General features: G+C 63.1%; 196 protein-coding genes, 12 tRNA genes and 2 pseudogenes. 135 read left to right on the forward strand and 75 right to left on the reverse strand.

What is annotated here, in order from left to right:
- The first annotated feature begins 368 nt into the window (after positions 1-368).
- From rluC to ACIPZC_RS11215, 3 genes are read left to right on the forward strand one after another with little or no spacing between them, the layout of a single operon-like run.
- The gene (rluC, locus tag ACIPZC_RS11205; RefSeq protein ID WP_042111265.1) at positions 369-1325 is read left to right on the forward strand and encodes a 23S rRNA pseudouridine(955/2504/2580) synthase RluC; all 957 of its coding nucleotides are present in this window, start codon (positions 369-371) and stop codon (positions 1323-1325) included.
- Between the two features lie 3 nt (positions 1326-1328).
- A complete protein-coding gene (locus ACIPZC_RS11210; RefSeq protein WP_400626932.1) occupies positions 1329-2009 on the forward strand; it encodes an HAD family hydrolase in 681 nt (226 codons plus the stop codon).
- A 2-nt stretch (positions 2010-2011) separates the two neighbouring features.
- Entirely contained in the window at positions 2012-3037 is a 1026-nt protein-coding gene (locus ACIPZC_RS11215; protein WP_400626934.1) for a S49 family peptidase, read from the forward strand.
- A 23-nt stretch (positions 3038-3060) separates the two neighbouring features.
- On the opposite strand, the gene ACIPZC_RS11220 is transcribed toward ACIPZC_RS11215, so the two are convergent.
- The gene (locus tag ACIPZC_RS11220; protein ID WP_267822064.1) at positions 3061-3639 is read right to left on the reverse strand and encodes a nucleoside triphosphate pyrophosphatase; all 579 of its coding nucleotides are present in this window, start codon (positions 3637-3639) and stop codon (positions 3061-3063) included.
- Between the two features lie 96 nt (positions 3640-3735).
- Between ACIPZC_RS11220 and ACIPZC_RS11225 the strand changes: the two genes are divergently transcribed.
- The 12 genes from ACIPZC_RS11225 to ACIPZC_RS11280 all read left to right on the forward strand — a co-directional run bounded on the left by ACIPZC_RS11225 (position 3736) and on the right by ACIPZC_RS11280 (position 13571).
- Positions 3736-4263, forward strand: a complete 528-nt coding sequence (locus tag ACIPZC_RS11225; protein ID WP_012313431.1) for a YceD family protein — start codon at positions 3736-3738, stop codon at positions 4261-4263.
- A 13-nt stretch (positions 4264-4276) separates the two neighbouring features.
- The gene (gene rpmF, locus ACIPZC_RS11230) at positions 4277-4459 is read left to right on the forward strand and encodes a 50S ribosomal protein L32 (RefSeq protein WP_010223221.1); all 183 of its coding nucleotides are present in this window, start codon (positions 4277-4279) and stop codon (positions 4457-4459) included.
- 3 nt (positions 4460-4462) lie between these two features.
- Positions 4463-5473 carry a phosphate acyltransferase PlsX gene (gene plsX, locus ACIPZC_RS11235; RefSeq protein ID WP_400626937.1) on the forward strand — a complete coding sequence of 337 codons (1011 nt, stop codon included), beginning with the start codon at positions 4463-4465 and terminating at the stop codon, positions 5471-5473.
- Positions 5474-5600: 127 nt separating this feature from the next.
- Positions 5601-6539, forward strand: coding sequence for an ACP S-malonyltransferase (fabD, locus tag ACIPZC_RS11240; protein ID WP_349976535.1), 939 nt, complete (start codon positions 5601-5603; stop codon positions 6537-6539).
- 16 nt (positions 6540-6555) lie between these two features.
- Positions 6556-7296 (forward strand): 3-oxoacyl-ACP reductase FabG, encoded by a 741-nt coding sequence (gene fabG, locus ACIPZC_RS11245; RefSeq protein ID WP_241803032.1) that lies wholly within the window; start codon positions 6556-6558, stop codon positions 7294-7296.
- 202 nt (positions 7297-7498) lie between these two features.
- A complete protein-coding gene (gene acpP, locus ACIPZC_RS11250) occupies positions 7499-7735 on the forward strand; it encodes an acyl carrier protein (RefSeq protein ID WP_241803033.1) in 237 nt (78 codons plus the stop codon).
- Between the two features lie 174 nt (positions 7736-7909).
- Entirely contained in the window at positions 7910-9154 is a 1245-nt protein-coding gene (gene fabF, locus ACIPZC_RS11255) for a beta-ketoacyl-ACP synthase II (protein WP_349976536.1), read from the forward strand.
- Positions 9154-9969 (forward strand): aminodeoxychorismate lyase, encoded by an 816-nt coding sequence (pabC, locus tag ACIPZC_RS11260; protein ID WP_267822083.1) that lies wholly within the window; start codon positions 9154-9156, stop codon positions 9967-9969. Before fabF ends, pabC begins: the two co-directional genes overlap by 1 nt.
- Positions 9970-9973: 4 nt before the next feature.
- Positions 9974-11137, forward strand: coding sequence for an endolytic transglycosylase MltG (gene mltG, locus ACIPZC_RS11265; RefSeq protein WP_400626941.1), 1164 nt, complete (start codon positions 9974-9976; stop codon positions 11135-11137).
- A 9-nt stretch (positions 11138-11146) separates the two neighbouring features.
- On the forward strand, positions 11147-11779 hold the full coding sequence (gene tmk, locus ACIPZC_RS11270; protein ID WP_241803037.1) for a dTMP kinase: 633 nt from the start codon (positions 11147-11149) through the stop codon (positions 11777-11779).
- A complete protein-coding gene (locus ACIPZC_RS11275) occupies positions 11772-12758 on the forward strand; it encodes a DNA polymerase III subunit delta' (RefSeq protein WP_400626943.1) in 987 nt (328 codons plus the stop codon). The genes tmk and ACIPZC_RS11275 overlap by 8 nt, the downstream gene beginning before the upstream one ends.
- A 30-nt stretch (positions 12759-12788) precedes the next feature.
- Positions 12789-13571: a TatD family hydrolase gene (locus tag ACIPZC_RS11280; protein WP_241803039.1), complete on the forward strand. Its 783-nt coding sequence runs from the start codon at positions 12789-12791 to the stop codon at positions 13569-13571.
- Positions 13572-13832: 261 nt separating this feature from the next.
- On the opposite strand, the gene ACIPZC_RS11285 is transcribed toward ACIPZC_RS11280, so the two are convergent.
- On the reverse strand, positions 13833-14966 hold the full coding sequence (locus tag ACIPZC_RS11285; protein ID WP_400626946.1) for an aminotransferase class V-fold PLP-dependent enzyme: 1134 nt from the start codon (positions 14964-14966) through the stop codon (positions 13833-13835).
- Positions 14967-15037: 71 nt separating this feature from the next.
- Between ACIPZC_RS11285 and ACIPZC_RS11290 the strand changes: the two genes are divergently transcribed.
- The 4 genes from ACIPZC_RS11290 to ACIPZC_RS11305 all read left to right on the forward strand — a co-directional run bounded on the left by ACIPZC_RS11290 (position 15038) and on the right by ACIPZC_RS11305 (position 17991).
- Positions 15038-15673, forward strand: a complete 636-nt coding sequence (locus tag ACIPZC_RS11290; protein ID WP_012313442.1) for a TetR/AcrR family transcriptional regulator — start codon at positions 15038-15040, stop codon at positions 15671-15673.
- A gap of 107 nt (positions 15674-15780) precedes the next feature.
- Complete coding sequence (locus ACIPZC_RS11295) at positions 15781-16749, forward strand: GTP 3',8-cyclase MoaA (RefSeq protein WP_400626948.1); 969 nt, start codon at positions 15781-15783, stop codon at positions 16747-16749.
- Positions 16750-16814: 65 nt separating this feature from the next.
- Positions 16815-17420, forward strand: coding sequence for a DUF4823 domain-containing protein (locus ACIPZC_RS11300; RefSeq protein ID WP_400626950.1), 606 nt, complete (start codon positions 16815-16817; stop codon positions 17418-17420).
- Between the two features lie 10 nt (positions 17421-17430).
- Positions 17431-17991: a DUF1285 domain-containing protein gene (locus tag ACIPZC_RS11305; RefSeq protein WP_400626952.1), complete on the forward strand. Its 561-nt coding sequence runs from the start codon at positions 17431-17433 to the stop codon at positions 17989-17991.
- 61 nt (positions 17992-18052) lie between these two features.
- Here the strand turns inward: ACIPZC_RS11305 and ACIPZC_RS11310 are convergent.
- A tRNA-Asn gene (locus tag ACIPZC_RS11310) sits at positions 18053-18128 on the reverse strand.
- Between the two features lie 74 nt (positions 18129-18202).
- Positions 18203-19399, reverse strand: coding sequence for an amino acid aminotransferase (locus ACIPZC_RS11315; protein ID WP_400626954.1), 1197 nt, complete (start codon positions 19397-19399; stop codon positions 18203-18205).
- A 287-nt stretch (positions 19400-19686) separates the two neighbouring features.
- Here ACIPZC_RS11315 and uvrB point away from each other — a divergent pair, with 287 nt between their 5' ends.
- The 13 genes from uvrB to ACIPZC_RS11380 all read left to right on the forward strand — a co-directional run bounded on the left by uvrB (position 19687) and on the right by ACIPZC_RS11380 (position 27962).
- Complete coding sequence (gene uvrB / locus ACIPZC_RS11320) at positions 19687-21702, forward strand: excinuclease ABC subunit UvrB (RefSeq protein ID WP_241803045.1); 2016 nt, start codon at positions 19687-19689, stop codon at positions 21700-21702.
- Positions 21703-21847: 145 nt separating this feature from the next.
- On the forward strand, positions 21848-23329 hold the full coding sequence (gltX, locus tag ACIPZC_RS11325) for a glutamate--tRNA ligase (RefSeq protein ID WP_241803046.1): 1482 nt from the start codon (positions 21848-21850) through the stop codon (positions 23327-23329).
- 246 nt (positions 23330-23575) lie between these two features.
- Positions 23576-23651 (forward strand) — tRNA-Ala (locus ACIPZC_RS11330).
- Positions 23652-23723: 72 nt separating this feature from the next.
- A tRNA-Glu gene (locus tag ACIPZC_RS11335) sits at positions 23724-23799 on the forward strand.
- Positions 23800-23850: 51 nt separating this feature from the next.
- Positions 23851-23926, forward strand: a tRNA-Ala gene (locus ACIPZC_RS11340).
- Between the two features lie 42 nt (positions 23927-23968).
- Positions 23969-24044 (forward strand) — tRNA-Glu (locus tag ACIPZC_RS11345).
- Between the two features lie 64 nt (positions 24045-24108).
- Positions 24109-24184 (forward strand) — tRNA-Ala (locus tag ACIPZC_RS11350).
- A 42-nt stretch (positions 24185-24226) separates the two neighbouring features.
- Positions 24227-24302, forward strand: a tRNA-Glu gene (locus ACIPZC_RS11355).
- A gap of 169 nt (positions 24303-24471) precedes the next feature.
- Complete coding sequence (locus ACIPZC_RS11360; RefSeq protein WP_267822104.1) at positions 24472-25011, forward strand: TetR/AcrR family transcriptional regulator; 540 nt, start codon at positions 24472-24474, stop codon at positions 25009-25011.
- Positions 25012-25034: 23 nt separating this feature from the next.
- On the forward strand, positions 25035-25868 hold the full coding sequence (locus tag ACIPZC_RS11365; RefSeq protein WP_400626959.1) for an alpha/beta fold hydrolase: 834 nt from the start codon (positions 25035-25037) through the stop codon (positions 25866-25868).
- Positions 25869-25911: 43 nt separating this feature from the next.
- A complete protein-coding gene (locus tag ACIPZC_RS11370) occupies positions 25912-26346 on the forward strand; it encodes an acyl-CoA thioesterase (RefSeq protein WP_400626961.1) in 435 nt (144 codons plus the stop codon).
- A gap of 50 nt (positions 26347-26396) precedes the next feature.
- Positions 26397-27368, forward strand: a complete 972-nt coding sequence (locus ACIPZC_RS11375; RefSeq protein ID WP_400626963.1) for a tRNA dihydrouridine synthase — start codon at positions 26397-26399, stop codon at positions 27366-27368.
- Positions 27369-27518: 150 nt separating this feature from the next.
- Positions 27519-27962, forward strand: coding sequence for an Hsp20 family protein (locus tag ACIPZC_RS11380; protein ID WP_241803051.1), 444 nt, complete (start codon positions 27519-27521; stop codon positions 27960-27962).
- 125 nt (positions 27963-28087) lie between these two features.
- Here ACIPZC_RS11380 and ACIPZC_RS11385 read toward each other — a convergent pair whose 3' ends face one another.
- Positions 28088-31384 carry a PAS domain S-box protein gene (locus ACIPZC_RS11385; protein WP_400626965.1) on the reverse strand — a complete coding sequence of 1099 codons (3297 nt, stop codon included), beginning with the start codon at positions 31382-31384 and terminating at the stop codon, positions 28088-28090.
- A 61-nt stretch (positions 31385-31445) separates the two neighbouring features.
- Positions 31446-32324, reverse strand: a complete 879-nt coding sequence (locus ACIPZC_RS11390) for a LysR family transcriptional regulator (protein ID WP_400626967.1) — start codon at positions 32322-32324, stop codon at positions 31446-31448.
- A gap of 130 nt (positions 32325-32454) precedes the next feature.
- Here ACIPZC_RS11390 and leuC point away from each other — a divergent pair, with 130 nt between their 5' ends.
- The 21 genes from leuC (at position 32455) to ACIPZC_RS11495 (ending at position 52690) form a co-directional block, all read left to right on the forward strand.
- Positions 32455-33888, forward strand: a complete 1434-nt coding sequence (leuC, locus tag ACIPZC_RS11395) for a 3-isopropylmalate dehydratase large subunit (protein ID WP_400626969.1) — start codon at positions 32455-32457, stop codon at positions 33886-33888.
- A complete protein-coding gene (gene leuD / locus ACIPZC_RS11400) occupies positions 33885-34529 on the forward strand; it encodes a 3-isopropylmalate dehydratase small subunit (RefSeq protein WP_241803055.1) in 645 nt (214 codons plus the stop codon). The genes leuC and leuD overlap by 4 nt, the downstream gene beginning before the upstream one ends.
- 148 nt (positions 34530-34677) lie before the next feature.
- Positions 34678-35442 (forward strand): class I SAM-dependent methyltransferase, encoded by a 765-nt coding sequence (locus ACIPZC_RS11405; protein WP_400626971.1) that lies wholly within the window; start codon positions 34678-34680, stop codon positions 35440-35442.
- Positions 35443-35496: 54 nt separating this feature from the next.
- A complete protein-coding gene (gene leuB / locus ACIPZC_RS11410; protein WP_241803057.1) occupies positions 35497-36579 on the forward strand; it encodes a 3-isopropylmalate dehydrogenase in 1083 nt (360 codons plus the stop codon).
- A gap of 63 nt (positions 36580-36642) precedes the next feature.
- Entirely contained in the window at positions 36643-37755 is a 1113-nt protein-coding gene (asd, locus tag ACIPZC_RS11415) for an aspartate-semialdehyde dehydrogenase (protein WP_241803058.1), read from the forward strand.
- Between the two features lie 146 nt (positions 37756-37901).
- Entirely contained in the window at positions 37902-38906 is a 1005-nt protein-coding gene (locus tag ACIPZC_RS11420; RefSeq protein ID WP_400626974.1) for an aspartate-semialdehyde dehydrogenase, read from the forward strand.
- 70 nt (positions 38907-38976) lie between these two features.
- Complete coding sequence (locus tag ACIPZC_RS11425; RefSeq protein ID WP_400626976.1) at positions 38977-41625, forward strand: FimV/HubP family polar landmark protein; 2649 nt, start codon at positions 38977-38979, stop codon at positions 41623-41625.
- A 98-nt stretch (positions 41626-41723) separates the two neighbouring features.
- Entirely contained in the window at positions 41724-42578 is an 855-nt protein-coding gene (truA, locus tag ACIPZC_RS11430) for a tRNA pseudouridine(38-40) synthase TruA (protein ID WP_400626978.1), read from the forward strand.
- 60 nt (positions 42579-42638) lie between these two features.
- A complete protein-coding gene (locus tag ACIPZC_RS11435) occupies positions 42639-43259 on the forward strand; it encodes a phosphoribosylanthranilate isomerase (protein WP_349976626.1) in 621 nt (206 codons plus the stop codon).
- 223 nt (positions 43260-43482) lie between these two features.
- On the forward strand, positions 43483-44376 hold the full coding sequence (gene accD, locus ACIPZC_RS11440) for an acetyl-CoA carboxylase, carboxyltransferase subunit beta (RefSeq protein WP_241803063.1): 894 nt from the start codon (positions 43483-43485) through the stop codon (positions 44374-44376).
- Complete coding sequence (folC, locus tag ACIPZC_RS11445) at positions 44376-45662, forward strand: bifunctional tetrahydrofolate synthase/dihydrofolate synthase (RefSeq protein WP_400626981.1); 1287 nt, start codon at positions 44376-44378, stop codon at positions 45660-45662. Before accD ends, folC begins: the two co-directional genes overlap by 1 nt.
- A 4-nt stretch (positions 45663-45666) precedes the next feature.
- On the forward strand, positions 45667-46326 hold the full coding sequence (locus tag ACIPZC_RS11450) for an SPOR domain-containing protein (RefSeq protein WP_400626983.1): 660 nt from the start codon (positions 45667-45669) through the stop codon (positions 46324-46326).
- A gap of 116 nt (positions 46327-46442) precedes the next feature.
- A complete protein-coding gene (locus ACIPZC_RS11455; RefSeq protein WP_012313468.1) occupies positions 46443-47000 on the forward strand; it encodes a CvpA family protein in 558 nt (185 codons plus the stop codon).
- 42 nt (positions 47001-47042) lie between these two features.
- A complete protein-coding gene (gene purF, locus ACIPZC_RS11460) occupies positions 47043-48548 on the forward strand; it encodes an amidophosphoribosyltransferase (RefSeq protein WP_012313469.1) in 1506 nt (501 codons plus the stop codon).
- Positions 48549-48564: 16 nt separating this feature from the next.
- Positions 48565-49776, forward strand: coding sequence for an O-succinylhomoserine sulfhydrylase (locus ACIPZC_RS11465; protein ID WP_241803066.1), 1212 nt, complete (start codon positions 48565-48567; stop codon positions 49774-49776).
- Positions 49773-50546, forward strand: a complete 774-nt coding sequence (locus ACIPZC_RS11470) for an SDR family oxidoreductase (protein ID WP_241803067.1) — start codon at positions 49773-49775, stop codon at positions 50544-50546. Before ACIPZC_RS11465 ends, ACIPZC_RS11470 begins: the two co-directional genes overlap by 4 nt.
- A gap of 459 nt (positions 50547-51005) precedes the next feature.
- Positions 51006-51081, forward strand: a tRNA-Val gene (locus ACIPZC_RS11475).
- 80 nt (positions 51082-51161) lie between these two features.
- Positions 51162-51238, forward strand: a tRNA-Asp gene (locus ACIPZC_RS11480).
- A 99-nt stretch (positions 51239-51337) separates the two neighbouring features.
- A tRNA-Asp gene (locus ACIPZC_RS11485) sits at positions 51338-51414 on the forward strand.
- Positions 51415-51552: 138 nt separating this feature from the next.
- Positions 51553-51629 (forward strand) — tRNA-Asp (locus tag ACIPZC_RS11490).
- Positions 51630-51820: 191 nt separating this feature from the next.
- Entirely contained in the window at positions 51821-52690 is an 870-nt protein-coding gene (locus tag ACIPZC_RS11495) for a DUF2242 domain-containing protein (protein WP_400626986.1), read from the forward strand.
- Between the two features lie 219 nt (positions 52691-52909).
- On the opposite strand, the gene ACIPZC_RS11500 is transcribed toward ACIPZC_RS11495, so the two are convergent.
- The 3 genes from ACIPZC_RS11500 to ACIPZC_RS11510 all read right to left on the reverse strand — a co-directional run bounded on the left by ACIPZC_RS11500 (position 52910) and on the right by ACIPZC_RS11510 (position 56541).
- Positions 52910-53995: an AraC family transcriptional regulator gene (locus ACIPZC_RS11500; RefSeq protein WP_400626988.1), complete on the reverse strand. Its 1086-nt coding sequence runs from the start codon at positions 53993-53995 to the stop codon at positions 52910-52912.
- 4 nt (positions 53996-53999) lie between these two features.
- Positions 54000-55118 (reverse strand): nitrilase-related carbon-nitrogen hydrolase, encoded by a 1119-nt coding sequence (locus tag ACIPZC_RS11505; protein ID WP_267822138.1) that lies wholly within the window; start codon positions 55116-55118, stop codon positions 54000-54002.
- Positions 55119-55224: 106 nt separating this feature from the next.
- A complete protein-coding gene (locus ACIPZC_RS11510; protein ID WP_400626991.1) occupies positions 55225-56541 on the reverse strand; it encodes a chloride channel protein in 1317 nt (438 codons plus the stop codon).
- 299 nt (positions 56542-56840) lie between these two features.
- On the opposite strand from ACIPZC_RS11510, the gene ACIPZC_RS11515 reads away from it, so the two are divergent.
- On the forward strand, positions 56841-58814 hold the full coding sequence (locus tag ACIPZC_RS11515; RefSeq protein WP_241803072.1) for a choline BCCT transporter BetT: 1974 nt from the start codon (positions 56841-56843) through the stop codon (positions 58812-58814).
- Between the two features lie 29 nt (positions 58815-58843).
- Here the strand turns inward: ACIPZC_RS11515 and ACIPZC_RS11520 are convergent, their stop codons facing one another.
- The 4 genes from ACIPZC_RS11520 to ACIPZC_RS11535 form a co-directional block, all read right to left on the reverse strand.
- Positions 58844-59260: a DUF1850 domain-containing protein gene (locus ACIPZC_RS11520; protein ID WP_241803073.1), complete on the reverse strand. Its 417-nt coding sequence runs from the start codon at positions 59258-59260 to the stop codon at positions 58844-58846.
- Positions 59257-61284 carry a TRAP transporter permease gene (locus ACIPZC_RS11525; protein ID WP_400626993.1) on the reverse strand — a complete coding sequence of 676 codons (2028 nt, stop codon included), beginning with the start codon at positions 61282-61284 and terminating at the stop codon, positions 59257-59259. Before ACIPZC_RS11525 ends, ACIPZC_RS11520 begins: the two co-directional genes overlap by 4 nt.
- Before the next feature lie 30 nt (positions 61285-61314).
- Positions 61315-62265 carry a TAXI family TRAP transporter solute-binding subunit gene (locus ACIPZC_RS11530; protein WP_400626995.1) on the reverse strand — a complete coding sequence of 317 codons (951 nt, stop codon included), beginning with the start codon at positions 62263-62265 and terminating at the stop codon, positions 61315-61317.
- 102 nt (positions 62266-62367) lie between these two features.
- Positions 62368-63822 (reverse strand): TrkH family potassium uptake protein, encoded by a 1455-nt coding sequence (locus ACIPZC_RS11535; protein WP_241803076.1) that lies wholly within the window; start codon positions 63820-63822, stop codon positions 62368-62370.
- A 261-nt stretch (positions 63823-64083) separates the two neighbouring features.
- On the opposite strand from ACIPZC_RS11535, the gene ACIPZC_RS11540 reads away from it, so the two are divergent.
- Positions 64084-66120, forward strand: a complete 2037-nt coding sequence (locus ACIPZC_RS11540; RefSeq protein WP_400626997.1) for an FAD-dependent oxidoreductase — start codon at positions 64084-64086, stop codon at positions 66118-66120.
- A 71-nt stretch (positions 66121-66191) separates the two neighbouring features.
- The gene (locus tag ACIPZC_RS11545) at positions 66192-67091 is read left to right on the forward strand and encodes a 1-aminocyclopropane-1-carboxylate deaminase/D-cysteine desulfhydrase (protein WP_400626999.1); all 900 of its coding nucleotides are present in this window, start codon (positions 66192-66194) and stop codon (positions 67089-67091) included.
- Here ACIPZC_RS11545 and ACIPZC_RS11550 read toward each other — a convergent pair.
- Together ACIPZC_RS11550 and ACIPZC_RS11555 are read right to left on the reverse strand one after the other, a co-directional pair.
- On the reverse strand, positions 67082-67627 hold the full coding sequence (locus ACIPZC_RS11550; protein ID WP_241803079.1) for a cytochrome b: 546 nt from the start codon (positions 67625-67627) through the stop codon (positions 67082-67084). The genes ACIPZC_RS11545 and ACIPZC_RS11550 overlap by 10 nt on opposite strands.
- A 126-nt stretch (positions 67628-67753) precedes the next feature.
- Positions 67754-68737 carry a DUF1853 family protein gene (locus tag ACIPZC_RS11555; protein WP_400627242.1) on the reverse strand — a complete coding sequence of 328 codons (984 nt, stop codon included), beginning with the start codon at positions 68735-68737 and terminating at the stop codon, positions 67754-67756.
- Between the two features lie 43 nt (positions 68738-68780).
- Here ACIPZC_RS11555 and ACIPZC_RS11560 point away from each other — a divergent pair, with 43 nt between their 5' ends.
- The 11 genes from ACIPZC_RS11560 (at position 68781) to ACIPZC_RS11610 (ending at position 81005) form a co-directional block, all read left to right on the forward strand.
- On the forward strand, positions 68781-69671 hold the full coding sequence (locus ACIPZC_RS11560; protein WP_241803080.1) for an NAD(+) kinase: 891 nt from the start codon (positions 68781-68783) through the stop codon (positions 69669-69671).
- Positions 69668-70642: a metallophosphoesterase gene (locus ACIPZC_RS11565; RefSeq protein WP_400627244.1), complete on the forward strand. Its 975-nt coding sequence runs from the start codon at positions 69668-69670 to the stop codon at positions 70640-70642. Before ACIPZC_RS11560 ends, ACIPZC_RS11565 begins: the two co-directional genes overlap by 4 nt.
- The gene (locus ACIPZC_RS11570) at positions 70639-71517 is read left to right on the forward strand and encodes a rhomboid family intramembrane serine protease (RefSeq protein WP_400627002.1); all 879 of its coding nucleotides are present in this window, start codon (positions 70639-70641) and stop codon (positions 71515-71517) included. The genes ACIPZC_RS11565 and ACIPZC_RS11570 overlap by 4 nt, the downstream gene beginning before the upstream one ends.
- 13 nt (positions 71518-71530) lie before the next feature.
- Positions 71531-71791 (forward strand): YeaC family protein, encoded by a 261-nt coding sequence (locus ACIPZC_RS11575; RefSeq protein WP_241803082.1) that lies wholly within the window; start codon positions 71531-71533, stop codon positions 71789-71791.
- Positions 71788-72618 carry a DUF2797 domain-containing protein gene (locus tag ACIPZC_RS11580; RefSeq protein WP_400627004.1) on the forward strand — a complete coding sequence of 277 codons (831 nt, stop codon included), beginning with the start codon at positions 71788-71790 and terminating at the stop codon, positions 72616-72618. The genes ACIPZC_RS11575 and ACIPZC_RS11580 overlap by 4 nt, the downstream gene beginning before the upstream one ends.
- A gap of 13 nt (positions 72619-72631) precedes the next feature.
- Complete coding sequence (pepN, locus tag ACIPZC_RS11585) at positions 72632-75289, forward strand: aminopeptidase N (RefSeq protein ID WP_400627006.1); 2658 nt, start codon at positions 72632-72634, stop codon at positions 75287-75289.
- Between the two features lie 442 nt (positions 75290-75731).
- Positions 75732-76772 carry a WD40/YVTN/BNR-like repeat-containing protein gene (locus ACIPZC_RS11590; protein ID WP_400627008.1) on the forward strand — a complete coding sequence of 347 codons (1041 nt, stop codon included), beginning with the start codon at positions 75732-75734 and terminating at the stop codon, positions 76770-76772.
- A 17-nt stretch (positions 76773-76789) separates the two neighbouring features.
- Positions 76790-79165: an RND family transporter gene (locus ACIPZC_RS11595; RefSeq protein WP_400627246.1), complete on the forward strand. Its 2376-nt coding sequence runs from the start codon at positions 76790-76792 to the stop codon at positions 79163-79165.
- Between the two features lie 147 nt (positions 79166-79312).
- Positions 79313-79606, forward strand: a complete 294-nt coding sequence (locus ACIPZC_RS11600) for a DUF5629 family protein (RefSeq protein WP_267822171.1) — start codon at positions 79313-79315, stop codon at positions 79604-79606.
- Positions 79572-80702, forward strand: coding sequence for a lactonase family protein (locus ACIPZC_RS11605; protein ID WP_400627011.1), 1131 nt, complete (start codon positions 79572-79574; stop codon positions 80700-80702). The genes ACIPZC_RS11600 and ACIPZC_RS11605 overlap by 35 nt, the downstream gene beginning before the upstream one ends.
- Positions 80703-80825: 123 nt before the next feature.
- Positions 80826-81005 (forward strand): hypothetical protein, encoded by a 180-nt coding sequence (locus ACIPZC_RS11610; RefSeq protein ID WP_400627013.1) that lies wholly within the window; start codon positions 80826-80828, stop codon positions 81003-81005.
- Between the two features lie 33 nt (positions 81006-81038).
- Here the strand turns inward: ACIPZC_RS11610 and ACIPZC_RS11615 are convergent, their stop codons facing one another.
- The 3 genes from ACIPZC_RS11615 to ACIPZC_RS11625 are packed head-to-tail and all read right to left on the reverse strand — an operon-like array spanning position 81039 to position 86508.
- Complete coding sequence (locus ACIPZC_RS11615) at positions 81039-81632, reverse strand: glutathione S-transferase (RefSeq protein ID WP_267822177.1); 594 nt, start codon at positions 81630-81632, stop codon at positions 81039-81041.
- The gene (locus ACIPZC_RS11620; RefSeq protein WP_400627016.1) at positions 81629-85273 is read right to left on the reverse strand and encodes an AAA family ATPase; all 3645 of its coding nucleotides are present in this window, start codon (positions 85271-85273) and stop codon (positions 81629-81631) included. The genes ACIPZC_RS11615 and ACIPZC_RS11620 overlap by 4 nt, the downstream gene beginning before the upstream one ends.
- Positions 85270-86508, reverse strand: a complete 1239-nt coding sequence (locus ACIPZC_RS11625) for an exonuclease SbcCD subunit D C-terminal domain-containing protein (protein WP_241803091.1) — start codon at positions 86506-86508, stop codon at positions 85270-85272. Before ACIPZC_RS11625 ends, ACIPZC_RS11620 begins: the two co-directional genes overlap by 4 nt.
- A 310-nt stretch (positions 86509-86818) precedes the next feature.
- Between ACIPZC_RS11625 and ACIPZC_RS11630 the strand changes: the two genes are divergently transcribed.
- Complete coding sequence (locus ACIPZC_RS11630) at positions 86819-87250, forward strand: DUF2628 domain-containing protein (protein ID WP_241803095.1); 432 nt, start codon at positions 86819-86821, stop codon at positions 87248-87250.
- A gap of 108 nt (positions 87251-87358) precedes the next feature.
- Here ACIPZC_RS11630 and ACIPZC_RS11635 read toward each other — a convergent pair whose 3' ends face one another.
- Genes ACIPZC_RS11635 through ACIPZC_RS11660 form a run of 6 tightly spaced genes read right to left on the reverse strand, consistent with a single transcriptional unit; the run spans position 87359 to position 94181 of the window.
- Positions 87359-88984 (reverse strand): BatD family protein, encoded by a 1626-nt coding sequence (locus ACIPZC_RS11635; RefSeq protein WP_400627018.1) that lies wholly within the window; start codon positions 88982-88984, stop codon positions 87359-87361.
- Positions 88981-90699: a tetratricopeptide repeat protein gene (locus tag ACIPZC_RS11640; protein ID WP_400627020.1), complete on the reverse strand. Its 1719-nt coding sequence runs from the start codon at positions 90697-90699 to the stop codon at positions 88981-88983. The genes ACIPZC_RS11635 and ACIPZC_RS11640 overlap by 4 nt, the downstream gene beginning before the upstream one ends.
- Positions 90696-91772, reverse strand: coding sequence for a vWA domain-containing protein (locus ACIPZC_RS11645; RefSeq protein ID WP_400627022.1), 1077 nt, complete (start codon positions 91770-91772; stop codon positions 90696-90698). Before ACIPZC_RS11645 ends, ACIPZC_RS11640 begins: the two co-directional genes overlap by 4 nt.
- Positions 91765-92259 (reverse strand): DUF4381 domain-containing protein, encoded by a 495-nt coding sequence (locus tag ACIPZC_RS11650; RefSeq protein ID WP_241803099.1) that lies wholly within the window; start codon positions 92257-92259, stop codon positions 91765-91767. The genes ACIPZC_RS11645 and ACIPZC_RS11650 overlap by 8 nt, the downstream gene beginning before the upstream one ends.
- Before the next feature lie 13 nt (positions 92260-92272).
- A complete protein-coding gene (locus tag ACIPZC_RS11655) occupies positions 92273-93217 on the reverse strand; it encodes a DUF58 domain-containing protein (RefSeq protein ID WP_241803100.1) in 945 nt (314 codons plus the stop codon).
- Positions 93218-93221: 4 nt separating this feature from the next.
- A complete protein-coding gene (locus ACIPZC_RS11660) occupies positions 93222-94181 on the reverse strand; it encodes a MoxR family ATPase (RefSeq protein ID WP_039601915.1) in 960 nt (319 codons plus the stop codon).
- A gap of 219 nt (positions 94182-94400) precedes the next feature.
- Here ACIPZC_RS11660 and ACIPZC_RS11665 point away from each other — a divergent pair, with 219 nt between their 5' ends.
- A complete protein-coding gene (locus ACIPZC_RS11665) occupies positions 94401-95708 on the forward strand; it encodes a DUF2235 domain-containing protein (RefSeq protein WP_400627025.1) in 1308 nt (435 codons plus the stop codon).
- Positions 95709-95793: 85 nt separating this feature from the next.
- Here ACIPZC_RS11665 and ACIPZC_RS11670 read toward each other — a convergent pair whose 3' ends face one another.
- Positions 95794-96150 (reverse strand): hypothetical protein, encoded by a 357-nt coding sequence (locus ACIPZC_RS11670; RefSeq protein WP_241803101.1) that lies wholly within the window; start codon positions 96148-96150, stop codon positions 95794-95796.
- 249 nt (positions 96151-96399) lie between these two features.
- On the opposite strand from ACIPZC_RS11670, the gene ACIPZC_RS11675 reads away from it, so the two are divergent.
- Positions 96400-101265 carry an NAD-glutamate dehydrogenase gene (locus ACIPZC_RS11675; RefSeq protein WP_400627027.1) on the forward strand — a complete coding sequence of 1622 codons (4866 nt, stop codon included), beginning with the start codon at positions 96400-96402 and terminating at the stop codon, positions 101263-101265.
- Positions 101266-101373: 108 nt separating this feature from the next.
- Here ACIPZC_RS11675 and ACIPZC_RS11680 read toward each other — a convergent pair whose 3' ends face one another.
- Positions 101374-102192 (reverse strand): pyruvate, water dikinase regulatory protein, encoded by an 819-nt coding sequence (locus tag ACIPZC_RS11680; protein ID WP_241803103.1) that lies wholly within the window; start codon positions 102190-102192, stop codon positions 101374-101376.
- 175 nt (positions 102193-102367) lie between these two features.
- On the opposite strand from ACIPZC_RS11680, the gene ppsA reads away from it, so the two are divergent.
- The 8 genes from ppsA to ACIPZC_RS11720 all read left to right on the forward strand — a co-directional run bounded on the left by ppsA (position 102368) and on the right by ACIPZC_RS11720 (position 110523).
- Positions 102368-104743: a phosphoenolpyruvate synthase gene (gene ppsA, locus ACIPZC_RS11685; protein WP_267822195.1), complete on the forward strand. Its 2376-nt coding sequence runs from the start codon at positions 102368-102370 to the stop codon at positions 104741-104743.
- A 102-nt stretch (positions 104744-104845) separates the two neighbouring features.
- Positions 104846-105838, forward strand: a complete 993-nt coding sequence (locus ACIPZC_RS11690) for an alpha/beta fold hydrolase (RefSeq protein ID WP_400627030.1) — start codon at positions 104846-104848, stop codon at positions 105836-105838.
- Between the two features lie 139 nt (positions 105839-105977).
- On the forward strand, positions 105978-106469 hold the full coding sequence (gene rraA, locus ACIPZC_RS11695; protein ID WP_012313510.1) for a ribonuclease E activity regulator RraA: 492 nt from the start codon (positions 105978-105980) through the stop codon (positions 106467-106469).
- Between the two features lie 27 nt (positions 106470-106496).
- Complete coding sequence (locus tag ACIPZC_RS11700) at positions 106497-107492, forward strand: zinc transporter ZntB (protein ID WP_400627032.1); 996 nt, start codon at positions 106497-106499, stop codon at positions 107490-107492.
- 112 nt (positions 107493-107604) lie between these two features.
- Positions 107605-107868: a hypothetical protein gene (locus ACIPZC_RS11705; protein ID WP_012313512.1), complete on the forward strand. Its 264-nt coding sequence runs from the start codon at positions 107605-107607 to the stop codon at positions 107866-107868.
- Between the two features lie 2 nt (positions 107869-107870).
- Positions 107871-108695, forward strand: coding sequence for a mechanosensitive ion channel family protein (locus tag ACIPZC_RS11710; protein ID WP_241803107.1), 825 nt, complete (start codon positions 107871-107873; stop codon positions 108693-108695).
- Positions 108696-108808: 113 nt separating this feature from the next.
- A complete protein-coding gene (gene sigX, locus ACIPZC_RS11715) occupies positions 108809-109375 on the forward strand; it encodes an RNA polymerase sigma factor SigX (RefSeq protein WP_012313514.1) in 567 nt (188 codons plus the stop codon).
- A 110-nt stretch (positions 109376-109485) separates the two neighbouring features.
- Positions 109486-110523, forward strand: a complete 1038-nt coding sequence (locus ACIPZC_RS11720; protein WP_267822206.1) for an OmpA family protein — start codon at positions 109486-109488, stop codon at positions 110521-110523.
- 98 nt (positions 110524-110621) lie between these two features.
- Here ACIPZC_RS11720 and cobA read toward each other — a convergent pair whose 3' ends face one another.
- From cobA to ACIPZC_RS11745, 5 genes are all read right to left on the reverse strand, one after another.
- Positions 110622-111362 (reverse strand): uroporphyrinogen-III C-methyltransferase, encoded by a 741-nt coding sequence (cobA, locus tag ACIPZC_RS11725; protein ID WP_400627035.1) that lies wholly within the window; start codon positions 111360-111362, stop codon positions 110622-110624.
- A gap of 27 nt (positions 111363-111389) precedes the next feature.
- Entirely contained in the window at positions 111390-113057 is a 1668-nt protein-coding gene (locus ACIPZC_RS11730; RefSeq protein WP_400627037.1) for a protein kinase, read from the reverse strand.
- Positions 113058-113066: 9 nt separating this feature from the next.
- Positions 113067-114278: a NarK/NasA family nitrate transporter gene (locus tag ACIPZC_RS11735; RefSeq protein ID WP_241803111.1), complete on the reverse strand. Its 1212-nt coding sequence runs from the start codon at positions 114276-114278 to the stop codon at positions 113067-113069.
- A gap of 164 nt (positions 114279-114442) precedes the next feature.
- Positions 114443-115018 (reverse strand): ANTAR domain-containing response regulator, encoded by a 576-nt coding sequence (locus ACIPZC_RS11740; RefSeq protein ID WP_254467401.1) that lies wholly within the window; start codon positions 115016-115018, stop codon positions 114443-114445.
- A gap of 11 nt (positions 115019-115029) precedes the next feature.
- The gene (locus ACIPZC_RS11745; RefSeq protein WP_400627040.1) at positions 115030-116232 is read right to left on the reverse strand and encodes a CmpA/NrtA family ABC transporter substrate-binding protein; all 1203 of its coding nucleotides are present in this window, start codon (positions 116230-116232) and stop codon (positions 115030-115032) included.
- 127 nt (positions 116233-116359) lie between these two features.
- Between ACIPZC_RS11745 and ACIPZC_RS11750 the strand changes: the two genes are divergently transcribed.
- A complete protein-coding gene (locus tag ACIPZC_RS11750; protein WP_241803113.1) occupies positions 116360-117385 on the forward strand; it encodes a quinone-dependent dihydroorotate dehydrogenase in 1026 nt (341 codons plus the stop codon).
- A gap of 98 nt (positions 117386-117483) precedes the next feature.
- On the opposite strand, the gene rmf is transcribed toward ACIPZC_RS11750, so the two are convergent.
- On the reverse strand, positions 117484-117699 hold the full coding sequence (gene rmf / locus ACIPZC_RS11755) for a ribosome modulation factor (RefSeq protein WP_003248687.1): 216 nt from the start codon (positions 117697-117699) through the stop codon (positions 117484-117486).
- Between the two features lie 562 nt (positions 117700-118261).
- Here rmf and rlmKL point away from each other — a divergent pair.
- Both rlmKL and ACIPZC_RS11765 read left to right on the forward strand, forming a co-directional pair.
- Entirely contained in the window at positions 118262-120454 is a 2193-nt protein-coding gene (gene rlmKL, locus ACIPZC_RS11760; protein ID WP_400627042.1) for a bifunctional 23S rRNA (guanine(2069)-N(7))-methyltransferase RlmK/23S rRNA (guanine(2445)-N(2))-methyltransferase RlmL, read from the forward strand.
- Between the two features lie 94 nt (positions 120455-120548).
- Positions 120549-122939 carry a diguanylate cyclase gene (locus ACIPZC_RS11765; RefSeq protein WP_400627044.1) on the forward strand — a complete coding sequence of 797 codons (2391 nt, stop codon included), beginning with the start codon at positions 120549-120551 and terminating at the stop codon, positions 122937-122939.
- A gap of 172 nt (positions 122940-123111) precedes the next feature.
- Here ACIPZC_RS11765 and dacB read toward each other — a convergent pair whose 3' ends face one another.
- Positions 123112-124575 carry a D-alanyl-D-alanine carboxypeptidase/D-alanyl-D-alanine-endopeptidase gene (dacB, locus tag ACIPZC_RS11770; protein WP_241803116.1) on the reverse strand — a complete coding sequence of 488 codons (1464 nt, stop codon included), beginning with the start codon at positions 124573-124575 and terminating at the stop codon, positions 123112-123114.
- 187 nt (positions 124576-124762) lie between these two features.
- Between dacB and ACIPZC_RS11775 the strand changes: the two genes are divergently transcribed.
- A complete protein-coding gene (locus ACIPZC_RS11775; RefSeq protein WP_267822222.1) occupies positions 124763-125107 on the forward strand; it encodes a YggL family protein in 345 nt (114 codons plus the stop codon).
- Positions 125108-125146: 39 nt separating this feature from the next.
- On the opposite strand, the gene ACIPZC_RS11780 is transcribed toward ACIPZC_RS11775, so the two are convergent.
- The 6 genes from ACIPZC_RS11780 to ACIPZC_RS11805 form a co-directional block, all read right to left on the reverse strand.
- Positions 125147-128749 (reverse strand): transporter substrate-binding domain-containing protein, encoded by a 3603-nt coding sequence (locus tag ACIPZC_RS11780; protein WP_400627047.1) that lies wholly within the window; start codon positions 128747-128749, stop codon positions 125147-125149.
- 8 nt (positions 128750-128757) lie between these two features.
- Positions 128758-129378, reverse strand: coding sequence for a response regulator transcription factor (locus ACIPZC_RS11785; RefSeq protein ID WP_241803133.1), 621 nt, complete (start codon positions 129376-129378; stop codon positions 128758-128760).
- Positions 129379-129657: 279 nt separating this feature from the next.
- Positions 129658-130989 (reverse strand): deoxyguanosinetriphosphate triphosphohydrolase, encoded by a 1332-nt coding sequence (locus ACIPZC_RS11790; protein ID WP_400627049.1) that lies wholly within the window; start codon positions 130987-130989, stop codon positions 129658-129660.
- Positions 130990-131151: 162 nt separating this feature from the next.
- Positions 131152-131481, reverse strand: a complete 330-nt coding sequence (locus ACIPZC_RS11795) for a hypothetical protein (RefSeq protein WP_241803135.1) — start codon at positions 131479-131481, stop codon at positions 131152-131154.
- Complete coding sequence (locus ACIPZC_RS11800) at positions 131478-131852, reverse strand: phage holin family protein (RefSeq protein ID WP_241803136.1); 375 nt, start codon at positions 131850-131852, stop codon at positions 131478-131480. Before ACIPZC_RS11800 ends, ACIPZC_RS11795 begins: the two co-directional genes overlap by 4 nt.
- A gap of 9 nt (positions 131853-131861) precedes the next feature.
- Complete coding sequence (locus ACIPZC_RS11805; RefSeq protein WP_012313531.1) at positions 131862-132176, reverse strand: YqjD family protein; 315 nt, start codon at positions 132174-132176, stop codon at positions 131862-131864.
- A gap of 314 nt (positions 132177-132490) precedes the next feature.
- Between ACIPZC_RS11805 and ACIPZC_RS11810 the strand changes: the two genes are divergently transcribed.
- The 5 genes from ACIPZC_RS11810 to ACIPZC_RS11830 all read left to right on the forward strand — a co-directional run bounded on the left by ACIPZC_RS11810 (position 132491) and on the right by ACIPZC_RS11830 (position 135864).
- Positions 132491-133699: an ammonium transporter gene (locus tag ACIPZC_RS11810; protein WP_241803137.1), complete on the forward strand. Its 1209-nt coding sequence runs from the start codon at positions 132491-132493 to the stop codon at positions 133697-133699.
- Between the two features lie 73 nt (positions 133700-133772).
- Positions 133773-134012, forward strand: a complete 240-nt coding sequence (locus ACIPZC_RS11815; protein ID WP_241803138.1) for a glutaredoxin family protein — start codon at positions 133773-133775, stop codon at positions 134010-134012.
- A gap of 104 nt (positions 134013-134116) precedes the next feature.
- Positions 134117-134548: a D-Ala-D-Ala carboxypeptidase family metallohydrolase gene (locus ACIPZC_RS11820; RefSeq protein ID WP_241803139.1), complete on the forward strand. Its 432-nt coding sequence runs from the start codon at positions 134117-134119 to the stop codon at positions 134546-134548.
- Between the two features lie 71 nt (positions 134549-134619).
- Positions 134620-134928: a transcriptional regulator gene (locus tag ACIPZC_RS11825; protein WP_267822235.1), complete on the forward strand. Its 309-nt coding sequence runs from the start codon at positions 134620-134622 to the stop codon at positions 134926-134928.
- A gap of 51 nt (positions 134929-134979) precedes the next feature.
- A complete protein-coding gene (locus ACIPZC_RS11830; protein WP_400627053.1) occupies positions 134980-135864 on the forward strand; it encodes a pseudouridine synthase in 885 nt (294 codons plus the stop codon).
- Positions 135865-135904: 40 nt separating this feature from the next.
- Here ACIPZC_RS11830 and ACIPZC_RS11835 read toward each other — a convergent pair whose 3' ends face one another.
- A complete protein-coding gene (locus tag ACIPZC_RS11835) occupies positions 135905-137470 on the reverse strand; it encodes a PAS domain-containing methyl-accepting chemotaxis protein (RefSeq protein WP_267822239.1) in 1566 nt (521 codons plus the stop codon).
- A gap of 258 nt (positions 137471-137728) precedes the next feature.
- Positions 137729-140470, reverse strand: a complete 2742-nt coding sequence (acnA, locus tag ACIPZC_RS11840) for an aconitate hydratase AcnA (protein ID WP_400627055.1) — start codon at positions 140468-140470, stop codon at positions 137729-137731.
- Positions 140471-140693: 223 nt separating this feature from the next.
- On the opposite strand from acnA, the gene rlmM reads away from it, so the two are divergent.
- The 3 genes from rlmM (at position 140694) to pdxB (ending at position 144143) form a co-directional block, all read left to right on the forward strand.
- Positions 140694-141761 (forward strand): 23S rRNA (cytidine(2498)-2'-O)-methyltransferase RlmM, encoded by a 1068-nt coding sequence (gene rlmM, locus ACIPZC_RS11845; RefSeq protein WP_400627057.1) that lies wholly within the window; start codon positions 140694-140696, stop codon positions 141759-141761.
- Between the two features lie 936 nt (positions 141762-142697).
- Positions 142698-142940: a sulfurtransferase TusA gene (tusA, locus tag ACIPZC_RS11850; protein ID WP_012313540.1), complete on the forward strand. Its 243-nt coding sequence runs from the start codon at positions 142698-142700 to the stop codon at positions 142938-142940.
- 60 nt (positions 142941-143000) lie between these two features.
- Positions 143001-144143 carry a 4-phosphoerythronate dehydrogenase PdxB gene (gene pdxB / locus ACIPZC_RS11855; RefSeq protein ID WP_241803146.1) on the forward strand — a complete coding sequence of 381 codons (1143 nt, stop codon included), beginning with the start codon at positions 143001-143003 and terminating at the stop codon, positions 144141-144143.
- A gap of 68 nt (positions 144144-144211) precedes the next feature.
- Here the strand turns inward: pdxB and ACIPZC_RS11860 are convergent, their stop codons facing one another.
- Positions 144212-144385, reverse strand: coding sequence for a PA1571 family protein (locus ACIPZC_RS11860; RefSeq protein WP_241803147.1), 174 nt, complete (start codon positions 144383-144385; stop codon positions 144212-144214).
- A gap of 203 nt (positions 144386-144588) precedes the next feature.
- Here ACIPZC_RS11860 and ACIPZC_RS11865 point away from each other — a divergent pair, with 203 nt between their 5' ends.
- The 3 genes and pseudogenes from ACIPZC_RS11865 (at position 144589) to ACIPZC_RS11875 (ending at position 148159) form a co-directional block, all read left to right on the forward strand.
- Positions 144589-146352, forward strand: coding sequence for an ABC transporter transmembrane domain-containing protein (locus ACIPZC_RS11865; RefSeq protein ID WP_400627060.1), 1764 nt, complete (start codon positions 144589-144591; stop codon positions 146350-146352).
- A gap of 763 nt (positions 146353-147115) precedes the next feature.
- Positions 147116-147274: pseudogene (locus ACIPZC_RS11870) on the forward strand (HAMP domain-containing protein); the annotation flags it as partial.
- A 171-nt stretch (positions 147275-147445) separates the two neighbouring features.
- Entirely contained in the window at positions 147446-148159 is a 714-nt protein-coding gene (locus ACIPZC_RS11875; protein ID WP_400627248.1) for a methyl-accepting chemotaxis protein, read from the forward strand.
- Between the two features lie 53 nt (positions 148160-148212).
- Here ACIPZC_RS11875 and ACIPZC_RS11880 read toward each other — a convergent pair.
- Together ACIPZC_RS11880 and ACIPZC_RS11885 are read right to left on the reverse strand one after the other, a co-directional pair.
- Positions 148213-148289, reverse strand: a tRNA-Pro gene (locus ACIPZC_RS11880).
- A gap of 82 nt (positions 148290-148371) precedes the next feature.
- Positions 148372-148593 carry a YgdI/YgdR family lipoprotein gene (locus ACIPZC_RS11885; protein WP_012313545.1) on the reverse strand — a complete coding sequence of 74 codons (222 nt, stop codon included), beginning with the start codon at positions 148591-148593 and terminating at the stop codon, positions 148372-148374.
- Positions 148594-148768: 175 nt separating this feature from the next.
- Between ACIPZC_RS11885 and moaB the strand changes: the two genes are divergently transcribed.
- The gene (gene moaB / locus ACIPZC_RS11890; protein ID WP_400627062.1) at positions 148769-149308 is read left to right on the forward strand and encodes a molybdenum cofactor biosynthesis protein B; all 540 of its coding nucleotides are present in this window, start codon (positions 148769-148771) and stop codon (positions 149306-149308) included.
- Positions 149292-150518 (forward strand): gephyrin-like molybdotransferase Glp, encoded by a 1227-nt coding sequence (gene glp, locus ACIPZC_RS11895; protein ID WP_400627064.1) that lies wholly within the window; start codon positions 149292-149294, stop codon positions 150516-150518. Before moaB ends, glp begins: the two co-directional genes overlap by 17 nt.
- On the opposite strand, the gene ACIPZC_RS11900 is transcribed toward glp, so the two are convergent.
- A complete protein-coding gene (locus ACIPZC_RS11900) occupies positions 150507-151754 on the reverse strand; it encodes a glycosyltransferase family 4 protein (protein WP_400627066.1) in 1248 nt (415 codons plus the stop codon). The two genes, glp and ACIPZC_RS11900, sit on opposite strands and share 12 nt — an antisense overlap.
- A 448-nt stretch (positions 151755-152202) precedes the next feature.
- Between ACIPZC_RS11900 and yegS the strand changes: the two genes are divergently transcribed.
- A complete protein-coding gene (gene yegS / locus ACIPZC_RS11905) occupies positions 152203-153084 on the forward strand; it encodes a lipid kinase YegS (RefSeq protein ID WP_241803153.1) in 882 nt (293 codons plus the stop codon).
- On the opposite strand, the gene ACIPZC_RS11910 is transcribed toward yegS, so the two are convergent.
- The 3 genes from ACIPZC_RS11910 to ACIPZC_RS11920 form a co-directional block, all read right to left on the reverse strand.
- On the reverse strand, positions 153068-153727 hold the full coding sequence (locus ACIPZC_RS11910) for a response regulator (RefSeq protein WP_400627069.1): 660 nt from the start codon (positions 153725-153727) through the stop codon (positions 153068-153070). The genes yegS and ACIPZC_RS11910 overlap by 17 nt on opposite strands.
- On the reverse strand, positions 153724-154614 hold the full coding sequence (locus ACIPZC_RS11915) for a sensor histidine kinase (RefSeq protein WP_400627070.1): 891 nt from the start codon (positions 154612-154614) through the stop codon (positions 153724-153726). Before ACIPZC_RS11915 ends, ACIPZC_RS11910 begins: the two co-directional genes overlap by 4 nt.
- A 378-nt stretch (positions 154615-154992) precedes the next feature.
- Positions 154993-155514: a histidine kinase gene (locus ACIPZC_RS11920; RefSeq protein WP_400627072.1), complete on the reverse strand. Its 522-nt coding sequence runs from the start codon at positions 155512-155514 to the stop codon at positions 154993-154995.
- A 351-nt stretch (positions 155515-155865) separates the two neighbouring features.
- Here ACIPZC_RS11920 and ACIPZC_RS11925 point away from each other — a divergent pair, with 351 nt between their 5' ends.
- Positions 155866-156801, forward strand: coding sequence for a chemotaxis protein CheV (locus ACIPZC_RS11925; RefSeq protein WP_241803157.1), 936 nt, complete (start codon positions 155866-155868; stop codon positions 156799-156801).
- 55 nt (positions 156802-156856) lie between these two features.
- Positions 156857-157660 (forward strand): MOSC domain-containing protein, encoded by an 804-nt coding sequence (locus ACIPZC_RS11930; RefSeq protein ID WP_267822266.1) that lies wholly within the window; start codon positions 156857-156859, stop codon positions 157658-157660.
- Positions 157661-157714: 54 nt separating this feature from the next.
- Here ACIPZC_RS11930 and ACIPZC_RS11935 read toward each other — a convergent pair whose 3' ends face one another.
- Positions 157715-159643, reverse strand: coding sequence for a transglycosylase SLT domain-containing protein (locus ACIPZC_RS11935; RefSeq protein ID WP_241803159.1), 1929 nt, complete (start codon positions 159641-159643; stop codon positions 157715-157717).
- Positions 159644-159864: 221 nt separating this feature from the next.
- On the opposite strand from ACIPZC_RS11935, the gene ACIPZC_RS11940 reads away from it, so the two are divergent.
- On the forward strand, positions 159865-161793 hold the full coding sequence (locus ACIPZC_RS11940) for an ATP-binding cassette domain-containing protein (protein WP_349974581.1): 1929 nt from the start codon (positions 159865-159867) through the stop codon (positions 161791-161793).
- A gap of 115 nt (positions 161794-161908) precedes the next feature.
- Here the strand turns inward: ACIPZC_RS11940 and ACIPZC_RS11945 are convergent, their stop codons facing one another.
- The gene (locus tag ACIPZC_RS11945) at positions 161909-162349 is read right to left on the reverse strand and encodes a universal stress protein (protein WP_400627075.1); all 441 of its coding nucleotides are present in this window, start codon (positions 162347-162349) and stop codon (positions 161909-161911) included.
- A gap of 108 nt (positions 162350-162457) precedes the next feature.
- Between ACIPZC_RS11945 and ACIPZC_RS11950 the strand changes: the two genes are divergently transcribed.
- The 7 genes from ACIPZC_RS11950 to ACIPZC_RS11980 all read left to right on the forward strand — a co-directional run bounded on the left by ACIPZC_RS11950 (position 162458) and on the right by ACIPZC_RS11980 (position 170705).
- Positions 162458-162895, forward strand: a complete 438-nt coding sequence (locus ACIPZC_RS11950; RefSeq protein WP_400627077.1) for a hypothetical protein — start codon at positions 162458-162460, stop codon at positions 162893-162895.
- Positions 162896-163384: 489 nt separating this feature from the next.
- A complete protein-coding gene (gene fadB / locus ACIPZC_RS11955) occupies positions 163385-165532 on the forward strand; it encodes a fatty acid oxidation complex subunit alpha FadB (RefSeq protein WP_400627079.1) in 2148 nt (715 codons plus the stop codon).
- Between the two features lie 40 nt (positions 165533-165572).
- A complete protein-coding gene (fadA, locus tag ACIPZC_RS11960; RefSeq protein ID WP_003248768.1) occupies positions 165573-166748 on the forward strand; it encodes an acetyl-CoA C-acyltransferase FadA in 1176 nt (391 codons plus the stop codon).
- Between the two features lie 80 nt (positions 166749-166828).
- Positions 166829-167080, forward strand: coding sequence for a DUF1653 domain-containing protein (locus ACIPZC_RS11965; RefSeq protein ID WP_241803164.1), 252 nt, complete (start codon positions 166829-166831; stop codon positions 167078-167080).
- A gap of 100 nt (positions 167081-167180) precedes the next feature.
- Positions 167181-169790 (forward strand): type I DNA topoisomerase, encoded by a 2610-nt coding sequence (gene topA, locus ACIPZC_RS11970; RefSeq protein WP_400627082.1) that lies wholly within the window; start codon positions 167181-167183, stop codon positions 169788-169790.
- Between the two features lie 115 nt (positions 169791-169905).
- The gene (locus ACIPZC_RS11975) at positions 169906-170421 is read left to right on the forward strand and encodes a DUF6586 family protein (RefSeq protein ID WP_400627084.1); all 516 of its coding nucleotides are present in this window, start codon (positions 169906-169908) and stop codon (positions 170419-170421) included.
- 50 nt (positions 170422-170471) lie between these two features.
- Positions 170472-170705 (forward strand): hypothetical protein, encoded by a 234-nt coding sequence (locus tag ACIPZC_RS11980; RefSeq protein ID WP_241803167.1) that lies wholly within the window; start codon positions 170472-170474, stop codon positions 170703-170705.
- Positions 170706-170743: 38 nt separating this feature from the next.
- Here the strand turns inward: ACIPZC_RS11980 and sulA are convergent, their stop codons facing one another.
- Positions 170744-171220 carry an SOS-induced cell division inhibitor SulA gene (sulA, locus tag ACIPZC_RS11985; protein WP_400627086.1) on the reverse strand — a complete coding sequence of 159 codons (477 nt, stop codon included), beginning with the start codon at positions 171218-171220 and terminating at the stop codon, positions 170744-170746.
- A gap of 13 nt (positions 171221-171233) precedes the next feature.
- Complete coding sequence (lexA, locus tag ACIPZC_RS11990; RefSeq protein ID WP_012313564.1) at positions 171234-171842, reverse strand: transcriptional repressor LexA; 609 nt, start codon at positions 171840-171842, stop codon at positions 171234-171236.
- Between the two features lie 221 nt (positions 171843-172063).
- Between lexA and ACIPZC_RS11995 the strand changes: the two genes are divergently transcribed.
- The 3 genes from ACIPZC_RS11995 to nagZ are packed head-to-tail and all read left to right on the forward strand — an operon-like array spanning position 172064 to position 174357.
- Positions 172064-172771: a TetR/AcrR family transcriptional regulator gene (locus ACIPZC_RS11995; protein WP_039601793.1), complete on the forward strand. Its 708-nt coding sequence runs from the start codon at positions 172064-172066 to the stop codon at positions 172769-172771.
- A 40-nt stretch (positions 172772-172811) separates the two neighbouring features.
- Positions 172812-173333 (forward strand): L,D-transpeptidase family protein, encoded by a 522-nt coding sequence (locus ACIPZC_RS12000; RefSeq protein WP_400627089.1) that lies wholly within the window; start codon positions 172812-172814, stop codon positions 173331-173333.
- A 25-nt stretch (positions 173334-173358) separates the two neighbouring features.
- Complete coding sequence (gene nagZ / locus ACIPZC_RS12005) at positions 173359-174357, forward strand: beta-N-acetylhexosaminidase (RefSeq protein WP_400627250.1); 999 nt, start codon at positions 173359-173361, stop codon at positions 174355-174357.
- Between the two features lie 86 nt (positions 174358-174443).
- Here the strand turns inward: nagZ and ACIPZC_RS12010 are convergent, their stop codons facing one another.
- From ACIPZC_RS12010 to mfd, 3 genes are read right to left on the reverse strand one after another with little or no spacing between them, the layout of a single operon-like run.
- A complete protein-coding gene (locus tag ACIPZC_RS12010) occupies positions 174444-177770 on the reverse strand; it encodes an SNF2-related protein (protein WP_400627091.1) in 3327 nt (1108 codons plus the stop codon).
- 1 nt (position 177771) lies between these two features.
- On the reverse strand, positions 177772-178344 hold the full coding sequence (locus tag ACIPZC_RS12015; RefSeq protein ID WP_241803171.1) for a CsiV family protein: 573 nt from the start codon (positions 178342-178344) through the stop codon (positions 177772-177774).
- Positions 178345-178353: 9 nt separating this feature from the next.
- Positions 178354-181803, reverse strand: a complete 3450-nt coding sequence (mfd, locus tag ACIPZC_RS12020; RefSeq protein ID WP_400627094.1) for a transcription-repair coupling factor — start codon at positions 181801-181803, stop codon at positions 178354-178356.
- Between the two features lie 168 nt (positions 181804-181971).
- Here mfd and ACIPZC_RS12025 point away from each other — a divergent pair, with 168 nt between their 5' ends.
- The 3 genes from ACIPZC_RS12025 to sthA all read left to right on the forward strand — a co-directional run bounded on the left by ACIPZC_RS12025 (position 181972) and on the right by sthA (position 186228).
- Positions 181972-183435, forward strand: coding sequence for a glyceraldehyde-3-phosphate dehydrogenase (locus ACIPZC_RS12025; protein ID WP_241803173.1), 1464 nt, complete (start codon positions 181972-181974; stop codon positions 183433-183435).
- Positions 183436-183630: 195 nt separating this feature from the next.
- Positions 183631-184629 carry an FAD:protein FMN transferase gene (locus ACIPZC_RS12030; RefSeq protein ID WP_400627096.1) on the forward strand — a complete coding sequence of 333 codons (999 nt, stop codon included), beginning with the start codon at positions 183631-183633 and terminating at the stop codon, positions 184627-184629.
- Between the two features lie 204 nt (positions 184630-184833).
- On the forward strand, positions 184834-186228 hold the full coding sequence (sthA, locus tag ACIPZC_RS12035; RefSeq protein ID WP_241803175.1) for a Si-specific NAD(P)(+) transhydrogenase: 1395 nt from the start codon (positions 184834-184836) through the stop codon (positions 186226-186228).
- 48 nt (positions 186229-186276) lie between these two features.
- Here the strand turns inward: sthA and ACIPZC_RS12040 are convergent, their stop codons facing one another.
- On the reverse strand, positions 186277-186993 hold the full coding sequence (locus tag ACIPZC_RS12040; RefSeq protein WP_039602806.1) for a glycerophosphodiester phosphodiesterase: 717 nt from the start codon (positions 186991-186993) through the stop codon (positions 186277-186279).
- Positions 186994-187024: 31 nt separating this feature from the next.
- Positions 187025-187609: a PilZ domain-containing protein gene (locus ACIPZC_RS12045; RefSeq protein ID WP_400627099.1), complete on the reverse strand. Its 585-nt coding sequence runs from the start codon at positions 187607-187609 to the stop codon at positions 187025-187027.
- A gap of 93 nt (positions 187610-187702) precedes the next feature.
- On the opposite strand from ACIPZC_RS12045, the gene ACIPZC_RS12050 reads away from it, so the two are divergent.
- From ACIPZC_RS12050 to ACIPZC_RS12060, 3 genes are read left to right on the forward strand one after another with little or no spacing between them, the layout of a single operon-like run.
- Positions 187703-188953, forward strand: a complete 1251-nt coding sequence (locus ACIPZC_RS12050) for a lipoprotein-releasing ABC transporter permease subunit (protein WP_400627101.1) — start codon at positions 187703-187705, stop codon at positions 188951-188953.
- A 7-nt stretch (positions 188954-188960) separates the two neighbouring features.
- On the forward strand, positions 188961-189644 hold the full coding sequence (gene lolD, locus ACIPZC_RS12055; RefSeq protein ID WP_172655298.1) for a lipoprotein-releasing ABC transporter ATP-binding protein LolD: 684 nt from the start codon (positions 188961-188963) through the stop codon (positions 189642-189644).
- Positions 189645-189700: 56 nt separating this feature from the next.
- Positions 189701-190942: a lipoprotein-releasing ABC transporter permease subunit gene (locus ACIPZC_RS12060; protein ID WP_241803178.1), complete on the forward strand. Its 1242-nt coding sequence runs from the start codon at positions 189701-189703 to the stop codon at positions 190940-190942.
- A gap of 41 nt (positions 190943-190983) precedes the next feature.
- On the opposite strand, the gene ACIPZC_RS12065 is transcribed toward ACIPZC_RS12060, so the two are convergent.
- A complete protein-coding gene (locus tag ACIPZC_RS12065) occupies positions 190984-192321 on the reverse strand; it encodes a heavy metal sensor histidine kinase (RefSeq protein ID WP_400627104.1) in 1338 nt (445 codons plus the stop codon).
- Positions 192321-193001, reverse strand: a complete 681-nt coding sequence (gene cinR / locus ACIPZC_RS12070; protein ID WP_267822305.1) for a two-component system response regulator CinR — start codon at positions 192999-193001, stop codon at positions 192321-192323. Before cinR ends, ACIPZC_RS12065 begins: the two co-directional genes overlap by 1 nt.
- A 151-nt stretch (positions 193002-193152) precedes the next feature.
- On the opposite strand from cinR, the gene ACIPZC_RS12075 reads away from it, so the two are divergent.
- Positions 193153-193656 carry a plastocyanin/azurin family copper-binding protein gene (locus ACIPZC_RS12075; protein WP_400627106.1) on the forward strand — a complete coding sequence of 168 codons (504 nt, stop codon included), beginning with the start codon at positions 193153-193155 and terminating at the stop codon, positions 193654-193656.
- 68 nt (positions 193657-193724) lie between these two features.
- Positions 193725-194555: an NADPH-dependent 7-cyano-7-deazaguanine reductase QueF gene (queF, locus tag ACIPZC_RS12080; RefSeq protein ID WP_400627108.1), complete on the forward strand. Its 831-nt coding sequence runs from the start codon at positions 193725-193727 to the stop codon at positions 194553-194555.
- Between the two features lie 75 nt (positions 194556-194630).
- Here the strand turns inward: queF and ACIPZC_RS12085 are convergent, their stop codons facing one another.
- Both ACIPZC_RS12085 and ACIPZC_RS12090 read right to left on the reverse strand, forming a co-directional pair.
- Positions 194631-194894: a DUF4404 family protein gene (locus ACIPZC_RS12085; protein ID WP_241803182.1), complete on the reverse strand. Its 264-nt coding sequence runs from the start codon at positions 194892-194894 to the stop codon at positions 194631-194633.
- Positions 194895-195017: 123 nt separating this feature from the next.
- Positions 195018-195581 carry a phosphonoacetaldehyde phosphonohydrolase-related protein gene (locus ACIPZC_RS12090; protein WP_400627111.1) on the reverse strand — a complete coding sequence of 188 codons (564 nt, stop codon included), beginning with the start codon at positions 195579-195581 and terminating at the stop codon, positions 195018-195020.
- 188 nt (positions 195582-195769) lie between these two features.
- Here ACIPZC_RS12090 and ACIPZC_RS12095 point away from each other — a divergent pair, with 188 nt between their 5' ends.
- Complete coding sequence (locus ACIPZC_RS12095; RefSeq protein WP_400627113.1) at positions 195770-196477, forward strand: VacJ family lipoprotein; 708 nt, start codon at positions 195770-195772, stop codon at positions 196475-196477.
- A 291-nt stretch (positions 196478-196768) separates the two neighbouring features.
- Here the strand turns inward: ACIPZC_RS12095 and ACIPZC_RS12100 are convergent, their stop codons facing one another.
- A complete protein-coding gene (locus ACIPZC_RS12100; RefSeq protein ID WP_267822315.1) occupies positions 196769-197068 on the reverse strand; it encodes a PilZ domain-containing protein in 300 nt (99 codons plus the stop codon).
- Positions 197069-197337: 269 nt separating this feature from the next.
- Between ACIPZC_RS12100 and rssB the strand changes: the two genes are divergently transcribed.
- Together rssB and rssC are read left to right on the forward strand one after the other, a co-directional pair.
- Entirely contained in the window at positions 197338-198522 is a 1185-nt protein-coding gene (gene rssB, locus ACIPZC_RS12105; protein ID WP_241803404.1) for a two-component system response regulator RssB, read from the forward strand.
- On the forward strand, positions 198519-199001 hold the full coding sequence (gene rssC, locus ACIPZC_RS12110) for an anti-sigma factor antagonist RssC (RefSeq protein ID WP_039602918.1): 483 nt from the start codon (positions 198519-198521) through the stop codon (positions 198999-199001). Before rssB ends, rssC begins: the two co-directional genes overlap by 4 nt.
- Positions 199002-199053: 52 nt before the next feature.
- Here the strand turns inward: rssC and ACIPZC_RS12115 are convergent, their stop codons facing one another.
- The 3 genes from ACIPZC_RS12115 to dusA form a co-directional block, all read right to left on the reverse strand.
- Positions 199054-200916, reverse strand: a complete 1863-nt coding sequence (locus ACIPZC_RS12115; RefSeq protein ID WP_400627116.1) for an alkaline phosphatase D family protein — start codon at positions 200914-200916, stop codon at positions 199054-199056.
- A gap of 143 nt (positions 200917-201059) precedes the next feature.
- The gene (gene tal / locus ACIPZC_RS12120; protein ID WP_241803187.1) at positions 201060-201986 is read right to left on the reverse strand and encodes a transaldolase; all 927 of its coding nucleotides are present in this window, start codon (positions 201984-201986) and stop codon (positions 201060-201062) included.
- Between the two features lie 194 nt (positions 201987-202180).
- Positions 202181-203188 (reverse strand): tRNA dihydrouridine(20/20a) synthase DusA, encoded by a 1008-nt coding sequence (gene dusA, locus ACIPZC_RS12125; RefSeq protein ID WP_400627118.1) that lies wholly within the window; start codon positions 203186-203188, stop codon positions 202181-202183.
- A 572-nt stretch (positions 203189-203760) separates the two neighbouring features.
- On the opposite strand from dusA, the gene ACIPZC_RS12130 reads away from it, so the two are divergent.
- From ACIPZC_RS12130 to ACIPZC_RS12170, 9 genes are all read left to right on the forward strand, one after another.
- Positions 203761-204360, forward strand: coding sequence for a DUF2491 family protein (locus ACIPZC_RS12130; RefSeq protein ID WP_400627120.1), 600 nt, complete (start codon positions 203761-203763; stop codon positions 204358-204360).
- A 13-nt stretch (positions 204361-204373) separates the two neighbouring features.
- Positions 204374-204799: a DUF350 domain-containing protein gene (locus ACIPZC_RS12135; RefSeq protein ID WP_267822325.1), complete on the forward strand. Its 426-nt coding sequence runs from the start codon at positions 204374-204376 to the stop codon at positions 204797-204799.
- Between the two features lie 26 nt (positions 204800-204825).
- A complete protein-coding gene (locus tag ACIPZC_RS12140) occupies positions 204826-205512 on the forward strand; it encodes a DUF1190 domain-containing protein (RefSeq protein WP_400627123.1) in 687 nt (228 codons plus the stop codon).
- Between the two features lie 2 nt (positions 205513-205514).
- Positions 205515-206672 (forward strand): glutathionylspermidine synthase family protein, encoded by a 1158-nt coding sequence (locus ACIPZC_RS12145; protein ID WP_400627125.1) that lies wholly within the window; start codon positions 205515-205517, stop codon positions 206670-206672.
- Between the two features lie 236 nt (positions 206673-206908).
- Positions 206909-207391 carry a formate dehydrogenase subunit gamma gene (locus tag ACIPZC_RS12150; RefSeq protein ID WP_267822331.1) on the forward strand — a complete coding sequence of 161 codons (483 nt, stop codon included), beginning with the start codon at positions 206909-206911 and terminating at the stop codon, positions 207389-207391.
- Positions 207385-208944, forward strand: a complete 1560-nt coding sequence (locus tag ACIPZC_RS12155; RefSeq protein ID WP_400627127.1) for a formate dehydrogenase beta subunit — start codon at positions 207385-207387, stop codon at positions 208942-208944. Before ACIPZC_RS12150 ends, ACIPZC_RS12155 begins: the two co-directional genes overlap by 7 nt.
- Complete coding sequence (fdhF, locus tag ACIPZC_RS12160; protein ID WP_400627129.1) at positions 208941-211820, forward strand: formate dehydrogenase subunit alpha; 2880 nt, start codon at positions 208941-208943, stop codon at positions 211818-211820. Before ACIPZC_RS12155 ends, fdhF begins: the two co-directional genes overlap by 4 nt.
- On the forward strand, positions 211817-212020 hold the full coding sequence (locus tag ACIPZC_RS12165; protein WP_241803196.1) for a formate dehydrogenase subunit delta: 204 nt from the start codon (positions 211817-211819) through the stop codon (positions 212018-212020). The genes fdhF and ACIPZC_RS12165 overlap by 4 nt, the downstream gene beginning before the upstream one ends.
- A gap of 164 nt (positions 212021-212184) precedes the next feature.
- Positions 212185-214002, forward strand: coding sequence for an ABC transporter ATP-binding protein/permease (locus ACIPZC_RS12170; RefSeq protein WP_400627131.1), 1818 nt, complete (start codon positions 212185-212187; stop codon positions 214000-214002).
- A gap of 16 nt (positions 214003-214018) precedes the next feature.
- On the opposite strand, the gene ACIPZC_RS12175 is transcribed toward ACIPZC_RS12170, so the two are convergent.
- Positions 214019-214708: an SOS response-associated peptidase family protein gene (locus ACIPZC_RS12175; RefSeq protein WP_400627133.1), complete on the reverse strand. Its 690-nt coding sequence runs from the start codon at positions 214706-214708 to the stop codon at positions 214019-214021.
- Positions 214709-214846: 138 nt separating this feature from the next.
- The gene (locus ACIPZC_RS12180; protein WP_400627135.1) at positions 214847-216130 is read right to left on the reverse strand and encodes an arsenic transporter; all 1284 of its coding nucleotides are present in this window, start codon (positions 216128-216130) and stop codon (positions 214847-214849) included.
- Between the two features lie 240 nt (positions 216131-216370).
- Between ACIPZC_RS12180 and ACIPZC_RS12185 the strand changes: the two genes are divergently transcribed.
- The 4 genes from ACIPZC_RS12185 to ACIPZC_RS12200 all read left to right on the forward strand — a co-directional run bounded on the left by ACIPZC_RS12185 (position 216371) and on the right by ACIPZC_RS12200 (position 220870).
- Entirely contained in the window at positions 216371-218611 is a 2241-nt protein-coding gene (locus ACIPZC_RS12185; RefSeq protein WP_400627137.1) for a TonB-dependent siderophore receptor, read from the forward strand.
- Between the two features lie 125 nt (positions 218612-218736).
- Positions 218737-219024 carry an iron transporter gene (locus tag ACIPZC_RS12190; protein WP_400627139.1) on the forward strand — a complete coding sequence of 96 codons (288 nt, stop codon included), beginning with the start codon at positions 218737-218739 and terminating at the stop codon, positions 219022-219024.
- On the forward strand, positions 219021-220541 hold the full coding sequence (locus ACIPZC_RS12195) for a PepSY-associated TM helix domain-containing protein (RefSeq protein ID WP_400627141.1): 1521 nt from the start codon (positions 219021-219023) through the stop codon (positions 220539-220541). Before ACIPZC_RS12190 ends, ACIPZC_RS12195 begins: the two co-directional genes overlap by 4 nt.
- Positions 220538-220870 carry a DUF3325 domain-containing protein gene (locus ACIPZC_RS12200; protein WP_400627143.1) on the forward strand — a complete coding sequence of 111 codons (333 nt, stop codon included), beginning with the start codon at positions 220538-220540 and terminating at the stop codon, positions 220868-220870. The genes ACIPZC_RS12195 and ACIPZC_RS12200 overlap by 4 nt, the downstream gene beginning before the upstream one ends.
- A 213-nt stretch (positions 220871-221083) precedes the next feature.
- Here ACIPZC_RS12200 and ACIPZC_RS12205 read toward each other — a convergent pair whose 3' ends face one another.
- Entirely contained in the window at positions 221084-221683 is a 600-nt protein-coding gene (locus ACIPZC_RS12205; RefSeq protein ID WP_400627145.1) for a biliverdin-producing heme oxygenase, read from the reverse strand.
- 141 nt (positions 221684-221824) lie between these two features.
- Between ACIPZC_RS12205 and ACIPZC_RS12210 the strand changes: the two genes are divergently transcribed.
- Positions 221825-222364, forward strand: a complete 540-nt coding sequence (locus ACIPZC_RS12210) for a histidine phosphatase family protein (RefSeq protein WP_400627147.1) — start codon at positions 221825-221827, stop codon at positions 222362-222364.
- A gap of 56 nt (positions 222365-222420) precedes the next feature.
- On the opposite strand, the gene ACIPZC_RS12215 is transcribed toward ACIPZC_RS12210, so the two are convergent.
- From ACIPZC_RS12215 to ACIPZC_RS12230, 4 genes and pseudogenes are all read right to left on the reverse strand, one after another.
- Positions 222421-223206, reverse strand: coding sequence for a sulfite exporter TauE/SafE family protein (locus tag ACIPZC_RS12215; protein ID WP_241803206.1), 786 nt, complete (start codon positions 223204-223206; stop codon positions 222421-222423).
- 160 nt (positions 223207-223366) lie between these two features.
- Complete coding sequence (locus tag ACIPZC_RS12220) at positions 223367-224107, reverse strand: methyl-accepting chemotaxis protein (RefSeq protein WP_372490481.1); 741 nt, start codon at positions 224105-224107, stop codon at positions 223367-223369.
- A 114-nt stretch (positions 224108-224221) separates the two neighbouring features.
- Positions 224222-225247 (reverse strand): annotated as a pseudogene (gene mcpA / locus ACIPZC_RS12225) (methyl-accepting chemotaxis protein McpA); the annotation flags it as partial.
- 139 nt (positions 225248-225386) lie between these two features.
- The gene (locus ACIPZC_RS12230; protein ID WP_400627149.1) at positions 225387-226265 is read right to left on the reverse strand and encodes a LysR family transcriptional regulator; all 879 of its coding nucleotides are present in this window, start codon (positions 226263-226265) and stop codon (positions 225387-225389) included.
- Between the two features lie 102 nt (positions 226266-226367).
- On the opposite strand from ACIPZC_RS12230, the gene ACIPZC_RS12235 reads away from it, so the two are divergent.
- Positions 226368-226796, forward strand: coding sequence for a PACE efflux transporter (locus tag ACIPZC_RS12235; RefSeq protein ID WP_267822360.1), 429 nt, complete (start codon positions 226368-226370; stop codon positions 226794-226796).
- Positions 226797-226810: 14 nt separating this feature from the next.
- Here the strand turns inward: ACIPZC_RS12235 and ACIPZC_RS12240 are convergent, their stop codons facing one another.
- From ACIPZC_RS12240 to ACIPZC_RS12250, 3 genes are all read right to left on the reverse strand, one after another.
- Positions 226811-227872 carry a hypothetical protein gene (locus ACIPZC_RS12240; protein ID WP_400627151.1) on the reverse strand — a complete coding sequence of 354 codons (1062 nt, stop codon included), beginning with the start codon at positions 227870-227872 and terminating at the stop codon, positions 226811-226813.
- 75 nt (positions 227873-227947) lie between these two features.
- Complete coding sequence (locus ACIPZC_RS12245) at positions 227948-228628, reverse strand: GntR family transcriptional regulator (RefSeq protein WP_400627153.1); 681 nt, start codon at positions 228626-228628, stop codon at positions 227948-227950.
- 16 nt (positions 228629-228644) lie between these two features.
- Entirely contained in the window at positions 228645-229349 is a 705-nt protein-coding gene (locus ACIPZC_RS12250; protein WP_267822366.1) for a FadR/GntR family transcriptional regulator, read from the reverse strand.
- Between the last annotated feature and the right edge of the window lie 6 nt (positions 229350-229355).

Consider the following 229355-nt stretch of genomic DNA (forward strand, 5'->3'; position numbering starts at 1 on the left):
TTTTTCGCCAGCGCAATTTCCGCGCTGACGCCATTCATGTCCAAGGCAGGTATTTCCGAAGCATTCGCCGTGCGTTGCGTGCAAGCGTCGGGGCGGGCAGAGGTGCAGCGAAAAGAAGCGGGTAAGCAGGTGAAACACCGCACTTGTCGTTTTTTTTCGGTCTTCTCTACACAGCGCTGGTGGCGATTCCAGGCAATTCGGTAAACTGGCGAAAACCCCGTAGGACGGCCTCGCGTCCTGCAGAATTGCGTTGGTCAGGGACCGGCTAAGGGCCTGGTGCCGCTGGCCTACCGCTTTTGGCGGCGTTCGCGACTATAGCAGTAATGATTAAGTGCTTCAATTCCATAAAAAATTGTTATGATCCCTCGATGACGACCAATACCCCTCCGACTTCCGGCGTTCAGCTGATCGAAGTCGCGCCGGAGCTTGCCGGCCAACGTATCGACAATTTCCTCATCACCGCGCTCAAGGGCGTGCCCAGGACGCTGGTCTACCGCATCCTGCGCAAAGGCGAGGTCCGGGTCAACAAGGGCCGTGTCAAGCCTGAGTACAAGATCCAGGCCGGTGACATCGTCCGTGTACCGCCCGTGCGCCTGCCTGAGCGTGACGAGCCGGCCCCGGTTGCCCAGGGCCTGCTGCAGCGCCTGGAAGCCGCCATCGTCTACGAAGACAAGGCGCTGATCGTGATGAACAAGCCGGCCGGTATCGCCGTGCATGGTGGCAGTGGCCTGAGCTTTGGGGTGATCGAGGCGCTGCGCCAGCTGCGTCCGGATGCCAAGGAGCTGGAGCTTGTGCACCGCCTGGACCGCGACACCTCTGGCCTGCTGATGATCGCCAAGAAGCGCAGCATGCTGCGCCACCTGCATGCCGCATTGCGCGGTGATGGGGTCGACAAGCGCTACATGGCGCTGGTGCGTGGCCACTGGCCTACCTCGAAGAAGCAGGTCAATGCCCCGTTGCTCAAGAGCAACCTGCGTTCGGGCGAGCGTATGGTCGAGGTGAACGACGAGGGCAAAGAGGCGCTCACCCTGTTCCGTGTGCTTCGCCGTTTCGGCGAGTTCGCCACCATTGTCGAGGCTCGCCCTATCACCGGGCGTACCCATCAGATTCGCGTGCATACGCTGCACGCCGGCCACATGATCGCCGGTGACAGCAAGTATGGCGACGAGGACTTCAGTCGCGAGATTCGTGACCTGGGCGGCAAGCGCCTGTTCCTGCATGCCTATGCCCTCACCGTGCCGCTGCCTGATGGTGGCGAGCTCAAGCTCGAGGCGCCGGTGGACGAAGTCTGGGCGAAAACCGTGGAGCGTCTGGGGGCGTCCTGATTCATGAAGAAGTCTTACGAGTTGCTGATCTTCGACTGGGACGGCACCTTGGCCGACTCGATCGGGCGGATCGTCGAGTCGATGAATGCCGCTGCCGAGCGTGCCGGTGAGGCGCCAAGCCCGGAGGAGGCTGTCAAGGGCATCATCGGCCTGGCGCTTGGTGAGGCCATTTCCACCCTCTACCCGCACCTCGATTCTGTGCAGGTCGAAACCTTCCGTCAGCACTATGCCGACATTTATACGGCGCTTGATCAGCAGCCTTCGCCGTTGTTCGAGGGGGTGGTCGAGTCGCTGGAGGGCTTCCGGGCCGAGGGTTATCGCCTGGCGGTGGCCACTGGCAAGGCGCGCCGTGGTCTGGACCGGGTGCTCAGGGCCAATGGCTGGGAGCGGTTTTTCGACATCACGCGTGCTGCTGATGAAACCCGCGGCAAGCCCCATCCGCTGATGCTCGAGGAAATTCTAGGCCATTGCGGTGTCCAACCTGGGCAGGCGCTGATGGTCGGGGATTCGGCATTCGATCTGCTGATGGCGAAAAACGCGGGTATGCATTCGGCGGCCGTGGGCTATGGTGCCATGTCGCTGCAGGCTTTGGCCGAGTTCGGTCCGCAGGTGTGCATCGATCATTTTTCCCAGTTGCGCGAGTGGCTGGCAGGTTCTGCGCAAATCCAATTCCAAGGTAGGTGAGCATGGTTGACGAGTGGAAAGCACCGGGTTCCGAGACTGAAGAAGAGCGCCTTGCGCGCGAAGACCGTGAAGAGGATGAGCGCGTAGAGCGCAAGAGTTGGAAGCTGCTGGAAAAGACCGTGCTGGCCAGTGTCCAGGAGCAGCGCAGGGCGCGTCGCTGGGGGATCTTCTTCAAGCTGCTGACGTTCGTGTACCTCTTCGGTGTATTGGCCCTGTTCCTGCCTTGGACGGATATGGACAAGGCTGCCTCGCGCGGCACCAACCATACCGCGTTGGTGGAGGTGCGCGGCGTGATCGCGGATCAAGAGGCGGCCAGTGCCGACAACCTCGTCAAGAGCCTGCGCGAAGCCTTCAAGGAACCAAAGACCAAAGCCGTGATCATGCGGATCAACAGCCCGGGCGGCAGTCCAGTGCAGGCAGGTTATGTCTATGACGAGATCCGTCGCCTGCGCGGTGAGTATCCGGATATCAAGTTGTACGCTGTGATCGCCGACCTGGGGGCGTCCGGTGCCTATTACATCGCCAGTGCGGCGGACGAGATCTATGCCGACAAGGCCAGCCTGGTGGGTTCCATCGGTGTGACGGCGGCCGGTTACGGGTTTGTAGGTTCGATGGAGAAACTGGGCGTCGAGCGGCGTACCTACACGGCCGGTGAGCACAAGGCGTTCCTGGACCCATTTTCGCCGGAAAAGCCTGAAGAGCGGGCGTTCTGGCAGGGTGTGCTGAACACTACTCATCAGCAGTTCATCGCCATGGTCAAACAGGGGCGCGGCGATCGCTTGAAAGACAAGGAGCACCCGGAGTTGTTCAGTGGCCTGGTGTGGTCGGGTGAGCAGGCCAAGGCGCTGGGGCTCGTCGACGGTCTGGGCAGTGCGAGCTATGTGGCCCGTGAGATCGTGGGTGAGAAAGAGTTGGTCGATTTCACCGTCGAGGAGTCGCCGTTCGATCGCTTCTCCAAGCGCCTCGGTGCCAGCGTGGCCGAGAAGTTAGCCCTGTACATGGGCTTCCAGGGGCCTGCTCTGCGCTGAGGGCAGGCCGGCCCCTGGCGGTCTCATGGTACTGCCACGCCTTCTTTGCTCAGCATGTCCACCAGCCGAATCAACGGTAGGCCGATCAGGCTGGTGGCGTCGCTCCCGTGGGTGCTTTGGAACAGGCTCACGCCCAGCCCTTCTGCCTTGAAGCTGCCCGCGCAATCCAAGGGCTGCTCGGCCGTCACATAGCGCTCCACGCGCGCCCGATCCAGTTCCCGCAGGGTCACGGTAAACGGTACGCAATCGACCTGGCATTGCCCTGTGGCGGTGTTCAGCAGCGCCACCCCGGTCAGGAAGGTAACGTGCTGCCCGCTGGCCGCAAGCAGCTGTTCGCAGGCCCGCTCGAAACTGTGCGGCTTGCCCAGGATCTGCTCGCCGAGTACCGCAACCTGGTCAGAGCCGATGATCAGGTGTTGCTGGTGGCTGCCGGCGAGTGCCTCGGCCTTCTGCCTGGCCAGGCGTCGCACCAGGTCCGTGGCAGGTTCGTCAGCGAGCGGTCGCTCGTCCAGGTCGGGGCTGGCCCACGTGAAGGGCAGGCCCAGGCGCGCGAGCAGTTCGCGCCGGTAAGGGGAGCTGGAAGCCAGCAATAAAGGCAGCATGGTAGACTCCTGATCAGTTGATCCCGATTCTAACATGCAACATGCCGCCGAATTTCCTTTGACAGGTGCAGGGGGCATCCCTAGAATGCTGCGCCTATGTTGAATGACCCGATTCCACCTCACGTTGACCCGCGCAAATTAGCCGATCGTGGCGTAACCCTTAACGGTTCGCTGCAACTCGCTGATTTGGAAAGACTCTGCGACCCGCTTTCCGACAATGTCGGTACGGTGCAGGCGAAGTTCGATTTTGAACGAGATGAACAGCACGTAGTGGTTATCCACAGCGAGCTGGATGTCGAAGTCAAAATGGTTTGCCAGCGTTGTCTTGAGCTGGTCACCCTGCCGATTCACAGCGAATGTACTTACGCTGTGGTGAAGGAGGGTGCGAATACCCAGTCGTTGCCGAAAGGCTATGACGTGCTGGAACTGGGCGAAGATCCTTTGGATCTGCAGGCCTTGATCGAGGAGGAGCTTCTGCTCGCCTTGCCCATCGTGCCTGCTCATCATCCGGAAGAATGCCAGCAGCCGGCGGGCGCAGACGAGCCCGAATCGAGCAAGGACGAGGTATCGCGGTCCAACCCGTTCAGTGTTTTGGCGCAGTTAAAGCGTGACCCAAACGTTTAGGAGTTAATCAATTATGGCTGTTCAGCAGAACAAAAAATCCCGCTCTGCCCGTGACATGCGCCGTTCGCACGACGCTCTGTCGGAAAACGCGCTGTCGGTAGAGAAAACCACCGGTGAAGTACACCTGCGTCACCACGTATCGCCAGAAGGCGTATACCGTGGTCGTAAAGTGATCGACAAGGGCGCTGACGAGTAATCCTTGTCTGCTCAGGTCATCGCGATCGACGCAATGGGCGGGGACTTCGGTCCCCGCAGCATTGTCCAGGCTAGCATTGCCTGCCTTTCGGCTACCCCCTCGCTGCACGTGACCCTCGTCGGTCAACCCTCCCTCCTAGAAGATCTTGTCACTGGCCTTGCGGCTGCGGATCGCGCGCGCCTGCAGATTGTCGCTGCCAGTGAGGTGATCGGTATGGACGAGCGGCCATCCCAGGCGTTGCGCGGCAAGCCGGATTCGTCGATGCGCATCGCCCTCGAACAGGTGCGTGATGGCAAGGCCCAAGCCTGCGTCAGTGCCGGCAATACTGGCGCGCTGATGGCGCTGTCGCGCATGGTGCTCAAGACGCTGCCGGGTATCGACCGGCCGGCCATGGTTGCGGCTATCCCGACCCAGGCCGGCTACTGTCAGCTGCTCGATCTGGGTGCCAACGTCGACTGCAGTGCCGAGAACCTCTACCAGTTCGCCGTAATGGGCTCGGTGGCCGCGCAGGCCTTGGGTGTGCAGCGCCCGCGCGTGGCACTGTTGAACATCGGCACCGAGGACATCAAGGGCAATCAGCAGGTCAAGCTGGCTGCCACGTTGTTGCAGAACGCACGCGGCCTGAATTATGTCGGCTTCGTCGAGGGTGATGGCCTTTATCGTGGGGAGGCGGATGTGGTGGTATGCGACGGCTTTGTCGGCAATATCCTGCTCAAATCCAGCGAGGGCCTGGCGACGATGATCGCTGCGCGCATCGAAAAGCTGTTCAATGGTGGCCCGTTGTCGCGTGTCGCTGGTGCCGTCGCGATGCCGCTGCTCAAGCGTCTGCAGGCCGACCTGGCGCCGGCGCGGCACAATGGGGCAAGTTTTCTGGGGCTGCAGGGTATCGTCATCAAGAGCCATGGCTCGGCTGGCGTGCAGGGCTTTCAAAGCGCCATCCAGCGTGCCTTGATCGAGATTCAGGAAAACCTGCCGCAGCGCCTGCACGGGCGCCTTGAAGACCTCTTGCCTTAGGCATTTCGCCGATGAAGTGCTTAAATGTGACCGCTTGGTCCGCGTTTCCATCCAAGTTTTCAGTTTCCGCGTCTAGCCTTTGGCTCGGCGCACCCTATCCGACGACAAGATCATAAGGGCTTGTTCAATGTCTGCATCCCTCGCATTCGTCTTCCCCGGTCAAGGTTCCCAGTCGCTGGGCATGCTCAAAGAACTGGGCGCCGAAAAGCCGGTGATCGTTGAGACCTTCAAGGAAGCCTCCGAGGCCCTGGGTTACGACCTGTGGGAACTGGTCCAGGAAGGCCCGGAAGAGCAACTCAACCAAACCGACAAGACCCAGCCGGCCATCCTCACGGCCTCCATCGCCCTGTGGCGCCTGTGGCTGGAGGAGGGTGGCGCGCAGCCGGCCTTCGTGTCGGGCCACAGCCTGGGCGAATACAGCGCTTTGGTCGCTGCTGGAAGCCTGTCGCTCAAAGATGCCGTCAGGCTGGTCAAGCGCCGCGGCGAACTGATGCAAGAAGCCGTGCCGGCCGGTCATGGCGCCATGGCCGCGATCCTTGGCCTGGGCGACGATGATGTGAAGGCCATTTGCGCCGAAGCCGCCGAAGATGAAGTGGTCAGCGCAGTCAACTTCAACTCGCCGGGCCAGGTCGTCATCGCCGGTAACGTCGCCGCGGTCAATCGCGCCATCGAGCTGTGCAAAGCCAAGGGCGCCAAGCGTGCCTTGCCGCTGCCGGTGAGCGTGCCATCGCACTGCGCCCTGATGAAGCCGGCTGCCGAGCGTTTCGCCGAGCACGTCAATGCCGTCGAATGGAAGGCGCCGCAGATTCCGGTAGTGCAGAACGTGACTGCCGCCGTCGCCGCCAACCTCGATACCCTCAAGCAGGACCTGTTGGCGCAGCTGTATCAGCCGGTTCGCTGGGTTGAATGCGTGCAGACCCTCGCCGCCAACGGTGCGGTCAACCTGGTCGAGTGTGGTCCTGGCAAGGTGCTGGCGGGCCTGAACAAGCGTTGCGCCGATGGTGTGACCACCTACAACCTCAATACCCCCGACGCCGTCGCCGCCACCCGTGCGGCATTGGCCTGAATTTGGAGAAGCTTGCATGAGCCTGCAAGGTAAAGTTGCACTGGTTACCGGCGCCAGCCGGGGTATCGGCCAGGCCATCGCCCTCGAACTGGGCCGCCAGGGCGCGACCGTGATCGGTACCGCCACTTCGGCTTCCGGTGCCGAGCGCATCGCTGCCACCCTCAAAGAGCACGGTATCACCGGTACCGGCATGGAGCTGAACGTCACCAGCGCCGAGTCCGTGGACGCGGTGCTAGGTGCCATCGGCGAGCAGTTCGGTGCCCCGGCCATTCTTGTCAACAACGCGGGCATCACCCGCGACAACCTCATGCTGCGCATGAAGGACGACGAGTGGTTCGACGTGATCGACACCAACCTCAACAGCCTCTACCGTTTGTCCAAGGGCGTGCTGCGTGGCATGACCAAGGCGCGTTGGGGTCGTATCATCAGCATCGGCTCGGTCGTCGGTGCCATGGGTAACGCTGGCCAGGCCAACTATGCGGCCGCCAAGGCCGGCCTCGAAGGCTTCAGCCGCGCCCTGGCGCGTGAAGTCGGCTCGCGTGGTATCACCGTCAACTCGGTGACCCCAGGCTTCATCGATACCGACATGACCCGCGAACTGCCAGAAGCGCAGCGCGAAGCCCTGCAGACCCAGATTCCGCTGGGCCGCCTGGGCCAGGCCGAGGAAATCGCCAAGGTGGTTTCCTTCCTGGCATCCGACGGCGCAGCCTATGTCACCGGCGCTACCGTGCCGGTGAATGGCGGGATGTACATGTAACACTGCAACTCAATGTGACGGATTGCTAAAAAAAAGAGTCATACTCCCAGCCTAAAATCCGTTATAAAGCTGCAACCAGATTCCAGGCAGTGGGTTCGGTGACTGAGCGACAGTGCGTTGCGCTTGAAAAGCGAACGCCTTTCTATAAAATTGGTCACCGGCCAGCTGCCTGACATATATCCACTAGGAGTGAAAACTAGGTATGAGCACCATCGAAGAACGCGTCAAGAAAATCGTCGCCGAGCAACTGGGCGTCAAGGAAGAGGAAGTGACCAACGAGAAGTCCTTCGTCGATGACCTGGGTGCCGATTCGCTTGACACCGTTGAGCTGGTGATGGCTCTGGAAGAGGAATTCGAGACCGAAATCCCTGACGAAGAAGCCGAGAAGATCACTACCGTTCAAGCTGCCATCGACTACGTCAACGCCCACCAGGGTTAAGACGCTGTAGTCGACGCTTCTTGTCGAGAAGAACCGCACTGCCTTTGCCGGCGTGCGGTTTTTTCTTTGCGAAGGCCCTGCAATGATCCGCGGGCTTCGAGAGCCTGTTGCCATTTCATTCCATTGCCTTGAATGCAATGGCAAGAGACTCTGTTATTAGAAAAGGAGAGTACTGTGTCGCGTAGACGCGTCGTGGTCACTGGTATGGGTATGCTGTCGCCACTGGGTACGGATGTACCGAGCACCTGGCAGGGCATTCTGGCTGGCCGCAGTGGCATCGGTCCGATCGAGCATACGGACCTTTCTGCCTACTCCACCCGTTTTGGCGGCTCGGTGAAGGGCTTCGAGGTCGAGCAGTACCTGTCGGCCAAGGAAGCTCGCAAGCTTGACTTGTTCATCCAGTACGGCCTGGCGGCCGGTTTCCAGGCGGTACGCAATGCCGGTCTGGAAGTCACCGACGCCAACCGCGAGCGCATTGGCGTGGCCATGGGCTCTGGTATCGGCGGCCTGACCAACATCGAAGAAACCAGCCGGACCTTGCACGATCAAGGCCCGCGCCGTATCTCGCCGTTCTTCGTGCCAGGCTCGATCATCAACATGATCTCCGGCTTCCTGTCGATCCACCTGGGGTTGCAGGGCCCGAATTATGCCATTGCCACGGCCTGTACCACGGGCACCCACTGCATCGGCATGGCTGCCCGCAACATCGCCTACGGTGAAGCCGACGTGATGATCGCCGGTGGCGCCGAAATGGCCGCTTGCGGCTTGGGCATGGGTGGCTTTGGTGCCTCGCGCGCGCTGTCGACCCGCAACGATGAGCCGGCCCGTGCCAGCCGTCCGTGGGACAAGGGGCGGGACGGCTTCGTGCTCTCCGACGGCGCCGGTGCACTGGTACTCGAAGAGCTCGAGCACGCCCAGGCGCGTGGTGCGACCATTTATGCCGAGCTGGTCGGTTTCGGCATGAGCGGCGACGCTTACCACATGACGTCGCCGCCCGACAGTGGTGAAGGCGCGGCGCGCTGCATGGCCAACGCATTGCGCGATGCTGGCATCCAGCCGTCTGAGGTCAGCTACATCAACGCCCATGGCACTTCGACTCCGGCTGGCGACGTCGCTGAGGTCGCGGCCATCAAGCGTGTGTTCGGCGAGCATGCCTACAAGCTGGCTGTGAGCTCGACCAAGTCGATGACCGGCCACCTGCTGGGGGCTGCGGGTGCTGTAGAGGCGATCTTCAGTGTGCTGGCAATCAACAGCCAGATGGCGCCGCCGACCATCAACCTCGATGAGCCAGATGAAGGCTGCGACCTCGACTTCGTGCCTCATCAGGCGCGCAGCATGCCGATCGACGTAGTGTTGTCCAACTCGTTCGGCTTTGGTGGCACCAACGGCTCGCTGGTGTTCCGCCGGTTCGCCGGCTGATGCACAGCTGGATCGACGGCCAGCCTGCGACTGCGGTCAACCTGCAGAACCGTGGCCTGGCCTACGGCGATGGCCTGTTCGAGACCATCGCCGTACGCAGTGGCCGTCCCAGCATGCTGGACGGCCACCTGGCACGCCTGGCCCTGGGCTGCCAGCGTTTGGCAATCGATGCCGACCTGGCGCTGGTGCGCGATGAAATCCTGCGTTATGCCACCCAACTGGGCGACGGTGTCGCCAAGCTGATCCTTACCCGGGGCGATAGCCAGCGTGGCTATGCGCCAATGGCAGGTGTTGCGCCGCGGCGCATCCTGCTGGGCGGCCCCTTGCCCAGCTACCCTGGCGAACATGCCGAGCACGGTGTGCGTCTTTTTCCTTGCCAGACCCGGCTTGGGGAACAACCGTTATTGGCAGGCCTCAAACATCTCAACCGTCTGGAGCAGGTGCTGGCCCGTGCCGAGTGGCAGGACAGCGAGCATGCCGAAGGCTTGATGTGTGATGGGCAAGGCAGGCTGGTCGAAGGTGTTTACAGCAATCTTTTCCTGGTGCGCGGCGGCGTGTTGCTCACCGCTGAACTCAGCCGTTGCGGCGTGGCCGGCGTGATGCGCGGTGCATTGCTGGAGCACGCGCAGGCACAGGCCATCCCGCTGCAAGTGCGGGATCTGGCGTTCGATGAGCTTGCGCTGGCCGATGAAGTATTTATCTGCAACAGCGTTTATGGGGTCTGGCCTGTGCGGGCTTTTGCTGCACTGAACTGGTCGCCGGGCCCACTCACCCGTAAACTGCAGGCCTTTGCCCGTACGTTACTGGATACCTGAATTCGTGAGACGCAAAATCCTGCTGCTGCTGGAAATGGGCTTGATCCTGGCCGGCCTGGCATTGGGCTGGGCTGCCTGGAAGGTCAACTCGGTGCTGGAGCAGCCCCTGCGCGTGACGCAGGAGCAACTGCTCGACGTGCCCAGTGGCACCAACCCCAATCGCATGTTCTACCGCATGGAAGGCGAGGGGTTGCTCGATGACGCCTTCTGGTTGCGCCTGTACTGGCGCTTCAACATGGCCGGTACGCCCCTGAAAACGGGCGAGTATCGCATCACGCCGGGCATGACCGTCGAAGATTTGTTCGATGCCTGGCGCCGTGCCGATGTGGTGCAGTACAACCTGACGCTGGTGGAGGGTTGGACGTTCCGCCAGGTGCGTTCGGCGATCGCCAGGCATGAGAAAATCAAGCACACCCTGGAAGGGCTTTCCGACGCCGAGGTCATGGACAAGCTTGGCCATACCGGCGTGTTCCCGGAGGGCCGGTTCTTCCCTGATACCTACCGTTTCGTGCGGGGCATGAGTGACGTCGAGCTACTGCAGCAGGCCTATATGCGGCTGGATGAAGTGCTGGCCCAGGAGTGGGCCGAACGCGCCACCGACCTGCCTTATCGTGACCCGTACCAGGCGTTGATCATGGCTTCGTTGGTGGAGAAGGAAACCGGCATCCCCCAGGAGCGCGGGCAGATCGCCGGGGTGTTCGTTCGTCGCCTGCGGCTGGGCATGATGCTGCAGACAGACCCTACTGTCATTTACGGTATGGGCGAACGCTACAACGGCAGAATCACCCGCGCCGACTTGCGTGAGCCCACGCCCTACAACACCTACACCATCGCTGGGCTGCCGCCCACGCCGATCGCCATGGTCGGGCGGGAGGCGATTCACGCGGCGCTGCATCCAGCCGATGGCACCAGCCTGTACTTCGTCGCCCGGGGTGACGGCAGCCATGTGTTCTCCGACGATCTGAACGATCACAACTCGGCAGTGCGCGAGTATCAGCTCAAGCGGCGCGCGGATTACCGGTCAAGCCCTGCTCCCCAGGCTCAGCCGGAGGCGCAGGGTGTACCTGCGCAAGCATCGCCAGAGTCGGACGAGCCCTCTGCACAGGACCCGGCACCGGCCAGCGACCCCGCTCCGGCCGACGCCCCTGCAGCTGACGAACAACATTAAGGACTGCCTGTGAGCGGCTTGTTTATTACCCTGGAAGGCCCCGAAGGCGCGGGCAAAAGTACCAACCGTGATTACCTGGCGGCACGCCTGCGAGAGCAGGGGCTGGATGTGGTGCTTACCCGCGAGCCTGGCGGTACGCCGCTGGCTGAAAAGGTGCGCGAACTGCTGTTGGCACCCAGTGATGAGGTGATGGCTGCCGATACCGAGCTGCTGTTGGTGTTCGCCGCGCGCGCCCAGCACCTGGCGCAGGTGATCCGCCCGGCGCTGGACCGTGGCGCCGTGGTGCTGTGTGATCGTTTCACCGACGCTACCTACGCCTACCAAGGCGGTGGCCGCGGCCTTTCGGTGGAGCGGATCGCCGTGCTGGAGCAGTTTGTCCAAGGCCAGTTGCGCCCCGACCTGACGCTGGTTTTCGACCTGCCGGTGGAAGTCGGGTTGGCCCGTGCCGCCGCCCGTGGGCGGCTGGATCGTTTCGAGCAGGAGGGGCAGGCCTTCTTCGAGGCCGTGCGCCAGGCTTACCTGCAGCGCGCGCAACGCGAGCCGCAGCGCTACGATCTGCTGGACGCGGCGCAGCCGCTGGAAGCCGTGCAGCGCGCCATAGACGCGCTGTTGCCGGGCATCCTGGAGCGTTGCCGTGGCTGAAGCCTACCCTTGGCAGCAGGCGCTGTGGCAGCAGTTGGCCGGGCGTGCGCTGCACGCCCACGCCTACCTGCTGCACGGGCCGCAGGGTATCGGCAAGCGCGCCTTGGCCGAGCGCCTGATGGCCCGCTTGTTGTGCCAGCAGCCACAGGGGCTCGATGCCTGTGGGCAGTGCAAGTCCTGCTTGCTGCTCAAGGCGGGCAGCCATCCGGACAACTTTGTGCTGGAGCCGGAAGAGGCTGACAAGCCGATCAAGGTCGATCAGGTGCGCGAGCTGGTGTCCTTCGTGGTGCAGACCGCGCAGCTGGGTGGGCGCAAGGTCATCCTGATCGAGCCGGTCGAGGCGATGAACGTCAATGCTTCCAACGCCTTGCTCAAAAGCCTGGAAGAGCCCTCCGGCGACACCGTGCTGCTACTGGTCAGCCACCAGCCCAGCCGCCTGTTGCCGACCATCAAGAGCCGCTGCCAGCAAGTCAGCAGCCCACAGCCGAGTCTTGCCCAGAGCCAGGCCTGGCTGGCCACCGCGCTGGCCGACAGTGACGAGGCCGAGCGTGACGAGCTGCTGACCCTCGCTGCCGGCTCGCCGTTGATGGCGGTGAACCTGCAGGCCCAAGGGGTGCGCGAGCAGCGTGCGCTGGTGACCGATGGCGTGAAAAAGCTGCTCAAGCAGCAACAATCACCCACCCAGCTGGCCGAGGCCTGGAGTGGTGTACCCCTGCTGTTGCTGTTCGACTGGTTCTTTGACTGGTCGCACCTGGTCTTGCGTTATCAATTGACCCAGGACGAGGAGGGGCTAGGCTTGGCCGATATGCGCAAGGTTGTGCAATACCTTGCGCAGAAGAGCCGGCAGGCCAAGGTGCTCGAGGTGCAGGCGTGGATCCTCGAACAGCGCCAGAAGGTGCTGGGCAAGGCCAACCTCAACCGCGTGCTGCTGCTGGAAGCCTTGCTGGCCCACTGGGTGCAGTTGCCGGGTTCCCGCTGATTCTTCAATTTTTCATGTGTGACGTCTCCCATGCTCGTAGATTCTCATTGTCACCTCGACCGTCTTGACCTCAGTGCCCATCAGGGCTCTCTCGATGCCGCCCTGCAGGCGGCCCGCGAGCGCGGGGTCGGGCATTTTCTGTGTATCGGTGTCAGTGCCGAAAATGCCGGTGCAGTGAAGGCGCTGGCCGAGCAGTACGCCGATGTCGACTGCTCGGTGGGCGTGCACCCGCTGGATCTGGCCCCCGGCGAGACCCCGGCGCTGGAATGGCTCTTGCGCGAACTGGCGCACCCGCATGTCGTCGCGATTGGCGAAACCGGGCTGGACTACCACTACGAGCCGGAGGCGGCCGAGCTGCAACAGGCGTCGTTCCGCTTGCACCTGGAGGCATCGCGCCAGACCGGCAAGCCGGTGATCGTGCACACGCGAGCAGCCAAAGCCGACACCTTGGCGCTGCTGCGTGAGGCCAGCCTGCCACAAGCCGGCGTGCTGCATTGCTTCACCGAGGACTGGGAGATGGCCAGGGCGGCCCTGGACCTGGGTTACTACATTTCGCTGTCGGGCATTGTCACCTTCCGCAATGCCGATGCCTTGCGCGAGGTGGCGCGACAGGTGCCGGTCGATCGATTGCTGGTGGAGACCGATTCGCCGTACCTGGCTCCGATTCCTTACCGTGGCAAGCCGAACCTGCCGCAGTACGTGCGAGAGGTGGCCGAGTACGTGGCGTCCTTGCGTGGCGTCAGCTACGAGCAGTTGGCCGGGCAGACCACCGACAACTTCAAGCGCCTGTTCCCCTTGGCCCGGGTGGCCTGACCAGGGCGCTCACGATGAGCGGCGCAGCGGGCTCACTGTCGTCATCCAGGCAAAAAAAACCCGGGTTCTGGGGGAGGAATCCGGGTTAAGACCATTAGGAGTAAAACAAAGGTACGCGGTCCGTGAGTACCTTTATCGGCGCGCCACTGGGGGGGATGCGCCGCGCCAACACTTCTAGTATTGGTCAGGTTTGGCGCAGTGCCAGTGGCAATTGTTCGTTTTTTAAACAGATTTGGAATACGCCAGAGCTCGCTTCCTTCCTCAGCGCATGGCCAGGCGCCGAACTTGCTGCACAGCTTCGTCGATAAGCTGCTCACTGGTATAGAAGTGCGGGGAAAAGCGCACACCTGGGCCGCGCAGGGCACAGATCGTCCGCTCTGCCATCAGGCTGCGATGAATGTCCGCGCTGCGCTGGCCGCAAATACTGAATGTGACAATCCCACCCCGGCGCTGCGGGGTGTCCGGGCTGTGCAGTTGGACCCCGGCGATACCCGCCAGCCCTTGGTGCAGCTGCTCGACGCGGCGCTGCAATTGCCGGGCAACTTCGTCCATGCCGACGTCCTCGAGCAGCGACAGGCTGGCCTCCAGCGCGCAAGCGCCCAGCATGTTCGGGCTACCACATTCGAACCGTCGGGCGCTGTGGGCCGGCTGCCACTGACGGCGTTCGAAGTCCCCCAGGTTATCCAGCATGTGCCAGCCATAGGCGTTGAGCCTTAGCTGCGGGCGCAACGCGGCCCTGCAGTAAAATACCCCCAGGCCTTCAGGGCCCAGCATCCACTTATGGCCGTCAGCCATGGCGAAATCACAGTCAGAGCGCTGCACGTCGAAAGGCACGGCGCCAATCTGCTGAATGGCATCGACGCAGAACAGCACATTGCGTGCCCGGCACCCCTGGCCCAGGCGCGCCAGGTCCAGGCGCAGGCCGCTGCCGAACTGCACGGCGCTGACCGCCAGCAGGCGTGTGCGCCCGGTGCAGGCGGCGAGGAGCGAGGCCTCAGGATCGGCTCCGGCAAGGCTCGCCTGCACCACCTCGACGCCGCGATCCGTCAGCGCTTCCCAGACCACCCGGTTGGAAGGGAACTCCTCGTCGCTGATCACCACTTGGTCGCCAGGCTGCCAGTCCAGGCCGAACGCCACCAGCGACAGCGCTTCGGATGTGTTCTTGACCAACGCGATATCGCCGCGTGAGGGCGCGTTGAGCAGGCGCGCCAGCCGTTCACGCAGGCGGCGCTCGGTGGCCAGCCATGCCGGGTAGTCACTGGCGCCCCGTTTCACGTTTTCCTGCGCAAAGCGCGCCACGGCCTCGCTGGCCCTGCGTGGCCAGGGGGCGATGGCCGCGTGGTTCAGGTAGCGCAGCCCCGGCGCCTGGTCGAACTCATCGTGAAACATAGACATGGTTGGATGATCCGTGCAATTTGCTGCAAGTTAGGCATAATAAACCGCTTCAATGTCATCCAGTCCTTCCCATGCAGAAAGAACCTCGTAAGGTCCGTGAGTTTCGCCGTCGCGAACAGGAAATCCTCGATACTGCGCTCAAGCTGTTTCTCGAACAGGGTGAAGACAGTGTCACCGTCGAGATGATCGCTGACGCCGTCGGTATCGGCAAAGGTACGATCTACAAGCACTTCAAGTCCAAGGCGGAGATCTACCTGCGCCTGATGCTCGACTACGAGCGCGACCTGAATGCGCTGTTGCATTCGGCCGATGTCGACCGCGACAAGGAGGCGCTGTCGCGCGCCTATTTCGAGTTCCGCATGCGCGACCCGCAGCGTTACCGGTTGTTCGATCGCCTGGAAGAAAAGGTGGTCAAGGGCAACCAGGTGCCGGAGATGGTCGAGGAGCTGCACAGCATACGTGCCTCCAACTTCGATCGGCTGACCCAGCTGATCAAGGGCCGCATCAGCGAAGGCAAGCTCGAAGACGTGCCGCCATACTTCCATTACTGCGCCGCCTGGGCCTTGGTGCACGGTGCCGTGGCGCTGTACCACTCGCCATTCTGGAGCAACGTGCTCGAGGATCAGGAAGGTTTCTTCCAGTTCCTCATGGATATCGGCGTGCGCATGGGCAACAAGCGCAAACGTGATCCGGAACCGGCGAGCTGAAGCACTGCATCCCGCTCCACTGACCCCGGTGTGGAACGGGGGCTTGCAAAAACCTGAATTTTGAGTCAGGTTTTGCCGGCCCCGTTTCATCCATGCCGGAGTCATTCATGATTGTCGATCGTCAAGGCAGGCGTTTTCGCAACCTGCGCGTCAGCCTGACGGCTGCCTGCAACTATGCCTGCAGCTACTGCGTGCCCAACGGCAAACGCCTGGTTGCGGCGCAGGATGAGCTGTCCGCCGAAGCGCTGGCCCGCGGGGTGGCCTATCTGATCGAAGCCGCCGGTATCGAGCGCCTGCGTATCACCGGGGGTGAGCCACTGGTCAGCCCAAGGCTGGATGCTTTTTTGGCGGCAGTGGCCAAGCTCGAACTCCAGGACATCACCCTGACGACCAATGGTCAGTTGCTCGGGCGTAAATTGCCGCAGTTGCAGGCGGCCGGCATCCGTCGCCTGAATGTCTCCCTCGACACGCTGGACCCCCAGGCATTTCGACGCATCGCCCGCGGTGGCGACCTGCCCAGCGTGCTCGCGGGCATGCAGCAGGCCAGTGCCAGGGGCATGCAGATCAAGGTGAACATGGTGCCCATGCGTGGGCAGAACCTGGACCAGGTGGTGCCCATGCTCGATTACTGCCTGGCCCGAGGCTTTGAGCTGCGTTTCATCGAACTGATGCGCATGGGCCATCTGGCCCGTGATCACAACGCATTCCTGCAGCAGTTCGTCGGCCTCGACCAGCTGTTGGACCTGATTGGCCAGGCACATGCTTTCGAGAGGGCCGATGCGCCGCTGGATGCCACTGCGCTGCGTTACCAGATACCGGGCAAAGGCCATTTCGGCGTGATTGCCAACGAGAGCGTACCGTTTTGCCGAAGCTGCTCGCGCCTGCGCCTGTCATCGACCGGCTGGCTGCATGGGTGCCTGTCGTCGAGCAACCGTCACTTTGTCGGCGATCTGCTGGAGCAGCCTCGCCATCTGGCGCTGCCAGCCCTGCAGCGGTTGCTGGTCAAAGCGTTGGCTGACAAACAGGCGCTGGCGTTTTCGGGGGACGTGATGGTGATGAAGGTGATCGGCGGCTGATCTGGCGCAAAAGCTGCATCCGCCGGCTATTCGCCGGTTTTTCGTCGCCGGTCACTGGAGGAAAGATGCGTAGCCTGGTCTTGCTGCTGGCGCTTATGGCGCTGGGCGGCTGCATGAATGTCAGCGATATGGGCGAGGGCGTCCGTTACCACATGAGCGATGCCGGCCTACTGGATCACAGCGATACACGCCGCACGCTGTCGATTCGCCTGCAGCCCGATTCGTTCATCTTCATCGGCCAGGGCGCCTTCGTGCCGCCAAGCAAGGGGCCAGTACCGCAGCAGAACGTGGTCGCCGAGGAGGCCTTCAAGAGCTTCGTCGAGTATTTCCCGCTGGTGCGGCGCGCCCAGGGCCCGCTGGGGCTCGAAGAGGCCATCGCGGAGGCCCGGTCGGTCGGCGCCGACTATGTGCTGTACACCCGTTTTGCCCGCACCGACGACCGTATCGGCAACGGTGATGAGTGGTATGACGAGCAGGCTGTCGACCGCTTGGGCTGGGACACCGGTGTGGTACAGATGATGCTGATCGAAACCAATACCCGCTACCTCATAGACACTGCGCGTATCAAAAGCCGTGGCGGTTTGTTGACGTTCCACGACAATACGCCGCAGGATTTGCTCGCAGCGCCGATGCGCGAGTACGCTCGTAGCCTTCTGGGTATGAGTGAGTGAGGGCAGGGTGATGACAGATTCCGGCAAGGCCAACGATCTTCTGGCGCAGTTACCCAAACACAAGGGGCTGCCGCCGGTGCATCTGTGGAATCCGGACTTCTGTGGCGACATCGATATGCGTATCGCGCGTGACGGTACCTGGTACTACCTGGGTACGCCTATCGGGCGCAAGCCCATGGTGCGCTTGTTCTCCACCATCATCCGTCGCGATGGCGACGACTACTTCCTGGTCACCCCGGTGGAGAAAGTGGGTATTCGGGTCGACGATGCGCCGTTCGTTGCCGTGACGCTGGATGTGCGGGGTGCGGGCGAGCAGCAGGTGCTGAGTTTTACCAGCAACGTCGAGGACCAGGTTGAGGCCGGGCCGGGCAATCCGCTGCGGGTGGAGGTCGACCCTGTCACTCAGGAGCCTTCGCCTTATGTGCTGATGCGCAGCAACCTGGAGGCATTGATCCATCGCAATGTGTTCTACCAGCTGGTCGAGCTGGCGGTGCCTGGTGAGATCGATGGCGAGCCTTGGCTGGGCGTCTGGAGCCATGGGCAGTTCTACCCCATCGGGCGCGACTGCTGATTACTTTTGCATAGCCATGAAAAAACCTCCAGTGCTTGCGCATCTGGAGGTTTTTGGTATTTGGCTCCGCGACCTGGACTCGAACCAGGGACCCAATGATTAACAGTCATTTGCTCTACCGACTGAGCTATCGCGGAATCTGCGCCTATCTTACTGATTGCCAGGGGCAAGTCAACCCGCCCCCAGCAAATCAGGCAGCCAAATCAAGCAGTTACAGTACTTCCACGATGGCCTTGGTCACCACGTGGATATTGCTCTGGTTGAGTGCGGCCACAGCGATACGGCCGGTGTCCAGTGCATAGATGCCGAACTCGTTCTTCAGGCGTGCCACTTGCTCTACGGTCAGGCCCGAGTAGGAGAACATGCCCGCTTGACGGCCGACGAAGCTGAAGTCGCGCTTGGCGCCGTATTGGGCCAGCAGTTCGACCATCTGCTTGCGCATGCCGTGGATGCGCTGGCGCATTTCACCCAGTTCGGCTTCCCACATCTCACGCAGTTCGGCACTGTTGAGCACGGTGGCGACGATGGTTGCGCCGTGGGTCGGCGGGTTGGAGTAGGTGGTACGGATCACGCGCTTGACTTGCGACAGCACGCGGGTGCTCTCGTCTTTGTTGCCGGTAACGATCGACAGTGCGCCAACGCGTTCGCCGTACAGCGAGAACGACTTGGAGAACGAGCTGGAAACGAAGAAGTCCAGGCCCGACTCGGCGAACAGGCGCACGGCAAAGGCGTCTTCGCCGATGCCCTCGCCAAAGCCTTGGTAGGCCATGTCCAGGAACGGCACGTGGCCCTTGGCCTTGACCACTTCCAGCACGTTTTTCCAGTCGTCCAGGCTCAGGTCGACGCCTGTCGGGTTGTGGCAGCAAGCGTGCAGGACAATGATCGAGCCGGACGGCAGGCTGTTCAGGTCTTCGAGCATGCCGGCGCGGTTGACGTCGTTGCTCGGGGCGTCGTAGTAGCGGTAGTTCTGTACCGGGAAGCCGGCGGTTTCAAACAGGGCGCGGTGGTTTTCCCAGCTCGGGTCGCTGATGGCGACCACGGCATTGGGCGACAGGCGCTTGAGGAAGTCGGCGCCGATCTTCAATGCACCGGTGCCGCCAACGGCCTGTACGGTCACCACGCGGCCGGCGGCCAGCAGTGGCGATTCGGCGCCGAAAATCAGCTTCTGTACGGCCTGGTCGTAGGTGGCGATGCCGTCGATCGGCAGGTAGCCGCGCGAAGCATGCTGGGCAGCACGCTGGGTTTCGGCTTCGATCACGGCGCGCAGCAGCGGAATGCGGCCTTCCTCATTGCAATACACGCCCACACCCAGGTTGACCTTGTCGGTACGGGGGTCGGCGTTGAATGCTTCGTTGAGGCCCAGAATGGGGTCGCGGGGTGCCAGCTCGACAGCGGAAAACAGGCTCATTGTTACCTTGGCTCTGAATGGAGAGTGATAGGGCGTACACGCTCCAGCCGAATGCACTGAAGCGGTGCACAAACGGGGAGTCAGTATAGTGATACCGACCGGTCACTGCGACAGTGCGGCGCAGCTTTTACGGCGATTTGCGCAAATTTTTTTCAACCATTGGTCGATTTGCCGGGTCCACCGCAGGGAGCGTGCACTGCGCCGCCTTGAATGCGACCCCTGGCGGGCGCATTTGGGTATAGACTACTGGCTAAATTTACAGTTACTGCGTTACCGCGAGGTCCGACATGTCCGAGTTCCAGCTCGTCACCCGTTTTCAGCCGGCCGGCGACCAGCCCGAGGCCATCCGCCAGATGGTAGAGGGCATCGAGGCGGGCCTGTCGCACCAGACCCTGCTCGGTGTGACCGGTTCGGGCAAGACCTTCAGCATTGCCAACGTCATCGCGCAGGTGCAGCGCCCGACCTTGGTGCTGGCGCCCAACAAGACGCTGGCCGCGCAGTTGTATGGCGAGTTCAAGGCGTTCTTCCCGAACAACGCCGTCGAGTATTTCGTTTCTTATTACGACTATTACCAGCCCGAAGCCTACGTGCCGTCGTCGGACACCTTCATCGAGAAGGATGCTTCGATCAACGATCACATCGAGCAGATGCGGCTGTCTGCGACCAAGGCGCTGCTGGAGCGCCGCGATGCGATCATCGTCACCACGGTTTCCTGCATCTACGGCCTGGGCAGCCCCGAGACCTACCTGAAGATGGTCCTGCACGTCGACCGCGGCGACAAGCTTGACCAGCGCGCGCTGCTGCGCCGCCTGGCGGATCTGCAGTACACGCGCAACGAGATGGATTTCGCCCGCGCCACCTTCCGTGTGCGCGGCGACGTAGTCGATATCTTCCCGGCCGAATCGGACCTTGAAGCCATCCGCATCGAGCTGTTCGACGACGAGGTAGAGAACATCGCTGCGTTCGACCCGCTCACCGGCGAAGTCTTTCGCAAGCTGCCGCGCTTCACCTTCTACCCCAAGAGCCACTACGTCACCCCTCGGGAAACCCTGTTGGAGGCGGTAGAAGGGATCAAGGACGAGCTCAAGGACCGCCTCGAGTACTTGCACAAGGCCAACAAGCTGGTCGAGGCCCAGCGCCTGGAGCAGCGTACCCGTTTCGACCTGGAGATGATCCTCGAACTGGGTTATTGCAATGGCATCGAGAACTACTCGCGCTACCTGTCCGGGCGCCCGGCGGGTGCGCCGCCGCCCACCCTCTACGACTACCTGCCGGCCGATGCGCTGCTGGTGATCGACGAATCCCACGTCAGCGTTCCGCAGGTCGGGGCGATGTACAAGGGCGACCGCTCGCGTAAGGAAACTCTGGTCGAGTACGGTTTTCGCCTGCCGTCGGCGCTGGACAACCGGCCGATGCGCTTCGATGAGTGGGAGTCGGTCAGCCCGCAGACCATCTTCGTTTCGGCAACGCCCGGGCCTTATGAAGCCGAGCACGCCGGGCGAGTGGTCGAGCAGGTGGTGCGCCCGACCGGGCTGGTCGACCCGCAGGTCGAGGTGCGCCCGGCGCTGACCCAGGTCGACGACCTGCTATCGGAAATCCGCAAGCGCGTGGAGCAGGGCGAGCGGGTGCTGGCCACCACGTTGACCAAGCGCATGGCAGAGGACCTTTCCGACTATCTGGCCGATCACGATGTGCGGGTGCGCTACCTGCACTCGGACATCGACACCGTGGAACGGGTGGAAATCATCCGTGACCTGCGCCTGGGCACGTTCGACGTCCTTGTGGGCATCAACCTGCTGCGCGAGGGCCTGGACATGCCAGAGGTGTCGCTGGTGGCGATCCTCGATGCCGACAAGGAAGGCTTCCTGCGCTCCGAGCGCTCGCTCATCCAGACCATCGGGCGTGCGGCGCGCAACCTCAATGGCCGCGCGATTCTCTATGCCGATCAGATAACCGGCTCCATGCAGCGTGCCATCGATGAAACCGAGCGCCGCCGGGAGAAGCAGGTCGCCTTCAACCAGGCCAATGGCATCGTGCCCAAGGGCGTGGTCAAGGACATTGCCGATATCATGGAAGGCGCCACCGTGCCGGGGGCGCGCAGCAAGAAGCGCAAGGGCATGGCCAAGGCCGCAGAGGAGAGCGCCCGTTACGAAGCCGAACTGCGTACGCCGGGCGAGATCACCAAGCGCATCAAGCAACTGGAAGAGAAAATGATGCAGTTTGCCCGCGACCTGGAATTCGAGGCGGCGGCGCAGTTGCGCGACGAGATTACCAAGCTGCGCGAGCGGTTGATCACCAGTTGAAGGCTGGTTCGGCCTGTGACGGCGGCATGGCGTTGGGCGGTGTCCATGCCGGCCGTCGCCCAATAACCCACCTCCCGCGCTGGAGCGCGGTGCCCGCACCCTGCTAACATCGTGCCTTTGTTTCATCTTTCGTTCGAGACCCTCCATGACCACCGTTCGCACGCGTATCGCGCCATCGCCCACGGGCGACCCCCATGTCGGCACTGCCTACATCGCCCTGTTCAACTACTGCTTCGCCAAGCAGCATGGCGGTGAGTTCATCCTGCGCATCGAAGACACCGACCAGCTCCGCTCGACCCGCGAGTCGGAGCAGCAGATCTTCGATGCCCTGCGCTGGCTTGGCATCGAATGGAACGAAGGCCCGGATGTAGGTGGCCCGCACGGCCCTTACCGGCAGAGCGAGCGTGGCGAGATCTACGCCCGCTACGCCAAGGAGCTGGTCGATGCCGGCCATGCGTTCTACTGCTTCTGCACTGCCGAAGAGCTGGAGCAGATGCGCGCCGAGCAGATGGCCCGCGGTGAAACCCCGCGCTACGACGGCCGCGCGTTGCTGCTGAGCGATGAGGAAGTGCAGCGCCGCCTGGCCGCTGGCGAGCCCCATGTGATCCGCATGAAGGTACCGAGCGAAGGTATCTGCGTGGTCCCGGACATGCTCCGTGGCGATGTCGAGATCCCATGGGACCGCATGGACATGCAGGTGCTGATGAAGAACGACGGCCTGCCGACCTACTTCCTGGCCAACGTGGTCGACGACCACCTGATGGGCATCACCCACGTGTTGCGCGGTGAAGAGTGGCTGCCGTCGGCACCCAAGCTGATCAAGCTGTACGAATACTTCGGCTGGGAGCAGCCCAAGCTGTGCTACATGCCGCTGCTGCGCAACCCGGACAAGAGCAAGCTCTCCAAGCGCAAGAACCCGACCTCGGTGACCTTCTACGAGCGCATGGGCTTCATGCCTGAGGCCATGCTCAACTACCTCGGCCGCATGGGCTGGTCGATGCCGGATGAGCGCGAGAAGTTCTCCCTGGCCGAAATGGTCGAGCACTTCGACCTGTCGCGTATCTCTCTGGGCGGGCCGATCTTCGACATCGAGAAGCTGTCCTGGCTCAACGGCCAGTGGCTGCGCGAACTGCCGGTGGAAGCATTCGCCGCGCGTCTGCAGAAGTGGGCGTTCAACAGCGACTACATGATGAAGATTGCCCCGCACGTACAGGGGCGGGTCGAAACCTTCAGCCAGGTTGCCCCGTTGGGTGGTTTCTTCTTCGAGGGCGCGCTCAAGCTCGACGCCAGGCTGTTCGAAAGCAAGAAACTGTCCGCCGACCAGGTGCGCCAGGTGATGCAGTTGATCCTGTGGAAACTGGAAAGCCTTCGTCAGTGGGAAAAAGAGCGCATCACTGGCTGCATCCAGGCCGTGGTCGAAGCGCTGGAGCTGAAGCTGCGTGACGCCATGCCGCTGATGTTCGCCGCCATCACCGGCCAGGCCAGCTCGGTGTCGGTGCTCGATGCCATGGAAATCCTCGGCCCTGACCTTACCCGCTATCGCCTGCGCCAAGCCCTGGACCTGCTCGGTGGCGTGTCCAAGAAAGAAAACAAAGAGTGGGAAAAACTGCTGGCCAACATTGCCTGATGCGGCATTGACGCGGTGCCAGTGCCAGCGGGTTATGCCGCTGGCACTGGCGCCGGTGCCGAAAAGCCGGGCGCCTGAATCAGGGCAGGGCGGTAAGTGGTTGTTATCTGTGAAAAAACTTTTGAATATTTTCAAAATTTAGTTTGACAGCCCTGCAATCCGAACTTAATATGCGCCCCGTCCACAGCGATGAACGAAACGAAGCGCCAGGCACCCAGCCGGTGATTCAGTTCAACGCGACATTGTGGGGCTATAGCTCAGCTGGGAGAGCGCCTGCATGGCATGCAGGAGGTCAGCGGTTCGATCCCGCTTAGCTCCACCAAATTCCGCTTAACAGCTCTGGCTGGTAAGCAAGACCGGGTCCAGCAACCGGGTCTTGAAGGTAAGAAGGTTCGTCCCCTTCGTCTAGTGGCCTAGGACACCGCCCTTTCACGGCGGTAACAGGGGTTCGAGTCCCCTAGGGGACGCCAGTTTTGCACAAGCGATGGTTCACTGTCGCTGGGCCGAGAGGCTAGAAATCCGGGGCTATAGCTCAGCTGGGAGAGCGCCTGCATGGCATGCAGGAGGTCAGCGGTTCGATCCCGCTTAGCTCCACCAATTTAGCCAGGGTTCGCATGTGCGGATCTTCGCGAAGGTTACGTCCCCTTCGTCTAGTGGCCTAGGACACCGCCCTTTCACGGCGGTAACAGGGGTTCGAGTCCCCTAGGGGACGCCACTTTACCCGCGTTTTGCGGGGCTTAAAGAGGCTCATTCGCCTATTGGATGAGCCTTTTGTTTTCGGGGCTATAGCTCAGCTGGGAGAGCGCCTGCATGGCATGCAGGAGGTCAGCGGTTCGATCCCGCTTAGCTCCACCAATTTAGCCAGGGTTCGCCGTTGCGGACCTTCGCGAAGGTTATGTCCCCTTCGTCTAGTGGCCTAGGACACCGCCCTTTCACGGCGGTAACAGGGGTTCGAGTCCCCTAGGGGACGCCATTTTTACCCGCGTTTTGCGGGACTTTAGAGGCTCATTCGATTATTGAATGGGCCTTTTGTTTTTCTCCCTCCTTGAAAATGTGTGCCGACAGGCGGTGGTCGATTCTGCTTGCCAAAAAATATTATGAGAATAATATTTCGATCATCATATTCTGATCGTGAGCCGGCCATGAGCGACAAGAAGACCAAGACCCGGGAGCGCATCCTCGAAGCTGCTCGAAGCGCGTTGATCCAGCACGGTCCCGCCGAGCCCAGCGTCAGCCAGGTCATGGGTGCTGCGGGGCTGACCGTAGGAGGCTTCTATGCGCACTTCGACAGCAAGGACGAGCTCATGCTGGAGGCATTCCGCCAATTGCTCAGCGAGCGCAGGGAGCTGCTGGCTCAGGTTGATCCGAGCCTGGACGGGGAAGGGCGGCGGGCACTGGTGAGTGCCTTCTACCTGTCGCGCAAGCACCGCGATGCCGAGGTGCATGCCTGTCCTCTGCCCAACTCGATCGGCGAGATGCAGCGCCTGCCAGACGTGTTTCGCGAGGTGCTGGCCGAGCACATCGAATTGATGACGGCCGCCATGGTTGACCGCCCTGAAGACGCCGACAAGGCGCTGGCTGATCTGGCGCTGATGATAGGTGGCCTGGCCCTGGCGCGCGCGCTGGGCACCGGTGAGCTGTCTGACCGCATCCTGCGTGCCGCCAAATCGGCGGTTATCTAAGTTTCCGACCCTGGAGCAAGGCGATGACTACCCTGAGCTGGATTCGCGGTGTGAATGGCACCCTGGGGCGTCTGGCCCCGGAGCATGTAGCCGGCAAGATGCACCGGGCCTTCATGACCCCGCGCAACCTGCCGCCAAGGCAGTGGGAGCTGCCATTGCTGGCGAGCGCTGAGCGTATCACCCTGCGCTTCGGGCTGTCGGCATTGCGTTGGGGGCAAGGCCCGACCGTGTTGCTGATGCACGGATGGGAAGGGCGTGCGACCCAGTTTGCCGCGTTGATCGAAGCCCTGGTAAAGGCCGGGCATACCGTGGTCTCTCTGGAGGGGCCGGCCCATGGCTGTTCGCCTGGGCAGCAAGCGCACGTGGTGCTGTTTGCCCGTGCGCTGCTGGAGGCTGCCGCGGAACTACCGCCGTTGCGTGCCGTGATCGGCCATTCCATGGGCGGTGCCAGTGTCTTGCTGGCCCTGCAGATGGGGCTTCGGGCCGAGGCTGCGGTGAGTATTGCAGCGCCGGCCCAGCTGCTGGGTGTGCTGCGCGGCTTCGCCCGCCACCTTGGCCTGCCGGCGCGCGCCAGGGCGGCGTTCATCCGCAAGGTCGAACAGGACGTCGGCATGCAGATCAACCGCCTGGATGTCAGCGGTTACCAGCTGGAGTTGCCAGGGCTGGTCGTGCATGCCGCCGATGATGCCCTGGTGCCCGCCAGTGAGGCCGAGGTCATCCACAAGGCCTGGTTCGACAGCCGCCTGCTGCGGCTGGAAGCGGGTGGCCACCAGCGCGTACTCGCCGACCCGCGCGTGAGCGAGGCGGTGCTCGAACTACTGTCGCGTGCCGGTGCGCCGGCCCGGCAAAGCGCTTGAACATCCGATACACTCTGCCCGTTCACTGACATTGGGAGCGGGCATGAGTTGGGACCTGGCAACGCCATTCATCATTGACCTGCGTGTCGGCGGCGAGGACATCGACGGCCTCGGGCACGCCAACAACGCGGTCTACGTCACCTGGCTGGAGCGTTGCGCCTGGCGCCACTCCCAGCGCCTGGGGCTGGACCTGCACGAGTACCGGCGCCTTGACCGGGCCATGGCGGTGGTGCGCCATGAAATCGACTACCTCGCTGCCGCCTACGAAGATGATGAGTTGCAACTGGCAACCTGGATCATCGATTGGGACCAGCGCCTGCGCATGACCCGGCGTTTCCAGCTCAAGCGCCCGCGTGACGGTGTGACCCTGCTGCGCGCGCAGACCACCTTCGCCTGTATCGAATTGTCCAGCGGCAAGCCCAGGCGCATGCCGGCGGAGTTCATCGACGGCTACGGTCCGGCGCTGACCGGCGCCTGAATCCCCGGCATTTTTGTTAGACTGCCGGCTTTTCCCGGCGAGACCTCGAAATGCAAATTGCCCTGGCCCCCATGGAGGGGCTGGTCGACAACATCCTGCGCGACGTCCTGACCCGAGTGGGCGGCATCGATTGGTGCGTCACCGAGTTCATCCGCGTGTGCGACCGCCTGCTGCCTGCGTCTTCATTCGACAAGCTTGCACCTGAGCTACGCCAGGGCGCGCGCACGGCCGCCGGCGTGCCCATGCGGGTGCAGTTGCTGGGCTCGGATCCCGTCTGCCTGGCCGAAAACGCGGCGTTGGCCTGTGAGCTGGGTGCGCCGGTCATCGACCTTAATTTCGGTTGCCCGGCCAAGACGGTGAACAAATCGCGCGGCGGCGCCGTGCTGCTCAAGGAGCCCGAACTGCTGCACGCCATCGTGCGGGAAGTGCGGCGCGCAGTGCCGGCGCACATCCCGGTCACCTCCAAGATGCGCCTTGGCTTTGACAGCCCGGACGGTGCCCTCGAGTGCGCCAGCGCCCTGGCCGAGGGCGGCTCGGCGCACCTGGTGGTGCATGCGCGTACCAAAGTCGAGGGTTATAAACCGCCCGCGCACTGGGAGTGGGTGGCGCGGGTGCAGGATGTGGTCAAGGTGCCGGTGTTCGCCAACGGTGAGATCTGGACCGTGGACGACTGGCGGCGTTGCCGCGAGGTGAGCGGGGCCGAGGACATCATGCTCGGCCGGGGCCTGGTGTCGCGGCCGGACCTGGCCTTGCAGATTGCGGCGGCGCGTGACGGGCGTGAGTACCAGCCGATGAGCTGGGAGGCGTTGTTGCCCTTGCTGCGCGAGTTCTGGCGCCAGGCCCAGGCCAAGTTGTCGCCGCGTTATGCGCCGGGGCGGATGAAGCAGTGGTTGGCGATGCTGACGCGCAGTTATCCCGAAGCGGTGCTGCTGTTTGCCGAGCTGCGCAGGGAAGATGATTGCCAGCGGATCACTCGGCTGCTGGGCGCTGAGGTGCAGGCATTCGACGCCTGTGTCGCGTGATCCGTGGTGCCGGGGGGCGGTAAAAATCACCGAAAAATTTTTTGTTTTTACCCCTTGAAAGCCATTTCCTGAGCCTTATTTATTCAGTACGCGATGCCGAAGTCGGGTCGCGTAGTGACTTTACTTGCTGAATCTCAGGAGTTTATGACCATGACTACCGCTTTCTCTCTTGCACCCCTGTTCCGCCATTCCGTTGGCTTCGACCGTTTCAACGACCTGTTCGAGTCTGCGGCACGTAACGAGGCGGGTAGCAGCTACCCTCCCTACAACGTTGAAAAACATGGCGATGACCACTATCGCATCGTCGTTGCCGCAGCCGGTTTCCAGGAACAGGACCTCGACCTTCAGGTCGAGAAAGGCGTCCTGACCGTGATCGGTGGCAAACGCGATAACAGCGCTGATGAAGTGACCTATCTGCACCAGGGCATCGCCCAGCGCGCATTCAAGCTGTCGTTCCGCCTGGCGGACCATATCGAGGTCAAATCAGCCGGCCTTGCCAATGGGCTGCTCAGCATTGACCTGCTGCGCCTCGTGCCGGAAGAAGCCAAGGCCAAGCGCATTCCGATCAATGGTGACAAACCAGCACTCAACTGAGGCTGGCGGCTGTATCAGGGCTGCTAAGCAGCCCATCGCCGGCAAGCCGGCCTCCACAGGATCGCGCCGTACCTGTGGGGGCCGGCTTTTTTGCGCTTGGCCGGCACCCCATCGCTTTTCCTCGTTTAGAAATCGGCGGGGGCTTCCAGCAGCATTTGCCGGAACTCCGGTAGCGGCAGCGGCCGGCTGTGCAGGTAACCCTGGTACAGGTGGCACCCCAGCCGTTCAAGAAACTCCAGTTGCTCGGTCAGTTCCACGCCTTCGGCGATCACCGCAAGGTCCAGGCTGCGCGCCATGGCGACGATGGCGCGGACTATCTCGGCGTCGTTGGCGTCCAATGGAGCGTCGCGCACGAAGGTCTGGTCGATCTTCAGTGCGTCCACCGGCAAGCGCTTGAGGTACGTCAGCGAGGAGTAGCCCGTGCCGAAATCGTCCATGGCGAAGCTCACCCCATGGCGTTTGAGCTCGCGCATCTTGCTGATGGTGTCTTCCAGGTTCTGGATCACGATGCCTTCGGTGATCTCAAGCTTGAGCATGTGCCGTGGCAGGCGGTAGTCGTCCAGGCTGCGCAGCACCCGTTCGACGAAGTCGTTCTGGCGGAACTGCCTGGGGCTGATGTTCACGCACAGGCTGAAATCATCGGCATCGATCAACCCGTCTGCCAGCATCCGCGAGCAAGCGTCGCAGGCTTCGTCGAGTATCCAGCTGCCCACTTCCAGGATCAGGCCGCTTTCCTCCAGCACCTGGATGAACTGAGCCGGCGGTTGCTGGCCCAGTTGCGGGTGGTGCCAGCGCAACAGTACCTCGGCCCCGACGATACGGTTGTCGCGGGCGTCCACCTGGGGCTGAAAGTGCAAGGCCAGTTCACCGCGTGCCAGTGCCAGGCGCAGGTCGCTTTCCATGCGCAGGCGCTCGCTGGCCGCCTTTTGCATGGTGGTATGGAACAACTGGGTCGTGTTGCGCCCTGAGTCCTTGGCACGGTAAAGGGCGATGTCGGCGCGTTTGAGCAGGTCGGCAGGGGTGGTGCCGTGGTCCGGGATCAAGGCCACGCCGATGCTCGGTGTTACCTGCAGGCGCTGGCCATCCAGCGACATGGGTTCGGCCAGCAGTTCGCGCAGGGTATCGGCCAGCTCGCGAACTTTGTTCTCCACGGCCTCGCGGCTGCCTTCCAGCCCACTGAGCAATACCACGAATTCGTCGCCACCCAGGCGTGCCACCGTATCTTCCAGGCGCACACTGGCTTCCAGCCGGGCGGTGATGATCTTCAGCACCGTGTCGCCGACCGGGTGGCCGAGGGAGTCGTTGATGTGCTTGAAATGGTCGAGGTCGAGAAACAGCAAGGCGCCGCGCAGGTTGTGCCGGCGCAGCAGGGCGATCTGCTGGCTCAGGCGGTCCATCAGCAAGGCGCGGTTGGGCAGGTTGGTCAGCGGGTCGTGGTAGGCCAGGTGGCGGATCTGCGCCTGGGCATTCTTCAGCTGGCTGACATCGCGGGCGGTGAGTAGCAGGCAATCGGTCTCGTTGAGGCTGATCGGTTCCACCGAGACCTCTACGGTGAGGATGTCGCCACGCTTGGTGCGCCCGAGCATCTCCCGGTGGTGCACCCGGCCACGCTCCTTCAGCTCAATCAGCAAAGCGCTACGCTGCTTGTCGTCGGCCCAGATACCCAGCTCGTAGACGCTGCGGCCGATCACTTCGGCGGTGCTGTAGCCCGTGAGCCGGCAGAACCCATCGTTGACCTCCACATAGCGGCCGCTGTGGCGCTCGGTGATGGTGATGGCGTCCGGGCTGGAATGAAACGCCTTGGCGAACTTCTCTTCGCTGGACTTGAGCGCTGCTTCGGCCCGTTGCTGTTGGGTGATGTCGCGCAGGGTGGTGACACTGCAGGGCTGGTTGTCGACGCTGATCAGCCGGCTGGAAATCACACAGGTCAGGGGTGAGCCGTTGCGGTGGTTGACCACCACGGCCACGTTGCTCAGGGCCTGTTCGCGGATGACCCGTTCGATGCGTTGCGCGCGTTCGATCGACTCGGCCCAGAGGCCGATCTGTTCAGCGGTACGGCCGATCACCTGCTCGCTGCCCCAGCCAAAGGTCTGGGTGAAGGCCGGGTTGATCTCGATGAACTGGCCGGTGTCCTGGCGGGTTACGCAGATCGGGTCGGGACTGACCTGGAACAGGCTGGCGAATTTCTCTTCCGAGGCGCTCAGGCGCAGTTCGCGCTCGACCTGCTCGGTGATGTCCAGCAGGGTGCCAGCCATGCGCAACGGGTTACCGTGCTCGTCGCGGTACAGCCGTGCCCGGCTTTCGATGTAGCGTGAAGCGCCGTCTTCCAGTTGCACACGGTAGGTGATCTGGTAGTTGCCCGCGGGGCCTTCGCGCAGGCTGCGGTAAGCCTGGCGCATGCCATCGCGCTCGTCCTGGGGCACGCCTTCGAAAAACGCGTCGAACGATTCGTGAAAAGGTATCGGGTCCAGCCCGTGCAATTGCGCGGCGCGGGCCGAGCCATAGAGCATGCCGCTGGGAATGTGCCAGTCCCAGGTGCCCAGTTGCGCCGAGTCCAGGGCCAGGTCAAGGCGTTCCTGGCTATCCTTGAGCGCTTGCTCGGCGCGTTTGCGCTCGGACGTGTCGACGAAGGTGCTGAGCAGGAACGTCACCCCTTCCAGCTCGATGCCCTGGGTGCACAGAATGCCGTCGTGAATCTTGCCGCTGCTGGCGCGCAACTGCACCTCCATGATGGCCGGGCTGCCGCTGGCACGGGTCGCCTCCAGCACCTGGTGACGCTGCTCCGGGTTCACCCAGATGCCGAGCTCCAGGCTGGTCTTGCCGATCACCTGGTCACCGGGCCAGCCGAACATGTCCTCGAAATGCTGATTGACTTCGAAAATCATGCCGTCGTGGCGGCGGGTGAGAAGAATCGCGTTGGGGCTCAGGTGAAACAGGGTGGCAAAACGCTTCTCCGAGTTGATCAGGGCGGTTTCCCGCTCGCGCTGGCGGGTTATCTCGCGGATCACCCCGATCATCTGGGGCCGGCCTTGGGGGTCGTGGGTCAGGCTGCCGTTGATTTCCAGCCAATGCAGGCTCCCGTCCGGCCAGCGGATGCGATGGCGCATGGCTTTCTCGGCCGGCTCACCGTTGACCACTGCCTGGAACAGTTGACGCGTGCGGGCGCGATCTTCTTCCGGCAGCAGGTCGAGGTAATCGATATCGTTGGGCAGAGGGCGCTGCGGATCGAAGCCAAACAGTGCCTGGGTGCCGCGCGACCAGCTCACCCGGCCACTGTCGATGTCCCACAGCCAGGCGCCCAGGCGTGCACCATTGAGCGCAGCCAGCAGTTGCGGTGCGTTCTGCCAGGCCTGCTCCGACTCCCTGGGATTGGCCGCAGGGATGCGCGGCAGGCGCGGAAAGCGGTTTGCTGATTTGGGCATGGGTACCAGACCTTTGGCGTTTGAGGCGTCCCTGGGTTGGAAGTGCAGGCCTGACGACCGGTCAGGCGGGCCCTGCGTGGCTGTCGAGCAAGGCCATGAAGGCCCTGGCGGCGTTCGATAGCGTTCGCTCGGTATGCAATATGTAGCCTAGCTGGCGTGACAGCTGTATGCCGGGTAATGCGATGGGTGCAACCTGATCATCGAGCATGGTGCGCGGTAGCACGCTCCAGGCCAGGCCGATCGAGACCATCATCTTGATGGTTTCCAGGTAGTTGGTGCTCATGGCGATGTTCGGGGCCAGCCCCTGGCTTTCGAACAGGCGCTGGACGATGTGGTGGGTGAAGGTATTGCCGCCTGGGAATACCGCCGGGTGGCGGGCGACGTCCGCCAGGCTGACCTGGGTATTGCTGGCCAGCGGGTGCTCGGGGGCAGCGACGAAGTCCAGGGCGTCGTCCCAGACGGGGATGGCCTTGATCAGGTGATGGGGCTCGGGTGCCAGGGTGATGACCGCTATCTCGGCGCGGCCGTGCAGCACCTCGTCGTAGGCCGCTTCCGAATCGAGGAACTGAATATCCAACGCCACGGCCGGGTGCTGGCGAGTGAATGCCCGTAATAGCGGGGGCAGGCGGTGCAGGCCAATGTGATGGCTGGTGGCGAGGGTCAGGCGACCACTCACCTGCCCGGTCAGGTTGGTCAGCGCACGTCGGGTATCATCGAGGACGTTGAGGATCTGATAGGCGCGCGGCAGCAGGGCGCGGCCAGCTTCGGTCAAGGTCACCTCACGGCCCAGGCGATCGAACAGGCGCACGTCCAGCTGTTGCTCCAGCCCGGCAATGCGCTTGCTCACGGCCGGTTGGGTCAGATGCAGGCGCTCGCCGGCCCCGGAGAAGCTGCCGGTCTCGGCAATGGCAATGAAGGCGCTCAGGTTGGCCAGGTCCATTGTTCGAATTCCTGATGGTTATGCAAAGCATGAAAATTATGAATTTGAGTTATTCAATGTATCGCCATAGCATCGTCCGTACAAGCCAAGGGGTCTTTGGCATAGAAAGACGCTGATGAGGAACAGTCTGATGGCTGGCAAAACGCTCTACGACAAACTCTGGGAAGCCCATGAGGTCAAGCGCCGTGATGACGGCTCGTCCTTGATCTACATCGACCGCCATATCATCCACGAAGTGACCTCGCCCCAGGCCTTTGAGGGCCTGCGCCTGGCCAACCGCAAGCCGTGGCGCATCGATGCAAACATCGCTACCCCTGACCACAACGTGCCGACTACCCCGGAACGCAAGGGCGGGATCGAGGCCATCGTCGACCAGGTGTCGCGCCTGCAGGTGCAGACCCTCGATGAGAACTGTGACGAATACGGCATCGTCGAATTCAAGATGAATGACGTTCGCCAGGGCATCGTCCACGTCATCAGCCCCGAGCAGGGCGCCACCTTGCCTGGCATGACCGTGGTCTGCGGCGACTCGCACACCTCCACCCACGGCGCCTTCGGTGCCTTGGCCCATGGTATCGGCACCTCCGAGGTCGAGCACGTGCTCGCCACCCAGTGCCTGGTCGCCAAAAAAATGAAGAACATGCTGGTGCGCGTCGAGGGCACATTGCCTGTCGGCGTCACGGCCAAGGACATCGTGCTTGCCGTGATCGGCAAGATCGGCACCGCTGGTGGCAACGGCCACGCCATGGAATTCGCTGGCAGCGCCATCCGCGCCCTGTCCATGGAAGGCCGCATGACCATCTGCAACATGTCGATCGAGGCCGGTGCGCGGGTTGGCCTGGTTGCCACCGATGCCACCACCATTGCCTACGTCAAAGGCCGCCCCTATGCGCCTGAAGGCGAGCAGTGGGAGCGTGCAGTCGAGGCGTGGAAAGACCTGGTATCCGATGACGATGCGGTGTTCGACACCGTGGTCGAGCTCGATGCGGCGCAAATCAAGCCGCAGGTCAGCTGGGGCACCTCGCCCGAGATGGTCCTGGCCGTCGACCAGCGTGTGCCGGACCCTGCCGCCGAAACCGACCTGGTCAAGCGTGGCTCGATCGAGCGCGCCCTGAAGTACATGGGCCTGAGCGCCAACCAGGCGATCACCGATATCCAGCTGGACCGCGTATTCATAGGCTCGTGCACCAACTCGCGGATCGAAGACCTGCGCGCCGCGGCTGAAATCGCCAAAGGCCGCAAGGTGGCTGCCACTGTCAAGCAAGCCATCGTCGTGCCGGGTTCGGGCCTGGTCAAGGCCCAGGCCGAGCGTGAAGGCCTGGACAAGATCTTCCTCGAGGCCGGTTTCGAGTGGCGTGAGCCAGGCTGCTCGATGTGCCTGGCCATGAACCCGGACCGCCTGGAAAGCGGCGAGCACTGCGCGTCCACGTCCAACCGCAACTTCGAAGGGCGTCAGGGCGCAGGTGGCCGTACTCACCTGGTCAGCCCGGCCATGGCTGCCGCTGCGGCGGTGACTGGTCACTTCATCGATGTTCGCGAGTTGATCCAAGGGAGCGCAGCATGAAAGCCTTTACCCAGCACACCGGTCTCGTCGCGCCGTTGGACCGTGCCAACGTCGACACCGATCAGATCATTCCCAAGCAGTTCCTCAAGTCGATCAAGCGTACCGGCTTTGGCCCCAACCTGTTCGATGAGTGGCGTTACCTGGACGTTGGCCAGCCTTACCAGGACAACAGCAAGCGCCCGGTAAACAAAGAGTTCGTGCTCAATCACGAACGCTACCAGGGCGCCAGCGTGTTGCTGGCACGGGAGAACTTCGGCTGCGGGTCGAGCCGCGAGCACGCGCCTTGGGCGCTGGACGAATACGGCTTCCGTAGCGTGATCGCGCCGAGCTTCGCCGACATCTTCTTCAACAACAGCTTCAAGAACGGCCTGTTGCCGATCATTCTGAGCGATGAGGAAGTCGATGAGCTGTTCAAGCAGGTCGAAGCCAACCCCGGCTACCAGCTGACCATCGATCTGCAGGCACAGGCGGTGACCCGCCCGGACGGCAAGGTGCTGCACTTCGAGATCGACGCGTTCCGCAAGCACTGCCTGCTCAACGGTCTGGACGATATCGGCCTGACCTTGCAGGACGGCGAGGCGATCAAGGCCTTCGAGGGCAAACACCGCGCCGCACAGCCTTGGCTGTTCCGTGATGCCTGAATGATGTAACCGGGTTTGCTGGCCTCAGCGCCGGCAAGCCGGCTGCCACACGTACTGCACAGGTGTTGACGCTTGTGGGGGCTGTGTGGGGCCGGCTTGCCGGCGATAGCGGCCGTAGAAACAACCCAAAATCAAAAGGAACGCGCCCATGACCAGCACCACCCACACCGATGTGGTCCAACGCCAGTTTGGCGAACAGGCCAGTGCCTATTTGAGCAGCGCCGTGCATGCCCAGGGCAGTGAATTTGCCCTGCTGCAAGCCGAGCTGGCCGGGCAGGGTGCGGCCCGCGTGCTGGACCTGGGCTGTGGTGCCGGCCATGTCAGCTTCCACATCGCGCCTCTGGTGGCAGAGGTGGTCGCCTACGACCTGTCGCAGTCGATGCTCGACGTGGTTGCCAGTGCCGCTGCCGAGCGCGGCCTGGGCAATATCAGCACCCAGTGCGGTGTCGCCGAACGCCTGCCGTTCGCCGATGCCGCGTTCGATTACGTCTTCAGCCGCTATTCGGCGCACCACTGGAGCGACGTGGGCGTGGCCCTGCGTGAAGTGCGCCGCGTGCTGAAGCCGGGCGGGGTGGCGGCGTTCATCGACGTGATGTCGCCGGGCAGCCCGTTGCTCGATACCTATTTGCAAACGGTTGAAGTGCTGCGCGACACCAGCCACGTACGCGATTATTCTGCCGCCGAGTGGCAGCGCCAGGTCAGCGAAGCCGGCCTGCATACCCGCAGCCACACGCGCCAGCGCCTGCGCCTGGAATGGAGCTCGTGGGTTGAGCGCATGCGCACACCCGAACCGCTGCGCGTGGCCATACGCCAGTTGCAGCAAGCCATGGGCGAGGAAGTGCGGCAGTATTACCAGATTGAAGCCGATGGCTCGTTCAGCACCGATGTCATCGTGTTGTGGGCCGAGCGCTGAGTTTTTTACGGTGCGGCCGGGCTGGCCGCGCCGCTTGAATGGATAGAGGAAAGCATGAGCAAGCAGATTCTGATTCTCCCAGGTGATGGTATCGGTCCGGAAATCATGGCCGAGGCGGTCAAGGTGCTGGAGCTGGCCAACGACAAGTTCCAGCTTGGCTTGAGCCTTGCGCATGACGTGATCGGCGGTGCTGCCATCGACCAACATGGCGTGCCGCTGGCCGACTCGACCCTGGAGCGTGCGCGCCAGGCCGATGCCGTGCTGTTGGGTGCGGTGGGCGGGCCGAAGTGGGACAAGATCGAGCGTGACATCCGCCCTGAGCGCGGCCTGCTGAAAATCCGCTCGCAGCTGGGCCTGTTCGCCAACCTGCGCCCGGCCATCCTCTACCCGCAACTGGCTGATGCCTCGTCGCTCAAGCCGGAAATCGTTTCGGGTCTGGACATCCTGATCGTCCGTGAGCTGACTGGCGGCATCTACTTCGGTGCCCCGCGTGGGCAGCGTGAGCTCGAAGGCGGCGAACGGCAGGCCTATGACACCCTCCCGTACAGCGAGAGCGAAGTGCGCCGTATCGCCCGCGTCGGCTTCGACATGGCCCGCGTGCGTGGCAAGAAGCTGTGCTCGGTGGACAAGGCCAACGTCCTGGCCTCCAGCCAGCTGTGGCGTGAAGTGGTCGAGGACGTTGCCAAGGACTACCCGGACGTTGAACTGAGCCACATGTATGTCGACAACGCCGCCATGCAGCTGGTGCGCGCGCCCAAGCAGTTCGACGTGATGGTGACCGACAACATGTTCGGTGACATCCTGTCGGATGAAGCTTCCATGCTGACCGGTTCGATCGGCATGCTGCCTTCGGCGTCGCTCGATGCCAACAACAAGGGCATGTACGAGCCTTGCCACGGCTCGGCGCCGGACATCGCCGGCCAGGGCATTGCCAACCCGCTGGCGACCATCCTGTCGGTGTCGATGATGCTGCGTTACAGCTTCAACCAGCAGGCCGCAGCCGAGGCCATCGAGCAGGCGGTAAGCCAGGTTCTGGACCAGGGCCTGCGTACCGGCGACATCTGGTCGGCCGGTTGCAGCAAGGTAGGTACGCAGGAAATGGGCGACGCAGTAGTCGCAGCGCTGCGGAATCTGTAATCTCTCTGGCCCGCCACCGTTTTTGGTCGGTGGCGGCCCACTTTTAGCAAAGGTGTAGTTGCGATGAAACGTGTAGGTCTGATCGGTTGGCGCGGTATGGTCGGTTCCGTGCTCATGCAGCGGATGCTGGAGGAGCAGGATTTCGACCTTATCGAGCCGGTGTTCTTCACTACCTCCAATGTCGGTGGCCAGGGCCCGAGCGTGGGCAAGGATATTGCTCCGCTCAAGGACGCTTATTCGATTGAAGAACTCAAGACCCTCGACGTGATCCTGACCTGTCAGGGCGGCGACTACACCAACGAGGTGTTCCCAAAGCTGCGTGAAGCTGGCTGGCAGGGTTACTGGATCGATGCTGCCTCGTCGCTGCGCATGCAGGACGACGCCGTCATCGTGCTCGATCCGGTCAACCGCAAGGTGATCGACCAGCAGCTCGATGCCGGCACCAAGAACTACATCGGCGGCAACTGCACCGTCAGCCTGATGCTGATGGGCCTTGGCGGCCTGTTCGAAGCGGGCCTGGTCGAGTGGATGAGCGCCATGACCTACCAGGCGGCGTCCGGTGCCGGTGCGCAGAACATGCGCGAGCTGATCAAGCAGATGGGCGCTACCCACGCGGCGGTGGCCGATGACCTGGCCAACCCGGCCAGCGCCATCCTCGACATCGACCGCAAGGTGGCCGAGGCCATGCGCAGCGACGCCTACCCGGCCGAAAACTTCGGCGTGCCCCTGGCCGGCAGCCTGATCCCATGGATCGACAAAGAGCTGCCCAACGGCCAGAGCCGTGAAGAGTGGAAGGCCCAGGCCGAGACCAACAAGATCCTCGGCCGCTTCAAGAGCCCGATCCCGGTCGATGGCATCTGCGTGCGCATCGGCGCCATGCGCTGCCACAGCCAGGCGCTGACCATCAAGCTGAACAAGGACGTGCCACTGGCCGATATCGAAGGCATGATCAGCCAGCACAACCCATGGGTGAAGCTGGTGCCGAACCAGCGCGAGATCAGCATGCAGGAACTGACCCCGACCAACGTCACCGGTACCCTCAACATTCCGGTGGGCCGTTTGCGCAAGCTGAACATGGGCTCGCAGTACCTGGGCGCGTTCACCGTCGGCGATCAGCTGCTGTGGGGCGCTGCCGAGCCGCTGCGCCGCATGCTGCGGATTCTGCTGGAGCGTTGATCGTTCTGCGTTGCACCGAAAACCCGCCCTGGTGACAGCGCGGGTTTTTTTGTGCCTGCGCCGGCCCCGGTAGGGCCAGCACAGACAAAACGTTACAATCCGAGTAAAGTGCCGCCCCCCGCCGTTACAGCAAAAGGATCCTCTCCATGACCCAACCCCTGGACATCGCCGTCGTCGGCGCCACCGGTAGCGTCGGTGAAACCTTGGTACAGATTCTCGAAGAACTGCACTTCCCGGTCGGCACGCTGCACCTGCTGGCCAGCATGGAATCGGCGGGCAGCAGCGTGATGTTCGCCGGCAAGAAGATCAAGGTGCGTGAAGTCGACAGTTTCGATTTCACCCAGGTCAAACTGGCCTTCTTCGCCGCCAGCCCGGCCGTCAGCCGTAGCTTTGCCCGCAAGGCCCATGCGGCCGGCTGCACGGTCATCGACCTGTCTGGCGGCCTGGATGACGCCCTTGCGGTCGTGCCTGAAGCAAACGCCGAGTGCATCGCCGGCCTGGCGCTGCCGGCGTGCATCGCCAGCCCGAGTGCCGCAGCCGTTGCCTTGGCCGTCGCGCTGGCGCCACTCAAGGGGCTGCTGGACATCGAGCGCGTGCAGGTCATGGCGGCGCTGGCGGTGTCTGCCCAGGGCCGGGAGGCTGTCAATGAACTGGCCCGGCAGACCGCCGAGCTGCTCAACGCCCGCCCGCTGGAGCCGCGCTTCTTCGACCGCCAGGTAGCGTTCAACGTGCTGGCCCAGGTCGGTGCGGCAGACGAGCAGGGCCACACGGCACTCGAGCGCCGGCTGGTCGATGAGCTGCCGGTGTTGCTGGGGCAGCCTGAACTGAAGATTTCCGTGACCTGCGTTCAAGTCCCGGTGTTTTTTGGCGATAGCTTCAGTGTGGCGGTACAGAGCCGTAAACCTGTGGACCTGGTTGCAGTCAACGCTGCCCTGGAGGGTGCCGACAGTGTCGAGCTGGTCGAGCGAGATGATTATCCGACCCCGGTAGGGGACGCAGTAGGCCAAGACGTGGTCTATGTTGGTCGTGTACGCCATGGTGTTGAGCAAGACCAGCAGCTCAACCTGTGGCTGACCACCGACAACCTGCGCAAGGGCGCTGCGCTCAACGCCGTGCAGGTGGCGCAATTGTTGATTAAACACATAGCGTAAAAGATACTGGCGAGCACTTTTGTCCCGCACCGCACGCGGTTTCGGGACGATTCATACAAGGGATGAGGTCATGCTTCGAATTCGCAAACTGGTTCTGGCCATGGCGGCAGCGTCGGCGCTGTCATCTGGCATGGCGAATGCCTTGGGGTTGGGTGAACTGACGCTCAAATCGGCGCAGAACCAGCCGCTGGACGCCGAGATCGAATTGCTCGATGTGCGCGACCTCACCGCTGCCGAAGTGGCACCAAGCCTGGCGCCGCCGGAAGAGTTCAGCAAGGCCGGGGTGGAATACCCGGGCTACCTCGAGGACCTGACCTTCACCCCGGTGATCAACCCCAATGGCAAGAGCGTGCTGCGGGTTACCTCCAGCCAGCCGCTGCCGGGCTCGGTGGTCAAGTTTCTGGTCCAGGTGATGTGGCCCCAGGGCCGTCTGCTGCGTGACTACAGTGTGCTGCTCGACCAGGCCAAGGCCCAGGGCGAGCAGCCTGCCGCGGCCAATGTCACCCCGGCAACCAGCAGCGCCGGCAGCTACACCACCAAGCGCCGCGATACCCTTTGGCAGATTGCTGCACGCAATACCCAGAACGGTGGGTCGGTGCAGCAGACCATGATCGCCATTCAGGCGCTGAACCCGGATGCCTTCATCGGCAACAACATCAACCAGTTGAAAGTTGGCCAGGTATTGCGCCTGCCCGATCAGCAGCAGATCCAGAGCATCCCACAGGCCGAAGCCAATCGCGAAGTGGCCGAACAGTATGCTGCATGGCGTGAGGGCCGGCGCCTTGGCCCGCGCGCCCGGCAGCTTGACGCCACCCGCCGCGGCGCTGCCGATGCGGCGCCCGAGCGTATCGCCCAGGGTGACAACCTGCGCCTGGTCAGCCCTGGCAACCAGCCTGACGCTGGCGATGCCAAGGCGCTCAACGACAAGCTGGCCGTGGCCCAGGAGAGCCTGGACACCAGCCGTCGTGACAACGAAGAACTCAAAAGCCGGATGAGCGACCTGCAGAGCCAGTTGGACAAGCTGCAGCGCCTGATTCAGCTCAAGAATGACCAGCTCGCTCGCCTGGAAGCACAGGGTGCCGCCGGGCAGCCCGCACCTGCCGCCACCTTGCCGGGTGAGTCGGCCCCGCTGCAGCCTGCCGACAATGCCCAGGTACCGCCTGCCGAGCCCGTCGTGGCACCGGCGCCGGCCGCCGTCGATACCGCGCCTGGCGCTGCCACGGCGGGCGAGGATGCCCCTGCCGGCCAGCAGCCGGGCGCGCTGGATGGCATCCTGGGGAACCCGCTGCTACTGGCCCTGATCGCAGGCTCCGCATTCCTCGTGCTGTTGCTGCTGCTGTTGCTGCTGGCGCGTCGACGTAAAGCCCAGCAGGAGGCCGAAAAGCACCTGCGTATGGCGCGGGCGCTGGCTGAGGAAGGCGAGCGTAATCCCGACCTCGACCTGCCTGCGAGCAGCTTCGATGAGCTGCAGGTGTCGGCGCCCGCCGTAACCCTGTCGCCGGCGGTGGTGGCGGCCTCGGCTGCTGCAGCCGTTGCCGCGGAAAAACCGGTTGCCCCGGCACCCGTTGCCGCGCCATTACCGGAGCAGGACCCGAACGCCGAGCTGTTGGCCGAGGTCGAGCAGAGCCTGGCCCGCGGTCGTCTGAACCATGCGGCCGACCTGTTGGAAACAGCCGTCGCTGCGCAACCGGAGCATGATGGCCTGCGGTTGAAGCTGATGGAGGTTTATGCGCGCCAGGGTGACCACAGCGCATTCGTGGAGCAGGAGCGCAAGCTGCCGGCCAGCGAAGAGAATATCGCGCAGGTCAGTCAGCTCAAGGAGCACTACCCAGCCATGCTCGGCCTTGCCGCGGCAGGGGTGGGGGCTGCGGCGCTGGCTGCCGAGCTCGATGAGCAGTACGTGCAGGAGCTGTTGCAGGACCAGCCGCAATCGCCGGCAGCGGTCGATGCCGAGCCTGAAGCTGAACCGCAAACCGAGGCCGGCGCTCAAGCGCCTGCCCTCGATGACAACGGCCCGGACAGTGCCTTCGACCTTGAGCTGAGTGACGATCTGCCCCTGAGCGACCTTGAACCGCCAATGCTCGATGAAGCTGCGTTGACGGATGTGCAGGCAAATGATGAGCCGCCCGCCGTCGCTGACCCTGCTGCACAGGAAGCCGACGCCGACGCCGATTTCGAAGCCTTGCTGGCGCAGGCTCAGGCTGAACCGCAGAGCGTCGATGACCTGGCGGACTTCGACCTGGACGTGGGTGAGCCGAGCGTTGCCGAGCCGGTTGAGGAAGAGCCGGTCGACGTCGCTGCCGAATTGGCCGCTTTCGATTCCATCCCGGAGTTCGACCCGATTTCCGAGCTGGAGCTGCCAGAAGACTTCGATCTGTCGCTGTCGCTGGATGACCAGTCGCCGGCCGCCAAGAGCTTCGCTTCCGAGCTGAGCGACGTCAACGCCGAACTGGACAAGCTGTCGCAGAACCTCGAGTCGCCGTCGCTGGAACCGCACTTCACCGCTGAGGACGCTGCCCAGGAGCCGGAACCCCTGGACGATCTGGACTTCGATTTCTTCTCCGGCAGCGACGAAGTGGCTACCAAGCTCGACCTGGCGCGTGCCTATATCGATATGGGCGACCATCAGGGGGCGCGCGACATCCTCGATGAAGTGGTCAAGGATGGCGACGATACACAGCGCCTGGAAGCCGAAGACATGCTGTCCCGGCTGGTCTGAAGGCCTCACCCGCAGCTTGAAGCCAACGGCAGCCCAACAAGGCTGCCGTTGTCGTTATAATCCCCGGCACTTCGTATTGCCCCACAGGTTTCACGCTCTTGGACATCATCGACACCGCTGCCACCGAATCGGCCGCCGAAGGCTTCACCCGCATTGCCCTGGGGGTGGAATACAAGGGTTCGCGCTACCGCGGCTGGCAACGCCAGGCCAGCGGTGTGCCCAGTGTTCAGCAGGCGCTGGAGCAGGCGCTGTCGAACGTGGCGAACGAGCCCATCACGGTGGTCTGCGCCGGGCGTACCGACGCCGGTGTGCATGGTTGTGGGCAGATCGTGCATTTCGATACCCGCGCCAATCGTGACGAACGCGCCTGGACCCTGGGCACCAACTTCAACCTGCCCCACGACATCAGTGTGGTGTGGTCGCGGCCGATGCCTGCGGATTTCCATGCGCGCTTCAAGGCCACCGCCCGGCGCTACCGTTATGTCATCTACAACGACCCGATCCGCCCGGCACACCTGGCCGAGGAAGTGACGTGGAATCACCGCCCGCTCGATGTGGAGCGCATGGCCGATGCTGCGCAGTTCCTGCTGGGTACTCACGACTTCAGTGCCTTTCGCGCCAGCCAGTGCCAGGCCAAGTCGCCGATCAAGCATATCCATCACCTGCGGGTCACCCGTCATGGGCAGATGATCGTGCTGGATGTGCGGGCCACTGCGTTCCTGCACCACATGGTGCGCAATATCGCCGGTGTGCTGATGACCATCGGTGCAGGCGAGCGCCCTGCGGGCTGGGCTCGGGAAGTGCTGGAAGGGCGCAACCGGCGCGAAGGCGGGGTAACGGCCCATCCCTACGGCCTGTACCTGGTTCAGGTGGAGTATCCGGAGGAATTCCAGCTGCCACAGCGTTACATCGGCCCACACTTTCTGACCGGCTACGAGGCGTTGTCCGACTGACGGCCGAAAACGCTTTTGCTACCATCGGGCCTTTCAGTGGTTTCTCAGGGTTTGCAGTCCATGAGCAATGTTCGCAGCAAGATCTGCGGGATTACCCGCATAGAGGACGCGCTGGCCGCCGTCGAGGCAGGGGCCGATGCCATCGGTTTGGTTTTCTATGGCAAAAGCCCGCGCGCCGTCGATGTGCGCCAGGCGCGGGCAATCATGGCCGAACTGCCGCCCTTCGTGACCACGGTCGGCCTGTTCGTCAACGCCTCGCGCTGCGAACTCAACGAGATCCTCGAGGCTGTGCCGCTGGACCTGCTACAGTTCCACGGCGACGAAACCCCGGCTGACTGCGAAGGCTATCACCGCCCGTGGATCAAGGCGCTGCGCGTACGCCCGGGTGACGACCTGGAGGCTGCCTGCCGGCACTATGCCGGTGCGCGTGGCATCCTGCTCGACACCTATGTCGCCGGGGTACCCGGTGGTACCGGCGAGGCGTTCGACTGGTCGCTGGTGCCTGCACGGCTGAGCAAGCCGATCATTCTCGCCGGGGGCTTGTCTGCCAGCAACGTCGGCCAGGCCATCGCCCAGGTGCGGCCGTATGCGGTGGATGTGAGTGGTGGTGTGGAGCAGGCCAAGGGCATCAAGGACGCGGCGAAGATCGAAGCGTTCATGCGCGCGGTGAAACAGGCGTGATGCCAGATGTGACGGCTGGCGGCGGGCCATCGTCCATAACTATCGCAGCCCTGCGGGGCGGCTACCGGCATGCCGGTTGGCCAAAGAATACGTTGACGACGGTGCGGTACACAGGCAGCCCCTGTGGCCGGTCCGTCATCGTTTGACAGAAGAATTTGAGCTCAAAGGGCAGGGCATGGCCGGCCAGACTGGTCCCCGCCCGCCAATACTGGAGAAATAAAGCATGAGCAACTGGTTAGTCGACAAACTGATCCCTTCGATCATGCGTTCCGAGGTGAAGAAGAGCTCGGTGCCAGAAGGCCTGTGGCACAAGTGCCCAGCCTGTGAGGCCGTGCTGTATCGTCCGGAGCTGGAAAAGACCCTTGATGTCTGCCCCAAGTGCAACCACCACATGCGCATCGGCGCCCGTCAGCGCATCGACATCTTCCTCGATGCTGAAGGCCGTGCCGAGCTGGGTGCCGAGCTGGAGCCGGTCGACCGCCTGAAATTCCGCGATGGCAAGAAGTACAAGGACCGTCTGGTCGGTGCCCAGAAACAGACCGGCGAGAAGGACGCGCTGATCTCCATGAGCGGCACCCTGATGGGCATGCCGATCGTGGTCAGTGCCTTCGAGTTTTCCTTCATGGGTGGCTCCATGGGCGCCGTCGTCGGTGAGCGCTTCGTCCGCGCTGCCAACTATGCGCTGGAAAACCGCTGCCCGATGATCTGCTTCTCGGCCTCCGGTGGTGCGCGCATGCAGGAAGCGCTGATCTCGCTGATGCAGATGGCCAAGACCTCGGCCGTGCTGGCCCGCCTGCGCGAAGAGGGCATACCGTTCATCTCCGTATTGACCGACCCGGTCTACGGCGGTGTTTCCGCCAGTCTGGCGATGCTTGGCGATGTCATTGTTGGTGAGCCAAAGGCGCTGATCGGCTTCGCCGGCCCGCGCGTGATCGAGCAGACCGTGCGCGAAAAGCTGCCTGAAGGCTTCCAGCGCAGCGAGTTCCTGCTGGAGCACGGTGCCATCGACCTGATCATCTCGCGTGGCGATCTGCGTCCCCGCCTGGCTCGCCTGCTGGCGCAGATGACCGGCCAGGAAACACCCGAGCAGGCACGCGAGGCCGCTGCGGTCGCCTGATGAAAGACAGAACCCTGGGCGAATGGCTCGCCTACCTCGAGCAGTTGCACCCCTCGGCCATCGACATGGGGCTGGAGCGTTCGCAAAAGGTGCTTGCACGGTTGGCCCTGGGCAAGCTGGCGCCTCGTGTGGTGACGGTCACCGGCACCAACGGCAAAGGCTCGACCTGTGCCTTCCTGGCGTCGTTGCTGCGTGCCCAGGGGTTGAAGGTTGGCGTGTACAGCTCGCCACACCTGTTGCGTTACAACGAACGGGTGCTGATCGACGGCCAGGAGGCCAGTGATGAGCGCCTGTGCGAAGCCTTCGCTGCCGTCGAGGCCGCCCGAGGCGAGATTTCCCTCACCTATTTCGAGATGGGCACCCTGGCGGCATTCTGGCTGTTCTACCAGTCCGGGCTGGATGCCGTGGTGCTTGAAGTGGGGTTGGGGGGGCGTCTGGATACCGTGAACGTCATCGATGCCGACCTGGCTCTGGTGACCAGTATCGGCGTCGACCATGTCGATTACCTGGGCGATACCCGCGAGTTGGTCGCCTTCGAGAAGGCTGGCATCTTCCGCCCGGGCAAACCAGCGCTGTGCGGTGACCTGGATCCCCCTCAGCCACTGTTGGACAAGGCCCGTGAACTGACGGCGCCGTTGTTCCTGCGTGGGCGCGACTTCGACCTTGCCAGCGCCGATACCACCTGGCACTGGCGTGGTACGGCAGCAGATGGCGCCGCGGTGGAGCTGTCAGGCCTGCCGCTGCTCGACCTGCCGATGGAAAACGCCACCCTGGCGCTGCAGGCGTACCTGCTGATGGGGCTTGCTTGGGATGCCGGGCAAATCCGTCAGGCACTGCTCGATACCCGTATCACCGGGCGGCTGGACCGTCGTACGCTCAATTGGCAAGGCAAACGCGTAGAGCTGTTGCTGGATGTGGGGCATAACCCCCATGCAGCAGCGTATCTGGCGCGTCGCTTGTCAGTGCGGCCGGTCGAGGGCAGGCGTTTGGCCGTGTTCGGCCTGCTGGCGGACAAAGACCTGGCGGGCGTGTTGGCGCCTTTGCATGGCCTGGTCGATGACTGGGCGGTGGCGCCTTTGCAGTCACCGCGCAGCCGCCCGGCCGCCGAGCTTGTCGGCGCCTTGACGAACCTCGGTGCGTCGGTGAAGTCTTATGCCAGCGTCGGCGCCGCCCTTGATGGGCAATGCGCTCAGGCGATGGCGGGTGACCAGATCCTGCTGTTCGGTTCGTTTTTCTGTGTTGCCGAGGCCCTGGAATGGCTTGGGCAGCAGGCCCTGGAGGGGTGAGTAGATGGCAGTGCTGGATAAAGGGATGAAACAGCGCATGGTGGGTGCGTTGGTGCTGGTGGCGCTGGCGGTTATTTTCCTGCCGATGCTGTTCACCCGCGAGGACGAAATGCGTCAGGTGCGCGTCGAAGCCCCGCAGGCACCGGCGATGCCGAGCTTGCCTGAAGTCAAGGTAGAGCCGGTTGCAGTGCCCGAGCCGCAACCGCTGCCGCAAGAGCCGCAGCAGGCGCCAGTGGTGGTCAATGAGTCCTCGGCCCCGGTGGCCACGCCGAGCCAGCCGATCACGCCGTCGCCGCAAACCCAGGCGCAGGTCCAGCCCAAGCCGCAGGCGCCGGAGCCGGCGGCCAAGCCCCAGGCGCAAGCGGCCGCTACCCCTGCGCCGGCGGCAAGCGCCAGCCCAGCGTCGAAAATCGATGCCAACGGCTTGCCGGTGAGCTGGTCGATCCAGCTGGCCAGCCTGTCCAATCGCGCCGGGGCCGAGAGCCTACAGAAAACCCTGCGCAGCCAGGGTTACAACGCCTACATCCGTTCGGCCGGTGGCATGAACCGGGTCTATGTGGGGCCGCTGATCGAACGTGCCGAGGCCGAGCGCCTGCGCGATGCCATCAATCGGCAGCAGAAGCTCAAGGGCTTCGTGGTTCGTTTCCAGCCAGAACGCGGTTGATTCCAGGGGCTGCTCTGCAGCCCATCCGTGGCCAAGCCAATCGGCCTGACATTCCGCTTACTCCCGGCCCTTTGCTCTGGTAAAATGCGCCGCCTCAAACGTCTGCAGGCAGCACCGTGGCATTTACCTGGGTTGATTGGGCGATCATCGCGATCATCGCCGTTTCCACACTGATCAGTCTCAAGCGCGGCTTCGTCAAGGAAGCTTTGTCCCTGCTCATCTGGATCATTGCCGGTGCAGTCGCCTGGATGTTCGGTGGGTCGCTCTCGGTGTATCTTGAAAGCTACATCCAGACCCCATCGATGCGCATCATCGCTGGCTGCGCCATTCTCTTCGTCGCCACCCTGCTGGTGGGCGCGATGGTCAATTTCCTGGTCGGTGAGCTGATCCGCGTGACCGGGCTGTCCGGTACCGATCGTTTTCTCGGCATGGCCTTCGGCGCGGCGCGCGGGGCCTTGCTGGTGGTGGTTGCCATCGGCCTGCTCAGCCTGGGGCCGGTGCAACAGGATACCTGGTGGCAGGAATCTCGCCTGATACCACAATTTCTATTGGTCGCTGACTGGTCGAAGAACCTGATTCTGGGTTTCACCAGCCAGTGGATGTCCAGTGGGGTGATCAGCACTCCGGCTGATCTCCCGTTCAAGGAACAGTTGCTCGGGCCTGCAAAGCCTTGAGCGCTATTCACTCAAGTTTCATCAAAGTAGGGGTTGCGTCGCATGTGTGGCATCGTCGGTATCGTCGGTAAGTCGAACGTCAATCAGGCGCTGTATGACGCGCTTACGGTCCTCCAGCACCGCGGCCAGGACGCTGCAGGTATCGTGACCAGCCACGACGGCCGGTTGTTCCTGCGCAAGGATAATGGCCTGGTGCGCGATGTCTTCCAGCAGCGCCACATGCAGCGCCTGGTAGGCCATATGGGTATCGGCCACGTCCGTTACCCGACTGCGGGCAGCTCGACCTCGGCCGAAGCCCAGCCGTTCTATGTCAACTCGCCGTATGGCATCACCCTGGCGCACAACGGCAACCTGACCAACGTCGAGCAGTTGGCCAAGGAGATCTACGAGTCCGACCTGCGCCACGTCAACACCAACTCCGACTCGGAAGTGCTGCTGAACGTGTTCGCCCATGAACTGGCGGTGCGTGGCAAGCTGCAGCCTACCGAAGAAGACGTGTTCGCCGCCGTTTCCCACGTGCACAGCCGCTGCGTCGGTGGTTACGCGGTGGTGGCGATGGTGACCGGCTACGGTATCGTCGGCTTCCGTGACCCCAACGGCATTCGCCCGGTGGTGTTCGGTCAGCGCCATACCGACGAAGGCGTCGAGTACATGATCGCCTCGGAAAGCGTTGCCCTGGACGTGCTCGGCTTCACCCTGATCCGCGACCTGGCGCCGGGCGAGGCGGTGTACATCACCGAGGAAGGCCAGCTGTACACCAAGCAGTGCGCTGAAAGCCCGAAACTGCAGCCGTGCATCTTCGAGCACGTCTACCTGGCCCGTCCGGACTCGATCATGGATGGTGTTTCGGTGTACAAGGCGCGCCTGCGCATGGGCGAGAAGCTGGCCGAGAAGATCCAACGCGAACGCCCGGACCACGACATCGACGTGGTCATCCCGATCCCTGACACCAGCCGCACCGCCGCCCTGGAGCTGGCCAACCACCTGGGCGTCAAGTTCCGCGAAGGTTTCGTCAAGAACCGTTACATCGGCCGTACCTTCATCATGCCCGGCCAGGCTGCCCGCAAGAAGTCGGTGCGCCAGAAGCTCAACGCCATCGAGCTGGAGTTCCGCGGCAAGAACGTGATGCTGGTCGACGACTCCATCGTGCGCGGCACCACCTGCAAGCAGATCATCCAGATGGCCCGCGAAGCCGGCGCTAAAAACGTCTACTTCTGTTCCGCGGCCCCTGCGGTGCGTTACCCCAACGTCTACGGCATCGACATGCCGAGCGCTCACGAACTGATCGCCCACAACCGCACCACCGACCAGGTGGCCGAGTTGATCGGCGCCGACTGGCTGGTCTACCAAGACCTGCCGGACCTGATCGAATCGGTCGGTGGCGGCAAGATCAAGATCGAGCACTTCGATTGCGCGGTGTTCAACGGTGAATACGTCACCGGCGACATCGACGAAGCTTACCTCGACCGCATCGAGCAGGCGCGCAATGACCTGGCCAAGGTGAAGAACCAGGCGGTCAGCGCGATCATCGACCTCTACAACAACTGATTTGGAGAGCGACGGCATGACGGATCAATGGGATGCCGGGCGACTGGACAGTGACCTCGAGGGTGTCGGCTTCGACACCCTGGCGGTGCGTGCCGGTCAGAACCGTACACCGGAGGCGGAGCACAGCGAAGCGCTGTTCCTGACCTCCAGCTATGTCTTCCGCACGGCCGCCGATGCGGCTGCGCGCTTTGCCGGTGAAACCCCTGGCAACGTCTATTCGCGCTACACCAACCCCACCGTGCGTGCCTTCGAAGAGCGCCTGGCGGCGATGGAAGGTGCCGAGCAGGCCGTGGCCACCTCGACCGGTATGGCGGCGATCCTCGCTGTGGTGATGTCCCTGTGCAGCGCCGGCGACCATGTGCTGGTTTCGCAGAGCGTGTTCGGCTCGACGATCAGCCTGTTCGAGAAGTACTTCAAGCGCTTCGGCGTGCAGGTGGACTACGTGCCGCTGGTCGATCTGGCGGGTTGGGACAAGGCCATCAAGGCCAATACCAAGCTGCTGATCCTCGAGTCGCCTTCCAACCCGCTGGCCGAACTGGTGGACATTGCTGCGCTGGCCGAAATTGCCCATGCCCGTGGTGCCATGCTGGTAGTGGACAACTGCTTCAGCACCCCGGCGCTGCAGCAGCCGCTCAAGCTTGGCGCTGACATCGTGTTCCATTCCGCGACCAAGTTCATCGACGGCCAGGGCCGTTGCATGGGTGGCGTCGTGGCCGGGCGCAGCGAGCAGATGAAAGAGGTGGTGGGCTTTTTGCGCACTGCCGGTCCGACCCTCAGCCCGTTCAATGCCTGGATCTTCACCAAAGGCCTGGAAACGCTCAAGCTGCGCATGCGTGCGCACTGCCAGAGCGCTCAGCAGTTGGCCGAGTGGCTGGAGCAGCAAGAGGGTGTCGAGAAGGTGCATTACGCCGGCCTGCCAAGCCATCCGCAGCACGAGCTGGCCAAGCGCCAGATGACTGGCTTCGGCGCGGTGGTGAGTTTCGAGGTCAAGGGGGGCAAGGAGGGCGCCTGGCGCTTCATCGATGCCACGCGGGTGATCTCGATCACCACCAACCTGGGTGACAGCAAGACCACCATCGCCCACCCGGCCACCACCTCTCACGGCCGCCTGACCCCGCAGGAGCGTGAGGCTGCAGGTATTCGCGACAGCCTGATCCGCGTGGCTGTCGGCCTGGAGGACGTCGCCGACCTGCAAGCCGACCTTGCGCGTGGGCTGGCAGCACTGTGATCGACTGGAAGGGCGGCTCGCCGGGCCATAACGGCCGGGTAGCACTGGTAACCGGTGCCGCACGCGGCATCGGCCTGGGCATTGCTGCCTGGTTGATCTGCGAGGGCTGGCAGGTGGTGCTGAGCGACCTGGACCGCCCTCGCGGCGCCAAGGTTGCCAAGGCCTTGGGTGAAAACGCCTGGTTCATCACCATGGACGTGGCCGATGAAGCTCAGGTGAGTGCCGGGGTTTCCGAGGTGTTGGGGCAGTTCGGGCGGCTGGACGCGCTGGTGTGCAACGCGGCCATCGCCAACCCGCATAACCAGACCTTGGAGAGCTTGAGCCTGGCGCAATGGAACCGTGTGCTGGCAGTCAACCTCAACGGCCCGATGCTGCTGGCCAAGCACTGCGCGCCGTACCTGCGTGCGCACAATGGTGCGATAGTCAACCTGACCTCGACCCGTGCCCGGCAGTCGGAGCCAGATACCGAGGCTTACGCCGCGAGCAAGGGCGGCCTGGTGGCGTTGACCCATGCCTTGGCCATGAGCCTGGGCCCGGAAATCCGCGTCAATGCAGTGAGCCCGGGCTGGATCGATACGCGTGATCCTGCGCAACGCCGTGCCGAACCGTTGAGCGAAGCCGACCATGCCCAGCACCCGACGGGCAGGGTAGGGACGGTGGAAGACGTCGCGGCCATGGTGGCCTGGCTGTTGTCGCGCCAGGCAGCGTTCGTCACTGGCCAGGAGTTCGTGGTCGATGGCGGCATGACCCGCAAGATGATCTACACCTGAGCGGCAAGCTTCAAGCTTCAAGCTTCAAGCTTCAAGCTGCAAGAGGGACCGTGAGGTCCCTTAGTCATTTGTGGGGAGCGGGAATCGTATGGGCGACACCTGGCTTTTTCTTGCGGCTTGCAGCTTGGAGCTTGGAGCTGCAAGTCGCGAGAGCGGTCGTAAGGTCCCTTAGTCATTTGTGGGGAGCGGGAATCGTATGGGCGACACCTGGCTTTTTCTTGCGGCTTGCGGCTTGGAGCTTGGAGCTTGGAGCTGCAAGTCGCGAGAGCGGTCGTAAGGTCCCTTAGTCATTTGTGAGGAGCGGAAATCGTATGGGCGACACCTGGCTTTTTCTTGCAGCTTGCCGCTTGCCGCTTACCGCTGCCTTCAAAAAAAATCCAACGGGGGTATTGACTTAGCGTCGGCACCTGCGTAAATTTCGCGGCCTCAGCGAAGCAAACGCAACAAGCAACATCGCGAGGGTGATTAGCTCAGCCGGGAGAGCATCTGCCTTACAAGCAGAGGGTCGGCGGTTCGATCCCGTCATCACCCACCACTTCCTGAGCGTTCCTGATGCAGGGTGCTTCGACAGAAGCCAACTGCTGGAGAGGAACAAGGCCTGATAAGCCACCATGCGCAGCGGTAGTTCAGTCGGTTAGAATACCGGCCTGTCACGCCGGGGGTCGCGGGTTCGAGTCCCGTCCGCTGCGCCATTTTTCAGTAACAGATGGGTGCCTGGCACCGGTCTGAAGCCGAAGGCAAAATTGCCTCAGGCTGATCCCAGTTCAATCAGGCGCAAGCCTGAACGATACGCAGCGGTAGTTCAGTCGGTTAGAATACCGGCCTGTCACGCCGGGGGTCGCGGGTTCGAGTCCCGTCCGCTGCGCCATCTTCGTTTCGAAGCCCCTTGAACGCTTCGAAGCAACAAAAAGAGCGATCTACGTGTCGCTTTTTTTGTGCCTGACCTGAGTGGTGTTCACCGCAAGGGGAAAGCACAGTTTCAACCGGGCGAAAGCCCAAGCGATACGCAGCGGTAGTTCAGTCGGTTAGAATACCGGCCTGTCACGCCGGGGGTCGCGGGTTCGAGTCCCGTCCGCTGCGCCATCTTCGCCTCGAAGCCCCTTGAACGCTTCGAAGCAAAACGAGAAAAGCGACCTTAGGGTCGCTTTTTTTCGTTCATGCGGCCGCAAAGTCAACATTTACACGATGCTGACAGACTCTTCACCGTCGAACGGTTTCAGTGCAAGGGCGCTGTGATGCACAATAGGCACCTCTCGACTTACCCGGAATTCGCAATGACCAGATCATCCGTCTTTGGTGCGCTCGGGCTGGCCCTGGTGCTGGCGGGCGTGACCGGTTGCTCCTCGAAAAAAACCGCCATCTATGAGCACGAGAACTTCGATGACTCAGGCACCTTCTCGCGTAGCTTCCCGGTCAGTGAAGCCGGCTCGTGCGAGGCTGCCCGGCGTGCGCTGCTGAGCCAGGGTTACATCATCACCAGCAGCGGTGCCAACCAGATAGCCGGTAACAAAAGCTTCCAGCAGAACAGCGAAAACCACCTGCAGATCAGCTTCAGCGTGACCTGCGCGCCCGACAGCGGTGACGAACAGCGTTCGACCATGTTCGCCAACGCGCTGCAGGACCGCTACGCCCTCAAGAAGTCCAATACGTCCGCCAGCCTCGGCGTCGGTGTGTTGGGTTCGGTTTCGATGCCTATCGGCTCCAGTGACGATTCCATGGTCAAGGTCGCCAGCGAGACCGTGACCGCGCCGCAGTTCTACGAGCGTTACTTTGCGCTGGTCGAAAGCTACTTGCCTAAACCCAAAGCGAAGAAGGTCAGCAAGGCCAGGGTTGAAGCGCCGGCACCCAAGGTCGAGAACACAGCGCCTGCGTTGGGGCTGCCTGAGCAGGTTTCGCCAGCGCCTGTGAGCGCTGCTCCTTTAGCAGAGTCGGCATCAGCACCAGCACCAGCACCGGCACCAGAACCAACACCAGCTCCAGCTTCAGCTCCAGCTGAGGCGGTGCTCCCGGCAAGCGAGGCGCCAGCTGCGCCGGTAGTTGACGACAGCCAGGGATCGCAACCCGTCGCACCCCCGGCCGCGCCGGCGCCGATTGAAGTGCAGCAGGAGGCACAGCCTGCCGAGGCTGAAGCACCGGCTCTCTGACCGATCTGCCCTGAGGAGCCGTCAACACGGCGTTTCATGCGCTGTTACAGATACTCAGACGATAACTTTCTGAACACCTGCTACGTTTACCACTCATAGGCTTGTAATCAGTTCTTCATCCAGCCTGCTTAGGCTGGAGGGCATGACCAACGAAGATAAAAGAGTGAAGAGGACGCAGGGTATGGATGAATATCAGGAAGAGCTGCTCGAGTACCAAGCCTACGAGCTGGACACCCCGGAACCGGCCGACGACGCCACCGAGCTTTGACCGACCTGCCGCTGACTGCGGCGCACCCCTCCCGGTGTGAGGCCCGTCCAGCGCTTGAACGCGCGCTGGAAGGCTTCAGCCGATGCAAAACCCAACAAATAGGCAATCTCACCGAAGGTCAATTCCGTATCGCGGATATAGGCTTCGGCGAGGTCACGCCGTGTGTCATTGAGCAAGTCACGAAAGCGCGTGCCTTCCTCTGCCAGTTTGCGCCGCAAGGTCCAGGCGGGCAGTTGCAGGCGCAGTGCAACTTCTTCCAGGCCGGGTTCACGGCCCCCGTTGAGCAGGGGGCCGAGCAGGTGGGTGATGCGCTCGCCCAGGCTGCGTACGTGGGTGCGCTGCAGCATGTGCGTTTCACACAGTTGCAGCAGGTGCTGCCAGGTGCTCGGGCAATGCTGGGGGTTGGCCAGCTCCAGCGTGGCTCGGCCCAGGCGCAAACGGTTACCGCTGGCGGCAAACTGCACGGCTGTACTGCATAGCGGTTGATACTGGGCGGCGTAACCGGGGGCTTCGAATTCGATCTCCAGGCGCTCGGCCAGTACAGGCGTTTCGGTCAGGGCCGCAAGCTGGGCCAGCCAGCCGGTCAGCAGGGAATCAACCACGAAACGGTTGTAGGCGTTATAAGGGCTGATCGAGTAGAAGCTCAACCATGCCCCCTGGGCATCTTCCTGATAACTCGAATGCCCGCGGTAGTTGGCGGCATACAGCGGCTCGAAACGCAGCAGGGTACGGGCGGCTTCGCCCAAGGTAGGCGCCTGCGCGGCTGTCACGCCCGCGAGACCCGCCTGGGCCAGCCGGCTCAGGCGCCCCATGTGCAGGCCCAGAGCAGGCTCCCCGCACAGCGCGATTGCAGCATGCCCCAAGTGCATGTAGCGGGGGATCGACAGCCGCGCACCGGCTTCGGCCAAGCGTGTCTCATCCAGCCCGTAACGGCGCAGCAGCGGCTGAGGATCGTGACCGAGGCCTTGCAGAGCCTCAGCCAGCGGCTGGACGAAACCTACCGAGAGGTCGCCCAGGCGAACGCGGGGGCGGGGCATACCCCTACAGCCACACGTTCAGCAGGCGTGCGCCCTGGCTGGGAGGGCCTGTGAGCAATTCGCCACTTTGATGGGCGAAGCCTTGGCCGTCGCTGCCTTGGTCCCAGAACTGCCCACGCATGAATACACTCATGCTGCTGACCCCCTGGCCGGCAGCCTCGGTCAGGCGTTGCCAAGCGGTCTTCTCACTCACTTCACCGCGTTGCAGGGCAAGCTCGGCCGCCGCATCCTGGTGCCGGTTGCCGCGCCATGGCGCTTGCCAGCTGTCCTTGCCGCTCAGGAAAACCGGATTGGCGACCAGTTGTACCTGCTGGCTCTGCAGCTGCTGGTGGTTCTCCGGGTACCAACTGTCGCTGCCGATCAGCACGCCCAGACGCCCGGCCGGGGTTTGCACGACTTGCAGTGGTTGTTTGCGGCCATCATGGATATACCGCCGTACCTGGCTGTCGGGGAATTGCTGGCGTTGCGGCTGGCCCAAGGGTGAACCGTCGCCGGCGAACACCAGGCTGCTGTTGAACAATGGGCCGCCGCCGGCATGCAGCACGCCTTGTTCCACATACGGGTCAGGCAGCACGATCGAGCCGGCTACCAAGGTCACGCCGAACTCCTTGGCCAGGCTGCCGAACAGTTGCTGGTAGTCGCTGGCCATCTGCTGAGCCTTCATGCGCAAGTGCGCATCGGCCCGGCGGTCGTCGCCGCTGGCGCGCAATATCGCCAGGCCATAGCGCAGCGGGTTGCTCAGCTCCAGCCATTGCTCCGCTTCGCGGCTACGGGTGACCTGGTAGAGTTCGTTCTTTTCACCGCGAGCCCACAGCCAGGTACCGATGTGCTCTGGCAGTACCACCACCGTGCGCGGGCCGATCAGGCCTTTGGCGCGGGCTTGTTGCAGGTAGGCCGACAGCTTGCGGTGCAGGCGTTGCAGGTTTTGATAGTCGCTTGGATAAAGCAGGGGCTCGACGCCCAGCAGGTTGCCCTGCTCGCCGGGCACGCCGTGGTCCAGCGCCAGTTCGATGCGCAGGTCGGAGAGGTAGTGGCCTTCCGGGCGCTGCTGGGTCCAGAAGCCATAGCCGCACAGGGCGGCGATCATCACCAGCGCCAAGGCGCTTGCCAATAGTTTTCGCATGCCTTTGATGTCGTTGATACTCGCAGTGACGCGGCGGTAAACCAAGAATTCGCTAAGCATTGTGTCACAGTCGCGGTCTTGAGCGTGCCTCGCGCAGCCGTCGATTTCAACTGGGTTTGGCAGGTGCGACGTTGTCGATGATCTGCTTTGCCAATGCGTGGTAGAGGGAAACGGGCGAAATGCAACCAGAGATGCCGGCCGCCATCAATGTCACTGCCAGCATCGGGATGGCCAGGTCCGGGCTGTGGGTAAGCTCCAGAACGATCACCGATGCAGTCAACGGCGAACGCGTCACCCCAGCCAGGTAGGCGCCCATCCCCAGCAGTGCGCATGCCTGGGGATCGACATTGGGTATCACGCGCAACAGCGGCTCGAATGCCGCACCGATGCTCAGCGAAGGTGAGAACAGGCCCCCCGGTATGCCCGAGAGGTAAGAGACGACATTGGCCAGAAACTTCCAGAGCAGGAAACTGGCGTCGGTGATCGGTCGGCCCTCCAGCAAGGCCCGGGTCTCTTCGTAGCCGGTGCCGAACACATGGTTGCCGGACACCAGCCCCAGCACTGCCAGCACCAGCCCGCAGCTCGCCGCGAAGCGCACCGGATAGCGCCCGCGCAGTGCGCAGAGACGGCCAAGCAGGCCCTTGTCGGTAGGCAGCACCAGCCTGGCGTAGCAGCCACCCAGCACCCCACCCAGCAGCGCGCAGGCAGGCACCACACTCCAACCCCAGCCTACGGGCATCCGCCCGCTTATTTCGCCAAAGTAGGCGTTGTGCCCCGTCAGCCCCAGCGTGACCACGCCGCCGATCAGCACCGCCGTCAGCACCAGGCCGCTGAAGCGTTGTTCAAACGTGCGGCTCAGTTCTTCGATGGCAAAGACGACACCGGCCAGCGGGGTGTTGAACGCAGCGGCTATGCCGGCTGCGCCGCCTGCGAGGATCAGGCCGGCAATGGTGCGGCGCCCGTGCAGGCCCAATCGCCGGCCGAAGGAATAGAGCACGGCAGCGCCGATGTGAACGGTCGGCCCCTCGCGCCCGACCGACCCCCCTACCAGCAGGGCGCCCAACGTCAGGCTCATGCGCGCGGCGGCAACGGGTATCGAAAGCAGTCGGGCCCGCAGGCGCCGGGATGGCATTTCCAAGGCGGCGATCACCTGAGGTATGCCACTACCTTTGGCATTTTCGAACCAGCGCTGTGTCAAATAGGTCAGAAGGGCGAAGCCCAGGGGAGTGATGAGCAGGGGTGACCAGGGCAGCCATTCCAGCAGGCGCTTGAACGAAGCGAATGCGGCTTCGGCCAGCCAGGCGAATGCCAATGCGACAAGCCCCACCAACAGGGCCCCGATCCAGAACGCCAGACGCTGACGCCATTCTCGCCAGCGTGCACGGGCGAGAGGGCGGGAAGGGAGGCTGGTACGGTCGGGCATCGTCTATGCAGTATCGGCGAATAAAGCCACGAGTATGACGTGTATGAGCGGGGTGGCAAACCCGACAGAGGTGGTATTCAGGCAGGGCGGGCAGGCGCCTGGTTGTTTCGGCCAGTGCGGTCGCGCCAGGCTGGCTCGAAATGTGTATCGATTTGAGATTTTTATCCTCGGAGGTTACGGTTCATGGCTGTTCAAGCGCACAGGCTCGGCAAACGAAGATCTTCCAGGCTGCTAATCTGGGCAGATATCGTGGTGCCGGGGCACCCTGTGCTCATCGCTTTACAAGGAGAACTGCCGTAATGACAGCAGCCGATAAACCCAGGAGCACACTCAACCCACCCGTTTTTTACACCAGCGCAATACTCATCTTTCTGCTGGTCTTGTACGCCACGGCTTTTCAGACGCACGCCCAGGCGCTGTTCGAACAGGTTCAGCAATGGATCATCACCAACGCCAGCTGGTTCTACATCCTCACCGTAGCGCTGGTGTTGATCAGCGTGGTGTTTCTGGCCGTGAGCCGCTACGGCGACATCAAGCTGGGGCCTGATCACAGCGAGCCTGATTACCGAAAGAGCAGTTGGTTCGCCATGCTGTTCTCGGCGGGCATGGGGATCGGCCTGATGTTCTTTGGCGTGGCCGAACCGGTCATGCATTTCACCACTCCGCCTGTGGGCGACCCTGGTACAGTGGCAGCGGCTCGCGAAGCCATGAAGATCACCTTCTTCCATTGGGGCCTGCATGCCTGGGCGATCTATGCCATCGTCGCGCTCATCCTGGCCTACTTCAGCTTCCGCAATGGTTTGCCACTGACGTTGCGCTCAGCGCTCTATCCGCTGATCGGTGAACGGATTTACGGGCCTATCGGGCACGCCGTGGATATCTTCGCCATCCTCGGCACGGTGTTCGGTGTGGCGACCTCGCTGGGTTATGGGGTATTGCAGATCAACAGCGGTTTCCACCATTTGTTCGGTCTGCCGGTAAACCCCACGGTTCAAGTCATTCTCATCGCTGCCACCTGCGCGTTGGCGACACTGTCCGTGGCCAGCGGCCTGGACAAGGGTATCCGCATCCTCTCCGAGCTCAACCTGAGCCTGGCTGTCATCCTGATGCTGTTCGTGCTGTTGCTCGGGCCCACCGTGTTTCTGCTGCAGGCCTACGTGCAGAATACCGGTGCCTACCTGTCCGACATCGTCAACAAGACCTTCAACCTCTACGCCTATGAACCCACTGACTGGATTGGCGGCTGGACTCTTTTGTACTGGGGCTGGTGGTTGTCCTGGTCGCCTTTCGTAGGCCTGTTCATCGCACGCATTTCCCGCGGGCGGACCATTCGTGAGTTCGTGTGCGGTGTGCTGTTCGTACCCGCAGGCTTCACCTTGCTCTGGATGACGGTGTTCGGGGACTCAGCGATCCACATGATCCTCAACGAAGGCGTCAGGGACCTGGCTGCGGTGGTCGATCAGGACAGTTCACTGGCCTTGTTCGCGTTTCTCGAGCACTTCCCGTTCTCCAGTGTCATCTCGCTGATAGCGGTGCTCATGGTGGTGGTGTTCTTCGTCACCTCGGCGGACTCCGGTGCGCTGGTGGTCGATATGCTCGCCTCGTCCGGGCAAGGCCATTCGCCCTTGTGGCAACGCATCTTCTGGTCGGTCAGCATTGGCGCTGTCGCCATTGCGCTGTTGCTGGCCAACGGTCTCAAGGCTCTGCAGACGGCGACCATCGCCAGTGCCTTGCCCTTCGCCGCCATTTTGCTGATCGCCATCTGGGGCTTGTTCAAGGCGCTGAGCCTCGATGCCACCCGCCGCGGGTTGCGCAATCAGGCCTTGCCCGGCCCACGGCATACGCGCGTTCCCCACGGGGGGTGGCAGCGGCGCTTGCGCAATATCGCCATGATGCCGCGGCGTGCCCATGTGACCCGCTTCATCGCCGAAGTGGTGAAGCCTGCCTGTGAAGAAGTCGCCTCGGAATTGCGCAAGCAGGGCTATGACGTTGCGGTGAACGAGCGCGATGATGGGCGCGTGACGCTTGAGCTTTCCCATGCTGGAGAAGGGCGTTTCCTGTATGAGGTACGCCCGCGCGCATTCAACACTCCCAGTTTCGTCATGCAGGATACCGACGAGGGTTCCGATACCCGCAAGTACTTCCGTGCTGAAGTGCATCTGCGTGAAGGGGGCCAGGATTACGACATCATGGGATGGAGCCGGGACGATGTGATCGGCGACATTCTCGATCAGTACGAGCGCCACTTGCACTACCTGCACGTCGTCAGCTGATCAGCCCTCGCACTGCCCTGTACGCGCGCTCAGGGCAGTGCTTTGCGCCGATCCGCGGCTGCACCGCCTTCGCATGCCCAGAAATCCACGGCAGCAATGCTAGAGGTCGGCGGTCCCACCCAGTAGGAGAGGGGCTGGCACCTGCCCTCGACGCACAATTGATAGTCGCCGGCCTCGGGCGTGCGCCCGGCATGCAGAGGTTGCAGCGGGGGCAGATGGCGGTGGTAGTGCCATGCCCCATCACGCAGGCGAGCGTCATCCGGGATCTCCATGCCGGCGCCGCTGCCTCGCACCCGAGCCTCCTGCAGCACCAGGCCTGCCGGTGTCACCTGATAATCTTCCTCCCAGCGGACCTTCTCCACACTGTGCTGCCAGGCCAGGGTAACCTCCTGCAACGGCAGGCTTGCCCAGACCACACCGGCAAGCCCGATGCAAAGGCTGGTCATGCAGGTTGCCCGGGCGCGGGCCGGCTGCGCCAGTAGTGCCAGCCCATGACGGCAATGCCCAAGGCGAAGCCGACCTCGTCGCTGATGGGCAAGGCAAGAATCAGCGATACACCTGCCATGAACGCCAACAGCCGTTCCCACCATGGCATGGGCATGCGCCAGTGACCGGTGGACGCGCACCCCCAGAGAGCCACTGCAAACATGGCCTTGATCAGCATGTACAAGGTCGCGCCGACGCTGTCGCCCTGCATCATCAACGCCGGGTCATATACCGCCATGAACGGCACGACGAAACCGGCCATTGCAATGCGTACCGCCCAGAAGCTGATCAATAGCCCTTTCTCTTTGGCAATGGGGGCGGCGGCAAAGCAGGCCAACGCTACCGGCGGCGTCAGGTCGGCAAGGATGCCGAAATAAAACACGAACATGTGTGAGACGATGAGCGGCACCCCGAGCTCCAGCAAGGCCGGCGCGGCGATGGAGCTGGTGATGATGTAATTGGGAATGGTCGGGATACCCATGCCCAGGACCAGGCAGGTCAACATGGTCAAAAGCAGCGACAGGAATAAGTTTTCCCGGCCCAGGTCGAGAATGTACCCGGCGAATGTCGTCGCCAGGCCGGTTAACGAGATCACCCCGATGATTACCCCGACCAAGGCGCACGCGATACCTACCGGCACCGCATGGCGCGCACCTTCGACCAGGGCCATGACGCAGGCACGGAGGGTGGCACGTCCACCCTGTATGAACGCGCAGGCGATAGCGAGCGCGGCGATCACCAGCAGGATGACACCAATGCCCATGCGGAAGAACCCTGAGCAGAGGATCCCCAGCGCCACCCAGAAGGCCGCCCGCAACCATGTCTTTTGCGCCCGCAGGATGATTGCCGAACCAAGGATGACGATGGCTGTCAGGGCCAGGCCGACCATACCCGAATACAGGGGTGTGCGGCCGGAGAACAGAAGGCCGACCAGTACTACCAGGGGGATCAGCAGGAACCAGCGTTGACGCACTGCCTCCCAGGCACTCGGGCATTGCTCGCGGGGTAGACCATGCAGCTGGCTGCGCCGGGCTTCCAGGTGCACCATCCAGTACACCGAGCCGAAATACAGCAAGGCCGGAATGAGCGCGGCCTTCGCCACTTCGGCATAGGGGACGTTGATCGTTTCGGCCATGATGAACGCCACCGCGCCCATGACCGGTGGCATCAGCTGGCTGCCCATGCTTGCGGTCGACTCAACGCCCCCGGCAAATGCCGGCTTGTAGCCGAAGCGCTTCATCAGCGGGATGGTGAACTGCCCGGTGGTGACCACGTTTGCCACCCCTGAACCGGTGATGGTCCCCATCAGCGCCGAGGAGAATACCGAGACTTTTGCCGGCCCCCCGCTGCGATGGCCGAACAGGCCCATGGCAAAGTCAGTGAACAGCCGGATCATGCCGGCCTGTTCAAGGAACGCGCCGAACAGGATGAACAGGTAGATATAGGTCGCCGAGACATAGGTGGGCGTGCCATACAGCCCCTCGGTGCCGAAGGCCAGTTGGTTGACGATCTGATCGAGGCCGTAGCCGCGATGGGCAAGGTCACCGGGCAGGTACTGGCCGAGCAGCCCATAGGCCAGAAAAAGAGCGCAAATGATGGGCAGGGCGATACCCATCACCCGGCGCGCTGCCTCGAAAACCAGGCCGATCAGCAGCAGGCCGAACACCAGGTCACTGGTGGTCAGTTCCCCGGAGCGTTGAATCAGCTCGCCTTCGAAATGCCACTGGTAGGCAGCAGTGGCCATGCCTGCCAGGCCCAGCAGCCAGCCAAGCGGTTGCCACGGCCTGCGATGACCTGCCCACGGGTAGCTCAGGTACACCACCAGCAGCAAGAACCCTACGTGTACTGCCCGCAGTACCTGACTGGAAACCAGCGGGAAGGCCGCCGTGGCGATCTGAAAGATCGAAAATGCCAAGGCCACGGCAAAAAGCGTGGCAGGCCAACGGTCGGTACTGGCGTGCAGACCTTGCCCGGTATCACTCATGTGCCGCTCCCTCAGGGGTCGAGTCAATAGTCAGGGGAGCAGGTTTTTCTCCTTGAAATACCGTTCTGCGCCAGGGTGCAGTGGAATGGGCAGGTTCTTGGCAGCATTCTGCGGTTGGATATCGCTTGCTGCCGAATGGGCAGTGACCAGGCGCGGCAGGTTTTCGAAGATCAGCCGGGTCATGTCATAGGCCAGGTCATCGCTGATATCGGCGCGTGTGACCAGGATATTGGTGATGGCTACGGTTGGCACTTCAGCGTCCTGGCCATCGTATGTCTTGGCGGGAATGCTCGCAGGTTGATAGGCACTGTTGCCGATTTTGCTCACGATGGCGGCTGGCACAGGTACGAACACTACCGGCAGGGTAGCGGCCAGGTCACGGATGGCCGCCTGGCCGAGCCCGGAAGATTGCAGCGTGGCGTCCAGCTGACGGTTCTTGATCAGCTCTACGGATTCGGCATACGGCAGGTACTCGACCTTGCCCAGGTCTTGATAGCTGAGCCCCGCGGCCTTGAAGATGGCACGGGCGTTGAGCTCGGTGCCGGACTTCGGCGCACCGACCGAGATACGTTTGCCTTTGAGGTCTTGCAGCGAGGTGATGCCCGACTCCTTGCTGGCGACGATCTGGATGTAGTTAGGGTAGGTGCCGGCGATGGCGCGCAGTTTCTTCAGCGGTGCTTTGAAGCCGGCTTCGGCGTCCCCCTTCCAGGCATCGGCCACCGAATCTCCCAGCGCGAACGCCAGTTCGCCCCGGCCGGCTTGCAGCAGATTGAGGTTTTCCACCGAGGCCTTGGTGGCTTGCACTGAGGTCTTGCTGCCCTCGATGCCATGGCTGTAGATCTGGGATATCCCCACGCCGATGGGGTAGTAGACGCCGCTGGTGCCGCCTGTGAGGATGTTGATGAAGGTTGGCGCGGCCTGGGCTGTTGCACAAGCTGCCAGTAGGGTGCTGGCCAAGGCCAGGCGAAGGGCTCGGTTCATGACATTCTCCGCTTATTGTTCTAGTTCCCTGCGTCAGTAAACCTAGAACGAATAAACGGATCCTGCCCGGATTTATTGGTAGCTCGATTGGCTGGCCTGCAATCAGAACCGCCAGAAGGCAGGCGCGACGAGCACCAGCACGGTGAGAATCTCGAGCCGGCCCAGCAGCATGCCGATGGTCAGCAGCCACTTCGCAGCGTCCGGTAGCGAACTGAAGTTGCCCGCAGGCCCGATTACGCTGCCCAGGCCTGGCCCAACGTTGCACACGGCTGTCGCCGCGCCACTCAGGGCAGTGGTCCAGTCAAGGCCTATGAGGGTCAGGGCCAATGCGATCACCGCAATGGTCACGGAAAAGAAGAAGGAAAACGTCAGCAGTGAGCGCACGATTTCTTCATCGATGGGGTGACCATTGTATTTTTTCGAGATCATCGCCCGCGGATGAATCAGCTGTTTCAAACTGCTGACCAGCAGTGACGCGGCGACTTGAAAGCGGAATATTTTCAGTCCGCCGGCTGTGGAGCCCGAACATCCACCGACAAAAGTCAGATAGAAGAACAACAGCATGGCGAAGCTGCCCCAGAGCGTGTAGTCCCCTACCGCAACGCCGGTGGTCGTCACGATCGAAGTCACATTGACCGCCACGATGCGCAACGCATCCCACCACGAAAAGTCACTGTGCCAGCAGAGCCAGGTGCCCACGGTGACCCAGACGAACAGAAGAAAGCCGAGAAAGCCACGCACCTGATGGTCCTTGAACAGGACGCGCCGGTGGCCACGCAAGGTCGCCACATACAAGGTAAAGGGCAGGCTTCCCAGAATCATGATCAGCACCGCGACCCAATGCACGGCTGGCTGAGTCCAGTGGCCAAGCGATGCATCGGACGTCGAGAACCCACCCGTGGAGATCAGCGACATCGAATGATTGATGGCTTCGAAAGGGGTCATGCCGGCGGCCCACAGGGCCAAGGTACCAAGCGCGGTCAGCCCCAGGTAGATCAGCAGAATCATCTTTGCCGCGACGTGCGAGCGGGGTGTCACTTTGTCCGACCAGTCCGACGACTCGGTCTGGAACAGGCGCATGCCACCCACACGCAGTAACGGCAGGATTGCGACGGCCATGCCGATGAAGCCGATGCCCCCCAGCCAGTGCAACAGCGATCGCCACATCAGCAGGCCGGGCGATGCGCTGTCCAGGCCGGTTAGCACCGTCGAGCCTGTGGTGGTGATGCCCGACATGGTCTCGAAGAACGCATCGGTGTAGCTGATATGCCGGATGAACACCATGGGCAGGGCTGCGAACGCACAGACGATGACCCAGCTGGCTGTGGTCAGCATGTACATGTCTCGGGCCCTGAGTTGCGGCGCATCGGGTATGCCACGAGCCACCAGGGCTAGGCCTGCGCACAGGGCGATCAGGCTTGACCAAAGGAAGGCACCGAGGTCCTGGCTAAGGCCATACCACAGCAGCGTGGCCATGGGGATGACCATGCTGACCGCAAGGGTAATCAGGAATACGCCGACGATGAAGGCGATGAAGCGCAAAGCGGGGAGAGGCATTGAGCAAGCTCATAGGGGCAATGACGGGCAGTATCGTCTGTAAGGGCAGGATGTCGAGTAAAAATGACGTAAAAAAGCTGAGCCATGTTACAGCAGGCGACGCGAGTCACGTCGCAGCCCTGGCTGTGCACTATGATCAGTAATTTGTAAGTTTCGATCATTGAGCGCATTCAAACGGCTGTTTAATGTCGTGGGCAGATAAACGACGGGGCCCGCCGAGGCACCCGCATTCCGTGATCACGCCACATGGGGAACCGTTCCATGGCTGCCGACCGCTATCCGCACTTGCTGGCCCCGCTCGACCTGGGCTTCACCACCTTGGCCAACCGCACCCTGATGGGGTCGATGCACACAGGCCTTGAGGAGCGCCCCGGTGGCTTCGAGCGCATGGCTGCGTATTTTGCAGAGCGAGCCCGTGGCGGCGTTGGGCTGATGGTCACCGGCGGTATCGCGCCCAACGATGAAGGTGGCGTGTATTCCGGCGCAGCCAAGCTGAGCACCGAGGGGGAGGCTGACAAGCACCGCATCGTCACCGAGGCCGTGCATGCCGCTGGCGGCAAGATCTGCCTGCAGATCCTGCATGCCGGGCGCTATGCCTACAGCCCTCGGCAGGTGGCGCCGAGTGCTATCCAGGCGCCGATCAACCCGTTCAAGCCTAAAGCGCTGGATGAGGCCGGGATCGAGAAGCAGATCGCTGATTTCGTCAATTGCGCCGTGCTGGCAAAGCGCGCCGGTTACGACGGCGTCGAAATCATGGGCTCTGAAGGCTACTTCATCAATCAGTTCCTGGCTGCCCATACCAACCACCGTACTGACCGCTGGGGTGGCAGCTATGAAAACCGTATGCGTCTGGCGGTCGAGATCGTCAGCCGGGTGCGCGACGCCGTGGGCCCTAATTTCATCATCATCTTCCGCCTGTCGATGCTCGATCTGGTAGAAGGTGGCAGCACCTGGGACGAGATCGAGTTGCTGGCCAAAGCCATCGAGCGGGCTGGCGCGACCCTGATCAACACGGGTATCGGCTGGCACGAGGCGCGCATCCCGACCATCGCCACCAAGGTGCCGCGCGCCGCGTTCAGCAAAGTCACCGCCAAGCTGCGCGGGGCGGTGAACATTCCGTTGATCACCACCAACCGCATCAATACCCCCGAAGTGGCTGAAGCCGTGCTGGCCGAGGGCGATGCCGACATGGTCTCGATGGCCCGGCCGTTCCTGGCCGACCCGGAATTCGTCAACAAGGCGGCGCAGGGGCGCGGCGATGAAATCAACACCTGTATCGGCTGCAATCAGGCGTGCCTGGATCATACCTTCGGCGGCAAGCTGACCAGTTGCCTGGTCAACCCGCGGGCCTGCCACGAAACCGAACTCAATTACCTGCCAGTGAACACGGTCAAGCGCATTGCCGTAGTGGGTGCCGGCCCGGCTGGCCTTGCGGCTGCCACCGTGGCTGCAGAGCGTGGCCACCAGGTGACGCTGTTCGATGCCGCCAGCGAAATTGGCGGGCAGTTCAACGTGGCCAAGCGAGTGCCGGGCAAGGAGGAGTTCTTCGAGACCCTGCGCTATTTCGGCAACAAGGTGAAGAGCACCGGGGTCGAGCTGCGTTTGAACACCCGGGTCGATGTGCCGGCCCTGCTCGATGGCAAATTCGACGAGATCATCCTGGCCACCGGCATCGCGCCGCGTACACCGGCCATTCCCGGTGTCGAGCATGCCAAGGTGCTCAGCTACCTGGACGTACTGCTCCAGCGCAAGCCAGTGGGTGAGGCGGTGGCAGTGATCGGCGCTGGCGGCATCGGTTTTGACGTCAGCGAATACCTGGTGCACCAGGGCGTGGCCAGCAGCCAGGACCGGGAGGCGTTCTGGAAGGAGTGGGGCATCGACCGCGACCTGCAGGCGCGCGGCGGCGTGGCAGGCATCAAGCCCGAGCCGCATGCACCGGCACGGCAGGTGTACCTGCTGCAGCGCAAGACGTCCAAGGTGGGCGATGGCCTGGGCAAGACCACCGGCTGGATCCATCGCACGGGCCTGAAAAACAAGCAGGTACAGATGCTCAACGGCGTGGAGTACCTGAAGATCGACGATGCGGGCCTGCACATTCGTGTCGCTGAAGGGGAGCCGCAGGTACTGGCGGTGGACAACGTGGTGATCTGCGCCGGGCAGGAGCCGCTGCGGGAGCTGCACGATGGGCTGCTGGCTGCGGGGCAGTCGGTGCACCTGATCGGTGGCGCGGATGTGGCGGCGGAGCTGGATGCCAAACGGGCGATCAACCAGGGCTCGCGTTTGGCTGCAGAGCTGTAAGCCAGCCGGGGCCGCGAAGCGGCCCCAGCTTTCCACTGGTAGACTGTCGGCCTCGCATCAGGCACTCGAACATGTCTACCCGCTTCCATGACCTTCCCCAGGCGCCATTACAGCCCTTCGAGCTTGCTTGGCTGAAACGCGCCGGCATCGATGCCGCCATCCTGCGCCTGGATCTGATCGACCCTTTGGTCAGCGGCAACAAGTGGTTCAAGCTGCGCCACCACCTGCTGCACGCTCACGCGTCGGGCGCCGCCGGGCTGATCAGCCTGGGCGGCAGCCATTCCAACCACCTCCATGCCCTGGCCGCTGCCGGCAAGCGCTTCGGTTTCGCCACCGTCGGCCTGTTGCGCGGCCATCCCCAGGACACCCCCACGGTGCTTGATCTGCAGGCGTTGGGGATGCAATTGCACTGGCTTGGCTACGCAGGCTACCGTGCCCGGCATGACGCCGGCTTCTGGGCACCCTGGCAAGCACGGTACCCCGGCTGGCACTGCATCCCCGAAGGCGGTGGCGGGCAGGCCGGTGCGCAGGGGTGTGCGTTGATCGTCGAGCAGGCCAAGGCCCAGTTGGGCACAGTGGGGTGGTCGGACTATGACGCCTGGTGGCTGGCCGCTGGCACCGGGACCACCCTGGCCGGCCTGGTGCTGGCCGAAGGCGGCGCGCACAGGGTGCATGGCGCCCTGGCAGTGCCCCTGGACCATGGTGTGCCCGAGACCATAACGGCGCTCGCCGGTACGCGCGGCTACCAGTTGCACGATGCTTGCCGAAAGGGGTTTGCCAGGCTCGACGATGAGCTGCTGGCATTCATAGAAGACACCGAAGGCAGCACGGGGATACCTTTCGAGGCGCTCTACACCGGCAAGGCATTGATGGCCCTGCGTGCGCAGGCCGAGGCCGGGCTGTTCGAGCCTGGCACTCGCCTGATCTTCGTGCACACCGGTGGCCTGCAGGGCCGACGCGGTTACTTGTAGGGCAGCATGCGCAGCAGCGTGTTATCGCGCACGACGTAGTGGTGATAAAGCCCAGCCAGCGCGTGCAGGCCGATCAACCAATACCCCCAGCTGCCTACGCGTTCATGCCAGCCCTTGATGAACTTGGCCAGGTCCGGGTTCGCGCCGATCAGATGTGGCAGCTCCAGGCCATAGAAGGGCACCGGCTTGTCGGCGGCGCTGAGGATCAGCCAGCCGGCCAGCGGCAAGCCGATCATCAACAGGTACAGCGCCAGGTGCATCAGGTGGGCAAGCCCGGTCTGCCAGGCGGGAGGCTTGGGCACAATGGGCGGCGCAGGGCGTACCAGGCGCACGGCCAGGCGCAGCCAGACCAGCATGAACACCGTCAGGCCGAGCATGAAGTGCAGGTCTTTCATCAGGTTGCGCTCGGCGCTGTCCTTGGGGAACAGGCCACGCAACTCGATGCAGGCGTAGACAGCAGCCAGCAGCACCAGCATCAGCCAGTGCAGGGCGATGGACAGGCGTGCGTAGTGGGGCGCGGGGCTGGATGAAGCCATGGGTGGTCCTCGTCATCAGGTCGAAAGTGGCGCTCTTGGCGGCGCTCAGAGGTAACTGTAATCGTTGCTGGAATAAAATCTTTGCGCTGGGTCGATGAAATCGTGTTTGCGGCCTGGGCCGGCGAGTTACCCGCGCAGGGCTAGGTGCGGCCAGCTGTCTGCCACCAGAAACACCCGAGCCACTTCCTGCCAATCGCCATGCGGGCCGGGTTCGAGCCTGACCAGCATCTGTGCCGGTGCCTGCGGGTCAAGCAGCTCAAGCCATTGCGCGAACTGTGGCAGGGTCCAGACTTGATCGGCCTCGAACCTTGCCGGCGCCAGCCAGGCATGGCGGGGCAGGGGCTGCCAGCGCTGCGCCTCGGCCATTGCCCAATCCCGCCGGCGCAACCACCGCCCACGCAGGTGCAGCGGGTTGGCCCCCTCAGGCGATTCGGCGTGCCCGGGCCACGGATAGAACAGATACCCTGCCAGCCACAGGTGGGCCTGGACTTGGCCAATGCCCAGCCCGGCCAGCGCCTCACGGCTTTGCGCGTCGCCCGACATGGGCAACTGGTGCCCGGCCAGGTGCGCCAGCTTGGTGCCCAGCCGGTCATGGCAACCCGGCCCGAGCCACTGCGCCGGGTCATGGCCTGGGCCGTCCGTGGGCCCCAGGTAAAGCTTTATGGCCAGCTCCAGGTGGTGGGTACCGTCGGCGTCGCGCAGCACAATGTCCAGCTCGCCCAGCGTGCGCCCACTGCTGCGGATCGCCAGGTTGGCCGCCAGCAGCTCGACACCGGGCGCCTGGCCCAGGGCGAACTGCCACAGGCCTTCGTAATAAAGGCCCAGGCGCCGGCTGGTGCTGTTTGCCAGCCACTCACGCAGGGGCTGGTCGTCGGCATCCAGCGCCTGTAGCCAGTCTTTGAGGCGCTGCGGGTCTGCCGCCCAGGCGCTGCCTGCCAGCGGATGGCGCTGAGGGCAGGGCGGTGTGCTCAGCAGCGGTGGCGACAGCAGCGTCCAGGCCAGGTCGCGCACGGCGGGGCGGCGCAATTGGCGAGGCAGGTCATGGAGTTCAGCGAAAGGCATCATGCTGCGAGCATAGCCGGTTTGCCGCTGCCCGGTCGTTTCGCCCATAATCGCGGCATAGTCACCCGCCGCAGAGCCTTGCAGGAGCCCCATGGAGCAATTTCGCAATATCGGTATCATCGGCCGCCTTGGCAGCTCGCAGGTGCTCGACACCATTCGCCGACTGAAAAAATTCCTCATCGAGCGCCACCTGCACGTGATCCTCGAGGACACCATTGCCGAAGTGCTGCCTGGCCACGGCCTGCAGACCTCCACGCGCAAGCTGTTGGGCGAAGTCTGTGATCTGGTCATCGTCGTCGGCGGTGACGGTAGCCTGCTCGGCGCCGCCCGTGCTTTGGCCCGGCACAACATCCCGGTCCTGGGGATCAACCGCGGCAACCTGGGCTTTCTCACCGATATCCGCCCGGACGAGCTGGAAGAAAAGGTCGCCGCAGTGCTCGACGGCCACTACCTGGTGGAAAATCGCTTCCTGCTTCAAGCCGAGGTGCGCCGCCACCACGAGGCCATCGGCCAGGGCGATGCGCTCAATGATGTGGTGCTGCATCCGGGCAAGTCGACGCGGATGATCGAGTTCGAGATCTACATCGACGGCCAGTTCGTCTGCAGCCAGAAGGCCGACGGCCTGATCGTCGCCACCCCGACCGGCTCGACCGCCTACGCGCTGTCGGCTGGCGGCCCGATCATGCACCCCAAGCTCGACGCCATCGTCATCGTGCCCATGTACCCGCACACCCTGTCCGGCCGCCCGATCGTGGTCGACGGCAACAGCGAGCTGAAGATCGTGGTGTCCAAGGACCTGCAGATCTACCCGCAGGTATCCTGCGACGGCCAGAACCACTTCACCTGTGCCCCCGGCGATACCATCACCGTGAGCAAGAAACCGCAGAAACTGCGCCTGATCCACCCGCTGGGCCACAACTACTACGAGGTCTGCCGCACCAAGCTCGGTTGGGGCAGCCGCTTGGGGGGCAGGGACGACTGATGTTCGATCCGGCGCGAAGTTTCGACATCATCGGTGACGTGCATGGCTGTGCGCTGACCCTCGAACGCCTGCTCGACACCCTCGGCTACAAGCGTGTCGGCGGCGTCTGGTGCCACCCGCGGCGTCAGGCGCTGTTCCTTGGCGACATCGTCGACCGCGGCCCGCGTATCCGCGAGGCGCTGCACATCGTCCACGACATGGTCGAGGCCGGCCAGGCCTTCTGCATCATGGGCAACCATGAGTACAACGCCCTGGGCTGGGTAACCCCGGCGCTGCCCGGCAGCGGCAAGGCCTATGTGCGCGAGCACACCCCACGCCACGCCCGCCTGATCGACGAGACCCTGACCCAGTTCGCCCACCACCCCGGTGACTGGCACGATTTTCTGCAGTGGTTCTACGACATGCCGCTGTTCCTCGACGCCGGGCGGTTCCGCCTGGTGCATGCCTGCTGGGACCCGCGGCTGATCGAACCCTTGCGCCAGCAATACCCGGACGGGCGCATCGACGAGCACTTCATCCAGGCCTCGGCCGTGCCCGGCAGCTTCGCCTCCACGGTCTGCAACCGTCTGTTGCGCGGCACCGACATGCGCCTGCCGGACGGCCTGACACTGACCGGCGGCGATGGCCTGACCCGCGCCTTCTTCCGGACCAAGTTCTGGGAAGAAGACCCGAAGACCTACGGCGATATCGTCTTCCAACCGGACGCGCTGCCCGATGAGGTCGCCCGCACGCCGCTCAGCCACACCGAGAAGAATGCCTTGCTACGCTATGGCGAAGAGGAGCCGCTGCTGTTCGTCGGCCATTACTGGCGCAGCGGCCGCCCGGCACCGATACGCCCCAACCTGGCCTGCCTGGACTACAGTGCGGTGCTGTACGGCAAGCTGGCGGCCTATCGGCTGGATGATGAAACCCGGATCGACCCGCACAAGTTCGTCTGGGTCGACGTCGATCGACCGCAGGCCAATCAATGAATATCGTCGAAGTGATACGCCTGCCGCTGTCGGTCGACCTCAGCGGCTTCGTCCACCTGTTGCAGCGCCTGCAGGTGCCGCACCGGGTCAGCGAAGAAGGCGAGGTGCAGGTGCTCTGGGCCCCGGAAACCATGGCTGAAGATGTTCTTCAACTGTACCAGCGCTACCCTGACGGCAACGCTGATGTCGAGCTTGCGCAGCCGCCTGTGGACGCTGGCTCGCCGGCGAAAGGGCCGACCCTGGCCGAGCAGGCGAAAGCCTGCAAGGTAACCGCCGCCGTCCTCTTCCTGTGCCTGATCGTCGCCGGCCTGACCGGCCTGGGCGATAACCTCACCACCATCAGCTGGTTCACCTTCCTCGACTACCGCGTCCAAGGTGACTACCTGCACTTCACCCCGCTGGCCCAAGGCCTCGCCGAAGGCCAATGGTGGCGCCTGGTGTCGCCGATGCTGCTGCACTTCGGCGTCTTGCACCTGGCCATGAACGGCATGTGGTACTGGGAACTGGGCAAGCGCATCGAACTGCGCCAGGGCCCTTGGTCGCTGGCTGGCCTGACCTTGCTGTTCAGCCTGGTATCCAACCTTGCCCAGCACTACACCAGTGGCCCGAGCCTGTTCGGCGGCCTGTCCGGGGTGCTGTACGGCTTGCTCGGGCATGTCTGGCTGTACCAGTGGCTGGCGCCCAACCCACACTTCAGCCTGCCCAAGGGCGTGCTGGTGATGATGCTCATCTGGCTGGTCATTTGCCTGACCGGTGTGGTCGGCCAACTCGGTTTTGGCCAGATCGCCAACGCCGCGCACGTCGGCGGGCTGCTCATCGGATGCCTGACGGGCCTCTTGGGTGGTGCGCTGGCGCGGCGTAAACTGTCCGCTTGATTTAGGAGACGCTATGTCCACGTTCGCGCAAATGATCGAAAACATCACGCCGGAAATCTACGAAAGCCTGAAAACGGCCGTGGAGATCGGCAAATGGTCCGATGGCCGCAAGCTCACCCCCGAGCAGAAGGAACTGTCGCTGCAGGCGGTGATCGCCTGGGAGATGAAGAACCTGCCAGAAGACCAGCGTACCGGCTACATGGGGCCTCAGGAGTGCGCATCGAAGTCTGCGCCGATCCCTAACATTCTGTTCAAGTCGGACTCGGTACATTGATCGAACTCGCTCGTGGCTCATTGAGCAAGATGGCGGTAAGCCTGGAAGCACCCGTGGTGCAGTACAGTTTTCGCCTGGATGACACCCAGGTGCCAGTCAACCCGCTGATCGGCCAGACCCTGCGCCTGCACTACCTCGGCGCCATTCACTGCAGCCATTGTGGCAAACGCACCAAGACCAGCTTCAGCCAGGGTTACTGCTACCCCTGCATGACCAAGCTGGCCCAGTGCGACATGTGCATCATGGCGCCGGAACGCTGCCACTACGACGCCGGCACCTGCCGCGAGCCGTCCTGGGGCGAGCAGTTCTGCATGACCGATCACGTGGTCTACCTGGCCAACTCGTCCGGGGTCAAGGTTGGCATCACCCGCGCTACGCAGTTGCCCACCCGCTGGCTTGACCAGGGGGCGAGCCAGGCGCTGCCGATCATGCGTGTGGCGACCCGCCAGCAATCGGGCCTGGTCGAAGACGTATTGCGCAGCCAGGTGCCGGACCGCACCAACTGGCGCGCGCTGCTCAAGGGCGACGCCGAGGTGCTCGACCTGGTGGCCATTCGCGAGCAGCTCTTCGATGCCTGCGCCGATGGCCTGCGCGATCTGCAGGCGCGCTTCGGCCTGCAGGCGATCCAGCCGCTGCCCGATGCCGAAGTGGTGCACATGAAATACCCGGTCCATGCCTACCCGAAAAAGATCGTCAGTTTCAACCTCGACAAGGACCCGGTGGTGGAAGGCACGCTGCTGGGCATCAAGGGGCAGTACCTGATCTTCGATACCGGCGTGATCAATATTCGCAAGTACACGGCCTACCAGATGGCCGTGCTCCAGTAAAAAGGACCTGCACATGCGTACCGAACAACCGCAAGTGATCTACCTCAAGGACTACCAGGCGCCCGATTACCTGATCGACGAGACGCACCTGACCTTCGAGCTGTTCGAGGACCACACGCTGGTCCATGCGCAACTGGTCATGCGCCGCAACCCGGCACGCGGTGCCGGCCTGCCGCCACTGGTGCTCGACGGCCAGCAGCTCGAACTGCTGCGCGCCTCGCTGGACGATCAGCAACTGCAGGCCAGCGACTACCAGCTCGAAGCCGACAGCCTGACGCTGCACCCCAAGGCCGAGCGTTTCATCCTGGACACCAGCGTCAAGATCCACCCCGAGAGCAACACCGCGCTGGAAGGCCTGTACAAGTCCGGCAAGATGTTCTGCACGCAGTGTGAGGCCGAGGGTTTCCGCAAGATCACCTACTACCTCGACCGCCCGGACGTGATGAGCACCTTCACCACCACGGTGATCGCCGAGCAGCATCGCTACCCGGTGCTGCTGTCCAACGGCAACCCGATCGGCACTGGCCCGGCTGAAGATGGCCGTCACTGGGCGACCTGGGAAGATCCGTTCATGAAACCGGCCTATCTGTTCGCGCTGGTGGCCGGTGACCTGTGGTGCGTCGAGGACACCTTCGTGCGCCAGTCCGGGCGCGATGTGACCCTGCGCATCTATGTCGAGCCGGAGAACATCGACAAGTGCGACCACGCCATGGTCAGCCTGAAGAAGTCCATGCGCTGGGATGAGGAAGTCTATGGCCGTGAATACGACCTGGACATCTTCATGATCGTCGCGGTCAACGACTTCAACATGGGCGCCATGGAAAACAAGGGCCTGAACATCTTCAACTCCAGCTGCGTACTGGCCCGCGCCGAAACCGCCACCGATGCCGCCCACCAGCGGGTCGAGGGTGTGGTTGCCCACGAGTATTTCCACAACTGGTCGGGTAACCGCGTGACCTGCCGCGACTGGTTCCAGCTGTCGCTCAAGGAAGGCTTCACGGTGTTCCGCGATGCCGAATTCAGCGCTGACATGAACTCGCGCACGGTCAAGCGCATCGAGGACGTCGCCTACCTGCGGACCCACCAGTTCGCCGAAGACGCAGGGCCCATGGCCCACCCGGTGCGCCCGGACAGTTTCATCGAGATTTCCAACTTCTACACCCTGACCGTGTACGAGAAGGGCGCCGAAGTGGTGCGCATGGTCCGTACCCTGCTGGGCGCCGAGGGTTTCCGCAAGGGCAGCGACCTGTACTTCGAACGCCATGATGGCCAGGCGGTGACCACCGACGATTTCATCAAGGCCATGGAAGACGCCAACGGCGTCGACTTCACCCAGTTCAAGCGCTGGTACAGCCAGGCGGGCACCCCGCGTCTGGAGGTCAGCGAGGTCTACGACGCCACGGCACGCACCTACAGCCTGACCTTCCGCCAGAGCTGCCCGCAGACGCCGGACAAGGCCGAGAAGCTGCCGTTCGTGATCCCGGTCGAGCTGGGCCTGCTCGATGCCGAGGGCAATGACCTGCCTCTGCGCCTGGCCGGTGAGGCCGCCGCGGTGGGCACTGTCCGCGTGCTGTCGGTGACCGAGGCTGAGCAGACCTTCACGTTCGAAGGTATCCAGGCCAAGCCGCTGCCATCGCTGCTGCGCGGCTTCAGTGCGCCGGTGAAGCTGAGCTTCCCGTATGACCGGGACCAGCTGATGTTCCTGATGCAGCACGACAGCGATGGCTTCAACCGCTGGGAAGCGGGCCAGCAGTTGGCTGTACAGGTGCTGCAGGAGCTGATCGGCCAGCATCAGCGTGGTGAAGCGCTGCAGCTTGACCAACGCCTGATCACGGCACTGGGCACGGTGCTGGGCAACGAATCCCTGGACGCCGCGATGGTTTCCGAGATGCTGTCGTTGCCGGGCGAAGCCTACCTGACCGAGATCAGCCAGGTGGCCGATGTCGACGCGATCCACGCGGCACGCGAGTTCGCCCGCCGGCAGATCGCCGAGCAGCTGTTCGATGGCCTGTGGGCGCGCTACCAGGCGCACCGCGAGGTGTCGCGCAACACCGCCTACGTCGCCGCGGCCGAGCACTTCGCCCGTCGCAGCCTGCAGAACATCGCCCTGTCGTACCTGATGCTCAGCGGTAAGGCGCAGGTGCTGGAAGCGACCCTGGAGCAGTTCGAGCACTGCGACAACATGACCGAGCGCCTGACCGCGCTGGCCGTGCTGGTCAACTCGCCGTTCGAGGCGGAGCGCGCCAAGGCGCTGGAAACCTTTGCCGAGCACTTCAAGGACAACCCACTGGTCATGGACCAGTGGTTCAGCGTGCAGGCCGCCAGCACGCTGCCGGGCGGGCTGGCGCGGGTCAAAGCGCTGATGCAGCACCCGGCGTTCACCTTGAAGAACCCGAACAAGGTGCGGGCGCTGATCGGTGCCTTTGCCGGGCAGAACCTGGTCAACTTCCATGCCGCCGATGGCTCGGGCTATCGCTTCCTGGCGGACTTGGTGATCGAGCTCAATGCGCTGAACCCGCAGATCGCTTCGCGTCAACTGGCGCCGCTGACCCGCTGGCGCAAGTATGACGACGCGCGCCAGGCGTTGATGAAGGGCGAGCTGGAGCGGATTCTCGCTTCCGGGGCGCTGTCCAGCGATGTCTATGAGGTGGTGAGCAAGAGCTTGGCGTGAAGCCTTGGCTGCCCACAAGTAATGCACATGGCTTCAGTGCGGTGCATTACTTGTGGGTGCGACTGTCTTGCCGGCGATCCAGTGCAGCGGTGAATGGCACTGGCTTCACCGGTGATCGCCGGCAAGCCGGCTCCCACAGGGATTTGGACCGGCTCGGCTCCCACAGGGATCTGGACCGGCTTTGAAATTGGGCAAGAAGCTTGCTTCCACAGGCAAAGCGCAGGCCTGAAGCACTGCGCGATCGTGGTGGGAGCCGGCTTGCCGGCGATTGGGCTGTGCAACAGCCCTCCGTGTCTGGTTAACAAAACATAACGTCCTGCTCGTTGTGTTCCCGCAATCATCCCCGCTACGATGGCCCGAAGCTATTGCAGGCCTCTACTACAGGGTTTTCGCAGTACCTGCAAGGCACAGACCCACCAAGAACAACAAACAGGGGATGGTCATGAGGGAGCGGGTGATGACGCATGCCAGGCGCAGTGCCTGGCCGTTGGCGGCCAGCGCAATGCTGGCGCTGGCACTGGCGATGTGGGCGGGGAGCACGCAAGCCGCCGCTGCCCAGGAGTATTCCACCGAATCGGCAAAGGCCAGCCAGAGCCTGCTGATCGACGCCGCTCATGCTGGCAAGCGCCTGGTGGTGGTGGGCGATCGCGGCCACATTCTGTTCTCCGATGACCAAGGCAAGACCTGGACCCAGGCCCGGGTGCCTACCCGGCAATTGCTCACCGCAGTGTTCTTCGTCGACGACAAGCGTGGCTGGGCAGTCGGGCACGACGCGCAGATTCTCGCCAGCAACGATGGCGGTGCGACCTGGAGCAAGCAGTTCGAAGACCTTGCCCGTGAAGCCCCGCTGCTCGATGCCACTTTCCTCGATGCCCAGCACGGCTTTGCCGTGGGCGCCTACGGTGCATTGCTGGAAACCCGCGACGGCGGCCAGCACTGGCAGGACGTCGCCGAGCGCCTGGACAACCCCGACCAGATGCACCTCAACGGTATTGCCCAGATCAGGGATGCCGGCCTGTTCATCGTCGGCGAGCAGGGCAGCATGTTCCGCTCCAGCGACAGCGGGCAGAGCTGGAGCAAGGTCGACGGGCCCTACGAGGGCTCGCTGTTCGGCGTGATCGGCACCGCCCAGCCGCAGACGTTGTTGGCCTATGGCCTGCGCGGCAACCTGTTCCGCTCCACGGACTTCGGCGACAGCTGGCAGCCGATCGAACTCAAGGCCGCACGCGGCAACCTCGAATTCGGCCTGGCCAGCGCTACGCTTCTGGATGATGGCAGCCTGGTATTGGTCGGTAATGGCGGCAGCGTGCTGCGCAGCATCGATGACGGGAAGCGCTTCACGGTCTACAACCGCGCCGACCGTATCGCCTTGGCCGGCGTCAGTGGCCTGGCCAATGGTGGCTTGCTGCTGGTAGGGCAGGGTGGTGTCCACCTGGCCACCGCTGAAGGAGCCGACCAGGCAGCCCAGGAGCCTCGCCCATGACCAGTCGAGAGAACATCATGCATCCCCACCACCAGGACAAGCCCACGCTGCTGGAACGCCTGATTTTCAACAACCGCCCGATGGTCATCGCCCTGTGCGTGCTGGTGAGCATCTTCCTGTTCTGGCAGGCCTCGCAGATCCGCCCCTCGACCAGCTTCGAGAAGATGATCCCGCTCGAACACCCGTTCATCGAGCAGATGATGGCGCACCGCAACGACCTGGCCAACCTCGGCAACACCGTGCGCATTTCGGTCGAGGCGGTCAACGGCGACATTTTCGACAAGGACTACATGGAGACCCTGCGCCAGATCCATGACGAGGTGTTCTACATCCCCGGCGTCGACCGTGCGGGCCTCAAGTCGTTGTGGAGCCCCAGCGTGCGCTGGAGTGAAGTCACCGAGGAGGGGTTCTCCGGCGGTGAAGTCATCCCCAATACGTACGACGGTTCGCAGGACAGCCTCGACTCACTGCGCGACAACGTGCTCAAGTCCGGCCAGGTCGGGCGCCTGGTGGGCAACAACTTCAAATCCAGCATCGTCGATGTACCTTTGCTGGAAAGCTACCCCGATCCGCAAGACCCCGGTAAGCAGGTCAAGCTGGACTATCAGCAGTTCTCGCATCTGCTCGAGGAGAAAATCCGCGACAAGTTCCAGGCACAGAACCCCAATGTGAAGGTGCACATCGTCGGCTTCGCCAAAAAGGTCGGTGACCTGATCGACGGCCTGGTGATGGTGGCGATGTTCTTTGGTGTCGCGCTGGTCATCACCTGGGTCTTGCTCTACTGGTTCACCTGGTGCATCCGCAGCACCATCGCCGTGCTGATCACCACCTTGGTGGCAGTGGTCTGGCAATTGGGCCTGATGCATGTGGTGGGCTTTGGCCTGGACCCTTACTCGATGCTGGTGCCATTCCTGATCTTCGCCATCGGCATTTCCCATGGGGTGCAGAAGATCAACGGCATCGCCCTGCAGTCCAGTGACGCCGAGAATGCCCTGACCGCCGCCCGGCGCACCTTCCGCCAGCTGTTCCTGCCCGGGATGATCGCCATTCTCGCCGACGCCGTGGGCTTCATTACCCTGCTGATCATCGACATCGGCGTGATCCGCGAACTTGCCATCGGTGCGTCGATCGGCGTGGCGGTCATCGTTTTCACCAACCTGATCCTGCTGCCGGTCGCGATTTCCTATATCGGCATCAGCAAAAAGGCCATCGAGCGCAGCAAGAAGGACGCCACCCGTGAGCACCCGTTCTGGCGCCTGCTGTCGAATTTCGCCAGTGCCAAGGTGGCGCCGGTGTCCATTGCCCTGGCCCTGGTCGCCTTCGCTGGCGGCTTGTGGTACAGCCAGAACCTGAAAATCGGCGACCTCGACCAGGGCGCGCCGGAGCTGCGCCCGGACTCGCGCTACAACCAGGACAACAACTTCATCATCAGCAACTACTCGACCAGCTCCGATGTGCTGGTGGTGATGGTCAAGACGCCCGCCGAAAGCTGCTCGATCCACTCGACCATGGCACCGATCGACGAGCTGATGTGGACCATGGAAAACACCCCCGGCGTGCAGTCGGCGATCTCCCTGGTGACGGTGTCCAAGCAGGTGATCAAGGGCATGAACGAGGGCAGCCTGAAATGGGAAACCTTGTCGCGCAACCCTGACATCCTCAACAACTCCATCGCCCGCGCCGACGGCCTGTACAACGCCGACTGCTCGCTGGCACCGGTGCTGGTGTTCCTCAACGACCACAAGGCCGAAACCCTCGAGCGGGTCACCAGCGCTGCCAAGGCGTTTGCCGAAAGCCACGACAAGGACGGCTTGCAGTTCCTGCTGGCGGCGGGCAACGCCGGGATCGAGGCTGCGACCAACGAGGTGATCAAGTCGGCCGAGCTGACCATCCTGATCCTGGTGTACATCTGCGTGGCGGTGATGTGCCTGATCACCTTCCGCTCCTTTGCTGCCACTTTGTGCATCGTCCTGCCGCTGGTGCTGACCTCGGTGCTGGGCAATGCGCTGATGGCATTCATGGGGATCGGCGTGAAGGTCGCCACCTTGCCCGTGGTGGCGCTGGGCGTGGGTATCGGTGTCGACTACGGCATCTACATCTACAGCCGTCTGGAAAGCTTCCTGCGTGCCGGCCTACCGCTGCAGGAGGCCTATTACCAAACCCTGCGTTCGACCGGCAAGGCGGTGCTGTTCACCGGCCTGTGCCTGGCCATCGGCGTGTGCACCTGGATCTTCTCGGCCATCAAGTTCCAGGCCGACATGGGGCTGATGCTGACCTTCATGCTGCTGTGGAACATGTTCGGTGCGCTGTGGCTGCTGCCGGCGCTGGCGCGGTTCCTGATCAAGCCCGAGAAGATGGCAGGCAAGCAGGGCGGTTCGATCTTCGCCCATTGAGTGCGGGGGGCCGCTTTGCGGCCCATCGCTGGCAAGCCAGCCCACAAGGCCTGTGGAAGCCGGCTTGCCGGCGATCACCTGTGAAGCCGGTGCCATGCAACGCAGGGTCAAGGTTATAATGCCGGCTCACTTGCAATGGGTACCCCCATGTCCTCCCTCACCACCGCCCTCGCATCCTGCGACATGCTACTGATCGACGGCCTCCACGCCTTCGACTTCACCCTCGATGCAACAGGCCTGACGGTCGAATGCATGGACGGCCGCCAACACCGTCGCTGGACCTTCACTGCCGAACAGGTCGCCGCCGCCATCGGTGCCGGTGACGAGTGGCAACTGCACGATGCCCAGGGTGAGCATCGTCTAGTCTGTATGAGTGCCTTTCGCGCCCCGGATGAAGAAGAACACCATGAACCGGACTTGGACGAGCCTGCTGACCGCTAGCCTCATGACCCTGACTTTCACTACCCAGGCTGCCACGCTGCTGGTGGGCAGTTACACCGATGGCGCCAGCCAAGGTATCTACCGCTACCTGTTCGACAGCAAGACTGGCCGTATCGACCCCACGCCGCAGCAGGTGGTCAAGAGCGTCAGCCCGTCGTGGCTGGTACTCTCGGCCGACCAGCGGCAACTGTTCACGGTCAACGAAACGCCGCAGGGCCATGCGAGCAGTTTCAGTGTGAACGGCAACGGCGAGATCAAGCCGCTCAACCAGGTGGCCAGCCGTGGCGATGAACCGACACACGCCAGCCTGAGCCGCGACCAGCGTTACCTGTTCGTCGCCAACTATGCTGTCGCCCCCGACCCGGGCGGCAGCCTGGTGGTGATCCCGGTGGCCAAGGACGGCAAGCTCAAGGAGGTGGTGCAACAAGCGCGGCACAAGGCCAGCGGCGTCAACCCCGAGCGCCAGGCCGGTGCCCATGTGCACGCCGTGGTGCTGTCGCCCGATGGCAGCCACCTGTATGCCAGCGACCTGGGCGCGGACAAGGTGTTCATCTACCGCTACGACGGCGCCAGCGTCGACCGGCCCCTGAGCGCTGCGATACCGGCGTCCGTCGAGCTGCCGCCCGGCAGCGGCCCGCGTCATCTGTTGTTCGATGCCAAGGGGCGGCATGCCTACCTGACACTGGAAATGAGCGCCGAAGTGGTCGTGTTCGATGTCGACGACGCTGCGCTGCACGAACGCCAGCGCCTGCCGCTGACCGAGCAGAAAGACGCTGCGGCCAAGGCGGCGGGCGGACTGCACCTGTCGGCAGACGGGCGCTTCCTGTATGTCAGCAACCGTGGCACAGCCAACGAGATCGTGGTTTTCAGCGTGGGCAAAGAGGACGGCCAATTGGCCTTTTTGCAGCGCCGTTCGGTAGAGGGCGACCACCCACGGGAGTTCGCGCTGGACCCAAGCGACAACTTCCTGCTGGTGGCCAACCAGAAGAGCAACCAGATCGTGGTCATCCGCCGCGACCCGCGTACTGGCAAGCTCGGTGAAACCGTGCAGACCTTGCCACAGGACGCGCCTTCGGACCTGAAGTTTATCGATTGACTATCGATGGACGTGATAATCCCTACCACCGCAATGAATTTCTGTGGCGGACCTCAGCGGCGTAAGTTTGACCCAAGGCCCAGACGGGCCAACGTCAAACCACCGAAGTCGAGGTCAGCCCAGATGAACTTCAATCTTTTCCCGGTCATCGCCGCATCCGCCCTTTCCGCCTCAGTCGTGCTGCCGGCGCATGCCCAGGCTGATTCCCGCAACAAGGTAACCGCCACCCACAGCTATACCGAGCAGTACCTGCGCCAGAGCGCCCATTTTCATGCGGCCTTGAGCGCTAAACACAACCTGTGAGCCCTGCGCGAACCGCGACAGGCGCGGGCCAACTCACTTGGCCATCACCGCCTTGAACAGCTCAGACGCCAACCACCTCTCCAGCCAGCTCCGCACACGCGGATAAGCCGCCTCGGCGAACCACTGCGGTTCGACCCCGGCAAACTGGCGCATCAGGGGCAACAGCGCGGCGTCGACCAGGCTTGCATGGCTGGCCAGCAGGTAAGGCCGGCCTTCTAGCAGCTGCTCAAGCTCGGCCAGCCAGGCCTCGGCCTGCTGGCGGTAGTGTTCGCGCGTGTGCTCGGGGTATCGCTCGGCATATTTGTACAGGTTGACCTGCGCTTTGAACTCGCTGTCGTTGCGGGCAATAAGCCGTTCAGCCTGTCGCGCGGCGGCAGGGTCGGCTTGCAACCGCCAGTCCTGCGGGTCATTGCGCTCGAGCGCCCAGCGCATGATGTCCAGGCTTTCCTCCAGCACGCCTTCACCGGTATCGAGCACCGGTACCGTCCCCTTGGGTGACAAAGCCAGCAAGGCGGCCGGCTTGTTCTTCATCGCCACTTCGTGGATGTGCACCTCGCACCCGGCATAGTGCAGGGCCAGGCGCGCTCGCATGGCCCAAGGGCAGCGGCGGAAGGAGAAAAGAATCACCCGCACACCTCGACATCACTCAGGCCATTGCCCTGGCGACGCACCTGGATCTGCACCGGAATACGCTCGTGCATCTCTTGTACGTGGGAAATGACCGCGACCTTGCGCCCCTGCGCCTGCAGACCGTCGAGGGCGTCCATGGCCAACTGCAGCGACTCAGGATCGAGGCTGCCGAACCCCTCGTCGATGAACAGCGACTCGATACGCAGGGTGCTTGAGGCCATTGACGCCAGGCCCAGGGCAAGCGCCAGCGAGACCAGGAAGGTTTCACCGCCAGACAAGGAGTGCACAGAGCGCAGTTCGTCGCCCATTTCGGTGTCCAGCACCAGCAACCCCAGGGCGCTGCCGCCACGTTTCAGGCGGTAGCGCCGCGCCAGTTGGCGCAACTGGGCGTTGGCATGGTGCAGCAGCAGGTCGAGGTTGTAGCCCTGGGCGATCTTGCGGAACACATCGCCAGAGGCTGAGCCGATCAGCGCATTCAGGCGTGCCCAGCGTTGCCACTGTTGGTGGGCCTGTTCGATTTCGCAGGCAAGGGCCTGGTACGCCTGCTGGCGACGCTGGTCGTCAGCCTGCTGCGCGCGCAACTCGGCGCATTGCTGTTCCTGAGCGGTCAGTTGCTCGGCAAGGCCGGCCAGTGCTTGCTCAAGGTCTTCGCCATGCAGGTCACCCTGTGCCTGAGCGGCGTGCTGCTGCAGGCGCTGTTCACGTTCCTGGAGCAGCACGCGGCCTTGCTCGATGGCGTTTTCTGCTGCCTGCAGCTGCTGGCGCAGGGTACTGAGCTGGTTATCGTCCATGGCCAGCAGGCGGTCCAGCCCGCTGTCATCCAGTTCGGGATGTTCGCTGCGCCATTGCGCGACTGCGTGCTGAAGCTGCTGGCACTCCTGCTCCAGCGCCTGCTGGCGCTGGGTATTGGCCTTCAACTCCGCGGCCAATTGCACGCCCTGGTTGCGCAGCGCCTGCAGGCGCTCTGCGGTTTCGGCATCGAGGGCGCGGGCCTGTTCCAGCTGCGCTTCGAGGTGGTGTTGCCACGCTTCGGCGCTGCTATGGTCGCCGAGCAGCGTGGCCAGCTCCGCCTGGGCCTGCAGGCGCTGCGCTTGGAGGGCGTCGAGGGTGTGCTGCAGGTGTTGCTGAGCCTGCAGGCGCGTCTGCTGCTGGTCGCGTAGCTTGTCCAGTTGCAGTTGACGCGCGTGCTGCTCGTCCTGCTCGTCCTTGCGCTGCTCCAGCTGTTGCAGGCGCTGCGCGATCTGCTGGTCGAGGCTGAGGAAGGCATTGGCCGGATCATCACTCAAGGCCTTCAGCACTTCGGCCGGCAGCACATTGGCCAAGTCATCGAGGCCTTGTTGCAGATGCTGTTCATCGTTGGCCAGGGCCTGGTGCTGTTGCTCCAGGTGGCGCTGGGCCTCTTGCTGCGCCTGCTGCGCGGCCTGCAATTGCTGGGTGAGGCGGGCGGCGTCTTTTTGCAGGGCGAGCAGGGCGCTTTGACGCTTCTCGTCCTTTTTGATCTCATCGTCCAGGCGCTGCAGCTGGCTGTCCAGCCACGCGGTACGGGCCTTGTCGTCCTGTGGCGCCAGGGCAGGCCAGAGGGGGTGCGACTGTACCTGTGCAACCAGCGGCTGCAACTGTTCGCCTAGCTGCGCCTGTTGCTGTTGATGGTCCTTGAGCTGGGCGTTGACCACACCAAGCTGCGTGCGCAGTTCCACCAGTTTGCCGTTGAGCGTTTCGACGTGCTTTTGCGCAGCATCCACTTCGGCCTGGTCATGTCGGCCCAAACTCTGCAGCAGAGCCTCAGGCTGGTGGAACGGATGTTCAGCGCTGCCACAGACCGGGCACGCTTCGCCGTCGCGCAGTTGGCCGCGCAGTTCTTCGACGCTGGTATTGCGTGCCAGGCGCTGACGCTCCAGCAACTGGCGTGTGAGGTTGAGCGCCTGCTCGGCCGCTTCCAGCTCCGCCTTGGCTGCGGTGCCTTCACCGATCAGCTGTTGGCGTTGCTGCATGGCCTGCTGGTGACGTTCTCGCAGCCCCTCCAGCTGACTGCGCAGCTCCTGCTCGCGGCCATGCAGGCGCGACAGTTCTTCGACCGCCCGCTGCTGTTTGCGATTGTCCTGCAGCATGTTGCCGAGCAGGTCGATTTGCTCCGCCAGCGCCTGCGGCTCCGCTTTGGCTTCGCGGAACATCAGCTCGAACGCGTCATGCTGGGCCTGCCACTGTGCGTTGGCCTCGCTGGCGCGCGCCTGCAGGCCAGGCAGCTCCTCACGGCCTTTGCTCAGGCGCCCGCCAATCACCATGACTTGCTTGAGTTGCGGCAGGTAGGCCTGCCAGGCATTGGCCAGGCCGGCCAGGTGCTGGCTGTCTGCCAAGGCCGTGTCGATCTGCGCCAGCTGTTGCAGGCTGCGCTGCTGGTGTTCATCCAGTTGCTGCAACTGTTGCTGGCCTTCGGCGACGTGCAGGTCGGCCTGCTCCCTGGCGGTGCGTTGCGCCTCCAGCTCAGTGTCGAGGCGCGCCAGGCTGTCCTGGCCGGCAAACGCCTGGCGCAGGCGCGGGGCACTGTCGCTGTGCTTCGCCTGGCTGTCGGCCAGTGCCTGGCGCGCGGCTACCAGCGCCTGCTCCAGCGCCTGGGTGTGCCCCTGCAGCTCAGCTTGCAGCTGTTGTTGCTCGGCAATCTGCGCCGCCAACGGCGTCAGCTGTGCGGTCAGTACTTGCTGGCGATGGAACTGGTGCCGTTGCGGTGCCAGGCGTTCCAGGCGCTGCAGGTCGAGGCGTTGCTCGGCCATGGCTTGCCAGTTCTGCTCGGCAGCGTGCAGGGCGGCGCCGGCTTCGCTGAGTTGCGTCTGCAACAGGCGTTGCTCGTTGAGCCAGGTGCGCTGTTGCTCCAGCTGGCGCTGGCGGGCTTGCTCGGCCTTGAAGTGTTGCTGCGCCTGCTCCAGACGCGTGTCCAGCTCGATTCGGGCTTCGGCGGCCATCGGCAGCAGGTGGCTGGCACGGTCTTTCAGCGCGTTGTGCGCCTCGCCGGCTTCGCGGGCCTTGCTGAAGGCACGCTGGCCCAGGCGCGTGTAGATCGCGGTGTTGGTGAGTTTTTCCAGCAGCTCGCTGCGTTCTTTGTCGTCGGCCTTGAGAAAGGCGCCGAATTCACTCTGGGCCAGCATCACAGCACGGGTGAACTGCTCGAAGTTGAGCCCCAGACGGGTTTCGATCAGTTGCTTGTATTCGTTCTTGCCACTGCCCAGCACCTGCTCACTGTCCAGGTCATAGAGGCTCTGACGGCTGGACTGCAGCTTGCCATTGGCCTTGTCACGGGCACGGTTGGCTTCCCAGCGCGCGCGGTAGCGGTGGCCGTCGATGCCGACGAAATCGACCTCGGCAAAGCCGCTGCCGGTGCCGCGGCGCAGCAGGTTGCGCGGGTCCGAGGTGGGGATTTCGCCATCGGCATCTGGCACCTTGGCTTCGCGGCCAATGTCATTGAGCCGCGGCACAGTGCCGAACAGCGCCAGGCACAGGGCGTCGAGCAAGGTGCTCTTGCCGGCACCGGTAGGCCCGGTGATGGCGAACAGGCCTGCGCTGGCCAGGGGTTCGGCGGTGAAGTCGATGTCGACCGGGCCGGCCAGGGATGCCAGGTTCTTCAGGCGGATGGCGAGAATCTTCATGGCTGTTCCTCTTCCAGCTGGACGTCCTGCAGCAGCAGGGCGAAGTCGGCCAGGGCCTGCTCGTCGGCGGGGTTGCCATAAGCCTGTTCCCAAGCGCGGCTGAACAGATCCTGCGGGGTCATCTGCGACAGTTCGACGAACTCAAGCTCGCTTTCCTCATCATTGCCACGGCCGGCATATTCGGCGCTGATGCGGATCAGCCGCACCGCCTTGCCATGCAGGGCGCTTTCGATCTGCTGGCGCAGGTCTGGCTGCGGCTCGTCCAGCAGCACGCGCACTTCGAGCCACGGCTGGCGGTTGGGGTCGTCGAGCAGGTCTATCACCGGCAGTTCGGCAAGCTGCTCCAGCAGTTCGCCCAAGGGCGCAGGGCCGATGCGCTGCAGGGCCACGGCGCGCGGCACCGGGCGCGGTTCGACGCTGACCAGCTCGGCGCCGTCGAGCTCGACTTCCAGCACCTGGTGCGGGTAGTTGATTTCGGCGAACGACAGTGGGATCGGCGAGCCGCTGTAGCGGATGCGGGTTTCGCGGTTGACCTTCTGCGGCTTGTGCAGGTGGCCCAGGGCAACGTAGCTGATGGCCTTGTCGAACAGTTTGGCCGGAAGCGCTTCGGCGTTACCGATGATCAGGCTGCGCTCGGAGTCTTCGGACACCGCGCCGCCTGCCATGTGCGCGTGGCTGATGGCGACCAGCGCCTGGTCCTTCTTGCGTTTTTTCTGCGCGGCCGCGATCAATTGCTGGTGCACCTGGTTGATGCCCTGCAGGTAGTCGTCACCCAACTGCGGGCCGGTGACTTCGGCTGGGCGCAAAAAAGGCAGCGCCAGGCACCAGGCTGCGACCTTGCCGCGGCCGTTGGTCAGCGGGATCAGCAGGCGTTCGGCGTCCAGCTGGCCCTCATCCAGCCAGTGCACGCGCCCTAGCGCGTGGGTGCGCAGGCGCCGCATGAGCGCGGCAGGTAGCTCGATGCGCGAGCCGGAGTCATGGTTGCCGGCGATCATCACGATGTCCAGCTTCGGCTGTTGCTCGTGGGCCTGGACGATGAAGTCGTACAGCCGCTCCTGAGCTTTGACCGGCGGGTTGACCGTGTCGAAGATGTCGCCGGCGATCAGCAGCGCGTCGGGCTGGCGCAAGCGCAGCTGGCCGAGCAGCCAGTCGAGGAAGCAGGCGTGTTCGAAGTCGCGTTCCTGGCCGTGCAGGCTTTGGCCCAGGTGCCAGTCGGAGGTGTGAAACAGACGCATGGATGACCTGTTGGATTGGGACATGAAGGCTTCGGTGCTTGGCGTCATGACAGCGCCAAGGTGGCCTTCGAAGAAGGGCGGTATGGTAACTCAAGTGGCTTGGCGATTGTCTGGAGCCTGGCCGTGTTCGGTGCATTCAAAGGGCGGGGCAGTGCGCTACAAGGGCAATCAATTCTGCGAACGGGTCGACATAGTGGCCATCTGCTTGCTTGATGCCAGCCATCGCCGATGATCTAATCCCTTGCCCCGGCCGCGGCGCGTGCAGTGCTGCGGGTGTGGGCTACTGGATCCCATCTGAAAAGGAATTTTTATGCAAAGCACGCCACAAATCCAGGCCGACTACGCCAACCTCAAGCCTAAATGGCAGGAGCGGTTCGCCTTCTTCGATCAGCACGGCGGCCCACGTGAAGCGACCTACAAAGCGGCGTTCCGCGCTTTGCCGTTTCGCAAGAAACTGTTGATCAACAACAATTTCCTCGGATTCTTCTTTGGCCCGATCTACTGGTTCGTCCTGGGCATGTGGAAGAAGAACCTGGTCATGCTGGCCATCATCATTGGCGTCGGGCTGCTTGAAGGCGTGTACGAGGCTGCCACGGGTAATGCAGTGCCTCGGGCGCTGGATCAAGGCTTCAGTGTGGCCTTTGCCGTGTTGTACGGCATGTTGACCAATTACGCTTATTACCTGAAACAGACCAAAGGCGAGCAGGGCTGGAACCCGTTTCAGGGTCACCGCTTCATCTGATCGCTCAGGGTTGTCGCAGAGCGGGAGCAGCCAGGATCGCATCCTGGTTTGGACGGGCTTGTCTGACGTGCGCTACAGCACGCTAGACGGGCCCGCGCGCTCTCCCAATCACTTCGGATAAAGCGGTGGCAAGCCCCCTGGCTCCCCAGACGGCAGTAACACGTGTTCTGCCGGTGGAATCGTCCCTATCGCCCGCCACAGATCCTCTCCCTGCCAATATTGGCCGCTCTCGCTATACAACGCCCCGTTCAAACCATCCAAAGCATCCGACAGCGGCACGAACCGCGCCGCCATCTCCGCCAGGGTCTCTGGCTGTTGCCGCGCCCAGGCATCGAGCGCCTGGCGGGTGGCCTGTGGGTCGTTGGCCTGGCAGGCGCGTTTGAGGTCGTCCAGCAGGGTGCGTGGGCTGGGGCCAGTCTGGGCGGCGCGCAGCACGGCCGGTTGCGAGCGGGCGCGCCACCACAGGGTGAAGCCCAGTAGCGTGGTGAGGGCGAACACCAGGGTGGCGAGCTGCCAGGGCCAGAGCAGGCTGCTGCCCGTGCTGGCATCACCGACCGGGCTCTCGGCGCTCAGAGCCGGGTTGTCCTGCACGTTCAGGGTGCGCGCAGGCAAGCTGGAATGCTCCAGGTGGTCTTCGCGGGTGTTCCACCAGGTGACTTCCAGTGCCGGCAGCGCCAGCTCGCCACTGTGGGTCGGCACCAGTGCTTCGCGCTCCTCGCGGTTGGCGGTCATGCCGCGCTCGCTGATTTCGTTGCGCAGCAACGGTTGGTCCGGATAGCGGCGCAGGCCGACGATTTCGGTGGCCGGCAATTGCGGCAGTTGGGTGCTGGACAGCCCCTCGGCGCGCAGGGTGATGCTGCGGGTCAGGGAGTCGCCTATCTGGGTTGGCTGTGTGCCGGGGTCGGGGTTCCAGTGTTCTTCGAGGGCCAGGCTACGGGCTGGCAGCCACGGTTCGGCTGCGGGCCAGGCGGCGGGGATAGGGCGAACGTTCAGGCGCAGCGGCAGTGAACTGACCTGTACCTGGCGGCCTGTACGTGCGCTGCCCGCAGGCGGCTGCGCATTATCGGCAGCAGTGGCGGTGAACGTGAGGGGCGCGATGTCCAGGCTGCCGCTCTGCTGCGGATAGAGTGCGTAGCGTGTCTCGATCACCCCGTGGCGTACGCCGTTGATGTCCTTCTCATAGGTACGCGAGTCCCCCAGCGGTTCGACTTTGGCGTTTTCCAGGCGCAGCGGGCTAAGGCTGCTGTCGTCGTACAGCGACACCGAATGGTAGATGCGCAAGGTCAGCACGGCCTGCGCCTGGACATAGACATCACTGGTGTCCAGGGTAGCCTCGATGAACACCTGGGACGCGCTGTCCGGGCGGTCGGCATCCGCTTGCACCACCTGCAGGTCGATGGCCTGGCTGCGCGATTGCCCCAGTTGCAGCTCAGGGATACGCAAGCTGCCGCTGCGCCGCGGCAGCAGGGTAATGATCCAGCGAGTGCTGGCCCGGGTCTCGCCATCGAGGGTGTGCAGGCTGTTCAGCTGACGCGTGCCGCGTACTTCGAAGTCGCCGTCCAGGGCGCGCAGGTCGGGCTTGCCGAACTGGGTCACGTCCTGGCTTTCGAGGGTCAGCTCCAAGGTTTCACCGGCCTCCAGGCGGGTGCGGTCGACACTGGCCTGCAGGGTCGGTTCGGCCTGGGCGAGCACGGCCCATATCAGGCTGAGGAGAAAGACGCCAAGGCGACTCATCGTTGGGATTCCTGATGCAATTGCTGTTCGTACCAGAATTTTCGTCGCAGCAGCTGCGCCGGGTTGTCGGGGATCTCCCGCAGCCATTGTTCCAGGGCTTGGCGTTGTTCGGCATCGAGGCTGGTCGATACCGGCCGCTTGGGCGGCTGGGTGATGCTGTCATCGTCGCCCACCTGGTTACCGGGTGCGGCCTGATTGTTGCCACTGCCTTCAACGGGTTGATCGGTGTTTGTCTGTTCTTCGCTGCCCGGCGAACCCTGGGCGGGGCTGCTCGCCGAGCTGCTGTTGCCCTCGGTCTCGCTGCCCGGCGTGCCTTGGGCATCGTCTTGGGCCGGTTGTTCCTCGGCCTGGCCTTGACGCTGCTGTAACAGTTGCTGGACCAGGGCCTGGTTGTCCAGCGCCGGCTTCAGGTCGGGTTGATGCTCCAGGGCCTGCTCGTAAGCATCCAGGGCGGCTTCCAGCTCACCGCTGCGGGCCAGGGCGTTGCCTCGATTGTAGTGGGCAGCGGCGGTATTGGCTTGGCCGAAGGCGGTGGCGGCAGCGGCATAGTCACCGGCCTGGTACAGCGCCATGCCGCGCCATTGCGGGTCCTGGAAGTGCCGCGCGGCTTCCGCCGGGCGGTTTTGTTCAAGCAGGCGCTGGCCTTGCTGATCGGGGCGCAACCACAGGTCATTGAACTCGAACGCCTGGCTCGGCTGCGGCAGGGCCAGTAGCAGCGGCAGGCAGAACAGCCAGCCGCGCCGACCCGCGCAGGCGGCCAGCAGCAACAGGGGTATCAACAGCCAGTAGCCTTGGTCGGCCCAGCTGTCGAGCTGCAGGTTCTGGCCGTCATTGCGCAGGATGCGCGGGTTGTCGTACAGGCCCAGGCCACGCAGGTCGAGGTCGTCGATCCGGGCATGACGGTAGCGTCCTCCGGTGCCATTGATGAACGCCCTGAGCCCGCCGCTGTCCAGGCGCGGTACCAGAATGCCGCCTTGCTCGTCCTTGAGAAACTCGCCGTTGGCCTGGCGGACCGGCGCCCCTTCGCGGGTACCGATGCCGAGCATCAACAGGCTCGGGCCCTGGCGGCCAAGCGCCTGGACAATGCCCTGGCGTTCCGGGTCGCTCAATGCCGAACCGATCAGCAACAGGCGGCCCTGGCCCAGGCCGCTTTGCGCCAGCAGGGCCAGGCCCTTCTGCACGGCCAGGTCGGCGCGCTGGCCGGGCTGCGGCATGATCGATGGGTCGATGGCCTCGAGCAGGTTGCGCGTGGTGCTCAGGTCGTCGGACAGCGGCACCAAGGTGTGCGCGCTGCCGGCGTAGACGATCAACGCCGTCTGGCTGTCGCGACGGTGTTCGAGCAGGTCAAGGACCTTGCGCCGCGCCTGCTGCAGCCGGTTGGGCGGCGTGTCCTGGGCAAGCATCTGCGGGGTCAGTTCCAGCAGGATCACCAGCGGGTCGGCCGGGCGTTGGCGGGTTTCTTCCAGGCGCTGCCAGCTCGGCCCGAGCAGCGCCAGTACCGTCAGTAACCAGGCAAGGCCCAGTGCGACCCAGGGCATTTTGCTGTGGCTGCCGCTGCCGCCACCGAGCAGCACCGGGTGGAAGGCCGGCGGCAGGATCATCTGCCAGCGCCCGGCGCGCCTGCGCCGGTGCCAGAGCTTGAACACCAGCCAGGCGAGCAGCGGTACCACCAGCAGCCAGAGTGGGCGCAACCAGTGCGGCCAGAGGTCGATCATCGCCGCCTCCTCAGGCGCAGCCTTTTGAGGCGCTCACGCCATTGCGGGTGGGGCTGCAGGAAGCGGGGCCGGCGCAGCGCACGCTGCAGCAGGTTGTCTGGCCATTGCACCGCCACCACCAGCAGCACGCTGAGCAGCAAGGCCAGGGCCAGTGGCCAGGCATACAAAGCGGTTGCCGTGCGGGCCTGGGTTGGCTGTTGGGCGACCGGTTCCAGCTGGTCGAGGGTATCGCCGATCGCATCCAGTTCGGCGCCGTCGTGGGCACGGAAGTAGGCGCCATGGGTCAGGTCGGCGATTTCCTTCAGTGAGGCCTCGTCCAGGTCCAGGCTGGGGTTGAGGCCGAGCAGGCCCGGCGTACCGCTGGCCTCAGGGTTGGCGCCGATGCCGATGGTGTAGATGCGCACGTCTTCCTGGGCGGCCAGGCGGGCAGCGGTCAACGGATGGATCCGCCCGCCGTTGTTGGCACCGTCGGTGATCAGTACCAGCACCCGGCTCTGCGCCGGCCGCTCGCGCAAGCGCTTGACCGCCAGGCCGATGGCGTCGCCGATGGCGGTGTTCTTGCCGGCGATGCCAATCTGCGCTTCGTCGAGGAAGGTGCGTACGGTACGCCGGTCGAAGGTCAGGGGTGCCTGCAGGTACGCCTGGCTGCCGAACAGGATCAGGCCGACGCGGTCGCCTTCGCGGTTTTGCAGGAAATCGCCCATCAGCGCCTTGACCAAGTCGAGGCGGCTGACCTCTTCGCCCTGCCACTGCATATCGGGGAAATCCATGGAGCCGGACACATCCACCGCCACCAGCAGGTCCCGGCCGCTGGCGGCCACCGGTAGCGGCTCGCCCAGCCACTGCGGACGGGCAGCGGCGAGCAGCAGCAACAGCCAGATCAGCGCGAACGGTGCCTGCTGACGCAAGGTCGGCAGGTTCAGCCGTGCCCGACGCCCGGCCAGGCTTTCGAGTTCGTTGAGAAAGCCTACCTTGAGCACCGGTTCGCCGCTGTCGGCGGCAGGCAGCAGCAGGCGTGCAAGCCACGGCAGCGGCAGCAGCAGGAACATCCACGGCCAGGCCAGTTCAAACATGTTTGCGGATCCAGGTTTCGACGGCCTGACTGAGCCCGGCAATGGCCTTGTCGTCAAGCTTGCATTCCGGCTTGTACGCGCCTTCGACCAGCACCATCCAGCGGGTCAGGCCGGCAGCGGGGCAGCGGTTGTCGAGGAACGCCAGCCACTGGCGGCCATTGAGGGTATGGCTGTTGGCGCCAGGGTAGTGGTTGCGGCACAGGCGCTTGAGCAAGGCGTTGATCTGTTGCAGCCAGGCCCCGGCCGGCGCGCCGTCGTAGGGGCGCGGCAGCAGGGCCAGCTCGGCCAGGGCTTCCAGGCGTACCGGGTCCAGCGGTTGCTCGGCACGCACTATCCTGCGCTTGCCGGGGCGCCAGCGGCGCAGCCGCCACAGGCCCCAGGCCAGGAAGGGGAGGACGCCGAGCAGCAGCCACCAGCCAGGTGCCGGTGGCCACAGGCCGATCGCTGAAGGGGGTATCAGCGGTTGCAACTGGTCCAGAGGGTTCATTGGGCGCTGCTCTTCATGAACCGCTCCGTGGGCGCTGTGCATTCAGGTATTCGCGCAGTTGCTCGATCATTTCGCTCTGGGTGCTCAGGGGCATCAGCAGCACGCGCAGCTTCTGGGCCATCAGCTCCCAGCGTTCTATGCGTGCTTCGGCCTGCTGACGGTAGGCCTGGCGCAGGTTGGTGTCCAGGGTGTCGAGCTCCAGGTGCGCGCCGCGCTGGGAGAAACGCAGCAGGCCTGCTGCAGGCAGGGCATGGTCGAGGGGGTCGGACACTGGCATCAGCAGCAGGTCACAATGGCGCGAGAGCATCGCCAGGTGCTGTTCAGCCTGGGGGCTGAGTGAACGCTCGTCGCAAATGACGATGGCCAGGCTGCCTGGGCGCAGTACTTCACGCGCGCGGCGCAGCGCCAGGCCCAGGCTGTCGGCGTGGGGCGCGGCTTCGGTGTGCAGCGCCTGATTGACCTTCGCCATACGGTTGAGCAGCTGCAGCAGGCTCTGCTTGCTGCGCCGCGGCTTGATTTCGTGGTGCTCATCGTCGCCGAACACCAGCCCGCCGATGCGGTCGTTGTGGCCCAGCGCCGCCCATCCGAACAGCGCCGCGGCCTGGGCCGCAAGCACTGACTTGAACATCAGCCCCGAGCCGAAGAACAGGCGCTGGCTTTGCTCGACGAGGATGAAGATCGGCCGCTCGCGCTCTTCATGGAACAGCTTGGTATGCGGCTCTTGGGTGCGTGCGGTGACCCGCCAGTCGATGTTGCGTACGTCGTCACCGGCCTGATAGACACGCACCTGGTCGAAGTCCACGCCGCGCCCGCGCAGCTTGGAGTGGTGCAAGCCTACCAGCGGGCTGCGCTGGCCAGGGCGGGAGAACAACTGGATTTCGCGCACGCGGTGGCGCATGTCGATCAGCTCGGCGAGGCCGATGCGGATGCCGGGTTCGGCCTGCTGAGCGGTGGGCATGGGGTCAGGCAACGGCGACGACGTCAAGGATGCGCTGGACCACGCGATCCTGGTCGACCCCGGCCGCTTCGGCTTCAAAGGACAGGATGATGCGATGGCGCAGCACGTCGAACAGTACGGCCTGGATATCCTCGGGGCTGACGAAGTCGCGCCCGGCCAGCCAGGCATGCGCCCGTGCACAACGATCCAGGGCGATGGAGCCGCGCGGGCTGGCGCCATAGGCGATCCAGTCGGCCAGCTCGGTATCGAACTTGGCCGGTGTGCGCGTGGCCATCACCAGTTGCACCAGGTATTCCTCCACCGCGTCGGCCATGTACAGGCCGAGGATTTCCTTGCGTGCGGCAAAGATGGCCTGCTGGCTGACACGCCGTTCAGGTTTGACTTCGCCTCCCAGCGCTTCACCGCGGGCCTGGGCAAGAATGCGTCGCTCCACCGCCGCATCGGGGAAACCGATCTTCACGTGCATCAGAAAACGGTCGAGCTGGGCCTCCGGCAGCGGGTAGGTGCCTTCCTGCTCGATCGGGTTCTGCGTGGCCATGACCAGAAACAGCGGCGACAGGTCGTACGTACTGCGCCCGACACTGACCTGGCGTTCGGCCATTGCCTCGAGCAACGCCGACTGCACCTTGGCGGGTGCCCGGTTGATTTCGTCGGCCAGCACCAGGTTGTGGAAGATCGGCCCCTGCTGGAAGACGAAACTGCCGGTTTCCGGGCGATAGATTTCAGTGCCCGTGATGTCGGCCGGGAGCAGGTCGGGCGTGAACTGGATGCGATGGAACTGCGCTTCGACACCTTCGGCCAGCTCTTTGATGGCCTTGGTCTTGGCCAGGCCCGGGGCGCCCTCGACCAGCATGTGGCCGTCGGCCAGCAGCACGATCAACAGCCGCTCGACCAGTTTTTCCTGGCCTAGGATCTGGGAGGAAAGAAAGGTGCGTAGCGCGATCAGCGCTTCACGGTGTTCCATCGGCGGCGGTTCCTGGGATTGGGCCAGGGCGGGCGCGTAGCGCGACGGACCTGGCAGGGGTGGATACTTTAATCTATCCGGGGGGTGGCGACCAATTACGCCCCGGTTTTTTATGCGCATCGAAAGGTTGCACTATCCGCATGCCTTTGCGGTGTTCTCCGATTTCCGCTGGCGGTGATCTGGCGCTTGCTTGTGCTCTTCGAATCATGAAGGAGCATGATGATGAGCAAGCAGTCCGCTGTGCCTGCCCCGGTTACCGTGCGGGTGGGCGTTTTTTTCGACGGCACCGGCAACAATCAGGGCAATGCTGCACCCTTGGCCGCCACCGGCCACGGCTGCGCAGGGGGCAGTTACGCCAATGCGCGCAGTAACATTGCCTTGCTGCACGCGCTTTATCCCTGCGGGCCCGTACAAGGGCAGGTCCATTTCAACGTGTATGTGGAAGGGATCGGTACAACGCACGGTGCCCCTGACTCGCCCTTCGCCCAGGCGACGGGGCGCGGAAGCGCGGGGGTGGCGGCGCGGGTAGAGCAGGCGCTGGCAGAGGTTGGCAGGCAGCTGCGCGATTATCGGGCTGAGCATCCCCAGGTTGTACCCAACTGCATCGAATTCGACCTGTTCGGTTTCAGCCGCGGTGCGGCGGCGGCCAGGCACCTGGCCAATCGCCTGGGCACGGATGAGACGGGCCTGCCGGCTGAGCTGCACGGGCCGAGGGCGATCAACTTCATTGGCCTGTTCGATACCGTGGCGGCAATCGTTGCACCCTTGCAAGGCAGCTTCGGCCCAGCCAGCGATCGCCACGGCGGCTTGCGCCTCGGGCTGGACACGCGTGTCGCCCGGCAGGTCGTGCAACTGGTGGCAGGGGATGAGCAGCGCCACAACTTCCCGCTGGTGCGTAGCGACAACGACATTGTCGTGCCGGGGGTGCACTCGAATATCGGTGGCGGCTATGTGGAGCGCATGCGTGAGCAGGTACTTTTGTGCAAACCGCATTCGAGCCGGGTCGCGCGCACGACACCGGCCCACTGCACGCGCGCCCATGCGGCCGTCACTGGGCTGCTGAGCTCAACGTTTGCAAGCCTGGTCGATCCGCGGCCCCGGCTGCTCAGTTGGGAGGTGCCGGTCGAAGGCAGCCGAGCCAGGCGCGATACCCCGGAAAAGCAGGTGTACGCCGCTGTGTACCGAGAACGTGAAGTCAGTGGCCATCTTTCACGTGTCTACCTTAGCATCATGCGTGAACTGGCCGTGCGCGGTGGGGTAGCGTTCGCCCCTCTGGGCGGTGACGATGCGCATCGCCTGCCGGCAGAATTGCTGCCTGTCAGCCGCAAGCTGCATGAGTTTGCCCTCGGTCAATGTGCGCAATTGCACCTGACGCCCCAGGAGCGAGCGTTGTTGCAGGCGAAATACGTGCACACATCGGCGCACTGGAACGCCGTGAAAGGGCTGGATAACAGTTCGCTGGACGCATTGTTCATCGACCGGCCGGGCAAGGCGGGCAGGGTGCTGCACAGGAACCCGGTGGGTTGACGTACCTGCCGGCCATTTCAAGGGCAGGTCTCAAGCGGGCTTGAATGCGCCGACACGCCCACCGGGCGGTCGACGCGCCCATCGTCTATCGAAGCTCGCTGACGAAGGTCCCTGTGCCATCCAGAATAGTGCGCAAGGTCAGCTCGACCTCTTCCAGGTCCGTCCCCGCCGACGTCAGCACGATCTCCAGTGTTTCGTCACCCTTCAACGCATCCCGATCCCCAGCCGCCACTTCGATCAGCAGGCGCTGGGCGCTCAAGGTCACTTTCAGGCCATCGAGGGTCGACGGCTCATCGTCCAGGGTCAGGTCCACGGTGTCCTCGTCCGGGTAGCGGGTGAGCAGGAACATCTGCCCTTTGTCGCTATGGCAGCACAAGGTCGCCATGTTGTCTTCCTCGTCATCGCAAGGGGTGGCGAACAGCAGGGCGGTGTGGATTTGCATGTGGGCGGCTCGGGTCAATGGAAACGAAAGTGAATTCTGACAGCCTTGGGGGTATCGATAAACGTAAAGTTTCCCCCCCTTGACCGAAATTGTCGCAGCGCTGCAAGCGGTGATGACCGATCAGTCGTTAAGCTTCCGCGAGCCCTGAACTTTACCGTCCGGCTTGCCACGGGTTGGCTATCGTTGATCCGTGATCGTCGGACGTACGCGACGCTTCAACTATTACAAAGCCCAAGCGGAGTACCACAGATGGCGTTCTTCACCGCAGCCAGCAAAGCCGACTTCCAGCACCAACTGCAAGCGGCCCTGGCGCAGCACATCAGCGAGCAGTCCCTGCCACAAGTGGCGCTGTTCGCCGAGCAGTTCTTCGGCATCATTTCCATGGACGAACTCACCCAGCGCAGGCTGTCGGACCTCGCCGGCTGTACCCTTTCCGCCTGGCGCATCATCGAGCGCTTCGACCCCGAGCATCCAGTGGTGCGGGTGTACAACCCCGATTACGAGCGCAATGGCTGGCAGTCGACCCACACCGTGGTCGAGGTGCTGCACCATGACCTGCCGTTCTTGGTCGATTCGGTGCGGACCGAGCTCAACCGCCGCGGCTACAGCATCCATACCCTGCAGACCACCGTGCTGAGCGTGCGTCGTGACGCCAAGGGCAACCTGCTCGAACTGCTGCCCAAGGGCACCCAGGGCGAGGGTGTGTGCCATGAGTCGCTGATGTACCTGGAGATCGACCGTTGCGCCAACGCTGCCGAATTGACGGTGCTCACCCGCGAAATCGAGCAGGTGCTGGCCGAGGTGCGGGTGGCGGTGGCCGATTTCGAACCGATGAAAGCCAAGCTGCAGGAAGTCATGGAACTGGTGGAGCGAACCGCTTTCGCGCCGGTTCACCATGAAAAGGATGAGGTCAAGGCCTTCCTCGAGTGGCTGTTGGACAACCACTTCACCTTCCTCGGTTATGAAGAATTCACCGTGCAGGCCGACAGCGCCGGCGGCCAGATGGTCTACGACGAGCAGTCGTTCCTTGGCTTGCCGCGCCGCCTGCGTGTGGGCCTGACGCCAGAAGAGCTGCGGATCGAAGACTACGCGGTGGCGTACCTGGCCGAACCGCTGCTGTTGTCGTTCGCCAAGGCCGCACTGCCCAGCCGCGTCCACCGCCCGGCCTACCCGGATTACGTCTCGATCCGCCAGCTGGACGCCGATGGCAAGGTGGTCAAGGAACACCGCTTCATGGGCCTTTACACCTCCTCGGTGTACGGCGAGAGCGTGCACGCCATTCCTTACATCCGGGTCAAGGTCGCCGAGGTCGAGCGCCGCTCCGGCTTCGACGCCAAGGCCCACCTGGGCAAGGAACTGGCGCAGGTGCTCGAAGTGCTGCCACGCGACGACCTGTTCCAGACCCCGATCGACGAGCTGTTCAGCACGGTCATGTCGATCGTGCAGATCCAGGAGCGCAACAAGATCCGTGTGTTCCTGCGCAAGGACCCGTACGGGCGCTTCTGCTATTGCCTGGCCTACGTGCCACGGGAAATCTATTCCACCGAAGTGCGGCAGAAGATCCAGCAGGTGCTGATGGAGCGCCTGAAGGCCAGCGACTGCGAGTTCTGGACGTTCTTCTCCGAATCGGTGCTGGCGCGCGTGCAGCTGATTTTGCGCGTCGACCCGAAGAACCGCATCGCCATCGACCCGCAGCAACTGGAAAACGAAGTGATCCAGGCCTGCCGCTCGTGGCATGACGACTATGCCGCGCTGGTGGTGGAGAACTTCGGTGAAGCCCAGGGCACCAACATCCTCGCCGATTTCCCCAAGGGCTTCCCGGCCGGCTACCGTGAGCGCTTCGCCGCCCATTCGGCGGTGGTCGACCTGCAACATGTGCTGGCACTGTCCGAAAGCAAGCCGCTGGCGATGAGCTTTTACCAGCCGCTGACGCGTCTGGGCGAACGCTTGCTGCACTGCAAGCTGTACCACGCGGACACGCCCTTGGCGTTGTCGGACGTGCTGCCGATTCTGGAAAACCTCGGCCTGCGCGTGCTGGGCGAGTTCCCCTACCGCTTGCGTCACGCCAGTGGTCGAGAGTACTGGATCCACGATTTCGCCTTCACGTACAGCGAAGGCTTGAGCCTGGACATCCAGCAACTCAACGACGTCCTGCAGGATGCGTTCATCCATATCGTCCAGGGCGATGCCGAGAATGACGCCTTCAACCGCCTGGTGCTCACCGCCGGCCTGCCATGGCGCGATGTGGCGCTGCTGCGCGCCTATGCTCGCTACCTCAAGCAGATCCGCCTGGGCTTCGACCTCGGCTACATCGCCAGCACCCTGAACAACCACACCGACATCGCCCGTGAGCTGACCCGGCTGTTCAAGACCCGCTTCTACCTGGCGCGCAAGCTCACGGCCGATGACCTGGACGACAAGCAGCAACGCCTGGAGCAAGCCATCCTCAGCGCCCTGGACGATGTCCAGGTGCTCAACGAGGACCGCATCCTGCGCCGCTACCTGGACCTGATCAAGGCCACCCTGCGCACCAACTTCTACCAGCCGGATGCCAACGGCCAGAGCAAGTCGTACTTCAGCTTCAAGTTCAACCCTAGGCTGATCCCCGAACTGCCCAAGCCGGTACCCAAGTTCGAGATATTCGTCTACTCGCCGCGGGTCGAGGGTGTGCACCTGCGCTTCGGCAACGTGGCACGCGGTGGCCTGCGCTGGTCGGACCGTGAAGAAGACTTCCGTACCGAGGTGCTTGGGCTGGTCAAGGCCCAGCAGGTCAAGAACTCGGTGATCGTGCCGGTCGGTGCCAAGGGCGGCTTCCTGCCACGGCGTTTGCCGCTGGGCGGCACGCGTGACGAAATCGCCGCCGAAGGCGTGGCCTGCTACCGCATTTTCATCTCGGGCCTGCTCGACATCACCGACAACCTCAAGGACGGCGGCGTGGTGCCGCCGGCCAACGTGGTGCGTCACGATGACGATGACCCGTACCTGGTGGTGGCGGCCGACAAGGGCACCGCAACCTTCTCCGACATCGCCAACGGCATCGCCATCGATTACGGCTTCTGGCTGGGCGATGCCTTCGCCTCGGGTGGCTCTGCCGGCTACGACCACAAGAAGATGGGCATTACCGCCCGTGGTGCCTGGGTGGGCGTGCAGCGCCACTTCCGCGAGCGCGGCATCAATGTGCAGCAGGACCCGATCACGGTGATCGGCGTCGGTGACATGGCCGGTGACGTGTTCGGCAACGGCCTGCTGATGTCCGACAAGCTGAAACTGGTCGCGGCGTTCAACCATCTGCACATCTTCATCGACCCGAACCCGGACCCGGCCAGCAGCTTCGCCGAGCGCCAGCGCCTGTTCGACCTGCCGCGTTCGGCCTGGACCGATTACGACACCAGCATCATGTCCGAAGGCGGCGGGATCTTCCCGCGCAGTGCCAAGAGCATCGCCATCACCGCGCAGATGAAGGAACGCTTCGCCATCGAGGCCGACCGCCTGACGCCGACCGAGCTGCTGCATGCATTGCTCAAGGCGCCGGTGGATCTGCTGTGGAACGGGGGTATCGGTACCTACGTCAAGGCCAGCAGCGAAAGCCACGCCGATGTTGGCGACAAGGCCAATGACGCGTTGCGGGTCAACGGCAATGAACTGCGCTGCAAGGTGGTGGGCGAGGGCGGCAACCTCGGCATGACCCAGCTTGGCCGTGTCGAGTTCGGCCTCAACGGCGGTGCCACCAATACCGACTTCATCGACAACGCCGGTGGCGTGGACTGCTCCGACCACGAGGTCAACATCAAGATCCTGCTCAACGAAGTGGTGCAGGGTGGCGACATGACCGAGAAACAGCGCAACCAGCTGTTGGGCAGCATGACCGATGAAGTGGGCGCGCTGGTGCTGGGCAACAACTACAAGCAGACCCAGGCGCTTTCGTTGGCGGCGCGTCGCGCCCGCGAGCGGATCGCCGAGTACAAGCGCTTGATGGCCGACCTCGAGAGCCGTGGCAAGCTGGACCGTGCGATCGAGTTCCTGCCAACCGAGGAGCAGTTGGCCGAGCGCCTGGCGGCAGGCCAGGGCCTGACCCGTGCCGAGCTTTCGGTGCTGATTTCCTACAGCAAGATCGACCTCAAGGAACAGTTGCTCAAGTCGCTGGTGCCTGACGACGACTACCTGACCCGCGACATGGAAACCGCTTTCCCGCCGTCGCTGGTCAGCAAGTTCGCCGAAGCCATGCGCCGCCATCGCCTGAAGCGCGAGATCGTCAGCACCCAGATCGCCAACGACCTGGTCAACAACATGGGCATCACCTTCGTCCAGCGGCTGAAAGAGTCGACTGGCATGAGCCCGGCCAATGTCGCCGGGGCCTATGTGATCGTGCGTGACATCTTCCATCTGCCGCACTGGTTCCGCCAGATCGAGGCGCTGGACTACCAGGTGCCGGCAGAAATCCAGCTTACCTTGATGGACGAGCTGATGCGCCTGGGCCGCCGCGCGACCCGCTGGTTCCTGCGCAGCCGGCGCAACGAGCAGGATGCCGGGCGCGACACCGCGCACTTCGGGCCGAAAATCGCCCAGCTGGGGCTCAAGCTCGACGAGCTGCTGGAGGGGCCGACCCGCGAACGCTGGATGGTCCGCTACCAGAGCTTCGTCGATGCCGGCGTCCCGGAATTGCTCGCACGCATGGTGGCGGGTACCAGCCACCTGTACACGTTGCTGCCGATCATCGAGGCGGCAGACGTGACCGGCCACGAGCCGGCCCAGGTGGCCAAGGCGTTCTTCGCCGTGGGCAGTGCGCTGGACTTGACCTGGTACTTGCAGGAAATCAGCAACCTGCCGGTCGAGAACAACTGGCAGGCTCTGGCCCGCGAGGCGTTCCGCGACGATATCGACCTGCAGCAACGGGCCATCACCATCTCGGTGCTGCAGATGGCCGATGCCCCGCAAGACATGGATGCCCGGGTGGCGCTGTGGGCCGAGCAGCATCGGGTCATGGTCGAGCGCTGGCGCGCCATGCTCGACGACCTGCGCAATGCGACGGGTACCGACTATGCGATGTATGCGGTGGCCAACCGCGAGCTGGTCGACCTGGCAATGAGCGGGCAGGCGGTGGCGGTGCCGTCCTGATCGGTCAGCTGGTCAGCTGAAATGAAAAAGCCCCGGCAGTGATGCCGGGGCTTTTCATTTGTCTGTGTCCCACCTGACGGATGCGCGCGGCCCCGGTAGGGCCGGGCGTCATTTGAAGCGGCGCTCCACGCCTTTTTCCACCAGGATTTTCGCCGAAATCTCCTCTACCGAGAAATGCGTGGAGTTGATGTTGGGGATGTTCTCCCGCCGGAACAGGCTCTCGACCTCGCGGACCTCGAACTCGCACTGGGCAAAACTCGAATAACGGCTGTTGGGCTTGCGTTCGTGGCGGATGGCGGTGAGGCGGTCGGGGTCGATGGTCAGGCCGAACAACTTGTTGTGATGTTTTTTGAGCACCGCCGGCAATTGCAGGCGCTCCATGTCGTCTTCGGTGAGCGGGTAGTTGGCCGCACGAATGCCGAACTGCATCGCCATGTACAGGCAGGTCGGGGTCTTGCCGCAACGCGACACGCCGACCAGGATCAGGTCGGCCTTGTCGTAGTAATGGGTGCGCGCGCCGTCGTCGTTGTCGAGGGCAAAATTCACCGCCTCGATGCGCTCCATGTAGTTGGAATTGCCGCCAATGGAGTGGGACTTGCCGACGGAATACGACGAATGGGCAGTCAATTCCTGCTCGAGCGGGGATAAAAACGTCGAAAAAATGTCGATCATGAAGCCGTTCGACGTCGCCAGGATCTCACGGATGTCCTGATTGACGATGGTGTCGAAGATGATCGGGCGCATGCCGTCGCGCTCGGCGGCGGTATTGATTTGCTGCACCATCGTACGTGCCTTGTCGGGCGTATCGATGTACGGACGCGTGAATTTGTTGAATGGAATGCTATCGAATTGCGCAAGCAGGCTTTGGCCCAGGGTTTCGGCAGTGATGCCGGTGCCATCGGAGATGAAGAACGCGGTTCTTTTCATTTGCGATCTGGGCCTTAAGCTGATGACGTTTCTTGGATATGATAAGTTCGGTTTGCCGAATGCGGCTGTCGGCATTCTCACTTATTTTCCAGGTACAGGCCACAAGCGTCCGGCCCAGTCAAAAGGCAGGCGGGCGCCCTTGAGCTTTTCCAACACAGTTAGTGGAGAGATCACCTTGGTAGAGTACGTAGTTTCCCTCGATAAGCTCGGCGTCCATGATGTGGAGCATGTGGGGGGCAAGAACGCATCCCTGGGCGAGATGATCAGTAACCTTGCCGGTGCCGGCGTGTCGGTGCCGGGCGGCTTTGCCACTACGGCTCAGGCGTACCGTGATTTTCTCGAGCAAAGCGGGCTGAACGACCGCATTCACGCCGCGCTCGACGCGCTGGATGTCGATGACATCAATGCCCTGACCAAGACCGGCGCGCAGATTCGCCAGTGGGTCATGGAAGCCGAATTCCCGCCACGGCTGGATTCGGAAATCCGTACGGCCTTCGCCGAAATGGCCGCCGGCAACGACAACATGGCCGTCGCCGTGCGTTCCTCTGCCACCGCTGAAGACCTGCCGGATGCCTCGTTTGCCGGCCAGCAGGAAACCTTCCTCAATATCCGTGGCGTCGATAACGTGATCCGCGCGGCCAAGGAAGTGTTCGCCTCGCTGTTCAACGACCGCGCCATCGCCTACCGCGTGCACCAGGGCTTCGATCACAAGCTGGTGGCACTGTCGGCCGGCGTGCAGCGCATGGTCCGCTCCGAAACCGGCACCGCCGGCGTGATGTTCACCCTCGACACCGAGTCGGGTTTCCGCGATGTGGTGTTCATCACCGGTGCCTACGGCCTGGGCGAAACCGTGGTGCAGGGTGCGGTCAACCCAGACGAGTTCTACGTACACAAGAACACCCTGCAGGCCGGCCGCCCGGCCATCCTGCGTCGCAACCTGGGCAGCAAGGCGATCAAGATGATCTACGGCGACGAGGCCAAGGCCGGTCGTTCGGTCAAGACCGTCGAAGTCGACCGCGCCGAGCGTGCGCGCTTCTGCCTGACCGATGCCGAGGTCAGTGAGCTGGCCAAGCAGGCCATGATCATCGAACAGCACTACCAGCGCCCGATGGATATCGAATGGGCCAAGGACGGTGACGACGGCAAGCTGTACATCGTGCAGGCCCGCCCTGAAACCGTGAAGAGCCGCGCCAGCGCCAACGTCATGGAACGTTACCTGCTCAAGGAAAAGGGCACCGTATTGGTCGAAGGTCGCGCCATCGGCCAGCGCATCGGCGCCGGCAAGGTCCGCGTGATCAAGGATGTGTCCGAGATGGACAAGGTGCAGCCGGGCGACGTGCTGGTCTCGGACATGACCGACCCGGACTGGGAACCGGTGATGAAACGCGCCAGCGCCATCGTCACCAACCGCGGTGGGCGTACCTGCCACGCGGCGATTATCGCCCGTGAGCTGGGTATTCCGGCAGTGGTAGGGTGTGGCAACGCCACCCAGCTGCTCAAGGATGGCCAGGGCGTGACCGTGTCCTGCGCCGAGGGCGATACCGGCTTCATCTTTGAAGGTGAGCTGGGCTTCGACGTCAAGCAGAACTCGGTCGATGCCATGCCCGACCTGCCATTCAAGATCATGATGAACGTCGGTAACCCCGACCGCGCCTTCGATTTCGCCCAGCTGCCCAACGCCGGTGTCGGCCTGGCGCGCCTGGAATTCATCATCAACCGCATGATTGGCGTGCACCCCAAGGCGCTGCTGAATTACGCGGGCCTGCCGCCGGAGCTCAAAGAGAGCGTCGACAAACGGATCGCCGGCTACAACGACCCTGTCGGCTTCTACGTCGAAAAGCTGGTCGAGGGCATCAGCACCCTGGCGGCCGCCTTCTACCCGAAAAAGGTCATCGTGCGCCTGTCGGACTTCAAGTCCAACGAGTATGCCAACCTGATCGGCGGCAAACTGTACGAGCCGGAAGAAGAAAACCCGATGCTGGGCTTCCGCGGTGCGTCGCGCTACATCAGCGAGTCGTTCCGTGACTGCTTCGAGCTCGAATGCCGTGCACTGAAGCGCGTGCGTAACGAGATGGGCCTGACCAACGTCGAGATCATGGTGCCGTTCGTGCGTACCCTGGGCGAAGCCAGCCAAGTGGTCGACCTGTTGGCCGAAAACGGCCTGGCCCGCGGCGACAACGGCCTGCGCGTGATCATGATGTGCGAACTGCCGTCCAATGCCATCCTCGCCGAAGAGTTCCTGGAGTACTTCGACGGCTTCTCGATCGGCTCCAACGACCTGACCCAGCTGACCCTGGGCCTGGACCGCGACTCGGGGATCATCGCCCACCTGTTCGACGAGCGAAATCCTGCGGTGAAGAAGCTGTTGGCCAATGCCATCCAGGCGTGCAACAAGGCCGGCAAGTACATCGGTATTTGTGGGCAGGGCCCGTCGGACCACCCGGACCTCGCCAAGTGGCTGATGGAACAAGGCATCGAAAGCGTATCGCTGAACCCGGACTCGGTACTCGAGACCTGGTTCTTCCTGGCCGAAGGCCAGGGCGCGGCCTGATGCAGTAAATGCGGGGGCACCTCTGGTGTGCTCCCGCCTGGTTTTTTCCAGGGCGAGTTCCAGCGATGGACCCCGCCCTTTTTTGTGCACCAAGCAAACCTTATGCAAAGCAGCAGTGTTCTATTTCCCGTGGCCTTGCTCAGTGCCGAGCGCCGCGGCGACCTCAGTGAAGACGTCTACCGGATCAAGGCCGGCAACAGCCCTGATCCGAGCGTGGAGCTGGCCTTGACCCGCCTGGGGCTAGCGGACCAGGAGGGCGCCCAAGGCGTGCCGGTGATTCTCCTGCACGGCAGTTTCTCCAATCGGCGCTTCTGGTATTCGCCCAAGGGCATTGGCCTGGGGGCTTACCTGGTGCGTGCGGGGTTCGATGTGTGGATCCCTGAAATGCGCGGCCACGGGCTGTCGCCGCGCAACCACGATTGGCGGCACAACCGGGTCGCTGACTATGCCCGCTATGATTTGCCGCTGATCGCAGCCTTCGTTGAGGAGCAGTCCGGCACAGCACCTCACTGGATTGGCCATTCGCTTGGCGGTACCACCTTGGCGGCAGCGCTTGGCGGTGGTTTCCTGCATGCCAGGCAGGTCGCCAGTGCCGCGTTTTTCGGCACGCAGATCAGCCGGGTGTACTGGCCGTTGAAGGTGCCGCCCGTGGCCTGGGGCGCCAAGCTGCTGCTCAAGCGTTGGGGGCAGATTTCCGGGCCGCGATTCAAGCGCGGTCCTGAGGACGAACCGATTGGGCTGGCGTTGGAAAGCATGCGTTGGCATGGCCTGTTTGGCCGCTTCGGTGACAAGGACAGTGACTGGTGGGCGGGGCTCGCGGAGGTGGATGTGCCGGTGCTGGCAGTGGCTGGCGCGGGAGACTTCCAAGACCCGGTGTGGGCTTGTCGCAAGCTGTTCGATCAGTTGGGTGGTGAGCGCAAGCAGTTCCTCAGGCTTGGCCGCGAGGAAGGCTTCGAGGCGTTCGGGCATGTCGACATGCTGGTGAGCAAGGCGGCGCAGGTGCAGGTGTGGCCATTGGTGGAGCGCTGGTTGCGCCAGCCGTTGCTGCCGGTGCACGAGGCGACCGTGATTGCCGAGCCTGTGCCGGTAGGCTGATTTTCTGCTGGTTGTCGTGGCCCGTGCGGGCCACGGCAGGCGAAATACAGATGACCGAGCAGTCCCGGATGACTGCAACAGCCTCCCCGGTGTAGCCTTGGCAGACACCCGCTTTCGTTGTGACTGACAGGAGCTTCCCATGCAGCATTACGTAACGCCCGACCTGTGCGACGCCTACCCCGACCTGGTCCAGGTGCTGGAACCGATGTTCAGCAACTTCGGTGGCCGCGATTCATTCGGTGGCCAGATCGTTACCATCAAGTGCTTCGAGGACAACTCGCGGGTCAAGGAGCAGGTCGAGCTCGACGGCAAGGGCAAGGTTCTGGTGGTCGATGGCGGCGGTTCGCTGCGCTGCGCGTTGCTCGGTGACATGCTTGCCGAAAAGGCTGCCAAAAACGGCTGGGAAGGCCTGGTGATCTATGGCTGCGTGCGTGACGTCGATGTGCTGATCCAGACCAGCGTCGGTGTGCAGGCGTTGGCCAGCCATCCGATGAAGACCGACAAGCGCGGCATCGGCGACCTCAATGTGGCCGTGACCTTCGCCGGCGTGACGTTCCGCCCTGGCGAGTATGTGTATGCCGACAACAATGGCGTGATCGTCTCGCCAAGCCCGCTGGAAATGCCGCAGTGATGCGCCGCACGCGCTGATGGAGCTTTGATGTTCGAGGAAGACAACGCGCAGTGGGGGTTGGTGCACGCCCTGGTGCTCGATGGTAAAGGCGGCGCGCGCTCGATCCCCCGGACCGAGCTGGACGATCTGCAGTTGCAGCCACAGCAGAGCCTGTGGCTGCACTGGGACCGCAGTCATCCCCAAACCCGTACCTGGCTGCTGCAAGAGAGCGGGCTGAGTGAGTTCGCCTGCGACCTGCTGCTGGAGGAAAACACCCGTCCGCGCCTGCTGCCGCTGGCCGATGAACAGCTGCTGCTGTTTTTGCGAGGGGTAAATCTCAACCCGGGAGCCGAGCCTGAAGACATGGTATCGGTGCGTATTTTTGCTCAGGCGCGGCGGGTGATTTCGTTGCGCTTGCGGCCTTTGCGTGCCAGTGACGAAATTCTCCGTTTGCTGGACGAGGGGAGGGGGCCAACGTCGGCCTCCGAGCTGCTGCTGTTGATGGGCGAATTGCTCACCGAGAAAGTCCAGGGTTTGGTCAACGATCTGTCGGAGTTGGTCGATCTGGAAGAAGAGAAAGTCGAATCCGACGAACGGTACAGCCCTGAACATGGCAGCTTGCAACAGATTCGTCGTCGGGCCGCTGGCCTGCGGCGTTTTCTCGCCCCACAGCGGGAAATCTATGCCCAGCTGTCGCGCAGCCGGTGGAGTTGGTTCGCCGATGCGGACGCTGACTACTGGAACGAGCTGAACAACAGCCTGATCCGTTACCTCGAAGAGCTGGAGCTGGCCCGTGAGCGGGCCGCACTGCTACTGGAAAGCGAAGACCGGCGGCGCAGCGAGCGGATGAACCGAACCATGTACCGCTTGGGCATCATCACCTGCATTTTCCTGCCCATGAGCTTCGTCACCGGGTTGCTCGGGATCAATGTGGGCGGCATTCCGGGCGCGGAAAACCCCTATGGTTTCCTGCTTGCCTGCATCGTCGTGCTCGGCCTTGCGGTGGGGCAGTGGTGGCTGTTCAGACGGCTGCGGTGGGTTTGAATGCTCATTGGAATGTACCGGGCTTATCGCCGGCAAGCCGGCCCCGACATCGGCCGATGTGTGACCCATCGCCCGCCGCTCTCGTCTCTGACTGACATTGCGCGAGGTGCACATGCACGATCCGTTTGAACAATCCCTGCGTGACCTGCTCAACGCGTCGCCATCCGGTGAAGACCGAGACGACGCTGCGTGCCTGGGTCGCGTGCTGAAAACCGCCAACCGCCAGGTCGGCGCCGGTGACCTGTTCAGCCTGCTTGGCCGTTGGAGCCAGGCGCTGCTGATCGCCGTGAACAATGGCTCGGCGCATGTCGCGCCGGTGCGCCGCACTTCTGCCCGTAACGCTGCCGCTGGCAGCAAAGCTGATAAGGCCGATTGAATATGGAACTCGATCTCTGGACCCAGAGCCTGGTCACTGCCATGACCGCCCTATGGACCAAGGTGGCGAACTTCATCCCCAACCTGTTCGGCGCGCTGGTGGTGGTGCTGCTCGGTTTCGTGGTGGCCAAGCTGCTCGATACGCTGCTGTCCAAGCTGCTGGCCAAGTTCGGCCTGGATCGCCTGATGGCCGGCACCGGCCTGACCAAAATGCTCAGCCGTGGCGGCATTCAGGTGCCGATCTCGACCTTGATCGGCAAGATCGTCTACTGGTTCGTCTTGCTGATTTTCCTGGTTTCTGCCGCCGAATCCCTTGGCCTTGAGCGGGTGTCTGCCACCCTCGACATGCTCGCCCTGTACCTGCCCAAGGTGTTTGGCGCAGCGTTGGTACTGTTGGTTGGCGTGCTGCTGGCGCAAGTGGCCAATGGCCTGGTGCGTGGTGCTGCCGAAGGCATCGGCCTGGAATACTCCGCAGGCCTTGGGCGCATCACCCAAGGCCTGGTGATCATCATCAGCATCTCGGTGGCGATCAGCCAGCTTGAGGTCAAGACCGACCTGCTCAACCACGTGATCGTGATCGGGCTGATTACCGTTGGTCTGGCCGTTGCGCTTGCGATGGGGCTTGGCAGTCGCGAAATCGCTGGGCAGATTCTGGCCGGTATCTATGTGCGTGAGCTTTACCAGGTCGGCCAGCAGGTGCGAATTGGAGAGGTCGAGGGGCAGATCGAGGAGATCGGCACGGTCAAGACGACGTTGCTGACCGATGATGGCGAATTAGTGTCGCTGGCTAATCGAGTGTTGCTCGAGCAGCGCGTCAATAGCCGCTAATTGTCCAAAAGCTGTTAATGTATGCCGCCGCTGAAATCCGCCCACGTGGCCGAGCGGTGACATTGACCTGACTGTCGGCCAGATCCGTTTTGAATAAAGTTCATTCGCCGCCCATGCGTTACGACCCGCGCGAGCTCACCGACGAGGAGTTGGTGGCGCGTTCGCATGAGGAGCTGTACCACGTTACCCGCGCCTATGAAGAGCTCATGCGGCGCTACCAGCGGACCCTGTTCAACGTGTGCGCGCGTTATCTGGGGAACGACCGGGATGCTGACGATGTCTGTCAGGAGGTGATGCTCAAGGTGCTTTACGGTCTGAAGAACTTCGAGGGTAAATCCAAGTTCAAGACCTGGCTCTACAGCATTACCTATAACGAATGCATCACCCAGTACCGCAAGGAGCGCCGCAAACGTCGGTTGATGGATGCCTTGAGTCTTGACCCTGTTGAAGAGGCGTCTGAAGACAAGGCACCGAAACCCGAAGAAAAGGGCGGTCTGGACAAGTGGCTGGTGTATGTGAACCCGATCGATCGGGAAATTCTGGTGTTGCGCTTTGTTGCGGAACTGGAGTTTCAGGAGATCGCGGACATCATGCACATGGGCCTGAGCGCAACGAAAATGCGCTACAAGCGCGCGCTGGACAAGCTTAGAGAGAAATTTGCAGGTTTGGATGAAACTTAGCCCCTTGCGAATATCTCTAACGAATCGGCGAGTTCTGCTAGACTTGCCGTCGAGTTGTCCGCCGGATTTTGGTGGGACTGCTTAACTATCACCAGATGGGGATTTAACGGATGAAATTGAAAAACACCTTGGGCTTGGCCATTGGCTCGCTCGTAGCAGCTACTTCGTTCGGCGTTCTGGCTCAAGGCCAAGGCGCTGTCGAGATCGAAGGCAACGTCACCAAGCAGTACTACGACAGTGAGCGTAACTTCAAGAACGACGGCACCAATCCTGGTGTTCGCCTCGGTTACTTCCTGACCGATGACGTCTCCCTGGACCTGGGCTACAACGAGACTCACAACGCTCGTGGCGAAGTCTTCAACAAAGACATCAAAGGTTCCAAAGCCAAGCTCGACGCTACCTACCACTTCGGTACCGTTGGCGACGCTCTGCGTCCGTACGTTTCCGCTGGTTTCGCTCACGAGAGCCTGGGCCAGGCCACTCGTAGCGGCCGTGACCACTCCACCTTCGCCAACGTTGGCGCTGGCGCCAAGTGGTACATCACCGACATGTTCTTCGCCCGTGCTGGCGTTGAAGCCATGTACAACATCGACAACGGCAACACCGAGTGGGGCCCGACCGTTGGTGTGGGTCTGAACTTCGGTGGCAGCGGTGGCAAAGTTGCTCCGGCTCCTGCCCCAGTTGCTGAAGTCTGCTCCGACAGCGACAACGACGGCGTTTGCGACAACGTCGACAAGTGCCCAGACACCCCGGCCAACGTTACCGTTGACGCTGATGGCTGCCCGGCTGTTGCCGAAGTCGTTCGCGTTGAGCTGGACGTCAAGTTCGACTTCGACAAGTCGGTCGTCAAGCCTAACAGCTACGGCGACATCAAGAACCTGGCTGACTTCATGAAGCAGTACCCGCAAACCACCACCGTGGTTGAAGGTCACACTGACTCCGTGGGCCCAGACGCTTACAACCAGAAGCTGTCCGAGCGTCGCGCCAACGCCGTTAAAGAAGTGCTGACCCAGCAGTACGGTGTTGAGTCGACTCGCGTTGACTCGGTTGGCTACGGCGAAACCCGTCCGGTTGCCGACAACGCTACCGAAGAAGGCCGTGCTGTCAACCGTCGCGTTGAAGCTCAGGTAGAAGCCCAAGCCAAGTAATTGGTTGAAGCTTCAATGAAAAACCCGGCCTCGGCCGGGTTTTTCTTTATCTGCAATGTGTAGTTTCCAGGCAAGCCTTCAGGCCTGAAAACACCGCATCACCCGGCTGCCGCCATCCACGGATGAGCCATCACGTCCCCTGCCACCTCGCCAATCACCAGTATCGCCGGGCTGCGCAAGTTGAATGCTCGTGCAGCCTCCAGCATACCCCGCAGGTCGCTGCGCCACTCGCGCTGCTCGGGCAGTGACGCGTTCTCGATCATCGCCACCGGCATCCCCGGCGCCATGCCGCCGTCCAGCAAGCCCTGGCGGATCTGCTCCAGCCGCGCAACGCCCATGTACACCACCAGGGTCGTGCCACCCTGTGCCAGCGCGGCCCAGTTCAGCGCGCTGTCATCCTGTGTGTGTGCGGTCACCAGCGTTACCCCACGGCTGATCCCGCGAGCGGTTAGCGAGATGCCACACTGGGTCGCGCCGGCCAGGCCAGCAGTGATGCCATTGACCACTTCGACCTCGATGCCATGCCCTTGCAGCCACGAAGCCTCCTCGCCGCCACGGCCAAAAATGCACGGGTCGCCGCCTTTGAGCCGCACGACGCAGCGGCCTTGCCGCGCATGGCGCAGCATCAGGCGCTGAATGAACGCCTGGGGTGTGGAGCGGCAGCCCCCCCGTTTACCCACGGCGATCACCCGTGCCTGTGGGCAGTGTTCCAGCACGGCCGGGTTGACCAGGTCGTCGATCATCACCACATGCGCCTGTTGCAGCGCACGCACCGCTTTGAGGGTGAGCAGTTCGGGGTCACCGGGGCCGGCACCGACCAGCCAGACTTTTGCATTCATCAGGGTTTCCTCATGGGCAAGGCGTGCTCAGCCCTTGAACAGGCTGAACAGCAATATCAGGTTGAGCAACAGCGACAGTAGGGCCAGGGTGCGCCAGACCTTCAGTGGCTCGCGTTCCAGCAATGGGCGTGGATGGTTGTGCAGCGTCTGGCGGTCACCACGTTCGAGCAGCAGTAACCACTGTTCGGCGGTTTCGAAGCGTTGCGCCGGGTCCGTGGCCACGGCTTGTTGCAGGTTGTGCTGCAGCCACTCTGGCAAGTCGGGGCGATAGCGCGCCGCATTGACCGGTTGGCCAAAGCGTGGGCGCTGGAAGGCTTCGACCTCCCCATAGGGGTAATGCCCGGTCAGCAGGTGGTAGAGCGTCACTCCCGCGGCATACAGGTCTTGGCGCGGGCTCGGCGGCTGGCCTTCGAAGGCTTCCGGGGCGATGTAGGAGGGCGTGCCGGGTAGTTCGTGGCATGGGTCTTCGGACAGCCCTGGGCAGTACGCCAGGCCGAAGTCCAGCAGGCGCAGTTGGCCGTCTGTGCCCAAGTGCAGGTTATCGGGCTTGATGTCACGGTGCAGCAGGTTGCGCCGGTGCAGCACGCCGACGGCCTGCAGTAACTGGCGGGCCACTTCCAGCCACTGGGCCAGCGGCAACGGGCCCTGCTCGGCCAGTTGTGCGGCGAGGGTTCGGCCGCTGTGCTCGCGCATCACGTAGTACAGGTGCTGGCGCTGGCTGGCGGCGTGCAGTTCGGGGAAATGGCGGCCGGCTACGCGGCGCAGGAACCATTCCTCGAGCAACAGCGCCTGTGCAGCGCCCGGCTCCTGTTCGCGTTCGGCAGGCAAGGTTTTCAGTAGCCACGGCTGGCCTTGGCCGTCGCGCACGCGGTACAACAGCGATTGGCGACTGTGCGCCAGCCGCGCCTCGACCTGCCAGCCATCGATTACCTGGCCTTCGCGCAGTTCGCGGGGCAACGGCCATTGCTGCAGTTGGACCAAGGTGTCGCCAAGGTTGGCCGTGCCCACTTGTTCGATCCGTACCAGCAGGGCACTGGCATTGTCCTGGCTGCCATGGTGATGGGCGCTGGCGACCAGTGTATCTGCAGCCAGTTGCAAGTCGGGTTGCTCGCGCAGCACGGCCTGGATGTGCTGGTCACCCAGGCTGGCCCATACTCCGTCACTGAGCAACAGGTAGCATTCGCCTGGCTGCAGTTCACCGTCCAGGTAATCCACCAGCAGGTGTTGGTCCAGGCCCAGCGCGCGTTTGAGCACATGCTGCATGCCGGGTTGGTCCCACACATGATCTTCACTCAGGCACTGCAGGTGGCCGTGGTGCCAGCGATAGGCGCGGCAATCGCCGACGTGTGCCAAGGTGAAGCGGCGCCCGCGCAGCACCAGCGCACTGAGCGTGGTCAGTAGCGGCTGGCTGCCCTGAGCGCGCAGCCAGCGGTTCTGCGCCGACAGCAGGCGGTCCAGTGCCTGCGCCACGCCCCAGGTTGCGGGGGTGGCGTAGTAATCCATGGCCAGGGCCTGCAGGCTGGCCCGGGCCGCAAGGCCTCCGTCAGCACAGTGGCTGACGCCGTCGGCAAGGGCGAACAGGTAGCCCTTGCTGGCGGCAAGCTCGGGCGCCGGGGTTACCAGGCGCAAGGCGTCCTGGTTTTCCTCGCGCGGGCCGGTGGCGCTGGCCTGGGCGAAACTCAGTTGCAGGCTCATCGGTTCGCCTCAGACCCGCGCCGCAGTGACCGCGGCAGAGCCCCAGGTGGTGCGCCAGCGCTGCTTGACCCCGTGCAGCCCGAACCAGGCCAGCAGGCCCAGGCTAGCGAACAGCCACAGGCCCATCTGGTAGTCACCGGTGTGCTGCTTGATGGTGCCGAGCCCGGCCGCCAGCAGGAAGCCGCCGATGCCGCCAGCCATGCCGATCAGCCCGGTCATCACACCGATCTCCTGGCGGAAGCGTTGCGGGACCAACTGGAACACCGCGCCGTTGCCCGCGCCCAAGCCAAGCATGGCACTGACGAACAACGCCAGGGCCGCGGTGGCGCTGGGCAGGTTGAAGCCCACGGCAGCAATGCAGATGGCGGCCACGCTGTACATGCCAAGCAGGGTGCGGATGCCCCCGAAACGGTCAGCCAGGGCGCCGCCCAGCGGGCGCATCAGGCTGCCGGCGAACACGCAGGCGGCGGTGTAGTAGCCCGCGGTGATCGGGCTGAGGCCATACTGGTCGCTGAAATAGCCGGGCAGGGCGCTGGCCAGGCCGATGAAGCCGCCGAAGGTGACGCTGTAGAAGAACATGAACCACCAGCTGTCGCGATCACCCAGCGCCTTGAGGTAGTCGGCCATGGCTTTTGGCTTGGGCCGTTGTGGTGCATTGCGCGCGAGCAGGGCGAACACGACCACCGTTAGCAGCAGCGGGATCACGGCGAAACCGAACACATTGTTCCAGCCAAAGCCTGCAGCCAGCACCGGGGCCAGCAACGCGGCGAAGACGGTGCCGGAGTTGCCTGCGCCAGCGATGCCCATCGCCTTGCCCTGATGCTGCGGCGGATACCATTGCGAGGCCAGCGGCAGCGACACGGCGAACGAGGCGCCGGCAACGCCGAGGAACACGCCGAGCAGCAGGGCTTGTTCGAAGCTGTGCACGCCCAGGTACCAGGCGCAGGCCAGGGCGACAATAACGATGACCTGGCCGATCAGCCCGGCGGTTTTCGGTGAGAGACGGTCGACCAGCAGGCCCATGACAAAGCGCAGCACGGCACCGGCGAGGATGGGCGTCGCGACCATCAGGCCCCGCTGTTGTGCACTCAGTTGCAGGTCGGCGGCGATCTGGACGGCCAGCGGGCCGAGCAGGTACCACACCATGAAGCTCAGGTCGAAATACAGGAACGCAGCGAACAGCGTGGGCACATGCCCGGATTTCCAGAAGCTGGTACTCATCGAACACCTCACTCGGCAATGCAACGGAAACGAAAAGACGCCGCTACCCGGCCCACTGGCGTGGAGGGGTGAGCGACGTCTTTGTCGGGGTTTGTGGGCAACCGCCGTTGGCTACCGGTGCGATATCTTCAGCAAGAGCTGGGCCAACATTGTACGGCCGCTGCCTAGCCCAGCATTTCGTGCATGGCGATGATCTGCTCAGCCACCTGGATCAGCTTCTGCTGGCGGCTCATGGCCTGGCGGCGCATCAGGGTGTACGCCTGTTCTTCGTTGCAGTCTTTCATTTTCATCAACAGGCCCTTGGCCTGCTCGATACGTTTGCGTTCGGCCAGTTGCTGGTCGCGGGCCTGCAGCTGGGCCTTGAGCGCTTGGTCGCTTTCGAAGCGGGCCATGGCTACATCCAGGATGGGCTGCAAGCGGGCGGCGTGGATGCCTTCGACGATGTACGCGCTGACCCCGGCCTGGATCGCCTGGCGCATCACCCCGGGATCATGCTCGTCGGTGAACAGCACAATTGGCCGTGGCTGGTCGCGGCTGACCATCACCACCTGTTCCATCACATCGCGGTCGGGTGAATCGGTATCGATCAATACCACGTCCGGGCGCACCATTTCGACGCAGGCCGGCAGGTCGATGGTTAAGTCTGGCGCCTCGATCACCTCGAAGCCGGCCTCGCGCAGTGCAGCCTTGAGGCGGCCGAGCTTGTTCTGGGTATCGTCGATCAGCAGGATGCGCAGCATGTAGGTGCCCCTCACAGGCCGATACGGGCATCGGGCGTATCGCCCAAGGCGTGCAGGCTGAAGCTGCGGGCATAAGCGTAGGGGTCGCTGCCATCCCACCCGATGCCGTCGATCAGCACGCTGCTGCGCATGGGCGTGCCAGGGCAAGCCACGCCGAGTGCATCGGCGGCCTGCTGGTAAAGCGTCAGCTGCTGGACCTGGCGCGCGACGTCGAGGTAGTCGGGATCATCGCGCAGCAGCCCCCAGCGACGGAACTGGGTCATGAACCACATGCCATCGGACAGGTAAGGCACATTGGCCCGCCCCTGATCGAACAGGCGCAGGGCATGCGGGTCCTGCCAGTGGTTGCCTAGGCCGTCCTGATACACCCCGAGCAGGCGCGGTTCGACGTTTTCAAGGGGCGTATCCAGGTAGGCGCTGCTACTGAGCAGTTGCGCGGTGCCGTGGCGATTTTCCTGGCTTTGTTCAATGAAGCGGCTGGCGGCGAGGACCGCTTTGATCAGCGCCCGGGCGCTGTTGGGGTATTGCTCGGCGAAAGTGCGGGCGCAGGCCAGGACCTTTTCCGGGTGGTCGGCCCAGATCGACTGGCTGGTGGCCAAGGTAAAACCCTGGCCCTGCGCCACGGCGGCGCCGGCCCAGGGTTCGCCGACGCAGAAGCCATCGATACGGCCAGCCTGGATGTGCGCCATCATCTGCGCCGGTGGCACCACCACGCTGTTGACGTCGTGCAGGGGGTGAATACCTTGGCTTGCCAGCCAGTAATACAGCCACATGGCATGGGTGCCAGTGGGGAATGTCTGGGCGAAGGTCAGTTTTGCCCCCTGCTGGTGCACTTGGCGTGCCAGTGCATCAGGTGTGGTCACACCCTTGCGTTGAAGTGCGGGGGACAGGTTGATGGCCTGGGCATTCTGGTTCAGCCCCATGAGCACCGCCATGTCCCTGGCCGGTACCCCGCCGATGCCCAGGTGCACGGCATAGACCAGGCCATAGAGGCAATGCGCGGCATCCAGTTCACCGCTGGCCAGTTTGTCGCGCAGGCCTGCCCATGAGCCCTGGCGTTTGAGGTTCAGGGTCAGGCCGTGTTGCTGGGCGAAGCCCTGGGTGGCTGCGACCACCACCGACGCACAATCGGTCAACGCCATGAAGCCGATGTCGAGGCTGGTTTTTTCGGGTGCGTCGCTGCCGTTGACCCATGCCAGGGGTGATGTATTCACGTAGATCCTCGCCTGTACTGAATAGGCTGTGTGCAGGCGATGTAGCAACGCATGTGCCAAGGCGCTGTCATGCCGGCCGCGCGCTGGCTATAATCGCACCCTCACTTACCCCGAGCCTTGCCCGCCCATGTATACCCTGGCCCGCCAGCTGCTGTTCAAGCTTTCCCCGGAAACCTCCCATGACCTGTCCCTGGACCTGATCGGCGCCGGTGGCCGCCTCGGGCTCAACGGCGCGCTGTGCAAGCAGCCGGCGGCATTGCCGGTGTCGGTAATGGGCTTGAACTTCGCCAACCCGGTTGGGCTGGCGGCAGGCCTGGACAAGAATGGCGCGGCCATCGATGGCTTTGCCCAGCTGGGCTTCGGTTTTGTCGAGATCGGCACCGTGACCCCGCGAGCGCAGCCGGGCAACCCGAAGCCGCGTTTGTTCCGCCTGCCAGAGGCGACGGCAATCATCAACCGCATGGGCTTCAACAACCTGGGCGTCGATCACCTGCTCGAGCGGGTGCGCGCCGCGCGTTACAGCGGCGTGCTGGGCATCAACATCGGCAAGAACTTCGACACCCCGGTTGAGCGCGCGGTCGACGATTACCTGATCTGCCTGAACAAGGTCTATGGCCACGCCAGCTACGTAACGGTGAACATCAGCTCGCCCAATACCCCAGGCCTTCGCAGCCTGCAGTTCGGTGATTCGCTCAAGCAACTGCTCGATGCCCTGGCCGAGCGCCGCGAACAGCTGGCTGGCGAGCATGGCAAGCGTGTACCGCTGGCGATAAAGATCGCGCCGGACATGAGTGATGAAGAAACTGCGCTGGTGGCGGCAACGCTGATGGAATCGGGCATGGATGCGGTGATCGCCACCAACACCACCATGGGCCGTGAAGGCGTTGAAAACCTGCCGTATGGCGGGGAGGCGGGCGGCCTTTCCGGTGCACCGGTACTGGAAAAGAGCACCCATATCGTCAAGGTGTTGTCGGCCGAGCTCAACGGCAAGATGCCGATCATCGCTGCCGGTGGTATCACCGAAGGCCGTCACGCCGCAGAGAAGATCGCCGCTGGCGCGAGCCTGGTGCAGATCTACTCAGGCTTCATCTATAAGGGGCCGGCGCTGATCCGTGAAGCGGTGGATGCGATCGCTGCCATGCCGCGGGCATGATCACGCAAGCATAAAAAAGGGCCCCATCAAGGGGCCCCTGGGCCTTAGCCCGCCGCCCGGATGGGGCGTGCATGGTGACTCGAATTCAGTGTCCTCGTTCAGCCAACGGCGTGATTTTCGTTGAGTCTATGGATGCCAGCGGTGCCAGTCATTCCGTCCCAGTTATCACCGCGACCTTCACGCCAGCCGTTGATCCAGGCTTGGCGAACAGAAGGAAGATTGAAGGGGCAAAGTTCGCGGGATTTGCCGGTGACCCCGTATTGGTAGCCACGTGAATATGCTCTTTCCAACGGATCACGCTTAAGTCTTCTCATAGGGTGTTGCCCTCACTTGTTGACTGTAATGTCCCGTCGGCCTCTCCGAGGCCGGGCAGAGTCTTTCTGCCGGTTTGCGCCCGCTGCCGGCGTGGCGGGCTGAAAGTGCCACCTCGTTGCGAAGCGGCCTGAGACCAGTTCTAACGAATGCGAGTCACCGAGGGAATGATCGATTTGTCATAAGGACGTAACGTTTCCAAGGGTGAGGGGATAAGTAAATAAATGCGACTCAACCTTGTTTGACGTTGAGCCCGCTATGATCGGGGTTTGCTGAACCTTGACGTCATTTCGCCAGCGTTGCGCTGCGATGAAAGAAATATCTGGTAATGCGACGAAGGGTCACATCAACCCTGAAATCGGTAGAAATTTTATGTACTGCCTGATGATCTAAGCTCTCTCTGCCACCGGCGAGAGTGGATCGATCAGGCGGCCCGGCCCATCAGCTGCAGCATGTCGCGCAGCCAAAGGCCACTCGGACGCTTGCTGGAAGGGCGTTCGGGCAAACATCGGCGGGGCGATGCGTCACCTCGTCAATCAAATAGCCCAAGGCTCTGGAATACACATGTCGGACCGTTTCGAACTTTATCTCACCTGCCCCAAAGGCCTGGAAGGCCTGCTTGCCGAAGAGGCCAAGGCCCTGGGCCTTGACGATGTGCGTGAGCACACCTCGGCCATCCGCGGCGCGGCCGACATGGAAACCGCCTACCGCCTGTGCCTCTGGTCACGCCTTGCCAACCGCGTGCTGTTGGTGCTCAAGCGCTTCAACATGAAAAACGCCGACGACCTCTACGACGGTGTGAACGCTGTCGACTGGGCCGATCACCTGGCGGCCGACGGTAGCCTGGCGGTCGAATTCAGTGGCCATGGCTCGGGCATCGACAACACCCACTTCGGCGCTCTGAAGGTCAAGGACGCCATCGTCGACAAGCTGCGCAACCGTGAAGGCTTGCGCCCGTCGGTGGAGAAGGTCGACCCGGACGTGCGTGTACACCTGCGCCTGGACCGTGGCGAGGCAATTCTTTCGCTCGACCTCTCCGGCCACAGCCTGCACCAGCGCGGATATCGTCTGCAGCAGGGTGCTGCGCCACTCAAGGAAAACCTGGCAGCGGCAGTGCTCATCCGTGCCGGGTGGCCACGAATCGCCGCCGAGGGTGGCGCTCTGGCCGACCCGATGTGCGGTGTAGGTACCTTCCTGGTCGAGGCGGCCATGATCGCCGCCGATATGGCACCCAACCTCAAGCGTGAGCGCTGGGGCTTCAGTGCCTGGCTTGGCCATGTGCCGGCCACCTGGCGCAAGGTTCACGAAGAGGCGCAGGCCCGTGCACAGGCTGGGCTGGCCAAGCCGCCGCTGTGGATTCGCGGCTACGAGGCAGACCCACGGCTGATCCAGCCGGGGCGCAACAACGTCGAACGCGCAGGCCTGAGCGACTGGGTCAAGATCTACCAAGGGGAAGTCGCCAGCTTCGAGCCGCGCCCTGATCAGAACCAGAAGGGCCTGGTCATCAGTAACCCGCCCTATGGCGAGCGTCTGGGTGATGAGGCCAGCTTGCTGTATCTCTACCAGAACCTCGGCGAGCGCTTGCGCCAGGCGTGCATGGGCTGGGAAGCGGCGGTGTTCACCGGTGCGCCGGAGTTGGGCAAGCGCATGGGCATCCGCAGCCACAAGCAATATGCGTTCTGGAACGGCGCGCTGCCGTGCAAACTGCTGCTTTTCAAGGTGCAGCCTGATCAGTTCGTCACCGGCGAGCGTCGCGAGGCCCAGGCCGAGAGCGGCGATACCCGCCGACCGCTGCCGGTAGCCAATGAGCCTGCACGCCTGTCCGAAGGCGCTCAGATGTTCGCCAACCGCCTGCAGAAGAACCTCAAGCAACTGGGCAAGTGGGCGCGCAAGGAGCAGATCGACTGCTACCGCGTGTACGATGCCGATATGCCTGAATATGCCTTGGCGGTCGACCTCTATCAGGATTGGGTCCACGTGCAGGAGTACGCCGCGCCACGCTCGATCGACCCGGAAAAGGCCCAGGCGCGCCTGCTCGATGCCTTGTCGGCGATCCCCCAGGCGCTGGGCGTCGACCCGCAGCATGTGGTGCTCAAGCGCCGTGAGCGGCAGAGCGGCACCCGCCAGTATGAGCGCCAGGCCACCGAAGGGCGCTTCCATGAGGTCAGTGAAGGTGGCGTCAAGCTGCTGGTCAACCTCACCGACTACCTCGACACGGGCCTGTTCCTCGACCACCGCCCGATGCGCATGCGCATCCAGCGTGAGGCCGCCGGCAAGCGCTTCCTGAACCTGTTCTGCTACACCGCGACGGCCAGCGTACATGCTGCCAAGGGCGGTGCGCGCAGTACCACCAGCGTCGACCTGTCCAAGACCTACCTGGACTGGGCGCGGCGCAACCTGTCGCTGAACGGTTTCTCCGAGCGCAACCGCTTGGAGCAGGGCGATGTCATGGCCTGGCTGGAAGCCAATCGCGACACCTACGACCTGGTCTTCATCGACCCGCCAACCTTCTCCAACTCCAAACGCATGGAAGGTGTGTTCGACGTGCAGCGTGACCACGTGCAATTGCTCGACCTGGCCATGGCGCGCCTGGCCCCCGGTGGCGTGCTGTATTTCTCCAACAACTTCCGCAAGTTCCAGCTCGATGAGCACCTGGCTGCGCGGTACGTGGTGGAGGAAATCACGGCGCAGACACTGGACCCGGATTTTGCCCGCAACAATCGCATCCACCGCGCCTGGCGCCTGCAACTGCGCTAATGCGACAGGCAACGTTGCATCGCTAATGGCCAATAGCTATAACTCAGCACAGGGCCATGATTTTCGCAGGACGCTGACGTGACGAGACCGAGCTATGTCGAAGTATGGCGTGCGTGCGAAGGTGTTGGGCCTGTGCAGCCAGGCGATGGCTGCCTGGGCGGTGGCATTGGTGGCGCTGGTGGCCGGCAGCTTGCTGTCGATTGCCCTGGCGCTGGCCACGCATGCGTTTTACAAGCAGCAACTGCGCCAGCGCTTCGAGCTGCTGGCCAGCGAGCGCTATAGCCGTATCGCCGAGCGCTTCGATGACCAGGAGCAGCGCCTGGACAGCTTGCGCCGCTTTTTCAGCTTCTCCAACGAAGTCACCCCAAGCGAGTTCAACGGCTACGCCCGCCCCTTGCTGCGTCGTACCCAGGCTTACTCGTGGGCGCCGCGGGTCGAAGGCGCGCAGCGGCGGGCGTTCGAGCGCCAGGCCAGTGCTGCGTTGGGTCAGGCCTACTTGATCCGTGACCTGGACGAGGGGGGCGATTGGCACCCGGCGCCGCCACGTGATCACTACTTCCCTGTGCTTTACACCCAAGCAACCCAGATGCAGGGGCAACCCTACGGGCTGGACCTGCGCGGCCAGGCGGTACGTGACCAGACCCTGATGCGTGCCGTGGAGCCCGGTAGCATGGCAGTGTCGGCGCCGCTGGACATGATCAGTGTGGCGCCGGGCTACGCCCGCGGGCTGTTGATGGTCGCGCCGGTGTTCTACACCGCGCAGGCTGACGGCCCTGCAGGGTATGCCATGGCGCTGCTGAACCTGCGGCAACTGATCACGGACGGCCTGCCGGCCATTGCCGAGGACAACCTGGTGGTACGCATCGTCGACCCCAGTGGGCGCGATGGCCATGAGTTGTTGTTCGACTCGCAGAACTCGGCCGCGCCATTGGCGTTGGTCAGCACGCAGCTGCTGCACCTGGCCGACCATCATTACCAGCTTGATATCCGCCCCAGCCAGGTATTCATGCAGGGCAACCGCTCCTCGGCAGCGCTGGCTGTGGGCTTGCTCGGTGGCCTGCTGAGCCTGTTGCTCAGTGCGTTGCTGTACAGCCTGTTCAGCCAGCGGCAACGGGCGCTCAAGCTGGTGGAGCAGCGTACCGCGCAGTTGCGGGTCAGCGAGCAGTCGTTGCGCGAGACGCATAATCAGCTGCGCAGTGTGCTTGATGCTGCTACCCAGGTCGCTATCATCGCGACCAGCCTCAAGGGCGTGGTCAGTACCTTCAATGCCGGTGCCGAACGCATGCTGGGTTACGCGGCCAGCGAAGCGGTCGGGCATCTTCATCTGGAACACCTGGTCCTGCCTGAGGACCTCAGCCAGCGCGCCCATGCCCTGAGCCTGCGCTACGGGCGTCACATTGACGGTGGCCAGGCGATGTTCGCCGAGACCTTGCAGGGCGGTGGCGCGCAGCCAGGCGAGTGGACCTTGGTGCGCAAGGACGGCAGCCAGCTGTTGGCCAACATGCTGGTGACCGCAGTGCTCGACGAGCAGGGGCTTTGGGTGGGTTACCTGGCAATTTGCATCGATGTCACCGAGCAGCGTCGTGTGCATGAGGCGCTGGCGATGCGTGATCGGCTGCTGGAGAAGCTCAGTGCCGAGGTGCCGGGCGGCATTTATCAGTATCGCCTGGACGCCAACGGCCACTCGTGTTTCCCCTACGCCAGCCAAGGGCTGTTCGATATCTACGAAATCGACTTGCAGTTGCTGCAGAAGGACGCCACGGTGGTGTTCGAGCGCATTCATGCCGATGACCTTGAGCGCGTGCGACGCTCCGTGCGCGACTCGGCCGAACACCTGTCCCCTTGGCGTGAAGAGTACCGGGTGTGCCTGCCCAAAGCCGGTTTGCGCTGGGTGCGCGGCGAGGCCACGCCCGAGGTCGGTGAAGACGGTTGTACGCTCTGGCATGGTTACCTGACCGACATTTCCGACCTCAAGGGTGTGGAGGAGGATTTGCGTAAGCTGTCGGTGACCGATGCCCTGACCGGTATCCACAACCGCCGTTACTTCCAGGAGCGGCTGAAGGCCGAACTGGACCGAGCCCAGCGTGATGATCAGGAACTGGCAGTGATCATGCTCGACATCGACCACTTCAAGAGGATCAACGACCAGTACGGTCATGCCGTGGGGGATCATGTGCTGCGCAGCTTGTGCCAGCGCATCGGTCAGCGCTTGCGGCGTACCGACGTTTTCTGCCGGCTTGGCGGGGAAGAGTTCATGGTGCTGTGCCCAGGCAGCAGCGCCGAACAGGCGCGGCTGTTGGCGATGGAACTGTGGCACGGCGTGCGCAATGTGCCTGTCGAAGGCGTTGGCAAAGTGACCGCCAGTTTTGGCGTGGCTGGATGGCGGCCGGGGGAGGGTGCCGATGCCCTGTTGCTGCGGGCTGATGCTGGCGTCTATGCAGCCAAGCAGGCAGGCAGGGATCGTGTCGAGGCAGAATTGAACTGAGGTGTGCGCACCGGCCTCATCGCCGGCAAGCCGGCTCCCACCCCAACCGCGCAGTTCTCAAGGCCTGCGCTTTGCCTGTGACAGCACCCGCCTTGCCCAATTTCTAAAAGCCGGCGCAAATCCAAGTGGCAGCCAGCTTGCCGGCGATGAGGCCGGATCTGTTGGAGTCAGATCATGGGTTGACGCCTGCCGTCCGGTTACCGGCTTTGGGTTGGCGATACAGGTCCAGCAGTACCTGGTCGAGTACCTGCGATGCACCCCAGGGTTTCGGGTCGTTGAGGATCGCCGCCACTGCCCAGGTATTGCCGTTGCTGTCACGGCTGAAGCCCGCGATGGCGCGTACGGTATTCAGGGTGCCCGTCTTGATGTGGCCTTCGCCGGCCATGGCGGTGCGCTTGAGGCGCTTGCGCATGGTGCCGTCCATCCCCACCAATGGCATCGAACTGATGAACTCGGCGGAGTAGGGGCTATTCCACGCCGCTTGCAGCAATGCAGCCATTTCCCGGGTGCTTACCCGTTCAGCACGCGACAGGCCCGAGCCGTTTTCCATCACCAGGTGCGGCGCGGTGATACCTTTCTTGGCCAACCACTGGCGAATCACGCGTTGGGCGGCGCGGGCATCGTCGCCATCGGCGTCGGTACGGAACTGTGCGCCAAGGCTCAGAAACAGCTGTTGGGCCATGGTGTTGTTGCTGTACTTGTTGATGTCCCGGATCACCTCCACCAGGTCGGGCGAGAAGGCCCGTGCCAGCAGGCGCGCGCCCTTGGGCACGTTCTCGATGCGGTCACGGCCCTGGATGCTGCCACCGAGCTCGTTCCAGATCGCGCGCACGGCACCGGCGGCATAGGTCGGGTGATCGAGCAGCGCGAGGTAGGTCTGCGAGTTGCAGCCATCGCCCAACTGGCCGCTGACCACCACATTCATGCCATCGGCTTGAGGCACCGGGTTGTAGCGTACATCGCCAGTGCACTTTCTGGAGGCAACTGCCTTGACCTGGTTGTCGATGCGAATGCTCGCAATGGGTGGCTCAACGGCGACAGTCACTTTGCCGCCATCGTTGCGGGCGACGAAGCGCAGGGCCTTGAGGTTGACCAGCAAGGAGTCGGGCTTGACCAGGAAGGGCTTGTTCATGTCGCCGCCGTCATCATTGAAATGCGGCAGGTTGGGCTGTACGAAGTGGCTACGGTCCAGCACCAGGTCGCCGGTAATGGTGCGCACGCCGTTGGCGCGCAGGTCACGCATCAGCAGCCACAGTTTCTCCATGTTCAGCTTGGGGTCACCGCCGCCCTTGAGGTACAGGTTGCCGTTGAGCACGCCGTTGCTCAGGGTGCCATCGGTGTAGAACTCGGTCTTCCACTGGAATGTCGGGCCGAGCAGTTCGAGGGCTGCATAGGTGGTGACCAGCTTCATGGTCGAGGCCGGGTTGACCGACACATCGGCGTTGAACACGGTCGGCGTGCCAGGGCCATTGAGCGGCAGCATCACCAGTGACAGTGCGCTGTCCTGCAGTTTGCTGGCTTTGAGCGCTTGCTGAACCTTGGGTGGCAGCGTGGTGTTTACAGCCGCAGCCTGGCTGGGCAGGGCGAACGGCAGGAGCATGCCGGCGAGAACGAGGGGGCGGAGCGATTTGATCATATGAGATTCATACCCTGCGGACGAGGGAAAAAGACATAGGGGCTGTAAGAGATGATGGCCCCTCTACGAAATATAGTGCGCATTATGCCCCAAGCGCAGCACTCATGCGCCACGTTCGACGGAAAAGCGCCGTTGTACTGCGGAAACTGTTAAAGTGCCGCGCGTTATTACTCAAGAGGATTGTTTCATGGCTACCAACCGTTCCCGTCGTCTGCGCAAGAAGCTGTGCGTTGATGAATTCCAGGAGCTGGGTTTCGAATTGAACCTGGGTTTCAAGGAAGACCTGTCCGACGAAGCCATCGATGCCTTCCTCGACGCCTTCCTGGCAGAAGCCATGGACGCCAACGGCCTGGACTATGTCGGTGGTGATGATTTCGGCCTGGTTTGCCTGGCAGAACGTGGCTCGGTCAGCGAAGAGCAACGTGCCGCTGTCGAAGCCTGGCTCAAAGGCCGCAGCGAACTGACCTCCATCGAAGTCAGCCCGCTGCTGGACGCCTGGTACCCGGAAAAGCCGATCAACCCGGCTTCCTGATGCTCGGCTGAAGCGGCGCCCGTTAGGGCGGCCGCTTCATCAAGGCTTGGTCAGTTCTCTGGCCAAGGCTTTCTCTACGCGGCGCATGTGCCGTGCCAAAGCCTGTCGCCGCTGTTTCAGCTGCGCTGCGGGCAACCCGTTCTGTTCCAAGGCCTCACAGGCCGCCATCAAGTGCTGCGCTTCCAGCATCCGCGCCGCGCTGAGGATCTTGTGTGCCTGCTCGGCGATGGCCTCGGGCTGGGCTTCAGGGTTCAGGCCCATGAGCGTTGCCAGGTCCTGCTGCAGGCTCATCAGCAACGCCTTGAGAAACCGCTCATGGTCGTTGGGGTTATCGCCAACGATACTGCGCAGACCTTCGAGATGGAACGGTGCCTCCTTTGCGGGCCGCTCCCGCCGGGGGGTGATATTGGCCAGGCGTTGGCTCAAGGTGCGCAGGCTGATGGGTTTGAGCAGGCAGTCGTCCATCCCGACACTTAGGCACTTCTGCCTGACTTCGGGCTGGGCGTTGGCGGTATAGCCCAGGATCACGCAGGGAGTACGCCCGTTCTGGCGTTCTTCGGCGCGCACGGCGGCGGCAAGCTGATAACCGTTCATGTGCGGCATGTTGCAATCGAGGACGATCACGTCGAATTGCCCTTCGCGCCATTTTTCCAGGCCTTCGCTGCCATCGCTGGCAGTGGCCTGGCTCAGGCCAAGGTAGCCCAGCTGTTGCGCCATCAGCATCAGGTTGGCCGGGTGGTCGTCGATCACCAGCACCTTCAGCCGGGCATCGGGGACGTCCATGTCATCGGCTTCCAGCACCTGCGGCGGCAGAGCGTCTACACGTTGCAGCGGGACGCTGAAGCGAACCTGCGTGCCGAAATCCGGCACGCTCTTGATGCTCAGGCTCGCGCCCATCATTTCGCACAGGCTACGGCAGATGGCCAGGCCCAGGCCGGTGCCGGCGCGAGCGCCCTGGCTGTGTGGGTTGGCCTGAACGAAGGGATTGAACAGCCGTTGCAAGTCATCGTCGTGAATGCCGATGCCCGTGTCACGCACTTCCAGCTCCAGGCTCGGAGGCACTGAGGGGGCTTCTTCATGCAGGCTGAGGCTGATGCGCACCTGACCCTGCCCGGTGAACTTGATGGCATTGCTGATCAGGTTGGACAGGATCTGCTTGAAGCGTAAGGGGTCGAGCAGGACGTGGCAGCGTGCGCTGGGGTCGATCTCGACGTCGAAGGCCAGGCCTTTTTGCCGTGCCTGGCCATCGAACACGCGGCTCACCGATTCGACCAGTGCCGCAAGGTCGACCGGCTCGGGTGCAAGGGACAGGTGGCCAGATTCGATACGCACGATATCCAGGATGTCACCGATCAGGCCCAGCAGGTCCTTGGCCGAATGGTGGGCGACTTCCAGGGAGGTGCGATCGATCTGCCCTTGATGGGCACGCTTGACCGCCAGTTCGAGCATGCCGATGACCGCGTTCATCGGGGTGCGGATCTCATGGCTGATGGTAGCCAGGAAGGTGCTTTTGGCGCGGTTGGCATCATCAGCCAATTGCTTGGCCTCGCGCAGCTCCTGCACCAGCTTGCGCCGCTCGCTGATGTCGATCCAGCCACCGATGATTCCCTGGACCTCACCGAGTGAATCACGGTACGGCAGGATCCAGTGGTAGATGGTGATTTCGCGATCCTTGAGCCGCAAGGGGCGGTCGATGATCAACGGAACGCCGGCGGCCATCACCTGCAGATAGTCGGCATGGATCTGGCGAGTGCTGTCCGACCCTGCGAACAGGCTGTCCTCTAGGCGCTTGCCGATGACCTCTTCGTGGGTCGCCTGCACCGCTTCCAGGTAACTGGCATTGCAGCTTTGCAAACAGCCCGCTCTGTCCCTTACGTACATGGGGTGCGGGGTGCCGTTGAGCAGTGCGCCCATGAACTCCAGTTGATCGCTCAGGGCACGTTCAGCGTGCTGGCGCTGTTTGATCTGGCGGCGCAACCGAGCGTTCCACAGCAGCGCCCCCAACAGCAGCACGGCGGTCCCCAGCAACACTTGCATGGCAAGGCGCCTGAAACCCAGCCAGTTGCTGTCGTCATGCTGGCTGTAGCCACTCCAGCGGTTGTTGATCACCCCCAGTTCTTCCGGCGAAATACTCAGCAGCGCCTTGTCCAGGATCGATGCCAGTTCTGTTTCCTGTGCGGAGGTGGCCATGGCGAAGCTCGCAGGCTCGGTACCGACCGTGCTGCGGATCACCAGTTTGGCGTTACCTGCCACGGCATGGTTGGCATCGATCAAGGTCGTGATGACGGCATCGACTGCACCACTGCTCAGCAGTGCCATGGAATAGTAGGGGCTCTCGGTCTCGATCCAGCCGGTCTGCGGGTATCGGGTTGTCAGCAGTTTGGACATTTCGCTGTAGCGGGTGATGGCGATGCGCCGGCCCTGCAAGTGTTCCAGTGAGGTGTACTGGGGCGTTTCGGTGCGCGTCACCAGCACATAGGTGCTTTCCAGGTACGGCCGGCTGAGCTGCAAGTGCTCCTCGCTCATGTCATCCACGGCAAGCGCTGCGATCATGTTCACGCGCCCGTCCTCGAGTCGGGCGATCATCTCAGCGATGCCGTTGGCGCGCTGCACTTCGAAGCGCAGGCCTGTACGCAGGCGGATCAGGTCCAGCAGGTCGGCGGTGATCCCGCGGAAATGGCCATTGCCGTCGAAATACGACAGCGGTGCAGCCGTTTCGTCGATAGCCACCTGCATCACAGGGTGGCGGCGCAACCACTGCTCTTCTTCGGCCGTGAGCTGCAGTTTGCGCTCGCTCAGCAGCAGGTCGCTGCCGGCACTCCAGCGTTTGAAGATGCTGGCGCGCACGGCAGCTGGCTGGCGGTCCAGGGCCAGGTTCACCAGATCCTTGAGAATGGTATCTTGCGCACGCATCGCAAAACTGAAGCCGACGCTTTCATGTTTGCCGAAGCTGGCCATGCGCAGGCGCGGCAGGTGGCCGCGGTTGAGCTGGTAGTGCGTGGAGATGGTATCGCCGATGAACACGTCAGCCTGCCCGAACGCTACGGCATTGAGGGCTTGGGAAGATGAACCGAAGGCCAGCAGTTCTGCTTTGGGATAGACAGTGCTGACTTCTTCTCGGGGCAGATAGTGATACAGCATGCCCAGGCGCATGCCCGCCATGCCCGGGTTGAGTGTGCGGCGTTCGTCTTCGCGGGTCACCAGCACTGGCTGGTCCACGGCATAAGGGTCCGAAAGCGCCAGGCCATCGCTCGCTGCTTCATAGCCATTGGCGCTGCCGAGCAGGTCGATCTCACCTTTCTTGAGCGCCTCTACCGCAGCTTGCCGGTTGGGGTAGCGCAGCACTCGAATCGGCACTTGCAGGACCTTGCCGATCAGGCTGGCATATTCGGCGGTAAGGCCTTGATAGTCGCGGCCGCCACTGGTTATGTCGAACGGCGGATAGTCGGGTGCAGACGTGCCCAGCTTCAGGTATTGGCGGCCCATCAGCCATTCCCGCTGTTGCGCGGTCAGCTGTGGGGTGACCGGTGGGGCCGAGGAGCGGGAAAGCAGGGAATACGGCACCGCCTCAAGCTGAGAAGCCTGCGCTGGGCAGCAGGCCAATGGCAGTGCAAGGGCCAGCCAGGCAAGAAGTCGCGCCATGTGACACCTCAGACCAGCGCGTTGCGTTTGGCCATCTCAATAAGGTCGACCAAGGTGTCGACCTGGAGTTTCTGCATCAGGCGCTTCTTGTAGGTACTGACGGTCTTGTTGCTCAGAAACATGCCTTTGGCAATTTCCTTGTTGCTGCGCCCTTGGGCGAAAAGTTGCAGCACCATAAGTTCACGATCATTGACCTGGCGGAAAAGCCGCAGATCGTTATCCGCTGTTTCGTGGTCGGTGTGGATGGCCTGGCTGGGGAAATAGTTGTATCCGGCAAGTACCGCCTTGATAGCGCTGAGCAACTCGCTCAGGTCTTCCTGTTTGCACACATAGCCTGCTGCACCCGAGTGCATGCAGCGTACGGCGAACAGCGCGGGCGATTGCGCGGTGAGGACCAGCACCTTCAGCGGCAACGCCATGGCCTGAAAGCGCGAGAGGACCTCCAGGCCGTCCAGCTTGGGGATGCTGATATCCAGAATCACCAGGTCGGGCAGCGTTTCGCGGATCATCTGCATGGCGTCCACGCCATTGTCCGACTCGCCGACGACTTTGTAGTTCTGGTTTTCAAGCAGCATACGGACAGCCAGGCGGATGACGGGGTGGTCATCGACAATAAATACGGAGTGCATGTTCAACTTCCCTACGGCGGATGACGAGGCAGGGGGGCACCTTAACCCAGTTGCATCTGACATGGGGTGTGAAGTGGGGCGATTAAACGTATATGGGAAATGGCTTACAGTGGAAAGCAATTAGAGCTACGAAGCGTAAGAGTTTGAATCAGTGTCAAAGGTCTATTGGTAACTTTTTATTTGGAGATGCTCTTTCTGTTTAACAGTTGGCGACATTTGTAGGAAATATCCTTCAATAAAAGGGGCCGCATACGTAAAGGCATGCGGCAGCACCCAGGTTCAGGTCGGGCTGGAGCGGCCGGTCATCTCGCGGGCCATCTCGCTGGCATAGCTGTCGGTCATGCCGGCGATGAAATCGATCATGCGCAGGAAGGCTTTGTGCAGAGAATCATGCGGGTGGGGGGCATTGTTACCAATCAGATCCAGTACGCGGCGGCTCTTGAAGGACGGGGTGCGCCCGCCATGCTGCTCCAGGGCGGCAGCACAGAAGGTGTTGAGGAGGATTTCCAGGGTGGTGTAGGCACCGATTTCGTGCAGCGTTTTGCGCTTGTCCTGGAATATCTTGTTGCGTGCCATGTCCTTGGCCTGAAGCACGCAGCGCTTGGCCGGGCCATGCATGTGCTCGACCAGGTCGCCGCTCAATTGCCCGGCAAGCAAGGCCTGCTGTTGCTCGACGAAGGCGCTCGCAGCGGCGTTGGTCAGGTGCTCGATGGCTTTGCCACGCAAGATCGCCAGCTTGCGTCGCCGCGAATCTGCAGGGCCAAGCTGGCGATAGGTTTCTGGCAAGTCATCGCCGACCAGGTCCAGCAACAGTGCTTCCACTTCGGCGTACTGCAGCAGCTCCATCTCCAGGCCATCTTCCAGGTCGATCAGCCCGTAGCAGATGTCATCGGCTGCCTCCATCAGATAGACCAGCGGATGGCGCGCCCAGCGTTGCTCCTCCAGTAAGGGCAGGCCGAGCTTCTGGGCGATCTGTTCTAGCAGCGGCAGTTCGCTTTGGTAGCAGCCGAACTTGTGCTTCTTGTACCCCAGGGCATCGGCATGCCGGGCGGTCCAGGGGTACTTCAGATAGGTACCCAGGGTGGCGTAGGTCAGGCGGGTACCGCCGTCGAACTGGTGATACTCAAGCTGGGTGAGCACGCGAAAGCCTTGGGCATTGCCTTCGAAGTTGAGGAAGTCGCCGCGCTCGTCATCCGTCATGTCATCCAGCCAGCCGCGCCCTGCAGCCTGCTGGAACCAATGGCGGATGGCATCTTCGCCTGAGTGGCCGAACGGTGGGTTGCCGATGTCGTGGGCCAGGCAGGCGGACTGCACGATCATGCCCAGGTCACTGGGTTCGCACCAGTCAGGCAGGCTGCCCCGCAACGTTTCGCCGACGCGCATGCCCAGTGAGCGCCCTACACAGCTAACCTCGAGGGAATGGGTCAGGCGCGTGTGAATGTGGTCGTTGCTGGAAACGGGGTGAACCTGGGTCTTGCGCCCCAGGCGGCGAAACGCGCCTGAGAAGATGATCCGGTCGTGGTCCTTGTGGAAGGGGCTGCGCCCCAGTTCCTCAGGGCTGTACAGGGCTTTGCCCAGGCGCTCGCGGGTGAGCAGGGTATGCCAGTCCAAGGCTCGCTCTCCTGTAGGTCGAATGGCGTAGCTTCCGGTGTCGCGCGGGGCTGTGCAAGCGGAAAATCGCTACCGGCCTTATCGTCGGCAAGCCGTCGCTCACAGGTGCGAGCCACGCTGCAAACGCGTGGCTCACCTGTGATTGACGGCTCTGGTGGTGGCTCAGGAGCGCCGTGGGCCTTGCAGATACAGCTTCACCAGCGGCAGCAGGGTAGTGCCCAGGCGCACCAGCCGCGACAGGTTGCCGCTGCGCACCCCTTTGCCGGTCAGAAAGCCCAGCGCCACGACCGCACCAATGCCCCATAGAGGCGCGTGCTTGATGCCCAGGCCATCATGCAGTGAGCCGCCCATGCCGCGCAGGCGGTGCAGTGGCTGCAGCATTTGCCCGGACTCCTGGCGGATTTGCTGGCGGTGCATCTCCATGCGCAGGCGCAGCAGGGCTTTGCGCAGCTCTCGTGGGTTACGTGTATTGGGTAGTTCAGGCAGGCTCATGGCAGCAGACGCTCCCGATCCTTGGCAAGTTCTTCGAGGGTGGCGCCAAACGGCGAAGACTCGTCGAACACCGCGGCTTTCAAGCGAAGGCCGCAATACAGCGCAGCCACACCATAAAACACACACAGGCCGATTATCCCGGCCAGGCGATAGCTGTCCCACAGCAACACCAGCAGCAGGCCTGACAGGGCTGTCAGCAGCAGCAGGGCGAACACCAGCGCCAGGCCGGCGAACAGCAACAGGCTCAGGGTGCGTCCTTTCTGCTCCTGCAGTTCGATACCGAACAGTTCGATATGGCTATGCAGCAGCCCCAGAATCGCGGCGCCCAGGCGCCTGCCCGAAGCGCCGGTGCCAATGGCGTCATTGTCCATGGAAGCTCCTTAACGCCGATTGGCCAACAGGCCAATCAGCAGGCCGACACCTGCGGCAATGCCGATGGCCTGCCAAGGGTTTTCCTGTACGTAGTGCTCGGCACTGCCCAAGGCCGCCTGGCCCCGCTCACGTACCGACTCCTGGGTCAGTTGCAAGGTTTCTCGGGCCTGGGTAAGGCGCTCGTGAATCTGCTCACGCAGCTCATCGGCCTGGTCGCCCGCCAGATTGGCGGTGTCGGCCAGGAGCTTCTCTGTGTCACGGACCAAAGCCTGAAAGTCCGCCATCAATATCTCTTGTGCAGTCTTTGCCGATTTGCTGGCCATGGTGCTCTCCCTGTGTCGATGTGTAGGTCATTCGAGTTTCGCTGTGCGCTGAAGGTTCAGTTCCGTTGCTGGTATGGGCCTTGCTAAAGAAGATTGCCACAACGCGGGGCGTAAACCGCAGCGGTGCGCCGATAAAGGGCAACGACCCCGGCATATACCGATAAACCTTAACCCAATCCACGACAAACCCAAGAAAAACCACGCAGGCTTCGCTCGGTTCACCGTACCCGGGCAGTGGGCTGGCACCGATCCGGTGCATGGATGCAGGTTCTTGAACTGTCCTGGTGCCTTTTTTCAGTCAGGTCTGCCTTTTCATGGACAACATGCACAGCGCCATGGACACCCTGGTCCACGGCTCCAATACACTTTTCATCCTCATGGGCGCCATTCTGGTGCTTGCCATGCACGCGGGCTTCGCGTTTCTCGAAGTGGGCACCGTGCGCCACAAGAACCAGGTCAATGCCTTGTCGAAGATACTCAGCGATTTCGCCATCTCGGCGCTGGTGTACTTCTTCATCGGTTACTGGGTTGCCTATGGTGCGAGTTTTCTGGCCCCGGCATCCCAACTGGCCGCCGACCACGGCTATGCGCTGGTCAAGTGCTTTTTCCTGCTGACGTTCGCAGCAGCGATACCGGCGATCATCTCCGGGGGCATCGCCGAGCGTGCGCGGTTCGTGCCTCAGCTGTGTGCCACAGCGTTGATCGTAGCCTTCATTTACCCGTTCTTCGAGGGCGTGGTATGGAATGGCAACTTCGGTGCTCAGGCATGGCTGCAGGCGCGCTTCGGTGCGCCGTTCCATGATTTCGCAGGGTCGGTGGTGGTGCATGCGATGGGCGGCTGGCTGGCACTGGTGGCAGTGCTGCTGCTTGGGGCTCGGCGGGGGCGGTACCGTGAGGGTCGGCTGGTGGCCTTCGCGCCATCGAGCATTCCGTTCCTGGCACTGGGCTCGTGGATCCTGATCATCGGCTGGTTCGGCTTCAACGTCATGAGCGCGCAGACCTTGCAAGGCGTCAGTGGCCTGGTGGCGATCAATTCGCTGATGGCCATGGTCGGCGGCACCCTGGCCGCCTTGTTGGCCGGGCGCAACGACCCGGGTTTCCTGCACAACGGGCCGCTGGCTGGGCTGGTGGCGATTTGTGCAGGTTCGGACCTGATGCATCCGCTCGGTGCGCTGGCTACTGGCCTAGTGGCGGGCGTGTTGTTCGTGTGGAGCTTCACTGCCGCGCAAAACCGCTGGAAGATCGACGATGTACTGGGCGTGTGGCCATTGCACGGGCTGTGCGGCGTATGGGGCGGGATCGCCTGTGGCATCTTCGGGCAGGCGAGCCTAGGCGGTATGGGCGGTGTCAGCCTGATCAGCCAGTTGATCGGGAGCCTGTCAGGGGTGCTGATCGCGCTGCTTGGCGGCTTTGTGGTGTACGGGCTGATCCGTGCGGTCCTCGGTCTGCGCCTGAGCCATGAGCAGGAGTTCCAGGGCGCCGACCTGTCGCTGCACCGCATCGGTGCCACCAGCCAGGATTGAGCGAGTCAGGTGCACATGGGGCGGTAGCGACCTAGAATAGGCTTCTCATCCACGCCAAACCGGGTCTCGCCCCATGCTGCCTGAATGCCAACTCTTCGGCACCGTCGGGTGCCACTTGTGCGAAGTGGCCGAAGCTGTGCTCATGCCTTTCGTCGATCATGGTCTGCTGGTCGAGCTGGTCGATATCGCCGACAGCGAGGCGCTGTTCGAGCGCTACGGGCTGATCATTCCCGTATTGCGTCGTTGCGATACTTCGGCGGAGCTGCTTTGGCCGTTCGATCCTGAACAGGTCGTGGCCTTCCTCGCGCAATGATGGCGGCAGGGGAAGCATCGCCTGCCTGCATGCGCTGAGTTGTTGCTCGAAGATGCCGTACCGGCGACAGACGCCGGTACTTCATCATCGTCGAGAATGCAGTCATGTTCATCACACCAAACTTTACCCTGGAAGAGATGGTTGCCTCGCAGGTCGCCTCTCGCGAAGGGCTGGACAATACGCCACCGCAGCAAGTCATCAGTAACCTTCATCTACTCTGTCACGCCCTTGAGCAGGTTCGAGCATTGTTCGGTCTGCCGGTGATCGTCAGCAGTGGTTACCGCTCACCCGCGCTGAACAAACGTATAGGCGGCTCTTCGCGTAGCCAGCACCTGCACGGGCTGGCTGCAGATTTCAAGATATTCGGCATCAGTAATCGGGAGGTGGTCCGCCGGGTGAGCGCAAGTGCAGTGAATTTCGACCAGATGATCCTCGAGTTCGACAGTTGGGTCCACCTGTCGGTAACCCCGGACGTGCCGCGTCGTGAAGTGCTGACCATCCGCAGGGGCACAGGCTACCTGCCAGGTTTGCGGTGAGGCGCGGATCAATTGACGGCGGGGTGTGCAAGTTCGTATGCTGTATATAAATACAGTATCGAGGTAAGCCCATGCTCAATGTCGAGCAACTCAAGTACAGCGTCAACCGCATGCCGGTGGAGCGGGTATGTGACGCCGTGCTGGAACTGCGCCTCGAAGGCCTGGTCACCGATGACCGTACGCCGTTCGGCAAGGTCCATTTCAACACCTGCTTCGCCGAGATCGAGGCCCTGTTTCAGCGGGCCGGGTACCATCGAGGGTTGGATGTGGTGGGTTACCAAGGCTTGCTGTATGCGCTCTATGATCCAGGCCGCTGGGAGCCGGTGCAGGTTCTGCGCTGGCTGAAGGCACGCAGCGAGGCCGTGGTCCAGGCTGGTTGAGCTGGCGGGGTTGGGGGATAATGCCCGGCCCAGCCTGCCCCGAGTCTCGCCATGACCACGCCATTCGACCCCGCCCGCCAGCAAGCCAGCACGGTGTGCCTGCCACCTGGCAACTGGGCGACGGTACTTGATTGCCTGTGCGACCATTTCAAGGCGATCGAGCGTGCCCAGTGGCTTGACCGTTTTGCTCGTGGCCGAGTGCTAGACGCCGAAGGCCGGGCGGTCGCAGCCGACCTGCCTTACCGCCGCGGCATGCGTCTGCACTATTTTCGCGAGGTGCCCAACGAGCGGCCGATCCCGGTTCAGGAAACCATCCTGCATGTGGACGAGCATCTGGTGGTGGCCGACAAACCGCATTTTCTGCCGGTTACGCCGACCGGTGAATATGTCGAACAGACTTTGCTGCGCCGTCTGATCCGGCGTCTGGACAACCCTCACCTGGTGCCGTTGCACCGCATCGATCGGCATACCGCAGGGCTGGTGTTGTTCTCGGCCAACCCGCAAACCCGCAGTGCGTACCAGCGTCTGTTTCCCGAGCGTCGTATCGACAAACGCTATCAGGCCATCGCCCCAGCCTTGCCCCAGCATGATTTTCCGCGGGTGCATAAAAGCCGCCTGGTACATGGCGAGCCGTTTTTCCGTATGCATGAGGTACAGGGCGACGATAACAGCGAAACCCTGGCCGAGGTGCTGGAGAAGCGGGGGGAGTTGTGGCGCTACGGCCTTTCGCCGGTGACCGGCAAGACCCATCAACTGCGGGTGCACATGGCTGCACTGGGGGCGGGGATTTGTAACGACCCGTTCTATCCAGCGCTTCTCGAGGTGGAAGATGATTACCAGCGGCCATTGAAGCTGCTGGCCCACAGCTTGCGCTTTGCCGACCCGTTGACGGGGGAGGAGCGGTTTTTCGAGAGCCGCCTGACCCTCGGTTGGTAGTGCCCCTTCACGGTTAGTGCCGCGAAGGGGCGCTGTGTTGTCAGCGGTTGAAGCGCTCCACCAGTGAGTATTGGCCACCGGCGGTAGTGGTCAATGCTTCGCTGAGCTGTGCAGAGTGCTGCGCCTGTTCGGCTGTCTGGTCGGCCAGTTCGGCGATCGTGCTGATGTTGCGGCTGATCTCATCGGCCACGGCAGTCTGCTCTTCAGTGGCTGCTGCGATCTGGGTCGCCATGTCGGTAATGTTGGCCACCGCCTCGCTGATCCCCACCAACGCCTGGTCCGCCTGCATCACACGTTCTACGCCCTCCTGAGCCTGGCGATGGCCAGACTCCATGGTGAGCACGGCGTTGTTGGCCGTCTGTTGCAGCTTGGCAATCAGGCCATGGATCTGCCCTGTGGACTCAGCGGTGCGCTGGGCCAGCTGGCGCACTTCATCGGCTACCACGGCGAAGCCACGGCCCATCTCGCCAGCGCGGGCCGCTTCGATGGCGGCGTTCAGTGCCAGCAGGTTGGTCTGGTCGGCAATGCCCTTGATCACATCGACCACGCCACCGATTTCGTCGCTGTCCTTGGCCAGTTGTGTCACGGTTTCGCCGGTTTCACCCACGGCCGCCGACAGGCGCTCGATGGCGTCGCGGGTTTCACCGGCGATCTGCCGGCCCTGGCTGGTCAGGCGGTTGGCTTCCTGCGTGGCATCGGCAGTGCGCTGTACATGGTTGGCCACCTCTTGGGTCGTGGCGGCCATCTGGTTGACGGCAGCGGCAACCTGCTCGGTCTCGACCCGCTGGCGCTCCAGCCCCGAGGAGCTCTTATGGGCCAGGACATCGGACTGGCGTGCCTGATCGCTGAGGTGTTCGGCGCTGTCCTGCAGGCGGGTCAGGCAGGTTTTCATGCGCGCGTCCTGGCTGAGCAGGGCCATTTCCAGGCGCGCCTGAACGCCACGGCTGTCGGTGAACATCTGCGCGATCAATGGGTCGGAAGTGGTCTGTTCGGCCAGGCGCAGCAGGCGTTTGAGGCCGCGTTGTTGCCAGCCCAGGCCCAGCAGGCCGAGCGGCACCGACAGGGCGGCGGCCAGGGCGAAGCCCCAGGAATGCCCGAGCCAGTTACCGATCAGGAAACCGACCTGGCTGACCAGGATGAAGGGCAGCCAGTCCTGCAGCACTGGCAGCCACTTGTCACGGCGCGGAACGGCGGGTTTGCCCTGGTTGATGCGCTGGTACAGGGCTTCGGCGCGGCGGATCTGCTCGGCGGTGGGCTTGACCCGCACCGACTCGAAACCGGTCACCTGATTGTTGTCGAAGATCGGCGTGACATAGGCGTTGACCCAGTAATGGTCACCCGACTTGCAGCGGTTCTTGACGATACCCATCCAAGGCTGGCCTTGCTTGAGGGTCTGCCACATGTGGGCGAACACCGCAGGGGGCACATCCGGGTGGCGTACCAGGTTGTGCGGTGCGCCGACCAGTTCCTCGCGCGTGAAGCCGCTGATCTCGACGAACGCATCATTGCAATAGGTGATCACACCCTTGGCATTGGTGGTCGAGATCAAGCGTTGTTGGGCAGGGAAAGTCCTTTCCCGTTGAGTGATCGGCTGGTTGTTACGCATGGGCTGAGTAATCCGCAAGGCTTTCGACAGATATCGGCAAGCCAGAGTTTTTATTGAATGGAGATTTAATTTCGTTGATCTGGCGCAGGAACAGGCGGCTGTGATTGCGTTAGCAGCCTGGCACGTTCGCGAAAGAAGGCGCCACTATTGGCGATGTATTGCAGATGATGACGTGCGGGTCAAATCATGACCGATTGGCAGGCCAAGCGCCAGCCGCGGAAACAAAAAGGGGCGCATGTGCGCCCCGGTCACTGGGTTTCAGCTGGCGATCAGTTGCCGCAATACATAGTGCAAGATGCCGCCGGCTTTGAAGTATTCCACTTCATTGACCGTATCGATCCGGCACAGCACCTCGATGTCTTGCTGCTGCCCGTCCTCACGGGTGATGCGCAGTTGCAGGGTCATGCCGGGTTTTACCTGAGCCCCGGTCAAGCCTAGGATGTCGATTTGCTCTTTGCCGGTGAGCCCGAGTTGCTTGCGATCGTGCCCGGCTTTGAACTGCAACGGCAGCACGCCCATGCCGACCAGGTTGGAGCGGTGGATGCGCTCGAAACTCTCCGCCAGTACCGCTTTGACCCCCAGCAGGTTGGTGCCCTTGGCTGCCCAGTCGCGGCTGGAGCCGGTGCCGTACTCCTGGCCGGCGATCACCACCAGTGGTGTGCCTTGAGCCTGGTAGCGCATGGCCGCGTCGTAGATCGAGAGCTTTTCCCCGGTGGGTACGTACAACGTGTTGCCGCCTTCTTCACCGGCGAGCATTTCGTTGCGGATACGGATGTTGGCGAAGGTGCCACGCATCATCACCTCATGGTTGCCCCGGCGTGACCCGTACGAGTTGAAGTCATGAGGTTCCACGCCTTTTTCGCGCAGGTAGCGCCCGGCCGGGCTGTCGACCTTGATGTTGCCGGCGGGGGAGATGTGGTCGGTCGTCACCGAATCGCCAAGCAGGGCGAGAATGCGCGCGCCCTGGATGTTCTCGATCACCGGCAGTGGCCCGCCAATGCCGTCGAAGAACGGAGGGTGCTGGATATAGGTGGAGTCGTCCTGCCACACGTAGGTGGCCGCCTGCGGCACTTCGATCGCTTGCCACTGCGCATCACCTGCGAATACTTCGGCGTACTCCTTGTGGAACATCGCCGTGTCGACCTTGGCCACGGCGTCGGCGATTTCCTGCTGGCTGGGCCAGATGTCGCGCAGGTACACGGGCTGCCCGTCCTTGCCTGTGCCCAGTGGGTCACGGGTAAGGTCCAGGCGCACGCTGCCGGCCAGCGCGTAGGCCACCACCAAGGGTGGCGAGGCCAGCCAGTTGGTCTTGACCAGCGGGTGCACCCGGCCTTCGAAGTTGCGGTTGCCCGACAGTACCGAGGCCACGGTCAGGTCGGCGCTACCGATGGCGTTCTCGATGGCCTCGTCCAGTGGGCCGGAGTTGCCGATACAGGTGGTACAGCCGTAGCCGACCAGGTCGAAACCCAGTTGGTCCAGGTAAGGGGTGAGCCCGGCGGCGTTGTAATAGTCGGTGACCACCTTGGAACCAGGTGCCAGCGAGCTCTTCACCCAGGGTTTGCGCTGTAGCCCTTTCTCCAGCGCCTTTTTCGCCACCAGGCCAGCCGCCATCATCACGCTGGGGTTGGAGGTGTTGGTGCAGGAGGTAATGGCGGCAATCACCACGGCGCCGTCGCGCAGGGTATAGGTCTGGCCTTGGTGGCTGTAGTCGATCTCCCGGGCCTGGTCGGCGTTGCCCACCGCTACACCGCCACCGCCTTCGCTTTCCAGGCGGCCGACTTCTTTGGCCAGCGGTTTGGGCTGCAGTTCGATGAAGTGGTCGAACGCTTGGCTGACCTGGCCGAGCGCAACGCGGTCCTGCGGGCGCTTGGGCCCGGCCAGGCTTGCTTCGACGTCACCCATGTCCAAGGCCAGGGTATCGGTGAACAGCGGTTCCTGGCCTGGCAGGCGCCACAGGCCTTGTGTCTTGCAGTACTGTTCGACCAGTTGCACCGTTTGCTGCGGCCTACCCGAAAGGCGCAGGTAGTCCAAGGTGACCTCATCGACGGGGAAGAAGCCACAGGTCGCGCCGTATTCCGGCGCCATGTTGGCAATGGTGGCACGGTCGGCCAAGGGCAGGTCGGCCAGGCCGTCACCGTAGAATTCGACGAACTTGCCGACCACGCCTTTCTTGCGCAGCATCTGGGTCACGGTCAGCACCAGGTCGGTGGCGGTAATGCCTTCGCGCAGCTTGCCGGTAAGCTTGAAACCGATCACTTCCGGGATCAGCATCGATACTGGCTGGCCGAGCATGGCAGCCTCCGCTTCGATCCCGCCCACCCCCCAGCCGAGCACGCCCAAGCCGTTGATCATGGTGGTGTGCGAGTCGGTGCCGACCAAGGTGTCTGGGAACGCATAGGTGCGCCCGTCGGCCTCACGGGTCCATACCGTACGGCCCAGGTACTCCAGGTTGACCTGGTGGCAGATGCCGGTGCCCGGCGGCACTACGCGGAAGTTGTCGAACGCGCTCTGGCCCCAGCGCAGAAAGGCGTACCGTTCACCGTTGCGTTGCATCTCGATGTCGACGTTTTCACTGAACGCCTTGGGGGTGGCGTAGCGGTCGACCATCACCGAGTGGTCGATCACCAGATCCACAGGCGACAGCGGGTTGATTCGCTGTGGGTCGCCCCCGGCCTTGGCCATGGCAGCGCGCATGGCCGCCAGGTCGACGACCGCTGGCACGCCGGTGAAATCCTGCATCAGTACCCGCGCCGGGCGGTATTGGATTTCGCGATCGGAACGACGGTCTTGCAGCCAGTCGGCGAGCGAGCGCAGGTCGTCGCTGCTGACCGTCTTGCCGTCTTCCCAGCGCAGCAGGTTTTCCAGCAGCACCTTGAGCGACATGGGCAGGCGCTGCAGGTCTCCGAGCTGTCGTGCCGCTTCGGCAAGGCTGTAGTAGTGGTAGGTCTGATCGGCCACTTTGAGGGTTTTGAGGGTGTTCAGGCTATCGAGCGAGGGCATTGCCAACTCCTTATGCACCGGTGCCCGGCATTGGCTGGTTGATGCCGGTGTCACCGCGGTGTTTCGGCCCGCACGGTACGGACCTGGCTGAAGAGTCAGGTTAGACCGGTTTGTCTGCCCTGACCCTATTCTGGACCGGCGGGGCATGTCGCAGGTTCCGATCTTCCTTTATCATCGCCGCCCTGCCGGCGCCTTTGGTGCGTCAGCCGTAGTGGAGTGAGAGATGAATACCCTGTTCATGCATAGCCGGCCCGGGTTCGAGGGCGAGGTCTGCGCGGAGATCAGCGAGCACGCTGCCCGCCTGGGGGTTGCCGGTTATGCCAAAGGCAAGCCGCAGAGCGCCTGCGCCGAGTTTGTCTGCGCCGAAGCCGACGGTGCGCAGCGGTTGATGGCGCAGTTGCGCTTTGCTCAACTGATCTTCCCGCGGCAGTGGGCGCGTGGGAGCTACATCGAACTGCCTGAGACCGATCGGGTCAGCGTGTTGCTCGAGCATCTGCGGGCATTGCCGGTGTTTGGCAGCCTGTGGCTGGAGGTGCTCGACAGCAATGATGGCAAGGAGCTGTCGACGTTTTGCCGCAAGTTCGAGGTGCCGCTGCGCAAGGCGTTGGAAAAAGCCGGGCGCTTGGTCGATAACGCCAGCCTGCCTCGGCTGTTGCTGACGTTCATCAGTGGTCGTCGGGTATTCGTTGGCGTTGCCGATGCGAACAACAGTGCGCTGTGGCCGATGGGCATTCCTCGCTTGAAATTCCCGCGGGAGGCGCCGAGCCGTTCGACGTTGAAGCTTGAAGAGGCGTGGCACCAGTTCATTCCGCGCGAGCAGTGGGAGCAGCGGTTGGGCGATGACATGACCGGGGTTGATCTTGGGGCATCGCCGGGTGGCTGGACTTACCAACTGGTACGCCGGGGCATGCTGGTCACTGCGATCGACAACGGGCCGATGGCCGAGAGTTTGATGGACACTGGCTTGGTGCAACACTTGATGGCCGATGGCTTCACCTGGCAGCCCAAGCAACCGGTGGACTGGATGGTCTGCGATATCGTCGAGAAGCCTGCGCGTACCACTGCGTTGATCGAGACTTGGTTGGGGGAGGGCTTGTGCCGGGAGGCGGTGGTCAATCTGAAATTGCCGATGAAGCAGCGATATGCCGAAGTGCGTCGGCTGCTGGACCGCATGGAGGCGACCTTCAAGGCGGGCAAGGTCAAGGTTTCGATTGCCTGCAAGCAGCTGTATCACGACCGTGAGGAAGTGACCTGCCATCTGCGCAGGCTGGACCTGAAACCGCGAAAATAAGCCGCTGCCGCTGCCGCTGCCGCTGTTCTGCTTCTGCTTCTGCTTTTGCTTTTTGCTTTTCAGTGCGCGGTAGATCAGACGCTGCAGATTGCGACTTCAGGAGGCCGAACGGAGGTCTTGCGGAGGGAGGTGACGGGCATGGATGCCCGTCAAGCGCTTCGGCCCATGGATGGGCCGTGAGCGCGGTCCTCCCGGGAGCAAGGCCGGAGTGAGGGAACCCCGAAGCGAAGCGTAGGGGCCGGATGATGGGAGCGGGCGGTTTTTGGTTCCTTTTTGCCAAGACAAAAAGGGACCCGCCGTAAGGGCGGAAAGGTGATTCAGCGCCTCCTCGGCAAATGGATATTCACGCTAGCTGAAAGCCACAAGCCACAAGCCACAAGCCACAAGCCACAAGCCACAAGCCACAAGCCGCAAGCCAGAAGCCAGAAGCCAAAGCTTATGCTGGGGTTTTTATTCATCTGGGCATATCCATTTGCTGTGGCGACGCTCACTCACCTTTCCGCCCTTACGGCGGGTCACTTTTTGGCAAACGCCCCAAAAAGTAACCAAAAAAGGCTGGCTCCTATCATCCGGCCCCTACGCTGCGCTTCGGGGTTCCCTCGCTCCGGCCTTGCTCCCGGGAGGACCGCGCTCACGGCCCATCCATGGGCCGAAGCGCTTGACGGGCATCCATGCCCGTCACCTCCCTCCGCAAGACCTGCGCTCGGCCTCCTGAAGTCGCAATCTGCGGTGCCTGAACTACCGCGCGCTTAAAAGCAAAAGCAAAGGCAAAAGCAAAGGCAAAAGCAAAGGCAAAGGCAAAGGCACAGGCACAGGCACAGGCACAGGCGAGGTCGCGGCGAAGGCGAGGGACATTGCGCTTGCAGCGCAGGGGCGGGTGGGTATTGGTGCGTGCCGCGCTATGCGCCACAATAGCGATCATTTGCGGAGCCACCCATGACAGACTTCACCCCCGACGCCATCCTCGATGCCACTGGCCTGAACTGCCCAGAACCGGTGATGATGCTGCACACCCACGTACGCAATCTGGCCGCCGGCGGCCTGCTCAAGGTCATCGCCACCGATCCCTCCACCCGCCGCGACATCCCCAAGTTCTGCAACTTCCTCGGCCACGAACTGCTCCAGCAGCAGGAAGAAGCCGGTACCTACCTGTACTGGATTCGCAAGAAAGCCGACTGATCCACGCTGGATCGTGCCGGGCATAGCACCTACACTGCGTTCCCCAGACAGGAGAGCGCCATGCTGATAGTTGCCGACGAGAATATCCCGCTGCTCGATGCATTTTTCCAAGGTTTCGGCGAGATCCGCCGTTTCCCCGGCAGAAGCATGGACGCCGCCAGCGTCAAAGAAGCCGACGTCCTGCTGGTGCGCTCGGTGACCAAAGTCGACCGGCAACTGCTCGAAGGCAGCAAGGTACGCTTCGTCGGCACCTGCACCATCGGCACCGACCACCTGGACCTGGACTACTTCGCCGAAGCGGGCATCCACTGGAGCAGCGCGCCGGGCTGCAATGCCCGCGGTGTGGTCGACTACGTGCTCGGCAGCCTGCTGACCCTCGCCGACCTGGACGGCGCGGCGCTGCCCCAGCGCACCTATGGCGTGGTTGGCGCAGGGGAGGTCGGTGGCCGGCTGGTGCGCGTGTTGCACGGCATGGGCTGGAAGGTGCTGGTCTGCGACCCGCTGCGCCAGGCGGCTGAAGGCGGCGATTTCGTCAGCCTGCAAACAGTGCTTGAACAATGCGATGTGATCAGCCTGCATACCCCCTTGCAGCGTGACGGCGAGCACCCCACCTGGCACCTGCTGGGCCAAGCGCAGCTCGCGCAACTGCGCCCTGGCGCATGGCTGATCAACGCCAGCCGTGGGCCGGTGGTCGACAACCTTGCCCTGCGAGAGCTGCTATTGGACCGCGAAGACGTGCACGCCGTGCTCGATGTATGGGAGGGCGAACCCCAAGTCGACCTGCAACTGGCCGACCTCTGCACCCTGGCCACGCCGCACATCGCCGGCTACAGCCTCGATGGCCGCCAGCGCGGCACGGCGCAGATCTACCAGGCATTGTGCCGCTTCCTGGGTGAAGACGAGCGCGTGCAGTTGCAGGATCTGCTGCCCAAACCGCCACTGGCGCAGATCGAGTTCGATGGCGAAGCGGACCTGGGCTGGGCCTTGGCGACCTTGTGCCGGGCGGTGTACGACCCGCGCCGCGACGATGCCGATTTCCGTCGCAGCCTGAGCGACGACGCGGCCGAACAACGCGCGGCCTTCGACCTCTTGCGCAAACAGTACCCGCCACGCCGTGAAATCGAAGGGTTGGCGGTGCGGTTGCCAGGCGAGGCTGCGCAGTTGGTGCAGATGGCCAATGCCTTGGGTGCAGTGGTCGTTTGATGAGCAGGCAGAACATCACGGGCAAATAAAAACCCGGCGCCAGCGCCGGGTTTCAATCAATTCTTCACTCAGCCCTTTTGTACCTTCTTCACCCGGCTGGCTTCCAGGTCCTTGCAGGCCTGCTGGATCATTTGCTCGGTAATCGGTACTTCACGCCCCTGGGCATCGATGATCGAACCACAGACCTTCTGTTGCGGGGTGTTCTGGGGCTTCTGGGTGTCGCTGCCATGCTGCAAGCTCATCTAACGTCTCCTCATCAGGTCCAATATCAAGGTAAACCTGTGCCGTGACTGGCCTGTGACAGCGGCGCTTGGAGGCCACGGCAGTTACAGTCCACCAGAAAGTGCGGTAAACCTCCAGCGATGGCTTAGAACGATGGGCTATAGCCACTGCCAGGCGGGATGAATGGTAGGCTGCTGTTTCACTGTCATTGTGGTCCATCGCCATGCCCGAACCGGTATCTTCACGTCAGCGTCGCGCCTTGTTTCTCTGCTGGCAATTCATGCGCCCATACCGTGGCCAAGCGCTGTTGGCGCTGCTGGCTCTGGTAGTGACCGCCGGCATAACACTGTCCATAGGGCAGGGTATCCGCCTATTGGTGGACCAGGGATTCATGACCCGTTCGGTGCACCAGCTCAATCAGACCATCGGCCTGTTCATGCTTTTGGTGTTGGCGCTGGCGGTCGGTACATTCAGCCGCTTCTACCTGGTTTCCTGGATCGGTGAGCGGTGCGTGGCCGATATTCGCCGCGCCGTCTTCGATCACCTGATAGGCCTGCACCCTGGCTTTTTCGAAGACAACCGCAGCTCGGAGATCCAGTCCCGGCTGACCGCAGATACCACATTGCTGCAGGCGGTCATCGGCTCATCGCTGTCGATGTTCCTGCGCAACGCCCTCATGGTGATCGGCGGTGTCGTGCTGCTTTTCATCACCAACCCCAAGCTCACCGGCATCGTCGTGGTGGCCCTGCCGTTGGTACTGGCACCGATCCTGCTGTTTGGCAGGCGCGTGCGCAGCCTGTCGCGGCAGAGCCAGGACCGGGTGGCGGATGTGGGCAGCTATGTGGCCGAGACGCTGGGGCAGATCAAGACCGTGCAGGCGTACAACCACCAGGCGCTCGATCGCCAGCTGTTCGCCGATACGGTTGAGGCGGCTTTCGCCGTGGCGCGTCAGCGCATCGCGCAGCGGGCCTGGTTGATCACCCTGGTGATCGTGCTGGTGCTGGGCGCGGTGGGGGTGATGTTATGGGTCGGCGGCACGGATGTGATCGCCGGGCGCATCTCCGCAGGCGAACTGGCAGCCTTCGTGTTTTACAGCCTGATCGTCGGCAGTGCCTTCGGAACGCTGAGCGAAGTCATCGGCGAACTGCAGCGCGCTGCCGGTGCGGCCGAGCGTATCGCCGAACTGCTGGCCGCGCGCAGCAGCATCATCGAGCCCGAGCAGCCGTTGGCGCTGCGTCGGCAGGGCACTGGCGGGCATATCGAGCTGAAGAACCTGGTATTCGCTTACCCTTCCAGGCCATCGGTCGCCGCCATCGACAACCTGAGCCTGGTCATCGAGCCAGGCCAGACCGTGGCGCTGGTGGGGCCATCCGGCGCCGGCAAATCGACCCTGTTCGACTTGCTGCTGCGTTTTTACGACCCTCAGCAGGGCGCCATCCTTGTGGATGGCCAGCCAATCACCAGCCTGGCGCTGGGCGATCTACGCCGCCAGTTCGCGCTGGTAGCGCAGAACCCTTCACTGTTCCGCGCTACGGTCGAGGCCAATATCCGCTATGGGCGCCCCGAGGCCAGCCTGGCCGAGGTAGAGGCAGCGGCGCGTGGCGCGCATGCCGACGCGTTCATCCGGCAATTGCCGCAGGGTTACCAGACACCACTGGGCGAGGGCGGTATTGGCCTGTCGGGCGGGCAGCGGCAACGCCTGGCGATTGCCCGAGCGTTGCTGGTGGATGCGCCGATCCTGCTGCTCGACGAAGCCACCAGCGCCCTCGATGCGCAGAGCGAACACTTGATCCAGCAGGCCCTGCCGAGCCTGATGGCGGGCCGCACCACGCTGGTCATCGCCCACCGCCTGGCCACGGTGCAGCATGCTGACCGCATCGCAGTCATCGACAAGGGGCGCCTGGTGGCAGTGGGTACTCACCGTGAACTGCTCGAAAAAAGCCCTTTGTACGCCAGGCTCGCCTCACTGCAGTTCAACAACGCTTGACGCGCCCAAGGCTTGTAACATTTTTGTAGCAATTGCTTGAGAGTATCCCTTCAACTGTTGCGTAAGTGCTCGACCTGGCTGCTATCGATCGATGGCAGCTTTTTTTTGGCCTGCGAACGAGGACATGGACGTCTGTGGCGGCGCTGCCAGCGGCGCGCTGTTTCCTCAATCCTTGTTCCCGAGATCTGCGATGTTGCGAAAATCCCTCAGAGTACAAATTCTTGCCCTGCTCGGCGGCAGCTTGGTGGCGATGCTGCTGATTGCCTTGGTGTGCTTCCAGTTTCTGTCCTCCAGTGTGCGCAGCTATGCCACGCTGGTCGATGGACCACTGCAGGCCTCGCAATCGATCGACGAAGCCAACCTGCAGTTCAAGATCCAGGTGCAGGAGTGGAAGAACGTGCTGCTGCGCGGCCGTCAGCCGGCCGAACTGGAGAAGTACTGGCAGCAGTTCCAGGCCCGTGAGCAGCAGGTCCAGCAATTGCTTGGGCAGCTGATCGACAGCAGTGATCAGAAGCTCAAGGAGCCTTTGCAGCAGCTGCGTGACAGCCATCGGCAGTTGGGCGTGGCCTACGCGCAGGGGCGCCAGGCTTTTCTGGCGGCAGGGGGTGACCCGGCCGCTGGCGATCTGGCGGTCAAAGGTGTCGACCGTGCTGCCAGCGAGCAGATGAGCGCGTTGGTCGAGCAGTTGCGCGCCGACGCCCGTGAGCGGGCCGTCAGCATCAATGCCAGTGCCGAGCGCACGGTATGGCTGGGTATGCTGGTGATGCTCGGTTCGGCCCTGTTGGTGGGTTTGCTCAGCCTGTGGCGGGTCAACCGCAGCCTGATCGAGCCCATCAGTCAGTTGATCGAATACGTTGCCCAACTGAGCCAAGGCCACTTTGGGGCGCGGGTCGAAAGCCGTCGGGAGGATGAGCTGGGACGCCTTGCGCGTGCCGCCAATACCTTGCGTGATTTCCTTGCCGACACCGTTGGCCGCCTCAAGGACAATGCTCAAGAGCTCGAAGGCGCCAGTGGCCAGCTGCGCAGCATCGCCGGCGACATGGCGCGCGGTACCCATGACCAGTTCCAGCGTACCGATCAGGTGGCGACGGCGATGCACGAGATGTCCGCCACTGCCCAAGAGGTTGCCCGTCACGCCGCCGAAGCCGCGCGGGCGGCCGATGAAGCCGACCACAGTGCCCAGGCCGGCGAGCAGGTCATGCAGCAGACCATCGACATCATTGGCGTGGTCAACCAGGAGATCGCAGGGACTGCGGCGGTAATCCGCGATCTTGAGAATGACAGTTCGCGCATCGGCAAGGTGCTGGAAGTGATCCGTGGGATCGCCGAGCAGACCAACCTGCTGGCGCTCAATGCGGCCATCGAAGCGGCCCGTGCGGGTGAGGCCGGGCGCGGCTTTGCGGTGGTTGCCGACGAGGTGCGTAGCCTGGCTCAGCGCACGGCGGCGTCGATCGCCGAAATCCATCAGATCATCGAGGCGGTACAGTCTGGTGCCGTGGAGGCGGTCAAGGCCATCGAAAGCGGGCAGCAGCGCAGCGAGGAGGGTGCCGAGCAGGTGCAGCAGGCAGGGCAGATGCTGCAGCGCATCACCGTCGCGGTCGAAGCCATCCGTGACATGAACCGGCAGATCGCCACGGCAGCTGAGGAACAGACCAGTGTGGCCGAGGATATTTCGCGTAACCTGATCGAGATTACCCGCATCGCCACTGCCAACCAGGAGGCAGTGCAGCACACCGAGCAGGCTGGCCAGCGCCTGCATGGGCTGTCGGGGCAGTTGGGTGAAGTCACTTCGCGTCTTACCGCGTAGTACTGATCGCGCACAGCAAAAAGCCCGCACGATGGCGGGCTTTTTGAAGGATCTGGTCGGAGAGACAGGATTCGAACCTGCGGCCTTCTCGTCCCGAACGAGACGCGCTACCTGGCTGCGCTACACTCCGATGAACAAAATCCTACTGCATGGTTTTTTCGAACGCAAGCCCTTGTTGTTAAAAGGCCTTAGGCCCGAAACAGGGCGTTCGATCAGAGCTCTTTGACGGTACGAACCTGGTCTTTGTTCAGGCGTGTACGCTTGCCATCGAGTTGCTCGAACTCATAGAAGCCAGAGTCCTCGTCGAAGGACGGAGTGTCCACAGCCTGGATCTCGCGGCCGTCGTTCAGGGTGATAACGGTCGGCGAGGCGCAGCCAGCGAGGGCGCCCAGGCCCAGGGCGAGCATGAAGGCGGGAAGGGTCCGTTTAATCATCGTGTTTCTCCAGTGCGATGGTGCTAGATGACGTTAAGACGCAAGGCGTCTGCGCAAGTTCCTTGCACAGTGCAGCATAGCGCCAAACCCAGGGTATTGACCTGGGTCTGTCGGAGTTGCCGCAGGGCAGGCTGTGATATAAATGCGCCATCCCTTTCTCCTGCGATGGATACTCATGAAAGCCAAGGCAGATACCCCCTTCGTGGCCCTGAACATTGCCGTGCTGACCGTCAGCGACACCCGGACCTTTGAAACCGACACCTCCGGGCAGACCTTCGTCGACCGCCTGACTGCGGCGGGCCACCAGTTGGCTGAGCGCAAGCTGCTCAAGGACGATCTCTACAAGATCCGCGCCCAGGTCGCCACCTGGATCGCCGATGACGGCGTGCAGGTCGTGCTGATTACCGGTGGCACCGGCTTTACGGGGCGCGACAGTACGCCTGAGGCTGTGGCCTGCCTGCTGGACAAGCAGGTAGAAGGCTTCGGCGAACTGTTCCGGCAGATCTCCGTCGCCGACATCGGCACGTCCACCGTTCAGTCGCGCGCCTTGGCCGGCCTGGCCAACGGCACGCTGGTATGCTGCCTGCCGGGCTCGACCAATGCTGTGCGCACCGGTTGGGACGGCATCCTCGCCGAGCAACTCGATGCCCGCCATCGTCCGTGCAATTTCGTTGCGCACCTGAAGCAGGTTGCGGCCTGTGAAAGCCGTGGCTGAGGCATCTCCGGCCCGGCCACTGATGGCGGTGGAGGAGGCGCTGGAGCGCCTGCTGGCCTTGGCCGAGGCCGCGCCGATCAGGGACATCGAAACCGTCTCTCTGGCAGAGGCCGAGGGCCGGGTGCTGGCGACCGACCTGGTGGCCTCGCTCGACCTGCCGCCCTGGCCCAACAGTGCCATGGATGGTTACGCACTGCGTCTGGCCGATTACCAAGGCCTGCCATTACCCGTCAGCCAGCGCATTTTCGCCGGGCAGGCGCCCGAGCCTTTGCAGCCCGGCACGTGCGCACGGATCTTCACCGGTGCCCCGCTGCCGGCCGGTGCCGACTGCGTCGAGATGCAGGAAAACACCGAGGTGCTGGAGGATGGCCGGGTACGTTTTCTCGAGCGGATGAGGCTTGAGCAGAATGTCCGCCCCCAGGGCCAGGAAACACGCCAGGGTGAACAGGTGATGGTCGCAGGTACGCGCCTGGGCCCGATCGAACTGGGGTTGGCCGCAACGTTGGGGCATGCTCGGCTGCAGGTGGTGCGCCGGGTACGGGTGGCCGTGTTGTCCACCGGTGACGAGTTGGTCGAGCCAGGGTTGCCACTGGGCCCAGGGCAGATCTACAACAGCAACCGGCGCCTGCTGGTTAGCTGGTTGCAACGCCTGGGCTGTGAAGTGCAGGACATGGGCATCCTCCCTGATGACCTGGTGCTCACTCGCCAATGCCTGGCCAGCTTGGGTGATGTCGACCTGATCCTGTCCACCGGGGGTGTCTCGGTGGGCGAGGCCGATTACCTGGGCGCGGCGCTGCGTGAGGCGGGCCAGCTGGCCTTGTGGAAGCTGGCGATCAAACCTGGCAAGCCGCTGACATTCGGGCACTATCAAGGCGTGCCGGTGATCGGCCTGCCCGGCAATCCTGCGTCGACACTGGTGACCTTCGGCCTGCTTACGCGCCCGTACTTGCTTCGCCGCCAAGGGGTGGCGCAGGTCACTCCGCTACGTTTCGACGTCCCTGCAGGTTTCGACTGGCCCAAGGCCGGAACCCGGCGCGAATACCTGCGGGCGCGGATCGATAACGGCCGGGTGCACATCTACAAGAACCAGAGCTCTGGTGTGCTGCGCAGCGCCGCCTGGGCTGACGGTTTGGTGGAGGTGCGCGAAGGCAGCACGCCGCAGCAGGGTGACAGCGTCACGTTCATCCCACTGAGCGAACTACTTGGCTGAGCGCCCAAGCCACGGGTCTGAAGGTTGCGGGGCGGTGGCAGGTGCCGACTGGGTCAGGCGCATGTGCACGGTCTCCAGTTGCTGCGCCGCCACGCTCCAGTCATGGCGCTGCCGGGCGAACTGGCGGCCGGCCTGGCTCAGTTGGCTCATGCGCCAGGGTTGGTTGAGTAACTGGGTAATCAGCAGTGCCAGCTGGTCACCGTCATCGCTGCCCAGGTAATGCTCGCCGCTGTTCACGGCAAGGCCTGAAACGCCCTTGCTGGTGGTGATCACCGGCAGCCCGGCAGCCATGGCTTCGAGAATCTTGACCTTGGAGCCGCCGGCGTAGCGCAGGGGGGCGAAGAACAGCGCCGAGCGCCGCTGCAGTTCGCGAAGGTCAGGGCGATAACCTAACCACTCGATGCGGGGATCGTTCCAGTGCAACTTCCATGAGGCCGGCATGGCATGCCCGGCTATGGCCAGGCGCACAGCAGGGTTGCTCATCCATACCTGAGGCAGGATTTCTTCCAGCGCCCATTCGATGGCCTCAAGGTTCGCGCCGTATTCGAAGTTGCCAACGAACAGCAGGCGCTGGCTGTGCAGCGCGGGGCATACCTGTTCGTAATACGCGCAATCTACACCGTTGACCACGACGTTCACTGGGCGCCCGCTGATCTGGCTGATCAGGTCGGCGTCATGGGCGCTCACCGCCACCACTTCGGTGGGTTGGCAGAGTACGCGTTGCTCCCAGCGACGATAGCGCCAGCGATCGAACGCGTTGAGTGGGCGTAGCCAAAGGGGCAAGCGGTCATGGCAGGCGGCGCCCATTACCGATTCGAGTGTGTGTTCGCTGAGCATGTAGGGCAGGCCGCGGGCCTGCAGGGCTTTTTCGAAGGGTTGGAAGGCATAGCTGTGTTCGATCTGGATGACGTCCCAGGGCTCGTCCAGCAATTGCTCGAAGCGGTGGCGCAGGCAAGGTGCCAAGCCATTGATGATTGCCCGCATGGGGTAGTCGATGATCGGTGAGGCCAGCAGATTGAGCGGGCTGTGCAAGGCTCGGCGGGGGAGTACGATCAGCCGTTCGACCAATGGCTCCAGCGCTGCGCGGGTGGCATCGTTGAGCGGGATTTTCGACTGCACCAGCAAGGTGATCCGATGCCCGTGCTGCGCCAGGGCGCGTAGCAGGTGGTATTGCCGGGTCTTGCTGCCACTGGTGGTGGGCCAAGGCAGGTAGGGCAGCGTCCAGAGTATGCGCATGAACCACAATCCTCGCTAAAGGCTGCAGACAAAAAACGCGTCCATTGGCAGTCAGCGGATGGCTGCAACCGGGACGCGTCCATACATTTCAGTAAAGCCCACGCTATCGTCTTCGCCGAGGTAGTCGCTGTGGTCGATCCTGCAGGGGGTCAGAACGCTCATTTCACACTCTCGACTTGGCGCTGCACCTAGGGCTGATGGGTCGCTCTGCCAGGGTTCTGGCGTTAAAAAAGTCAAAAAAACGACTCTTTTGTCGCTAAATACCGGCATTGGCCAAATATTTGTCGATCATGCGCCTGATGGCCGAAGCTTTCAATCGGTTGATGCGCGGCGGACGATTTTTGTGCAAATACATGCGGGTCTTAGTGCTAGGTCAGCTCCTGCATGCAGCAATCTGCCGCCGCCTGTGGTCGAGATCTGCAATGGGCTGTCCCTTGGGAGAAGCGTAATGGGTAAGGCAATGGTGATCCTGCACGGCAAGCAGGCGATGAACGAAGATGTGCGCACGGCCGTCCTCGCCCAGCGTGAGCGGGGCTGGACGCTGGATGTGCGGGTGACCTGGGAGGCGGGTGATGCCCAGCGGCTGGTGGCCGAGGCGCTGGCCGCCGGCTACACCCATGTGGTCGCAGGGGGTGGCGACGGTACTTTGCGTGATGTTGCCGAAGCCATGGGGCAGGCGAACACGCAGGCCAGCCTGGCACTGCTGCCGTTGGGCACCGCCAACGACTTCGCTAAAGCCGCGGGCGTGTCATTGCAGCCGGCTGAGGCATTGGCGCTGCTGGACATGCCGGCTCGGCCAATCGATTTGGGCAAGGTTGGCGACCAGATGTTTCTGAACATGGCCACCGGCGGGTTCGGCAGTCAGGTCACTGCCAACACCTCCGAGGACCTGAAGAAGGTACTGGGCGCAGCGGCTTACTTGTTTACCGGGCTGTCGCGCTTCAGTGAGTTGCAGGCCGCGTCTGTGGAGCTGACAGGCCCGGACTTCCACTGGCAGGGTGACTTGCTGGCGCTGGGCATCGGCAATGGCCGCCAGGCAGGTGGTGGCCAGGTTTTGTGTGGCGATGCCCTGGTGGATGACGGCCAGCTCGACATCGCTATCCTGCCGGCACCGCAAGAAGTGGTAGGGGCACTGCGTGAGCTGCTGGCCGGCGAAGGGCTGTTCGTTCGGGCTCGCTTGCCCTGGGTCGAAATCAAAAGCTCCCAAGGCCTGGACATCAACCTCGACGGTGAGCCGTTACAGGCTGACAGCCTGCGCTTCGAGGCCCTGCCTGCGGCGCTGCGTTTGCACCTGCCGCCAAATTCGCCGCTGCTCAGTCATCCAGGCTGATGATTTTCTCGCGTACGGCGAACAGTACCAGCCCCGCAACGTCGTAGATCTGCAGGCGTTTCATGATCTGCGAGCGATGGGTTTCCACCGTTTTGATCGACAAGGCAAGGCCGGCAGCGATCTCGCGGGTGGATTTGCCCCGTACGATCAGGCGCAGGATTTCCAGCTGCCGCGCAGTGAGGTTATGGCGGTCGATGTTCGGCTGCTTGCCCTGCTGGGCACGCATGAGTGCCTGGTTGATCACCGTGTGGGCGATGGCCGGGCTGAGGTAGCGCTCGCCACTGCGCAGTGCTGCCAGTGCCTGCTCCAGCTCCATTGCGGTGGCATCTTTGAGCAGGTAGCCGTGGGCGCCGCTTTCCAGGGCGCGCATGATCAGGTCCGGGTCGGTGTGCATGGACAGAATCAGCACTTTGCAAGGGTTGCCTGAGGCGCGCAGCAAGGTGAGCGCATCGAGGCCGCTGGTCATGCGCATGGAAATGTCGAGCAATACGATGTCGGGCGCCAGTTGCTGAGCTTGCTCGAGCAGTTGGTCGCCATCGTCGGCTTCGCCGACCACGGTGTAGCCAGGGATGTCAGACACCAAGGCACGTACCCCGGCTCGAATCAGCGAATGGTCATCGACCAGCAGCAGTCTACAGGTCATTGGATAGCAGGTGTCCTGGCGCGTTCATCGGTGCGGGGTGTCCATGGGAACAAGACCTCGATGCGGGTGCCCAGGCCCAGTTGGCTGGTGATTTTCAGCGTGCCCTGCAGTGCTGTGGCACGCTCCTGCATGCCCGCCATGCCGCGCTGGCCTGCCTCGGCGGGATTGGCGGCGGGGATGAAGCCCTGGCCATCGTCCTCTATCGACAAGCTCAGGCCGGCGGGGCTGCGCTGCAGGCGGATGGTCAGGTTGCGCGCCTTGGCATGGCGCAATATGTTGGTGACCGCCTCTTGCGCGATGCGAAAAGCAGCCATGCTCACCTCCTCGCAAATGCCACCCAGCCTTTGATGGCACTCCAGGCTCCAATGCATGTCGGTGCTTGCGAGCGTGCGCACCAGATGTGCACGCAGGCTGGCTTCCAGGCCAAGGCTCGCCAGCTGCCGTGGGTTGAGGATTGCAGAGACGTCGCGCACTTTGCTCAGCGTGTCATCGAGTGTGCTGCGCAGGGTGCCGCATTGGGCCTGCAGATCGGTTGGCAGCCGCCGCTGCAACCACTCCAGCTGTAATTTGGCAGCGGTCAGCAGTTGGCCAATGTCGTCATGCAGTTCGCGGCTCAGGTGCTGGCGTTCGCTTTCCTGGACTTTGAGCATACGATCGGCCAGCTCTGCCGGGCGCAAGCTGATAGACCTGGCTCCTAGGCTCAGGTGCCAGCCGACCCCGCACATTGCTATCAGCTGTAACAGCATCAGGCTCGCCGGTATGGCATGCCCGGCGGTGAACAGCAGCAGGTTGGCAAATAGTGACGCCACGCACAGCAATGCGGTGGCCCAGCGCAGTGCAGCGGAGAGGGAGCGGCAACGCAGGGCATTTTTCAAGCGTGGGAGCATAAATGGGAAGCCACTGAAACCTTGCTGATGGAGGCCTTGCGCATGTCTTGCCGGAGGCTTTGGCGTGCTGCTTTCAATAAATGCCAAGTGCGCGTTGAGGCGATCCATATACGGGTGACCGGTACTTGTTAGTGGGCATGGTATCACTTCAGGACTGTTTGGTCGCGAGTGGGGTATTGCTTTGAAACCTCAAGGTTTGCGGGGCCATCAGGGGGCTGCGAAGGCCTGATTCGAGCAGCAAATAGCCATCATCGATTGCCCTGGATGGCCCGCCCAGTTCAACTTGCGCGAATACCGGTAAACAGGCTGTAGGAACTTTCGGCTCTTCACTAGTTGGACCCGGATTCGGTCTTTCAGCGCTGCCTTAGTTGCAGGTCGTCAATGACTGCTAGTGCGTTTTTCTGCGCAAGTTGGGCGGCTGTCCATGGGGCCAGCCTGGGGTGTGTCGGCACGTTCGCTGTGCGTTTCCTGGCAAGGCGCACACGTTTGCGGCAACGGTTGGTCCAATGCGTTTGCCAGCTCAGCCAGCAAGGCGGTCTGTTCGCTGGCATCGAGGGCAAGCCGCCCGGTGTGCGTATCCACAAGCTCAAGTTGCCAGGCCAGGAGGGTCAGGCAGTCCGCCAGTGCAGGCAAGGCCTGATTGTGCAGGTGCAGTTGGCTGCAGGCCGGGGCGAGCAGTTGCTGCAAGGCGCAGGCGTAGTGGGCGACTTCAAGCAGGCCCAGGCCGCTGGCGCGCCGGGCAAGAGTATCGAGGGTGTTGATCAGGCAATGGCAGGCGTCAGGGTCATTGGCGATCAGTTCCAGGTGGTGCAGGCACTCCTGGGACTGGGTCAGCAACACTTGCGCATCCAGCAGAAAGTCCTGCAGAGCGCTGCTGTCGAAAGCTGAACTGCCCATCATGTGGTCCCGGCCCGTAACGAGGGAGCGGGGGACGGCCAAGCCGTGTCGTTCGCTAGCAAAAGCCTGACTCCATTCATGCAGTGAGAATGGCGTCACATTAATGGCTAAAGGATGGCGCGAACATCAGGTTGCACCCGGTTGACGCTAGGGGTTTCCCTGATGGTGATCTAGGGGTGGAGAGCTTCTCAAGGCCAATGTGTCCCAGGCCGGGCAACTGCAGTAAAGCATGATGTTAATATGATATCAATTGGCTCGCGAAGCATTTTCGTTCAAGGGTCAAGCTGCGCATGCAGCAGCCGATACAGGGTGGATGAACTCACTTTATTCCGAATTGAGCCTGGGGGTTTTCCAATGGCTGGCATTCTCGACACGGTAGACCAACGAACGCAACTGGTGGGTGAGAACCGCCTGGAAATCCTGATGTTCCGCCTGGCCGGGCGCCAGTTATTCGCCATCAATGTGTTCAAGGTGCAAGAAGTGCTGCAGCTGCCCAAGTTGACATTGATGCCACAGCGCCACGCGTTCGTCTGTGGCGTGGTCAACCTGCGAGGGCAGACCTTGCCGGTGATCGACCTGTCCCAGGCAATCGGCATGCGCCCGCTGCAGCCGGGGCCGGACAGCACCATCATCGTTACCGAGTACAACCGCTCGGTGCAGGCGTTCCTGGTGGGTGGGGTCGATCGCATCGTCAACATGAACTGGGAAGCCATCATGCCTCCGCCTTCCAGCGCGGGCCGCCAGCATTACCTGACGGCGATCACCAAGGTGGACGAAAACCTGGTGGAGGTCATCGACGTCGAGAAAGTGCTGGCCGAGATCGTGCCTTACAACGCGAAGGTCTCCAACGACAAGCTCGCTGACCCGATACTGGCGCGCGCCCGTGGCCGTGAAGTGCTGCTGGTGGACGACTCCAGCGTGGCGCTGGCGCAGCTGCGTGACACCCTGTCGCAACTGGGGATGAAACTGCATGTTGCCAGCGATGGCCTGAAGGCTTTGCGCATGCTCAAGGGCTGGGCCGATGCCGGCGAGGACATGAGCGAAAAACTGCTGATGGTGTTCACTGACGCAGAAATGCCGGAAATGGACGGTTATCGGCTGACCACGGAAATCCGCAGCGATGCGCGCCTGCGCAAGCTGTACGTGGTGTTGCACACCTCGCTGTCAGGCAGTTTCAACGAGTCCATGGTCAAGAAAGTCGGCTGCGACAATTTCCTTTCCAAGTTCCAGCCTGATCGCCTGGTCGACGTGGTCAAGCAGCGGTTGCTGCTGGATTCGACCACTGCGTGATCCGTGCGGTAGCCGGGTATAATCTGGCATTTGGCACGGCACGAGGCAGGCAGGGATGTTTCTGAGTGAGCTGTATCGGTATCCGGTGAAGTCGGCGCAGGCGCAGCGCCTGCAGGCTTCACGGGTCGACAATCTGGGGTTGGCGGGTGACCGACGCTGGCTCGTGGTCGAGCAAGACAACGGGCGCTTTCTCACCCAGCGCGCCTGGCCGCAGCTCAGCCAGCTCAAGGCTGGCGAAGGGGAGGCGGGTACGCTGCTGCTGGAGGCCCCGGGGCTGCCCGCTCTGCATGTGAAGGTGCCGCCTGCAGATGATGGCCTGCGCGGCGTGACCATCTGGCGTGACACGTTGCGTGTGCCGGATGCCGGCGATGAGGCGGCGGCCTGGTTATCGCAATTGCTCGGCAAGCCAGTGCGGCTGGTCCACTGCCCGGAGCACCGGGCGCGCTACCTGCCCAGCGGTTATGGCTTGAACAGCGACAGGGCGGCCTTCCCCGATGGTTTCCCGTTATTGCTGATTGGCGAGGGTTCGCTGCAAGAGCTGAACCGGCGCATTGGCCGGCCCATGGAGATGCTGCGTTTTCGACCCAATCTGGTGGTGCAGGGCGCAGAACCGTTTGCCGAAGATGGCTGGAAGCGCATTCGCATTGGCGGGCTGGAGTTTCGCCTGCTCAAGCCGAGCGTGCGGTGCATCTTCACCACGCTGGACCCTGAAACCGGAGCGCGCAGCCCGGACCGGGAGCCGTTGACCACCCTCAAGACCTTTCGCGAGCGCGAGGGTGACATCCTGTTCGGGCAGAACCTGGCGGTGGATGGCTGTGGGCGGCTTGAGGTAGGGATGAAGGTCGAAGTGCTGGAGTAGCGGTAGCAAGCAGGTGCCTCTTCGCGAGTTGGCCCGCGAAGAGGCGGCGTTGCTTCACATGTCGTCGAAATACCGCTCGTGCCAGTCCACCAATGGCTGTGGTGCGTTGAGCTTCTGCCCGTAGATCACCGAGTAAGACAGCACGTTCTGCACATACTGACGCGTCTCGTCGAACGGAATCGATTCCACCCACACATCGAAGCTCAGGTGCTTGGCGCCCTTGAGCCATTGGCGCACGCGCCCGGGGCCGGCGTTGTAGGCGGCGGACGCCAACACCCGGTTGCCGTTGAACTGGCCGTGCACCTGGCTCAGATAAGCTGCGCCCAGCTGAATGTTGGTGTCCGGGTTGAGCACCTGGCGCGGCGACGCCAGCGGAATGCTGAACTTGCGCGCGGTTTCCTTGGCTGTGGCCGGCATCAACTGCATGAGGCCACTGGCACCTACACTGGAGCGCGCATCCTCCATGAAGGCACTTTCCTGGCGGGTGATTGCGAACACCCAGCTTGAGTGCAACCCACGCACCTTGGCTTCGCGTACCAGCGTGTCGCGGTGGGCCATCGGGAAGCGGATGTCCAGATCATCCCAGTACTTGGCCTGGCTGATGGTGCGAATGGCCGGGAAGTACCAGCGCAGGTCATAGGCCAGGCGCGCCTGTGCAACCATCTCGTCGCGGCTGAAGTGGCGGCTGACGTGATACCACTCGCGGCGGCCGTCGACGATCTGGCCACGGGCATGGAATTCCAAGGCGCGCTGGATGCCCGGCGTATTGCGTACCTTACGCACCAGTTGCGGGCTCAGCACCAGTGGCTTGTTGTTGAGCTGGTAAGGGGTTTGCGCCCGGTCGGCCGCGAGGAATCCGTAGAAGTCCCGTTCGCGCGCCACGTTCTTGTACAGCAGCAGGCTTTGCGGGTTGTTTGGCTGGGCCAGTTCCAGGCTGCGCGCTTGCCAGTACTGCCAGCGGCTGCTGCTGGCCAGGTCTTGCGGCAGGCGCTTGGTCAGTTCGTAGGCGTCTTCCCAGCGGCCCAGGCGCAACAGCAGGCGCAGACGCCACTCGGTGACGGTGTTGTCCCGCAGCTCTGGGTCATAGCGGGTCATCAGGTCAAGGGCACGCGGGTCATAACGGCGTGCCAGGGTCAGGCCGATTTCACGGGCGATGGCCACTTTCTCGTCGCTGGAGAAATGCATGCGCTGGGCGTAGTCGTCGAGCAGGGCCATGGCCCGCTCAGGGTTCTGGCGAGCCAGGCGGCGCAAGCCCAGGCTCACTACATCGGACATCGCCTCGTTGACCGGTGTGAAGCGCGATGGCTGGTTGAGCAATTCGGGTTTTTGCGCGACATCGACCAGCAGGCGGCCTTGCGGGCCGAGCGTGGTCAGGGATTTGACCAGGCTGTTGGCCAGGGCATAGTTGCGCGCCTGGGCTGCCAGTTTGGCGCGGTTCCAGCGCTTGGCCTCGGTCAACTGACCTTCGGCGGCCCACATGCCGAACAGGGCGTCGCAGGCGGCCGGTTGCGACTTGCCTACGTTCCACAGTTTCTCGGCGCTGGCATAACCCTCGGCGCGCAGGCCATGGCTGAGTTGGTACTGGCCGTTGAGGCAGTCCAGTTCGGTGAAGTTGAGCTTGGGGTCGTAGTACTTGACGAAGGTGTCCCACTCGCCGCGTTCGGCCAGCCAGCGCAACCAGCGCAGTTTCATCCAGTTGGCCTGGGGAAGGTCGCCATGTTTGGCCAGAAACGCTTCGATTTCCTGGTTGCTGGCGCTTTTCAGCCGAGCGGTCAGTTCGTCGTAGGCCAGGTAGGGCGTCAGCGGGTAGTCGCGCAGGGCCTGGGCATAGCGCAGGTACGGGCCTTTGTCGCCCTTGGCCAAGGCACGCTTGGCCTCGTCGTAGTACTGACGTTGCTGAGAGAGGTCGATGGCCTGCGCCGCGCTGGCGGTGGCGGCGGTAAGCAGCAGGCAGGAAGCAATCTGTAACAGGCGGCTGCGCATGATACGTCCGGGCAGTTGAACCATGGGAAAGTGACGGCGGAGCCAACACTGTTGGAAGCTATTGTTCTAGCTTAGCTGTTTGCCGGCAGCGGGTGAAAGCACTGTGCTTGTATCAAGGCGTTAAGACCGACCGGATGTCGCAATGCCCTGGCAGCGCGGGCAACTTAATGCTGGAACGGGCCAACTCAGGTAGAATGCGCGCCCGCTTTCTGGAGACGAACATGACCCTGCTCAAATTCAGCGATGTGTCCCTCGCATTCGGCGCGATGCCGCTGCTGGACAAAGTGTCCTGGCAGATCGCCCGTGGCGAGCGGGTGTGCATCATCGGCCGCAACGGCACCGGCAAGTCGAGCATGCTGCGCCTGGTCAAGGGCGAGCAGAAGGGCGACGACGGTGAAATCTGGCGCGCCCCTGGCCTGAAGATCGGCGAGCTGCCGCAAGAACTGCCAGTGGCTGACGAGCGGACTGTGTTCGACGTGGTGGCCGCTGGCCTGGACGGCGTTGGTGAACTGCTTGCCCAATTCCACCACCTCAGCCAGAACATCCAGGGCGACGATGACCTGGAAAAACTCATGCATGTTCAGCACGAGCTCGAAGCCCGTGACGGCTGGCGCCTGCAGCAGGTGGTGGAAAGCACCCTGAGCCGCCTGCAGCTGCCTGCCGACAAAACCCTGGCCGAGCTGTCCGGTGGCTGGCGTCGACGGGTGCTGCTGGCGCAGGCGCTGGTGTCCGAACCCGACCTGCTGCTGCTCGACGAGCCGACCAACCACCTGGACATCGGCGCCATCGCCTGGCTCGAAGAGGCCCTGCGTGGTTTTAACGGGGCGGTGCTGTTCATTACTCACGACCGTTCATTCCTGCAGAACCTGGCAACCCGCATCCTCGAACTGGATCGTGGTGGGCTGATCGACTGGAACGGTGACTACGCCAGCTTCCTGGTGCACAAGGAAGCTGCGCTGGCCGCCGAAGAGACCGCCAACGCACTGTTTGACAAGCGTCTTGCCCAGGAAGAGGTGTGGATCCGCCAGGGCATCAAGGCCCGCCGTACCCGCAACGAAGGCCGGGTGCGCGCACTCAAGGCGTTGCGTGTCGAGCGTAGCGAGCGGCGTGACCGTCAGGGCAAGGCGAACATCCAGATCGAGGCCGCAGAGAAATCCGGCAAGCAGGTGATGGTGCTGGAGAATGTCAGCTTCCACCACGCTGGGGGGCCAATGCTGGTCAAGGACTTCTCCATGGTCCTGCAGCGTCAGGACCGCATTGGCCTGTTGGGCGCCAACGGTACCGGCAAGACCACGCTGCTCAAGCTGATGCTCGGTGGCCTGGAGCCTACTTCGGGCAAGGTCGAGCGCGGCACCAAACTGGAAGTCGCCTACTTCGATCAGATGCGCCACCAGCTCGATCTGGAAAAAACCGTGATCGATAACCTGGCCGAGGGCCGCGATTTCATTGAAATCGACGGCCAGAACCGGCATGTGCTCAGCTACCTGGGCGATTTCCTGTTCAGCCCCCAGCGTGCTCGCACACCGGTCAAGGCGCTGTCGGGCGGTGAACGGGCGCGTCTGCTGCTGGCCAAACTGTTCAGCAAGCCGGCCAACCTGCTGGTACTGGACGAACCGACCAACGACCTGGATGTGGAAACCCTCGAGCTTCTTGAAGAGGTGCTGTGCAATTACAAGGGCACCGTGCTGATGGTCAGCCACGACCGGGCCTTCCTCGACAACGTCGTCACCAGCACGCTGGTGTTCGAAGGCGAGGGCAAGGTGCGTGAATATGTGGGTGGCTACGAGGACTGGATCCGCCAGGGCGGTTCGCCAAAGCTGTTGGGCGTGACCGAGAGCAAGGGTGGCAAGTCCGAGCTCAACAGTGCCGTGGTCCAGAAACAGGACGAGCAGGTGGCGCCGGCGCCAGCCCCGGTGGCAGCGGATGCTTCGAAGAAGAAGCTCAGCTACAAGCTGCAGCGGGAACTGGAGATGCTGCCTGGGCAAATTGATGCGATCGAGCAGCGAATGGCAGTGGCCCAGGAGGAAGTCAACGCCCCAGGCTTCTATCAGCGGCCGATCGAGGAAACCTCAGCGGTGCTGGCCAAGCTGGAGCAGATGCAGGGCGAACTGGATGCCTTGGTAGAGCGCTGGGCCGAGCTGGAAGGTTAAGCCAGTCCCGGCCTCATCGCCGGCAAGCCGGCCCCCACAGGGTAGCCACTGTTCTTGCGAACGGTGGAGATCCCGTGGGAGCCGGCTTGCCGGCGATGAGGCCAGCCAGGCTGGGTCATTCCTTCTTCTGCAACCGCACCGCCAGTACATCGCACGGCGCCCCATGCAGTACGTCGTTGGCCGTTGAGCCCAGCAACAACGCCAGGCCATGGCGGCCGTGGCTGCCCACCACGATCAGGTCGCAGTTCTGCTCCTTGGCGAGCTGGTGGATCTCCTGGCGCGGTTGGCCATAGGTCAGGTGAGAATCACCGCGATTGATCTCGGGGTACTTGTTGAACAGGCGGTCCATACGCTCCTTGGCCTGATCGAACTGTTGCTGCTGCAACTGCGACAGGTCCATTGGCACGTCACCGCCAAAGGCCATGGCCATGGGTTCGACGATATGGACCAGCGAGACCTTGGCGTGTGTGGGGTCGGCGAGCTCCATGGCACGCTTGATCACCGGGTCGCACTCTTCGGTGAGGTCGACGGCGACCAGAAGATGTTGGTAAGGCATGAGCTGTACTCCTGACAATCGCGATAGTAGAAGTATGGTCGCTTCGGGCGGGTGTTGCGTGAAACTGAGTAACCCGCTCATTTGCAACGCTTTATGGGATCTACAGATATGACGGTATTGCTGGTGGTGTCAATCCTTGCGCTGATTCTCAGCCCTTTCGCCTGGCTGCGTCAGTCGCGCAAGCAAGGTGAGCAGATGAGCCTGCGCCTGGAGGCGCGGCGCATGGGGCTGGCCATGCAACTGGCGCCGCAGCAGTGGCCGCACTGGCTGGAAAAAGAGCCGCCCAGCCCTTGCCCGCAGTACCATCGGGCGCGCAGGCGTGGGCATGAAGACAGCTGGTGCTACTGGCAAGTCAGCCCGGGTGTGTGGTGCAACCAGTGGCGTGAAGTGTGTGAGGTAGCGCGCCTGAATGATGTTTTCTCGCGGCTGCCGGGCACCGTCTACAAGGTCGAGGCCGACAAGCGCATGCTCGCGCTTTACTGGAGCGAGCGAGGTGACAAATCTGTGTTGCAGGATATTGCCTACGCGTTTGAAACCCTCGCCTGACCTCCCTTGAACGACAAAGCGGCAACCTGGCACCCGCCCGCAAGGGGTGAATGCCAGGTTGCCGCTTTGTCGTTTCTGCTGCGCAGAAAAGGCCAGGCAGGCCGGGAATTTCTTCAAGCAAGTGGCAGTGTAGCCATCCTGCGGCGCTGTGTAGCCAAAAAAAAAGCAATGGCCTCCTTTTTGTGGTCAATCGCTGACATGAATGATCAGTGATCACTGTCACCATGATTTACACCCACACCCTACAAAATGACCGGAAAGTCGCATTTTCACGGTGCCTGTAAGCATTTGACAACGCCGACCTTTTCGGAGAATGTGTGCATACCCAAATCAAACGGGCGTATGAATTGAGCGTTTGTATGTCACATCGCTCATCCAGAATCCCGACTAGCGCGCTGACGGGTGTGCCTGGGCAGAAGCAGCGAAGCGCTGCTTTTCCACCAGCGATCGGCGTGTACAGTTCAGCTTCCATATCGTGGAGATCAGTTGATGATTTACGAAGGTAAAGCCATCACGGTTAAGGCTCTTGAAAGCGGCATCGTCGAACTGAAGTTCGACCTCAAGGGTGAGTCCGTCAACAAGTTCAATCGCCTGACCCTGGACGAGCTGCGCCAAGCCGTCGAAGCCATAAAGGCCGACGCCTCGGTGAAGGGCGTGATCGTCACCAGCGGCAAGGACGTGTTCATCGTCGGCGCCGACATCACCGAGTTCGTCGATAACTTCAAGCTGCCCGAGGCCGAACTGGTTGCCGGCAATCTGGAAGCCAACCGCATCTTCAACGCGTTCGAAGACCTCGAAGTGCCGACCGTTGCCGCCATCAACGGCATCGCCCTGGGCGGTGGCCTGGAAATGTGCCTGGCGGCCGACTATCGGGTCATGTCCACCTCCGCGAAGATCGGCCTGCCGGAAGTCAAGCTGGGCATCTACCCAGGCTTCGGCGGTACCGTGCGCCTGCCGCGCCTGATCGGTTCGGACAATGCCATCGAGTGGATTGCCGCCGGCAAGGAAAACCGTGCTGAAGACGCCCTGAAGGTCGGTGCCGTCGATGCTGTGGTTGCCCCTGAGCTGCTGCAGGCGGGTGCCCTGGACCTGGTCAAGCGCGCTATCAGTGGTGAGTTGGATTACAAGGCCAAGCGCCAGCCCAAGCTGGAAAAGCTCAAGCTCAATGCCATCGAGCAGATGATGGCCTTCGAGACTGCCAAGGGCTTCGTGGCTGGCCAGGCGGGCCCGAACTACCCAGCGCCCGTCGAAGCCATCAAGTCGATCCAGAAGGCTGCCAACTTCGGTCGCGACAAGGCGCTGGAAGTCGAGGCAGCAGGCTTTGCCAAGCTGGCCAAGACTTCGGTTGCCCAAAGCCTGGTCGGCCTGTTCCTGAACGATCAGGAACTCAAGCGCAAAGCCAAGGCTCACGACGAAATCGCTCACGATGTCAAACAGGCTGCCGTGCTCGGCGCTGGCATCATGGGGGGCGGCATCGCTTACCAGTCGGCGGTCAAGGGTACCCCGATCCTGATGAAGGACATCCGCGAGGAAGCCATCCAGCTGGGCCTCAACGAGGCGTCCAAGCTGCTCGGCAACCGCGTCGAAAAAGGCCGCCTGACCCCGGCGAAAATGGCCGAGGCACTCAACGCCATTCGCCCGACACTGTCCTACGGTGATTTCGCCAACGTCGACATCGTCGTCGAGGCCGTGGTCGAGAACCCCAAGGTCAAGCAGGCAGTGCTCGCTGAAGTGGAAGGCCAGGTGAAAGAGGATGCGATCCTTGCGTCCAACACCTCGACCATCTCCATCAACCTGCTGGCCAAGGCGCTCAAGCGCCCCGAGAACTTCGTCGGCATGCACTTCTTCAACCCGGTGCACATGATGCCGCTGGTCGAAGTCATCCGTGGCGAAAAGTCCAGTGAAGTGGCGGTTGCCACCACCGTGGCCTACGCCAAGAAGATGGGCAAGAACCCGATCGTGGTCAACGATTGCCCGGGCTTTTTGGTCAACCGCGTGCTGTTCCCGTACTTCGGTGGCTTTGCCAAGCTGGTCAGCGCCGGTGTCGACTTCGTGCGCATCGACAAGGTCATGGAGAAGTTCGGCTGGCCGATGGGCCCGGCCTACCTGATGGACGTGGTCGGCATCGACACCGGCCACCACGGCCGCGATGTGATGGCCGAAGGCTTCCCGGACCGCATGAAGGACGAGCGCCGCTCGGCTGTCGATGCCCTGTATGAGGCCAATCGTCTGGGCCAGAAGAACGGCAAGGGTTTCTACGCCTACGAAACCGACAAGCGTGGCAAGCCGAAGAAGGTGTTCGACGCCACCGTGCTCGATGTGCTCAAGCCGATCGTCTTCGAGCAGCGTGAAGTCACTGACGAAGACATCATCAACTGGATGATGGTCCCGCTGTGCCTGGAGACCGTGCGCTGCCTGGAAGACGGCATCGTCGAAACCGCTGCCGAAGCGGACATGGGCCTGGTATACGGCATTGGTTTCCCTCCGTTCCGTGGTGGTGCGCTGCGTTACATCGATTCGATCGGTGTGGCCGAATTCGTTGCCCTGGCCGACCAGTACGCCGATCTGGGGCCGCTGTACCACCCGACCGCGAAGTTGCGTGAAATGGCCAAGAACGGCCAGCGCTTCTTCAGCTGAGCAGCCAACGCCTTTGAGAGAGTAGAGCGAGATTATTGATATGAGCCTCAATCCAAGAGACGTGGTGATTGTCGACTTCGGTCGCACCCCGATGGGCCGCTCCAAGGGTGGCATGCACCGCAACACCCGTGCTGAAGACATGTCTGCGCACCTGATCAGCAAGCTGCTGGAGCGCAATGGCAAGGTCGACCCGAAAGAAGTCGAGGACGTGATCTGGGGTTGCGTCAACCAGACCCTGGAACAGGGTTGGAACATCGCCCGCATGGCGTCGTTGATGACCCAGATCCCGCACACCTCGGCCGCCCAGACCGTCAGCCGCCTGTGCGGCTCGTCGATGAGCGCGCTGCACACCGCCGCCCAGGCGATCATGACCGGCAACGGCGACGTGTTCGTGGTCGGTGGTGTCGAGCACATGGGGCACGTCAGCATGATGCATGGCGTGGACCCCAACCCGCACCTGTCCTTGCACGCTGCCAAGGCTTCCGGGATGATGGGCCTGACTGCCGAGATGCTCGGCAAGATGCACGGCATCACCCGTGAACAGCAGGACCTGTTCGGCCTGCGCTCGCACCAGCTCGCCCACAAAGCGACTGTGGAAGGCAAGTTCAAGGACGAGATCATCCCGATGCAGGGCTATGACGAGAACGGTTTCCTGAAAGTCTTCGACTTCGACGAGACCATTCGCCCGGAAACCACCCTTGAAGGCCTGGCATCGCTCAAGCCTGCGTTCAACCCCAAAGGTGGTACGGTCACAGCCGGTACTTCGTCGCAGATCACCGATGGCGCTTCGTGCATGATCGTCATGTCCGGCCAGCGTGCGATGGACCTCGGTATCCAGCCATTGGCGGTGATCCGCTCCATGGCAGTCGCTGGCGTTGACCCGGCGATCATGGGCTACGGCCCTGTGCCGTCGACCCAGAAAGCCCTCAAACGCGCTGGGCTGACCATGGCCGATATCGACTTCATCGAGCTCAATGAAGCCTTTGCTGCACAGGCCCTGCCCGTGCTCAAAGATCTGAAAGTGCTCGACAAGATGGATGAGAAGGTTAACCTGCACGGCGGCGCAATTGCCTTGGGTCACCCGTTCGGTTGCTCCGGGGCACGCATTTCCGGCACCCTGCTCAACGTCATGAAGCAAAATGGCGGTACGTTGGGCGTGGCCACCATGTGCGTCGGCCTCGGTCAGGGCATCACCACTGTCTTCGAACGCGTCTGATCGCGTAGCGGGACAGCAGCCGGGGCCTTGTGCCCCGGCTTTTGTTTTTTTACAGAATTTGTTTCAAGAGGGAAGGCGACATGCAGATACAACCAGGCGTATACCGGCATTACAAAGGGCCTGAGTACCGTGTCTTCAGTGTCGCACGGCACTCCGAAAGCGAAGAGTGGATGGTTTTCTACCAATGCCTGTATGGTGACTACAGCTTCTGGGTACGACCACTTTCGATGTTCCAGGAGTCGGTCGAGGTTGACGGCGAGCAGGTGCCACGCTTTGCTTTGGTCAAGGCCGAAGAAGGGTTGCCTGAGCTGCTTGGCAAGGCGCGCGAGTGAACGACCGCGCTTGACCTCACTCTATTGCCACTATATATAGCGGTGCCGCGTCCGGCACCTGACGCGTTCTTCATCTTCAGATTCAGGAATACTCCGATCCATGGGCAAATCGCTGGTCATTGTGGAATCCCCGGCCAAGGCCAAGACCATCAACAAGTACCTGGGCAACCAGTACGTGGTGAAGTCGAGTATCGGCCACATCCGTGACCTCCCCACCAGCGGTTCGGCCAGCGCCAGCAAAGAGCCGGCCGCCAAGCGTGGTAAGGCTGCGGGTGAGGCTCCGGCCCTGTCGCCCAAAGAAAAGGCCCGTCGCCAGCTGGTGGCGCGCATGGGCGTCGACCCCGAGCACGGCTGGAAGGCCAAGTACGAGATCCTGCCTGGCAAGGAAAAGGTGATCGACGAGTTGCGCCGGCTGGCCAAGGATGCTGACACCATCTATCTCGCAACCGACTTGGACCGCGAGGGGGAGGCCATCGCCTGGCACCTGCGCGAGGCCATCGGTGGAGACGACACCCGCTACAAGCGTGTGGTGTTCAACGAAATCACCAAAAAGGCCATCCAGGATGCGTTCTCGCAGCCCGGCGAGCTCGATATCGATCGCGTCAATGCCCAGCAGGCGCGCCGCTTCCTGGACCGCGTGGTGGGCTACATGGTCTCGCCGCTGCTGTGGGCCAAGATCGCCCGTGGCCTCTCGGCCGGGCGTGTCCAGTCGGTGGCCGTGAAGCTGGTGGTCGAGCGTGAGCGCGAGATCCGCGCCTTCATTCCGGAAGAATACTGGGAAGTGCACGCCGACCTTGGCACCGCCAAGCAAGCCAAGGTGCGTTTCGAGGTGACCCGCGAGAAGGGCGAGGCATTCAAGCCGCTGAACGAAGCCCAGGCCATGGCTGCGCTGAGCAAGCTCAAGGCGTCCAGCTACAGCGTGGTCAAGCGTGAAGACCGCCCGACCAGCAGCAAACCGTCGGCACCGTTCATCACCTCCACCCTGCAACAGGCTGCGAGCAACCGCCTGGGCTTCGGTGTGAAGAAGACCATGATGATGGCTCAGCGGCTTTACGAAGCGGGCTGCATCACCTACATGCGTACCGACTCGACCAACCTGTCGGTCGACGCGCTGGACATGGCGCGCAGTTACATCGAGCGCGAGTTCGGCAAGCAGTACCTGCCCGAGGCACCGCTGGTGTACGGCAGCAAGGAAGGCGCTCAGGAGGCCCACGAAGCGATTCGTCCTTCCGACGTCAACACGCACCCAACCAAGCTCAGCGGCATGGAACGTGACGCCGAGCGCCTCTACGAACTGATCTGGCGGCAATTCCTCGCCTGCCAGATGCCGCCTGCCCAGTACCTGTCCACCAGCGTGACCGTGGCTGCCGGTGATTTCGAGTTGCGTGCCAAAGGCCGCATCCTCAAGTTCGACGGTTACACCCGTGTGTTGCCGCAGCAGAGCAAGCCGGGCGAAGATGACGTGTTGCCAGAAATGGTCCAGGGTGAGGCGCTCAAGCTGATCCAGATCGACCCCAGCCAGCACTTCACCAAGCCACCTGCGCGCTTCACCGAAGCAAGCCTGGTCAAGGAAATGGAAAAGCGCGGCATCGGTCGCCCTTCGACGTATGCGGCCATCATTTCCACCATCCAGGACCGCGGCTACGTCACGCTGCACAACCGCCGCTTCTACTCCGAGAAGATGGGCGACATCGTTACCGAGCGCCTGTCGGAAAGCTTCGCCAACCTGATGGACTACGGTTTCACCGCGGACATGGAGGAGAACCTCGATGACGTGGCCCAGGGCGAGCGCGACTGGAAAAACGTGCTGGACGAGTTCTACGGCGACTTCAGCAAGAAGCTGCTGACGGCCGAGTCCGCCGAGCACGGCATGCGTGCCAACCAGCCGACCATGACCAACATTCCGTGCAAGGAATGTGGGCGTCCGATGATGATCCGCACTGCCTCCACCGGCGTGTTCCTGGGTTGCTCGGGTTACAGCCTGCCGCCCAAAGAGCGCTGCAAGGCCACCGTCAACCTGGTGCCGGGCGATGAAATCGCTGCGGATGACGAAGGTGAGTCGGAGTCGCGCGTGCTGTTGGGCAAGCACCGCTGCCCGATCTGCTCCACGGCCATGGATGCTTACCTGCTCGACGAGAAGCACAAGCTGCATATCTGCGGTAACAACCCTGATTGCGTCGGCTACGAGATCGAAGAGGGCAGTTACCGCATCAAGGGTTACGAAGGGCCGAGCCTGGAGTGTGACAAGTGCGGCAGCGAGATGCAGCTCAAGACCGGCCGCTTCGGCAAGTTCTTCGGTTGCACCAACCCGGCGTGCAAGAACACCCGCAAGCTGCTCAAGAGCGGCGAGGCGGCTCCACCCAAGATGGACAAGGTGGACATGCCAGAGCTCAAGTGCGAGAAGGTCGACGACACCTATGTGCTGCGTGATGGTGCTTCTGGGTTGTTCCTGGCAGCCAGCCAGTTCCCCAAGAATCGCGAGACCCGTGCACCGCTGGTCATGGAGATCGTGCCGCACAAGCACGAGATTGACCCCAAGTACCACTTCCTGTGCGATGCGCCGCAGAAAGATCCGGAGGGTCGCCCGGCAGTGATCCGCTACAGCCGCAAGACCAAGGAGCAATACGTACAGTCCGAGGTCGATGGCAAGCCTACCGGCTGGAAGGCGTTCTACGACGGCAATGCCTGGAAGGTCGAAGACAAGCGCTGATTGTTTCAGCGACGAGATTGGGGCCGCTTAGCGGCCCCATTTCATGGGTGACAAGTACATCCCGATCCCTGAAACTGCAGGTATTCGCCTTGCAGCCTTAGGGAGGTCACTCGAGATGGCCCAGGAACTCTACACCCGCACCAACCAGAAGCTTTTCTTCGCCGGCCTCGCCCTCGAGTCCATGGCCAAGGCTGCCGACAGCCAGGCCATGAATGCACAAGGCCTTGTGCAGGCCGAGCGTGAGGCTGCTCTATTCCACCTGTATGGTGCGTTATTGGGCTTGTGTCACGAGATTGGTGGCTTCTACCGCCTGCCAGCGGCGTCCAGCGTCGAGCAACTGCTCGCCGATGATGCCCTGAATGACATTGCCATCCCCGAAGTGGCTGAGTTGCTGGAGCTGTCCAGGCAGCGGGAGACCTGGCTGGCGCAACTGCTCAGCGCTTATGCCGATTTGTTCCGACCACCGGTCGCGAAAAAAACCGCAAAAACCGATGTCACCCAGCCACTCATTCTGGCCGTCAACCTCGACGAACCCGAGCAGGCTGCGCTGTCGCGTGACGATCTGGAAAGCTGGCGCAACAACCTGAAAGGCTTGGTGAGACGATTCCGTGACGCGTTGAGTGAGTGCTGATCTTCGCCCTGGCTGGTACAATGCCCGCCTTTCGCGGAGAACAGCCCTTTATGTCTACGTCTTTTCTGGAAATTGTCGAGTTGCCTGATGGCCGAATCGAACTGCGTCGTGCCGAGGATGAAGGCTCCCTGGTAACCCTGGATTTCTCGGAAGACGCCAAGGTATTCCTGCAGGGGCAACACGTTGAAGTTGCCAAGGCCATGCTGAGTGTGGGCGTGCAGATGGCGGGGCGCCTCGTGGATGGCGAACTCGACCGTGACGAAGGGCCGCGCGTACTTCACTGATACCCAGGTTGTTTCGGGTCACAGGCAAAGCCTGAACATCAGCCGAGGCGGATGTTCAGGCTTTGTGCGTTTCCGGCACTGGCTGCACGCACCAGCTGCTGCCGCGCAGTGGCATTGACGCTGCCAAGCCAGCTGACCACGGTATGGCTGCGGCCAAGGCGCAGGGCGTCACAGGCCAATTGCAGTGGGCTCTGATGGCCGCGCGGCTGCAGCAGCAGGATGCGCTCGCGGTTGAGCCCGGCATCGCGCAACCAGGCCTGGGTCAGGCTGCCCGGTGGTGCAATAAGCGTCAGCCAGCGGGCCTCCTGCTCTTCGCTCAGTTCGCGGAGCACCGGTGCCAGCAAGGTGTGGCAATGGTCGGGGGCGCCACGCAGGGACAGTTCACTGAACAGGCCCGGTTCGCTGTTCTTGCGCGCCTGTTCGCTGGCCTTCAGGCCTGGCAGGACCGGTTGGGCGAGGAAGGCTTCGAACAGTGGAAGCTGTACCTGTTGTTGTGCTTGGACGAACTGTTGCATGACGCCTCCTGGTTCAGCGGCGAATAACGCCGACACTCAAGCCTTCGATCACCATTTCCTGCTCTTTCAGGTCGACTTCGATAGGGGCGAAATCGGGGTTTTCGGCGATCAGCCAGACCTTGCTGCCTTCGCGTTTGAAACGCTTGACGGTCACTTCATCGCCGATGCGGGCGACGACGATCTGCCCGTTACGGGCCTCACGGCAGGTGTGCACAGCCAGCAGGTCGCCGTCGAAGATGCCGACGTCCTTCATGCTCATGCCGTGTACGCGCAGCAGGTAGTCGGCGCGCGGGTGGAAGAAGGATGGATTGATGTTGCAAGATTGTTCGATGTGCTGCTCGGCAAGGATAGGTGCACCGGCTGCGACCCGGCCGATGATCGGTAGGCCGTTTTCTTCGGCCTTGGCCTCAAAGCCGGGGATACGGATGCCGCGGGATGCGCCTGGGGTCATCTCGATCGCGCCTTTGCGCGCGAGGGCCTTGAGGTGCTCCTCGGCGGCATTGGGCGACTTGAAGCCCAGCTCCTGAGCGATCTCTGCGCGCGTCGGCGGAAAGCCGTTGTCTTCAAGGCAACGTTTGATGAAGGCCAGGATTTCGGCTTGGCGGGGCGTCAGTTTCAACATGGCGGGCGCTCTGTCTTTTTATACAGTGACTGGGATTATATACAGTACTGGATACGCTGCAAGCGCAATGCGACAAGAAAAAGCCACGCGCCATCCCTCTTAGCGCTTGCAGCTTGCAGCCCGGCGCTTTCTAATGGCGACCGCACAGTCACCTAGCCTTGACATCAGCAGGCCTGAAACGTATGTTTCAAACACCTGTTTGTCTGTCTGGCGGAGTAGTCATGGCCCAATCGGAAACCGTTGAACGCATTCTCGATGCTGCCGAGCAGCTGTTCGCGGAAAGGGGGTTCGCGGAAACCTCGTTGCGGCTGATTACCAGCAAGGCCGGGGTCAACCTGGCGGCGGTCAATTACCATTTCGGTTCCAAGAAGGCGCTGATCCAGGCGGTCTTCTCCCGTTTCCTCGGGCCTTTCTGCGCCAGCCTCGAACGTGAACTGGAGCGTCGTCAAGGCAAGCCTGAGCAAAAGCCCAGCCTCGAGGAACTGCTGGAAATGCTCGTGGAGCAGGCGCTGGTGGTGCAGCCGCGCAGCAACAACGACCTGTCGATCTTCATGCGCCTGCTGGGCCTTGCGTTCAGCCAGAGCCAGGGGCACCTGCGGCGCTACCTGGAAGACATGTATGGCAAGGTGTTCCGCCGCTACATGTTGCTGGTCAATGAAGCCGCGCCGCGCATTCCGCCGCTCGAGCTGTTCTGGCGGGTGCACTTCATGCTCGGTGCTGCGGCGTTCAGCATGTCCGGCATCAAGGCATTGCGCGCCATTGCCGAAACCGACTTTGGTATCAACACCTCCATAGAGCAGGTCATGCGCCTGATGGTACCGTTCCTGGCCGCGGGCATGCGCGCCGACAGCGGTGTCACCGACGAGGCGATGGCCACAGCACAGCTGCGCCCGCGCAGCAAAACCGGCAGCACCACCGCCAAGGCCTGAAGGCTGGGCGGGGCAGGGCGCTTGGGCTAAGCTAGCGCCCATGCCTGACCTCGATCTGCTGCACATCTCCCTCGCTGACCAGCGCCTCTATGGCTTTGCCAAGGGGCGGTTGTGCCTGCGCCTGGCAGTATCGACCGCACGCAATGGGGCCGGTGAGGGTAATGGCTCGGGCTGCACGCCGCGTGGCCTGCACCAGGTGCGCGCGAAGATCGGCGCGGGCTTGCCGCTCAATGCCGTGCTGCGCGGGCGGCGCTGGACCGGTGAGGTCTGGTCGCCGGCGTTGCACGCACAGTACCCCGGGCGTGACTGGGTCCTTACCCGCATTCTCTGGCTCAGCGGTTGCGAGGCCGGCGTCAATCGTCTGGGCGCGGTGGACACGTTCCGCCGCTCTATCTATCTGCATGGCACGCCCGACACGGAACCCTTGGGCATACCGCTGTCCCATGGCTGCATTCGGCTGCGCAACACCGATCTGCTTGGCCTGTTCGAACGCGTACCGGTGCATTGCCCGGTGCGTATCGAGGAGGCCGCATGCCCCCAGTGGGCTTCTTTAAGTCTGTAATGAAGGATTGCCTATGACCGTCAGCCTGCAAGGCTCCCTGATGGTGGATATCGCCGGTAAATGGCTGACCGCCGAAGACCGCCAACTCCTGCGCCAGCCGGAAGTGGCTGGCCTGATCATCTTTGCCCGCAACATCGACAGCCCGCGCCAGGTGCGTGAGCTGTGCGCGTCCATCCGCGCCATTCGCCCCGATCTGATCCTGGCCGTCGACCAGGAGGGCGGCCGTGTGCAGCGTTTGCGTCAGGGCTTCGTGCGCCTGCCAGCCATGCGTGCGATCGCCGAAAACGCCAACGCCGAATACCTCGCCGAACAGTGCGGTTGGTTGATGGCCACTGAAGTGCTAGGGGTTGGCCTGGACCTGAGCTTCGCCCCCGTGCTTGACCTGGACCACCAGCGTAGCGCTGTGGTCGGTAGCCGCGCGTTCGAAGGCGACCCGCAACGTGCCACGCAGTTGGCTGGCGCCTTCATCCGTGGGATGAATGCAGCGGGTATGGCTGCCTGTGGCAAGCATTTCCCGGGGCATGGCTGGGCGGAGGCGGACTCCCACGTGGCCATTCCTACGGACGAGCGCAGCCTTGAGCAACTGCGCCAGGCCGATCTGGTGCCGTTCAGCCGCCTCAGCGGGCAGCTGGCAGCAGTGATGCCGGCGCATGTCATCTATCCGCAGGTAGACAATCAGCCGGCCGGGTTCTCGCGTCGTTGGTTGCAGGACATTCTGCGCGGCGAACTGGGCTTTGACGGGGTGATCTTCAGTGACGACCTGTCGATGGCGGGTGCGCATGTGGTCGGCGATGCGGCTAACCGGATCGAGGCGGCGCTGAGTGCCGGTTGTGACATGGGCCTGGTGTGCAACGACCGGGCGGCGGCAGAGCTGGCGTTGAGCGCGGCGCAGCGGCTCAAGGTCAAGCCGTCGCCGCGCATTGCACGGATGCGCGGGCAGGGCTTCGCGCGCACCGACTACCGCCAGCAGCCGCGTTGGCTGGAGGCGCTGGCGGCGTTGCGCGAGGCGCAATTGGTCGATTGACTGTGCCAGCCCCACAGGTATCCCGCTGCTGCTCAAGGCGGTGAAGGTCCTGTGGGGCTTGTCCGCGCAGCCGCCAGGGCTGGCTGCTAGCGCCCGCGCTTTGCAGGCAGCGGGGCAAACAGCGCCTCGATTTCTTCATCCCCCAGGCGCCACTGCCCAGCCTCTGCACCATCGAGCAAGCTTGTCGCCAGGGCTGCTTTTTCCTGCTGCAGGTGCTGTATCTTCTCTTCAACCGTGCCGCGCGTGATCAGCTTGAACACGAACACCGGCTTGTCCTGGCCGATGCGGTAGGCGCGGTCGGTCGCCTGGTTTTCGCTGGCGGGGTTCCACCACGGGTCGAAGTGAATCACGGTGTCGGCAGCGGTCAGATTCAGCCCCACGCCGCCGGCCTTGAGGCTGATCAGGAACACTTCGCTGTCGCCCTGCTGGAACTGCTGCACCGGTGTGCGCCGGTCACGGGTGTCGCCGGTGAGCAGGCTGTAGCGGATCTTGCGCTTGTGCAGCTCTTGTTCGATCAATGCCAGCATCGAGGTGAACTGAGAGAACAGCAGCACCCGGCGGCCTTCGCTGAGCAGTTCTTCGAGCATGTCCAGCAGCGCGCCGAGCTTGCCCTTGTCAGCCTGATTGCCCTTGGTCTCGACCCCTTTGACCAGGCGCAAATCGCAACACACCTGGCGTAGCTTGAGCAGGGCATCAAGGATCACGATCTGGCTGCGTGCCGCGCCATTGCGGGCGATTTCGTCGCGCACTTTCTTGTCCATCGCCACGCGCACGGCCTCGTAGGTATCACGCTGGGCGTCGCTGAGTTCGACCCAATGGACCATTTCGGTCTTGGGAGGCAATTCGGTCGCTACCTGCTCCTTGGTGCGGCGCAGCAGGAACGGGCGGATGCGGGTGACCAGATGCGCCAGCCGTTCGGTGTCGCCGTGGCGTTCGATAGGCGTTCGGTAATCCTGATTGAAGCGCTTGAGCTCGCCCAGCCAGCCGGGCATGAGGAAGTGGAAGATCGACCACAGCTCGCCCAGGTTGTTTTCCATTGGCGTGCCGGTCAGGCACACACGCTGGTTGGCCTGCAGCTCGCAGACGGCCTGGGCGGCCTTGCTGGTGCTGCTTTTGATGTTCTGCGCCTCGTCCAGCACCAGCACGCTCCACTGCTGCGCGCGCAGGTGCTCCAGGTCGCGCGGCACCAGGGCGTAGGTGGTCAGTACCAGGTCGTATTCGTGCAGCTTGGCGAAATGTTTGCTGCGCCCGGGGCCGTGCAAGGCCAGGACGCGCAGGCCAGGCGCGAAGCGTTGGGCCTCGTCGAGCCAGTTGGGCACCAGGCTGGTCGGCATCACTGCCAGGGCAGGGTCGGCGAGACGCCCGTTCTGCTTTTCCAGCAGCAGGTGGGCCAGGGCCTGCAAGGTCTTGCCCAGGCCCATGTCGTCGCCAAGGATGCCGCCGGTGCCCATTTCGCGCAGGGCCTGCAACCAGTTCAGGCCCTGTTGCTGATAGGGGCGCAAGGTGGCGTTGAGCGCTGTGGGCGGCGTGATCTGCAGATCGCGGGCATCGCGCAGGCGCCGGCCCAGGTCGCGCACATGGGCGCCACCTTCCCAGTGCAGGGGCAAATGTTCGATGTCGTTCAGGCGTGCCGCGTCGGCGCGGTCCAGGCGCAAGGTGGTGCCGACGTTGTCCTCGTGCAGGTACAGTTCACCGAGGGTGCCCATGACCGACTTGATTCGCCCGTAGGGCAGGGCGACGCGCAGCGCTGGGGCGTCCAGCCGGCCGCGATTGAGGTCGATCAGCAGGTGCTCGTCATCGCTGCGTCGGGCCAGCTCGCTGGGCCGTAGCAGCTCGGGGTTGCTGCGCAGCAGCTGCAGCACGATCGGCAGCAGGCTGTGGCGCTCGCCTTCGACGACGATGCCCAGCTCCAGGTCGAACCATTCGTGGCCGGGCGCTTCGTCGATGCTGGCGTACCAGTCATCCACTTCATGCAGGTTGAAGGCGAAGTCGCGGTGGATGTCGACCTCCCAGCCCGCCTCGCGCAGGCGCGGCAGGCCGTCGCGGGCGAAGCGCAGCCAGGCTTCGTCGTCGGGCAACTGCAGCATTTCGCCCGCGCTGTCGGGCAGCGCTTTGCTCTGCCGGGTGGCGGGCTTGAAGCCCAGCTCGCGCAGCACCTTGCGCAGCGCCTGCTCGGCCGCGGGCTGGCGGCGGATGCGCTGGCTGGTGGCATCCACCAGTCGGGTCAATGGCTTGTCGTCGCTGCCACTGGCGCGCAGCCCGTCGTAGTCGAACGCAAGGGCGGCGCGGTGTTGCATCTGGCGCTGCATGCGCCCGGTCTTGGGCATGTAGGCGCTGAATTCAAGGCTGCCCAGGGTCAGCCGGCCCTTGGGCTGAACGTTGTCGATCTGTTCGGTGGTCACGGCGGTGGGGGTGGGGACCTGCCGGTTCAAGGCGTTCAATCGATGACTCAAAGGTACTACCAGGTGTTCAGGTACGGTCGGCGCGCGTGCGAGCTGGCTGGCGATGAAAGGGTCCAGGTCATGCTGCAGTTCGCCGGTCTGATGCGAATGGGGGTCGATGTAGTGCAATGGCTCGATGGGCAGTACCTGCAGCGGCAGCTGCTGGTCATGGTGCCAGGCGCCCCTGTAGCTGCCGTTGTCCAATCTGACCCAGCGGAACTCGGCACGCCGTTGTGGCCCGGCATGCAGCGGCGTGGGGTCGTCTTCATACAACAGGCGCCCGGTGGCCAAGGCGTAGCTGAAAAGCTCCGCACCTTGCTTGCCTTCCAGTTGCGCCACGGGCGTGATCGTTTTGCTGCGGGCATCGATCAGGCGTAACAGCCGGGCGTCGTCCTGGGTGACGTAACGGGGGGTGTAGTAGATCATCTCTGGCATCGAGGTGATGCGGCCGACTTTCAGCGTACCGTCGCTTTGCGGCGTGCCCTTTATTGGCTCGAGCTGAAAATGTTCGCGGTCCCTGTGAATGCGGTAGTAGATCGCCGGGCCTTTGCGTGCAGGCTCGCTGGCGGCTGCAGCCTGGGAAGGCGATTCGAGCCCCTGCACCCACAGGTTCAGGTCGGGCGGCAGCGACAGCGCAGCGTGTTCTGCACTGGCGGCTCCGTCGAGCGCTCTGCCTTCTAGCTCCAGTTGCAGCAACGCGGCGACGCAGTGCTTGCAATCTGACCCTACCGGGCAGGAGCAGCCCCCGAAGACGCGCAGCTCACCGCGACTCAACGCCAGCTTGATGTCCTGATGGTAAACCTGGCCTGCCGAGCCTTTGCACATTGCCTCGATGCTATGGCCCTTCACCGAAAGGATGCGCGTGCGTTCCTGCGCTGCATATTTGCGGCCTCGGGCCAAAGCGCCAGCGTCGAAGCAATCGACCCAGTCCGGGTAGTCTCTGAGCAGTTGCCGTGCGTCGCCATCACTCACATCACTGCTCCATCAGTTCCGGGTCCATCACCGGCATCTTCCGAGTGCCTGGCGGGGTGATCTTCAGCAGTACCGCCAGGTGGCCGCCATCGAGGAAGGTCAGTTGGCCACCCTTGATGGTGCTGTTGCTCTGTTTGAACTGCTCGCTCTTGAGCACATTGCCATTGCTGTCGAGCTGGTTGACCCAGAAGTTGGCCTCCACGGCGATGAAGCGCCCTTCGGTGATGCTCAGGTTGCCTTCGATCGGGAAATGGCCGAACTGCTCCTGGCCATCAGCCAGGGCGATGCGGCTTGGCGCGTTGCCGACCTGCTGCTGCCAGGCCTTGTGCAGCAGCACGGTGTAGTCGGCCGTGGCTTGCAGGCGGGTGGCTTCATCTTCCAGCGCCAGTGGGCGTTCGGCGCTCTTTTCCAGGGGCTGAGCGCCGGCGCTCCAGTCCTCGGGCGCGTACGGGCTGGTGAAGGCCGGCACGCTGTTCTGCCGCACAAGCATCATTTCCACCTGATAAAGGCCTTCAGCGAAGGCAGCCGGCGCGAACAGCGCAAGCAACAAGGTCAGGCAACGGATGGCACGCATGGATCTTCCTTAGGCTGTCTGTGGTGTCAGGCGCTCGAACAGCGCCTCCAGAGTGTTGAAACGTTCGTCGGGCCGCTCCATCGGTACCAGGAAGCGGAACTGGGTTGCACCTTCGAACTTGTAGCGTTTGGGCTGGCCCTGGATCAGCTTGATCAGGGTCAGCGGGTCGACCGGGGTTTCGGCCTCGAACTCGAGCTTGCCGCCGTTCGGGCCGGCATCGACTTTCTTGATGCCGAGCTTTTCCGCCTGCAGCTTGAGCTGGGTCAGGCGCATCAGGTTCTTAGTCGGCTCGGGCAGCAGGCCGAAGCGGTCGATCATCTCCACTTGCAGGTCCTTGAGACCCTCTTCGTCCGCCGCCGAGGCGATGCGCTTGTAGAGGATCAGCCGCGCATGCACGTCGGGCAGGTAGTCCTCGGGGATCAGTGCCGGGAGGCGCAGGTTGATTTCCGGGCCGCCGCCCAGCGGCTGCTCCAGGTTCGGCTGAGTGCCCTTGCGGATGGCCTTGACCGCTCGTTCGAGCATTTCCATGTAAAGGGTGAAGCCCACGGCCTGGATCTGCCCGCTCTGGCCTTCGCCCAGCAGCTCGCCGGCGCCGCGGATTTCCAGGTCGTTGGTGGCCAGCACGAAACCGGCGCCCAGGTCCTGGGTGTTGGCGATGGCTTCCAGGCGTTTCTCGGCGTCGGCGCTCACTTTCTGGCGCGCCGGTGTCAGCAGGTAGGCGTAGGCCTGGTGGTGGCTGCGGCCGACCCGGCCACGCAACTGGTGAAGCTGGGCCAGGCCGAACTTGTCGGCGCGCTCGATGACGATGGTGTTGGCGCTGGGCACGTCGATGCCGGTCTCGATGATGGTCGAGGCGATCAGCACGTTGAAGCGCTTGTGATAGAAGTCGCTCATCACCTGTTCCAGTTCGCGCTCGCGCATCTGCCCGTGGCCGATGCCGATGCGCGCTTCGGGCACCAGTTCGGCAAGGTCGGCGGCGCATTTTTCGATGGTTTTCACATCGTTGTGCAGGTAGTACACCTGGCCGCCGCGCAGCAGTTCACGCAGCAGGGCTTCTTTGACCGTGCTGTTGTTCTGCTCCATGACGAAGGTGCGCACCGACAGGCGCCGTGCCGGCGGCGTGGCGATGATGGACAGGTCGCGCATGCCGGCCACGGCCATGTTCAGCGTTCGCGGGATTGGTGTGGCGGTCAGGGTGAGGATGTCCACCTCGCTGCGCAGGGCCTTGAGCTGCTCCTTCTGGCGTACGCCAAAGCGGTGCTCTTCGTCGATCACCACCAGGCCAAGGTCTTTGAAGCGCACGTCGTCCTGCAGCAGCTTGTGCGTGCCGATCAGGATGTCGATCTTGCCTTCGGCCAGGTCCGCTGCAGCGCTGGCCACTTCCTTGGCCGACTTGAAGCGGCTCATCACCTCGACCGTCACCGGCCAGTCGGCGAAGCGGTCGCGGAAGCTGTTGTAGTGCTGCTGGGCAAGCAGGGTGGTAGGCACCAGCACCGCGACCTGACGGCCGCTGTGCACGGCGATGAAGGCCGCGCGCATCGCCACCTCGGTCTTGCCGAAGCCGACGTCGCCGCACACCAGGCGGTCCATCGGTTTGGCGGCAAGCATGTCGGCGCGCACGGCTTCGATGGCGTTCTGTTGGTCGGGGGTTTCCTCGAAGGGGAAACCGGCGCTGAAAGTGGCATAGTCGGCAGCCGGGTCGGCGAAGGCGTAGCCCTTGCGAGCGGCGCGGCGGGCGTAGATGTCGAGGAGCTCGGCGGCCACGTCGCGGACCTGTTCGGCGGCTTTGCGCTTGGCTTTCTGCCAGGCTTCAGAGCCCAGCCGGTGCAGCGGTGCCAGGGCATCATCGCTGCCGGTGTAGCGGGCGATCAGGTGCAGGTTGGCCACCGGCACATAGAGCTTGGCGCCCTCGGCGTATTCCAGGGTCAGGAACTCCGCGGCCTGGCCGTCGATTTCCAGGGTGGCCAGGCCCAGGTAGCGGCCCACGCCATGGTCGATGTGCACCACCGGCGCGCCTTCGCGCAGCTCGGTCAGGTTTTTGATCACCGCATCATTGGCGGCCTCGCCGCGCTTGTCGCGGCGCCGGCGCTGCATCACGCGCTGGCCGAACAGCGGGCTTTCGGCCAACAGGGCGACGGCCGGGTCTTCGAGCAGCAGGCCGTCATCCAGTGGCGCGATGGTGATCGCCAGGCGCTGGCTGCCGGTGATGAAGTCGGCCCAGCTCTCGACTGTCTGCGGCCTCAGCTTGAGGCGCTCGAGCAGCTCCAGCAACACCTCGCGACGGCCCGCCGATTCGGCGGTGAACAGCACCCGGCCGTTGAACTGGTCGAGGAAGTCGGACAACGCCGCCAGCGGCTGGTTGGCTTTGGCTTCGATGGCCAGGTTGGGCAGGGTGCGAGCGGGGAAGCGCTCGCGGCCGACGCCAGGCTCGAGATCCTCGGCACTGACCACCACGCGCGGCCATTGCTTGAGCTGGGCGAAGCAGTCCTCTACCGGCAGGAACAGCTCAGAAGGCGGCAGCAGTGGGCGGCTCAGGTCGCCGCGGCGGTCTTCGTAACGGCCGCGCACGTCGTTCCAGAAGTGCTCGGCAGCCTGCTCCACGCCCGGCAGCGAGAACACCTGGGTGTCGCTTGGCAGGTAGTCGAACAGGGTCGAGGTTTCTTCGAAGAACAGCGGCAGGTAGTACTCGATGCCGGCGGGAATGATGCCGCTGGCCAGGTCCTGGAAGATCGCGCTGCGGCGGAAGTCGACATCGAAACGCTCACGGAAGCGCGCCTTGAAGCGTGTCACTTCCTCTTTCTGCATGGGGAATTCGCGTGCTGGCAGCAGGCGGATCGAGTCGACCTTGTCGATCGAGCGCTGGGTCTCCGGGTCGAAGGTGCGCAGGGTCTCGATCTCGTCGTCGAACAGGTCGATGCGATAGGGCAGCTTGCTGCCCATCGGGAACAGGTCGATCAGCGCGCCGCGCACGGCGAACTCGCCATGCTCGTAGACCGTGTCGACGCAGCGATAGCCCGTGGCCTCCAGGCGCGAGCGCATCTGCTCTACGTCGATGGTCTGGCCGACGTCCAGCACCAGGCTGCTGCCGAGCAAAAAGCGCGTTGGGGCCAGGCGGTGCAGGGCCGTGGTGATCGGCACCACGAGGATGCCGTGGCTCAGCTCCGGCAGCCGGTAGAGGCTGGAGATGCGTTGGGAAATGATGTCCTGGTGCGGTGAGAACAGGTCGTAGGGCAGGGTTTCCCAATCCGGGAACGGCAGTACCGGAAGCCCGGGGGCGAAGAAGCGCAGCTCTTGCTCCAGACGGTCGGCAGCCTGGCTGTCGGCCGTCAGCAGCAGGGTGAAGCGGCCCGCGCTGCTGGCGGCTTCGGCGATGGCAAGGCTGAGGGCGGCACCGGGCAGGTTGCCCCAGGTTTGTTTGCCGGCCGTGGCCGACATTTGCGGTAGGCGCAGAACTGACACGGGAGATTGCACTCCAAGCGTTGCGGCAAAGAGACCGATTGTACCGGTGCCGGTGCGTGCTGTCAGGCTCGGAAAGGGCATGAGCACGGGCTTTGGCTGCCACGACAGGCGCTCATTGCCGGTTACGCGTTGGGGCGTCATAATGTAGCCCCTTTTTTCTCCCCCTACATGTGGAAGGTTCCCGTGACTCAGAAGCCCGACCAGTGTCTTGGTGAGTGGATCGATCGTGAAGCTCTGGCTGAAGCGATGATCCCGCTTATCGGTCAGCTCTACCGCAACAACAACGTGGTGAGCTCGATCTATGGCCGCAGCCTGATCAACCGTTCGGTTATCTCGATCCTCAAGGCCCACCGCTTTGCGCGTCACCGTCAGACCGACGAAACCGAACTGTCCGTCCACGAGACATTCCCCCTGCTCAAAGCCATGAGCGAGCTGAAACTGGGCGCCGCTTCGGTCGACCTGGGCAAGCTGGCCAACAAGTTCAAACAGCAAGGCAATGGCAAGACCGCCGAGCAGTTCGTGCGTGAAGAACTGGCCGAGGTCGTGGGCCAGCAGAACGCATCTGCGCGCAAGGGTACCGACGTTGTCCTGTACGGTTTCGGCCGCATCGGCCGCCTGCTGGCGCGCATCCTGATCGAGAAGACCGGTGGTGGCGACGGCCTGCGCCTGCGTGCCATCGTTGTGCGCAAGGGTGCCGAAAACGACCTGGTCAAGCGCGCCAGCCTGCTGCGCCGTGACTCGGTGCACGGCCCGTTCGATGGCACCATCACCATCGACGAAGCCAACAACACCATCACTGCCAACGGCAACCTGATCCAGATCATCTACGCCAAGAACCCGAGCGAAGTCGATTACACCCAGTACGGCATCGAAAACGCCCTGATCGTCGACAACACCGGCGTATGGCGTGATGCCGACGGCCTCGGTCAGCACCTGGCCTGCCCAGGCGCTGCCCGCGTGATCCTCACCGCACCTGGCAAGGGCGCGCTGAAGAACATCGTGCACGGCATCAACCACGGTGACATCACCGCCGAGGACAAGATCATCTCGGCAGCTTCGTGCACCACCAACGCCATCGTGCCGGTGCTCAAGGCCATCAACGACCAGTACGGCATCGTCAATGGTCACGTCGAAACCGTTCACTCGTTCACCAACGACCAGAACCTGATCGACAACTTCCACAAGGGCAGCCGTCGTGGCCGCGCCGCGCCGCTGAACATGGTCATCACCGAAACCGGTGCTGCCACCGCTGCCGCCAAGGCGCTGCCAGTGCTCAAGGGCAAGCTGACCGGCAACGCCATTCGCGTACCGACACCGAACGTGTCGATGGCCATCCTGAATCTGAACCTGGAAAAGGCCACCAACCGCGACGAAATCAACGAGTACCTGCGCCAGACCGCCATGCACTCGGAGCTGCACAAGCAGATCGATTACGTCAGCTCGCAGGAAGTGGTTTCCACCGACTTCGTAGGCTCGCGCCACGCGGGTGTGGTTGACGCTGAAGCCACCATCGCCAACGATAACCGCGTTGTCCTGTACGTCTGGTACGACAACGAATTCGGTTACAGCTGCCAGGTGGTTCGCGTGATGGAAGACATGGCTGGTGTGAACCCGCCTGCGTTTCCACGCTAATTCGCTTGTAAGGCAATGAAAAAACGGGAACCTTCGGGTTCCCGTTTTTTTTGGCCTGCTGAACCGAACCGGCCTCTACTGTGTCTGTAATGGCCCCATCCCTGGCAAGCTCCACGGCTGGAGCACTGGCGCCCAATCCATTGGTAAGCCTTTTACGGGCCATAAAGCCGGTGCAGGCAACCGAGAACCCGACTTTTGCGCATAGCCCTGCTGTTCATCCTGATGCTGCTGACCGCCTGTAACCAAGGCCCCACCCTGGAGCGCCTCGGCGGCCCTGCCATGGGCAGCAGCTACAGCATCCAGTACGTCCGCGAGGCAGGCGGGCCCGCACCTGTCCAGGTACAGGCGGCGGTGGAAACGATCCTGCAGGACATAGATCAACACTACTCGACCTACCGCGGCGACTCTGCGGTGAGCCAGTTCAATCAGCTCCCCGCCAACCGGTGCCTGGCCTTGCCCTCAGACATGCTCGAGCTGGTCGCCTTCGGCCAGCACCTGGCCGAACAAACCGATGGCGCTTTCGACCTCACTGTCGAACCGCTGCTCGACCTCTGGGGTTTTGGCCCTCAGGCCCGCCATGAACAGGTGCCAGAAGCGCAGGCATTGGCCACTGCCCGCCTGCGTGTGGGCTACCAGCACTTGCGCGTCGAAGGCCAGATGCTGTGCAAAGATGCCCCGGTGCAACTGGACTTCAACAGTATCGCTGCTGGCCACGCCGTGGACCTGATTGCCGCGCGCCTGCGTGCCATGGGTATCGCCAGCTTCATCGCCGAAGTGACCGGCGAGCTCAAGGCGGTGGGCCGCAAGCCAGACGGCAGCCTCTGGCGCATCGCCCTGGAATTGCCCCGCGAGGACCGTCAGATCGCACGCCAGGTGATACCGGTCGATGGCCTGGGTGTATCGACCTCGGGTGACTATCGGCACTATTTCGAGCAGAATGGCCGGCGCTATTCGCACACCTTCGATGCTCGTCTCGGGCGCCCGGTCGCTCATGACCTGGCTGCCGTCACCGTGCTCGATGCCTCGGCGCTGCAGGCCGACGGCTATTCGACCCTGTTGCTGATCCTCGGGCCGGAGCGCGGCTGGGATTTCGCCATCGCTCATGACCTGGCGGCGGTATTGGTGACTCGGGCAGAGGGTGGCTTCGTCTCCCGAGCTACGCCCGCTTACCAGCGTGCGCTCAAAGGCAGGTGAAAGCGCAAGCAGGGAAGGTAGCTGCCAGGGAATCGGTGTATGCACATGTAGTGCAGGCAAAATTGGCCTACGACGCGACCAAGGGTTAATGTGCGCGGCGTTCACGCTTGATTAGACTGCACCCGAATTTTCTCATGGCGCCCTGGCGGCATGATCGAGTCCCGCGGCGACCATGGCCAGCGGGCCAGTTCTGAAGGAGTACGCATGGCTGTCTACAACTACGACGTAGTGGTGTTGGGTTCCGGCCCGGCCGGAGAAGGTGCGGCAATGAACGCCGCCAAAGCAGGGCGCAAGGTGGCGATGGTCGACAGCCGTCGCCTGGTCGGTGGCAACTGCACCCACCTGGGCACCATCCCGTCCAAGGCACTGCGTCACTCGGTGCGGCAGATCATGCAGTTCAACACCAACCCGATGTTCCGTGCCATCGGCGAGCCACGTTGGTTCTCTTTCCCGGACGTGCTGAAAAGCGCCGAGAAAGTGATCGCCAAGCAGGTCGCTTCGCGTACCGGCTACTACGCCCGTAACCGCGTCGACCTGTTCTTCGGCACCGGCAGCTTCGCCGACGAGCAGACCGTCGAAGTGGTCTGCCCCAATGGCGTGGTGGAAAAGCTCAACGCCAAGCACATCATCATCGCCACCGGCTCGCGTCCGTACCGCCCGGCCGACATCGACTTCCACCACCCGCGTGTCTATGACAGCGACACCATCCTGAGCCTCAGCCACACCCCGCGCAAACTGATCGTTTACGGCGCCGGTGTGATTGGCTGCGAATACGCCTCGATCTTCAGTGGCCTGGGGGTACTGGTCGAGCTGGTCGACAACCGCGGCCAACTGCTGAGCTTCCTGGATTCGGAAATTTCCCAGGCGCTGAGCTACCACTTCAGCAACAACAACATCACCGTGCGCCACAACGAAGACTACGAGCGGGTCGAGGGCCTGGACAACGGTGTCATCCTGCACCTGAAGTCTGGCAAGAAGATCAAGGCCGACGCCTTGCTGTGGTGCAACGGCCGTACCGGCAACACCGACAAGCTGGGCCTCGAGAACATCGGCATCAAGGTCAACAGCCGTGGCCAGATCGAAGTCGACGAGGCCTACCGCACCAGCGTGCCGAACATCTACGGTGCCGGTGACGTGATCGGCTGGCCGAGCCTGGCCAGTGCCGCCCATGACCAGGGCCGCTCGGCAGCAGGCAGCATCGTCGACAACGGCAGCTGGCGTTTCGTCAACGACGTACCGACGGGCATCTACACCATTCCGGAGATCAGCTCGATTGGCAAGAACGAGCAGGAGCTGACCCAGGCCAAAGTGCCATACGAAGTGGGCAAGGCTTTCTTCAAGAGCATGGCGCGTGCACAGATCGCCGGCGAGCCGCAAGGCATGCTGAAAATCCTGTTCCACCGCGAGACCCTGGAAATCCTCGGCGTGCACTGCTTCGGCTACCAGGCTTCGGAAATCGTCCACATCGGCCAGGCGGTGATGAACCAGCCGGGCGAGCTGAACAACCTGAAGTACTTCGTCAACACCACGTTCAACTACCCGACCATGGCTGAAGCCTATCGGGTAGCTGCCTATGACGGCCTGAACCGGCTTTTTTGAGCGGCTCCGGCCGGTGGCCTGAGCCGGTCGGGGAGACCGATTTCAGCCCTACCCGAGGGTGGTCTTGGCCAAACCGGGAAAGTCTGTAATCAGGCTGTCCACGCCAAAATCAGCGAGCCGGCGCATCAGTGCCGGCTCGTTGACCGTCCACACCGATACATGCAAACCCTGGCCCTGTGCTTTGAGCAGGCGCTCGGGCGTGCACAGTGTCCAGTTCAATGCCAGCAGATCGCAGCCATAGTTCTGCGCGACCTTCAGCGGGTCGAGCCAGGCGTACTCGGCGACCAGGCCGCGCTTCACGTCAGGCACCAGTTCCAGCGCAGCGCCCAGTACTTCCCGCGAGCTCGAGGTGATGGTCACCTTGTCCAGCAGGCCGTACTGCTGTGCCAGTTCCCGAATCGCCAGCACCGTGGTGGCGGCCCGGGTCCGCGAGGCGCTCTTGACCTCCAGTTGCCAGTGCTCGAAGGGGCATTTTTCGAACAGTTCTTCCAGCCGTGGGATAGGGCAGGGCTGCACATGGCCCGGGCCGCCCCTGCGCGCATCGTAGGTGACCAGATCGGCTGCCGGGTGTTCGACGACCTTGCCGCGCCGGCCAGTGGTGCGCTTGAGGGTAGGGTCGTGGATGACCATCAGCTCATTGTCGGCCGACAGGTGCAGGTCAAGCTCGCAGCGGGTGACGCCGTGGGACAGGCACTGACGGAAACTGTGCAGGGTGTTCTCGGGCGCTTCGCCCTTGGCGCCGCGGTGGCCATAAATGAGGGTCACGTTCGTTCCTTCAGGTCAAAAATGAAAAGGCTCAGGAGGCAGGGTCGCCCTGTTCCAGCTGCTGGCGCCGTTGTTGCTGTTGGCGCTGCAGGATGTAGCGTGCCAGCAACTGACGCTGGGCATCGGTCATGTCGGTGAATTCGGTGCCCAGTTCGAAGCTGCCATCGGCGCGCGGGTCGCAGTGGGTGACCTTGCCGCGCAGCAGCAGGCCGTGGGCGCGGGGCATCAACACCATCTTCACTTTGACCCGGGTGCCAGGGGCGATCTGCTGGGCTTGGGCGAACTCGACGCCACCTTCGGAGATGATCACCCGCTGGGGCTGGCCGATCTCGCCGATCAGGGTTTGCGCGACCACCGCGCTGAGCAAGTCCAGGCGTTTGTTCTGCGCCCGCAGGAACGCCGCCAGGGTGCGGTCCTTTTCGCTCAACTGGCGCAGCAGGTGCTGGGACTCGAAGTCGGACAGGTGCAGCTCGCTGAGCAGGTTGAACAGTGGTGAATCATCCTGCAACAGTTCTGGCTCAAGGGCTTCGGCCGCGCTCAGGGGGCTGATTTCCAGTGCGATCCGATCTTCGATGCGGTAGTATTCGCGGCGATCTTCTTCGTCTAATGTCGTCATGGCGAACCCATGGTAGCGGCGGTGGTCCGAGTGTAAAGCCGCCGCAGGCGCCTCGCCACAAGGACGTTCCCTTTCATCCGAACAAGCCCCGACATGTTCAGACCTCTTTTCGCATTCATTGGTACGCGCTACACCCGTGCCAAGCGCCGTAATCACTTCGTCTCGTTCATTTCCCTGACCTCGATGATCGGCCTCGCCCTGGGCGTGGTGGTGATGATCGTGGTGCTCTCGGTCATGAACGGTTTCGACCACGAGATGCGTACCCGCGTGCTGGGCATGGTCCCTCACGCCACGCTTGAGAGCGGCCAGCCGATCAACGACTGGCCTGCCCTTGCCCAACAAGTAAAGCAGAATCCGCAGGTGCTGGCGGTTGCGCCCTATACCCAGATGCAGGGCCTGCTGACCCACGATGGCAAGGTGCAGAAGGTGCTGCTCAACGGTATCGACCCAGCCCGCGAGCGTGAGGTGTCGATCATCGACAACTTCATCCAGCAAGGCCGCCTCGACCAGCTGGCGCCGGGCGAGTGGGGCATCATGATCGGCGACAAGGCGGCCGCCAAGCTGGGCGTGGCCATCGGCGACAAGCTGACCTTCGTCGCCCCGGAGGTCAGCGTGACCCCCGCCGGCATGTTCCCGCGCATGAAGCGCTTCACCGTGGTCGGCACCTTCCACGTCGGTGCTGGCGAGATCGACGGTTACCTGGGCCTGACCAACATTGCCGACCTGTCCCGCCTGCACCGCTGGAAGCCGGACCAGGTACAGGGCCTGCGCCTGAAATTCGACGACCTGTTCCAGGCCCCGCGTGTGGCCTGGAGCATCGCCCAGCAGTTGGGTGAGCAGGAGTACTACAGCCGCGACTGGACCCGTACCCACGGCAACCTGTACCAGGCGATCCGCATGGAAAAAGCCATGATCGGCCTGCTGTTGCTGCTGATCGTCGCGGTGGCGGCGTTCAACATCATTTCCACCCTGGTCATGGTGGTCAACGACAAGCGCGGTGACATCGCCATTCTCCGTACCCTGGGCGCCACCCCCGGGCAGATCATGGCCATGTTCATGGTTCAGGGCACGGTGATCGGCGTGATCGGCACCCTGATCGGAGCCGTGGTCGGTATCCTCGCTGCACTCAACGTCAGCGCGGCGATTGCCGGCATCGAGAAGCTGATCGGGCATAAGTTCCTCAACGCTGATGTGTATTTCATCGATTACCTGCCCTCGCAGATCCAGGCCCAGGACGTGTACATGGTCTGCGGTGCGGCGCTGGTCCTGAGTTTCTTCGCCACCCTGTATCCGGCCTGGCGTGCGGCCCGCACCCAGCCTGCAGAGGCGCTACGTTATGAGTGAGTCGCGCATGAGTGATAAAGCCGTTCTGAGTTGCCGCAATTTGGGCAAGTCCTACGACGAGGGCCCGGAGTCGGTGCAAGTGCTGGCCGGGCTCAACCTCGAGCTGCACGCCGGGGAGCGGGTGGCCATCGTCGGCAGTTCCGGTTCGGGCAAGAGCACCTTGCTCAACCTGCTGGGCGGCCTCGATCGGCCGACCCAAGGCAGCGTCTGGCTGGCCGGCGAAGAGCTGTCGGCGCTTGGCGAGCGGGCCCGCGGCCTGCTGCGCAACCGCGAGCTGGGCTTCGTCTACCAGTTCCACCACCTGCTGCCCGAGTTCACCGCCATGGAGAACGTGTGCATGCCGCTGCTGATCGGGCGCACCGCGATCCCCGAGGCCCGTGAGCGCGCCGAGGCACTGCTCAAGCGTGTCGGTCTGGGCCACCGCCTGCACCACAAGCCGGCCGAGCTGTCGGGTGGTGAGCGGCAACGGGTGGCCATTGCCCGCGCGCTGGTCAACCGGCCGGGCCTGGTCATGCTCGATGAGCCGACCGGCAACCTCGACCACCACACCGCCCAAGGCATCCAGGAGTTGATGCAGGAACTGTCCAGCGCCTCGCGCACGGCATTTCTGGTGGTGACCCACGACCTCAACCTGGCACGGCAGATGGACCGTGTGCTGAAACTCGACGACGGTCATCTGGTGGCGATCTGAGCCGCGTGCACGGGGTGGCCTGAGCCGCCCCGCAACTTTTTCAGTGGGTGTTTTACATGTTCAGACCCTTGCCCTTGTTCATCGGTGCGCGCTACACCCGTGCCAAGCGCCGCAACCATTTCATCTCGTTCATCTCGATGACCTCGATGATCGGCCTGTCCCTGGGCGTGCTGGCGATGATCGTGGTGCTGTCGGTGATGAATGGCTTCCAGCGCGAGATGAGCTCGCGCATCCTCGGCCTGGTGCCACACGCCAGCATCCTCGGCGTGCAGCCGCTGGACGACTGGCGCAAGGCTGCCGATGCAGCACTGCAAAACCCAGCCGTGATGGCGGTTGCGCCGATCACCGAGATGGAGGGCATGCTCTCCTACAAAGGTGCAATGCAGCCCATCCAGGTCAGCGGCATAGACCCGGCCGAAGAAGGCAAGGTCTCGATCGTCGGCCAGCACATCGTGCAGGGGCGCCTGCAGGCCCTGCAGCCGGGTGAGTACGGGGTGGTGATCGGCGAGCTGACTGCGCGCCGGTTCCGTCTCAATACCGGCGACAAACTGACCCTGATCGTGCCGGAAATCAGCAAGGAGCCGGGCGGCATCACCCCGCGCATGCAGCGCCTGACCGTGGTCGGCATCTTCAAGGTGGGAGCCGAGCTGGACGGTTCGCAGGCTTACATGCATGTGGCCGACGCCGGCGAGATGCAGCGCTGGGCGCCCGGCCAGGTACAGGGCGTGCGCCTCAAGCTGCACGACCTGTATGCCGCGCCGCAAGTGTCCAAGGCCATTGCTGCCAGCCTGGGCGATGCCTACCGCGCCGATGACTGGTCGCACACCCAGGGCAGCCTGTTCAGTGCCATGAAGATGGAAAAGACCATGATCGGCCTGCTGCTCCTGATGATCATCGCCGTGGCGGCGTTCAACATCATCGCCACCCTGGTGATGGTGGTGAACGACAAGGGGCCGGACATCGCCATCCTGCGCACCCTGGGGGCTACCCCGGCGCAGATCATGGGCACCTTCATGGTTCAGGGCAGCCTGATCGGTATTGTCGGCACAGTGATCGGCGGCGTGCTCGGGGTGATCGCTGCGTTCAATGTCAGCCAGATCGTCGGCTGGCTGGAGCGGGTGAGCGGGCAGCACATCTTCACCTCGGATGTGTACTTCATCAGCAGTCTGCCTTCCGAGTTGCAGTGGGGGGATGTGGCGATCATCTGCACCGCCGGGCTGGTGATGAGCTTCCTGGCGACCATCTATCCGGCATACCGCGCTTCGCAGGTGCAGCCGGCGATCGGCCTGGCGGGCTGATCGGTCACTGAGATCATGGGGGTGCAAAGCGCCCCCGGTCTCTATAGCGGCTCGCTGAACTCGATCAAAAACCGCGTCCAACCGTTCTCGCACTGTGCCCGGATGCTCCCGCCATGGGCCTGGATGATCGACCGGGTGATTGCCAGGCCCAGCCCGGCATGTTCGCTACTGCCCTCGCGGCGCGCTGGGTCCACCCGATAAAACCGGTCAAACAGCCTGGGCAATGAAGCCGCCTCGATCGGCTTGCCGGTATTGGCCACGCACACCTGTCCACCAGGCCCCAGCGTCACGCATATCTGCCCGCCTGCCGGGGTAAACCGCAGCGCGTTATCGAGCAGGTTGGACAGTGCCCGGCGCAGCATATGCCGGTCGCCCTTCAGCGTCGCCTCACCCTCACGCAGCAGCTGCACTGCGTTGTCTTCGGCGAGGGGCGCGTAATACTCCAGCAGCGCGTCTACCTCGTCATGCAGCATCAGCATTGCCTGCCCTGGTGCCAGCAAGCCATGGTCGGCCTTGGCCAGGAAAAGCATGTCGTTGATCATCTGCGCCATCCACTGCAGCTCCTCGAGGTTGCCGTGCAGTGCTTCGCGGTACTGCTCAAGGCTGCGTGGGCGGGTGAGGGTGACTTGGGTGTGGGTCAGCAGGTTTGACAGCGGCGTGCGCAGCTCGTGAGCGATATCGGCCGAGAACGCCGACAGGCGCTGGAAGGCGTCATCCAGGCGCTGCAGCATGGCGTTCACGGTAGTGCCCAGTTCTGCCAGTTCTTCGGGTAGCTGCGCCACCGGCAGGCGGGTGGTCAGCGAGCGTGCTGACACGCTGGCGGCCACCTGGCCCATCTGCCGTAATGGCTTCAGTCCGCGGCGCGCGGCCCAGGCGCCAAGCAGTGCCGTGGCCAGCGCGGACAGGCCGACGGTGAACCAGATCAGGCGTTGCATGCCCTGCAGAAAATGCTGGTGATGGGTGATGTCGAGAAACAGCGTAAGGCGGGCGCTGTTGTTGAGCGGCACGGCCAGGCTGCGGTAGTCGATACCGTCGGCATGGACCGTTGCCAGCCCGGGGTTGGCCGGCGCGTCTGGCAGCGCGCGGCGGCTGGCGTACCAAGGGCTGCCATCGCTGCCATTGATACGCAAGGCCAGGTCGCCCTGGTGGCTGAGCTCGTGGCGCAGGGCTGCCAGCTGCGCGTGCAGGTCGGCAGGGCGTTGCAGGCCGGAAAGCCGGGTGCGTAACAGCGACAGGCGTGATTCGAGCAGTTGCTGGTCCAGCTCAACGAAATGTTGCTCGCTGGCACGGTTGAACAGCAGCCCCGCCCCCAGCGAAACGGCAGCGGTACACGCGGCGAACAACAGGGCCAGGCGGCTGCCAAGGGAAAGCCTGCGCATCAGTCGTGGCGCTCTTCGAGCACATAACCCATGCCGCGTACGGTGTGAATCAGCTTGTTGCGGTGCTGGTCGTCGATTTTCAGGCGCAGGCGGCGGATGGCGACCTCGATGACGTTAGTGTCGCTGTCGAAATTCATGTCCCACACTTGCGAAGCGATCAACGATTTGGGCAACACTTCGCCTTGCCGACGCAGCAGCAATTCAAGCAGGGCGAACTCCTTGGCGGTCAGGTCGATGCGTTGGCCGGCGCGCTCTGCCCGGCGGCGCAACACGTCCAGGCGCAGGTCGGCCAAGGCCAGCTGCGTCTCTTGGCTGGGGCTGGCACCGCGGCGTAGCAGGCTGCGAACCCGGGCCAGCAGTTCGGAAAAGGCGAAAGGCTTGACCAGGTAATCGTCGGCACCCAGCTCCAGGCCGTGCACACGGTCCTCCACTGCGTCGCGAGCAGTGAGGAACAGCACCGGCGTGTCCAGGCCCGCCTGGCGCACCGCCTGGAGGATTTGCCAGCCGTCACGACCCGGGAGCATCACATCGAGGATCAGCAGGTCGTGGTCGCCGGTAAGCGCCAGGTGCTGCCCGGTTTCGCCGTCTGCGACCAGCTCGGTGGCGAAGCCGGCTTCGCTGAGGCCTTGGCTCAGGTACTGGCCGGTGCGGGCCTGGTCTTCGACAATCAGCAGTTTCATGCGGCGTCCAGATGGGCGGTGTAAGGGCTGAAATGATACGTGACTATGTCGGCCGCCGCCCAAGCTGACAAAGTTGTAATCTTGCCGTCAGGTCGCTGCCAGTCAGCCCCTTCTAAAGTGGCCTCATACCCGCTGCAAGTCTGGAGTCATCATGAAACGCCTGTTCATCGCCGCTGCGCTTGCCCTGGTAAGCCTGCCCACCCTCGCCGACACCGGCAAAAGCTTCGCCTTCGGCGAGCCGGCCCCGGCGGCCAAGGCCACACGCACGGTCGAAGTTGTGCTCAAGGACATCGCCTTCGAGCCCGCCAACCTGCACGTCAAGGCGGGTGAGACGGTACGGTTCGTCCTGATCAACGAGGGCAAGCTGCCCCATGAGTTCAACCTGGGCGACAAGGCCATGCACGCCCAGCACCAGAAAGAAATGATCGCCATGCAAGGCAAGCTGTTCACCGCTGGCATGGATCACGAAGGGACGGGCCACGGCCAGGTGGACCATGGTGCCCACGGCCATGATGCTGGCAACACAGTCCTGGTGCAGCCCGGCCAGCGCGCCGAGTTGACCTGGACCTTCCGCCAGTCGGCGCCCATCGAATTCGCCTGCAACGTACCTGGGCATTACCAGGCCGGCATGGTCGGGCCATTGACCATCGAGTGACTGGCGCTCCAAGGCGGGCTGTAAAACCGGTAGACTAAGGGCATTTCCGAACCTTCAGGTCAGTTTCCATGCATCCCGCCGCCGAACATTCCCCGCTGGGCAAATCCAGCGAATACATTGCCACCTACACACCTTCGTTGCTCTTCCCTATCCCGCGCACGGCCAAGTGGGCCGAGCTGGGTGTGACCGCCCAGACCCTGCCGTGGCACGGGGTGGATTACTGGAACTGCTTCGAGCTGTCCTGGCTGTTGCCGTCCGGCAAGCCCGTGGTGGCGATAGGGGAGTTCGCCATCCCTGCCGATTCGCCGAACATCATCGAATCGAAGTCGTTCAAGCTCTACCTGAACTCACTGAACCAGACGGTGTTCGCCACCCTCGGCGAGTTGCAGGCATGCCTAGCGAAGGACCTGTCGGCCGCCGCTGGCAAGCCTGTGAGCGTGCAGGTGCGCACCTTGGCAGAAGTAGAGGCGCAAGGCGTGGTGGCGCTGCCGGGGCAGTGCATCGATGCATTGGATGTGACCATCGATAATTACGAGCAGCCGCAACCAGAGTTGCTGCGCTGCAACCCTGAGCGGGTGGTCGAAGAAACCCTGCACAGTCACTTGCTCAAGTCGAACTGCCCGGTAACCGGCCAGCCGGATTGGGGCAGTGTGGTGGTCGAGTACAAGGGCAGGGCGCTGGACCATGCGAGCCTGCTGACCTACCTGATCAGCTTCCGCCAGCATGCCGATTTTCATGAGCAGTGTGTAGAGCGGATCTACCTGGACCTCAAGAACCTGCTTGAGCCGGAGCATTTGACGGTTTATGCACGCTATGTGCGGCGTGGCGGGCTGGATATCAACCCATACCGCAGCACCGGGGTGATCAGCCCTGAGAACGTGCGCCTGGTGCGCCAGTAAGGTTCGAGTGATTGGGGCCGCTTCGCACCCCATGCCGGCTTGCCGGCATGGGGTGCGAAGCGGCCCCTTGCAGTTTCAGATCCCCATACTGTGCAGCGAGTTGGCGATGCTGCGCAGGGTGGCGGTGAGGTCGGGATGCTCGGCCTCGAAACGCTCTATGGCCAGGTTCACACCATCGACCAGGTTGTTGTCTGGTGTGGCTTCTTCAAGCTTCAGTTGCGCCTCGATCTGTCTGGCTTCCTCATGCAGCGCGGCCAGCTCCTCATCGGTAAGCGGTACGTTTCGATCCAGTTGCTCGCGCAAGCTGTTCAGGCGCTCTTGCAATTCGCGGGCAGGCATTGGCTGTTCTCCATCAATGGCTTGGCAAGGCATGGACCTCAGCGAAGCGGCAAAGGTTCGCACCTGTCTTCTAGCGTAATCCACCCGCTGTTGCTTTGCATGATCCGTGTCAACGCTGCTGTATCAGGGTTTTTCACCCTTTCCGCGGCGCTGGGCGATGTCGGTCAGGCAGGTGTCTAGCGCTTCGAGGTGGTCGATCACCGAGTGCACGCCCAGACGGAACAGCTCCAGCGTGGCCTTGCCCCGTGCCAGCTCCTGCTGCTGCGGGGTCATGGCTTGCCATTGCTGCGAGCCGAGGTCGCAGGATGGGCTGCAGGCGGCCAGGCCGACTGTCCACAGCCCGGCGTTGAGGCCCGATTGCAACAGCCGCGGCTCGCCGCTGACCAATACGCAGCCGTCCAGGCGTTGGCTGTCCAGCGCCATCAGCGCCTGCCAGCAGGCATTGGGCGCCGGCCATCGCACGCCATTGGCCGTGTGCCCCGGTAACCAGTCCGGCAGCACGCTGGCCAGGCGTTTGCCCTGTGGGCTGCTCAGGTCATCGAGCCAGATGCATGGCACCTGTTGGCGGCGCAGGCCGGCCAGGGTATCGAGGGCGCCGGGTGCGGGTGAGGGGTCGCCATTGGCAGCCTGGACCAGGCAACCACGCAGGCCGAACAGCACAGCGGTGAAGGCAGGTGCGTCATGCATGTTAACCTCCCCAAATATGCCGCAGGCTATTCAGCGATTGTTACGTCTCTGTGACTTGTAGTAACTGCTCACAATTATTTAGGAAAACTGTGTAAGGGTGTTTATCAGCGCGCAAGCCTCTATACTGCCGCCTTACCTGCGGCGCATGCGTTGCGCCAGCGGCCGAGAAATTCGATGGAGAAACATCTATGCGTAGGATCGGTGCCGGTGTGATCGAGCGAGTCACCCAGGCCTGTGTCTGTGCCAGCTTGCTGCTGGCGCCTGTGGCGGCTACCCAGGCGGCCACCGAGGACGATCCCTGGGAGGCGGTCAACCGGCCGATCTTCCGCTTCAACGATATCCTCGACACCTATGCCCTCAAGCCATTGGCCCAGGGCTACCAGGCTGTCACCCCCCAGTTCCTCGAAGATGGCATCCACAATATCTTCCGCAACCTGGGCGATGTCACCAACCTGGCCAACAATGTGCTGCAGCTCAAGCCGCATGCGGCCGGCGTTGATACGGCGCGGCTGATAGTCAATACCACCTTCGGCCTGGGCGGCTTCTTCGATGTGGGCACCAAGATGGGCCTGCAGCGCAGCGACGAAGACTTCGGCCAGACGCTCGGTTACTGGGGTTTGCCCAGCGGTCCGTACGTCGTGATTCCGCTGTTGGGCCCGAGCACCGTTCGCGATGGCCTGGCGAAATACCCGGACGGCTACACCAAGCCGTACCGCTACATCGACCATGTGCCGACCCGCAACTCGATCTTTGCCCTGGATGTGGTCGATACCCGGGCCAGCCTTTTGTCGGCTGAAAAGCTGATTCAGGGCGACAAGTACATCTTCATTCGCAATGCCTACCTGCAGAACCGCGAGTTCAAGGTCAAGGATGGCGAGGTCGAAGACGATTTTTGATTGAGGAACACGAGGTCGGCGACCATCGGGTGATGGCTGTCAGCCGAGGGGCCTGGGGCCGCTGTGCGGCCCCATCGCCGGCAAGCCGGCTCCCACAGGGATCGCGCCAGCTTTATAAGTTGAGCAAGACAATTGCTTCCACAGCTAAAGCGCAGGCCTGAAGCACTGCACGGTCGTGGTGGGAGCCGGCTTGCCGGCGATTGGGGTGCGCAGCAGCCCCACAGCAGCGCTGCAATAGCCCGGGCAGCGAGTATCTGGCATCAACCTCCGGCTCGCCTTTTTCGTAACAGATCAATGCATGGCCAAGATGCGCAGGCCAAATTTCTGCTGCCCGCCGGGTTGGTCGGCGATCCACACCACTTCGGCGCTGGCATGCAGGCCCTTGAGGGCAGGGTGGTCGGAATCGATCCGGACCTCCAGGGTGTCGCCTACTTGAAAACGCTGCGGCGCCTGCACCTGCATGCCGCTGCTGGACAGGTCCAGGCATACCGCTGCGATCACCTGGCCGGCATGCAGCAGGCTGACTTCGGTGTCGATGCGCATGCGAATGAAGTCGCGTTTCTCGCTGTGATTGGAGGGCGTGGTAGGCATGCTGCATCCTTCTCATCGGGTTGCACAGGTCGCTTTCTTATAACTCTCGGTGATTTCGCCTGTAAAGAGCACCGAACTCGACCCACGCATGCTTGAAACGCCTGGCGGATGGGAGTACCGTCTGCGCCTTAGACAGTACCTCTGCCGGTTGCCTGGGCCGTCTTCTTGGCCTACAACTCAAGTAGAGTGTCACCGCAGAGTATTCCAGCAGTCGGATGTCAGCCTTGCAGACGCCCCTGCACCAACCTAAATCGGCGCCGTTCGCCCACATGCAGAAAATCAGTGCAACGCTGCTGATCATCGATGATGACGACGTGGTCCGTGCGAGCCTCGCCGCCTATCTGGAAGACAGTGGCTTCAGCGTCCTCCAGGCCGGTAATGGCCAGCAGGGGCTCCAGGTCTTTGAAGAACACCAGCCCGACCTCGTGATCTGCGATCTGCGCATGCCGCAGATGGGCGGCCTTGAGCTGATCCGCCAGGTCAGTGAGCGGGCGCCGCAGTTGCCGGTGATCGTGGTATCGGGTGCTGGCGTGATGAGCGACGCGGTCGAGGCCTTGCGCCTGGGCGCTGCCGATTACCTGATCAAGCCGCTGGAAGACCTTGCCGTGCTCGAACATTCGGTGCGCCGTGCGCTGGATCGTTCGCGTCTGGTAGTGGAAAACCAGCGTTACCGCGACAAGCTCGAGGCAGCCAACCGGGAACTGGAGGCCAGCCTGCACCTGTTGCAGGAGGACCAGACTGCCGGTCGTCAGGTGCAGATGAACATGCTGCCAGAGAGCCCCTGGGTTGCCGGGGAGTTCGCCTTCGAGCACCAGATCATCCCATCGCTGTACCTGTCTGGCGACTTCGCCGACTATTTCCGCGTGGATGAACGGCGTATTGCCTTCTACCTTGCCGATGTCTCCGGGCATGGCGCGTCGTCGGCGTTCGTCACCGTGCTGCTGAAGTTCATGACCACCCGGCTGATGTTCGAATTCAAGCGCAGCAGCAAGCTGCGTGAATTCAAGCCTTCGCAAGTGCTCAGCCACATAAACCGTGGCCTGATCAACTGCAAGCTGGGCAAGCACGTGACCATGGTCGGTGGTGTGATCGATGAAGAAACCGGCCTGCTGACCTATGCCGTGGGCGGCCACTTGCCGCTGCCGGTGCTGTATACCCCAGGCCAGGCCCGCTACCTGGAAGGCCGTGGCCTGCCGGTGGGCCTGTTCGATGAGGCCACCTACCAGGACCTGGTGATGGAACTGCCCCCGCAGTTCAGCCTGACACTGATGTCAGACGGCATCCTGGACCTTTTGCCAGGGGACACGCTCAAAGATAAAGAAGCCGCCTTGCCGGAGATCGTCAAGGCAGCGGGTGGTAGCCTGGATGGGCTGCGCCAACGATTTGGATTGGCTACGCTTGGGGAGATGCCGGATGATATCGCCCTATTGGTGTTAAGCAGGAACCTTCAATGAGTACCGGTAGAATCCAGTTCGCCGAGCAAAGCGGTACCTTCGTGCTGAAATTCGTCGGTGAAGTGCGCCTGACCTTGTGTTCGGCACTGGATGCGACGATCGAGAAAATCTTCACCGCGCTGAATTTCTCGGCCATCGTCATCGACCTCACCGAAACCGAGAGCATCGACAGCACCACCCTGGGGCTGCTGGCCAAGCTGTCGATCCTGTCGCGGCAGAAGGTCGGCCTGCTACCGACCGTGGTCACCACCAACCCGGATATTTCGCGGCTGCTGCAATCGATGGGCTTCGATCAGGTGTTCAACATCGTCGATCGCCCGGTGCCTTGCCCGGAATGCCTGACCGACCTGCCATCCCAGGACCAGAACGAAGAGGTGGTGCGCTCCAAGGTGCTGGAGGCGCACAAGATTCTGATGGGCCTGAATGACTCCAACCGTGAAGCCTTCCATGACTTGGTGAATGCGCTGGAGCGCTCCTGACCTGGCGGCTGCCTGGGCCCTTGGCGGGTAACTCGCCACAGGGCCGCATCAGCTAGTCTGGCCGCGCAAACTCCGTAGCCTCACCCCCCTTGGCATCGAGCTGAAACACCCGTGCCGGGCGCCCCTGCTCATCGAAGAACACCTGCCCCAGCCCCGCCCCATTCCACAGGCGTTCCCCTGCCTTGCTCTGGCTGGGCGTGCGCGGCACCACCTCCATCTCGCGCCGCCGGGTAAACCAGTTCAGCGGCGAGCGCGGCGAGTAGAGCCAGCGGTTGAGCCGGTCCAGCACGTCCAGCAAGCGGCGGGGGAATTCATTCTTGATCCCGCTGCTGGTGACCTGCCACAAGTGCGGGCTGCGCTGCTGGCGTTGGCGAATCAGCACCTCGTACACGAACGAATAATGCACGTCCCCTGACAGGATTACGTAGTGCCCCGGTGTGCGCGAGTGGCGGAAGATATTCAGGATCACCTGGGCGGCACCGCGGTGGGCCATCCAGTTCTCGGCATCTACCAGCAGCGGGTGGCCCAGCCAGCTGAACACTTTCTGCACCGTCTCGATCAGCTTTACCCCGAAGATCGGCGCCGGTGACACGATGATCGCCGAAGGGTGGTCGAGCAATGCTTGCTGCAGTTCGCACAACGCCTCCCAGTCCAGTAAGCCGGAAGGCTTGGCCAGGTCGCTTTCGCTGCGCCAGCGCCGGGTGCGGGTGTCCAGCACCAGCAGGGGCGGGTTGCTTGGCAGGCTGAACTGCCAGCCCTGAAAGCGCAGCAGTTCACCGATCAGGTGGTCGTGTTGCTGGCTGTCCAGTTGCGGGCTGGCCAGCGCCTGGCACTGCCCGACCAACGCCTTGCAGCCTTGCGGGTCGTTGCCCCAGGCCTGGCACAGCAGGTAGCCGAGCAGGGCATTGCCGATGATGCGTCGCGAGAATGGGTGGCCGTAGGCTGTTTCTTCCCACTGCGCCGACAGGTTCCAGTCATCGGTGATGTCGTGATCGTCGAAGATCATCAGGCAAGGTAAGTGCGCCATCACCCGCGCCACCTGGCCCAGGTTGTCGGCGAACGCCTGGATCAGCGGCAGTTCCTTGCGGTAGCGCGCCTGGTGCGGGTCGGCAAGGCCCGCAGGCATGTCGAGCGCTACCAGTTGCCAAGGGGTGGGTGACCAGACCAGCAGGTACATGGCCATGACCTCGGCGAACGTCACCAGATGGTTGTCGGCATTGCTTGAGGAGAAGATGGGTTTGCGCTTGCCGCCGAAGAATCGCTCGCGCAGGGTTTCGTTACGTTCCTGGGCCGGCAGCAGGTCGGCGCGATGGTAATAGCTGGCCGGGTGGTCATACAGCGACCTGCTGTCGGCCACGACTGCGCCGTCCAGGTGTTCATCGAACAGGCCTAGGCGCTCGATCAGCGAATGAATGGCCCGTAGCATCGGCCCTGCTACATCATCGGCGTAGACCTGGTCCCCCGTCATCAACAGCACGGCCGGGCGCTCTTCCGGGCGCGTACAGGCCTGTAGCAGCCTGTCTGCGCAGAGCAGGCCATCGGCAGCGGGGTGGTGTGGTTTGCGGCAAGAGCCGTGCAGCAACTGGTCCAGGCGGTCGCGCAGCACCAGGCTTGGCCGCTGGCGGCCTGGGTAGAGCAGGTGCGGCGCCCAGTCAGCGATACCTTGGCCGTCGATCAGCAGGTCGTATTCGAGTTCGACGTTGCAGGGCAGCGGTTGGGCAAAGTCGATGTCCAGCAGGTGGATGAAGGCGTGCTCACCGATCGGTACGACCTGGCAATCCACCTTGGCCGCGCCGTCCAAGCTGAACGCCAGCTGCAAGGGTTGGCTGCCGACCAGCCAGATGGCCAGGCGCTGAGGCTCCAGGCGGCGCAGTACAGGGCCGGCGAGAACAAGGGGCAAAGGGGAGGAAGTCATGGACAGCTCTGGTGGCTAATCGGCCCGGTCACGGCGAACCGTCGCGAACAGGCCTTTGAATTCAGAACGCTTGTTGCAAGGCTAAAGCAAAGCGGGCGGAAAATGCTGAACATTCACCGCCCGCCTGGCAAACCTAAAATGTATCAGGCTTTGTCAGCCATCAGCTTTTCCAGCTTCTCCTGGTCACGGGCGAACTGGCGAATGCCCTCCGCCAGTTTCTCGGTACCCATGGCGTCTTCGTTCATCGCCCAGCGGAACTGGCTTTCGCTGAGCACCTGCTTGGCCTCGCCGGCATTGCCCGGCTTGAGCACCTGCGGCAGCTCGCCCTGGTCATCGCTCAGTTGCTGCAGCAGCTCCGGGCTGATGGTCAGGCGATCGCAGCCAGCCAGTTGCTCGATCTGGCCGATGTTGCGGAAGCTGGCGCCCATGACCACGGTGTCGTAGCCGTTGGCCTTGTAGTAGTTGTAGATGCGCGTGACCGACTGGACGCCCGGGTCATCGGCGCCCACGTATTCCTGGCCGGTGCTCTTCTTGTACCAGTCATAGATACGGCCCACGAACGGGGAAATCAGGAACACGCCGGCATCGGCGCACGCCTGTGCCTGGGCGAAGGAGAACAGCAGGGTCAGGTTGGTCTGGATGCCTTCCTTCTCCAGCTGCTCGGCGGCGCGGATGCCTTCCCAGGTGGAGGCCAGCTTGATCAGCACGCGGTCTTTGGAGATGCCGGCGGCCTGGTAAAGCTCGATCAGTTGGCGGGCCTTGCTCAGCAGTGCCGGTTCGTCGAACGACAGGCGTGCATCCACTTCGGTGGAGATGCGCCCAGGGATCACTTTCAGAATGCCCGCGCCCACCGCCACGGCGAACTTGTCGCACGCCAGGTCGACATTGCCCTTGGCATCGCTTTTGACCTGCTTGAGCAGGTCGGCATAGCCCGGGATGGCGGCAGCCTTGAGCAGCAACGACGGGTTGGTGGTGGCATCGACCGGCTTGAGGCGGGTGATGGCGTCCAGGTCCCCGGTGTCGGCGACCACGGTGGTGAACTGCTTGAGTTGTTCCAGCTTGGAAGTCATGGCGTGCTCTGTCCTGTGCGATGTCTCGACATTACCCGAGCCCCGACGGCCGCTCAAGGGGCCAGCGGGGCGGTGGCGAATTGTCTGGGTGATGATTCGAGTCACCCGCCAGCACGAGGTTCCCCATCACCTTGAAAGCTTCACCCGCGATCGGTGGTAGCCGGCTTGCCGGCGATGGGGCCCGCCAGCCCCCCTTACCGCCCCTGCAACAACTCCGCCGCTTGGTCGAACACCGCCAGCGGCTCAGGCGCCTTGTGAATATCCGCCGACAGCAACTGCCGGAACCGCCGCGCCCCTTTGAAGCCCTGGCCCAACCCCAGAATATGCCGGGTGACGTGATGCATCGCACCGCCACTTTCCATATGCGCCACGATATACGGCCGCAACTGCGCCATCGCCTCGCTACGGCTGACCACCGGCGCATCACTGCCAAACAGCAGCTGATCCACTTCAGCCAGCACATACGAGTTGTGGTACGCCTCGCGCCCCATCATCACCCCATCGAACGTCTCCAGGTGCATCTGGCACTCGGCCAAGGTCTTGATGCCACCGTTGAGCACGATCTCAAGGTCCGGAAAGTCCGCTTTCAGCTGCGCAGCCACGTCGTAGCGCAGCGGCGGGATCTCACGGTTTTCCTTGGGCGAAAGCCCTTCGAGAATCGCGATGCGCGCATGCACGGTGAAACTGCGACACCCGGCGTCCCGTACCTGCCCGACGAAGTCGCACAGTTCTGCATAGCTGTCACGGCCATTGATACCAATGCGGTGCTTCACCGTCACCGGCGTCGACACCGCATCACGCATGGCCTTGACGCAATCGGCCACCAGCGCCGGGTGGGCCATGAGGCAAGCGCCGATCATGTTGTTCTGCACCCGATCGCTGGGGCAGCCGACGTTGAGGTTCACCTCGTCATAGCCCGCTTGTTCGGCCAGGCGCGCGCAGGCCGCCAAGTCGGCTGGCACACTGCCGCCCAGCTGCAGGGCAAGCGGATGTTCGGACACATCGTGGCGCAGGAAACGGTGCGCGTCGTTGTGCAGCAGGGCGCCGGTGGTGACCATTTCGGTGTAGAGCAAGGTGTGCCGGGATAGCAGGCGCAGGAAGAACCGGCAGTGGCGGTCGGTCCAGTCCATCATCGGCGCAACGCTGAAGCGGCGGGAAGGCTCAGGGCGCGAAGTTTGTGGGGTTGCAGTATCTAGGAGCATTCAGGTCTACGCATTTTTGTACCAATTTATTCGGGCTTTTGCTGTGAATCAGCCTCATTCACCTGGGTAACACCGAAAAAAATGGCAAGGAATACAAGCAAGGAACAAGGCGGATGTGGCGGTGAGCTACCCCGTCAATACCAGCCTCATAGAAAGGATGTCCTAGTTTACCAAGAGCGCTGGATGTTCGCCTGTTCATAGGCAAGTGAGGGCCGCGGAAAACGTGAGTGAACGATGTGAAAGGTCTCTGCCCGTCTTCCCGCAGGATGGTTTTGAACGGTTTCCTACAGATACGGGATGCTGGCTTGTAGTCCGTTTCTGAATCACCCTTTCAGCACCCTTGAGGCATTGCAATGGAAATCCGAGCTCCCTAGTCTCGATGGGCCGCTGCAAAAACTGCGGCCGGGCCTGCAAGCCCGAACTTGGATTTGGCCGCTACCAAGCGATGAGACCAATAGGCCCCACGCATCACGAGCGTCAAACCTCCACACAGGGTCAGCCTTGGTCTTGGCACTGAAACCCGCTAATGTGCCGCCCTCAGCAAGGATAGCCGCGACCCCAGGGAGCTTTCTATGTCGCTTTTACACCAGGCCAGCCTGCCATTTGGCCTGCGCAGTGGCAGCACCTTCACACCTGCCCCTTCACTGAAACCGTTGCTGGACGGCATCTCAGCGCTTCAGGTACCTGGCCCGGAAACAGTCTGGGCCATTGGCGAGGTCGAACTCGGCCAATCGGTGCGCCTGGTGCGTTTTTACCTGGACAACCAAGACTACTGGTTACAGGTGCTGATGAACGGCGCCGAACCGGGCGATATCGTGCTGTTCGGCTACCACAGTGCAGTCGCCGTCAATGACCAGGTGCACCTGCAAAGCCTGACCGGTAGCGCACCGAAGGCCGGCATGCCGATCTTCGAACACGAAGGTAATTTGTATTCCCGGCAATGGGGCCGCGAAGCGGGGCTCGCCGAATGGGTTGCGCTGTGCGAGGCGGTTACCAGCCCCGAGGCACGGTACCGCATCCAGCACCTGTGCATGCTCTATGCCCGTGACACCGGTTTGCCGTACCGGCGCGAATTTCTGCTGCTGTCGGTCGAAGAAGATGAGTACGGTGCGCTCACCTACACCACCTCGCTGGGTGTGACCCTATTCCCCACGGACTTTCACGTAACCTGACAAGGATTTCCCCATGCTCGACGCTTTGCGCCTGTCCCTCAACGCCTCGGCGGTGACGGGCTTCATCCTCTATATCAGTGTGGCCCTGCTGATGTTCTGGCTGTTCCAGTTCATCTACACCCGCCTCACGCCGCACCGCGAGTTCGCCCTGATTCGCCAGAACAACCCTGCAGCCGCTATTGCTCTGGGTGGTTCGCTGATCGGTTTTTCGCTGCCGGCCAGCAACATCATCGCCTACAGCGTCAGCATTCTCGACTTCGTCGCCTGGGTGGTGATCGCAGCGGTGGTGCAGTTGATCGCCTTCGGCCTGACCAGCCTGGTGCTGCGTGGCCTGTCCCAGCGCATCGCCCAGGGCGAGCTGGCAGCTGCCATCTACGCCGCAAGCGTGGCCATCAGCGTCGGCTTTCTGAACTCGGCCTGCATGACGCCTTCGGCCTGAGCAGGAGGGTGCCAATGAAATCGCCGATGAAACGCAGTTCCTTCAAGCTGGTACTGGCCGGTTCGTTACCCCTGGCGCTGACGGCCTGTGGTCCGCAGGAAGAATTGTATACGGTCAGCCAAAAGACCAATTACGACACCGTTGCTGCCTGCGTAAATGACTATATGCCGATCGCTGTCTGCACCGATGCCTACCAGCAGGCGCACAGCGACTATCTTCGCCAGGCGCCGACGTTCGCGTTCCAGAGCGCGTGTGAGGCGCAGTTCGGTGCAGACAATTGCCTGACCACCGTCGATGGGCGGTACATGCCCCGCATGAACGGGTTCGAACTGGAAAGTGCCGTTGAGGTGACCCAGTCACAACTGGATGCTGGCTACGCTCAGGGTGGGGGCTATGGGCATATTGCCAGCGCCGCGGTGGCCGGGATGCTGCTCGGGCAGGCCCGGAGCCGCGACCGTCGTTTCCGCGCACAGCCTGTGTACGCCAACGGCAGTGCAACGCGCCCTGGGCCGCACAATGGGGCCTTGGGTGAAATCCAGCGTGCCAGGGAGGATGAACAAAGCAGCGCAGGTTCGTCCGGCGGTGGCGGCAGATGGAGCCGCAAGGATCCTCACGCAGCCTCATCAGGGTCGATCACCCGGGGTGGCTTTGGCAGCCAGGCCACAGCCCGTAGCGGCTGGAGTGGCAAGTCCGGTAGCTTTTTCGGGGGGTGAGCATGCGCAAGGTAGAGCTGGCAGAGCGCCCCGACTGGCGCGCGACTGCCGAGCGTGAGGGGTTCGCCTTCCACACCATCGAAGGTCAGCGTTACTGGGACGAGAGCGGTTACTACCAATTCAGCGAAGCTCAGGTGGTTCGAGACCTGCAAGCGCCGACCGAAGCGCTGCACGCTATGTGCCTGGAGGCGGTCGGGCGCATCGTCGACAGCGAAGCGCTCATGGCCCGCCTGGCCATCCCACCGGCCTTCTTCGACCTGGTGCGTAGGTCCTGGAAGCAGGCACAGCCGCACCTGTACGGGCGCTTTGACTTCAGTTACGACGGCAATGGCCCGGCGAAGCTCATCGAAGCCAATTACGATACGCCAACCTCACTTTACGAGGCGGCCGCGTTCCAGCTGATCTGGCTGGAGGAGCAGATAGCGCGCGGGCTGTTGCCTGCGCACGCCAGCCAGTTCAATACCCTGGCCGAAGACCTGGTGCAGGCGTTTGCGGCGATGCCGGGGCAGGGTACGTTCTATTTCTCGACCATCTCAGGCTCGCTGGAGGACCGTGGCACCACTGATTTCCTGCGCAGGATGGCCGAGCATGCGGGTGTCCGCACGCGGCATATCGACCTGGAAGACATCGGCCTGCACGACAATGGCCGGTTCGTCGACCTCCAAAGCCAGCCCATCCAGCGCCTGTTCAAGCTGCATGCGTGGGAGCATATCTTCCATGAGGATTTCGGCCAGGCGATTACCGGCTGCGACACGCAGTTTGTCGAGCCGCCCTGGAAGGCACTCATCTCCAACAAAGGCATCCTGCCGTTATTGTGGGAGTGGTTCGAAGGGCATCCGAACCTGCTGCCGGCTTTTGTCGATGACAATCCGCAGGCCCCGGTGCCCAAGGGCTGGGTGCGCAAGCCGTACTTCTCCCGTGAGGGCGCCAACGTGGATATCCACACCGAGGATGGGCGGCGGGTCTTTGCAGACGGGCCCTATGACGATGCGCCCTATATTCTGCAGGCTTTTGCACCTTTGCCGAAGTTCGCTGACAGTTACACGCTGATTGGTTCGTGGGTGATCGGCGACAAGGCCTCAGGGCTTGGCATTCGTGAAGATGATTCGCTTATCACCAAGGACAGTTCACGCTTCTTGCCGCATGTGGTTTTGGGCTGACCGCCCCTCTGGTCGGTTTCAGGATGCGCCTGGTCGTTCGCGTGCATCCGTTCGGCGCCACAAGTGCCATGCTTGTGAAATGCCCTTGAGCCCAGTGCGCGCAGACGCACGGCCAGCGGCAAGGAGGCCACCGACAACCACGCGACCGTGACGTGGGCGGTGTGCCGCAGCAGAACACGCCGGTCACCTGCCTACTACAACAATCTGGCGGGGGCCGTGATGCCGAGGTCCGCTGTATGCCTGATCAATTGCTTCACCTGCCCGTTATCCACGATATCCTGAGCCGCCACCAGGACACCCCTGGTGCACTCTTGCCGATCCTGCATGCCGTGCAGGAAAGCATCGGTTTCATCCCTGATGCCGCCGTCGCCGACATTGCCCATGCCCTCAACCTCAGCCTGGCCGAGGTGCGCGGGGTGATCAGCTTCTACCACGATTTCCGTACCGCGCCGCCGGCACGCCATACCCTGCGCTTGTGCCGCGCCGAATCGTGCCAGAGCCGTGGCAGCGAGGCACTGGCCGCACAGCTGCGTGAACAGCTGGCACTGGACGACCATGGCACCAGCGCCGACGGCGCCATCAGCCTGCGCCCGGTGTACTGCCTGGGCGCATGCGCCTGCTCGCCGGCCCTTGAACTCGATGGCCAGGTGCATGCGCGCCTGACCCCTGAGCGCCTTCGCGCGCTGGTCAACGGTTGCCTGGAGGGCACAGCATGCTGAAGCTGTTCATCCCCTGCGACTCGGTGGCCCGCGCCGTGGGTGCCGACCAGGTTGTCGAGGCGTTGCTGCGCGAGGCTGAGCAACGGCAGGTGGCGCTGGACATTCAGCGCACCAGTTCGCGTGGCCTGTATTGGCTCGAGCCACTGGTAGAGTGCGAGCGCGCTGATGGGCGGCAGGGTTTCGGCCCGGTCACCCCTGAGGATGTGCCTACGCTGCTCGATGCATTGGCGGCCGACCCCGGCAGCCATTCGCTGGCGCTCGGGCCCGTGGAAGCGCTCCCTTACCTCAAGACCCAGCAACGCCTGCTGTTCGCCCGCGCCGGCATCACCCGGCCATTGTCGCTGGATGACTACCGCGCCCACGGCGGCTTTGCCGGCCTTGAGCAAGCCGTTGCGCTGGGCGGCGCCGACGTGGTGGCCGCCGTGCTCGATTCCGGCCTGCGCGGCCGTGGCGGTGCGGCGTTCCCGGCGGGTATCAAATGGCGCACCGTGCGTGACGCCGGGGCAGGGCAGAAGTACGTGGTGTGCAACGCCGACGAAGGCGACTCCGGCACCTTCGCCGACCGCATGCTGATGGAAGGTGACCCCTTCCTGCTGATCGAAGGCATGATCATCGCCGGCCTCGCAGTGGGTGCCGACAAGGGCTATATCTACGTGCGCTCGGAATACCCCGACGCGATCCGCGTGCTCGATCAGGCCTTGGTGATTGCCCGCGACGCCGGTTATCTCGGTGCCGACGTGGCCGGTAGCGGTCAGGCCTTCGACCTGGAAGTACGGGTGGGTGCCGGTGCCTATATCTGCGGTGAGGAAACCGCGCTGCTCGAATCTATCGAGGGCAAGCGCGGCATCGTCCGCGCCAAGCCGCCACTACCGGCCCTGCAGGGCCTGTTCGGCCTGCCGACGCTGGTGCACAACGTGCTCACCCTGGCTTCGGTGCCCACCATTCTGGCCAAGGGTGCGGCGTTCTACCGCGATTTCGGTATGGGGCGTTCGCTTGGCACCATGCCGTTCCAGCTGGCCGGCAACATCCGCCACGGCGGCCTGGTAGAGCGCGCCTTTGGCCTGACCCTGCGGGACCTGGTGGAAGGCTACGGTGGTGGCACCGCCAGTGGCCGGCCGCTGAAGGCCGCCCAGGTCGGGGGGCCTTTGGGTGCCTGGGTGCCGCCCAGTCACTTTGACACCCCGCTGGACTACGAGGCCTTCGCCGCCATGGGGGCGATGTTGGGCCACGGCGGCGTGGTGGTGGCCGACGACACCTTGAACATGGCCAGCATGGCGCGCTTTGCCCTGCAGTTCTGCGCCGAAGAGTCCTGCGGCAAGTGCACGCCCTGCCGCATCGGTTCTACCCGCGGGATGGAGGTGGTCGACCGCCTGATTGCCAGCAGCGACCTCACCGAGCGCCATGACCAGGCGCTGCTGCTGCGCGACCTGTGCGACACCCTGCAGTACGGCTCGCTGTGCGCCATGGGCGGTATGACCGCCTACCCGGTGGCCAGCGCCCTCAAGTATTTCCCGGCCGATTTCGGGCTGACCACCACGGAGGCCGCGCAGTGATCAATTACTTCGACCCCGAGACCGATCTGGGTACCCCTGAACGCCACAGTGATGTGCAGATCAGCCTGAACATCGACGGGCGCAGTGTCAGCGTACCGGCGGGCACCTCAGTAATGCGCGCCGCAGCCCTGCTGGGTACCAGCATCCCCAAACTGTGTGCCACCGACAGCCTGGAGGCCTTCGGCTCCTGCCGCATGTGCATGGTCGAGATCGATGGCATGCGCGGGTACCCGGCGTCCTGCACCACGCCTGTCAGCGAAGGCATGGTGGTGCGCACCCAAACGCCACGCCTGGCTGACCTGCGCCGCAACGTCATGGAGCTGTACATCTCTGACCACCCGCTCGACTGCCTGACCTGCTCGGCCAACGGCAACTGCGAACTGCAGACGGTCGCCGGCCAAGTCGGCCTGCGGGAGGTGCGCTACGGCTATGACGGCGCCAACCACCTGGCCGAGCAGAAGGACGAGTCCAACCCGTACTTCGATTACGAGCCCAGCAAGTGCATCGTCTGCAGCCGCTGCGTGCGTGCCTGCGAGGATATCCAAGGCACCTTCGCCCTGACCATCACCGGGCGCGGCTTCGAGTCGCGGGTGGCGGCAGCCGGTGGTGACAACTTCCTCACCTCCGAATGCGTGTCGTGCGGTGCCTGCGTGCAAGCCTGCCCGACGGCCACACTGACCGAAAAAAGCCTGGTGCAGATCGGCCAGCCGGAACGCGCGGTGATCACCACCTGCGCTTACTGTGGCGTGGGTTGCTCGTTCCGTGCCGAAATGAAGGGTGACCAACTGGTCCGCATGGTCCCGGACAAGAACGGCGGCGCCAACCACGGCCACGCTTGCGTCAAGGGCCGCTTCGCCTGGGGATATGCCACCCACCCTGACCGAATCAGCAAACCGATGATCCGCAAGCACCTGGATGACCCGTGGCAGGAAGTCAGCTGGGATGAGGCCGTCACCTACGCGGCCAGCGAGTTCCGCCGCATCCAGCTCAAGTACGGGCGCGATTCCATCGGTGGCATCACCTCCAGCCGTTGCACCAACGAAGAAGCCTACCTGGTGCAGAAACTGGTGCGCACGGCGTTTGGCAACAATAACGTCGACACCTGCGCGCGGGTGTGCCATTCGCCCACCGGCTACGGCCTCAAGCAGACCCTCGGTGAGTCGGCGGGCACCCAGAGTTTCGATTCGGTCATGCAGGCCGACGTGATCCTGGTGATCGGTGCCAACCCCACCGACGCCCACCCGGTGTTCGGCTCGCAGCTCAAGCGCCGCCTGCGCCAAGGCGCGCGGCTGATCGTGATCGACCCGCGGCGCATCGACCTGGTGGATTCGCCCCACGCCCGTGCCGAGCTGCACCTGCAACTGCGCCCGGGCACCAACGTGGCCATGCTCAACGCCTTGGCCCATGTGATCGTTAGCGAGGGGCTGCTGGCCCAGCGCTTCATCGACGAGCGCTGCGAGGGTGAGGCCTTCGCCCGCTGGCGCGACTTCGTCAGCCTCCCGGAAAACGCCCCTGAAGTGCAGGGCCCCGTGTGCGGCGTGCCCGCCGAGCAGATCCGCGCCGCCGCCCGGCTGTATGCCACAGGCGGCAACGCAGCGATCTACTACGGCCTGGGCGTGACTGAACACAGCCAGGGCAGCACCGCGGTGATGGGCATCGCCAACCTGGCCATGGCCACCGGCAATATCGGCCGTGAAGGGGTGGGCGTAAACCCGCTGCGGGGGCAGAACAACGTGCAGGGCTCGTGCGACATGGGGTCGTTCCCCCATGAGCTGCCAGGCTACCGGCATATCTCCAACGAGGCCGTGCGTGCCGAGTTCGAGCAGGCCTGGGGCGTAACCCTGCAGCCCGACCCGGGCCTGCGCATCCCCAACATGTTCGAAGCGGCGCTGGACGGCAGCTTCAAGGCGCTGTACTGCCAGGGTGAGGACATCGCCCAGAGCGACCCCAATACCCAGCACGTCACGGCCGCGCTGCGGGCCATGGAGTGCGTGGTGGTGCAGGACATCTTCCTCAACGAGACGGCCAAGTTCGCCCACGTGTTCTTGCCGGGCAGCTCGTTCCTGGAAAAGGACGGCACCTTCACCAATGCCGAGCGCCGCATTTCGCGGGTACGCAAGGTGATGCAGCCGCTGGCCGGCAAGGCTGACTGGGAGGCCACCGTCGCCTTGGCCAATGCCCTGGGCTACCCGATGAGCTACCGCCATCCGTCCGAGATCATGGACGAAATCGCCCGCCTGACGCCGTCCTTCCACCGCGTCAGCTACGCCGAGATCGACCGCCATGGCAGCCTGCAGTGGCCCTGCAACGAGGCCGCGCCCGACGGCACGCCGACCATGCACATCGATCAGTTCGTGCGGGGCAAGGGGCGCTTCATGCTCACCGGCTATGTGCCCACCGACGAGAAGGTCAACAGCCGCTACCCCCTGCTGCTGACCACCGGGCGCATTCTCAGCCAGTACAATGTCGGTGCCCAGACCCGGCGCACCGCCAACGTCGCCTGGCATGCTGCCGACTGCCTGGAACTGCACCCCACTGACGCCGAAAGCCGCGGCATCCATGACGGCGACTGGGTCGGCATCGGCAGCCGTGCGGGGCAGACGGTACTGCGCGCCAAAATCAGTGAGCGTGTGGCACCGGGGGTGGTGTACACCACCTTCCACTTCCCCGAGTCCGGCGCCAACGTGATCACTACCGACAACTCCGACTGGGCCACCAACTGCCCGGAATACAAGGTAACGGCGGTGGAGGTGGTCAAGGTGTTCCACCCGTCGCAGTGGCAAAAGCGCTACCAGGACTTCAGCGATGAACAGCGGCGCCTGCTCAAGGAGCGGCGCACGGCCGGCAAGCCTGAACAGGCCGAGGTGCGCCGATGAGCAGCGAAAACCTGGTCAAGATGGCCAACCAGATTGCCCATTACTTCGACAGCGAGCCTGATCATGCGTTGGCGGTGAAAGGGGTGCAGCAGCACTTGCAGAACTTCTGGACCCCAGCGATGCGCAGGCAGTTGGGGGAATGGGCCCAGGCCCATGCCGGTGAGGGCTTGGACCCCAAGGTGATGGAAGCCTTGGCTTAAGCGTTCGTCTGCGCGGCCCCGTCGCTAGCAAGCGCTTGCACCCCTGGGGTGCCGGCTTGCCGGTGATAGGGGCAGTGCCGACAACATGAAATGTCCGTCATGAATGCCTGACGACTGCCTGCGCAATGCTACGCTCGCGGAAACACTCGTCACGGGTACGCACCATGGACATGAACTGGCACCAGGCCCTGCAAGAGAGCCTGAGCTGGCTTGCAATCGCTTCACTCATCACCCTGATCGGCTTCACTGCCGCCGCTGCCTTGGCTGTGCGCTACACGCGCTGGGGCAGCCAGTTCTGGCAGCTTGCCGGGCCCTATTTCAGCTTCAGGCGCAGCTGGCGGCCGTTGCTGGTGTTTGCCGCACTGCTGGTGCTGACCCTGTTTTCGGTACGCATGAACGTGCTGTTCTCGTTCTGGTACAACGGCTTCTACAGTGCCCTGCAGGCCCTCGACCAGACCGCCTTCTGGTACTTGCTGGGCGTGTTCGCGGTGTTGGCCACCCTTCACGTGCTTCGTTCACTGTTCACCTTCTACGTGACTGAGGCGTTCAGCATTCGCTGGCGGGTCTGGCTGACCGAGCGCCTGACCAATGACTGGCTGCACGGTGACGCCTATTACCGCGGCCAGTTTCTCGCCGAGCCTGTAGACAACCCCGACCAGCGCATCGAACTGGACGTCACCGCCTTCGTCACCAACTCGGTAACCTTGGCGCTGGGCGCGGTCAGCGCGCTGGTGTCGCTGGTGGCCTTCACCGCCATCCTCTGGGGCCTGTCGGCGCCGCTGGCGGTAGCGGGTGTGGAAATCCCCCGGGCCATGGTGTTCGCCGTCTATGTATACGTGCTGATCGCCACCTGGATTGCCTTTCGCCTCGGACAGCCGTTGATCCGCCTGAATTTTCTCAACGAAAAACTCACGGCCAACTTCCGTTATGCGCTGATGCGCGTGCGGGAAAACGCTGAGAACATCGCGTTCTACCAGGGTGCGCAGGTGGAGCGGGGGACCTTGCTGGGGCGCTTCGGGGCATTGATCGTCAATGTCTGGGCACTGGTGTTCCGGAACCTGAAGTTCAGCGGTTTCAACCTGGGCGTCAGCCAGGTGGCAGTGGTGTTCCCGTTCATCCTCCAGGCACCGCGCTTCTTCAGTGGCGCGATCAAGCTGGGCGATGTCATGCAAACCTCCCAAGCGTTTGGCCAGGTGCAGGATGCGCTGTCGTTCTTCCGTGAGTCCTACGACACCTTTGCCCAGTACCGCGCCACGCTCGACCGTCTGACCGGTTTTCTCGATGCCAATCAGCAGGCCAGCACGTTGCCGCGGGTCAGCACCCAGCAGCAGGCGCATGCCCTGGATATCTCGGGGTTGCAGGTGATGCGCCCCGATGGCTACGCGCTGATCGCCGACCTCGACTTGCGCCTGCAGGCCGGCCAGGCGCTGCTGATCAAAGGCCCTTCGGGCAGTGGCAAAACCACCTTGCTGCGCGCCTTGGCGGGGCTTTGGCCGTACGCCGAGGGTGAGGTCAGGCGGCCCACCGCTACCGAGGCGCTGTTCCTCTCGCAGCGCCCGTACCTGCCCCTGGGCGACCTGCGGACCGCCATCGCCTACCCAACCGACAGCAAGCCTGAGGACGAAGTGCGCATGCAGCAGGCGCTGCGCCAGGTCAACCTGGCCCACCTGGCTGAGCGGCTGGCGGTCAGTTGCGACTGGTCGCATATCCTCTCGGTGGGTGAGCAGCAGCGGCTGGCGTTTGCGCGGGTGCTGTTCAACCGGCCGCAAGTGGTGTTCCTCGACGAATCCACCTCGGCGATGGATGAAGGCCTGGAACATGCGTTGTATTCGCTGCTGCGCAATGAGATGCCGCAGACCTTGCTGGTGAGTGTCGGCCACCGCAGCACGTTGGCCGGGTTCCATACCCACAGGCTGGAAGTGGACGGGCAGGGCGGTTGGTCGCTGCTGGAGCAGAAACCGGAGGTGGAATTGCAGGTCTAGGCGACCCGCATCGTGTTCAGGGCTGCATCACGATCAACTGCGGCCCTTCATCACGCTCATCCGACACGTCCTTGCCCACCGCAAACCATTCAAAGGCCTCCACCGGCAGGCACCGCTCCCGTGCCAGCCGCTCGGCCTCCTCGGCAGGCACTTGCAGGTCGATCCACGCCCATGCATCCGCCGGCGCCAGTACCAATGGCCGGCGGTCGTGGCTGTCGACCATTCCCGCTTCACTCGCTGCGGTCACGATAACAAACCCATCCCCTTCGTTCGGCTGCGATCCTGCACGTACCTGAGCCAGCGCAGCCATGAACATCGGTGCCTGGCTTTGCAGGCGAATGAAATAGGGCTGCTTGCGCTCGGGGTCGTGCGGGTCGCTCACCCATTCATACCAGCCGTCGGCCATGACCAGTGCCCGCCCTTGAGGCCAGAACGCCTTGAGAAACGTGCCGGTGGTCACGGCTTCAACCGGTGCGGTGATTGGTGCAGGTTGCGAGCCCTTGGCCCAGAACGGTGCCCAACCCCAATGGCAGGGGTCGATGCGCAGGCCATTGCCCGGGTTGTGCATAACCAGTACGCGGCTGCCAGGGGCCACGTTGTAACGGCCAATGGGCATGTTGTCGTAACCGCTTATCACCTCCTGCCCGGCCGCCAGTTCACGCAGGTAATCGGCCTGGCCCTGATACTGGGCGAAGCGTCCGCACATGGCATGTCCCCCCATTGGTCGATATGGCGTGCACGCGACCGACGCAATCGGGGTCCCAACATCCCATCCCGCGGGGGGCGTTGTTCAACCTGCGTGCGCCGCACAGTCACCTGGTCAGGATAGACGGCGACAGCGTTTTCACAGGCTCAGGCGCAACGCCAACGCTGCCAAGGTCACCAGTAGCACCGGCACCGTCAACAGCACCCCTACCTTGAAGTAATACCCCCAGCCGATGCTCACGCCCTTGCGCGCCAGCACATGCAGCCACAACAGCGTAGCCAGGCTGCCGATCGGGGTGATCTTCGGCCCCAGGTCGCAGCCGATCACGTTGGCATAGATCATCGCCTCGCGCACCACACCCTGCGCCTCGCTGGCCTCGATCGACAGCGCGCCGATCAGCACGCTGGGCAGGTTGTTCATGGCCGACGACAGCAGCGCCGCAATCAGGCCGGTCCCCAGCGAGGCTGCCCACAGCCCTTGCCCCGCCAGCCAGCTCAACAGGTTGCCGAGCGAGTCGGTGAGGCCGGCATTGCGCAAGCCGTAGACCACCAGGTACATCCCCAACGAAAACACCACGATCTGCCACGGAGCCTCGCGCAGCACGCGGCGGGTGGAGATCACATGGCCGCGGGCGGCGACGGCGAACAGTACCGCTGCGCAGGCTGCGGCCACGGCACTGACCGGGATCCCGATGGGCTCGAGCACGAACAGGCTGGCCAGCAATGCCAGCAGCACCGCCCAGCCGACACGGAACGTTGCCCGGTCGCGCACGGCCATGGCCGGCACCTTGAGGTCTTCGGTGGCGTAGCGCAGCGGAATGTCGCGGCGAAAATACAGCCACAGCACCAGCAGCGTGGCTGCCACGGCCACCAGGTTCACCGGCACCATCACCGAGGCATAGGCGTTGAACCCCAGGTCGAAGTAGTCCGCCGAGACGATGTTCACCAGGTTGGACACCACCAGCGGCAGGCTGGCGGTGTCGGCGATGAAGCCTGCACCCATGACGAAGGCCAGGGTCGCCGCCGGGGAGAAGCGCAGCGCCAGCAGCATCGACATGACGATCGGGGTAAGGATCAGCGCTGCGCCGTCGTTGGCGAACAGCGCCGATACCGCTGCGCCCAGCAACACCATGAAGGCGAACAGGCGGCGCCCGTCCCCGCGGGCCCAGCGCGCCACATGCAGCGCCGCCCATTCGAAAAAGCCCGCTTCGTCCAGCAGCAGGCTGATGACGATGAGGGCGATGAAGGTGGCGGTGGCGTTCCAGATGATGGCCCAGACCGTGGGGATGTCATGCAGCGATACCACGCCGAACACCAGGGCCAGCACGGCACCGAGCGTGGCGCTCCAGCCAACTCCCAGGCCTTTGGGCTGCCAGATGACCAGGGTGAGGGTGAGCAGGAAGATCAAAGCGGCTGGGAGCATGGAAACGCTGTCTCGTCTCATGGCTGGGGCAGAAGTGACTGTACACGGGCCGGCGACGCGTAGGAAAAGTTCCGGTGCAAACGTGTAAGTTTCGTAAATAAGATTTAAACACATTTGAGAATCACTATATTTACCAACCCTGTTGGCCCCCGAACAGTGTTTGCGAGGCCGGTGGGCGTGGGCCCTCCGGCTTCCTGGCAGGGATGTGCCCTTCGCTTACCCATCGCAGGAGATGTGTCAATGCAGTGCAGAACTTCACCCAACAGCCTGGCCCTGGCGTTCGTCGCGTTGGCGTCACCGGCCATGATGGCGAGCGCCGCCGAAACAGTGGAGCGCAGACTTGGTGAGGTGCTGGAGATGCCAGTGGCGGACGACGCACTGGTGATCCAGGACACCCTGGTCACTGCAGAACGCGAAGCGCGTCAGGCGCTGGGTTCGTCGATCATCACTGAAGAAGACATCAAGCGTCGCCCGCCGGCCAATGACTTGTCCGACATCATCCGTCGTGAGCCGGGGGTCAACTTGACTGGCAACAGCGCCAGTGGTGCGCGTGGCAACAACAGGCAGATCGACCTGCGCGGCATGGGGCCGGAAAACACCCTGATCCTCATCGACGGCAAGCCATCCAGCGCACGCAACGCGGTGCGCTACGGCTGGAACGGCGACCGCGACACCCGCGGCGAAACCAACTGGGTGCCGGCCGAGGCGGTCGAGCGCATCGAAATCCTGCGCGGCCCGGCGGCGGCGCGCTACGGCTCGGGTGCGATGGGCGGGGTGGTCAACATCATCACCAAGCGGCCCACCGAGGCGTTCAAGGGCAGCCTCAACCTGTTCACGCAAATGCCCGAGGACAGCGCCGAGGGTGCCAGCCGTCGTGCCAACTTCAACCTCAGCGGCGGGCTCACCGACAACCTCGGTTTCCGTTTGTACGGTGGCCTGGCCAAGACCGACGCCGATGACCTGGACATCAACGCCGACCACGCCAACAGCGCGTTGGCCGCCGGCCGTGAGGGCGTGCGCAACAAGGACATCAACGGCCTGCTGAGCTGGAGGCTCAACGACGAGCACCGCCTGGAAGCCAGCGCCGGTTACAGCCGCCAGGGCAACCTCTATGCCGGCGACACCATGAACAGCAACGGCGGCAGCAATGTCGACCTGATCTCCAGCCTGTATGGCCACGAGACCAACGTCATGCAGCGCAACACGTATGACCTGACCCACCTGGGCGATTTCAGCTGGGGCACCAGCAAGACCAGCCTGGCTTACGAGTACGTGCGCAACTGGCGCCTGAACGAAGGGCTGGCCGGTGGCCCGGAAGGTGCGATCAACGACAGCGGTGCAGCCATGTCGCGGCTGCGCAACACTCGCCTGAGCAGCGAGGTGAACCTGCCGTTGGCCTTGGGCAATACCGAACATGTGCTGACCTTGGGCGGCGAATACCTGTATGAATCGCTCAACGACCAGGGCTCGTTCCGCCCGCAGAGCTTCGACCCCAGCGGCGGTGGCAGTGACGTCATCAGTGGCTTCGACCGCAGCGATTCGAAGATGACCGCCAAGAGCTACGCGCTGTTCGTCGAGGACAACATCGTGCTGGGTGACACCACCGTCACCCCGGGCCTGCGCTTCGACCACCATGAAACCTTTGGCGACAACTTCAGCCCCAGCCTCAACCTGTCGCACAAGCTGACCGATGCGCTGTCGGTCAAGGGCGGTATCGCACGGGCCTACAAGGTGCCGAACCTGTATCAGTCCAACCCCAATTACCTGCTCTATAGCCGCGGCAACGGCTGCAGCATTCAGCAGAGCAACTCCGGTGGCTGCTACCTGCAGGGCAATGCCGACCTCAAGCCGGAAATCAGCGTCAACAAAGAAATTGGCCTGTTGTATGACCGCGGCACCTGGCGTACCAGCGCGACGTATTTCCGCAACGATTACAAGAACAAGATCATCGGTGATACCGATGTGCTCTACACCATCAACAGCGGCCGCCGTGTGACCCAGTGGGAGAATGCTGGCGAGGCGCGGGTGGAAGGCATCGAGGGCAACCTGTTCGTCGAACTGACGCCGGTGCTCGACTGGAACACCAACCTGACCTGGATGCTCGACAACGACAACCGTGAGACGGGCGAGCCGCTGTCAGTGATCCCCGAGTACACGGTCAACAGCACCCTGGACTGGCGCGCCACCGACAAGCTTTCGTTCCAGCTGGCCGGCACCTACTACGGCAAGCAGAAGTCGCCGACCTACAACTACCGCACCGAGGAAGACTACGACGCCGAGGCGCAGCAGGATGTCGAGGCCTACGGGCTGGTGGATGTCAGCGCCGGGTACAAGTTCAACGCCAACTATGACGTGCGGGTGGGCGTGAACAACGTGTTCGACAAGCAGATCTATCGCGGTGGCAATGCCAGCAGCTCGGGCGCCAACACCTATAACCAGCCGGGGCGTGCGCTGTTCGCTTCCCTGAATATCTCGTTCTGATGCTGGGGCCGCATTGCGGCCCATTCTCGGCGCAAGCCCGCTTCTCCAGATACCCCACTGGCACAACACAAGTGGAGTGAATGGAGGGCGGGCTTGCCTCGATGCGACTACCAGGAAATGTGCCAATGAACAATAAACCCGCCTGGCTGCTGATCCTCTCGCGCAGCAGCGCCGCGCTGGTGGGCGGCTACGCACTCACCTATGCCGCCAGCGCCTGCCTGGCCCGGCTGTTGCCGCTGTCCGCCGCCGATGCGGTCATCGTCGCGACCCTGCCGGCCTTCGTCTTCTACACCGCAGTCATCGTTTGGGCCTTCGCCAGCCGTGACGCGGTGCGTGCCTGGCTACCGCTGGCCTTGGCTGCGCCCTTGGCGTTGATCGGCTTCTGGCCCCAGGTACTGGAGTGGCTGGCATGAAGAACACGTTCACCCAATCGATGGCCTGGCTGCACACCTGGGGTGGGCTGGTGTTCGGCTGGCTATTGTTCGCCATCTTCGTCACCGGCACCCTGGCGGTGTTCGACAAAGAGCTCAACCACTGGATGCAGCCGGAAATCCCGGCCAAGGCAGTGACCCAGGCCGATGCCGCGCAGCGCGCCATTGCCTACCTGCAGGCCCATGAACCGCAGGCCGGCAACTGGGGCATCAGCCTGCCCACCGATCGCTCGCCCGGGCTGCGTGTGTCTACCGGGGAGCGGCGCCATGGCGGTGGCGTACAGCTCGACCCGCAGACCGGCGAGGCCATCGAGGTACGCGACAGTGTTGGCGGCAATTTCTTTTTCCGCTTCCATTTCACCCTCGACCTGCCGCGCAACTGGGGCATTTTCGTGGTCGGTGCATTGGCGCTGGTGATGTTGGCGGCGCTGGTCACCGGCATTGTCATCCACAAGAAGATCTTCAAGGAGTTCTTCACGTTCCGGCCGAACAAGGGCCAGCGCTCCTGGCTGGACTTTCACAACGCCAGTGCCGTGCTGTTGCTGCCGTTCCACCTGATGATCACCTACACCGGGCTGGTGATCTTCATGCTCATCTACATTCCTGCAGGTGTCGATGCGCTGTTCGCAGGGGACAACCGGGCCTACTTCAAGGCCCAGGGCAACGCCCGCCTGGAGCAGCCGAGGGCCTTGGCCAGGCAGCCCGCGGCGCTGGTCGATGTGGTGCCGCTGCTGGCCCAGGCGCAGGCACGGTTGGGGCCCATAGCCGGTTTCAATATCCGCAACCCCAACACCGCTGGGGCGCGTATCGAGATTCGCCCTGAGCTGGGTAATCGCATCGCGCTGTCGAAGGGGCAGGCCATGGTATTCGATGGTGTCAGCGGTCAGCTGCTCAGCGATGTGACTGAGTGGCGCGCGGCTCCCCTGACCCAGCGGGTCATGGTCGGCCTGCATTTTGCCCAGTTTGGCGGATACCCGATGCGTTGGTTGTACTTCGTGTGTGGGGTCATCAGCTGCGTGATGATCGCCAGCGGCCTGGTGCTGTTTTGCGTGAAGCGTGGGCGTAAGTACGCCAGCACCAGCGCGCAGTTGTCGGCGCGGCGTTGGTACCGGGTTGCCGAGGTGTGCAATGTCGGTTTCGTCACCGGTTTGCTGCTGGCCTGTGTCGGCTTGCTGTGGGCCAGCCGCCTGCTGCCGGTCGAGCTGGTACAGCGCGAGGCCTGGGAGGTGCGGGCATTCTTTGGTACATGGCTGCTGGCGCTGCTGCATGCGGGTATCAGGCCTGCGCGCCGGGCGTGGGTGGAGCAGCTGGGGCTGACGGCACTGCTGTGCATGGGCCTTGGGCTGTTCGGTGGGCTGGCGGATGCCTTGCGCCTGGGCGTGGTGGCTTGCGCAATGGTGCTGGGGGTGTTGCTCGGTGTGGTGGCGTGGCGCGTGCAGCAAGGCGGGCGAATGCTCCATGCACCTAGGGCAGGGCGCAGCGTGGAGGCAGGCGCATGATGATGTTGATCGCGGGCGGCGCGCTGTTCGCCTATGCCGGTATGCTTGGCCTTTGCCAAGGCCTGGAACGGCACTATAAACAGGTATGGCAGCGGCCTTGCCCGCGGCCACTGCGCAGGGTGCTGCGTGGCGCTGGTTGGCTGGCACTGATGATCAGCCTGCTGCTGTGTGCCCAGGTCTGGGGCTGGGCCATGGCGCCGGTAGCCTGGTTGGCGATGATGTCGCTCGGTGCAATGCTGCTGGCCGTGCAGTTGCCGTATTGGCCGCGGCTGGCGGTTGGGCTTGCAGGGCTGGTGCCAGTGTGGGGGCTGCTGCAACTGTTTGCCTGAGCAGGCCCTATCGCCGGCAAGCCGGCTCCCACATGGAATTTGCGCCGGCTTTCAGAAATTGGGCAAGACCGTTGCTTGCACAGGTAAAGCGCAGTCCTGAAGAGCTGCGCGGGCGTGGTGGGAGCCGGCTTGCCGGCGATTGGGCTGCGCAGCAGCCCCCATAGCAGAGCTGTAATAGCCCGAAGCGATCACCGGTGAAACCGGGCCCATGCTTCAGCCAGGTATCTGGCCAAGCACGTTGCGTTGCTCAAGCCAGCGCTCGAAGCTCTGGAATGTTTCGATGGCCGCCTGCACGGTGGCGGCCTGCGCTGCAGGTGCGCTCGACGCCTGGCCAAGGCGGTCGAGAAAGCGGCGCCAGTAGTCGCCGGTCCGCGCACCGTACACATCGAAAAAGGCTGTGCCGTTGGCCGGGTCGAGCCCCAGGCGCTCGGCCATCGCCCTTTTCAGTACCTGGCCGCCCAGGGTGGAGCCCTCCAGAACGTACATCACACCCAGCGCACCGGCCTCATCATTGATACCTGGCAGCGCCTGACACAGGGGCAGGGCGTCGATGTCAGCGGCGCTCAGATGCAGGGCTTGCAGGTCCAGCGTGAGCGCGGGTGTCTTGGCCCTCATCGGTTCCTGGTAGTCGCCCAGGCGAGCTTCGAGGGGCGCGTGGAACCCATAGTAGGCTTGCAGGAGCCGACTGTAGGCCGCGGCATCGAAGCTCGCTGCAAAGAATGGCAGGCGTGCTTCGAGCGACTTGTGGCAATCGCGGGTGCCCTCGCGCAGGGCTAGCAGCAACGGGCTGGGTGAGGAGGGACTGGCTGGCATTCGGCTCGACTCTAGTGGCATTTCGCCTAATTTGGACTGACCATCGTAACGCAGTGTTCCTCCCCAGCCGCGACATTGTTGCGGAAAAAATAACCTCGGCGTGCTAAACCATCCAGCCGTCCTCCAAGAAGAAGCCAGCTGGTGAAAGCCGTACACCTGACCTTGATCTGTCATGCCCTGACAACGGCGCAGAAGACCGGGCACCTGCACGGCCCCGACGACGGCATTCTGCCGATGCTCGCCCAACCGTTCGCCGTGGCGCCTGAAACGCGCATCCTCACCGCGCCGGAGCGGCGTGCGAGGGAAACGGCAGACGGGTTTTCGGCACTGGCGCAGGTCGAGCCGGCATTGGCCGATTGCGACCTGGGACGCTGGCAGGGGCAAGCATTGAAGCGGTTGCAGGCTGAGCACCCGCAGGCGCTGGCGTTGTGGCTGGACGACCCGCACAGTGCGCCACATGGTGGTGAGTCGTTCGCCGAGCTGTGCCAGCGCATGGCGGGGTGGCTGGCGGCCTTCGATGAGCCGGGCGAGTGGGCAGCGGTGACGCATCCCATGGTCATTCGCGCGGTACTGGTGCAGGTGCTGGGTTGCCCCTTGGCGGCCCATCGGCAGATGGATGTGCTGCCTTTGTCACGTGTGCAGCTGAGCTTTACCGGGCGCTGGCGCTTGCGGCTGGGGTGAGTCCGGCTGGCAATGGCCTGCACAACGGCCAACCCAGCTCACCGCAAAACCTTGCCTCAGAACGCCAGCTTGTACCCGATCAGCAACAGCATGCCCGCCAGGCAGGGCCGCAGCACGCGGTCGGAGATCTTCCCGGTGAGGTGGCTGCCCAGGTAGATGCCAGGCAACGAGCCCAGCAGCAGGTAGCCCAGCAGCGACCAGTCCATGTTGCCCATGCCCGCGTGGCCCAGGCCTGCGACCAGGGTCAACGGCACCGCGTGGGCGATCTCGGTGCCCACCAGGCGCCGGGTGACCAGGAACGGGTAGAGCAGGAACAGCGCCACGGTGCCCAAGGCACCCGCACCGATCGAGGTCAGGGTAACCATGACACCCAGCACCACACCGGTGAGTACGGTAAGGATGTTGAGGCTGCGGTCGCTGAGTTGGTAATGATCACCGGCATGGCGGTTGGCGAACGCTTGCAGGCGCGATTTGAACAGGATCGCCAGTGCAGTGAGGATCAACACCACCGCTAGGCCCTGCTTGATGATGGCATTGAGCGCCGAAGTGTCGGTGTGCAGGGTGCTCAGGAACCACAGGGTCAGCGCTGCGGCCGGGACGCTGCCCATGCTGAGCAGGCCGGTGATTTTCCAGTCGATGTTCTTGTTGCGGCTGTGCACCCAGACGCCACTGGCCTTGGTGATGGCGGCGTACAGCAGGTCAGTGCCCACGGCAGTGGCCGGGCTGATGCCAAACCACAGCAGGATGGGCGTCATCAGCGAACCGCCACCGACGCCGGTCATGCCGACGATGAACCCCACAACCAGCCCGGCTATGGTGAAACCGAAAGAACCTACATCCATACGCTACTCGACTGCCCAGCTTTGCCCGTGATCGGATGGGTGCCAGCATATAGGTAGTTTATATAGCCAAATAGACTTGTTCGTTATTAGGTTATAACCGCGGGCCTTCTACGCCGGCCCGCTCGCCCCCTGCATGAGACGAGCCTGCCGGCGTGTCACCTCAGATGCGGAAGCTGCCCACCAGTTGCTTCAAACGCCCGGCCTGCTGCGCCAGCGCATCGCAATGCTGCAACGTCTGGTTGAGGTTCTCCACCCCTTGCTGGTTCAGCGCATTGATCTGGGTGATGTCCAGGTTCAGGCTCTCGACCACCGCGGTCTGCTCTTCGGTCGCAGTGGCCACCGACTGGTTCATGCCATCGATTTCGCCGATGCGCTGGGTCACGCTGGTCAGACGTACACCGGCCTGGTTGGCGACCTGCACGGTCTGTTCGCTGGACACCTGGCTGGTGTTCATGGTGTGCACCGCCTCACGGGAGCCGACCTGCAGGCTGGTGATCATGCGGTGGATCTCTTCTGCCGATTCCTGAGTGCGGTGCGCCAGGTTGCGCACCTCATCGGCGACCACGGCAAACCCACGCCCGGCTTCACCTGCACGGGCCGCTTCGATCGCGGCGTTGAGCGCCAGCAGGTTGGTCTGCTGGGAAATGCCTTTGATCACGTCGAGGATCTTGCCGATTTCGTCGGTGCTGGCATTGAGCGTTTCGATCTGCTCGCACGACTCGCTGATGCGCTGCGACAGGGCGGTCATGGCGTTGATCGCTTCTTCCACCACCTCGCGCCCGCCATTGGCCTGTTCGCTGGCACCACTGGCGTGTTGCGAGGCGTGCGCAGCATTGCGTGCGATTTCCTGAGTGGCGGCACCCAGCTGGTTGATGGCCGCCGCGACACTGTTGGTGCGCATGCTCTGTTCTTCGGAACCGATGATCGATGCATTGGAGGCGTTGACCACCTTTTCCGACAGGTCGTGCACCAGCCGCGTAGCCGACGACACTTCGCTGATCGAGGCGTGAATGCGTTCTACGAAGCGGTTGAACGAGGTTGCCAGTTCGCCGAACTCGTCCTTGCGCGGTACCTCAAGGCGGCGGGTCAGGTCGCCTTCACCTTCGGCGATATCGCGCATGGCGCGGCCCATGGTGGTCAGCGGGCGCATCAGCACCGGGATCAGCAAGCCCAGCAGCCCGGCGATGGCCGCCACGGCAATGACCATGGCGATGATCGCTGAGGTGCGGAAATGGCTTAAGGCGGCGTAGGCCTTGTCCTTGTCGATCGACAGGCCGATGTACCACTGGGCAGACGGCAAGCCCGCCACCGGGGCAAAGGAGATTAACCGCTGCTGGCCATCGAGGGTGACATCCTGCATGCCGGCCGCCACGCGCAGGCCCGAGCCTGGGTAGATGTCGTTGAGGTTCTTCATCACCTGGTCTTTGTCGGGGCTGACGATCACCTGGCCGCTGCTGTCGGCGAGGAAGGCGTGGCCGATGCCGCCGAAGTCGACCGAGTTGATGATCTGCACCAAGGTATCGAGGGTCAGGTCGCCGCCGACCACCCCGAGCATTTCGCCGTTACGCTTCACCGGCGTGGCGATGGTCACCATCAGGCCACCGACCGCGCCCTGGTAAGGGGCGGTGAGCACGGTCTGCCCGGCGCTGGCCGCGGCGCCGTACCATGGGCGCTGGCGTGGGTCGTAGCCGGCCGGCATTTGGGCGTCGGGGCGCTGGGTGAACACACCATTGGCCTGGCCCAGGTAGGTGAACAGGAAATTTTTCGTGTACGACGGCTGCTCGATCAGCCCGGCCAGGGTATCGCCTGCCCCTTGTTCAGCAATGTCCTGGGCCAGGTTCTCCAGCACCAGGATGCGCCCGCTCATCCAGTTCTGCACGCTGCTGGCAGTCAGCGCACCGGACTGCTGCATCGACGACTCGATGTTCTGGGTGATGGTCTTGCGTTGCAGGTAGTCGTTGTAAAGCGTGAACAGGGCAAAAGCCAGCACCACGACGCCGCATGCGCTGAGGAGGATCTTGTGGCGAAATTTCAGGTTCATGTTTCGAGACCTTGAGCCATGGAGGGAAGGGCACTGCACGCTTTTGGCGCGATGGGCCTGTCCACTCTGCTATCGGCAAATCCCACAAAAATTGAAGCACTTACGTCACCCGGTTGAGGCGATTTCGACGGACGGTGCGCTAGCATTTGGCTAGCTGTTCGATCAGCAGACGCGCCGCTTGGCGCAGCGGTTGCTGCCTGCGCCAGAAGGCATGAATCGGCAACTGGAGTTCGTTGCGGGTATTTGCGAATCGCAGACGTACCAGGCGCCCGGCAGCGATCAGCGGCGCCACCCTGGCCAATGGCAAATCGCCCCAGCCCAGGCCTGCTTCGACCATTTGTACGGCGAAGTCGAAACTGTCGGTGGACCAGTGCGTGGCACCGATCAGCGCGCGCGGGTCGGCCAGCGGCAGGTCGCGGCTGCGCACCAGGATCTGGCGCACGTTGATCAGGTCTTCCAGGTAGTGGATGCGCCCGTCGCGCAGTGCCGGGTGCGCGGGTGACAGGGTGGCAACCAGCGACTCCGTACCAATGTGCTGGAACCCCCGGCTGGCATCGACGTGCAGGCCAGCGAAGGCCAGGCATAGGTCGGCACGGCCGCTGTCGAGCAACTGCAGTGCGTCTTCCTGTGGGGCACTGAGCAGCTGGATGTCCAGCAGCGGGTAGCGCTCGCCAAGCCTCGCGATGGCGGCAAACAGCGGCCGTTGATCTATGTCCGGGACCACGGCGAGGGTCAGGCTGCTCTCCAGCCCTTGCGACAACTCCAGTGCGTGCACCTGCAATAGCCCCAGTTGCTCGGCGATCAGCCTGGCGTGTGGCTCTAGCGCCAAAGCCTGAGCGGTAGGACGAACCTCGCGCGGGCCGCGCTCGAACAGCGGGTAGCCCAGTTCGGCTTCAAGGTTACCGATGGCCATGCTGACGGCAGAAGGTACCCGACCAAGGGTGCGCGCCGCTGCGGAAAACGAACCCCGATCGAGCACGGCGAGGAACAGCTGGATATTGTCACTGGAAAAATTCATGTCGGCCTCCTATCAGTGAATCTGAAAGCTACCGACTTTGTCTGTCAATATATTTGAAGCATTCTTGCGTCCTTCGCTTGATACCCAATGAGGTAAACCCCGGTGCAGGGATTGAAACGCAAACTGGTCTACGTGACGTTCTACGAGCTGATTGGCTTGTGCATGTCGACGTTGGGGCTGGCTTACTTGTCCGATACCCAGGCTTCGCATACTGGGCCGCTGGCGGTGATGATCACCACCATCGCCATGCTCTGGAACCTGATCTACAACAGCCTGTTCGAGTACTGGGAGAGCCGCCAGGCCAAGCGCGGCCGCAGCGTGGCGCGGCGGGTGGTGCATGCTGTCGGCTTCCAGCTGACCCTGGTGGTGTACCTGATCCCGCTGATCGCCTGGTGGCTGGGCATGAGTCTGGTCCAGGCGTTCCTGGTGGACCTTGCGTTCATCATCCTGGTGCCCTGCTACACCTTTGCCTACAACTGGGGGTTTGACCGGATCTTCGGTTTGCCGGCATCGGCCATGGCCACCGCCTGAGGGTGTCGGTGCCGCTATGGCGGCAGGCGAATCAACAAGGGTTCCTGGCGCGCAGGGGGTTGCGGTTGTACCGCCTGCTGCACGGGCCGCGGCGCACTGGCCAGCAAGCTGTCTTCGACCTGCCCTGACAGGTAGTGCACCCCCGCCATGGCGCCGCTCTGGCGGTTCTCCATCAGCTCTTGCCATTCCTGATTGAGCGCCACGTTGAGGATCACCCGCAATTGCTCGACCATCTCCGGGTGATCGCGGTCGTGAGTGATCATGCCGTAGCCGGCGGCCGCCACCGAGATCATCGCCCCGGCCACTTTGCCCACCGCACTGGCCACTGCGCTGGCAATGCCGCGTGGGGCCAGGGTGGCGCCAAGCTTCTCGCTGGCGCGGGTCGCCACCGACGACAGGCCGATGTCGGTCTGCCCCGGGCCTTTGGCCGCTTGCTGGTGCAGGTGGTCGCGCAGGGCGAGCCAGGCGGGTTGCTGATCGAGCGGCTTGGCCTTGAGCAATTGATAAAGGCTGGCATTGCGCGCCGGCGGCGGCCCCAGGGCAATGGCCGGGATTCGGTTCAGGCGCTGGCTGAGCTGGTCGGGCGGGGCGTTGTAGCGCTGGATGATGGCTGGCAGTTGCTGGCCGAACAGCTGCACGTACAATTCGCAGGCGCGGTGGCGGATGACTTCGGGGTTGATCTGCTCGGCCACCGGCTCGATCACCCGCTTCTGGTACTGCTCCTGCAGGTACAGGGCCAGGCGTTTTTCCGCCGGCTCGCGGCCCTCGCCACTGTTGAGCTTGTACCAGGCGACCTTGAGGGTCAGCCATTGCTGGGTCCAGTAACCGGTGAACCAGGGAATGAAGTCGCTCTCGGTACGTTGCTGTACCTGTTCTTTCCACACTCGCATCGAGCGCCGTGCATAGTCGTTGGCCGAGCCAGCAGCGCCTACCGAAGCATCGATCAGTTCCTGGTCAATCCGTTGCCAGGCGGCGGGTGTGAGCACGGCGGGCGGCGGCGGGGCAGGCGGACGCTTGCCGGCGCAGCCGCCGAGGGCCAGCACAAGGCACAGCAGCACGAGGATACGTGGGTTCACACGACCGCCTCCCGGGTTTCGAGGCTAGGTGGTTAACCGAGTATAGGGCCGGCGATCGGCTGCGCTTGCGTCCTGTCAGGCCAGGTCTAGTTTTTCTTCCAGGCGGTCCAGGTGCTCGCCCATCAGCGCAAGCGCCGCTGCAGCGTTACCGGCCTCCACGGCATCGATGATCGCTGCGTGCTCTTGCCAGGCACAGTGCTCGCAGCAGGGTGATTCGTAGTGGGCGATGATCAGTGACGTCATCGGCACCAGGCCGTTGAGAAAGCGTGCCAGCGGTGCGTTGGCGGCCACCTGGGCAAGCTTGAGGTGGAACTCGCCGCCCAGGCGGATCGCTGCACAACGTTCGCCACGTTCGTGGTGCTGGCGCTCACGCTCCACCAGCGAACGCAATTGGCGGATCTGCGCCGGCCGCGCGCGTTGCGCCGCCAGGCTGATCAGGGTGGTTTCGGCCAGGCGGCGGGCGCTCAGTACCTGGCGCGCCTGGTGCGGGTCGGGGGCGGCCAGGTGCGCGGTGTGGCTGGGGCGCTGCACCACCACCTGCTGGTCCGAGAGGCGCCCCAGCACCCGGCGAATTACCGTGCGGCTGACGCCGAAGGCGTTACCCAGTGCCTGCTCGGGCAGCAGGCTGCCGGGCGGCAGGCGCTGCTCGAGAATCGCGTCGAACAGGCGGGGGTAGATCTGCTCGGCCGACAGCCGGGTTTCGCCGGCGGCGAGCAGGGCAGGCAGGTGGGGGGCGGCTTGGGCGCAGGCGGTCATGGTCGCTCTCCTAGGGTCATTGGCGCGGATGCTCATCCGGGATGTTCAGTTCGATGCCCATGCGCTGCCCTTCGGCGAGGATGTGCTGGCGCATCTGGGCGCTGGCCTGGGCGCTGTTGCGCTCGCGAATGGCGCGGACCACGGCTTCGTTTTCCTTGAGCCGCGCAGCAAGGTGTTCGGGTGAGTTGCGCAGCATGTTGGCGCTTTGCTTGAGGGCATTGCCGGTCTGCTGTACCACGCTCTGGAAAATCGGGTTGGTGGTCAGCGCGAACAGGGCCTCGTGGAAGGCGATGTAGGCCTTGGCCCCGGCATCGCTGTCATCGGCATCCAGCGCTTCGCGCATGTCCATCAGGATCAGGCGTAGCTGGCCGATGTCCTGACTGTTGGCCGATTGCGCCACCAGGCCGACGATGAAGGGTTCGAGGGTGTAGCGCAGCTCCAGGACATCGGCCAGGCTGGCCGCGGCGCTGCTGTCGACGCCTGGTTCCAGCACGGCAGGCTCTGCATCGAGCACCAGCACGCCCTTGCCCGGCATGGAGCGCACCAGGCCGAGGGTCTCCAGCACGGTCACCGCTTCGCGCAGGCTGGGGCGGCTGATGCCCAGTTGTTCGGCCAGTTCGCGCTGGCCGGGCAGCATGTCGCCGGAGCGCCACTGGCCGCGGGCCAGTGCTTGGCGCAGTTTTTCCACCACTGAGTTGACGACGGTCGATGAGCTGATCACGATTTT

This window comes from Pseudomonas sp. NPDC089743, assembly GCF_044748785.1.
In the GTDB taxonomy this organism is placed as follows: Bacteria; Pseudomonadota; Gammaproteobacteria; order Pseudomonadales; family Pseudomonadaceae; genus Aquipseudomonas; species Aquipseudomonas putida_X.

Coding starts and splice junctions, on each gene's coding strand:
- gltX (WP_241803046.1), top strand. CDS start 21,848: ATGACCACCGTTCGCACGCGTATCGCGCCATCGCCCACGGGCGACCCC.
- ACIPZC_RS11550 (WP_241803079.1), bottom strand. CDS start 67,627: ATGGCTTCATCCAGCCCCGCGCCCCACTACGCACGCCTGTCCATCGCC.
- ACIPZC_RS11825 (WP_267822235.1), top strand. CDS start 134,620: ATGCTCAATGTCGAGCAACTCAAGTACAGCGTCAACCGCATGCCGGTG.
- accD (WP_241803063.1), top strand. CDS start 43,483: ATGAGCAACTGGTTAGTCGACAAACTGATCCCTTCGATCATGCGTTCC.
- ACIPZC_RS11675 (WP_400627027.1), top strand. CDS start 96,400: ATGGCGTTCTTCACCGCAGCCAGCAAAGCCGACTTCCAGCACCAACTG.
- ACIPZC_RS12135 (WP_267822325.1), top strand. CDS start 204,374: ATGCTCGACGCTTTGCGCCTGTCCCTCAACGCCTCGGCGGTGACGGGC.
- ACIPZC_RS12150 (WP_267822331.1), top strand. CDS start 206,909: ATGCCTGATCAATTGCTTCACCTGCCCGTTATCCACGATATCCTGAGC.
- ACIPZC_RS11640 (WP_400627020.1), bottom strand. CDS start 90,699: ATGATCGACCTCTGGCCGCACTGGTTGCGCCCACTCTGGCTGCTGGTG.
- ACIPZC_RS12140 (WP_400627123.1), top strand. CDS start 204,826: ATGAAACGCAGTTCCTTCAAGCTGGTACTGGCCGGTTCGTTACCCCTG.
- ACIPZC_RS11515 (WP_241803072.1), top strand. CDS start 56,841: ATGACAGCAGCCGATAAACCCAGGAGCACACTCAACCCACCCGTTTTT.
- ACIPZC_RS12190 (WP_400627139.1), top strand. CDS start 218,737: ATGAACAATAAACCCGCCTGGCTGCTGATCCTCTCGCGCAGCAGCGCC.
- leuD (WP_241803055.1), top strand. CDS start 33,885: ATGAAAGCCTTTACCCAGCACACCGGTCTCGTCGCGCCGTTGGACCGT.
- topA (WP_400627082.1), top strand. CDS start 167,181: ATGGGCAAATCGCTGGTCATTGTGGAATCCCCGGCCAAGGCCAAGACC.
- pdxB (WP_241803146.1), top strand. CDS start 143,001: ATGCTGATAGTTGCCGACGAGAATATCCCGCTGCTCGATGCATTTTTC.
- ACIPZC_RS11800 (WP_241803136.1), bottom strand. CDS start 131,852: ATGGACAATGACGCCATTGGCACCGGCGCTTCGGGCAGGCGCCTGGGC.
- ACIPZC_RS11625 (WP_241803091.1), bottom strand. CDS start 86,508: ATGCGTCTGTTTCACACCTCCGACTGGCACCTGGGCCAAAGCCTGCAC.
- ACIPZC_RS11940 (WP_349974581.1), top strand. CDS start 159,865: ATGACCCTGCTCAAATTCAGCGATGTGTCCCTCGCATTCGGCGCGATG.
- ACIPZC_RS11950 (WP_400627077.1), top strand. CDS start 162,458: ATGACGGTATTGCTGGTGGTGTCAATCCTTGCGCTGATTCTCAGCCCT.
- ACIPZC_RS11700 (WP_400627032.1), top strand. CDS start 106,497: ATGTTCGAGGAAGACAACGCGCAGTGGGGGTTGGTGCACGCCCTGGTG.
- ACIPZC_RS12100 (WP_267822315.1), bottom strand. CDS start 197,068: ATGCCTACCACGCCCTCCAATCACAGCGAGAAACGCGACTTCATTCGC.
- acpP (WP_241803033.1), top strand. CDS start 7,499: ATGAGCACCATCGAAGAACGCGTCAAGAAAATCGTCGCCGAGCAACTG.
- ACIPZC_RS11420 (WP_400626974.1), top strand. CDS start 37,902: ATGACCCAACCCCTGGACATCGCCGTCGTCGGCGCCACCGGTAGCGTC.
- ACIPZC_RS11380 (WP_241803051.1), top strand. CDS start 27,519: ATGACTACCGCTTTCTCTCTTGCACCCCTGTTCCGCCATTCCGTTGGC.
- lexA (WP_012313564.1), bottom strand. CDS start 171,842: ATGTTGAAACTGACGCCCCGCCAAGCCGAAATCCTGGCCTTCATCAAA.
- ACIPZC_RS12175 (WP_400627133.1), bottom strand. CDS start 214,708: ATGTGCGGACGCTTCGCCCAGTATCAGGGCCAGGCCGATTACCTGCGT.
- ACIPZC_RS11285 (WP_400626946.1), bottom strand. CDS start 14,966: ATGTCTATGTTTCACGATGAGTTCGACCAGGCGCCGGGGCTGCGCTAC.
- ACIPZC_RS11525 (WP_400626993.1), bottom strand. CDS start 61,284: ATGAGTGATACCGGGCAAGGTCTGCACGCCAGTACCGACCGTTGGCCT.
- ACIPZC_RS11780 (WP_400627047.1), bottom strand. CDS start 128,749: ATGGCGCGACTTCTTGCCTGGCTGGCCCTTGCACTGCCATTGGCCTGC.
- ACIPZC_RS11650 (WP_241803099.1), bottom strand. CDS start 92,259: ATGAACCCTCTGGACCAGTTGCAACCGCTGATACCCCCTTCAGCGATC.
- moaB (WP_400627062.1), top strand. CDS start 148,769: ATGAAAGCCAAGGCAGATACCCCCTTCGTGGCCCTGAACATTGCCGTG.
- ACIPZC_RS12015 (WP_241803171.1), bottom strand. CDS start 178,344: ATGCGTGCCATCCGTTGCCTGACCTTGTTGCTTGCGCTGTTCGCGCCG.
- ACIPZC_RS11510 (WP_400626991.1), bottom strand. CDS start 56,541: ATGCCCGACCGTACCAGCCTCCCTTCCCGCCCTCTCGCCCGTGCACGC.
- fabG (WP_241803032.1), top strand. CDS start 6,556: ATGAGCCTGCAAGGTAAAGTTGCACTGGTTACCGGCGCCAGCCGGGGT.
- ACIPZC_RS11865 (WP_400627060.1), top strand. CDS start 144,589: ATGCCCGAACCGGTATCTTCACGTCAGCGTCGCGCCTTGTTTCTCTGC.
- sigX (WP_012313514.1), top strand. CDS start 108,809: ATGCGTTACGACCCGCGCGAGCTCACCGACGAGGAGTTGGTGGCGCGT.
- ACIPZC_RS11290 (WP_012313442.1), top strand. CDS start 15,038: ATGCAGAAAGAACCTCGTAAGGTCCGTGAGTTTCGCCGTCGCGAACAG.
- purF (WP_012313469.1), top strand. CDS start 47,043: ATGTGTGGCATCGTCGGTATCGTCGGTAAGTCGAACGTCAATCAGGCG.
- ACIPZC_RS11720 (WP_267822206.1), top strand. CDS start 109,486: ATGAAATTGAAAAACACCTTGGGCTTGGCCATTGGCTCGCTCGTAGCA.
- fabD (WP_349976535.1), top strand. CDS start 5,601: ATGTCTGCATCCCTCGCATTCGTCTTCCCCGGTCAAGGTTCCCAGTCG.
- ACIPZC_RS11535 (WP_241803076.1), bottom strand. CDS start 63,822: ATGCCTCTCCCCGCTTTGCGCTTCATCGCCTTCATCGTCGGCGTATTC.
- ACIPZC_RS11425 (WP_400626976.1), top strand. CDS start 38,977: ATGCTTCGAATTCGCAAACTGGTTCTGGCCATGGCGGCAGCGTCGGCG.
- ACIPZC_RS11450 (WP_400626983.1), top strand. CDS start 45,667: ATGGCAGTGCTGGATAAAGGGATGAAACAGCGCATGGTGGGTGCGTTG.
- ACIPZC_RS11860 (WP_241803147.1), bottom strand. CDS start 144,385: ATGAGCTTGCAGCATGGCAGCGACACCCAGAAGCCCCAGAACACCCCG.
- ACIPZC_RS11645 (WP_400627022.1), bottom strand. CDS start 91,772: ATGTTTGAACTGGCCTGGCCGTGGATGTTCCTGCTGCTGCCGCTGCCG.
- sulA (WP_400627086.1), bottom strand. CDS start 171,220: ATGCAACAGTTCGTCCAAGCACAACAACAGGTACAGCTTCCACTGTTC.
- ACIPZC_RS11435 (WP_349976626.1), top strand. CDS start 42,639: ATGAGCAATGTTCGCAGCAAGATCTGCGGGATTACCCGCATAGAGGAC.
- ACIPZC_RS11215 (WP_400626934.1), top strand. CDS start 2,012: ATGGTTGACGAGTGGAAAGCACCGGGTTCCGAGACTGAAGAAGAGCGC.
- ACIPZC_RS11945 (WP_400627075.1), bottom strand. CDS start 162,349: ATGCCTTACCAACATCTTCTGGTCGCCGTCGACCTCACCGAAGAGTGC.
- ACIPZC_RS11810 (WP_241803137.1), top strand. CDS start 132,491: ATGGACAACATGCACAGCGCCATGGACACCCTGGTCCACGGCTCCAAT.
- ACIPZC_RS11295 (WP_400626948.1), top strand. CDS start 15,781: ATGATTGTCGATCGTCAAGGCAGGCGTTTTCGCAACCTGCGCGTCAGC.
- ACIPZC_RS11710 (WP_241803107.1), top strand. CDS start 107,871: ATGGAACTCGATCTCTGGACCCAGAGCCTGGTCACTGCCATGACCGCC.
- rluC (WP_042111265.1), top strand. CDS start 369: ATGACGACCAATACCCCTCCGACTTCCGGCGTTCAGCTGATCGAAGTC.
- ACIPZC_RS11630 (WP_241803095.1), top strand. CDS start 86,819: ATGCAAAGCACGCCACAAATCCAGGCCGACTACGCCAACCTCAAGCCT.
- ACIPZC_RS11875 (WP_400627248.1), top strand. CDS start 147,446: ATGCACGAGATGTCCGCCACTGCCCAAGAGGTTGCCCGTCACGCCGCC.
- ACIPZC_RS11900 (WP_400627066.1), bottom strand. CDS start 151,754: ATGCGCATACTCTGGACGCTGCCCTACCTGCCTTGGCCCACCACCAGT.
- ACIPZC_RS12205 (WP_400627145.1), bottom strand. CDS start 221,683: ATGCCAGCCAGTCCCTCCTCACCCAGCCCGTTGCTGCTAGCCCTGCGC.
- ACIPZC_RS11305 (WP_400626952.1), top strand. CDS start 17,431: ATGACAGATTCCGGCAAGGCCAACGATCTTCTGGCGCAGTTACCCAAA.
- pabC (WP_267822083.1), top strand. CDS start 9,154: ATGCACAGCTGGATCGACGGCCAGCCTGCGACTGCGGTCAACCTGCAG.
- ACIPZC_RS11925 (WP_241803157.1), top strand. CDS start 155,866: ATGGCTGGCATTCTCGACACGGTAGACCAACGAACGCAACTGGTGGGT.
- pepN (WP_400627006.1), top strand. CDS start 72,632: ATGCGTACCGAACAACCGCAAGTGATCTACCTCAAGGACTACCAGGCG.
- ACIPZC_RS11995 (WP_039601793.1), top strand. CDS start 172,064: ATGGCCCAATCGGAAACCGTTGAACGCATTCTCGATGCTGCCGAGCAG.
- ACIPZC_RS12155 (WP_400627127.1), top strand. CDS start 207,385: ATGCTGAAGCTGTTCATCCCCTGCGACTCGGTGGCCCGCGCCGTGGGT.
- sthA (WP_241803175.1), top strand. CDS start 184,834: ATGGCTGTCTACAACTACGACGTAGTGGTGTTGGGTTCCGGCCCGGCC.
- ACIPZC_RS11370 (WP_400626961.1), top strand. CDS start 25,912: ATGAGTTGGGACCTGGCAACGCCATTCATCATTGACCTGCGTGTCGGC.
- fadA (WP_003248768.1), top strand. CDS start 165,573: ATGAGCCTCAATCCAAGAGACGTGGTGATTGTCGACTTCGGTCGCACC.
- leuB (WP_241803057.1), top strand. CDS start 35,497: ATGAGCAAGCAGATTCTGATTCTCCCAGGTGATGGTATCGGTCCGGAA.
- ACIPZC_RS11520 (WP_241803073.1), bottom strand. CDS start 59,260: ATGACCAGCCTTTGCATCGGGCTTGCCGGTGTGGTCTGGGCAAGCCTG.
- ACIPZC_RS11315 (WP_400626954.1), bottom strand. CDS start 19,399: ATGAGCCTGTTTTCCGCTGTCGAGCTGGCACCCCGCGACCCCATTCTG.
- rssC (WP_039602918.1), top strand. CDS start 198,519: ATGAGTACCGGTAGAATCCAGTTCGCCGAGCAAAGCGGTACCTTCGTG.
- ACIPZC_RS11385 (WP_400626965.1), bottom strand. CDS start 31,384: ATGCCCAAATCAGCAAACCGCTTTCCGCGCCTGCCGCGCATCCCTGCG.
- ACIPZC_RS11655 (WP_241803100.1), bottom strand. CDS start 93,217: ATGCCCACCGCTCAGCAGGCCGAACCCGGCATCCGCATCGGCCTCGCC.
- ACIPZC_RS12245 (WP_400627153.1), bottom strand. CDS start 228,628: ATGACCGCCTGCGCCCAAGCCGCCCCCCACCTGCCTGCCCTGCTCGCC.
- ACIPZC_RS11595 (WP_400627246.1), top strand. CDS start 76,790: ATGCATCCCCACCACCAGGACAAGCCCACGCTGCTGGAACGCCTGATT.
- ACIPZC_RS11590 (WP_400627008.1), top strand. CDS start 75,732: ATGAGGGAGCGGGTGATGACGCATGCCAGGCGCAGTGCCTGGCCGTTG.
- ACIPZC_RS11360 (WP_267822104.1), top strand. CDS start 24,472: ATGAGCGACAAGAAGACCAAGACCCGGGAGCGCATCCTCGAAGCTGCT.
- rlmM (WP_400627057.1), top strand. CDS start 140,694: ATGAATACCCTGTTCATGCATAGCCGGCCCGGGTTCGAGGGCGAGGTC.
- ACIPZC_RS11575 (WP_241803082.1), top strand. CDS start 71,531: ATGTCCACGTTCGCGCAAATGATCGAAAACATCACGCCGGAAATCTAC.
- ACIPZC_RS12095 (WP_400627113.1), top strand. CDS start 195,770: ATGCGTAGGATCGGTGCCGGTGTGATCGAGCGAGTCACCCAGGCCTGT.
- ACIPZC_RS11570 (WP_400627002.1), top strand. CDS start 70,639: ATGAATATCGTCGAAGTGATACGCCTGCCGCTGTCGGTCGACCTCAGC.
- ACIPZC_RS11975 (WP_400627084.1), top strand. CDS start 169,906: ATGGCCCAGGAACTCTACACCCGCACCAACCAGAAGCTTTTCTTCGCC.
- ACIPZC_RS12090 (WP_400627111.1), bottom strand. CDS start 195,581: ATGCATGACGCACCTGCCTTCACCGCTGTGCTGTTCGGCCTGCGTGGT.
- cobA (WP_400627035.1), bottom strand. CDS start 111,362: ATGAATGCAAAAGTCTGGCTGGTCGGTGCCGGCCCCGGTGACCCCGAA.
- ACIPZC_RS11980 (WP_241803167.1), top strand. CDS start 170,472: ATGTCTACGTCTTTTCTGGAAATTGTCGAGTTGCCTGATGGCCGAATC.
- ACIPZC_RS11220 (WP_267822064.1), bottom strand. CDS start 3,639: ATGCTGCCTTTATTGCTGGCTTCCAGCTCCCCTTACCGGCGCGAACTG.
- ACIPZC_RS11930 (WP_267822266.1), top strand. CDS start 156,857: ATGTTTCTGAGTGAGCTGTATCGGTATCCGGTGAAGTCGGCGCAGGCG.
- ACIPZC_RS12115 (WP_400627116.1), bottom strand. CDS start 200,916: ATGACTTCCTCCCCTTTGCCCCTTGTTCTCGCCGGCCCTGTACTGCGC.
- uvrB (WP_241803045.1), top strand. CDS start 19,687: ATGTCCGAGTTCCAGCTCGTCACCCGTTTTCAGCCGGCCGGCGACCAG.
- ACIPZC_RS12195 (WP_400627141.1), top strand. CDS start 219,021: ATGAAGAACACGTTCACCCAATCGATGGCCTGGCTGCACACCTGGGGT.
- ACIPZC_RS11635 (WP_400627018.1), bottom strand. CDS start 88,984: ATGAGTCGCCTTGGCGTCTTTCTCCTCAGCCTGATATGGGCCGTGCTC.
- ACIPZC_RS11210 (WP_400626932.1), top strand. CDS start 1,329: ATGAAGAAGTCTTACGAGTTGCTGATCTTCGACTGGGACGGCACCTTG.
- ACIPZC_RS12065 (WP_400627104.1), bottom strand. CDS start 192,321: ATGCGCAGGCTTTCCCTTGGCAGCCGCCTGGCCCTGTTGTTCGCCGCG.
- ACIPZC_RS11405 (WP_400626971.1), top strand. CDS start 34,678: ATGACCAGCACCACCCACACCGATGTGGTCCAACGCCAGTTTGGCGAA.
- ACIPZC_RS11495 (WP_400626986.1), top strand. CDS start 51,821: ATGACCAGATCATCCGTCTTTGGTGCGCTCGGGCTGGCCCTGGTGCTG.
- leuC (WP_400626969.1), top strand. CDS start 32,455: ATGGCTGGCAAAACGCTCTACGACAAACTCTGGGAAGCCCATGAGGTC.
- rraA (WP_012313510.1), top strand. CDS start 105,978: ATGCAGCATTACGTAACGCCCGACCTGTGCGACGCCTACCCCGACCTG.
- ACIPZC_RS11465 (WP_241803066.1), top strand. CDS start 48,565: ATGACGGATCAATGGGATGCCGGGCGACTGGACAGTGACCTCGAGGGT.
- ACIPZC_RS11680 (WP_241803103.1), bottom strand. CDS start 102,192: ATGAAAAGAACCGCGTTCTTCATCTCCGATGGCACCGGCATCACTGCC.
- ACIPZC_RS12185 (WP_400627137.1), top strand. CDS start 216,371: ATGCAGTGCAGAACTTCACCCAACAGCCTGGCCCTGGCGTTCGTCGCG.
- ACIPZC_RS11820 (WP_241803139.1), top strand. CDS start 134,117: ATGTTCATCACACCAAACTTTACCCTGGAAGAGATGGTTGCCTCGCAG.
- ACIPZC_RS11910 (WP_400627069.1), bottom strand. CDS start 153,727: ATGACCTGTAGACTGCTGCTGGTCGATGACCATTCGCTGATTCGAGCC.
- ACIPZC_RS11365 (WP_400626959.1), top strand. CDS start 25,035: ATGACTACCCTGAGCTGGATTCGCGGTGTGAATGGCACCCTGGGGCGT.
- ACIPZC_RS12045 (WP_400627099.1), bottom strand. CDS start 187,609: ATGACGACATTAGACGAAGAAGATCGCCGCGAATACTACCGCATCGAA.
- ACIPZC_RS11620 (WP_400627016.1), bottom strand. CDS start 85,273: ATGAAGATTCTCGCCATCCGCCTGAAGAACCTGGCATCCCTGGCCGGC.
- ACIPZC_RS12215 (WP_241803206.1), bottom strand. CDS start 223,206: ATGGATGTAGGTTCTTTCGGTTTCACCATAGCCGGGCTGGTTGTGGGG.
- ACIPZC_RS11765 (WP_400627044.1), top strand. CDS start 120,549: ATGTCGAAGTATGGCGTGCGTGCGAAGGTGTTGGGCCTGTGCAGCCAG.
- ACIPZC_RS12075 (WP_400627106.1), top strand. CDS start 193,153: ATGAAACGCCTGTTCATCGCCGCTGCGCTTGCCCTGGTAAGCCTGCCC.
- ACIPZC_RS12130 (WP_400627120.1), top strand. CDS start 203,761: ATGTCGCTTTTACACCAGGCCAGCCTGCCATTTGGCCTGCGCAGTGGC.
- fadB (WP_400627079.1), top strand. CDS start 163,385: ATGATTTACGAAGGTAAAGCCATCACGGTTAAGGCTCTTGAAAGCGGC.
- tal (WP_241803187.1), bottom strand. CDS start 201,986: ATGACTTCCAAGCTGGAACAACTCAAGCAGTTCACCACCGTGGTCGCC.
- ACIPZC_RS12145 (WP_400627125.1), top strand. CDS start 205,515: ATGCGCAAGGTAGAGCTGGCAGAGCGCCCCGACTGGCGCGCGACTGCC.
- ACIPZC_RS11505 (WP_267822138.1), bottom strand. CDS start 55,118: ATGCGAAAACTATTGGCAAGCGCCTTGGCGCTGGTGATGATCGCCGCC.
- ACIPZC_RS11660 (WP_039601915.1), bottom strand. CDS start 94,181: ATGGAACACCGTGAAGCGCTGATCGCGCTACGCACCTTTCTTTCCTCC.
- ACIPZC_RS11225 (WP_012313431.1), top strand. CDS start 3,736: ATGTTGAATGACCCGATTCCACCTCACGTTGACCCGCGCAAATTAGCC.
- ACIPZC_RS11600 (WP_267822171.1), top strand. CDS start 79,313: ATGTCCTCCCTCACCACCGCCCTCGCATCCTGCGACATGCTACTGATC.
- ACIPZC_RS11390 (WP_400626967.1), bottom strand. CDS start 32,324: ATGGACCTGGCCAACCTGAGCGCCTTCATTGCCATTGCCGAGACCGGC.
- yegS (WP_241803153.1), top strand. CDS start 152,203: ATGGGTAAGGCAATGGTGATCCTGCACGGCAAGCAGGCGATGAACGAA.
- queF (WP_400627108.1), top strand. CDS start 193,725: ATGCATCCCGCCGCCGAACATTCCCCGCTGGGCAAATCCAGCGAATAC.
- ACIPZC_RS12060 (WP_241803178.1), top strand. CDS start 189,701: ATGTTCAGACCCTTGCCCTTGTTCATCGGTGCGCGCTACACCCGTGCC.
- folC (WP_400626981.1), top strand. CDS start 44,376: ATGAAAGACAGAACCCTGGGCGAATGGCTCGCCTACCTCGAGCAGTTG.
- ACIPZC_RS11795 (WP_241803135.1), bottom strand. CDS start 131,481: ATGAGCCTGCCTGAACTACCCAATACACGTAACCCACGAGAGCTGCGC.
- ACIPZC_RS11740 (WP_254467401.1), bottom strand. CDS start 115,018: ATGCTGCGCATCCTGCTGATCGACGATACCCAGAACAAGCTCGGCCGC.
- ACIPZC_RS11915 (WP_400627070.1), bottom strand. CDS start 154,614: ATGCTCCCACGCTTGAAAAATGCCCTGCGTTGCCGCTCCCTCTCCGCT.
- ACIPZC_RS11540 (WP_400626997.1), top strand. CDS start 64,084: ATGGCTGCCGACCGCTATCCGCACTTGCTGGCCCCGCTCGACCTGGGC.
- ACIPZC_RS11815 (WP_241803138.1), top strand. CDS start 133,773: ATGCTGCCTGAATGCCAACTCTTCGGCACCGTCGGGTGCCACTTGTGC.
- asd (WP_241803058.1), top strand. CDS start 36,643: ATGAAACGTGTAGGTCTGATCGGTTGGCGCGGTATGGTCGGTTCCGTG.
- ACIPZC_RS11605 (WP_400627011.1), top strand. CDS start 79,572: ATGAACCGGACTTGGACGAGCCTGCTGACCGCTAGCCTCATGACCCTG.
- ACIPZC_RS11545 (WP_400626999.1), top strand. CDS start 66,192: ATGTCTACCCGCTTCCATGACCTTCCCCAGGCGCCATTACAGCCCTTC.
- ACIPZC_RS11705 (WP_012313512.1), top strand. CDS start 107,605: ATGCACGATCCGTTTGAACAATCCCTGCGTGACCTGCTCAACGCGTCG.
- ACIPZC_RS12220 (WP_372490481.1), bottom strand. CDS start 224,107: ATGCGCACCAACAGTGTCGCGGCGGCCATCAACCAGCTGGGTGCCGCC.
- ACIPZC_RS12025 (WP_241803173.1), top strand. CDS start 181,972: ATGTGGAAGGTTCCCGTGACTCAGAAGCCCGACCAGTGTCTTGGTGAG.
- rssB (WP_241803404.1), top strand. CDS start 197,338: ATGCAGAAAATCAGTGCAACGCTGCTGATCATCGATGATGACGACGTG.
- lolD (WP_172655298.1), top strand. CDS start 188,961: ATGAGTGATAAAGCCGTTCTGAGTTGCCGCAATTTGGGCAAGTCCTAC.
- ACIPZC_RS11920 (WP_400627072.1), bottom strand. CDS start 155,514: ATGATGGGCAGTTCAGCTTTCGACAGCAGCGCTCTGCAGGACTTTCTG.
- cinR (WP_267822305.1), bottom strand. CDS start 193,001: ATGAAACTGCTGATTGTCGAAGACCAGGCCCGCACCGGCCAGTACCTG.
- ACIPZC_RS11735 (WP_241803111.1), bottom strand. CDS start 114,278: ATGAGTACCAGCTTCTGGAAATCCGGGCATGTGCCCACGCTGTTCGCT.
- ACIPZC_RS11830 (WP_400627053.1), top strand. CDS start 134,980: ATGACCACGCCATTCGACCCCGCCCGCCAGCAAGCCAGCACGGTGTGC.
- ACIPZC_RS11750 (WP_241803113.1), top strand. CDS start 116,360: ATGTATACCCTGGCCCGCCAGCTGCTGTTCAAGCTTTCCCCGGAAACC.
- ACIPZC_RS11785 (WP_241803133.1), bottom strand. CDS start 129,378: ATGCACTCCGTATTTATTGTCGATGACCACCCCGTCATCCGCCTGGCT.
- ACIPZC_RS12170 (WP_400627131.1), top strand. CDS start 212,185: ATGGACATGAACTGGCACCAGGCCCTGCAAGAGAGCCTGAGCTGGCTT.
- ACIPZC_RS11375 (WP_400626963.1), top strand. CDS start 26,397: ATGCAAATTGCCCTGGCCCCCATGGAGGGGCTGGTCGACAACATCCTG.
- ACIPZC_RS11835 (WP_267822239.1), bottom strand. CDS start 137,470: ATGCGTAACAACCAGCCGATCACTCAACGGGAAAGGACTTTCCCTGCC.
- ACIPZC_RS12000 (WP_400627089.1), top strand. CDS start 172,812: ATGCCTGACCTCGATCTGCTGCACATCTCCCTCGCTGACCAGCGCCTC.
- rpmF (WP_010223221.1), top strand. CDS start 4,277: ATGGCTGTTCAGCAGAACAAAAAATCCCGCTCTGCCCGTGACATGCGC.
- ACIPZC_RS11775 (WP_267822222.1), top strand. CDS start 124,763: ATGGCTACCAACCGTTCCCGTCGTCTGCGCAAGAAGCTGTGCGTTGAT.
- ACIPZC_RS11610 (WP_400627013.1), top strand. CDS start 80,826: ATGAACTTCAATCTTTTCCCGGTCATCGCCGCATCCGCCCTTTCCGCC.
- rlmKL (WP_400627042.1), top strand. CDS start 118,262: ATGTCGGACCGTTTCGAACTTTATCTCACCTGCCCCAAAGGCCTGGAA.
- ACIPZC_RS12180 (WP_400627135.1), bottom strand. CDS start 216,130: ATGCTCCCAGCCGCTTTGATCTTCCTGCTCACCCTCACCCTGGTCATC.
- ACIPZC_RS11300 (WP_400626950.1), top strand. CDS start 16,815: ATGCGTAGCCTGGTCTTGCTGCTGGCGCTTATGGCGCTGGGCGGCTGC.
- tusA (WP_012313540.1), top strand. CDS start 142,698: ATGACAGACTTCACCCCCGACGCCATCCTCGATGCCACTGGCCTGAAC.
- ACIPZC_RS12050 (WP_400627101.1), top strand. CDS start 187,703: ATGTTCAGACCTCTTTTCGCATTCATTGGTACGCGCTACACCCGTGCC.
- ACIPZC_RS11885 (WP_012313545.1), bottom strand. CDS start 148,593: ATGATTAAACGGACCCTTCCCGCCTTCATGCTCGCCCTGGGCCTGGGC.
- ACIPZC_RS11670 (WP_241803101.1), bottom strand. CDS start 96,150: ATGCAAATCCACACCGCCCTGCTGTTCGCCACCCCTTGCGATGACGAG.
- ACIPZC_RS11560 (WP_241803080.1), top strand. CDS start 68,781: ATGGAGCAATTTCGCAATATCGGTATCATCGGCCGCCTTGGCAGCTCG.
- dacB (WP_241803116.1), bottom strand. CDS start 124,575: ATGATCAAATCGCTCCGCCCCCTCGTTCTCGCCGGCATGCTCCTGCCG.
- ACIPZC_RS11530 (WP_400626995.1), bottom strand. CDS start 62,265: ATGAACCGAGCCCTTCGCCTGGCCTTGGCCAGCACCCTACTGGCAGCT.
- ACIPZC_RS11665 (WP_400627025.1), top strand. CDS start 94,401: ATGATGAGCAAGCAGTCCGCTGTGCCTGCCCCGGTTACCGTGCGGGTG.
- ACIPZC_RS12085 (WP_241803182.1), bottom strand. CDS start 194,894: ATGCCTGCCCGCGAATTGCAAGAGCGCCTGAACAGCTTGCGCGAGCAA.
- ACIPZC_RS11730 (WP_400627037.1), bottom strand. CDS start 113,057: ATGAGCCTGCAACTGAGTTTCGCCCAGGCCAGCGCCACCGGCCCGCGC.
- ACIPZC_RS12165 (WP_241803196.1), top strand. CDS start 211,817: ATGAGCAGCGAAAACCTGGTCAAGATGGCCAACCAGATTGCCCATTAC.
- acnA (WP_400627055.1), bottom strand. CDS start 140,470: ATGCCCTCGCTCGATAGCCTGAACACCCTCAAAACCCTCAAAGTGGCC.
- dusA (WP_400627118.1), bottom strand. CDS start 203,188: ATGCTCCTAGATACTGCAACCCCACAAACTTCGCGCCCTGAGCCTTCC.
- ACIPZC_RS11690 (WP_400627030.1), top strand. CDS start 104,846: ATGCAAAGCAGCAGTGTTCTATTTCCCGTGGCCTTGCTCAGTGCCGAG.
- ACIPZC_RS12230 (WP_400627149.1), bottom strand. CDS start 226,265: ATGAATTTTTCCAGTGACAATATCCAGCTGTTCCTCGCCGTGCTCGAT.
- rmf (WP_003248687.1), bottom strand. CDS start 117,699: ATGAGAAGACTTAAGCGTGATCCGTTGGAAAGAGCATATTCACGTGGC.
- ACIPZC_RS12200 (WP_400627143.1), top strand. CDS start 220,538: ATGATGATGTTGATCGCGGGCGGCGCGCTGTTCGCCTATGCCGGTATG.
- ACIPZC_RS11935 (WP_241803159.1), bottom strand. CDS start 159,643: ATGCGCAGCCGCCTGTTACAGATTGCTTCCTGCCTGCTGCTTACCGCC.
- ACIPZC_RS11280 (WP_241803039.1), top strand. CDS start 12,789: ATGCTCGTAGATTCTCATTGTCACCTCGACCGTCTTGACCTCAGTGCC.
- ACIPZC_RS11500 (WP_400626988.1), bottom strand. CDS start 53,995: ATGCCCCGCCCCCGCGTTCGCCTGGGCGACCTCTCGGTAGGTTTCGTC.
- ACIPZC_RS11965 (WP_241803164.1), top strand. CDS start 166,829: ATGCAGATACAACCAGGCGTATACCGGCATTACAAAGGGCCTGAGTAC.
- ACIPZC_RS11805 (WP_012313531.1), bottom strand. CDS start 132,176: ATGGCCAGCAAATCGGCAAAGACTGCACAAGAGATATTGATGGCGGAC.
- ACIPZC_RS11555 (WP_400627242.1), bottom strand. CDS start 68,737: ATGGGCGAAACGACCGGGCAGCGGCAAACCGGCTATGCTCGCAGCATG.